Genomic DNA, 230,686 nt, shown 5'->3' with positions numbered 1-230,686 from the left:
ATAACCTCGTTGAGAACGTGCGCGCCACGGCGCTGCTCGGTGCCGATATTCTGCTTGCCCCGCACCAGACCGGGGGAACACAGTCGCGCAGTCCCTGTGCCATGAAGCCGATCCCGCTGGAGCTCTGGGCGCAACGGGCGACGCGCAAAGAGGAAATCACGGCGGCATTTAAAGGGGCCAGCGGCCGGGAATGGCTGATGCGCTGGTTACCCGCCCGCGCCCATGACAACGGGCTGTTTGTGTTATTCAGTAACGGCGTGGGCGCAGACCAGGACGAAGTGCGTACCGGCAATGCGATGATCCTTGATCCCTATGGTCGGATGGTGGCAGAAACCTGGGCGGCGGAGGATGCGATGGTCAGTGCCGAACTCGATTTAACCCTGCTGGCGATGAGTACGGGCCGGCGGTGGATCCACGGCCGTCGCCCGGACTTATACCAGATACTGACCGAACCGCAGGGCTATGAGCGCGACGCGATCAGCGCCAGATTCTCAACGGATATCCCCCGCCGGCAGGATCGGTAACGGCCCGGTCGCCGGGCCAGCCCTTCATCCCCCGTGCGAGAGGAGCGGATCATCAGTGATGAAAGGCTGGCAGGGGGAACTGTCGCCCGTTAACCCGGGATCATGGCCGGTTTTCAGCCATGATCCCGGTGAGGTTATGCGGCTGGTAACAGGCTTCGAGAAAGTGAATCTCGTCCTCACTCAGTTTCAGGTGAACCGCCTTAACCGCACCGTCAACGTGGTGTCGGCGGGTGGCACCGACTACCGGTGACGTCACACGGGTCAGTAACCAGGCCAGCGACACTTCGGTCATCGACACGCCCCGGCGCGAAGCCAGCTCACTGACACGGTTGATGATCGCCTGGTCCGCGTCGGCAGTACTGTCGTATTTGCCTTTTGCGTAGCTGTCCTCACGGGAACGCCGGGTCTGCTGCCCGTGACAGCCTGCCGCTGGCCAGGGCGCTGTAGGGCGTCATGGCAATGTTATCTTCCGCGCATAACCCGGCCAGCTCCCGCTCGTCTTCGCGCATGATCAGGTTGTAGTGGCTCTGCACCGACACAAACGGCGTCAGGGCTTCCTGCCGCGCAAGGGCATTGGCTTTGGCCAGCTGCCAGGCAAAGCAGTTGGAAAGGCCTATCGCACGGACTTTACCGGCGGTCACGGCCTGATGCAGCGCTTGCAGAATCTCCAGGATCGGCGTGTGGTAATCCCACCTGTGGCAGATATAGAGGTCAATGTAATCCATACCCAGGTTCTGCAGGCTCTGCGTCAGTGAGAGGGTAATGGCCTCTTTAGCCGTCACCCCCGCTGCCATTTGCTGCGCGGTACGCGGCAGAAATTTCGTCGCCAGCACCACCTCATCCCGTTTTGCCATATCGCGTAATGCCCTGCCAACATAGCGCTCACTGGAGCCGTTCTGATAGGCAAGGGCGGTATCAAAAAAATTGATACCGTTTTCCAGCCCGTAGCGGATGATGTCGCGGCTTTCCGCTTCGTCCAGCGTCCAGCTGTGTGGTCCGGTGGTCGGGTCGCCAAAGCCCATGCAGCCCATGCAGATGCGTGAAACGTTCAGGTCGCTGTTGCCGAGGGGGGTGTACTGCATGCTGCCTCCTTGAGGGGGTTATTTTCTGGCCAGCTGCCGGGCCAGTTTCCTGATCCCGTCAACGATCTCCGCCGGTGTATGTGCGGCAAAGCCGAACAGGATCGCCTGCTTTTCCGGCCGCGTCTGGCAGTAGCGTGAAAGGGGTTGCGCGCCCAAACCCGCCTGACGACAGTGCGCAATAATAACCGAACCGTCAAGGTGCTCCGCCAGCCAGCAGACAAGATGAATGCCGGAATCGGCGGGTTCTACGCTGAGGATGTCGGGAAGATACCGGTGGATGGCCTCCGCCATGACCCTCTGGCGCTCCTGGCAGGCTTTCCTCACCCGCCTGACGTGGCGGGCATAGTGCCCCTCAGCGATAAAGGTGGCGAGGAGGGTTTGATCCTGATAAGCCGTCCGCGTGTCCGCATAGTACTTCGCGATTTTAAAGGGTTCCACCAGGTGTTCAGGCACCACCAGGAAGCCCAGATGAAACCCCGGGAACATCATTTTTGAGAAGGTTCCGGCGTAGATCACCCGCTGGTGCTGATCCAGCCCCTGCAGCGCCTGAATCGGCTGGGCGGCATAGCGGAATTCACTGTTGTAATCATCCTCGAAGATCCACGCATCACGCTCTGCAGCCCACTCCAGCAGTGCCATTCTCCGGGACAGACTCAGGGTTCCGCCCAGCGGAAACTGATGGGAAGGAGAGGTGAAGATCATTTTCGCCCCGGGCCACTGCCGGATACCGCTGGCGATGTCCATTCCCTGTTTATCCCCGTTCACCGGGCGGATGACCGCACCCGTGGAGGTAAACGCCCCCCGGGCACCGTCGTATCCCGGTTCATCGAGCCAGACTTCATCCCCCTTCTGTAACAGCACCTGCGCGGCCAGATTCATCGCCTGCTGGGTTCCACTGACGATCAGGATCTGCTCCTCTGTGCAGTTCAGGCCCCGAGTGGTGCGGACATAGTCGCAGATAGCCTGTCTCAGCGGTCGGTACCCCATCACTTCATTGTGCCTGCCGTCCAGCTGACGATACTGCCGCCAGAGGCGGCCGGACAGCCGCCCCCACAGCGCGTAGGGAAATAAGTCCGTGCAGCCGATACCAATATTAAACGTCAGGTTTTGCCCGGAGTGGGGTAGCGTGGCGTCCCACAGCTGCTTCATCACCTGCGTCTGCGGATTCAGCCGGGGGCGGCTTTTTTCCTGCGTTGCCTGGGGGGAGGGGGCCACAGCGGCGGTGTGGATCATCTCATCAGGAATGACCGGGGCAACAAAGGTGCCCGCGCCCTGTCGGGTTGTCAGATAGCCCTCATCGCAGAGGCGTTCCAGACCCGACAGTACGGAGTTCCTTGAAATGGCCATCATTTCAGAAAACGTTCTGCTGGAGGGCAGCTTCCGCCCGGCTTTAAGCTCCCCGGTCAGGATCATCTCTTTAATCACCTGATAGAACTGTTCTTTAATTTTCCCTTTTTTAAGCAGCAGGCCAGGGAAGCTGGCAACGTTCTTTTCTGGGCGCAAAGTGGATCCATAAAATTTCAATAAAGTGTATCTTACAGGATACCACTGTGCGCGTTACTCTTGCATCTTCTTAACGATGAGGAGAATATAAATGATTGATAAAATGAGAGAAAGTGCAGAAGTTGCCGTCATGCCTGTTCAACAGAAAGATTACGCACAGTGGCTGCCACACTGGCTGAGTTATCAGGCTTTCTACGAAGTTCAGTTATCTGAAGACGCTACGGCCGCCGCCTGGCAGCGTTTTTTTGACGCTGACAGCCCCATTTTTTGTGCGGTTGCCCGGGAGGGGGAAACCGTTATCGGGTTTGCTCACTACCTGTTTCATCCCTCCACCTGGGCGGTCAGTGAGTACTGCTATCTTGAAGACCTGTTTGTTGCCCCCCACTGTCGCGGCAGAGAGACGGGAAAACAGCTGATTGAATATGTTCAGCAACAGGCCCGTGCGCGGCAGTGCGACAGGCTGTACTGGCACACCCAGGAAAAGAACGCCACGGCCCAGCGGCTGTACGATCGGGTGGCCGAGAAACCTGGCGTGATCCAGTACAGAATGCCGCTGTAAGGCGACGTATCCGTCGCGTCGTTTTCTCCATAATCAGATCGGGGCGGTCAGGGGAGGACGGAGAGCAGATGGCGCAGGCCATTTTGCCCGCCTGCCGGGATTGCTTTACCCGTCGCGGGCTAATGGGTAAGCTCAGGCAGGTTGTCTTTCCCTGCCGACGCTGAAAGGATATCTGTCGCTATGCCCGTCAATTTTGATCTCAACGATCTCTACGCCTTCCGCGCACTGGTTGAATACGGTAATTTTAGGCTTGCAGCCGAGTCCAGCTGCCTGTCTCAGTCGGCACTGAGCCGCAGGATTGAGAAGCTGGAGTCTGCGCTGGGCATCCGGCTGTTCGACAGAACCACCCGGCGCGTGACGCTGACCCTTTACGGGCAGACCTTCGCGGCGCGTTCCGACCAGCTGCTGTTTAATGTTGAGTCACTATTAGGGGATATCACTAAGGTCAGTCAGGAACGCGTCGGGCTGGTTACCGTCGCCACGGTGCCCTCGGCGGCGTACTATTTTATGCCTGATGTGATCCGCCGTTTTCAGGCCCGCTACCCGCAGGTACGCGTCAGGATTATTGATAGCAGCGCAGGGAATGTTATCGAAGCCGTTGCCAGCGGTGAGGCGGACTTCGGCCTCTGTTTTGCGCGCAGTCTGCAACCCAATATCGAATTTCTGCCGCTGGTGGGGGATGTCTACGTGGCGGCCTGTCGGCGCGATGGTCCCATCGCCAGCAGAAAAAGCCTGACGTGGCGGGAATTCTATCAGCAGGACTATGTGGGGCTGGATAAGACCTCCGGCAACCGTAACCTGCTCGATCAGATGCTGGAACACATCATCCCTGAGCGCCCCAGTATCTGCGAAACCCGTCATGTCACCACCATGCTGGGCATGGTTGAAGCGGGGGTCGGTATTGCCGCCGTCCCGGCGATGTCGATGCCCTCGTCAGAATATTCGGTCCTGACATCCGTACCGCTGACTGACCCGGTGGTCAGGCGGACGGTGGGGCTGATCAGGCGCAGCGGACGGATGCAGTCTTACCTTGCTGCCGAACTTGAAAAGCTGATCACGGAACAGTATCACGCGGCGTAACAGGGTGTTCAGCGCTGACCGTGACCATGCCGCTGGCCTGTATAACGTTTTGTGCCGAAGCCGAAGATAAAAAAGCCAGTAGCGCTTTGCCTTCCCGGGGATGATCTGCTTTCGCGGTGACCGCACCGGCAAAGCGGGTCACGTACTGCAGATCGGCCGGCAGTTTGCCAATAAAGGTGACCCCCGCAACGGGGAGCAGCTCACTGACCTGCTGGAAACCGAGCGTATATTTCCCTCTGGCCACTTCGGACGCCACCGGAATGCGCTCAATCATCTGCGCTTTGTGCTTCATTTCGTCTTCAATACCCAGTTTTTTAAACAGCTGGCCGCTGACATAGCGGCCGCTGGCGCTGTCTGAATACGCTACCGATCTGGCCTGCAACAGGGTATGACGCAGTGCCGCCGCGTTATTAATATCAGGTTCAGGGTCCCCCTGTCTGACGACCATGCCAACCGGTGAGTCAGCCAGCTCCACGCGGGAACCGGGTTGCAGCCGGTTATCCTGTGCCAGATGAGTCAGCGCGTCACCGACCATGATCACCACGTCGGCCTTTTCTCCCCGTGCCAGCCGCGACGGGATCGCCTGTGGGCTGTTCCCCATTGAGGGGCCGGGAACCAGCCTGATCGTGTCACCGCTGCTGGCTTCATACTGCGGGGCCAGTTTTTCCAGGGCCGCTTTAAAGCCCCCTGAAATCATCACGGTCACTTCTTCGGCCGGTACGCGCTGGCTGACGGAAAACAGCAGCAGCGTAGCCGGGAGTAAACAATAAAATTTTTGCATGATAGCGTCCCTGTTTTAACCTGCGGTTTGCAGTGATAAGCCGATGCGGCGGTACAGATAAAGCGTTGCCAGTAAGGCACAGACGGCGGCAAAGCTCATCCAGTAGCCCGGTGAGGCCTTATCCCCGGTGTACTCAATCAGCGCGGTGGAGATGACCGGGGTAAATCCGCCAAACACGGCGGTGGCCAGACTGTAAGCCAGCGAGAAACCGGCCACCCGCACTTCCACTGGCATGATCTCCGTCAGCGCCGGGATCATAGCACCGTTATACAGGCCATAAAGGAAGGAGAGCCAGAGCAGCACCGCCAGCATCATCGAAAAACTGGGGGCCTGAGCAAGCAGGTGAAGCGCCGGATAGGCCGTGACCAGGGCCAGCAGCGCCATGGTCACCAGCACCGGTTTGCGGCCAAAGCGGTCTGACAGAGCGCCCCCTACCGGCAGCCAGAGGAAGTTCGATACTGCCACCAGCAGCGTGACCAGCAGGCTGTCCGGGGCGCTGAGCATCAGGACCTTCTTGCCGAAGGTGGGGGCATAAACGGTGATCAGATAGAACGCGGTGGTGGTCATGGCGACCATCAGCATACCGGCTATTACCACCTGCCAGTTTGCTAACAGGGTGGTAAACACCTCGCGCATCGCCAGAGGGTTGCGGCGGCGGGTGAACTCTTCGGTCTCCTCCAGCTTACGGCGCAGTAAAAAGATAAAGGGCACAATCAGGCAGCCAAACAGGAAAGGCAGACGCCAGCCCCAATCGCGAATGGCACTCTCTTCCATCAGCATATTGAGGGCAAAGCCCATGGCCGCAGCGACCATAATCGCCACCTGCTGACTGCCGGATTGCCAGCTGGTGTAAAAGCCCTTACGGCCCGGCGTGGCAATTTCCGCCAGGTAGACGGAGACGCCCCCCAGCTCTGCGCCCGCCGAGAAGCCCTGTAGCAGGCGGCCCGCCAGCACCAGCAGCGGTGCCCAGATGCCGATTGTCTGATAGGAAGGGATCAGCACAATCAGGAAGGTGCCTGCGGCCATTATCGACAGGGTGACAATCAGCCCTTTACGCCTGCCGACTTTATCGATGTAGGCACCCAGCACGATGGCACCAATCGGACGCATCAGAAAGCCTGCCCCAAAGACCGCGAAGGTCATCATTAATGAGGCAAATTCACTGCTGGCCGGAAAGAAGGTATGGGCAATGTAAGTGGCATAAAATCCGAACAGGAAAAAGTCGAACTGCTCAAGAAAGTTGCCAGAAGTCACGCGCAGTATCGCGCTAATTCTTGCCCGGGTGGTCATAAGGGCGTGAGAGGAATGCATGGTTATCTCCAGTTTGTCGTTGACGCTTTTGCCGCGCCTGTTGCTGCAGACTGGATCAGAAAAATAGCGTAAATAAGCGCAATTAACTCATCGATTCATGCGTCTGGCGCATCAATGAGTTTTAACCATCATGGCAGATAAGCTGTAACAGGCTATTAACAGGGGTGGGTCTGTTCACCCGGTTCGTTACAGACGAAAATATGGATTACCGGTTTTGTGACAAGGCGCATACGGGGCAGGTGGGGGGAAAGGCTGAGGGGGGATAAAAGGAGGGACGACGTTTGTGACGCGTCCCTGAAAAAAGTAGCCGCGCCTGGTGTCAGCAGCATGCCGGTGTTAAAACCGTTTCGGCATCTGCCACCGGGCTGCTTCAGGCGGGATTTCTGATTTTCTCCAGGCCTTTTTCCAGGCGGGACAGGTTATCAACGGTTCCCCCTTTATCTAAATAAGTAAACCAGCCCGGAACGACCTTCCTGAACATTTCCACGCCCTCCGGGGTGACTTCAGATTGTTTTAACTCAAACGCTTTATTTAAACTTCCGTCTTCATTGAAAGGATCTTTCGCGAACAGCTCGTTAGCTTTCATGAACGTCAGCAGCGCGGTCAGGGAGCGGGTTATTCGTTCGTGGTACGTCCTGTTTTTATTGCGTGAGTAAAGCATAGGAAGACTGCATAAGGTAAAGTCTGTCTCATTCACGATAGTGCCCTGCCATATCCAGACGGTGTCTGTATCTGAAGTCAACGATGCCCGCGGGCATCCGTATTGTTGCCGGGTATCAACCCCGGCACCGAGTTTAGCATTTTTCCACCGGCAGGATTGCCTGAGGCCAGAACGTCCAGCCGGCCCTCTGGCTGGGATTGAGAACGCTGGACAGATTAATCGGCTCGTTCGCTACCTGGACAATAACACCTGTCAGCCATGCCCGCTGGCCGGGCGATGACAGATGACAGATGAACGGGGTGGGACAAGCGTGACCTTCAGGTTTGCCCCGGGTCGCAAGGGAAAATGTCCCAGTTGCAGAGGATTGAGTGAAATACGCACGGGAATGCGCTTTAGCGTCTTGTCCCGGTCTGTTGCGCTTTTGGGCGCGGACAGACGCGGCAGTGGCTTATCCGGGGTCAACAGAATCTCTTCAATATGTCCGTCAAACACCACGCTGGCACCATAAACATCAGTGACAATCGATGCCCTTTGTCCGACCGTCAGTCCGCAACGGTGTGCCACACTGAAGTTGGCCATTATCCACATCTCACCGGCGGGCATCACCGTCATCAGAGGCTGGGCGGCAGTGACGCTCGCAGTATCATCAACATGGCGCTGGACAACATACCCGGCTACCGGGCTTCGTACCTGAGTGCGTAAAAGCGCCTGCTGCGCCTGCTGTAGTTCCTTCCTTGCCTGCGATATTTGCCGCTGATGAGCCGCATCTGCTGCCTGAAGCCGTTGCTGATTTTCACGGTATTTGCGGATAGCAACATCCAGGGCGTGTTTGGTGCTGTCGACGGCTTTGAGTGACTGTTGCAGATCGTGTTTTGCTATCACCCGCGCGCCTTTTGACAGGATCCGTCGGTGATACTCATTAAGTGCCTGCTGATAGGCCATCTGGGCTTTGAGTATACGGGTGTTATTCTGGTCAATGCTGACATAGCGGTCCTGATTTTTTTTTATTGTGTCCGACAATGTTTTCTCTGCCTGTCTGTACCGGTTCAGCGCGTCGGTGTTGTCCATACTCACCAGGATATCGCCATTGTTTACCCAGTCGTTGGAGGGTAGGTGGACGTGCGCCACCCGGCCACTGAGGGGGGCAGGTACGGTGATTTTGTTGCCGGTAATAGAAGCATCCCTGGTGCTGGGTATAGGGCAGTAGTTAAATTGCCCCCTGTTGGTGAAAAGAAAACACGAAATAAAAATAATCAGGCTGAAAAATAATCGTGTTTTATTTATTTTTTTGAGGGGCAACTGAATGCGATGTGTTTTTGCATTGTGCCGTTGTTTCATGAAAAATCTTATCCCGGCGGGCTATTGAATATAAAACCTCACGCGTTGCATAGCTGGCTGTACAGAGCAAATTAAATGTCAGGTTTAAAATTTATCGAGTAAGATTAATCTTTAGTTCTGTTCAAATACAGGGGGTTTGTCGGAAATTTTTGCAGGAGGCGTCCTACACATGAAGTCCAAAATACTATTTTAAATTAAAGCTGACTATTTCTTTTAACGCCAATGGCAATGGCTTTAGGGATGATATAGACTCAATATCAATCCGTTCCCGGAAAAGAAGAATGCTATAGCATGAGAAAAATAAATACGCTGAATGCTGTCATTGTTGACGATCACCCGCTGGCTCGCATGGCGATCAAAACACTGCTTGAAAGTGAAGGCATTTCTGTTGTCGGGGAAGCTGAAGATGGCGCGAAAGCGCTGTTACTGGTGGAGGAGCACTATCCGGACCTGGTCATCATTGATGTCGATATCCCGGTAATGAGTGGTATCGAAGTGGTAGAGAAACTCAGGAAGCAGGCTTTTAGCCGTATTATCATTGTGGTTTCTGCAAAAAATGATTTGTTCTATGGCAAACGCAGCGCGGATGCCGGTGCGAATGCGTTTATCAGTAAAAAAGAGGGAATGACGAATATTATCGCCGCCGTAAATGCCTCTCTCAATGGTTACAGCTATTTCCCATTGTCGCTGCACGCTTTTATGGGAAGCCTGTCTTCTGAGCAACAAATGTTACAATCTCTGTCGAGTCAGGAAATCAAAGTGATGCGCTATATTCTGAGCGGGGCAGAGAATATGAAAATTGCCTCTGATATGTGCCTGAGCAATAAAACAGTGAGTACGTATAAAAGTCGCTTAATGGAAAAATTGAATTGCAAGTCGTTGATGGAACTCTTCTCTTTTGCCCAGCGCAATAAAATTGGTTAAGGGCGTGAAAATCAGAGCGATCGGTTGCTTTATTATTCTTCTGTCGGTGTTATGTCCGGCACGGGCCGCCACGCCTCAACCGGAGACGCTAACGCTTGCCAGCGATTACGACGTTTATACGCCCGCGCTTCCCTTAAACCATTTCGACCTGTTATGGCTTGCCGCCAAACGCTCACTGACTATTGGGGTTTACGGTACCGAAACCCCACCGCTCAACATGAATACGTCCACGGGGCGTTACCGGGGAATGAATGCGGATTATCTGCTGCTGTTGGAAAAGTCTCTGCAGGTCACGCTGTCCCTCAAACATTACGCTAATGAGGCAACAGCATTAACCGCGCTCCGGGATGGCAGCATCGACGCCATCCTCACGTCACCCGCTGGCGATGAGGCACTGACACCGCCGTATCTGGCGTCATTACCGCTGGTCCGTGCCTTTCCGACGTTAGTGAGCCGTCAGTCCGATGTGATGAATCCTCTTTACAATGAGAAAGACGACGTCAGGGTGGCGATAAAGCGGGGATATCCCCCGGAACAGTTTATAAAACTGGCGTTCCCGAAAGCCAAAATCACTGCCTATGCTGATAATTATCTTGCGCTGGCCTCCGTCGCGAATAAGCAAAACGACTATTTCTTCGGTAACAACCTGACCTCCAGCTTTATTCTTACCCGTGATTTTTATCAGTCGCTGCAAATGGTGAAATTCTGGCGTGAACCTCAGACAGGTAACCACTTTGTCGTGCTGGATAATCAGCGGCAACTGCGGGGGATCCTCGACACCTTTATCAGTTCCCTGAGTGAACAGACACACAAACAGGTAGCACAATCCTGGGTCGATACCGGCAATGTGTCATTTTTAAATAAGGCGATGAAATTTACGCCACGGGAAGAACGCTGGATAGCCCGGCATCCCGTGTTGCAGGTGCTGATTAATCCGTATTATGCCCCGCTCAGTATGATGGATGACAACAATGAAATCAGAGGATTACTTGGCGATATCCTGAACCTGATCCAGATCCAGACCGGGTTAACATTCCAGCCGGTGATCGCTAATTCCAACAGCGACATGGTCGACCTTATGCGCAGGGGGGGCTGGGATCTGGTGCCGACGGCCACCTATAGCGTCGAGCGTGAAGAAGACATGCTGTTCACGCACCCCTTTATCGCCACTCCCTTTGTTTTAGTGACGCGCGCCAGCAGCGATGAGCCGGAGATGCTGATGCCCGGTTCCAGCGTGGCGATCCCCGCTTATCATCCGCTGAGTGAAAAACTCAAAAAGAAATACCCCGGCGTGACGTGGGTGATCGCCGAAAACACCAGTACCGCGCTGAGTAAACTGATGCTGGGAGAGGTGGATGCCGTAGTCTCTACCCAACTGGCTTCGCGGTTTATCATCGATCACTATTATCCTGAAAAAATGAGTTACACGCGGATCCCTGATGAGCCTTCAGCACAGATTGCTTTTGCTATTCCGCGCGGCTCGCTGGAATTACAAAGTATTCTTAATAAAGCGCTGGATGATATTCCACCGAAAGAAATTCTGAACGTCGCGGGAAAATGGGTTAAGGCACCGGATGTCAAAATAGGCACCTGGAATTTGTACAACCGGCCATTTTATCTGGTGGCCGGCCTGGCGGCCTTGCTGGTGATCAGCAGCCTGTTGTGGGGCGTCTACCTGCTGCGCGCCATCAGCCGGGGGAAAGCCTCTCAGGCCGCGTTAAGCTATCAGCTGATCTTGCGACAGACGCTTTCTAATGCCATCCCGGTGCCGGTTTACGTGATCACCCCCGAGGGAGAGCTGGAAAGTTTTAACAGCGCGTTTAACGAATTTTTTACCCCGACACTGCGTGATGCCCTGCGCTATTCCCTTTATGACCGGCGTAGTCCGCTGGCGGAAATATTCCCTGACGTTCAGCAGGACATCCAGCAGGGGCTGATCCCGGAGGAGGTGATCACCCACCAGATGATGCTGAACAACGGTGAAGAGGACCGGCTTATTCTGCACTGGCTCACCTCATGTCAGATGCCGGAAAACATGCCCGCCACGCTGATTTGCGGGTGGCAGGACATCACGGAATCACGGCAACTGATGAAAGCGTTGCAGGTGGAGAAAGATAAAGCTATCGATGCCAACCAGGCTAAAAGCCGGTTCCTGGCGGATATGAGCCATGAGATCCGCACGCCGGTCAGTTCCATTATGGGTTTCCTTGAGCTGTTAACCACGCATAAGCAGAGCCCTGAAGAAGCCAGAGAGGCGATTGATCTGGCCTACAGCACGGCGCAAACGTTGATTGGCCTGATTGGTGATGTCCTTGATATGGAAAAGATCGAGTCGGGTAACTTTATGCTGGTACCTGAATGGGTGGATCTCCGATCGCTTATCCACGCCACGGTGGCAAATTTTGAGGGGCTTGCACGCCAGAAAAACCTCCGGCTGACAACCGATTGCCGTCTGGAAGAGGGGAAGATGCTGTGGCTTGATCCTCAGGCGACGAAACAGGTCCTGGCGAATCTGATCAGCAACGGGGTGAAATTTACCTCAGAAGGTGCCATTGACGTGATAGCGCATACCCAGGCGGTGGGCGAGGAACGGGTGTTTCTTTCACTCAGCGTCAGGGATACCGGCGCGGGAATTAGCGAACAAGAGCAGCAGCAGCTGTTCAGGCCATTCCATCAGACCGCATTGGGTAAACGCAGTGCAGGATCAGGGCTCGGGCTGGTGATTTGTCGGGAGATAGTCGAGCGTATGTCCGGGCAAATCAATATTACCAGCCAGCCTGGCACGGGAACCACCATGACGGTCACCCTGATGACAGGCACTTCTGACAAGGCGCAGGGTGAGCCGCTGATGGCGCAGGAGGAGGTGGATCTTCCGGCGACGCTGCGCATCGTGATTGCCGAAGATAACCCGGTCAATCGCCTGCTGCTGCGCCGGCAGCTGGATACGCTGGGATATCACGTTGATGAAGCGGAAGACGGGGTGGATGCACTGAATCTGATCAATTCACGTGAGTATGATTTGCTGATAACCGACCTTAATATGCCAGACATGGACGGGATCACGCTGACGAAAAGGGTTCGGGAAATCCATCAGCAGATCCTAATCTGGGGATTGACGGCTAATGCACAGACGGATGAAAAAGAGCGGTGCATGGCAGCAGGCATGAACCTGTGTCTGTTTAAACCCATCGACCTGCAGCAGTTAAAAGCCGCGCTCAGTGGTGCACATTTTCCCGCGAACCTTCTGATGCTGGAAGCGTTTGTGGATATGCCGACACTTGAGGCGCACAGCCTGGGCGATAAAAAACTGATGTGCCAGATGCTGGAACAATCGCGGGTGGAGAATGATAAGGATCTCACCGCCGCTATGCAGGCATTCGGACGACAGGAATGGACGTTACTGCAACACCATCTGCACCGCATCAACGGTACGATGCAGCTTCTTGGCGCGACGGAGTTACAGCGGCTGGCCGAGACGTTAGAAAATGCCCTGGCGAACGGAGAATACCACGTCATTCAGGAGGGTACTGAGCGGCTTAAACAGCAAATAACGGCGTTTAATGCCGCCATTAAACATTATTCCCATTCCACCGGGCAGTAAGCCATGCTTTACCGGAGTTTTATTGTTCTCTGAGATGAGCTATAACATATTTTTTGTGTGCCGGTTCCATCTCAGGCTGGGTGTTAGTGGTTTGAAATAATCTACTGCCTACACGTGTAGTCTGAGCCTTTCATTGAAATAATCCCCCTCCCATATTTATCCTTCCTTCGTGTGTTTATTATACGCACATCAGTTGAGACAGACTGATGTACGTATTATCTCTGTCATAATGACATCTATTTAACGAAGGATTTTATAATGAAAAAAATTATCGCTCTTGCGCCCGTTGCTATTATTTTTGCGGTCGCGGGACAGGTTCAGGCTGCCACTCAGGCTGACGTTGAGCTGCAAGGGACAATTGTCGATACCACTTGCGAAGTTACCGCAAATAATGGTGCTGCAACCCTGAATGTCGGTTCTTTTAATAAAACTGATTTTGACACGCCGAAAAAGCAGGTTGGCAATGAGCCACTGCTGGTTACCCTGAAAAACTGTAGCGAAAATGAAGCCGGTGCGCTGCAGGTGAGCGGCATCGTGGGTGCAGGTAATGAAACACTCTTTATGAGTGATGTGGCACAGACCGCAGGCTTCATGCTGACCAGTGAAGACAACACCACGGCAGTGACCAACAATACCAGCATTCCTGTGGTTGCTGATGCGTCTGGTTCACTGAGTTATACCTTCAGCACCGGTATGGCGGTACTGGACAAAGCGAATGTCATGCCGGGTGCTTACCATGCACCGATCAAAATCTCCTACATCAGCAACTAAGTGTAGGTTGCCCGTCACGGGGAATTAAGCGTTCAGAAAAGAGAGGTTCTGTACAACCTCTCTTTTCATTTTACTGGCAGAAAAGACAATGAAGTTATATCAAAAATGGGTGTTACTGATTAGCCTGATTATATTACAGGTGCCCGTGTCAATGGCGAATATCGCTGTTGGTGCATCACGTATTATTTACCTGGCATCGGAAAGTGGTAAGAGCATTGATATCAGCAACCGGTCTCATCGTCAACCTTATCTCATTAGCGTCGGCATTGATGACAATCTGACAGCGAAGTCTGCAAGCAGTGTATTTATGCCAACGCCTGCGCTTTTTCGCATTGAACCCGATGCTGATAATAAAATTCGTATTCTGAAAAAGTCGGATGGTCTGCCGCAGGATCGGGAGTCGGTATCTTATTTAACTATCACGGCCATTCCGACCGGGAAAGCCATTGACGATAGCAAGAAAAACAACGTCGGCGGTAACCTTCAGGTTGCTACCGGTAATACCGTGAAGCTGTTCTATCGCCCGGATAATTTACCGATCACCCAGAAAGAAGCGATGGGAAAACTGCAGTTTTCTCGCGAGGGTCAGTCCACCAGAGTGACAAACCCGACACCTTATTTTATCTCGCTCAACAAACTGACGATCGATGGCAAAAAGGTTCCGCTTGATGTGATCAAAGGCACCAGCATGATCGCGCCCTACGCTTCCCGTCTCTATCCGGTGAGCGCCGTGCAGGGGAACGCGCAGTGGGTTGCCATTAACGATTTCGGCGGTACGGAGACCTTCCATGGCGCGCTTCATTGATTCGTTTTCGTCAGGCATCTTGCTGATGTTGTGCGGAATAACCGTCGGCCAGGCCATCGCAGCAACGACAGACTTTACCGCCACCGTGATGGATGGACACTGCCAGGTCGCGATCGACACGCCAACCCTGCGCTTCGATCGCCACAATATTACGGAATTCTCAGACGGGACTGCGCAAATTCTTCCGCTGGACGTGAGTGTGAACTGTGAAGGGATGAAAGGGCAGGCGCCATCAATGACGGTGAGTGGTGAATCGTCCCAACTCACTGATACGCGGCTGTTCCGTGCGGGTAATTCATCGGCCAGCCACGTCGGTTTTATGCTGAAAAAAGGCACGCTGAACAATCTGAAAGATTTTTATAACGCGGCTGGAACGGTCGCGCCCGGCGATACGGTGGCGATCGCTCAGGACGATGGCGGCTCTGTTCAGCCCTTTTCTGTTGGCCTGGTGCGCAGCGCCGGCGATCCGCCGCTGACGGCGGGTGCAGTAAATGCCAACATCACATTCGCCTTTATTTTTCCCTAACGCTTTTAACAGACAGACACAATGAAAAATCAAAACACATTATCAGAGCACTTCGTTGCCCTGAGGGGTTCGCTTTGCCTGTGCCTGCTGAGCCTGTCCACCGGGGCGATGGCCACTGACGTGCAGTTTACGGCGACATTTCAGGCACCTACCTGTCAGGTTTCAGCGCCGCCGGTAATTGATTTTGGTGCAGTGCAGTCTTCCGCCATCAGAAACGGGGACAGCCTGGCCGATCCGTTACCGCTGACGATCACCCTCACGCAATGCGCCGGGTTTGTCGGTGCGGTGCAAAAACCTGGCGTGAAGGTCTCTGGCGCAGGTAATACCGGTTCCGGCGACTTCCTGTTCCTGCAACCGGCAGCGTCCCAGGCCATTAATTACGGGGTACGGCTTGTCACCTCAACAGGGGACGTGGTGGATAACAACACGCTGCTGCCGGTAGCCCTGGACCAAACCCATTTTGACGGGGGCAGCGTCAGCATTCCCCTTAAAGCGGCGCTCTCCTGTGGCAATAAATGCAGTGATACCGCCACCAGAAGCGGGGCGCTGAATGCCAGCGTGACCTTCGATTTTGCCTACCAGTAAGGGGTCGCTGTGCATTTTATTCCTCCATTTTTACGCCGGACCGGTCTGGTGATCGGGTTCATGATGTCGCTGATGCAGGATGTCTCCGCTGCAGAGGGAGGCGTCAGCCTCAGTCGTACACGGGTGATTTTCCTGTCCACCGACAGCACACAAACGCTGACGGTTCAAAACTACGGCTCCCGGCCCTATCTGCTGCAGTCGGCGGTAATCGGGTCACCGCAGGGCGGTGAAGCCGCACCCTTTATGACCACGCCACCGCTGTTCCGTCTGGAAGCGAACAGCAAAAACACGCTGCGCATTGTGCGCAAAGGGGACGCGGCGCTGCCTGCCGATCGCGAATCGGTGTTTTATTTCACCGCGATGGCTGTTCCGTCGATGACGCAATCCAGTGCGTCAGAAGATACCTCGCTGGCGGCGCGTGTATCAGTGGGTATTAAGAACACCATCAAGGTGTTTTATCGCCCGGTGGGTTTGCCACTGAGCGCGGAAGACGCGCAGGGGCGTCTGACGTTTCATCATCAGGACGGCAACGTTGTGGTGAACAATCCGACCCCTTACTTCCTGACACTCTCCCGTCTGGTGTTTGACGGCAGGGAGGTCGCTGCGCGCGCGATTGTGCCGATGATTGCGCCTTTCTCACAGGCCAGTTACCCGGTCAACGGGCCTGTGCGACAGGCACAGTGGAGTGTCATTAATGATTATGGGGGTAACAGTCCCTTGCACTCAGCGGCCGTACAACGCGGAGAAAAGCCATGAAGCCTTTGCTGATACTGCCTGTGTTGATCGCCGCGTTGACAGCGACGTCGCCGTGCCTCGCTGCACAGGCTCCGCCGGAGGGGCTGTCAGTGAATCAGTTCCGGCTGGTCTATCCGGGGGCGGAGAACAAAGGCATCACCTGGTCACTGACCAACAATACCCCCAGGGCCTATCTGATGCAGTCATGGATACGCGCCGTTGATGTTAACACCGGCTTACCGGCGGCGGGGGACATCAGCGCACCGGCAAAGGCCATCCCGATGCTGGTGACGCCGCCGCTGAAACGTGTTGACCCTGGCGAGCAGCTGACGCTGCGGATCCGCCTCACCGACAGTTCTCTGCCGCAGGACAGGGAGTCCATTTTTTACCTTTCGGTAAAAGGGATCCCGTCGGTACCGGATAAAACCCGTCAGGCCGGGGGGCAACTGGTGGTGGCATTAGTGAACAACATGAAGCTGTTTTACCGACCGCAGGGATTGCCGGCTGGTGGCGTCACCAGGGCATCTGAACAGCTGGTTTTCAGCCTGCAAGGTGATGCACTGGTTGTCGATAATCCGACCCCTTTTTACATCAATTTCAGTCAGCTGAAAGTGGGGGATAAGCCACTGCCAGCCGCAGAGCTGCGCAAGCTGGTACCGCCAAAAGGCCAGCAACGTTATCCCGTCGCACGCGGTTCGCGAAGCGCGGTGGAATGGCAGGCGATCGGTGAAGACAGCCGGGCGACGCCAGTGCAGCGCCAGACATTTTAATGCCGGCTCAAACCGGCATGGCTAATCATTTATTGCAGAGCAGGGAACCACCTTGAGTAAGAAATTCACATCCTGTATAGGGACTGACGACATCGCAGCCAGCAGCCGCGCCTTCCTGCGCAAGACGCTTGCGCTATTTATCGTCATCGGGGGCCAGAACGCGTGGGCCGCTGACTATTTTGACCCGGACCTGCTGATGCTGGGTGCCGGCACCTCTGATGTCGATCTTTCTGCGTTTTCACAGGCAGGCGGCATGGCGGAAGGGACTTACCCGGTGACGATTTTTGTCAACCAGCACGAAGCGATATCCCGCGAGCTGACGTTTGCCAAAAATGCGCGCGGCAATATCGCGCCAGCGCTGACCCCCGGGTTGCTGACTGAGCTGGGCGTTAACGTTGACCAGTTACCCGCATTCCAGGGCTTAGCCCACGACAAGCCGGTAGAGGATTTGACCACACTGATCCCACAGTCGGCGGTGAAATTTGATTTATCACGCCTGCGCCTGGACGTGAGTATTCCGCAGGTGGCGATGCAGCCTGGCGCAGACAGCCAGATGGATCCGTCTCAGTGGGACGACGGGATCCCTGCCATGCTGCTTAACTACAACGTCAGTGCCGGTCGCAATGAGCAAAGGCTTAACAGCGATGCCCGTACCAGCAATAACCTGTTTGCCAACGTGCAGACCGGTGCCAATGCCGGTGCATGGCGTCTGCGCAGCACCCTGACACACAGCCATTCTGACGCTGGTGGCAACGATAACAACAGCACGCGTTTTTCCAGCACCTACTTATCGCGTGATATTCGCGACTGGCGTTCACGCCTGACGATGGGGGAAGCCAATACCGGCAGCGATGTGCTGGACGGCGTGCCGTTCCGCGGGGTGCAACTGAATTCATCCGAACAGATGATGCCTTCACGGCTGCGGGGTTTCGCGCCGCTGATTAACGGCGTGGCGGGCAGCAACGCCCGCGTTACCGTGCGTCAGAATGGCTATGTTGTTTATGAAACCTACGTTGCGCCCGGGCCGTTCGAAATCAACGATCTTTATCAGGCAGGCACGTCTGGTGACCTTGACGTGGCAGTGACAGAAGCGGATGGCAGCGTGCACAGCTTCGTGGTGCCGTACTCCTCCCTGCCGGTGATGCTGCGTCCGGGGGCGGTGAAATATGAAGTGACTGCCGGCCGTTATGATGGCGGCACCACGCAAGGATCACGTGAATCAGCCTTTATGCTGGCGACGCTGGTTTACGGTTTACCGAAAAATCTGACGCTCTACGGTGGCCTGCTGACGTCGCAGAATTACAGTGCGCTGAGCATGGGGTCGGGCGTGTCGCTGGGCGACCTGGGCGCGATGTCTGCCGATGCGACCTTTTCCAGCACCCGGACAGAGGATAACCAACGTCAGGCGGGCGGCTCTTGGCGCTTACGCTATGCCAAAAGCTTACTGACCACCGGAACCTCCTTTGATCTGACCGCGCTGCGTTACTCCACCCGGAATTATTACAGTTTTGGCGAGTACAACAGCATGGGCTATGCGCAAAAGGAGGAGGTTTCACCCTGGACACTCAGCCGGCGTCGGAGCAGCTTTCAGACCCAGGTCACTCAGCAGCTTGCCGAATACGGATCGCTCAGCCTGCGCGCCACTCGCGATGATTACTGGGGATCTACCAAAACGCTGACCAGTCTCTCATCTGGCTATAACGGCAGTGTTCGTGGCATCAGCTATGGCGTTTATTACACCGTCGACCGGATGAAAGGCAACGGCGACTGGCCGGAAAACCGGCAGGTTTCGTTCAACATGAGTGTGCCGTTCAGTATTTTCAGCTATTCGCCTGCGCTGCAAAACAGTTACGCCAACAGCCTGATCACGCACGACAATCACGGGCGTACCCAGAACCAGGCAGGGATTTCCGGCAGTAACCGCGACGGTGCGCTGTCATACAGCGCGATGCAGGGCTGGGGCAATCAGCATCAGGCCAGCAACAGCAACCTCAACCTGGGTTATCAGGGAAGTAAAGGGAACGTTTCTGCGGGTTACGGCTATTCAACAGCCATGCGCTCAATGAACCTCAACCTGAGCGGTGGCGCGGTGGTTCACTCTGAAGGTGTGACGCTGTCGCGCTCGCTGGGGAGTTCCGTGGCGCTGGTGAGCGCGCCGGGTGCGGAAGGGGTCAGCCTGTCCAGTGGTGGCGGTAAAACCGATGCCCGTGGTTTCGCCGTGGTGCCTTATCTGTCCGATTACAGCCGTAACAGTGTTGGCCTGGATCCGGGCACGTTACCGGACAACGTCGATTTGCCGCAGAACCAGCAGACGATATATCCAACGCATGGCGCGGTAGTGAAAACCGATTTTGCCACCCGGCTGGGTTATCAGGTGCTGATGACCCTGAAACGTCGCGGAGGATCGGCCCTGGTCCCGTTCGGCGCCACAGCCTCACTGCAGGGGAGCGCGGGTCATGAAGATATTACCGGCATCGTGGGTGACAACGGTCAGGTGTATCTGACCGGCCTGCCGCAAAAAGGTCAACTGTCCGTCTCCTGGGGCAAGGGCAGCGATAAGCAATGCCGCGTCATCTACGACCTCCGGGAACGCAAAACAACGGCACAGATGCCGGTTATCCAACTTAACGGCGAATGCCTCTGATATCAGGCCGCGCAAAGTTGTGCGGCGCTGATAAACACTTTTACGAAGGAGCTGTCATGACAGCAAAGATGTTATCTGCAACGCTGGCCCTGCTGTGGGGAGCGAACTGCAACGCACTGGAACTGAAAGCTGGTTATCAGGTTGTCAGTGAGGTGAGCAATATGACTCTGCCGTGGACCAGCGGTGACGTCGTGCCGGGCAACAAACCCGGCTGGAATTATTCACAAAACCTGGTGGCATTTCTGGCGTCGGGTCTGGCAGGAACGGTGACGGTATCCGCCACGCCGCTGGCCAGCGCTGAATGCCAGTCTCTCTATCCGATGAAATCTTACGACGGCTATCGTGGTTATGAAATTTCGCCGGGCATCCTTGTGATCCCATTTGGCACACTAACCGGGCCGGTTAACGCGATTTCAGGCACGATGATCCCGACGACAAATGGCGGCACATTTACCGCTAACGGGGGCGTGGATCTGAGTACCGTATCCTCGGCGACATGGGACAAATCCGGCACGGGGAGCGGGGACGTCAGTGTTCGCAGCGACTGTCTGGCTCTCGCCACCGTTTACAACCAGTCGTATGCCGTGGTCGAAATGAACACCAACGGGGGGTCAACGTCGGCGATGGGCTATGGCGTGTATGTCAAGCCAGACGCGCCGAAAATGTCGATGAAAGACGTCTATGTCCAGGCCGCGCGTGGCTACCGCTGGAATCACCTGCCGTCCACGTTTGACCGCAGGACGTTGTCCCTGGCCTGGAACTCAATGCAGTGTACGGTGCATACTTCTCCTTCTATTTCATTCGGGGATGTGACGCCGGATGACCGTAACGTGACGGTGGGGTCATCGGTGGATGTGACGTGCCAAAACCCCTCCGGTACCGCGATGCCCGTTTCTTATTCGGTGCTGCCGAAAACCCAGGGCGGCGACCATTTCAGCATTCCTTTAATGTCGGAGCACGGTGCTGTGAGCGGAGACGTTCGGGGCTTCCTCGGAAATGCTGCCTTCTCAGAGGCAGGCTGTACAGACCGAAGTTCTTCACTCCCCATGGACGGTACCAGAGTCAGCCTGCACACGGTCACCACCGATACGACATGGTCTGACCCGCTGGTCTGGGTGTTGTGCCCGCGAAACACCGCTGAACCCGGCCCTGCGACAGCAGCGGTGACCCTTGACCTGAACTGGTAACAGGAAAGCGCTGGACAGGAAGTGATCAATGGCGGGTGTGAGGCGGGCGGTTGCGCACCAATCCGCCTCCATCCTCGTCTTAATATCAGGCAGGGGGACGTAAGGTTATTATAAAAACGATTTGATAAAGGCAGTGCGTTAAGCAAATTATAAATAATACAGTGGTGAAAATGTGTTTAAGAATAGCACTACAGATATAGTCTCTGGCGGACATAAAAATAATACTAAGCTGCTAGTGTGGTTTTTTAGACTGTGTGAAAATTAAACTTATCGGAATAATAAACCTCTGGGTCTTTTAGTGTGTAACCACAATAAATGGAATTCTGATAGGTGATCAGGTGAAAATGACAGGCTAAAAGAGAATGAATATGGACTCATCAGATATCATTTTTTCTGCAGATAGTTACTTCAAGTCCGGTCTGAGCCCTTTGTTATCAGGGACGTTTGTGAACCAGGGCTATTGCGTCGTCGATGTTGAAACCACCACCTACCAGCAGGTGACAGATTGCCTCTTCCAGGGAGGGAAGGTGTTGGCGTTTATCTCCAATGACATGGATTATCATGCTTTAAAGCATCTTGAGAATGTGACGCTGATTGACAGGCACAGTCCGATAAATGAAGTGCTCTCCTGTTTAAGGATGGGGGCTTCACATTATCATTATCATGTTAAATTTAAACTTTCTGGTCGTGAAAATATTATTTTAGGCTATATGCAGAGAGGGGTGTCTTCAGAAGAAATAAGCCGGCGTCTGGGAATGAGCATGAAAAAATTTTATGCTTACCGCACCCGCATTATGAATAAAATGCAAATAACCAATCGTATTGTTTTATACAGGAATATCGCCAGACATAAAGCAACGAACTAGCGTCAGCAAAGGCATTAAAACAGCATAAAAATCAGCACTCAGCCTTGCCCGCGAACGGGGGCAAGGCGGTGTTGTTTTCCTTTTCCTGATTTACAACGTGTTTTTTATGATGCAGCCGTCTTTCATGATCATCCGGAATGCCTGTTCGGGGTGAGCGATAAGGTCAATATCCTGCAGCGGATTGCCTGCAACAATAATCATATCTGCCAGCGCATTCACTTCGATCACGCCCAGCTTACCCTGATAAGGGTTTCGCGGACCTGAGAGCGCGCAGAGTTCAGCGTTCACGCTGGTGGCCATTTTCAGGATCTCAGCGGGCGTATACCACCGTTTTAGCTTGGCTAACTGTGCGCCCTGGCGGGTAGCAAGATGGGCATCGAACAGCGTGTCGGTTCCCCAGGCTGTTTTGATCTGATATTTTTTTGCCAGACGATAGGCTGTATCCGTACCCGCAGACATGACCCGTTGCTTGGCGCGGGATGCCGGTGTGGCCATTGGCACCGCATCTTCATCATTCAGAAACGGTTGCAGACACCACCATATCTGCTGTCTGGCCATCTCCTGCACGGTCTCCTCATCCACTAACTGGCCGTGTTCAATACACCTGACGCCGCCTTTGATCGCCATGGTCACGGCCCGCGCCGTGTAGGCATGGACGGTCACGTAAGTTCCCCAATTTTCAGCCGCCGTCACTGCGGCCTGAATTTCTGCCACCGAACCTTCGGTCACATCAATACCGTCATACAGTGATGCCACGCCGCCACCCGCCATGTATTTGACCTGAGAGGCTCCGCGCATCAGCTGTTCCCGCGCACGCAACAGAACCTGATCGCTTCCGTCAGCGATGGCGGTAATGCCCACCCGTTCGATGTAGCTCAGCGTATCTGAAGGCGCGCGGGGGACTTCATGTAACATCCGGAAATCACCGTGACCGCCTGTCTGGGAAATGAATGCGCCTGACGGATAAATACGCGGCCCTGGCGTAACCTTTTCGTCAATCGCACGTTTGAGGCCAAATACCGGTCCGCCCATATCGCGCACCGTGGTAAACCCCCGCAGCAGCGTGGCCTGTGCCTCGGCAATGGCCAGCGCCTGAATGTAGTTAAAGTCAGCCGTCATTGCCGTCATCATTGACGGGCGCGCCATAATGGCGTGCCAGTGCGCGTCAATCAGGCCCGGCATCAGGACGCCCCCTGCACCATCAATGACCTCCGTCCCTTCACCCAGAGGCGAACCGGCAGGCTCAATCGACGTTATCTGGTTACCTTCGACAGTGACCTGCAGGTCATCCCGCAGCGAGTCAGACACGCCATCGAAAATACGGATGTTGATCAATGCCCGCCGGCCCGCCGCTGAACCGGTCGCTTCATCCGGTGGAGAGGGATGTGCGGGGAGGGCGGCAGCAGCCATTGCGGCAGATATGGGGGGCGCGTTCTGAGCATCCCGTGTCAGCACCGTATTGATGCGGTGAAAAGCCGGGCTGTGACACAGACAGGGCTCATCATGTTCATGTGCCGGATGAATCAACGAAACGGGTCGCATAACGCAACACTCCTCAACAGGGATGCACGAAGGAATAAATTCAGCGAATGACAGGTTTAGCCTCATCCGTGATGTAAAGGTCGAAAGGAAACTATAAAGCGACCTGTAAAAATATGCAGGAATAAATCTGATAAACGTGTTCAGGATCAGAAGCTAATTATTCATTGAAAATAACAAAAGGTATATCACTCAACGCCGGTTAATCATTATTCTTTGGGAAAATTATTTTATAAAAATAAAGGGGAGTGACATGACAAAGACAATGCCCGGCTCTTCAAGTCCCGGCCGGGGCTACTAATCAACGGGGAGCAGGTCACATGGCATAAACACGGCGATTTGCTGAGTTGAGTAGTGCCCCATCATCTGAACTGGGGCGGGGCAGATTTGTATTTATTGACAGTGCATAGCCACAAGCTAACCAGAAGCACGCGCCGAACCACGATCAGAAGCTATATGTCACCTTCAGGCTGCCAGTGGGCGACGTTTTTCGTTGAACAATGGGACTATTTCGCGCATCACCAGCCAACTGCGTAAAACCTGCTGCGGCAATGACGCTCCAGTCTTGATTAAGCTTGTGCGTCCAGTCCATATTCAGTGAATAAGCATAAATTCCTGACCTGGCATCATAGCGGGTAAACCCCGATGCGGCCGACTGTGCTGCACTTACCCCGTAGTAGGTCTGCATGTACTTGCTGGTCCCCCAGCTACTGGTCAGCGCCAGCGTCACAGCGTTTTTCGATGACGTATAGAGCGGGCTGACAATGCTGAAATGCAGGGCCTCGCCATTGCTTCGCTGAGAAATCGGCACTTCAGCCTGCAATTGCACATTAAGCCAGTCGGTCACCTCGTATCCCAGGCCAGGCAAACCGATAGCTGAGCCCTTAACATCACCCATACCTCGCAAGTCGTCGCTACCGTAGCTGAGCGAGTCGCTGTCCACGTCACGATCCTTTCTGCCTGCGCGATAACTCAGGGCAGCGCTGTAATCAAACTTGCCGATGTTGTTGCCGTAACCGATACCCCGCGTGGAGCTGACAAAAAAACCATTTTCCATAGCGTAATCAATCACCAGGGCCGTCGTGACCCGGCTTTCATCCGAACCAGAATAACGTGGCGCAACATCCACGCCTCCTCCCAGGGTCAACTCGTTGCCCTGGTTCTGTTCTGCAGCCAGTATGGGGGTTGCCAGTAACGCGAGGACCAATCCTGACAATAATTTTCCCAGGGGTTGCCCCGAGAGTGAAGGGAGGAACTTATGACTCAGTTCGATGTTTCTCATTAAGGAAGTCCTTGTGGGTTCAACTGACTACGATACAAGCGGTTTTAAACGCCAGAACGCTCAGTCTGAATGCTGACCCTGAAGTTCTTATGAGCCAAAAATGAAGAAACACTGAAGTACGTACCCGTTCTGCAAAGCTGATAGATTTACTGACACCGTTTATTTCTTCAGACGTTCTTCATTCACTGTTGATAAAGTAACTATTGTGAAAATTCTCCTCATCGAAGACGACATCGATCTGGGTAATGGCGTACGTATTGCCCTTACAGACCAGGGATTAGATGTCATATGGGTTCGCCGTAAAGTGGATGCTCTGCATCAACTCGATCTGTGCGTGCCTGAACTTGTATTGCTCGACCTCGGCCTGCCCGACGGTGATGGCATGAGCCTGATGGTGCGTCTGCGTCAGCAGCTCAAGGGGATCCCCGTCATCATCCTGACTGCCCGGGGCACTCTGCAAGATCGCCTGACCGGGCTGGATGCCGGTGCAGACGACTATCTCGTCAAACCTTTTGTTCTCGCTGAGTTATTGGCCAGGGTGAGAGCACTTGTGCGGCGCAGTTACGGTTTTCAGAATGAGGTTATAGAGATTCGAGGACTGTCTCTCCATGTGCCGACTCGTCGCGTGACAGTAAGCGAAGGTCATGTTGATTTAACGGCAAGTGAATACGCGCTGCTTGAAACGTTAATGTTGCGTTCTGACCGTGTTCTGACCCGTCGTTTTCTGGAAGAAAGGATCTTCGGTGCAAAAGAAAATATGAGTAATGCGCTCGATGTCCATATGGGAAATTTGCGTCGCAAAATCGGTGACGGCTATGTGCGAACGGTGAGAGGGGTGGGGTTTGTCATTGACACCGTACCCCTTCAGAAGGGGGTAGGGTGATGCGTAATTTTTGGCGCTATCTGCGAGTTCCAACGCTCGTTCGGCGAATGATGATTGCCCAGATGCTCTTACTCACGCTGCTGTGGTGTATTTTTCTGACCTACATTTTATGGGACAACCTGCGCAGCCCTCCAATGCTATCAGGCAACAAAACCTATGAAACCATTCTGACACTGGTGGATCGTATGGCGGATCGCCCGCACGATCTCACCGCTGTGCTGGAAACGTTCAGCAAGGCATTGCGGGAAGGCTATGGCGGAGGTGAAGACCCCAAAATGTCGATCAGCCTAATCGTTCGGAAGAATAAACAGGTCATTTATTCCTCTGCCGGCGCTCCATCAGGAGTGACAAACACCGCTTATGGGATGATTCAGCGTGTGCAGAGTAACGGCCGCACCTGGACTAGCCGTACTCTGAAGTCCGGGAACGCCGACACAGAGGTGACACTGCTCACTCCTGCTGGCGGTTGGAACTTCTTCATATATTTGAACTCGCGCGGATACTACATATTACCGCTGCTGGTCTGCATTCCTTTTCTTCTGTTTCCCGCGTGGCTGTCAATCCGTATTGCAATGCGTCCCTGGAACAAGGTGGCAAATGAAGTTTCCTTACGAACACCCGACGATCTTTCTCCCTTAAAAGCCGTGCCAAAGCACAAGGAGCTTCGCCAGATAGTGGACGCGATTAATATCTTCCTTGCCCGGGTACGAGAAAGCACTGAACGGGAACGGACTTTCATTGCCGATGCCGCTCACGAGTTGCGTACTCCCCTGGCTGCCATGCGAGTCAACGTTGAGGCTTTGCAGTCCGATGTCAGCAACGTCAGGCAACAGGAATTGCTTGCAGGGATTATTCGTAGCAACAGCCGTGCTGCTCGCCTCGTCAATCAGTTGCTGCTGCTGATGCACAGTGAAGCGCGCATTGACACTGTGATGGAGCCTGTGGCGCTGACGACGCTGATACAAGAGCGAATGGCTGAGTTGGCACCGCTGGCTGCTGAGAGCCGGGTTGAGCTTGAATTCTATTCTCATGATGAAGTCTGGATGACAGGAGTCAGGGAACGCCTGATGTCGCTGATCGACAACGTCATTGAAAATGCTGTGAAGTACAGCCCTGAGGGCGGGCGGGTTGAAGTAGAGGTACGATCGTTAGAAAAATCCATTCAATTGCGTATCTCAGATGCAGGCCCCGGGATCATGGTTGAACTGAGGGAGCGGGTGTTCGACAGATTTTTTCGTGATCCCAATCAGATACAAAGCGGGAGTGGATTGGGGCTTGCCATAGTCAAAGCGGTTGCGCAGCAACATCACAGCAGTGTTTTACTCAGTACGTCTGCAGAAGGTGGGTTGATGGTGATTATTGATATCCCCAATCACCATTCCGTCTGAAAGATTACGCAATATTAGTCCCAATCATGCTCAGGACATTGACCAGAATAATGGAGCATAAATTGAAATATTTAGCCCTGGCTACACTATTATTTTCTCTGTCACTTAGTGGATGCGCCATAACCGTCAGCGATTTGAAAAACAGCAAATCCTCCTTAGACGGCAGTTTCATTAGCAAGACGGGGTCCTCCGATACTTATCGAACCCTGAGGCACATGGCAAGGCAGTGTCTGGAATATGAGTCATATTCAGGAAACCCGGTCATCGTATTAAGCGAGTTTGACGGTGAGCGTAAAGAAGGTGAGATCACTCAAAAGCTGCTTTCAGAAGGACTGTTGATCAACAACATGCTCATTCAGATAGAAAGTGATGATGGTGATAAAGCTAAGATCAGCCTGTACACAACCAAAAATATCTTGAGTACGGGCATCAGGTCGCCAAAAGTGAGTGATATCAAGCGCTGGGCTGAGGGCGACAGAACGTGCTGACGTGACACTCTCATACAACTCAGCAATACCGTGAAGCCTCCTGGCCTGAAAAGTAGCCATTGCCCTGAAATTAAATTTTCCCACGTGCCACGTGCTGATTTTAAGATTTAACAATCACTTCAAGTAAACCTTTTTTCCCGATACCTTTCAGCAGGTCGATAACGTGACGGGTTTTCAGTTCTGTGACTATTTTTTATTACTTTTATGCCACTCCAGCGTCCCTGTTTTCAACATGGTCTCCGCGTGCGTGAGCCACGTGCAGCGGCTCGCTGCTGTGCCGGGTTGATNGGGAAACCTGAGCGGGCTTTTCTGAATGTGGCTCCTCTGACTGGGATCGCCTTTGCCAATAACTGGCTAATAAGTAAGCTAAACCTGAATTCCTTTTGTGTCAAGACCACCAGAATGACCACCAATAGTTGCTCGTTACGTAAAACAGGTTTAAAAACTTCGCTTCAAGCGCTGATCGTGCCATGAGGTTCTCTGCAAAAGACGGGTATCCAGAACAAGCATCTAAAAGTCGGCTCGAAGCGAGATGGTGTCCAAAGAGTTCTGACGGTCTGCTCTGTGCCAAGAGCGGACGTTACAAACCGCATACAATTAATAAGGGAAACATATTAATAAATAAAGGTCACGAAAAACCTCTTGTAACCTTTACAAACTATTGTTCTTGCTTAATCCAATTAATGATGGATTTTATTTTTGCATCCATTAAATCATCCATGATAAATTTCCTCACACTCGGTTTATAGTCCTTCGCTATTTCATAAAATGTATCAACATTCTTTGCTGTTGAAACAGTAAGAAATTCCTGTTTTAATACTTTGTTAAAACTGCTCTCTTTAAGTTTATGAATATTCTGAGAGAAAGATATATGTGCTGTATTGTTATCTCTAAAGCGACCAGCTCTAAAAAATGAGCTTAAATATTTCATAAGATCTTGTTTTATCCTTTCCTCACTAACTTCAGATTGATGGCTGAAATTATCTATTGAATATTCAATGTCCCCCATTTCACAGCTATTCTTATCAAACTTGGCCTTTAGAATATTAGAGTTTTTGATATGCTCATTATGACAATTTAGGAATTTGCAATACTCAAAGCTTGCGCTTTCAAAATTTGAATTGAGAAATTTAGAATGATTTCTGAAATGGCTAAATTTTACTGTTGTATTTGAAAAGTCCAGATAACCAACATCTCCATTGATAAACATTTTATTAATACACCCGTCATTTAAATATATATCCATCATAATTGAACAAAAAGTCGAGGGAGATGATGCGTTTAACCTACTAATAATAGTATTCATTTTCTCTAATGTTATTAGCTTTTCATTTCGCTCTTTATCATAATGAACGTCATTTTCAACAACAGATGACTTTAAATCACTTATAATCACTTTAACTCTATCTTTATAATCAATGTTAGATATGAATTCAATTATACTTTTCATCTCATAAGAGTCATCCCCAATGCGTGACAAGATCCTTGAGAAGGTAGCGTTGATTGGCTTTTCTGTAAAGTAATAAAATAAATCTAATGTTGTAAAATAGGATTTTAAAAAACCATATCTTAAACTGACGATATCTTTGTTTACTTTTAAAAGAGGATTTTTTTTAAGTAGGTTTATATACAGTTCGACATCACGATCGTAGTTTATTGAAATAATTTCACAAAAGTCTGAGGTTTTCCAGCTATCATGCTGGTCAGAGCAAAGATCAATAAATGTCCTTATCATTGATTCTGGGCTCTCACTAAAATTGTGACGTCTTTTTTCTCTTTTGAATATAGAGTATATAAGATGATCATTAAGCTTATTTAAGGATGGGTAACTGGTGTTGGACTCCAAAAGTTCAAAGTGAAGCTTGCTATTTTCGTCCTCAGCTAAATTATCCTCATACATTGTGGAAATAACATCGACAAAAAAAGGTATCACTCGTTGCTCCTCATAAAGAGAGCTATTTTCGATCTTTGAAGTTATAACGCTGACAATTCTATCGGTAGAGCTGTATTTATTGAAACGCTGATTTAGATAATTTTTACAGTTATCCGTTTTAAAACCTAATAAAGTAAGTTTATTTATATTTAGGGATTCAAGATGGATGTCTGAAAATGCAACGTCATCTCTACTTGTTAAGATAAAATAACTGTCACCAAGTTCTGCGTTGAAGGCGGAAATGGAAGAGAGAAATAAGTTAATATCAAACTTCTCAGGAAAGATAGAAGTAAACTCATCTAGCCCATCAATTATCACAATTATCTTACCAGATAAAATACATGCGTCAAATGTTGTTTTATCAAAAATATTTTCTATTTCTAAATATTTAGCTTCCATTAAATAAAAATCATAGAGACTTTCTACTGATCCGTATAAGCCATTACTTTCATTTATATGGTTTTTAATATCCTCAGAGCTAATATAAATAACAACCTTATTATTATTAGATAGTTTATTTGCTAAGGATTGACATAAAGATGTTTTACCTATTCCTCCGGAGCCTATTATTAAATTTACGGAATTTCCATTTTCTTTGTTTTTTGTTATGTCGGACAGATGAGTAATTGCATTTCTAAATACATCTTTGTTTAAATCCATTAATTCTTGGTTTGTATAAAAATCAATTGTCTCAGGGATTGGGAAATCCTTTAATGATGAATCAACACAAGAATCCCATATGAATTCGTCGTAGCATTTATTCACCATTTGGAATCCATTAGTCAACGTTGAAAAATCCTTTATACTACGATGACTTAAAATAAGGAATTTTGACTTGGAATCCAGTTTTAGATTGGATATTTCTTCTTTGAGATTTTTTATGGATTGATTTATTGTTATATTTGGATGAAATGTAACTATGTACGAAGGCGTTCCAGTGAAATCTTTTGTTTCCCAAATTTCGTATTTTATTCTATTTTCTTTTGAAAAATCCGTTTTATTAATTAAAATCTCTTTGTTCTTGTAAAACAATCCAATTAGTTCTCCGGTTTTTTTAAGTTCAATTATTTGCTCGCTTCGTTTTCTTTTCTCTGGGCGTTTAAATAAAATATCACCAGTTAATTGTTTTTTTAATTTAACTATGTTTGTTTCAAAATCTTTCTCATTAGTGAAATCTAAATGAAAATGACCTTTTAGGTAGGTTGGTGTAGAGTTAATTTCTTTGAGGATAACGATGGATTTTGTTTTTTTATATTTCCCCAAATTATCCCAATGTTCATTTACGCTTAGGTAGGTCTCAATACCGACCCCCCCCTGGCGATCATTGGCTTTTTCTTTATACTTTAATGTGCTAACATTTAAAATGTAGTCGGAATCTACAACTGATTTTTCCATGTAAAGATTTTTATCAATTAGGCTATCTAGATCATACCCATCCCATATAACATGGAAAGCATCATCTCGCTCAAGCTCATCAGCTAACTTTTTAACCCACAATATGTGTTCTTCGCTGTCCCAACTATAAGATATGAAAATTGTTTTTTTATTGGTATCCATTTGAATCTCTCCTTTTGTATTTAAAGTTACCAGAGTTTTAATTCTATAAAAATAATATTTTTTCTACAACTAAATAAATTCTATTATGAGAATGATTGTGATTGTAGATGAGTTCAATAAATAATTAAAGAAAACTTTCTTATTGTACCACTTTTTTTACCTTTCAATCTTCTATCATTTCAAAAAAATAAAGTTGGGCACCGGCATCGGATGCAGTCCGCAATATGTTAAGCCTCTCCTCCATTGTTATCCATTATCAAGATATAGGCAAAAATATCCTCGATGAACATTTTTCAATCAAAGGGGGGACTTGTTTGTTCTGCTTTTGGTACTTTATGAAAGTAGAAATGACTATAACAACGAGATGCGGTTTCATTGGTCGTGCCAGGCATCGAGAATGATGAAAGTAATTCATTATTTTCAACATGTTGCTAAGTTTTAAACCAGTTTGTTTATATGGAGATCCCGCCTGATTTTACGTAACTATCGAGGTTCCTACGTCCGCTCCTCGCTCAAAGCTGCCTGTCATGCCTGCTTAAAAAACAGGCTTAGCGTAGGATATTTTCCGTTTTCCAAGCGGACCCCTATGTCACGAGTTTTTGCTTACTGCCGGGTCTCCACTCTGGAGCAAACAACTGAGAATCAGCGCAGAGAAATCGAAACCGCCGGTTTTGCTGTCAGACCCCAGCGAATAATTGAGGAACACATCAGTGGGTCAGTCGCGGCTAGCGAAAGACCGGGATTTATCAGGCTGCTTGATCGCATGGAAAATGGTGATGTACTGATTGTCACCAAACTTGACCGTCTTGGCCGCAATGCGATGGATATAAGAAAAACCGTCGAACAAATTGCAGTATCTGACATTCGGGTACATTGCCTGGCGCTGGGTGGCGTGGACCTGACCAGTCCGGCAGGGAAAATGACCATGCAGGTGATTTCAGCCGTGGCTGAGTTTGAGCGAGATTTGGTGCTAGAGCGTACGCACTCTGGCATTGCTCGGGCAAAAGCAGCCGGAAAGCGGTTTGGACGTCCTTCAGTACTGAATGAAGAGCAGAAAACTACGGTGATTGTACGGATTAACGCCGGGATCAGCATCAGCGCCATTGCGCGGGAATTTAATACTACCCGGCAAACCATACTCAGAGTAAAGACTGGGCAGTCATGACCCTAAGTTCTCAGCTGGACGGTCTGCTATGTGCCGGAGCGGACATTGCTACTCTGCTGCTAGACCAATAATGCAAATAAGAACTTTTATGATAAATATGTATGGCCGTCATAGGCGAAACAGGCATGATATTTTCAGTAGCTAAAACTGGATTGGGGATAGCGAATGTTCAAAATTTCAGAAGTCGATAAAGATGATTCTAACCTTGTGTGGTTAGTCAGCGAGCTGGATGCCTTTCAGAGCGAACTGTATCCGGCTGAAAGTGATCTTTCAACAGTTAGTGACGAGCAGCTCCGGTGCATCATTGTGCACGATCATTATGGTTCACCTGCAGGTTGTGGTGCTTTGCTATTTCAGGCTGATGGCTCAGCCGAGATTAAGCGGGTTTATATTCGACCGGAATACCGGGGCAGGAAACTCGGAGAGCAGATAGTCAGTGCAATCGAGACGAATGCTTCAGAAAAGAGTTCGCGCCTATTACGGCTTGAAACAGGGATTTACCAGCAACCGGCTATATCACTGTATCGCAGATGCGGGTACGAAATGTGCGATGCATTTCCCCCATATACAGCGGATCCGTTAAGTGTTTTTATGTGTAAAGAATTTCCTTAGCCTCACATTGTTATGGCGTCGCTGAAAGGCGCAGCTGGGATTTTATGCTGAATGTGATGGTAAAAATCAGTCATTACGAGCGAAACTTCTGCTTTTCGCTCACAGCGGACCTTCCGATTCGTTAGCTCAACCGCTGTGTGCCAAAAACGGAGGTTTAAGCGTTCAGGGAAGACTAATCTCTTAGGAATTTTCCATCGTTTTATCTGGTCGCAAGCAATAATTTACATTTCATATTTTGTAATTTTTTGAACACTGTCATGAGGAGTTCGTGGCCTTTTGCGAATTCACCTGTGAAAAATTGTCGAGCTGTCTAATCCCAGGGACCAGGCAGGTTGCTAAAGTTGCTATCACTACTGCTATCGCTGAAACCAGAAGCACATTACTACTACCATAATGAATTGCCAGCGGCCCAGCGACCAGTTCACCTAAGGGAATGGCCACAAACGAACCTACAGCGTCATAGGCGTACACGCGAGCCAATTTTTCCTGAGGAATATGAGTTTGTAGTGAATGAGCCCATGAGACTCCGAATAGACCGAACGTTACGCCAGCAATAAAAAAAGCTGCAATAAGCCATGTTGCAGAAGCAGGTTGACTAAGCATAAAAATGGGCACTGAGCATAGTGCTACTAGCATTACACCAATGAAAAGATCGCGTCGTGGACGCCATCTTAGGGCGAAGAACGAACCTGTCATAAGGCCAACGCTTTGCGCAGCAACCATAATTCCCCAATTAGCTCGCCCAAAAGAAGCATCAGCAATCACAGGGCCAAGTACCATCATTACGCCACTAAATGCTGCATTGATAATGGTGAATTGGACCACAATTGCCCATACCCAAGCTCGGCTTGTGAATTCGTCCCATCCTTCTTTTAAGTCCTGCAGGATATTACCTGATGGTGGGCATGCTTTGATTGATGTAATACGAATTAAGAAATAAAGCGGTGCAGAGGCTGCGAAACCTATCGCATCAATTGCCAGTCCCCAACCGGGTCCGACAGAACTGATTAGGATCCCACCAAGCGAAGTGCCGATAATCGTACCGCCATAAATACCAAGCTGAATTAAGGCATTCGCTGCTCGCAAATTCTGCACTGGAACAGTTTGGGGGACCAGCGCTGAGGATGCAGGTAACGCGATGCCAGCTGCTGCTCCATTCAACGTTCCTAGTAATGCCAGACTCATCACAGTTGCTGAACCGTCCAACACAGACCATGCGACAATAGCTTGCGAAACTGCCGCAATAACAGAAGAGGATACTAATACCTGGTTACGAGAGTAGCGGTCCGCTAATACGCCCCCGATCAACAAGAATAAAACGTTAAAGATGGAGCGGGACGCAACAACGAGACCTAAATCAGATACCGATCCGCCAATATCAAGCACTGCGAACGCTAATGCAATCGGTGCAATACCATTGCCCAGAACGGTAAGAAGGCGAGCAGCAAACAGATAACGAAAAGGACTGAAGTGAAAAACGCTAACTTTTTTAGTAAATGTTTTCATTATGAAAATGGCTTCTGGATAAGAGGATTTATTTTAGAACGCCTGTATTTTGCTAATACTTTAGCATGATCTGATAGTTACACTGCATTATGTCGTTTAGGTAAGCAGAGAAATAACTTCCGCTCCTCACTCCTCAAGGACATTGGCCTGCATGTCAGTCCGCCTCGTGCCAAGAGCTGATTTCGCGAACATCACGACACGTTAAGGAAAGATATCTAAAATCACGTGGCAGGGTTTTACGGGATGTCTACAAAGCACTGAAGAACGACAAACGCTATATTTTCAAGGCCGCCAGTGCAGCGTCCAAAGCGCATCGTTATGTGATGGATAAAATCTGAGTCTGTTAGCGATTCACTAATCACACAAAGCAAAAAGCCCGCTCAGGTTTCCCTGAGCGGGCTTTTCTAAATTTGGCTCCTCTGACTGGACTCGAACCAGTGACATACGGATTAACAGTCCGCCGTTCTACCGACTGAACTACAGAGGAATCGTGTGAACGGGGCGCATGTTAACGGCGTGTCTGCGAAATGTCAAAGCCCGAATTGACCCCTGCGGTGCGTTTGCTGGCAAAAGCAGCAGGATGCGGGTTTTTTATCTTGATTGGACAATCTTCAATCTCTGCGCCAGATCTCACTTTGTTGTCTTTCGCTGGCCGATGTTAGAGGTGTGTCAAATTTTTGTTATTTGCTGATTTTAAAACATGCGTTTCGATGCTTTCATGATGAAAGTTTCAATTGACGTTATTATGAAACAAAAAAACTGCTCTGCGGCAACGCAGGTGGGGATGACAGAAAGAGAAACAGCAGAATGGCATTTAACTTACTGTTTTTAAATTTAAAACAAGCACCCGACACTGAGTAAAAAGAGCGATAGTTTTACCCAAAATAGTTACCTCCTACACTTTAATAACGCCGTGGGTGGGGTGAGGTGAATGTAAAAGAAATTTTTCATTCGCAGGATCCGACACCTTCGCATGCTAATGATAAAAAGGGCCTGGACATGAACGTGAAAAAAACAATTTTAGCGTCACTGTTAGTCTGCATGTTACCCGTTACCAGCTTTGCCAAAGACCTGCAGGTAGGCGTCTCTATGGCACTGTTTGATGACAACTTCTTAACGATTGTCCGTAACTCCATTACTAACGAAATGAAAACGGAAAACGTGAAAGGCCAGATTGAAGACGCCAAAGGTGACGTCGCACAGCAGCTGCAACAGGTTCAGAACTTTATCGGGCAGGGCGTTGACGCCATCATTATCAACCCGGTGGATACCAATGCGGTAAAACCGATTGTTGATCTGACCAGCAAAGCCGGCATCCCGCTGGTGTTTGTTAACCGTAAACCGGCAACCGAACTGACCGGCAAAATGGCCTATGTGGGTTCCGACTCCGAACTGGCGGGTCGCCTGCAGATGGAAGCCCTGGCAAAGCGTATGGATTACAAAGGTAACGTTGCCATCCTGCTGGGTGACCTGGCAAACGAAGCTACCCGTGACCGTACTAAAGGCGTTGAAGCGGTAGTGGCGAAGTACCCGGGCCTGAAAGTGGTACAGAAACAGACCGCGAAATTTACCCGTAATGACGCGGTAGACGTGGTGAGCAACTGGATGACCGCCGGCGATGATATCCAGGCCATCGCGTCAAACAACGACGAAATGGCTATCGGTGCCCTGCAGGCGTTGGGGAAAAACGATCAGAAAATCCTGATCGCGGGCGTGGATGGTACACCGGACGCGCTGCAGATGATTAAAAACGGAAAAATGGTCGCGACCGTCTTCCAGGATGCGAAAGGTCAGGGTGCCGGTGCCGTACAGACAGCTGTGAAACTGGCGAAAGGTGAGCAGGTGCAGAAAAACGTCTTTATCCCTTATCAGCTGATTACCAAAGATAACTACACCAACTTCACCAGTAAAAACCTGAAATAACTTTCGCTGAACTCGTAGTACGGAGGGTGTTAAATGACCGCATATGCGCTTGAAGCCGAAGGCATCAGCAAGTTTTTCCCGGGCGTGAAGGCGTTAAGCAACGTCTCATTCCGTATCAAGCCGGGAACGGTGCATGCTCTGATGGGTGAGAATGGCGCAGGTAAATCCACGTTAATGAAGTGCCTCATCGGGATTTATCGTCCCGATGAGGGACAAATTCGCATTAAAGGACAACCTGTGCAGTTTACCGATACGCTGGACGCGCTGCGTTCAGGTATTTCCATGATTCACCAGGAGCTTAATCTGGTACCGCATATGACGGTCGCCGAAAATATCTGGCTGGGTCGCGAGCCAATGAGGCTCGGCTTTGTTGACCACGGTAAGTTAAACCGTTTAACCCGGGACCTGCTGACTAAGCTGAATATTCGTCTGCGTCCTGAGCAAATGGTGGGCGATCTCAGCATCGCCTCCCAGCAGATGGTGGAGATCGCCAAGGCGGTTTCCTGGAACTCCGATATCGTGATTATGGATGAACCGACCTCGGCACTGACGGAAACCGAAGTGGCGCATCTGTTCACCATCATTCGCGACCTGCGGTCGCAGGGTAAAGCCATCATCTATATCAGTCACAAAATGGATGAAATCTTTGCCATTACCGATGAAGTCAGCGTGTTCCGTGACGGCACCTGGGTGGCCAGCAACGATACGGCGAGCTACACCCGCCAGTCGCTGATCACCCAGATGGTGGGACGTGAACTGACCCAGCTGTTCCCGAAAACGGACAGCAATATCGGTGAAGACGTACTGACGGTGCGTAACCTGACGCGTAAGGGTGTGTTCCACGACGTGAGCTTTAATGTTCGTCGCGGGGAGATCCTGGGGGTGGCGGGTCTGGTGGGTGCCGGACGCAGTGAGGTGATGGAAAGTCTGTTTGGCATGACCTCCATCGACAGTGGTGAGATCCTGATTGACGGTGTTCCGACCACGATTGACTCACCGGCCAGCGCCATTGAAAAGGGGCTGGCGTTCCTGACCGAAGACCGTAAAAAGTCAGGCCTGTTCCTGGTGCTGTCGGTCATGGAAAACATGAGTATCGTCAAAATGACGGACTACAGCGCCAATGGCGGGTTCGTTAATCATGGCAACATGGCCAAAGACTGTCTGGAACAGATCAAGCGTCTGAATATCAAGACGCCGACCATGGACCAGATCATCAATAACCTCAGCGGCGGTAACCAGCAGAAGGTACTGATTGCCCGCTGGCTGCTGGCCCAACCGAAAATCCTTATCCTTGATGAACCTACCCGTGGTATCGACGTCGGCGCAAAGGCGGAAATCTACCGTCTGATCAGCGAACTGGCGAGCCGTGGCGTCGCCATCATTATGGTCTCCTCAGAACTGCCGGAAATTATCGGTATGAGTGACCGCGTGATGGTCATGCACGGGGGACGTATTACCGGCATCCTCAATAAAGAAGAAGCCGACCAGGAAACCATATTGTCGTTGGCGTCCGAGTAAGGGCGTAAGGTAAACAAACATGAGTGATGTGAAAATGACAACGCAACAGTCCGCTGAAACCCCGTCGTTCTTCAGCAACCTGAAAGGCAAACTGCCTAAAGATACCGGTATTTTCGTGGTCATGGTCGGCATCGCGCTGATTTTTGAAGCCTTCGGCTGGTATGTCCGCGATCAGTCATTCCTGATGAACCCGAACCGCCTGGTGCTGATCGTGCTGCAGGTCGCTATCATCGGTATTATCGCCGTGGGCGTAACCCAGGTGATCATCACCACGGGCATCGACCTGTCATCCGGGTCAGTGATAGCACTGACGGCGGTGGTGGCGGCCAGCCTGGCGCAAACCTCTGAAAGCCTGTCACCGATGTTTCCTTCGCTGGTCGACATGCCTGCCGTGCTGCCCATCGGGGCGGGGATCGGGGTCGGTATTCTGTGCGGTATCGTTAACGGCGTATTGATTACCAAAACCGGCATTCCTCCCTTTATCGCCACGCTGGGGATGATGGTGTCGGCACGCGGTCTGGCACAGTACTACACCCAGGGTAACCCGATCAGCTTCCTCTCCGACGGCTTCACCGCCATCGGGCAGGGCGCAATGCCGGTGATCATCTTCCTGGTGGTGGCGGTGATCTTCCATATCGCACTGAAACACACCCGCTACGGGAAGTACGTTTACGCCATCGGCGGCAACATGGTGTCGGCGAAAGTCTCCGGTATCAACGTTAATAAATACCTGATCATCGTCTATACCATTGCGGGCGGGCTGTCCGGCCTGGCAGGTGTGGTACTGGCAGCGCGCGTCAGCAGCGGTCAGTCAAGCATGGGTCTGGGCTACGAGCTGGATGCGATTGCCGCAGCGGTCATCGGCGGCTCCAGCCTGATGGGTGGCGTCGGGCGCATTACCGGTACGCTGATTGGTGCGGTGATCCTCGGCCTGATTAAAAGCGGCTTCACCTTTGTTGGTGTTGACGCCTACATTCAGGACATCATCAAAGGGATGATTATTGTCGCAGCGGTCTCGATTGATATGTACCGCAACCGCAGCAAGCGTTAATCCCCCTGTCGGGGCTGACCGAAGTACGGGTCAGCCCCCGACAAAAAAGCCTGCACACCCTCAACGCATATTCTGCACCATCCCTGTGCAATAGCCGGAAAGGGATCTGACCTGTCAGATATTCCACGCCCTTATTATTCCTGCGTCCGTAATCAGATTCTCTTATTTTACGGCCTGTTAGCCTGCATCCCGCCTGCCTTGTCGCCTTTAGGATAAATCTGGCACGTCCCTTGCAAAACCTGTTCTGTCAGAGTGAAAACTTATTATAACGGCCAGCATCGCTGGCACCCGGGGAACCGTGACGGAGGCAACATGAACTTAAGACGACTGAAGTACTTCGTGAAAATCGTCGATATTGGCAGCCTGACGCAGGCGGCAGAAGTGCTGCATATTGCACAGCCGGCTCTCAGCCAGCAGGTGGCAACGCTGGAAAATGAACTTGACCAGCAGCTGCTGATCCGCACCAAACGCGGCGTGACGCCGACCGACGCGGGCAAAATCCTCTATTCCCACGCCCGCACTATCCTGCGCCAGTGCGAGCAGGCCCAGTCGGCGGTCATTAATGCCGGTCAGGCGCTGTCAGGCCAGGTATCTATCGGGCTGGCACCGGGAACGGCGGCCTCGTCGCTGACCATGCCGCTGCTGCAAACCGTGCGTGAGCAGTTTCCCGACGTGCTGGTTTACCTGCATGAGAACAGTGGCGCGCTGTTAAACGAAAAAGTGATGAATGGTCAGCTGGATATGGCCGTGCTGTATGACCGCTCCCCGGCTGCCGGCATCACCAGCATTCCGCTGATGAAAGAAGAACTTTACCTGGTTGGGGCCAGCGCCTGCCCCGGCCAGACCGTCGACCTGACCGACGTCGCCGGGATGAACCTGTTCCTGCCGCGTGACTACAGTGCCGTGCGCAAGCGCGTTGATGAGGCTTTCTCCCTGCGTCGCCTCAGTGCCCGCATTATCGGTGAGATTGAATCCATTGCCACGCTCACCGCCGCGGTATCCAGTGGCATGGGTGCGACGGTGCTGCCAGAGTCAGCCGCGCGTGCGCTGGTCAACGCCACGGATGCGTGGATGGCACGTATTACCAGCCCGACGCTGAACCTGCCGCTGTCGCTGAATATTTCCGCCAGAGGCCCGCTGTCACCTTCCGCCCAGGCGGTAAAAAATATCCTGCTGTCACTGCTCAACACCCCCGTATCGGAAGATCGTGAGCTGATGCTGGTCAGCTGATTTCCCCCTGTGCCGGGCGCGCAACCGCGCGCCTCACTTTCCCACCTTATCGCTAAAAAGCATATAAAACCTCTTTTTATTATTTGTTGCTATCAATGTGCGTCCTTAACATGCAGGAAACCAACAAATAACAGAGGGAGGAGCGCGCGTGAATTTTCAGCAACTTAGAATCATCAAGGAAGCAGCACGCTGCGAGTTTAATCTTACCGAAGTGGCCAATGCGCTGTTTACCTCTCAGTCCGGCGTCAGCCGCCATATTCGCGATCTGGAAGATGAACTCGGGGTCGAGATCTTTATCCGGCGGGGTAAACGCCTGCTGGGCATGACCGAGCCCGGCAAAGCGCTACTGACCATTGCCGAACGCATTCTCGATGAAGCGGGCAAAGTGCGTCGCCTGGCCGACGTGTTTACCAACGAATCCAGCGGCGTGCTGACCATTGCCACTACCCATACGCAGGCGCGTTACAGCCTGCCGAGAGTGATTAAAGCCTTCCGTGCGCTGTATCCCAACGTGCGCCTTGAGCTGAATCAGGGGTCGCCGCAGGAGATTGTTTCCATGCTGGTGGCGGGCGAAGCCGATATCGGTATTGCCAGTGAGCAGGTAGTGAATAACCCGGCGCTGGCCGCTTTCCCGTGGTTCAGCTGGCACCATGCGCTGCTGGTGCCGAAGGGTCACGAGCTGGAACAGCAGCAGCCGCTGACGCTGGCGGCCCTCAGCCGCTATCCGCTGATCACCTACCGTCAGGGGATCACCGGGCGGTCGAAGGTCGATCGTGCCTTCCATGCCGCCAGCCTCCAGCCGGATATTGTGCTCAGTGCGCAGGATTCTGACGTGGTGAAAACCTACGTTGAGCTGGGCCTGGGCGTTGGGGTACTGGCCGATCAGGCCTGCCAGCTGGATGAACACTCCCCGCTGACGCGGCTGGAAGCCCGCCATCTGTTCGACTCCAATACCGTCTGGCTGGGGCTGAAGCGCGGTCAGTTACAGCGCAATTTTGTCTGGCAGTTCCTTGAGCTCTGCAATGCCAACCTGTCGCTGGAAGAGATCAAGCGTCAGGCACTGTCGCTGAACGATGAAGAGCCGGTGATCGACTTCCAGATCTGACATGGCGTCCGGTGCAGCTATATACTGACAGGCGTGTGTCTTCCGCCTTATCCCTTAACGGCATAAGCTCCGGGTACCTTTATCCGGGAGCTTAAGCCATGACCTCATCTCTTCCCCGTTCTTCCTCCGGCCCGCTTTGTGCGCTGGCCTTCAGTATGCTGATCTCCTCAATGGGCAGCAGTATTGCCAATGTCGGCCTGCCGACGCTGGCGGTGGCGTTTAACGCCTCTTTTCCGCAGATACAGTGGGTGGTGCTGGCGTATCTGCTGGCCGTCACCGCCTCAGTGCTGGCGATGGGGTGGCTGGGCGACCGGTTCGGACGACAGCGGCTGCTGGGCTACGGCGTGCTGCTGTTCAGTGTGGCATCGCTCGGCTGCGGTCTGGCCACCCACATCGGCTGGCTGATTGCGGCGCGGGTTGTGCAGGGCCTGGGCGGCGCGATGATGATGGCGAATACCCTGGCGCTGGCGATCCAGGTGTTGCCTGCCGACCGCACCGGGCGCGCCATGGGGCTGCTGGGCACCGTCTCTGCCATCGGCACGGCGCTGGGGCCTGCGCTGGGTGGCCTGCTGATTGCGGGTTTCGGCTGGCAGGCGCTGTTTCTGATTAACCTGCCGCTTGGGCTGCTGGCCTGGGGGCTGATCCAGCATTCTCTGCCGCCTGCCGTTACCAGCGTAACGGCTGCCCCTCGCGGTTCGCTGCGGGCGTTGCTGCGTCACGGGGGTCTGACGCACGGGCTGCTGATGAGCATGGCGGTGACGATGGTGATGATGACCACCTTCATCGTCGGGCCGTTTTATCTGAGTCACGGGCTGCACCTCACCCCGCGCCACACCGGGCTGGTGATGGCGGTGGGCCCGCTGGTTGCGGCACTGAGCGGTCTGCCCGCCGGGCGGCTGGTGGACGGCCTGGGCGCTCGCTTCACAACCTCAGCCGGATTAGCGGCCGTGGCGGCGGGGTGCCTGCTGCTGGCCGCTCTGCCGCCCGCCGCCGCAGCGGCGGGGTATATGGCCGGGCTGGTGCTGCTGACGGCGGGCTATGCGCTGTTTCAGGCAGCGAATAATACCGCTTTGCTGAAAGGGGCCGATCCGGCGCGGCGCGGTCTGGTCTCGGGGCTGATGAATCTGGCACGTAATCTGGGCTTTATTGCCGGTGCCGCACTGATGGCGGCCGTCTATGCCGCCGGGGTGCGCTACGGGCATTATGCGGCGGATCTGGCATCGTCTCATGGCATGCGGGTGACGTTTGGCCTGGCGGCAGGGATGGTGATGATGGCATTTCTCCTTTCGCGCAGGGCCGGGCGCTGACCGCTGGGGCTCTATTTTTGCCCCTGGATGCGGCGCAAACCCGTCCTCATCACCCCGACGGCATAAAATTTCGTATCCTGCCGCAATTCACGCGCCGCCGCGCATCGGCCTGAGCGATAACGCAGCATTGCCTGCGCCTCCTCCGCTACAGTGAAATGAATCGATTAAGGAGACGCTATGCTCGCAAAACGTTTACAGGATGCCACTCTGCTGCGCCAGCAGGCCTATTTTAACGGGCAGTGGCAGGATGCTTTTAACGGTGAAACCCTGCCGGTGATTAACCCCTCCACTGGCGATGTGCTCTGTACCATTCCCTCGCTCGGGGCGGCAGAAACAGAACAGGCGATTGCCTTTGCCGATGCTGCCCGCCAAAGCTGGGCGAAAACACCGAATGCGCAGCGCGCACTGCTGCTTGAAAAGTGGCATCAGCTGATCCAGGACAACGCTGAGGACCTGGCGATTATCATGACCGCCGAGCAGGGCAAACCGCTGGCGGAAGCCCGTGGGGAGGTGCTGTACGGTGCCGGGTTCGTTAAATGGTTTGCGGAAGAAGCCCGCCGCATCTACGGCGATACCATTCCGGCCCCCAGCGACGACCGCCGCATCCTGGTGCTGAAACAACCGGTGGGCGTGGCGGCGGCGATTACCCCGTGGAACTTCCCGATTGCGATGATCACCCGCAAAGTCGCCCCGGCGCTGGCGGCGGGCTGTCCGATCATTGTTAAACCCTCAGAGCTCACGCCGCTGTCGGCGCTGGCGCTGGTGGAGCTGGCCCGGCGGGCGGGCATCCCGGCCGGCGTACTGCAGGTGGTGACCGGGTTGCCGAAGGCCATCGGGGAAACCCTGACCGCCAGCCGCACGGTGCGCAAAATCTCCTTTACCGGCTCAACGCGTATTGGCCAGCTGCTGATGCAGCAGAGCGCCGACAGCATTAAACGTCTGAGCCTTGAACTGGGCGGGAATGCGCCGCTGATTGTCTTTGATGATGCCGACCTGGAGATTGCCATCAGCGGAGTGATGATGAGTAAGTTCCGCAACGCCGGGCAGACCTGCGTCTGCGCCAACCGCATCCTGGTGCAGCGCAACATCTACCCGCGCTTTGCCGAACGCCTGCTGGCGGAAGTGGCAAAGCTGAAGGTTGGCGACGGCTTTACTGAGGGCAGCACCATCGGGCCGCTGATCAACCAGGCGGCGGTGACTAAGGTGAATAGTCATATAGAAGACGCGCTCAGCCACGGCGCGGAGCTGCTGGCGGGCGGTATCAGCAGCGGCAACGGCACCTTTGTTGCGCCAACGGTGCTGGGCGGCGTCACCCGCGCGATGCGTATTGCCCACGAAGAGACATTCGGGCCGGTGGCACCGCTGTTTATCTTCGATACCGAAGAGGAAGCGATTGCGATGGCCAATGACACCCCCTTCGGTCTGGGGGCGTATTTCTTCACTGAAGATATTCGCCGTGCCTGGCGGGTAGGCGAGGCGCTGGAGTTTGGCATGGTTGGCTTTAATACCGGGTCGGTCTCGCTGGAAGTGGCACCGTTTGGCGGGATTAAATTATCCGGCGTCGGGCGTGAAGGTTCGCGCTACGGCATCGAAGAGTATCTGGAATCGAAAGCCTTCCATTTCGGCAGTCTCTGACCTGTCCGTTTTCGTTCCGGCCGCAGGCGCACTGCCTGCATTTATTCACCCGGTCACTGAGTTGAGTTATCTGAGTGTCCGGGGATCCATTCCCTTACCGCCATGCGAATTATTTATAGTAAGAATGACCGTTAATCGTTAAAAAAAGGCCCGCGACCTGAAAAGGTGCGGGCCTTTTTTTATCTGTAATACCGACACTTAACGCAAAGCGCTTACCGTCACCGCGCTTATTTGGTGCAAGTTTAGTACCGGATTCACCGCCGTGGTGCGTTTATTTTGTGATGAAAATCATCTATTTACTCAGTCGGTTTATCTGTCATAAAACACTCGCCATTACGGCAGAAAATTTTTTTGCACCCGCTTTTACGCATTATTATTTTTTTGCACGGGTGGCATACTTTCTGCATTGCTTAATACAAATGAAATAACTCAGACCAAAAAGTTCTGGTCAACATTAAGGGTCCGTACATGCTCAGTTTCGATCCAGATAAAATAGCGATACCGGCAGGACATTTCATTAATGGTCAGCATCTGACCGGAAACGGAGAGGCGATAACCGTTAACCGTCCGTCCGACGGCCAGCGTGCCGCCGACCTGTTTGAAGCCGATGCCGCGCTGGTGGATGAGGCCGTGACCGGTGCCGACCGGGCGGTGCGCGACAGCGGCTGGGCATCGTGCCCGCCGCGCCAGCGCGGGGCGGTACTGCATCGCTGGGCCGACCTGATTGCCGCCGACCCGTTACTGGCACAGCTGGAGTCACTGGGTTCAACCCGACCGATTTACGATGTGGTCAACCACGAAATTCCGTTTACCGCTGAAGCCATCCGCTTTTATGCCGAATGCGCCGACAAATACAGCGGTGACGTGCTGCCGACCCGTGATACCAGCCTGGGGATGCTGGTGCCGGAGCCGTATGGCGTGATCGGGGCCATCACGCCGTGGAATTTCCCGCTGTCGATGGCGTCGTGGAAATGTGGCCCGGCGCTGGCAGCAGGTAATGCTGTGGTGCTGAAACCTTCGGAGCTGACGCCGTTTTCCACCGTGCGTATGGCCGAGCTGGCTGTTCAGGCTGGCCTGCCCGCCGGGGTACTGAATATTATCCAGGGGGGCGGGGCGGTCACCGGCAGTGCGCTGGTGGCACATCCTCTGGTGCGCAAAGTCTCTTTCACCGGGTCCACCGCCACCGGGGCACGCATTATGAGCGATGCCGCCTTCAACGGCATGAAGCCGGTAACGCTGGAACTGGGCGGGAAAAGTCCGCAGCTGGTGTTTGATGACTGCGGTGATATTGATGAAGTTGCCGGGCGGATCCTGCGCGGCTTCACCGCCAACGGGGGCCAGGCCTGCGTCGCCGGCACCCGTCTGATTGTTCAGCGTGGCATTCACGACGCCCTGATGAGCAAACTGATTGAACTGTGCCAGGGCTTCCGTGCTGGCGTGACCTGGGACGAGGCCAGCCGTTATGCGCCGATGATTGACCGCCGGCAGGCGGAAAAAGTGGCCTCGGTGGTCTCCAGCGCCCGTCAGCAGGGGGCAGAAGTGCTGGTCGGCGGCGAGCGCTTTGCGGATACCGGGGAGGGCTACTTCTGGCAGCCGACACTGCTGGCGGTGAGCGGCCATGACAACCCGGCGGTGCAGGAAGAGATCTTCGGCCCGGTGCTTACCGTGCAGATCTTTGACGATGAGGCTGAAGGGCTGGCACTGGCTTCCCACCCGACCTACGGCCTGTGCGCCGGGGTGCATACCAAAAATATTGACCGTGCCCTGCGTGCGATGCGCGGTATTGCGGCCGGGACGGTGTGGATCAACCGTTACGGGCGCTCCGGCGACTTTATTATCCCCACCGGGGGCTTCCACGGCTCCGGCATCGGCAAAGATCTGGGTCGTCAGGCTTTCGAGGCCTGCCAGCGCTACAAAAGCGTGCTGATCGACTTCTGAATCCCGTTTCATCCTTAAACCGAACTCTGTAGAGGTAGCGCAATGGCTGTGTTTAAACCGAAATACATCACCTTCGACTGTTACGGCACGCTGATCAACTTCGACATGGCCGGTGCCGCTGCCGCCATCTTCGCCGACCGCGTCAGTCCGGCGCAGATGCTGGCGTTCACCAATGACTTTTCAAGCTATCGCCTGGACGAAGTGCTGGGGGCATTCAAGCTTTATCCGCAGGTGGTGGCCAGTGCGCTGTACCGCACCTGTAACAAATGGGGCGTGGAGTGTACGGAGGCCGACTGCGCGGCGGTGATGACCGCCTGCGCCACCTGGGGCCCGCACCCTGATGTGCCTGCCGGCCTGGCGGTGGTGGCCAGAGAATTCCCCCTGGTGCTGCTGACTAACTCGACCGATGAGCTGATCAAAAACCACGTCCCGCGCCTGGGCGCACCGATCCACATGACCATTACGGCGGAAGAGGTGGGGGCCTACAAGCCGCAGATGAAGGGCTTTGAGTACATGCTCAACAAGCTGAACTGCGGCCCGGAGGAGATCCTGCACGTCTCCAGCAGCCTGCGCTACGACCTGATGACCGCCTATGACCTGGGCATCAAAAACAAGGTCTACGTTAACCGCGGTCACGGTCCGGGCAACCCGGCCTATGAGTATACCGAGATCAGCGGTATCGGTGGTCTTCCGGGCGTTGTCGGGCTGTAAGCCGCAGAGGAGCAGGGCATGAAACTGGAATCATTCTGGCAGGCAACGGCCCCGGTATTCACCGGGGCAACCCCCGGCGACCTGCCAGCCACCGCAGATGTGGTGGTGATTGGCGGCGGCTTTACCGGCATCTCTGCCGCACTCAGTCTTGCCCGCAGCGGCGTCAACGTGGTGGTGCTGGAAGCGGGTGAGGTCATGAGCCAGGCCTCCGGGCGCAACGGCGGTCACTGTAATACCGGGGTGGCACAGAACTTCGCCGCGATGGTGGAGTCCCAGGGCGTCGAACAGGCTACCCGCTACTACCGGGCCTTTGCCGATGCGGTGGACTACGTGCAGGGCGTGGTCGCCAGCGAGCAGATCGACTGTGATTTCCGCCGCTGCGGCAAGCTGAAGCTGGCCAGCAAGGCGTCACATCTGCCGTCGCTGGTAGCGGCGTGCGAGATGATGAAACGCCACGTTGACCCGGATGTGGAAATCCTCAGCGCGGATGAAGTGAAACGTGAGATTGACTCGCCGCAGTTCCACGGTGCGCTGTTACAGCATCACGGCGGTCAGATGCACATGGGTAAGTTTGGCGTCGGCCTGGCGGAAGCCGCTGCCCGTGCCGGTGCGGCCATCTATCCGCACCGGGCAGTCACCGGCCTGACGCGGCTTAACGGCTACCGCCACCGGGTCAGCACCGCGAAGGGCGATATTGTGGCCGAAAAAGTGCTGATGGCCACCGGCTGCTCGAATACCGGCCCGTTTGAGTGGTTCCAGCGGCGCATTATCCCGGTGGGCAGCTTTGTGGTGGTCACTGAACCGCTGGAAGCCGGTCTGCTCAACCGTTTACTGCCGGGTGACCGCACCTATGTCACCTCGCTGAACCTGGGCAACTATCTGCGCACCACTGCCGACCGTCGTCTGGTGTTTGGCGGCCGCGCACGCTTTGCCATCAGCAACCCGACGTCGGATGCGAAAAGTGGCGAAGTACTGAAAGCGGGGATGCAGGCCATGTTCCCGGCGCTGGGTAACGTTGCCATCGATTACTGCTGGGGGGGACTGGTGGATATGACCGCTGACCGACTGCCCCATGCCGGTGAACAGGACGGGGTGTTTTACTCGCTGGGCTACAGCGGGCACGGCACCCAGATGTCCGTGTGGATGGGCCGGGTGATGGCCGATCTGATAGCAGAAAAAAGTAACGACAACCCGTGGCAGCGCAACAGCTGGCCAGCGGTTCCCGGCTACTTCGGTAAGCCCTGGTTCCTGCCGGTAGCGGGGCTTTACTACAAAGCCAAAGATAAATTTTCCTGATCTCCGCCATTCTTTGGGCCACCGACACGCTGGCTTTCACCACGGGCTGACAATGGCTCGCGGGGATCCGCTACGTTGCCGTTCTGCGGCGGCTCCAATGATTCAGGGGGTCGCTGATTTCAACATCGAGGGTATGCAAATGAGTAAATTTCGCAAAGAATTTAGCCGCGTTAACCCGAATTTGACCCAGGCGATAACGGATGTTGCCATTTCCCGACGCGGCATGATGAAGCTGCTGTCCGCCGGTGCGGTGATGAGTACCGGCCTGATTGGTTTCCCGGAGTTCAGCTTCGCTGCGGAAACGCCGGTCAAGGGGGGCAAACTGCGTGCAGCGGTCGCCAACGCTTCGGCCAGTGATACCCTCGACCCGGCGAAAGGCAGCAACAGCGGCGACTACTGCCGTCAGTTTATGTTCTACAGCGGCCTGATGGAGCTGGATAAAGACCTGAAGGCACAGCCCGCGCTGGCAGAGTCAATGACCAGCACCGACGGTCTGGTCTGGCAGGTGAAGCTGCGCCCTGGCGTGACCTTCCACGACGGTAAAGCGCTGACTGCCGCCGACGTGGTCTACTCCCTCAGCCGCCACAAAGACCCGGCGGTCGCCTCAACGGTCATCACCCTCGCCAGCCAGATGAAAGAGATCAAGGCGGTGAGCCCGGGGGAAGTGCAGATCACGTTAGATCAGCCTAACGTCGACCTGCCGTCGATTCTGGCCACCAGCTCTTTCCTGATCGTGCAGGACGGCACCAAAGACTTCAGTAAAGCGATTGGCACCGGGCCGTTTGTGCTGACCTCATTCCAGCCGGGCGTACGCACCGTCGGCAGCAAAAACAAAAACTACTACAAACCGGGCCTGCCTCACCTTGATGAAGTGGAGCTGATGGGGGTGACGGATCCTGCGGCACGCGTCAACGCCCTGATGTCCGGCGACCTGCATATGGTGTCCACGCTCTCCGCCAATGACGTTAAACGCCTGCGGCAGAACGGCAAATTTACCATCATGGAGAGCAAATCAGGCATGTACAGCGACCTGATTATCCGTACTGACCGTGCGCCGGGTAACCACCCGGACTTCGTGCTGGCGATGAAATATCTGCAGCCGCGCGAGATGATCGTCAAGACCGTGCTGCAGGGCTTTGGGGATATCGGTAACGACACGCCGGTGCCGCCGTGGCATCCGATGTTTAACAAGGATCTGCCGCAGCGTCCGCTGGATCTCGATAAGGCGAAGTTCCACCTGAAGAAGGCCAATATGGTCGGCGCGAAAATAGAAGTGATCACCACGCCGAACATCGAAGGGGCCGTTGAGGGCGGCCAGCTGCTACAGCAGATTGCCCGCTCTGCCGGTCTTAACGTGGCGGTACGTCGCGTGCCGTATGACGGTTACTGGTCGGCCCACTGGATGAAAGATCCCATTGGTTACGGTTCGGTTAACCCGCGTCCGACGCTGGATATGCTGTTCTCCCAGTTCTATTACTCCACCGCATCCTGGAACGAATCGGGCTGGAAAAATGCCCAGTTCGACCAGCTGGTTACCGCCGCCCGGGGTGAAAGCGACCAGGCAAAACGCAAGCAGATGTATGGCGACATGCAGAAGCTGGTGTACGACAACTGCGGCACGCTGATCCCGGCCTTTATCAGTACGATGGATGGCTGCAGTAACAAAGTGAAAGGGGTAGAAGCGATGCCGTCAGGCATGATGATGGGCTATCGCTTCCACGAGTACGCCTGGCTGACGTCGTAAATTTTTAAACTTTCACCAGGAGAATGGCGATGAACAGGTATCTTTTGACACTGATATTCCGGCGCATCGGGTCGGGCATACTGACGCTGCTGATTGTCTCGGCGCTGGTGTTCTTTATCACCAGCATGCTGCCGGGGGACGCCGCACAGATGATCCTCGGCCAGTCCGCGACGCCGGAAACGGTCGCGGCACTGCGCCAGCAGCTCGGCCTCGATCAGCCGCTGGTGATGCGTTACTTCAGCTGGCTGGCCGGGATGTTTCAGGGCGACTTTGGCACCTCGTTCGCCAGCAATCTTCCGGTGACGCAACTGGTGGCACAGCGTATACCGGCCACCTTCCAGCTCGCCGTCACTACCACCCTGGTGTCGGTGCCGCTGGCGCTGTTTATCGGCATTACCGCGGCCATGAAGCGCGGATCTCTGCTCGATCGTGCGCTGGTGGTCAGCACGATGGCCGTGGTGGCGGTACCGGAGTTTCTGGTTGCCACCGTAGCGGTGATTATCTTCGCGGTCAAACTGCAGTGGGTGCCGGCGATGTCGCTGGGCTCCACCCATCAGGACTTCCTCGGCTTTCTGCGGACCTTTGCCCTGCCGGTGATGACGCTGTGCTGCGTGGTGGTGGCACAGATGGCAAGGATGACCCGGGCAGCCATCGTCAATCAGATGGACAGCCCGTATCTGGAAATGACACTGCTGAAAGGCGTCTCGCCGCTGCGTGCCATGCTGCGCCACGCGTTGCCGAATGCTGTGGGCCCGATTGCCAATGCCATCTCACTCAGCCTCTCGTACCTGTTTGGCGGCGTGATCATTATCGAAAGTATCTTCAGTTACCCGGGGCTGGCCAGCCAGATGGTGGATGCGGTCAGCAACCGCGACCTGCCGGTGGTACAGCTGTGCGTCATGTTCTTCGCCGTCTGCTATCTGGTGCTGTTGCTGGCCGCTGACATTCTGACTATCGCATTCAATCCTAAGTGGAGGGGCTGATGAATCTGCTGACGCTGCCGTGGCGCTTCTTTCAATCGCTCACCATCAGTGGCCGTATCGGTCTGCTGATCACCCTGTTCTGGATCTTTATGGCGGTGTTTGGCACTGCCCTCGCGCCGCACAACCTGGAGGATATCGGCGGCGGTCCGCTGTTTGGTGACTTCAGCCGCGAATTCTGGTTCGGCACCGACTATCTCGGGCGCGATATTTTCAGCCGTATCCTGTTCGGCGCACGCTACTCTATCGGCCTGGCGCTCACTGCAGCCGTGCTGGCCAGCCTGGTCGGTACGCTGCTGGCGCTGCTGGCGGCCGTCGCCGGGCGCTGGCTGGAAGAGGTGCTGGGGCGCATCAACGACGCCATGCTGGTGCTGCCGGGCAAAATCCTTGCGCTGATGATCGTCGCGGTGTTTGGCTCGTCGCTGCCGATGCTGATTATTACCGCCGTGTTTACCTACTGGCCGGGGGCGTACCGTATTGCCTACGCCATGGCCTCCAGCCTGCGTTCGATGGATTATGTCCAGGCCTCCCGCCTGCGCGGAGAGAGCCGTCTGTACGTGGCAATCCACGATATTCTGCCGAATATGCTGCACCCGATGCTGACCGACTTCGGCCTGCGCTTTGTCTATATCGTGCTGCTGCTCAGTGGTCTGAGCTTCCTCGGGCTGGGCGTGCAGCCGCCTTATGCCGACTGGGGCACCCTGGTGCGCGAAAACTTACAGGGATTATTTGATGGCTCCCCGGCGGTGCTGATGCCGGCAGTGGCGATTGCCAGCCTGACCATCGGGGCCAACCTGTTTATTGACAGCCTGCAGTCGATGCGTTCCTTAACCGTCGTTGCTAAGGGGGTTGCATGAATATTACGCCACATGCGTCTACGCCGGTGGTCTCCGTTGATGGCCTGCGGGTCACTGCGCAGGCCGATGACGGGCGCGAAATTGCGCTGGTCTCCGACATTCACTTCACCGTGCAGAAGGGGGAAGTGCTGGCCCTGATTGGCGAGTCCGGTTCCGGCAAAACCACCATTGCCCTGGCGCTGATGGGCTATGCCCGCCACGGCTGTCAGATTGCCGGGGGCACCGTCCACCTTGCCGGAACGGACGTCACCTCGCTCACGCCGTCACAGCTGTGTCAGTTCCGCGGCAATAAAGTGGCCTATATCGCCCAGAGTGCTGCGGCCTCTTTCAACCCGGCGATGAAGATCATGGACCAGGTGGTGGAGCCGGTGGTGATCCACGGCGTGATGAACCGCGCCGATGCGGAAACCAAGGCCATTGAGCTGTTCCGTGAGCTGGCGCTGCCCAACCCGGAAACCATCGGTGACCGCTATCCGCACCAGGTGTCCGGCGGCCAGCTCCAGCGTCTGATGACCGCCATGGCGCTGATCAGCGACCCGGAGGTGGTGATCCTCGATGAACCGACCACTGCCCTGGATGTCACCACCCAGGTCGAAGTGCTGAAAGCCTTTCGCCGCGTGGTACGCCAGCGCGGCACCACCGCCATCTACGTCAGCCATGATCTGGCGGTGGTGGCGCAGATGGCGGATAAAATTCTCGTGCTGCTGAAAGGGGCCATTGCCGAATACGGCACCACCGAACAGCTGCTGCGCGCACCGAAAGCGGAGTACAGCCATCTGCTGCTGGAAGCGGCCAGGCAGAAACCGCGACCGAGTCCGTGGCAGGCTCAGGATGACAGCGTGCAGCCGCTGCTGCAGGTGCGCGACCTGTCCGCCGGTTACGGCCCGCTGGACAGTGACGGCCAGCCGAAAATTAAAATCCTGCAGGAGATTAACTTCAGCCTGTATCGCGGCCAGGCCATTGGCATTATCGGGGAGTCCGGCTCGGGCAAAACCACGCTGGCCCACGCCATCGCCGGGATGAACAAGCCGTGCAGCGGCCATATTCTGTTTAACGGTCACTACATTGCCGGGGATATGCGCCAACGCCCGGAAAACGAACTGCGCCGCATCCAGTATGTGTTCCAGATGGCGGATACCGCCCTGAACCCGGCGCACAGTATTGAAACCATTCTAAAGCGCCCGCTCAAGCTGTTCCACGGCCTGCGCGGTCAGGCGCTGGAGCGGCGCATGTTGCAACTGCTCGATCTGGTGCGCCTGCCGCGCAGCGTGCTGTGGCGTAAGCCCTGGTCGCTGTCCGGGGGGCAGAAGCAGCGCGTCAACCTGGCCCGTGCGCTGGCGGCCGAGCCGGACCTGATCCTGTGTGATGAGGTGACTTCGGCGCTGGATACCGTGGTGGCGGCGGCCGTGCTGGATCTGATCACCGAGCTGCGCCGCGAGCTGGGCCTGTCGGTGCTGTTTATCAGCCATGACCTGCATGCGGTGCGTTCGGTGTGTGACGAGATTATTGTGGTGAAAAATGGCCGGATGGTCACCCAGGTCGCGCGCGCCGACTACGACAAGCCCTCCACCGAGTTGTACTATGAGCGGCTGAAACGCGCCGTGCCGGAGCTGCGTCAGGGCTGGCTGGACGAACACGAAGAGAGCGACATCGCCTTGTAAGACGGGGCGACCGGCAATGCCGCAGTCGCTGATTGATGAAGGGGGGGATCTTTTTTCCGGTCCGCCCGTCACACTATTTTCAGGTAAGGAACAACATGCCCGCACCCATTCGATACGTACAGGACAGCCCGCATTTTCCGCCTGCGGCCGATGTGGTGGTGATTGGTGCCGGCATTGCCGGGGCCGCTGCTGCCTATGAACTGGCGAAAAAAGGCGTCAGCGTGGTGCTGATTGAAAAGGGCCTGGTCAGCGGCGAACAGTCAAGCCGCAACTGGGGCTGGTGCCGCCAGCAGAATCGCGACGAGCGCGAGCTGCCGTTAATCAAATATGCGCTGCAACGCTGGGGTGAGCTGGGGGCGGAAACCGGGGAAGAACTGGGCTTCCGCCGCAGTGGGCTGGTGTACGCCACCCAGAACCAGGACGACATCAACGCCTGGGAAGCCTGGAATAAGATGGCCAGAGGCTATGACTTCCACAGTGAGATCCTCACGGCGGAGCGCGCCAGGGCGATGACGCCGGGCAGCACCAGCGCATGGCTGGGAGGCGTGTCCTCGCCCACTGACGGACACGCCGAGCCGTCTCTGGCGGCACCGGGCCTGGCGATTGCCGCCCAGCGGCTGGGCGCGATGGTGTTTCAGCAGTGTGCGGTGCGCGGGCTGGATATTTCCGCCGGCCGCGTCAGCGGCGTGCTCACCGAACGGGGGCTAATCAAAACCAGCAGCGTGATCTGCGCAGGCGGCACCTGGACCTCGATGTTCTGCCGCCGTCACGGTATCGATCTGCCTCTCGGCAACGTCATTGGCACGGCGTTCCGCACCGCGCCCATCGAACAAAAAATTGCCCTGCCGCTGTATACGCCGGGCTTCGCCTGCCGCCCGCAGCTGGACGGCAGTTACACCGTGTCTGTCTCCGGGCGCGGACGCCTGGAGCCCGGCCTGCAGGGTCTGCGCTATGCCCGTCAGTTCTGGCCAACCTTTAAGGCGCGGCGCAAAAACCTGAAGATCAACCTCGGCATTAGCCCGTTTATCACCGGGCCGGAAGCGTACGCCCACTGGCGTATGGACGGCATCTCACCGTTTGAAAAAGTGCGCATTCTCGACCCGTCCCCGGATATGGCGATGGTGCAGGAGGGGCTGAGCGCCATGCGTAAAGAGTTCCCGTCGATGGAGAAGGTGCGCCTGGAGCAGGCCTGGGGCGGGATGATCGACAGCACCGCCGATGCCGTGCCGGTGATCTCCCCGGTTGCTAAACTGCCTGGCCTGGTGCTGTCCGCCGGTTACAGCGCCCACGGTTTTGGCATTGGCCCCGGAGCCGGGCGGCTGGCCGCTGACCTTGCCACGAAAGATACCCCGATTGTTGATCCGACGCCGTTCCGCTACGAACGGCTGATCGACGGTTCCGGCCTTGATGCGCCGGGAATGATGTAAGGAGCCGAAATGACGATTGAATTTGTTGCGATGAACGAAACTCATCTGGACGCCGCCTTTGCCCTGACGCAGCAGGTGAAATGGCCGCACCGCCGTGCCGACTGGCAGCAGGCGCTGCGGCTGGGCGAAGGCCTGGTGGCCGTGGAGAAGGGCGAGGTGATTGGTACCGCACTGCGCTGGCGCTGGGGGCGTGATTACGCCACCCTCGGGCTGGTGATTGTCAGCGGGGACCAGCAGGGGCGCGGCATTGGCAGAGATCTGATGCAGCAGACGCTGGCGAAGCTGGAGGGGAGCCACGTGCGGCTGCACGCGACGGAGGCCGGTAAACCGCTGTATGAAAAGCTGGGCTTTGTCGCCACCGGCCACGTTGAACAGCATCAGTGCCGGGAGCTGGCGGCGGTCTCCGCCATTGCCTGTGGGCCACAGCAACAGCTGCGCAGCGCCAGCGTGCAGGATGCCGCGCTGCTGACCGCGCTGGATCGTCAGGCGCTGGGGCAGCACCGCCCGCTGCTGATTGCCAACCTGCTCGACAGCGCAGAGCGTTTTCTGGTGCTGGAAGAGAACGGAACGGCCGCCGGGTTTGCCTGCCTGCGCCGCTTCGGTCACGGCTATGCGATTGGCCCGGTCATCGCACGCAGCCCGGGGAATGCGAAGCTGCTGGTCAGCCAGCTGTTAAGCGGGGTCAGCGGTCAGTTTGTGCGCATCGACACCGATCGCTCGGCGGGGATAGGGCCGTGGCTCACCGGGCTGGGTCTGGTGGAAGTGGATACCCCGGTCACCATGTACAAAGGGGTGCCGTGGCAGCCTGAAACCGGCGGAATGCAGGCATTCGCCCTGATGAGCCAGGCGCTGGCTTGATGAACATTGTCTATAAGTCTGAGCCCGAACGTGGGAAAAAATGGGCCGCGCTGGTGGCGGAACGGGCACCCGCTACCCGCTTTCATCTGTGGCCGGACACCGGCAATCCGGAAGAGGTCGGGTACCTGGTGGCGTGGATACCGCCAGATGACATTATGCAGCAGTTTCCCAACCTGAAAGTGCTGTTTTCGGTGGGAGCAGGGGCCGATCAGTTTGACTATGCCAGCCTGCCACCGACGCTGCCGGTGGTGCGGATGATCGAACCGGGCCTGACCCGCGGGATGGTGGAATATGTCACCTTTGCCGTGCTGGGCCTGCACCGTGATATGCCGCGCTATCTGCAACAGCAGCGGGAGGGCCTCTGGCAGGCGCACAGCGTACACACCGCTGCCAGCCGCCGCATAGGCGTGATGGGGCTGGGCACGCTGGGCGAAGCGGTGCTGCAGCCGCTGGTGGCCCTGGGCTTTGACTGCGCGGGCTGGAGCCGGTCGCCGCGCGACCTGCCGGGCGTACAGTGCTATGCGGGCAGTGACCGCCTGGGCGAGTTCCTTGCGCGCACCGACATTCTGATCTGCCTGCTGCCGCTCACCGCCAGCACCGAAGGGATGCTCAATGCGGATCTGTTCAGCCAGTTACCCCGTGGCGCGGCGCTGGTACAGGTCGGGCGCGGCGCGCAGCTCGACCATGACGATTTAATCCGCGCCCTCGACAGCCAGCAGCTGCGGGCAGCGGTGGTGGATGTCACGGCACCGGAACCGCTGCCGCCCGGTCATGCCTTCTGGCAGCATCCGGCCGTCTGGCTGACACCTCATATCGCCAGCCAGACGCAGCCCGAGAGTGCGGTGGAGGCGCTGCTGGACAATATTCGTCGCTTTGAGCGTGGTGAACCGATGATCGGCGTGGTCGATCGTGAAAAAGGATACTGATATGGATCTTGCCGCATTAGTGGCGCTCCGGCGCGATATTCATCAGCACCCCGAACTGGGTTATCAGGAGCACCGCACCAGCGCGCTGGTGGTTGAGTTCCTCACCCGCCTGGGGCTGGAGGTTCATCAGGGCATTGGTAAAACCGGCGTGGTCGGCGTCCTGAAGCGCGGCAGCAGCACACGTACGGTTGGCCTGCGCGCCGATATGGATGCGTTGCCGATGGCCGATAACGGCAGTCAGCCATGGAAGAGCCGTCAGCCCGATGTCTGCCACGCCTGCGGGCATGACGGCCACACCGTTATGCTGCTGGGGGCCGCTCAGGCGCTGGCGGCGGAGAGCAGTTTTGACGGTACGGTCTGTTTTATCTTCCAGCCGGCGGAGGAGGGGCTGGCCGGGGCGCAGGCGATGATCGACGACGGCCTGTTTACCCGCTTTCCCTGTGACGCGGTCTATGCCATTCATAACTGGCCGCAGCTGCCGCTGGGCACGGTACAGACCCGGCCAGGGCCGATTATGGCCGCTGGCGATGCCTTCAGTATCACCGTGGAGGGCGGCGGCGGCCATGCTGCCCAGCCGCAGCTGACCGGCGATACGCTGCTGGCCACCAGTGAACTGGTGGTGGCGCTGCATACGATTGTCAGCCGCGATCTGGACCCGTGCGATCCCGCCGTGCTGACGGTGACGCGCATTAACGGCGGCTTCTCCCATAATATGATCCCGGCGCAGGCGACCCTGAGCGGGACGGTACGCACATTTGATGCTGGCGTGCAGGATCGGATTGAACAGCGCATGCGCGAACTGGCGCAGCATGTCACGGCGGCACACGGGCTGACGGCGCGGGTGACCTACGATCGCTACTATCCGGCGACCATCAACGGTCAGCATGAAGCCCGGGTGGCGCTGAACGCCGCGCGCCGCGCCGGGCTGGAGCACGGCCCCGCACCTAAACCGGCAATGACCTCGGAAGACTTCTCCTTTATGTTGCAGGCCACACCCGGGGCCTATGTCTGGCTGGGGTCGGCGGAAAGTCGCCCGCTGCATCACTCTGAATATGACTTTAACGATGCGCTGATCCCGTACGGCATCCGCTGGTTCTGCGCGGTGGTGCAGGAATCCCTGCCGGTAAAAATTTAATTCAACGTTTGGGACAAATTACGAAAGTTAATGCTGCTGCCGCCCGTCGAACGGCAGCTTTCCCTGACGGCTTATTGCGATACTTGACCCATGCCCGCTCAGGGCAACTATTCATCTTGACGTCAATGAGGCAAATCAATGCACAATTTACTGGCTGAACAGCAGACATTCTCTGATAACGCCCTGTTTCTGGACGCGCGTGCAGAAAATGTTCCCCGTGGCGTAGTCACCGCGCACCCGATTGTGATTGCCAAAGGCAAAGGTTCTGAAGTCTGGGATGTGGAAGGGAATCGTTATTTAGATTTTGTCGGCGGCATTGGCGTATTAAACGTAGGCCATAACCATCCTGCCGTGGTGAATGCCGTCACCGCGCAGCTGCAACGGGTATCCCATGCCTGTTTCCAGGTAGCCGCTTATCCGGGTTATATCGAGCTGGCCCGGCGTCTGAATATGCTGATTGGGGCCGGTGAAGAATTTAAAAGTGTGTTTTTCACCAGCGGGGCCGAAGCGGTAGAAAATGCGGTGAAAATTGCCCGCGCACACACCGGCCGTCCTGGCATCATCGCTTTTGACGGTGCGTTTCACGGGCGGACCTTATTAGGCGTGACCTTAACCGGAATGAGCCAGCCCTATAAGCAGAACTTTGGGCCGTTCCCGGGGGATATTTACCGCGTCCCGTTCCCTAACGCCTTCCATCATGTGTCCGAACAGGACTGTCTCAACGCGCTGGATACGCTGTTCGCCGTGCAGATCCTGCCGGAGCGTGTCGCGGCGATCATCATCGAGCCGGTACAGGGTGACGGTGGCTTCCTGGCGGCGTCACCGGCCTTTATGCAGGCGCTGCGCGAGATCACCCAGCGTCACGGTATTCTGCTGATCTGCGACGAAGTGCAGACCGGCTTTGGCCGTACCGGTAAGATGTTTGGCTTCCAGCACAGCGGCATCGTGCCGGACCTGGTTACCGTGGCAAAAAGCCTCGGCGGCGGCCTGCCGATTTCTGGCGTGGTCGGCAAAGCGGCCATCATGGATGCGCCAGCGCCGGGCGGGCTGGGGGGCACCTATGGCGGTAACGCACTGGGCTGTGCGGCGGCGCTGGCGGTACTCGATCTGTTTGAGCAGGGCGATCTGCTGGCGCGGTCGAATCAGCTCGGCCAGCAGATGAATGCGCGTCTGCATCAGCTGGCAGAAAAATATGCCTGCATTGGTGAAGTGCGGGGCATTGGCTTTATGCAGGCGGTGGAGATAATTGATTTTGAAACCAAAAAGCCCGATGCCGCGCTGACGCAGAAGATCCTCGACAGCGCCTGTCAGGAAGGACTGTTGCTGATCAAATGTGGTCTGCACCGCAATACCGTGCGCTTCCTGGCACCGCTGGTGACCAGTGATTCGCAGCTGGAAGAGGCTCTGCATATCTTTGATATCGCCCTGGCACGCGCCACGGGGCGTTTAGGCTGATAATTCTTCCTCATTGATATTATTACATTTATTGATAATTACGCCCGGATAGCACGCGATGTTAAAATACTGGCGTCTCAGTGATTAAGCGTGCTATACCAGTTGGGTGACGTGAACCAATGAGGGGTCTTATGAACGGCTTAATGAAACTGGACCGTATCGACATTAACATTCTGGTTCAGCTCCAGAAAGATGGCCGTATCAGCAATGTGAACCTGGCCGATGCCGTTGGGCTTTCGCCCAGCCCCTGTCTGCAACGCGTCAAGCGCCTGGAAACCGCGGGTTTTATCACCGGTTATGAGGCGCATATCAATCTGACGAAAATCACCGATTCCGTCACGGTGTTCACCGAAGTGACCCTGTCCGGGCATCGCCGCGAGGATTTCCTGAAGTTTGAGAATGCGATCCGCGAAGTGGATGAGCTGATGGAGTGCCATCTGATCACCGGGGGGTATGACTACCTGCTGCGCTTTATCACCCGCAGTATTGAGCACTATCAGGAAGTGATTGAAGGGCTGCTCGATGCCAAAGTGGGCATTGATAAGTACTTCAGTTATATCGTGATCAAGTCCCCCATCATGAAAAGCAGTGTGCCGCTGCGGTCGCTGATTACCCGCCACACCCAGGTCGAGTTTTAGTCCCATTTCACGCCCGGGCTGACCCTTTTTTCAGGTCAACCCGAGGTGAGGATGTGCGCCATTGTCCAGGTCAACGTCAGAGGCGCGCCGCGCGCCCGCGACAGCACCATGCCTGGCACGCGGGCTTCCCTCGTCCGGCAGAATATTTCCCCGCCCGCCCGCAATTCCCCACAAAACGCCGTACTGACCCCGCACAACCAAAAAACTGCGCCTGCTAAAGGGCTTACACTCTTTTTATCCGCTAAAAAAGAGCCAGGAGTCCCTATGCTCAAGCCGGTTGTCCCCGTGGTTGCCGAATGGCAGCGCGATGAATATCTGTTAAGCAGCGATACCCGCAAACTGGATATCGCGTGGGTGCATGCCCAGCTGGCTGAAAAAAGCTACTGGGCCGCCGGGCAGTCGCTGGCAACCACCGAGCGATCTCTCGCCGCATCCATGCCCTTTGGTCTTTATTACCGCCAGCAGCAGGTCGGATTTGGTCGTCTGATCACCGATTACAGCCGCTTTGCTTACCTCAGCGACGTGATGATTGATGATGCCCATCGCGGCAAAGGGCTCGGCCGCTGGTTTGCCGCCACCGTGCTCACCCATCCCGAACTGCAAACAATAAAACGCTGGATGCTGGCCACCGACGATGCTCACGACGTTTACCGTCGGGCGGGCTGGCAGCCCGTGGCACAGCCACAGCGACTGATGGAATTTATTCCCACCCCACCAGAGGACAACACCCCATGAGCTACCGCGTTGGCGTCGATATTGGCGGATCGTTCACGGATTTTGCGCTGCTGGACGAGCGTGATAACAGCATCCGTACCCTGAAAGTCCTGTCACGCCCGGACAGCCCCGGCAGCGAGATCACCACCGGGCTGGCGCAGTTTGCGCAGCGCGATGGGATTGATCCTGCCGACATCCATTACTTTACCCACGGCACGACGGTCGGCGTTAATGCGGTGATCCAGCGCAAGGGGGTGAAGCTGGCGCTGTTTGCCACGGAAGGGTTCTGTGATGTGCTGGAGCTGGCGCGGCTCAAAATTCCACATATTCACGATCTGTTTTCACGCCGTCCGGCCCCGCTGATCGCCCGCGACCGCGTTTTCGCCATCAGAGAGCGCAGCGACCGCGACGGCAACGTGCTGCAGGCGGTGGACCGCCAGAGCGTCATCGATGCGGTGGAGGCGGCGCGCGCGGCGGGCTGCGAGGGTATTGTCGTCTCACTTCTGCACAGCTATCGCAACGGCAGCAATGAAGCGCAGGTGCGCGAGATCGTGGCTGAAATCGCCCCTGACCTGCTGACCTCCTGTTCGGCAGAGATCTGGCCGATCATCCGCGAATATGAACGCACCATCACCGCGGTGATCAATGCCTACGTGCAGCCGAAGGTAATCCAGTATCTGGATGCCTTCGAGCGGGCGCTGAAAGCGATGGGGGTACCGGTACCGCCGCGTATCACCAAATCTAACGGCGGGGTGATGGGCCTGGCGCAGGCAAAAGCCGAGTGCGTGCAGATGGTGCTGTCTGGCACGGCGTCCGGGGTGATGGGCGCGAGCTATATCGCTGAAAGTTGCGGTTTTGACCGCCTGCTCAGTCTGGATATCGGCGGCACCAGCGCGGATGTGGCGGTGATCATCGATGGCCGCCCGGAATACGGCAACGGCGAAATTATCGGTGACTTCCCGATCTATATTCCGTCCGTCTCTGTCACCTCGGTGGGACAGGGCGGGGGATCGATTGCCTGGATCGACAGTCTGGGGGTGTTGCAGGTCGGCCCGGACAGCGCCGGATCGCTGCCGGGGCCGGTCTGCTTCCGCCGTGGCGGCACCGAGGCGACCGCCACGGATGCCTTTGCGGCCTGCGGCCTGATGGGGCATGGCGACCTCGGTTACAACGCGGTGCAGGTGGACGTCGCCGGCGCGCGTGCGGCGGTCGGGAAACTGGCCGGCCCGCTGGGGATCAGCATTGAGGAAACTGCCGAAAATATTATCGCGCTGGCGATCTCCAGCATGTACAGCGACACCAGCGGGCTGATCTCGCGCTTTGGTCTGGATCCGCGCGAATTTTACTTCCTGGCGTTCGGCGGTGCCGGGCCCATGATGGGCTGCTTCCTGGCGCGTGAGCTGAAGCTGAAAGGCGTGGTGGTGCCCCCCACGCCAGGCGTGCTTTCGGCGCTGGGTGGCCTGGTGGCCGATATCAAAAATGACTTTATCCGCACGCTGTACTGCGACCTGACCCCGGCGGTCAGTGACCGCCTGCAGCAGAGTGCGCAGCAGCTCAGTGACGAAGCGGAAGGCTGGCTGGCACGGGAATATGGTGCCGATCTGCCGTACGAACTCAGTTTCTCGGCAGATATGCGCTATCGCGGACAGTCGTTTGAAATCGATGTCGTCGTGCAGCGATGCTGGCTGCTCGAAGGGGACCTGCAGGCAATCCGCAGCGCCTTCGATGCTCATCACACCCGTCTGTTTGGCCATCACGATGCGCAGGCACCGGTACAACTCATCAACCTGCGGCTGGTGCTCTCCTCCCCGACGCCAAAACCACGCCTGACCACGCTGCCTGAGGCAGACGGACCGGTTCCGGTACAGCAACAGGTTGAAGCCTGGATTGACGGGCGCTGGTGGCAGCTGGATGTTGTTGCCCGCAGTGCGCTGCGCGCCGGACACCAGCTGACCGGGCCGGTGATTATTGCCCAGGATGACTGCACCACCTGCGTTCCGCCGCAGATGCAGGTCGATGTTGACCAGTACGGCAACCTGATTATTACCCCGCTAACCGGAGCACATCATGGCCATTGATGGACGTAACCTGCAAATTCTCGCCAACTACTGCGCGGCCGCCGCCGATGCCATGGCATTTACGCTGATGCGAACCGCGCACTCCACCTTTGTCAAAGAGACGGAAGATTTTTCCTGTCAGATTGTCAGCCGTGACGGGATGGCCTTTGCGTCACCGCGCAGCTTTGGTGCGCCCTGGTACAGCGGCATTGATTATGGCCCGGTGCTGGCGCTGATTGACGGCTATCAGGAAGGCGATATCTGCATCACCAACGATTCGTATGCGGGTAACGTGGCCACCCATTCACCGGACATTCATATCTGGAAACCGGTGTTCCACGACGGCGAAATCACCTGTTTTGTGGTGGGCCACATCCATAACACCGACGTGGGGGGAGCGGTACCGGCCTCGCTGTCGCGCTCGCTGACGGAGATCGTGCAGGAAGGCATCCGTATCCCGCCGCTGAAGATCATCAGCGGGGGCGTGCTGAACGAAGAGGTGGCGCGCATTATGCGGCTGAACGTCCGTGTACCCGATCAGAACTGGGGAGACTTTAACGCCCAGATTGCGTCGGTAAATATTGGCGAACGCAAAGTGCAGGAGATTATCGCCCGCTTTGGCATTGAGGACTTCCTCACCGGGGTTGAGGGGATCCTCGATTACGCCGAGCAGCAGGCGCGCGGCATTATCAGCACCATTCCTGACGGGGAGTACTTCTACGCCGATTACGCGGACGAAGATGGCGAGGGCGGTTATCCCTGCCGTATTGCCGTCACGCTGCGGGTGAAAGGCGACAGCCTGGTGCTGGACTATACCGGCAGCGATCCGCAACTGATGTCCTCCCTCAATATGCCTACCGGGGGGCGGGAACGTCACCCGCTGGCGCTGGTGGGGGTGACATACGTGCTGTCGACGCTGGATCGTTCCCTGCTGCTGAACGCCGGAACGCTGCGCCCGACGCGGGCGATTTTACCGCCGGGCACCATTATGAACTGTGAAGCGCCAGCGGCCGTAGGCATGCGCTCCCTGACCTGTGCCATGTCGCAGATTGCTACCGTGGGCGCGTTTTCCCTGGCGATGCCGGATCGGCTGCCGGCCAACTCCCCGGGGGGGAACTCCATCATTAATATCCGCACCGTTGACGGCCAGAACCGCAGTGTGGTGGCCTCCCTCGGCCCGGTAGGCGGCGGGGCGGGCGGTACACCGAAACACGATGGCCCGGACGGTTCCGGCGGCCTGTCGGCGTTTCTGAAGAATACGCCAATAGAGATCAACGAAGCGGAAGTCCCGGTGCGGTTCCTGCGCTATGGTCTGGCGACCGATAGCGCAGGTGCCGGGGAGTATCGCGGCGGGCTGGCGACCGAAATGGCGTTTGAGGTGTTTGCCCCTAATACCACTATTACGGCCCGCAACCGCAATCGTTCGGTCTTCTCCTCCGCCGGGGCGGCGGGCGGACGGGCGGGTAGCACCTCATGGTTTCGCACCGAGCATGCCGATGGCCGCGTGACGGAGCACGGGAACACCGATGTGATCCACTGCGGGCCGGGTGACGTGGTGGCAATCAAAGGCCCGGGTGCCGGCGGCTACGGGCTGGCGAAAAACCGCCGCGCGCAGGCGGTACTGCAGGATGTACAGTGCGGCTTCCTGACGGAGCAGGCGGCTCGTGAGCAGTACGGCGTGGCGCTGCAGTGCGGAGAGATTGACGACGTCGGGACGGCGCGCCTGCGTGCGGCAATGCCGGCGGGGACTGGCGAGCACTTCGACGTGGGGGACGCCCGGCGCACCTTTGAAGCCCTGTGGACACCGGAACGCTATCAGCTGTTAACGGTGTTTCTCGCCCGACAGCCGGTAGTCTGGCGTCATTTTCTCAAGCACCAGGTGTTTGCGGCGGTCAACGCGGGCGAGGGGGCGGACCTGCCGCTGGAAGCGCAGATGTCCGCTCTGTTTAGCGGGTTGCAACAGCGTTTTCCGGCACTGAGCGGGAGATAAGTCCTGCCCCCTTGAATTCTGCGATCCATCCCGAAAAACGGGATTTAAGGGCGGCTGCTTTATTATTTTGTGATGATCTTAGTTTTTATTTTCGGTAATATTTTTGGCGTGCTCAGGAGGTTTTACTTTATTAATGGAATAAGTTATGGAGGTGGAAAATGGATTTCAGTCTTAAAACGTTAATACATGCAGTAATAGGTGGGGGGGGCTGGGGGTTGGCACTTTCGGGATTTGTCCCCCTGTTATTTCCGGCCATTACACTCACGCCTTATGTGATCAACTGCGGTGTGGTGACAGGAGGAACCCTGCTCAGTGCTTTGTACCTGTTCGCCGTCTGGCGCGCAAGTTGATGCGCTTCTGTTCGTTCTTCCCACAGGATAGTCAGCAGCTGGTCTATTTCTATTTTTCTGTTTGTACCCTCTATCTGATGATTCACCTTATCTGGGACTGGCGGTCAACGCATACGCCGCCATTTTCATTACACAAGCTGCAATATAAATTACATCAGGTATTTTCTAGCGCGACCTTTGCATCGAGTTTGTTTTTTTTGGTTGTTGCGCTGGACCTGAATAATCCCTTGCGCCACTCTGAGGCGTTTATTTTCCCCCTTATTTGTACTTCACTGTGTGGCATTATGGTTTCACTGGCCAATATCGCCCCCGGCCCTCACGAGCCAGGGTGAAATTATTTCACCAGCGCCAGCGAGAAGCCGTCCCAGCCTTTTGCCCCCACGGTTTGAATCGCGGTCGCGTCAAGGCGGGGATCGCTGCCCATCATGGTCAGAAAGTCACGTATCCCCTGAATATTCCAGTCGCTGGTATCGCCGTCAGCGACGTGACCATTGCGCACAACGTTATCGCCAATAATCAGCGTACCCGGGCGCGAATAGCGGATCGCCCACTCCAGGTAGGCCGGGTTATTACGTTTATCAGCATCAATAAAGATCATATCAAACGGCGCGGCGTCAGCCAGCGTCGGCAGGGTATCCAGCGCGGCGCCGACGCGCAGGGTGACCCTGTGTTCCAGCCCGGCGCGGCGGATATTCTGTGCGGCGATCTCCGCGTGGCGGGGTTCATATTCCAGAGTGATCACTTTGCCCCCTTCGGGCAGCGCACGCGCCATCCACAGCGTGCTGTAACCGCCAAGCGTGCCGATTTCCAGTATGCGTTTCGCCCCGGTCATTTTTGCCAGCAGGTTGAGCAATTTGCCCTGGTTCGGGGCCACATCAATGGCCGGTAAGCCCGCGGCCTGATTGTTTTCCAGCGCGGCCAGCAGTGCCTCATCCTGTGGCACCAGCTGTTCTGTCAGATAGTTATCGACCTCTGTCCAGCGTTGTTGATTCATGATTTCTCCTTGCTAAGGGGGAGCGGGCAGACCCGATAAGAAGGTCAGCCCCTGGGGTTAAAGAACCGGTATCAGCACTGAGTTTACTCTGTACAGGCCTGTGACCGGGTGGTTTTCAGATCCGGGATCAGCGTTAACAGCCCGCACAGCGCCATACCTGCTCCGATCCACAGCGGCGCGCTCAGCCCGAAACCGTACTCAATACCCAGGCCGCCGAGAAGCGACCCGAGCATCAGCCCGAAAGTGATCATCGAGGTGTGCAGCGTGTTCACCAGCTGTCGGTTACCGGCAGCGGCCATCACGCGCGTCACCATCGCCGGATTCATCGTCACGCCAAACAGCCCGACACCGACAGCCGAGGCAATGGCGACCGGTGGCAGATGAATAAAGCGGGCAAACAGCGCAAAACAGCAGGCCAGCGCCAGCAGACCCGTGGCGATCGCCGGCAGCGCATAACGCCCGGCAAGGCGACCCACCACGGCATTACCCAGTACGGTGGCCATGCCGTATACCAGCAGCAGCACGGTCACTTCGCCGTGGCTGAAACCGGTCTGCGAGCTGAGGATCGGGGTAAAGTAGCTGAAACCGGCGAAGGTCGCGCCAATAATCAGCAGGCTGGTGCTGTAGGCGCGCCACAGCGTCGGGTTTTTTAACGCCCGCAGTTCATCGGCCAGATTGATGTCGTCCGGTTTCAGCGTGGCAGGCACGGTTCTGGCGGTCAGCCACAGGGCGAGCAGGGCAATGACCACCACTGACCAGAAGCTGACGCGCCAGCCTGCCAGATTGCCGATAAAGCTGGCCAGCGGCAGGCCAAGCACGGTGCCGATCATCAGCCCTCCCAGCACGACGGTGATGGCACCGGAGATCTGCTGTTGCGGGACCAGCCTGACGCCGGTGCTCACCGCGCAGCCGATAAAGGCACCCGCCACCGCCCCGGTCAGGATGCGGGCAATCACCAGCGGCAGATAGCTGCCCGCTACCGCTCCCAGCGCCTGGCTGGCAACAAACAGCGCCAGCAGGATCAGCAGACTGCGGCGCGGCGGATGCTTCAGTAACACCAGCGCGAGCAGCGGCCCGCCTGTCGCCATTGCCAGCGCGTACAGGGTAATCAGATAACCGGTCATCGGCAGGCTGATATGCAGATCGGCGCTCATGATATTCATCAGTGCGGCAACCTGGAATTCGCTGGTCACCAGCGCAAAAACACCAAACCCCAGCGTATACACGGCTGCGGGGAGGCGGACGGAAGACGACGACATAACGTTTCCTGATAATCGATAAGTGAAGAACAAGTGTAGAGGCTGAGGCCGCTGCGTCCAGCTAGCCTTTAGTCGAGAGGGCGACTAGAGTTCAGCTCCAGCGCGCTCGCACATTATCAGCGCGTTTTAAAAACCTTCATCTGGTGTTAACCCCACTGTCACACAATCCCTTCAATGTTACTGCCATCAGTCACCGGGAACTTAACGCAAATTTCCCTGCTATCCGGCCTTGTCCCGTGGAGATTTTTTTTATGCTCAACTTATCCAGACATCCGACCACTTTATATCAGGCGATAGCGGCCCAGCTGGAAGACGAGCTGCGCAGCCGCTACCGCAGCGGCGAGTACCTGCCGTCTGAAAAACAGCTGGCGGCGAACTATGCCGTTAACCGCCACACCCTGCGCCGGGCGGTGGATGAGCTGGTGGACAAGGGGCTGGTGCAGCGCCGCCAGGGGGTGGGCATCCTGGTGCTGATGCGGCCCTATAACTATCCCCTGCACGCGCAGGCACGCTTCAGCCAGAACCTGATGGAGCAGGGGAGCCACCCGACCAGTGAACGCCTGCTGGCGGTGCTGCGCCCCTGTAATGCTGAAGTGGCGACGGCGCTGGGCATTCACGAGGGCGATACGGTGATCCATCTGCGCACCCTGCGCCGGGTGAACGGCGTGCCGGTCTGCGTGATTAACCACTATCTGCCGGACCTGAGCTGGTGGCCGCAGCTGCAGCAGTTCAGTCACGGCTCGCTGCATGACTTTATCCGCCTGCATCTCACCGCCGGGCTGACGCGTAAGCAGACGCGGATCACCGCGCGCCGGGCGCAGGCAAAAGAGAGCAGCCTGTTGCAGGTTTCCCTGCACGCGCCGCTGCTCTCGGTGCGCACTCTGAACACCTGTACCGACAGCGGCAGCATGGCGGAATACTCCGTCAGCCTGACGCGTGCCGACATGATTGAACTGACGCTGGAGCATTAAATGGAAGCACATAAGGCACGTCAGCACTGGCTATCGGTGCTGGCCCACAGTCAGCCGCAGCAGCTGCTGGCGCACTGGCCTGCGGATTTACAGCCAGCGTACCAGCTGCTGCGCGCGCCGGAAACGGGCCTCACCCGCCTGCAGGCGCGCATGGGCGGCACCGGTCGCCGCTTTATCCTCGGGGATACCACCGTGACGCGCGCCGTGGTTCGCCTTGAAAACGGCGTGTGCGGTTACAGCTACCTTCTCGGGCGGGATAAAGCCCACGCCGAACGCTGTGCGCTGCTCGACGCCCTGTTGCAGGATGACAGCACACATTACCTCCATCAGCAGATTATCGTGCCGCTGGCGGCCCTGCGTGACGAGCAGCGTGCGCTGCGCTCACGGGAAGTTGCCAGCAGCCGGGTCGATTTCTTTACCCTTGTCCGGGGAGACAACGCATGACATTACTGGCCAGTTTTAGCCATCCCGTGGCGGATGCGCAGCGTGCCTTCCGCCGTATTCTGAAAGCAATGAGTGAGCCAGGTGTGATGGTGTCCCTGCCTGCGCTGCCCGCCTGGGGTAACGCTTCCTGTGCGGCCACCGCGGTGATGATGACCCTGGTGGATCGTGAAACCCCGCTGTGGATTGACGATGCCCTGCGCGACGACGCGCTGTTGAGCAACCTGCGTTTCCATACCGGCGCGCCGGTGACCGACAGCCCGGAAGCGCCGTTTGCCCTGCTGCATGCCCGATCCGGCATCAGCCTTGACCGTTTTTCCCCCGGTGACAATGTGTCACCGGAAAAAAGCAGTACGCTGATCATTGACGTTCCTGCCCTCAGCGGCGGCCTGACGCTGCGCCTGCGCGGCCCCGGCCTGCAGGAGCGTCGTGCCATCGCCCCCCAGCTTCCCGACAGTGTGCTTCACTACCTGCGTGAACGGCACCACCGTTTCCCGCAGGGTATTGATCTGATCTTTACCTGTGGTGAAAACATGATGGCGCTGCCGCGCAGCACCGATGTGGAGGTCTGCTGATGTACGTCGCCGTGAAAGGGGGCGAGAAGGCCATTGCCGCCGCCCATCAACTGCAGGAGAGCCTGCGCCGGGGGGACAGTGACCAGCCGGAGCTGTCCTGTACGCAGATTGAACAACAGCTGGGACTGGCGGTGGATCGCGTGATGACCGAAGGCGGCATTCACGACCGCGAACTGGCGGCGCTGGCGATCAAACAGGCCGCCGGTGACCTGGTCGAAGCGATTTTTCTCCTGCGCGCCTACCGCACCACGCTGCCGCGTCTGGCTGACAGCCTGCCGCTGGACAGCGGGGCGATGCGCGTCGAGCGCCGTATCTCGGCGGTGTATAAAGATCTGCCCGGCGGACAGCTGCTCGGGCCGACCTTTGACTACACGCATCGCCTGCTGGATTTCACCCTGCTGGCCGAAGGCAAGACTCCGGTGACGCCGCGTGCAGAGCAGCCGCTGGCGGCAGAGTGCCCGCATATGTTTGATCTGATGACACGGGAAGGGCTGGCCCGGCGTGAAGAAGATGACGGCAGTGAGCCGCTGGATATCACCCGCGATGCGCCCGCCTACCCGATGCCGCGATCGGCGCGTCTGCAGCAGCTGGTGCGCGGCGATGAAGGCTTTCTGCTGGCGCTGGGGTACTCCACGCAGCGCGGATACGGGCGCACCCATCCCTTTGCCGGGGAGATCCGCACCGGATGGGTCAGGGTCGACATTATCCCGGAAGAGCTGGGCTTTCCGCTGGACATTGGTGAAGTGATGCTGACCGAGTGCGAAATGGTCAACGGTTTTACCACGCCGGAAGAGGATGCGCCGCACTTTACCCGCGGTTACGGGCTGGTGTTTGGTCGTGCGGAACGGAAAGCGATGGCGATGGCGCTGGTGGATCGGGCCCTGCAGACGGAGGAGCACGGTGAACGGATAACCAGCCCGGCGCAGGACGAAGAATTTGTTCTCTCGCATGCGGATAACGTTGAAGCGGCGGGATTTGTCTCACACCTGAAGCTGCCCCATTACGTGGATTTCCAGGCTGAACTGGAGCTGCTGAAACGCCTGCGGGCGGAATACCAGGAGGCGCACCGTGACTGAACTGAGCGGTTATAACCCCGGCTATCTTGATGAACAGAGTAAACGCACCATCCGCCGCGCCATCCTGAAAGCCGTCGCCATTCCTGGCTATCAGGTACCCTTTGGTGGCCGCGAGATGCCGATGCCCTACGGCTGGGGCACCGGCGGTATTCAGCTGACGGCCAGCGTGATCGGCGAACATGATGTGCTGAAGGTGATCGACCAGGGGGCGGATGACACCACCAATGCGGTCTCTATCCGCCGCTTTTTCCAGCGCGTCAGCGGGGCGGCCACCACCGAGCGGACGGTGGATGCCACGCTGATCCAGACCCGGCACCGCATTCCTGAAACGCCGCTGAGTGAAGACCAGATCCTGATTTACCAGGTGCCGATCCCGGAACCCCTGCGCTTTATTGAGCCGCGGGAAACCGAAACCCGCACCATGCACGCGCTGGAGGAGTACGGCATCATGCAGGTCAAACTGTATGAAGATATTGCCCGCTACGGCCATATCGCCACTACCTATGCTTACCCGGTAAAGGTCAACGACCGTTACGTGATGGACCCGTCGCCGATCCCAAAATTTGATAACCCGAAGATGGACATGATGCCCGCGTTGCAGCTGTTCGGTGCCGGGCGTGAAAAGCGTATTTACGCGCTGCCGCCCTATACCAAAGTGGAAAGTCTCGACTTTGATGACCATCCCTTCACGGTACAGCAGTGGGATGAGCCCTGTGCGCTGTGCGGGTCACGCGACAGCTACCTGGATGAAGTGGTACTTGATGACGCCGGCTCCCGCCTGTTTGTCTGTTCCGACACCGACTACTGCCATCAGCAACAAGAGACCCTATCATGAAGCGCGAGTCCCCCCTGCTGGCGGTCAGTCAGCTAACCCATCTTTATGCCCCGGGCAAAGGGTTCAGCGATGTCTCTTTCGAGCTGTATCCCGGCGAGGTGCTGGGCATTGTCGGCGAGTCCGGCTCCGGTAAAACCACGCTGCTGAAGTCGATCTCTGCCCGCCTGGCCCCGCAGCACGGCGAGATTATCTATCAGGGGCAGGACCTTTATGCCCTCAGCGAAAGCGACCGCCGCCGCCTGCTGCGCACCGAGTGGGGTGTGGTGCATCAGTATCCAATGGACGGCCTGCGGGCGCAGGTGTCTGCCGGGGGCAACATCGGCGAGCGGCTGATGGCGGTCGGCCAGCGGCATTACGGGCAGATCCGCGAAACCGCTGGCCAGTGGCTGCAGGACGTGGAGATCCCGCTGTCGCGCATTGACGACCTGCCGGGCACCTTCTCCGGCGGTATGCAGCAGCGGCTGCAAATTGCCCGCAATCTGGTGACCCACCCCACGCTGGTGTTTATGGATGAGCCCACCGGCGGGCTGGACGTGTCGGTACAGGCACGCCTGCTGGACCTGCTGCGCAGCCTGGTGCGCGACCTGAATCTGGCGGTGGTGATTGTCACCCACGATCTCGGCGTCGCCCGCCTGCTGGCCCACCGGCTGCTGGTAATGAAAGAGGGCAGGGTGGTCGAGAGCGGACTCACCGACCGGGTGCTGGACGACCCGCACCATCCGTACACCCAGCTGCTGGTGTCATCGATTGTCTGAATCCGGCGTTGCTGGCCGACCGGAAAAGCGGGTCGGCCACGACGGAGACGAGGTGACCTTTTTGTGGTCGTCCCGTTGGGGGATTAACCTTTTTGCAGGGAATGAAAATGAATCTGAAACTGCGCGTCGAAAATCTGTCAAAAACCTTTGTGATGCACAATCAGCACGGCGCAGAGCTGCCGGTACTGCGTAACGCCTCGCTGCAGGTGGCGGCGGGAGAGTGTGTGGTGCTGCACGGTCATTCGGGCAGCGGTAAGTCCACGCTGCTGCGGTCGCTGTATGCCAACTATCTGCCGGACAGCGGGCATATCTGGGTGGCGCATCAGCAGGAGTGGGTCGATCTGGTGAGTGCCCCGGCGCGGCAGATCCTCGCTATCCGCCGCGAGACGATCGGCTGGGTCAGCCAGTTCCTGCGGGTGATCCCACGGATTTCCACCCTTGAGGTGGTGATGCAGCCGCTGCTGGAGCGCGGCGTGGCCCGTGACGAGAGCGAAGCGCGGGCAAAATCCCTGCTTTCGCGTCTTAACGTGCCGCCGCGACTGTGGGCGCTGGCACCCTCAACCTTCTCCGGCGGTGAGCAGCAGCGCGTTAATATCGCCCGGGGGTTTATTGCCGACTCACCGATCCTGTTGCTGGATGAGCCAACGGCCTCACTCGATACTGCCAACAGCGCTGCGGTGGTGGCGCTGATTGAAGAGGCGCGGCAGCGCGGCGCGGCCATTGTCGGCATTTTTCATGATAACGCGGTGCGCGATCGCATCGCTGACCGTCTGCATGTGATGCAACCTGTTGCCCTGGAGCACGCCGAATGATCATCAATAACGTCAAACTGATCCTGGAAAATGAAGTGGTGGCGGGGTCACTGGCCTGTGAAAACGGCGTGATCCGCGCCTTCTCTGACACACAAAGCCAGCTTCCGGCAGCGATTGACGGCGAGGGCGGCTGGCTGATGCCCGGCATGGTCGAGCTGCATACTGACAATCTGGATAAATTCTTCACCCCGCGCCCGAAGGTGGACTGGCCTGCGCACTCTGCCATGAGCAGCCATGATGCGCTGATTGTTGCCAGCGGCATTACCACGGTGCTGGACGCCATCGGCGTCGGCGACGTGCGCGACGGCGGCCACCGCATGGAGAATCTGAACAAGATGATCGATGCGATCCGCCACAGCCAGAAGCACGGCCTGAACCGCGCGGAACATCGCCTGCACCTGCGCTGTGAGCTGCCAAATGATTCCACGCTGCCGCTGTTTGAACAGCTGATGTGCAATCCGGCGCTGTCGCTGGTGTCGCTGATGGATCACTCTCCGGGCCAGCGTCAGTACGTGTCGCTGGCGGCATGGCGCACCTATTTTGGCGGCAAGTATCAGCTCAGCGACGTTCAGCTCGATGCCTATGAGGCCGATCAGCTGCGGCTGGCCGCACGCTGGTCAGCCCCGAACCGCGAGGCCATATCCGCCTGGTGCCGTCAGTATCATATCCCACTGGCCAGCCACGATGATGCGACGTATGAGCACGTCGTGGAGTCGAAAGGGGTCGGTAGTGTGATCGCAGAGTTCCCGACCACCGAAGAGGCCGCACGCGCTTCGCGCGAGCTGGGCCTGCAGGTACTGATGGGTGCGCCAAATATTGTGCGTGGCGGCTCGCACTCTGGCAACGTGGCGGCCAGCGCGCTGGCGCAGATCGATCTGCTGGATATCCTCTCCTCTGACTACTATCCGGCCAGCCTGCTGGATGCGGCATTCCGTCTGGCCCGTGATGAAAGCAACAGCATGACGCTTCCTCAGGCCGTGGCGCTGGTCACGCGTAATCCTGCCCGCGCCATCGGCCTTGACGATCGCGGCACGATCGGTGAGGGCAAACGTGCCGATCTGGTGCTGGTGCGCCAGCACCGGGAACAGGTGCATGTTGCCCGCGTCTGGGCGCAGGGCAGGCCGGTGTTCTGATGGGGCGGTTGATCTGGCTGATGGGGCCTTCGGGCTCCGGTAAAGACAGCCTGCTGCTGGCCCTGCGCGAGTGCGCACCGGAGCGGGTCATTGTCGCGCATCGCTATATTACCCGCAGCGCCAGCGCCGGGGGCGAGAATCACGTTGCCCTCAGCGAGCAGGAGTTCCGACGGCGGCGTGCGCATGGCCTGTTTGCTCTCGACTGGCAGGCGCATCAGTACTCCTATGCGCTCGGCATTGAAATCGACCGCTGGCTGGCGGCCGGGCTGGACGTCGTGGTCAACGGTTCGCGGCTGCATCTGCCCGCGGCCCGCCAGCGCTACGGTGAACAGCTGCTGGCTGTCTGTTTGCAGGTATCGCCTGAGGTGCTGGCCAGCCGCCTGCGCCAGCGCGGGCGCGAGGATGAGGCGGCCATCAGCCAGCGGCTGAAACGCGCAGCGGAGCCGGGCCCGGCAGGGTGCATCACGCTGAATAATGACGGGCCGCTGGGCAAGACATTACAGGGCTTTTCGGCGCTGCTGGCGCAGCCTGATCGGTAGGGCGTGTAAGGCAAAAAATGTTCCCGGTGACAGTCGTTTCACCCGCCAGCCCTCATGGCATCTGCAACCATTCTCAGTACGGATGATATTCCCACCCCCGATTTCCCCTGCTCCCGGGAGCCAAAAGGCTCCTGTCATTTTTCCATCACCCCCCTGTCATTAAAGTTTCATCGCTGGCGTACTTAATAGGGCCACAGCGAATCACGCGCAACCTGACGACGGTAGACATATGGCACAGGCATTATTAAAGATTGCTTCCGAGCAGCAGACAGTGCCACAGGCTGCTCTGCGCGCGAAAGTGCTGGCGGTTAAGGGCTTAGGCAAATCTTACGGCACGCAGACGCGCGTCCTGCAGGATATTAATTTTGACCTGCATGGCGGGGAACTGGTGGCGGTCATTGGCCGCAGCGGCGCAGGCAAATCGACCCTTTTGCACGTGCTCAATGGCACCATCCCGGCCAGCGAAGGCGAGATCCTCAACTTCCATGAAAATGGGCAGCAGCAGAACATCGTTGAGCTGAATACCCGGCAGATGCGCCAGTGGCGCAGCGAATGCGGCATGATCTTCCAGGACTTCTGCCTGGTACCGCGGCTGGATGTGCTGACCAATGTTCTGCTGGGCCGCCTGAGCCAGACATCGACCCTGAAATCTTTCTTTAAAATCTTCCCCGACGCAGACCGCGCCCGCGCCATTGGCCTGCTGGAGTGGCTGAATATGCTGCCCCAGGCGTTACAGCGTGCGGAAAATCTCTCCGGCGGGCAGATGCAACGGGTGGCTATCTGCCGTGCGCTGATGCAGAACCCGAAAATTTTACTGGCCGATGAGCCGGTGGCCTCCCTCGACCCGAAAAACACCCGACGCATTATGGATGTGCTGCGCCAGGTGAGCCACAACGGGATCAGCGTGATGGTCAACCTGCACTCGGTGGAGCTGGTGAAAGAGTACTGCACGCGCGCCATCGGCATCGCTAAGGGGCGTATTGTGTTCGACGGGCACCCCTCGGAGCTGACGGACGATCTGCTGCACGTGCTTTACGGCGACGACATTTCTCAACGTAACGAAGACCTCCAGGCCTGACCGGGCAATACTACTTTTATGGGATACGGAACTCAGCAATGAAAAAAATCATTCTCGCAGCGGTAATCAGTAGCGTCATGGTAGCCAGCGTTAACGCCGCCGATGCACCAAAAGAACTGAACTTAGGTATCCTCGGCGGTCAGAATGCCACGCAGCAGATTGGTGATAACCAGTGCGTGAAAGACTTCTTCGACAAAGAGCTGAACGTGGATACCAAACTGCGTAACTCGTCTGACTACTCAGGCGTGATCCAGGGGTTGATTGGCGGCAAGGTCGACATGGTGCTGAGTATGTCACCCTCGTCTTATGCCTCGGTGTACATTAACGATCCTAAGGCGGTCGACGTGGTCGGCATCGTCGTGGATGACGCGGATAAATCACGCGGCTACCACTCGGTGGTGGTGGTCAAAGCCGACAGCCCGTACAAAACGCTGGCTGACCTGAAAGGCAAATCCTTCGGTATGGCGGATCCGGATTCCACTTCCGGCTTCCTGATCCCCAATGAAAGCTTTAAGAAAGAGTTCGGCGGCACGGTGGACGATAAATATAACGGCCACTTCTCCAGCGTCACCTTCTCTGGTGGCCACGAGCAGGATGTGCTGGGCGTGCTGAACGGCCAGTTTGACGGGGCCGTGACCTGGGCTTCGATGATCGGGGATTACAACACCGGTTACACCAGCGGCGCGTTCACCCGCATGATCCGCGCCGGTAACCCGGACCTGATGAAGAAAATTCGTATTATCTGGCAGTCACCGCTGATCCCGAACGGGCCGATACTGGTCAGCAACAAACTGCCGGCTGATTTCAAGGCGAAGCTGATCACCGCCATCAAAAAGCTGGATACCGAACACCACAGCTGCTTTGTTAAAGCCGTTGGCGGTGCGCAGCATATCGGCCCGGCCACCGTCGCCGACTATCAGGCGATTATTGATATGAAACGTGCGCTGACCAAAGCCCGTTAATCCTCTGCTTATTTCTCCACTGATCAGGGCCGTCGTCTGACGGCCCTTGACGCCGGTATCCGCATGACACATCCCGATTTTGAACGCTATTACCAGCAGGTTCGCGGCAGGCAAAAGCGCGATACGCTGCTGTGGTCACTGACGCTGCTGGTGCTGTATCTCGCCTCCGGCCATCTGGCTGAATTTAATCTGCACACCATCTGGGTGTCGCTGCCGAACTTCTTTGATTATCTGGCCGAAACCGTGCCGGTCCTGCACGTTTCTCAGCTGTTTGCCGACAGCCATACGGAAGGTTCGTTTGCCTACTGGGGCTATCGCCTGCATATCCAGCTGCCGCTGATCTGGGAAACGCTGCAGCTGGCGCTGGCCGCCACGCTGGTGTCGGTGATGATTGCCGGCGTGCTGGCCTTTTTTGCCGCCAGCAACACGCAGACACCGCGCGGCGTCAGTTTCGCTATCCGCACCGCCGTGGCTTTTCTGCGCACCATGCCCGAACTGGCGTGGGCGGTAATGTTCGTGATGGCGTTTGGCATTGGGGTGATCCCCGGTTTCCTGGCGCTGGCGCTGCACACCGTAGGCAGCCTGACCAAGCTGTTTTATGAAGCTATTGAAAGCGCCTCCGACAGGCCGGTGCGCGGGCTGGCATCGTGCGGGGCGTCGTCGCTCCAGCGTATGCGCTTTGCCCTGTGGCCGCAGGTGAAGCCGGTCTTTCTCTCCTATGGTTTTATGCGCTTCGAGGTGAATTTCCGTCAGTCGACCATTCTCGGGCTGGTGGGGGCAGGGGGCATCGGCCAGGAGCTGATGACCAACATTAAACTCGACCGCTATGACCAGGTCAGCATGACGCTGATCCTGATTATTCTGGTGGTCTCGCTGCTGGATATGGTCTCCGGCCGGGTGCGTCGACGTGTGGTGGAAGGGAACCGGCTATGATGGGATTAATCGGCAGTGAAAAACTGGCAGGAATGAAACAGCAGCATCAGGCGCTGTTTGCCATCCAGCGGGCTTACCTGCGCCGCACCGGGCTGATTGCCGGGGCGATTGTGCTTTATTACGTGTTTTTCTTTACGCAGTTCGGTATCAGCTGGCAGCAGCTGACGATTGGCCTGGGCCAGCTGGCACACTATTTTATGCGCATGTTTGTCTGGCATGACGTGGCGAACTGGCCGTTTGCGTACTATTTCAGCCAGATTTTTATCACCATTGCGATTGTCTTCGCCGGGACACTCACCGCGACGCTGCTGGCACTGCCGCTCTCGTTCCTGGCGGCGCGTAACGTGATGTCATCACCGCTGCTGCGGCCTGTCGCGCTGGTGGTGCGCCGTCTGCTGGATATCCTGCGCGGCATTGATATGGCGATCTGGGGGCTGATTTTCGTCCGTGCCGTCGGCATGGGGCCGCTGGCCGGGGTGCTGGCGATTATCATGCAGGACATCGGGCTGCTGGGTAAACTCTATGCCGAAGGTCACGAGGCGGTGGAGCGTTCACCGGGTCGCGGGCTGAATGCGGTGGGGGCGAACAGCCTGCAGAAACACCGCTACGGCATTTTCACCCAGTCTTTCCCCAGCTTCCTCGCCCTCAGCCTGTATCAGATTGAATCGAATACGCGTTCCGCTGCGGTTCTGGGCTTTGTCGGGGCGGGCGGCATCGGGCTGGTCTATGCCGAAAATATGCGGCTGTGGAACTGGGATGTGGTGATGTTCATCACCCTGATCATGGTGGTGATTGTGATGATGATGGATTATATTTCCGCGAAGCTGCGTAAGCGCTACATCAGCGGGCAGCCGGTGCCGCTGTTTGGCCAGCAAACGAATCCGCCGTAAGCCCCCCGCAGGCCAGGGCGGGCCCGTCAGCGCAGTACGTTAACCGGGGGCGCGCAGATAGCGCAGGGTGGCATCAACCACCAGCTTCCGGTTACGCGTCAGGCTCTGCTGCCCGGTTTCACTGCCACCGAACAGCGCATTAAAGGTGTAGTGATTGGCGACATTATGAAAGCTGATACTGCTGATCAGGCGATGGACGTCGACAGTGGTGACGGCGGCATCAAACTCCCCGCTCTGCTTCCCCCTGATCAGCACGGCATCCAGCACGTCCAGCGCACTCTGGTTAAGCGCCTTAATTGTCTCTGACTGGCTGATATAGCGCCCGCGCATCAGGTTTTCACTACAGATCAGCCGCATAAAGTCAGGATGAGCCACGTGATAGTCGAAGCTGGCCTCGGCCAGCCGCGCGATGGCCTGGGTCGGCGACATATCGGCCAGGTTCAGTCCGCTCTCGTGCTGGCGGATCTCGCGATACACCAGGTGCAGAACCTCAATATACAGCTGCTCTTTATTACTGAAATGGTAGACCACCATGCGTTTAGTGGTCTGTGCCTCTTCAGCGATCTGTTCCATGCGCGCACCCTGCAGGCCGAACGCGGCAAAGGTGGTCAGGGCGCTGGCGAGGATGCGTTTTTTTAATCCTTCCGGATCGTTTTTGCGTCTGGCGGGGGCTGGCATAATGACTGAATACCCGTAATGCTGAGTGAAAACCGCGGCCAGAGTAGCGCCTGAAGCGCGGATTTTCAAACATCACGGCACAGAACACCTGTTGCGCTGAATCCGGGAGCTCGGAAGGCTTAAGGGATCACAGGGTCGAAAACCAGGGGTGGGTGCGGTCGGTGACGCTGGCGTGATGGTGCTTAATGCGCGCCGCCAGCTGGGCTTCTGTCGGCAGCGGGCGGCCGCGCAGCACCGCTTCGGCAGTGGCACCAAAGGTGATAATGCCGCGTGTCGCGATGTCAGCGGCTGCCACGTAGCCTGCCAGCCCCACCTGTTCGCCTCCGTGCTCGTCCGCTTTCTGGCGGCAGCGGACCAGTAATCCCTCCAGCGCCCGGTAAAGTTCACGCGCCTCGCCCAGCACCGGGATTTTCCCACTCGAATCATGCAAAACCTGCTCCAGGCGCTGAAAGACCGTCGCGTTATCACCGGCGCTGAACAGCGTTTCTAACGTCTGCTGCCAGTGGTGCCAGGTGCGGACGAACAGGGCGTTCTGCACCAGCGCCAGGCTGGCGTGCTGCCAGTGGAAATGCTCACTGAGCTGGTTGACGCGCTGCTGAAGCGCACAGAACTGGGCTTCACCGGACAGGTGGTCAGGGATCACCGGCGTGAGTTCCGCGATGAACTGCTCGACTTCTCTGGCGGTTTCAGCAGGGAGCACCGGCATAATTTTGCGCTGCTGCAGGAGCTTAAGCAGGCTGAGGTCATAAAACGCCGCACTCACGCGTTCTCCGGCCAGTAACGCCCGATTAACGGTATGTATCGCTTCGGCTGACGCTGCGCGGGAACGCTGTTCAAGCAGGGCGGCATGCAGCTGGCCGTAGGCAGGGGATGGGCTGAGTTCAGTATTCATCGTGCGCCTCACGGTAAAGAGGGCCGGGGCTGAGCCAGGCAGTGCCAGAGAGTATGGCAGAATCTCAGCCACTCATCAGGCCATTCTGGCCTTCTCTCGCCGCCACTGGGTGGGGGAGCAGTGAAAATGCTGTTGAAAGACTTTGGCAAACTGCATCTGGCTGGTGTAACCCAGTGAGTAAGCGATAATTTTTACCGGAAGGCTATGATCGGACAGTAGGGATGTTGCCACGTCCATACGCAGCAGGAGCAGATACTGTTTTGGCCCGTAGCCAAACTGCTGCTGGAACAGCCGGCTGAGATAGCTGCGGTCAATGTTGCAGTATTGCGCGACCTCGCCAATGCTCACGCTGCGGTGGTAGTGGCGTTCCATAAACTGAACGGCATTATCCAGATGTTTGTTACCGCTGCCTGCTTCTTCCTTCTGCGCGTGATGGACGTTGGCGATTAAGGCATCGAGGAACAGGCAGGTCAGCCCGGCAATTCTCAGCGAATGCACCGGGTCCTGTGCCACCAGCTGTTGCAGGCACTGCGCGGCGTCGTTCGCAGAAAGCGTATCTTTTGGCCGCCAGATCGGCATATCACGACGTAAACCGCATTTTTCCAGGCTTCTTATGGCAATCAGCCCGTCCAGTTCCAGCCACATATATTCCCAGGGCTGCTGCTTATCCGCCTTATAGGTGGTGATCTCGTGTGGATGGATAAGGAAGGCTTCCCCCTGGCGCACCGGCCAGCGCCGGTCACCGGCGAACAGTGTTCCGCCACCGCTTATCACATAATGAATAAGATAATGCTGGCGGACCGCCGGGCCGTAGCTGTGCTGACTGGCACAGACCTCATGACCATACTGATAAATGTTCAGTCCAAACTGGGCGATGTCGTGGGGGTGAATATCTTTCTGCATCACTTTTTCCTGTTTTTTATCAGCTTATTACAGCATTTATTTTCTTTCATGCTCAGCGCGGTAACGTCATTTTGTGATATCAAACGGCAATCATGACGGCCAGCGGCAGTATTTAGCGAGCCAGATCACAGTTCGATTCCGGCGTCATTTTTCACCATATCAATGTCAAAAAATGACATAGGCAGCTGGCCCCCCGCTGCCTAGAGTGAGGGCAACTTCACTTCACTGGTTAAAAGGGCACAACAATGAAAATTACCTTTCTTGGGGCGGGCAGTACGGTTTTTGCGAAAAACGTGCTGGGGGATATTCTGGCCACGCCGGCATTACAGCAGGTTGATATCGCGCTGTATGACATCGATGCCGAACGGCTAAATGACTCGTGGCTGATGCTGAATAACCTCAATGCGAATCTGTGCCAGGGCAAAGCGAAAATTGAAAAATTTGCCGGCGTTGAGCAGCGTCGCCGTGCGCTGGCGGGGGCCAGCTATGTGATTAACGCCGTTCAGGTCGGCGGTTACGATCCCTGCACCATCACCGATTTTGAGATCGCTAAAAAATATGGCCTGCGCCAGACCATCGCCGACACCCTCGGTATTGGGGGCATCTTCCGCGCGCTGCGCACCATCCCGGTGATGATGGACTTTGCCCGTGATATGGAAGCGGTCTGCCCGGACGCGTGGCTGCTGAACTACACCAACCCGATGGCCTCACTGACCGGCGCCATGCTGCAACACACCGGCATAAAAACCGTCGGCCTGTGTCACAGCGTGCAGGTGTGTGCCGAAACGCTGTTGAAGTCTGTGGATATGCCGACGGACGGGGTGAAATGGCAGATTGCCGGGATTAACCATATGGCGTGGCTGCTGAATATCACCCGCAATGGGGAAGATATTTACCCGGAGATCAAACGTCGCGCGCTGGCGCTGACCGATAAGCATGACGATATGGTACGGCATGAAATCATGCGCGTGTTTGGCTATTACGTCACCGAGTCCTCAGAGCACAATGCGGAATATATGCCGTACTGGATCAAGCGCAACTACCCTGAGCTGATCGAGCGATTCAATATTCCGCTGGATGAGTATCCGCGCCGCTGTATCGAACAGATTGATCGCTGGCACCAGCAGCGTGACAAGCTGACGCAGAACGAGAATCTGACCCACACCCGCAGCCATGAATATGCCTCGTGGATGATTGAAGCGATGGAGACCGACGTTCCCTACAAAATTGGCGGTAACGTACTGAATCACGGGTTGATCACCAACCTGCCGACCGAAGCCTGTGTGGAAGTGCCGTGCCTGGTGGACGGGCAGGGCGTGACGCCGTGCTTCGTGGGCGACCTGCCGCCGCAGCTGGCCGCGCTGAACCGCACCAATATCAATACTCAGCTGCTGACTATTGAGGCAGCCATCACCGGCAGGAAGGATCATATCTATCACGCCGCACTGCTCGACCCGCATACCTCCGCTGAACTGTCGATTGATGACACGGTGAAACTCTGTGATGAGCTGATTGCCGCCCACGGCGACTGGCTTCCGGCTTACCGCTAACGCTCTCTGGCGCAGGGCTCCTTTGCGGGGGCCCTGCATGATGACACTGGCAGGGACAGACAACGATGACAGTTTCAGTAAAAACAAAAATCAGCTACGGGCTGGGGGCTTTCGGTAAGGATTTTGCCATCGGCATTATCTATATGTATCTGATGTACTACTACACCGACGTGGTGGGTGTATCGGTGAGCATGGTGGCTTCGCTGTTCCTGGTCGCCCGTATTCTGGATGCTTTTTTTGACCCGGTCATGGGCTGGATTGTCGAGCGTACCCGGACGCGCTGGGGCAAGTTTAAACCCTGGATCCTGATCGGTACGCTGACGAACTCGGTGGTGCTGGTGTCGGTATTCTGTGCCCATCACTTTGAGGGCGGCGCGCTGATTGCCTGGATCTGGGCCACTTATCTGCTGTGGGGCTTTACCTATACCCTGATGGATGTGCCGTTCTGGTCGCTGGTGCCCTGCATCACCCTCGACAAGCGCGAACGTGAAGCGCTGATCCCGTGGCCGCGTTTCTTTGCCAGCCTGGCCGGTTATACCACCGGCGTCATCGGTCTGCCGCTGGTTAACTACCTGGGGGACGGCAATAAAGGGCAGGGATTTATGCTGTTTTCGCTGATCCTCGTGGTGTTCTTCATCCTGTCGGCCCTCATTACCCTGCGCAATATTGAAGAGAAATATTCCTCATCTGCCGTGCCGAATGCGCCAGAGCACACCACGATTAAAGCGGTGGTCAGTATGATTTTCCGCAACCGTCCGCTGTTTGCCCTGCTGTTGATGGCCCTGGCGTGGAACCTTGCGCACAACGTCATTACGGCGTTTGCCATCTATTACTTCACCTATGTGGTGGGCCGGGCGGAGCTGTTCCCCTGGTACATGATGTACGCCGGGATTGCCAACCTGATTGCCATTCTCTGCTTCCCGAAACTGGTTGCACGTTTCTCCCGCCGGGCGATCTGGATCAGCGCGTCGGTGCTGCCGGTAATGAGCTGCCTGCTGCTGCTGGCGGTGGGGATGTACGCACCGCAGAGCGCCACGCTGATCTCCCTGTCCGGGATCCTGGTGAATATTGGCGGCGCATTCTTCTGGGTAATGCTGGTCATTATGGTCGCGGACACCGTCGACTACGGGGATTATGCGCTGGGCGTGCGCATCGAAAGTATCGCCTTCTCGGTGCAGACGATGGTGGTCAAAGCCGGTGCGGCCTTTGCCGGGCTGCTGATCGGCGTCATGCTGGGGGTGGTGGGCTATGTGCCGGGCGTGCAGCAGTCGGCCAGCACGATTGTGGGAATGCAGGGGATCATGATCGGCGTACCGCTGCTGTTCTTTGTCCTGACGCTGTGGATCTATCTGCGCCACTACAAGCTGGATGGAGAAATCCTGCATGAGATGCAGCGGGCCTTACAGCATAAATACGGCGAAGGTGAGGGGGTGATGACGGCGCAGGTCAGGCCGCTGGAGAGTGACGCTGAGGGCAGATATGCCTCTGAGACGTTGAATCCGGGTCACCTCAAACCGTAGTGGACGTGTTTGAGGTAAGCCGGCCGCCACGCGACAGGACGTCGCGTGACGAGGCCCGCAGGGAGGCGGATTTGCCGATCCGGCGTGCTTAAACTGGCCTCAGACCTGAAGCCAGACTGTCAGCGACAAAAAAGACTGACACACCCAGGCGGTATCCCAATGCACACAGAATCCCCGTTAAATACGGGGAACTGTAACCATCGATTGCCAATTGTAATGTTATAAAGTAACAGTTATCATCCGCAGCGCGGGCTTCAGCCTGCGCTGTTCCGTTTCTCTGGATAAAGGATTGATAATCTGATGCACACTTTTTTACGCTCGCCGCTGCTGGCCCTGATGCTGGCAGCCATAGCCGCCCCGGCCAGCGCAGCCCCTGAGCGGGTTGCCGCGCTGGTGGCCCCCTTCGAAATCAAAGGGACTGACCCGACGCTCTCCGGCGATATCTTTCTGAAAATGTCGATTGTTGAAACCCTCGTCAGTGCTGATACCGCCGGGCAACCGCTGCCGGGCCTGGCGACAAGCTGGACAGTGTCTGACGACGGCCTGCTGTGGCGCTTTACGCTACGTCCTGACGTAAAGTTCCATGATGGCAGCGCGCTGACGGCAGAGAGCGTCGTCCATGCGCTGGACGTTTCGCGCAGCAAGCCTGGCCTGCTGGATAAAGCCCCGATTACCGCCATTCGTGCCGAAGAGGGAAAAGTGGTTATTGCCCTCAGCCAGCCGTTTACCCCATTGCTGAGTATGCTGGCGGAAAACCGCGCCCAGATCCTCGCCCCGGCTGCTTACGATGCGAAAAATAAAGTGGTACAGATTGTCGGCAGCGGCCCGTATCGCCTGACCTCACTGCAGGCACCGCAGAAACTGACGGTCACCCGTTTTCACGACTACTGGGGCAAAGCGCCTGCCATAGAACAGGCCAGCTATATGGCCGTAGGACGTGCGGAAACCCGGGCGCTGCTGGCGGAAAGCGGCAATGCCGATATGGTGCTGAACCTCGATCCTGCCAGCCGCAGCCGCCTGAAAAATAACCGCAATGTGCAGCTGCTGGCGGTCTCCATTCCGCGCAGCGTGCTGCTGAAGGTCAATGCGGGCCACCCGCTGCTGAAGGACGTACGCGTTCGTCAGGCGCTGAGTATGGCGCTGGATCGTGAAGGTATCGCCCGGGCGATCCTGCGTTACCCGGCGGCGGCCAGCCAGCTGTTTCCCCCGTCGGTGGCGCAGTGGCATAACGCCAGCCTGACCCCGCTGACGAGTCAGCCACAGCAGGCGAAGGCGCTGCTGGCAGAACTGGGCTGGACGCCGGGAGCCGGTGGCACGCTGCAGCGTAACGGCAAGCCGTTTTCCCTGACGCTGACCACCTATCCCGATCGCCCGGAGCTGCCGCTGATTGCCGCAGCCATCCAGCAGCAGCTGCGTGAGGTGGGCATACAGGTTGCGATCAACGCCACTAACGCCGGGGAAATTGCGGCTAAACATCATGACGGCACGCTGGAACTGGCCCTGGTGGCCCGTAACTTCGCGCTGACCCCGGATCCGCTGGGGACGTTGCTGCAGGACTATGCCCCACAGGGCGGGGACTGGGGGGCGATGAACTGGCACAACGCCACTTTTAACCAGACGCTGGCCGATCTGGTACAGGGCCGCGACCCGGCAAAAAGCCAGGCCGAACGCCAGCAGCTGACGCATATTCTGCAAACCGACCTGCCGGTTATTCCGGTGGCCTGGTATCAGCAGACCGCCGCGGTATCCCCACGCCTGAGCGGGGCTACTCTCGATCCGTTCGAACGTACCTTTGGGCTGGAAAAGATGGGGTGGGCTGAATGATACGGATACTGGGCTACCGCCTGCTGCAGGCCGGACTGGTGGCGCTGCTGGTCGGCGGCCTGACGTTTGTCCTGATGCGCTCGCTGCCGGGGGATATGGCTTACCGCATCGCCGCCGGGCGTTACGGCTACGATCGGGTGGATGCTGCCGCCGCCAGTGCGGTTCAGCAGGAGCTGGGGCTGGATCGCCCGGCCTGGCAGGCGCTGGCCGACTGGTTTGTGCAGCTGCTGCACTTCAACCCCGGTAACTCGCTGGTTTCCGGTGCGCCGGTGATGGAAGAGGTGGGTCATCAGCTGGGGCAGACCCTGCTGCTGGCGGCGGTGGCGCTGCTGCTGTCGCTGCTGCTCGGTCCGCCGCTGGGGATCCTCGCCGGACTGTCCCCCGGCGGCCGGCTTGACCGGATGCTGCTGGCCCTGTCCACCACGCTGCGCGCGCTGCCGCACTTTGTGCTCGGCCTGATTCTGGTACTGATTTTCGCCCTCGGCCTGCGCTGGCTGCCTGCGGCCGGGTATGGCAACGTGCAGCACGTGCTGCTGCCGGCGCTGACGCTGGCGCTCGGGCTGGCGGCGGTGTCCAGCCGGGTGGCGCGCAACGCCATGCGCCAGGTCACGGAGGCGGCCTGGTATACGTTTGGCCGCACCAAAGGGCTGAACGAACGCACGCTGTTCTGGCGTCACGGACTGCGCAACGTCAGCGTGCCGCTGGTGACCTACCTCAGCGTGCAGTTTATTTACCTGATCGAAGGGGTGATCGTGGTGGAAACCCTGTTTGCCTGGCCGGGCATTGGCCATGCGCTGGTACACGCCATTTTTGCCCGTGACGTGCCGATGATCCAGGGAACAGCCCTGGTGATGGGGCTGATGTTTGTCCTGCTCAATGCCCTGAGTGACGGGCTGTGTTACTGGCTGGATCCGCGAAGGAAGAACGCATGATGATGACGATAGTGCGCCGCAGTTCGCTGGCGCAACGCACCGGTGCGGCGCTGCTGCTGCTGCTGGTGATCTTTGCTTTTGTACTGCCGCTGCTGTGGCCGCAGGATCCGGTGCGCCAGAAGCTGATGCTGGCGCTGCAGTGGCCCAACCTCAGCGCGCCGTTTGGCTATGACCACCTGGGACGTTCGCTGTTTGCCCGCCTGACGGCGGCCATCCGCCTGTCGCTGGGGCTGGCGCTGGTTAGCGTGCTGAGTGCGATGATCCCCGGCATCCTGCTTGGAGTACTCGCCGCCTGGCGGGGGGGCGTGGTCGACCGGGGCGTGTCGCTGCTGGCCGATGCTTTTCTCGCGCTGCCGGGGCTGCTGCTGGTGCTGCTGCTCACCGCGCTGGTGCCGGACTCCGCCGTGATGCTGTATGTCGGTATTTCGCTGCTGCTGTGGGTTGAGTACTTCCGCATCAGCCGCGCCATTGCCCGGCCGGTGCTGAGTTCACCCGCTGTTCAGGCTTCGCGGCTGCTGGGACTCAGTCCGTGGCTGATCTTTCGCCGCCATCTGTGGCCGGAGATGGCCCCGGTGGTGCTGACCGTCGCGGCGTTTGGTGCGGCCAGTGCCGTAATGGCGATCGCCGCGCTCGGCTTTGTCAGCGTTGGCGTACGTCCACCCACCCCGGAGCTGGGGCTGATGATGACCGAACTGCTGCCGTACTACGAAGAGGCACCTTATGCGTTGTTGCAGCCGGTGGCCGTGGTCTTTTTACTGGTGTTAAGTCTGCTGCTGCTGGCAGGGAGGGAGAAATCATGATCCTGATGGATATTGACCAGGCGACGGTGACCGGCGGCGACCTGCCGGTGCAGCCGATCTCCTTCACCCTGCGGGCCGGACAGCCATTTACGCTGCTGGGAGAGACCGGGTCCGGTAAAAGCCTGCTGGCTCAGGCGGTGATCGGCACGCTGCCGCCGGGGCTGGAAGCCGGGGGCACCCTGCACTTTGCTGGCAGGGCGCACCCGCTGGCCAGCCGCCCGGCACGCGCACTCTGGGGCCATACCCTGGGGATCCTGCCGCAGGAACCCTGGCTGGCGCTTGACCCGACCATGCGGGCGGGGGAACAGGTGGCAGAGAGCTACCGTTTTCTGCGCGGCATGAAGAAGGGACCGGCGCGGGAAGCGGCGCGGGACGATCTGGCGGCGCTGGGCGTGGCCGGAGCGGCAGATCGCCTGCCACAGGCGCTGTCCGGCGGGATGGCCCAGCGCGTGGCCTTTGCCGCTGCACGTGCGGGGGGAGCGAACATTATCGTCGCCGATGAGCCAACCAAAGGGCTGGACGTGGCGCGGCGCGATGAGGTGATCGCGCTGCTGTTACAGGAAGTGCAGGCGGGCGGCGGGCTGCTGACCATTACCCATGATATTGAACTGGCGCGGCAGATTGGCGGCGAGGTGGCGGTGATGCTGCGCGGCGAGATTGTCGAGCGGGGGAGTGCAGAGCAGGTACTGACGCAGCCGCAGCACCCTTACACCCAGGCACTGCTGGCGGCCGATCCGTCCCGCTGGTCCGCCCACCGGCGGGCGGTGCCCACGCGGGAGGTGGTGCTGGAAGCCCATAACCTCAGCCTGCATCGCGGCGGACGTCAGCTGTTCAGCAACCAGTCACTGCGTATCCATGCGGGTGAGGTTATCGGTATTACCGGCCCCAGCGGCTGCGGCAAGAGCAGCTTCGGCGATATCCTGCTCGGCCTGCTTTCCGCCGACAGCGGGACGGTGGTGCGCGACCGCCAGATAGCGGCAGTGCGCTATCAGAAAATATTCCAGGATCCGCCTTCTGCCTTTGCCCCGCGCGTGACGCTGCGTCAGGCGCTGGGCGACGTGGTGAAACGGCACCGGCTGAACGGCGACCGCATTGCGCCGCTGATGGCGCGTCTGAAGCTGCGCCCGCTGCTGCTCGATCGCCACCCCGGCGAGATCTCCGGCGGTGAGCTGCAGCGTTTTGCCCTGCTGCGCGTGCTGTTGCTGGATCCGGTGTTTCTGTTTGCCGATGAGCCGACGTCACGGCTCGATCTGCTGACCCAGCAGCAGACCATTGAGCTGCTGGTGGAAGTGGCTGCGGGGCAAAACTGTGCGCTGCTGGTGGTCAGCCATGATCAGGCGCTGATTGACCACATCAGCCACCGGCGTATTCGCTTTGGTGAGGAGCATGCCCCTTCCATGCTGAGTCAGGAGGCCGCGATCGTATAATCTCAGGCAGACACCCCCCACCTCGGGTGCGGGGGTGTCTGTCACTCCGAAGATAAAACCGGGTTCTCTTTCATTTTTCCTTCCGTTCATTGTGGGCTATATTGGCAGCCAATCGACAATAATCCCTCTGTGACAGGTAACACCGGCAATGGCTCTGATCCCCAAAAACTACGCGCGGCTGGAAAGCGGCTACCGTGAAAAAGCCCTGAAAATTTATCCGTGGGTCTGCGGACGCTGCGCCCGCGAATTTGTTTATTCCAACCTGCGTGAATTAACGGTTCACCATATCGATCACGACCATACCAATAACCCGGAAGACGGCAGCAACTGGGAGCTGCTGTGCCTGTACTGCCACGATCACGAACACTCGAAGTACACCGAAGCTGACCAGTACGGCACCCGCGTGGTGGCGGGAGAGGACGCGCAGAACGACGTAGCAGCGGCAACCTACAATCCCTTTGCTGACTTACAGTCGCTGCTGAATAAGAAGAAATAGGCTGTCGGTGGAACCGGGCCGTGGCAAACGCGACGGGCCGGTTCTTTCAGGCCGGGACAGAGTTTTACAGCGCCCGGCCCAGAATCTCGCCAGGCAGACCGTCGAACTCCCTGAACTCCTGCGACGTGAAATGGTGATTGATGAGAATTTTTCTTGAGGCCAGATTCGCAGGATCGATGATGGCTATCAGGTGGGTTAACGCTGTAGCGTGGTGCGCCCGATCCATCAGCCACGCGGCAACCTGGCTGGCAATGCCTTTGCCCCAGTAATCCGGTAGCAGCATATACCCCAGCTCCGCGGTCCCGGGCGGGTCAGCAAGCGGCAACAGTTTACCCAGTCCGATGAAGTGGCCATCCTGCGCATCTGAAATCCTGAAATGCCCCAGCTCTGCGGATTCCGCATTGTCTTTTAACAGCTGGTCATAATCGCGGCGGGCTTCATCATGGGGGACAGCACGCTCGGTGATCATCGCCATCACCTGTGCATTGCTGACCAGCTTAAAATAGTCAGCAAAGTCCTGTTGACTGAATTTTTCTAAGACAATATTCAACGTTAGCCTCTTGTTTTTACAAAGCGTGAACGACAGGTAAAAGAGTATATCGGGTGAGCAGCGGTGTTTGAAGTCAACCAGGAAAGGGACTGGATAATTGCGCAGCGGCGGTAAACCCAGGGTGTACGCTATGAGCGGGGAGTGGACGTTCGAATAAAATTGCTTACGTGTGTACGACGTATAAATGACAGGCGGCCTCGCTGGAAAATGCCCTTGAATCTGGAGAAGAGTGTCTGAAGGTGCAGCAGCAGGTCGCTGCGGTACGAGGGCTAATAATGGGCTGATGAGCGAACGGCTGGAAGGGCCTATCCGGGAACCCTGATGAATGAAAGTGCTACGTGCAGGAAAGAAGCGAAGATCTGGAAGAGACTATGGCAGTTATTCGTTCTTATCTGAAATAAACAATCCGGTTCGCAGGCTCAATGATAATTAACGGGACAACTATGCTCTGGCTCATCTCCAAATATGCTATTACCGCCTTTATGGTGGTGCTGATTTCAGAAACGGCAAAGCGCAGCGATCGCCTGGGCGGCCTGCTGGCTGCCTTACCACTGGTCACTGTACTGGTGCTTGTCTGGATGAAACTCGAAGGGCAGACGCAGGAGAAGATCGCCGCTCATGCCTGGTACACTTTCTGGTATGTAGTTCCAACCTTACCAATGTTCATCCTGTTTCCTTTTCTTTATCAACGCATTGGCTTCTGGTTCACGCTATTAATCTCCTGCGCAGTTACGGTACTGCTCTTCGCGCTCTGGGCGCTGCTGCTGAAACGGTTTGGTATCATTCTTATCTAGGGGGAATTGGCGGCCCATTTGCCTGTAATGGTTGAGTCGCTGCTGTATTTGAATACACAAAGGAGTTTGCAATATCCCCTCCTGGCACAAAGCAAACGAGCTAAAGGTTCGCAGTGAGCGAATAGCGGACTTCTAAACAAAGCATATAAAGCTGCTGTGCTGAAGCGTTGTGGCGATGTGTTTTGCCATTCTGCCAGGTCTGGCTATATCTGCACTCATAATGACTTTCATGCCGGATGTCTGCGCTTCCACTCGGCGACAACCTCCGCCAGAGTTTTGCGCGTGTCATTTCGTATCCATGCCATAAAGTCGCGGTCGAAGCGAAAGCGTTCACCGCACTGTGCGATCATAAAGCGGCGGACGTTTTGCGTATTTTTATAGCCTGCATCCACCAGGGTTTCAGGGGTCAGCGCGGCGCTGTGCCAGTCAGTTTTCATGTTTGCCTGTTCCTGATAACGCGTCATCGTGATGACGTCACCGGCCCTTGTCTCTTCCGCGTCCAGCAGAGGCCCCGCTCAGTCAGCGCTTCAGCCATGATGCCAGAACCGCTCCTGCCTACCGATCATGAAGATGACTCATGCAGCGGTGAAATTAAATCACTTTTACTCATTCAGCGACTCTGTCATAAATAAGCCATGCAATAAGCTCTGGCCAGTATGAAGATGACTGAATAAGAAAACCAGAAAAATTAAAGTAAAAAACACTGAAAAAGCAAGAAATACCTTCAGGTTTTTATATCAGAAATCAGGACAAGCTAACGATGAATAATCAATTAAAATTTACGATTAAAAGCCTTACTTTTGACGAAAATTATAATCCCTCTGAAAATACGCGTATTACGACCAACTTTGCTAATTTGGCCAGAGGGGACAAGCGTCAGGACAATCTGCGCAATGCGCTGAAAATGATCGACGACCGTTTTAATACTCTCGCCTGTCAGGATAATCCACAGGGCGATCGTTATTCCGTTGAGCTGGAAATTATTTCTGTAGCCATGGATGTTGAAGGGAAAGGTATTCCCTTTCCGGTGATCGAAATACTGAAAAACCATATTGTGGACCATAAAACGGGCGAGCGTATTGAGGGTATCACCGGCAATAATTTCTCCTCTTACGTGCGTGATTATGACTTTAGCGTCGTTCTGTTAGAGCACAACAGGAACAGCACTGAATTCAGTACGCCCGACAATTTCGGTGACCTGCACGGTAACTTATTTAAAAGTTTCGTCAATTCGGATACCTATAAAAGCCATTTTTCTAAAGCACCGGTGATCTGTCTGAGTGTGTCGAGTAAAAATACCTATCACCGGACTGACTATCGCCATCCGGTACTGGGTGTGGAATATCAGCAAAATGCCCTGTCAATGACTGACCATTACTTCAATAAAATGGGTCTGCAGGCGCGTTATTTTATGCCGTCAGGTAGCGTTGCGCCGCTAGCCTTTTATTTTACCGGGGATTTGACCGGCGACTACACGGATCTGGAGCTGATCGGCACCATCAGCACGATGGAAACGTTCCAGAAGATCTACCGCCCGGAAATTTATAATGCGAATGCGGTGGCGGGGCAGGAATATCAGCCTGACCTGAATCAGCAGGATTATGTATTAACGAAAATTGTATACGATCGCGAAGAACGCAGCCAGCTGGCTATTGAGCAGGGTAAATATACTGAAGAACATTTTATCAAACCCTACCGTGCGCTTCTTGAGCAATGGTCTGCCCATTACGTTCTTTGATTAACTAAAAAATTAAGGTCACCTGTTATGAAAATTTTGTTACCGACATCGACGTCAGGCAGTCTGCCGAAACCGTCCTGGCTTGCACAGCCTGAGACACTCTGGTCACCCTGGAAACTGGAAGGGGACGAGCTGATCGACGGTAAACACGACGCACTGCGCCTGTGCCTGGAAGATCAGCGTCAGGCGGGTATCGATATCGTCAGTGACGGCGAACAGACGCGCCAGCATTTTGTGACCACCTTTATTGAGCACCTCAGCGGCGTAGATTTTGCGAAACGTGAAATCGTCAAAATTCGCAATCGCTATGATGCGAGCGTGCCGACCGTGGTCGGTGCTGTCAGCCGCCAGAAGCCGGTGTTCGTGGAAGACGCGAAATTTTTACGCCAGCAAACCAGCAAACCAATCAAATGGGCACTGCCAGGCCCGATGACCATGATCGACACGCTGTACGACAGCCACTATAAAAGCCGTGAAAAACTGGCCTGGGAATTCGCTAAAATTCTCAATCAGGAAGCCAGAGAATTAGAGGCGGCCGGTGTCGATATTATTCAGTTTGATGAGCCTGCGTTTAATGTGTTCTTTGACGAGGTGAATGACTGGGGTATTGCTGCCCTGGAACGGGCCATTGAAGGGCTTAAGTGTGAAACGGCGGTGCATATCTGCTACGGCTATGGCATCAAAGCCAATACCGACTGGAAAAAAACGCTGGGGTCAGAATGGCGGCAATATGAAGAAATTTTCCCTAAGCTGCAGACGTCTAACATCGATATCGTTTCTCTGGAGTGTCAGAACTCTCGCGTGCCGATGGATCTGATTGAACTGATCCGCGGTAAAAAAGTGATGGTCGGGGCGATTGATGTGGCAACTAATACCATTGAGACCCCGGAGGAAGTCGCGGAGACGCTGCGTAAGGCCCTGCAGTTTGTTGATGCCGACAAGCTTTATCCTTCGACCAACTGCGGAATGACCCCGTTATCCCGTCAGGTTGCCAGAGGTAAGTTGCAGGCGTTAAGCGCCGGCGCAGAGATCGTGCGCCGGGAACTGACGGCGAAATAACGCCATCAGATCGTCGCCATTCTGCATAACGATGTTGTAGCGCAGACCCTAAACCGCCTCGCAGAGGAGGCACGCGGCTCACTTGGTTAGGCAGCAGGGAAAGACCGATCGCGCTGATATTCAGCGCGATTGGTCAGCGATCGGGAAAAGATTATTGCGGGTGATATTCGATATTAATCGGTTCATCCGGCAGTTGGGTGAACGTGCGGATAATATGATGATAGTCCGCGGTCGGGTTGGTCTGGCTGAACTGCTGCGGGTAGAAGTCCTTTGCCAGCATCTCAATGCCAATAATGTTATACGGGTGGTTATAGAAGTGGTGGTAAACCGCGGCGACTCTGCCCGCTTTCACCGCCGGGATATCTTTCACACCGGTACGATCGCGCAGATGGTCGAAGCTGGCTTTGATCTCGCTGATATCAGTATTGTAACCCAGAGGGATCACCGGGCTGGCTTTACCGCCGCGCTTCGAGCCGCTCATCACATAGTAGTCCGGGTTCAGGCTGATCACTTTCTCCACTGCGATGGTGCCGCTGGTGCCCGGCAGCAGGTCAGAACCTATATTTTTTGCCCCCGTCGCTTCAATTAACGCGCCCCAGCCGTTATGGCCGTGGGTGAAGCAGCAGGCCCCGCCGCCGCCGATGCCGGCAATCGGTTCAACAAACACCCGCGGTTTTGACGACACGTCTTTGACCGCAGCCTGAACGGCATTGAGCTTCTGCGTGTAATAATCCGTGTAGGCCTTCGCGCGCGCTTCCTGATCCAGCACCGTGCCCAGCAGAGTGACGCTGGCCGCGGTATTCTTAACCGGGTGCAGTTCATCATCAACAAACAGCACCGGGATCTTCAGCGCACTGAGCTGATCCAGGACGCCGGTCTGTTTCAGGGCGGGTTTGGCGCGCAGCTGGGCGATCATCAGGTCAGGCTTTCTGGCGATGACGGTTTCAAGGTTCACTTCCCCCTGGTCAGAAAAGCCCATGTCGAGGATCTTTTCTGCCTCGGGCCAGCGTTTTTTCAGCATCTCCCAGCTGCCGGTATCCTGCTTTTTCAGCAGGTTATTCCAGGCAACCACCCGCTTAAACGGGTCTTCACGGTCGAGCAATGCCAGGTTCAGAATGTCGCGGCCATCCTGCAGGATCACCCGCTGCGGTGGGTGCTGTATCACCAGCTTCTGTCCGTCCATATCGGTGACGGTCACAGGATAGGTGGTGGCAAACGCCAGGCATGGCATCGCGGCGAGCAGCAGCGCGGGTAAGGTTTTCAACGGGCTCATGGTATCGGTATTCCTGCCAGAAAAGAGATGATAATTATTATCATTTTTATTCATCGGTTGTTAAACGAAAGCTAAACAACCTCTGAACGATAAATGCTGTTGTTGCAAGAGACTGTTTCAGGACCGCGCCCTGAAACGACGCGGCTTCTCGCGGCGAAAGCCCAGACCGATAATCCAGCCAAAGACATACGGCAGAAACGGGAAACGTTTAATGATGCGCGGCAGCGGGCTGCTTTCCCCCTCTTTACGCTTTTTGCCACTCATCTTTATCTGGATAAACTGCGTGGCGCGGGTAGGGAACTGACGCCGCTGCTGCACTTTTTTTAGCAGACGCAGGGGAACGCTGCCGCTGCGCAGGGCGGGCGTGAGAATATTGGCCGCGGCCACCGCATCCTGGATGGCGAGGTTCACCCCGACACCGCCGATAGGTGACATGGCGTGAGCCGCATCCCCGATGCAGAGCACCCCGGGCTTCATCCACGCATCCAGCCGGTCGATACGAATATCCAGCAGTTTGACCGGCTGCCAGTCCGTCAGCTCCGTCATGCGTTCAACCGGGAACGGGGCGACGGCAGCAACCTGCTGTTTAAATGCCTCAATCCCGTTCTCCTTTATCGGTTCGTAATCCCCTTTGGTGATGGAGTAACCACACTGCCAGTAGCTGCCGCGATCGAGCATGATAAAGTTCTGCTTCGGCCCTTTATGACCGGTGTTCCATTCCGGGTCATCGTCACGCTTGTTGAGCGGGAACCACAGCACATCCCGTGGCGAACCGAACGAACGCCCGGTCAGTCCGGCCTGTTGTCGGACCCTGGAGTGCCGCCCGTCGCAGCCCACCACCAGCGCTGCGTGGATCTCGCTGCTGCCGCTGGCATGGGTGGCACGCACGCCGGCGACGCGGTCAGCGTCATGCAGCAGTTCGCTGAAGGCCGTGGCGGGATAGAACGAAAACGTCGGCAGGGCGGAGGCTTTTTCTTTCAGAAAGTTGAGGAAATCCCACTGCGGCATAAACGCCATAAAGCGGCATTTGACCGGCAGGCGGGAAAAATCCGCCAGCGTCACCTCTTCACCGCCGATCTCAGCCTCCAGGCGCGGCGCACGCTGGTGCGGTAGCTGCAGCAGTTCGTCGAGCAGGCCAAGGTGGTGCATGATTTGCAGCGTAGAGGGATGGATGGTGTCGCCGCGGAAGTCGCGCAGAAAGTCGTCGTGTTTTTCAATCACCACCACCTGCACACCGGCGCGGGCCAGCAGGTAGCCGAGCATCAGTCCGGCCGGGCCGCCGCCTGCGATGCAGCAGTCGGTGGTAAGGCGTTCAGGGGGGAAGGGGGACATAGTGACTCCGGGGAGGTGGGTGTGAGATTTATGATAATAGTTATCATTATCTCTGGCGAATTTTTATCGCCGGGTAAGGTCGGGTCGTGCGAAAAAGAAGCCCGACCCGGCAATCGAAAAGTGCTGCTGCGACTGTGCCGATGATGCACACGGGGTGTGATGAACGCCTTTTTTCCGGTCGCCCGCAGGGGGTTAGTGCAGTTCCACCGCGTAGTCTGCAACCGGGGTGATCTTTTTCAGCAGCTTATTGTTAAACAGGAACTGCTCGTAGTCGGTGTAGCGTTTCACGTCGAGCCATGCCGGATCGCGGGCAAACAGCGGCAGGGTTTTCTGCCAGGCGACGCGGTTCAGCTCCGTGTTCAGTTCCGGGTGCGCTTTAGCAAAGGCCAGCCAGCTCTCCTGCGGGTGTTTTTGCAGATAGTCGTTGCCTTTTTTCAGCGCCGCGAGGAATTTCTTCACCTTCGGTTCGTTCACGCTGTCGCGGTTGGCGACAATCACCAGCTCGTCATAAGCCGGTACGCCGTAATCCTCGACGTTGAGCACCACCGGATCTTTACCCTGCAACCTCAGCTCCTCCGCTTCAATATTGCGGTAACCGCCGATCACCGCATCCACCTGCCCGGCCAGCAGGGCGCTGGTCAGCTGGAAGTTAACGTTAATCATCTTTATCTCTTTCAGGCTGAGTTTCTGATGCTTCATCATGGTGCTCAGCGTCACCTGTTCAATGCCGCTGACCGAATAACCGACGGTCTTGCCTTTCAGCCCTGACGGGGAGGTAATACGCTTATCCAGGGTGATGACGGTATTCAGCGGTGTGTTAATCAGCGTTCCCACGCGGACCAGCGGCAGGCCATCATCGGCGAAAAAATGCAGCTGGGGCTGATAGGTGATGGCAAGGTCCGCCTGTCTGGCCGCCACCAGACGCGGCGGCAGCGACGGGTCGGAAGGCGGGATAATCGTCACGTCCAGTCCCTCGGCCTTAAAGGCACCGATTTGCTCTGCCACCATAATCGGCGCATGATCCGGATTAATGTACCAGTCAAGTACCAGCGTCAGTTTCTCGCCAGCCATCGCCCCACTGCTGCAGGCTCCGCTTAACAGCAGTCCGGCGCAGATGTTCTTGATCATTTTATCTTCCTTCCAGAGGTTATCATCATGATTCAGGTGCCCAGTTAATCAGGCGGTGGAGCAGGGTGTCGACGGCCATCCAGAGTAAGACGGTCATCAGCACCAGAATAAACAATGCGGCAAAACACTGATCCGTCTGCATGCGCGCGTTGGCATTCAGCATAACGAAGCCCAGCCCTCCGGCGGACCCGACCCATTCCCCGATAATCGCGCCAATCGGTGCCACGGCGGCGGCCATCCGCAGGCCGGAACCGAAAGCCGGTAACGCCGCCATCAGACGGACGTGGCGCAGCTGGGCCCAGCCAGAGGCCCCCATGGTGCGTGCCAGATCCAGGTAGTCCTGATTGACCCGCCTGAGCCCGTCAAACAGGGCCGACGTTACCGGGAAAAAAATCACCAGCACCGCCATCGCCACTTTGGCACTGAGGCCAAAGCCAAACCACAGAACCAGCAGCGGGGCCAGTGCAAATACCGGAATGGCCTGGCTGGTCAGCACCAGCGGCATCAGCCAGCGCTGCAGACGGGGGGAGACGATCATCAGGATGGCCAGCAGCGACCCCAGCAACACGCCCAGCACCAGCCCGGCCAGCACTTCCGATGCGGTGATCAGGCTGTGATACGCGAGAAAGGCGCGCCACTCCCACAGCGCACTGGCCACCGCGACCGGTGAGGGCAGCAAAAAGGCCGGGATCGTGCTCAGGGTGGCCAGCCACCACAGCAGGATCAGTCCGCTAAAAATTATCAGCCCGCGAGCGTGGCCTGCCAGGCTGGCCCTCATCCTGCCGCCCTCAGCAGCTGTTGCAACAGCTGCCCCTGGCTTTTCAGCAGGTCGGCATCATCCGGCGCACGCGGCGGCAGGCCGCCAATGGTGTGACTGTCGTCGATGCCCGCAGGATGCCCGGAGAGCACCAGCAGATGGTGGCTCAGACGGCAGGCTTCCATCGGGTCGTGGGTGATCAGCAGTACGGTGCGGTCCGCCAGCACCTCAGCGGCCAGCGTCTGGATCTTCGCCCGCGTCAGCGTGTCGAGCGCAGAGAAGGGTTCGTCCATCAGCACAACGGGGCGGTTCTCATACAGGGTGCGGGCGATGGCCGCACGCTGGCGCATGCCGCCGGAGAGGGCGGCGGGATGAAGGCCGGCATAGTCGTGCAGCCCGACACGCGCCAGCAGGTGGTCAGCCCGGTCAGTATCGACGGGCTCCCTGCGCAGCCGCGCGCCGAGGGTGACGTTGTCGCGGATCGACAGCCACGGATAAAGCAGATCTTTCTGACCCATCCAGGCGATGCGCCCGGCCAGCGGCAGGCCGTCGCTGCCGCAGACCGAACCGGCGTCGGGCGGAAGCAGCCCGGCAATGATCTTCAGCAGGCTGGTTTTGCCGCAGCCGCTGGCCCCCAGCAGCGCAACAAAACGCCCGGCGGGAATATCCACGCTGAGATCGCTGAAGAGCGGGCGCGGGCCGAAGCGCAGCGTCAGATGGCGAACCGCGATGCCCGGCGGTGGCGAAGCGGAATGGGCGGTCACGGGGTCGGTACCGCGTTGAGTCCCATCTGCCAGAAAGCCGACTCCAGGCGGGTAGCGGTGGTAAAAATCTCGGACAGGGCAGGGAAGCGGCTTCCGGCTCCCCGCTGCTGGCCGACCGTTTCCAGCAGCGCAAGGGCGGCACGTACCCCGGTCAGGTAGTCCGGGTCCGCATAGTTGCGGATCCAGGAAGCGTAAGGGCTGCCTGCCAGCACCGTGCGGGGGGAGGCCAGCAGGCCCAGGCCGATTTCGGCATACCCTGCCACACAGGGGAGCAGGGCGGCCAGCAGATCCAGCGCATCCCCTGAGTGACCGATATCCAGCACGTAGCGGGTGTAGTTCATGGTTTCTGCCGCCTCCGGTTCAGCGGCCATCTGTGCCTCGTTCAGCCCCCAGCTCTCGCAGTAGCGGACGTGCAGCGGCAGTTCGCTGACAATGGCATTGAGCGAGGCGGTAGCGGCACGCATCTCCGGCAGCGTGCGCAGCTTGCTGACCAGCAGCGCCCAGGCACGGGCAAAGTGGATCAGAAACAGGTAATCCTGGGTCAGATAGCGGCGAAAGGCGGTTTCGGGCAGCGTACCGCGTGAAAGTTGCTGAATAAACGGATGCGCCACATAGTCCTGCCAGTCGTTCCCCGCCTGCTGGCGTAAACGTCCGTACAGGCCGTGGCTGAAATCGACAGGCTCAATGGTGTTCGACACAGAATCCCCTCATTTAAGTGGCGATCCAGGTGCGCGGAGGTGTGATCAGGCGAGAATAATGCCTACCCGTCCCTTCGCTGGCATGACCCAGATCAGGTTCAAAGGGTTCGGCTTGCGCCATCTCAGCCCGTGACAGGACACCCCTCGGAGTGGATTGTTATACGATAATTCATTTTGGATAGCAATCCTTGCCAGCTGGCGAGATAGCGCGTACTTATACTGAATTGATTCGTTTTATCCTGTTGAGAAACCCTATGAAAAGTATTGGATTCCTGTCATTCGGTCACTGGACACCGTCCCCGCAGTCCGGCACCCGTTCAGCCGCTGACGCCCTGCTACAGTCTATCGACCTGGCCGTGGCGGCGGAAGAGCTCGGCGCAGACGGCGCGTATTTTCGCGTCCACCACTTCGCCCGTCAGTTAAGTTCACCCTTCCCGCTGCTGGCCGCCGTCGGGGCGAAAACCCGGCGCATTGAGATTGGCACCGGGGTGATCGATATGCGTTACGAGAACCCGATGTATATGGCGGAAGATGCCGGTTCCGCTGACCTGATTTCAGGGAGGCGTCTGCAGCTGGGCATCAGCCGGGGTTCCCCTGAACAGGTGATCGACGGCTGGCGCTATTTTGGCTATCAGCCTGCGGAAGGGGAAAACGAGTCGGATATGGCGCGTCATCACACCGAAGTGCTGCTGGATGTGCTGCGCGGCGAAGGCTTTGCCAAACCGAACCCGCAGCCGATGTTTCCTAACCCGCCGGGCATGCTGCGCGTGGAGCCGTTCTCTGAAGGGCTGCGCGACCGCATCTGGTGGGGGGCGGGCTCCAATGCCACGGCGGTGTGGGCGGCCAGGCTGGGGATGAATCTGCAAAGCTCGACGCTGAAGGATGATGAAACCGGCGAACCTTTCCACATTCAGCAGGCGGCACAAATCCGCGCCTATCGTGAAGCGTGGAAAGCCGCGGGACACCTGCGTACGCCGCGCGTCTCGGTCAGCCGCAGTATTTTTGCGCTGGTGAACGAGAAGGATCGGGCGTACTTCGGCAACAGCGGTAAAGAAGGGGATAAGGTGGGGTATCTTGATGAGAAAACCCGGGCGATTTTTGGCCGCAGCTACGCCGCAGAACCTGACCGGCTGATTGAACAGCTGGCGCAGGACGAAGCGATTGCCGAAGCCGATACGCTGCTGCTCACCGTGCCGAATCAGCTGGGGGTGGATTACTGCGCACACACCATTGAAGCGATCCTTAAGCATGTGGCGCCAGGGCTGGGATGGCGTAACTAAGCGGGGGCTGGGGAACCGCCAGGCGTGCCTGGCGGTGACGTCAGCGTTAAAAGAGGTATTTCGCCCGCACGCGTGCGCCGTAACGTGGCTGATGATTTCCCCGATCGTCATCGGCGGCATTCAGCCATGACGCGTAACCGCCAAGATAGACCGTGAAGTTGGGCATATCGAGGATATCGGGAAGCTGCCAGGAGGTATGCAGGGTATGAATGTCGTAGCGCCCCGGCTGGAAGATAGCGCAGTCAGCGGTACACTCCTCACTGACACCGGACGCTGAGAATTCCGCGATATTATTATGGGCGTAGATATAGCCCAGTTCGACACGATGCCAGAGAGCATTAATCCCGGCGCTAAAGTCGGTTTCCTCCCGGGCATCCATATAGGCCGTATTCACGTTCACCACGGTGCCATTCTGCGGGTTGTTCTTTAACGTATTCCACGTCATGGTCAGCCCGTAGCCGGTGCGCTCCGACTGATCGCGCCAGCGGCCGTCACGGTCGGTATAGCCATAGGCGTTATTCACGATATTGCTTTCCATGGCGGCGGCGACGGACCAGATATCGGATCGCCATGCCACGACCGGGCGCACGTACATCACATTTTTCTGGTTTTCCATCGTGCGGCCGTGATAACGCTGATCCACATACAGCGCGCTGCCATCCTCAATCAGGGTGTTCACTTCAACGTACCACTTATCCCAGGTTTGACTCAGCAGCAGGTTACCGCCGCTGTTACTGCGGCCACGCGCCTCCTTCATCATGTAGATATAGCCGTAGCCGTCGCTGTACAGATCGTTAGCGGTATTGCCCGAGTATTCGATAAAGGTGTCCTGATTGAGGGGAAACATATCCCAGGCTTCAAACCGCCCGGTCTTCACCTGCCAGTGGTCTTTCTGACCGAAAAAGAAAGCCGCATCGTCCAGATTCATTTTTCCGCGAATATCGGCCAGCGGCTGAACGTTGAATCCGGCATATTTCCCCTCAGTACCCTGGCGGATCCCCTCCACGCCTAACAGTATGCGGCCGTTAATATCCCAGCGTTCTTTATTGCCGGGAGCCCAGCTTTTATTGCTGCTGGTTTTTAACGATGTCAGGCTGCCCGTGCGGCTGGCCGCGTCGCCATTAAATTCCACATCGCCATAAAAACGCAGTTCCGCCGGGGTGGTCAGGCTCACGTCGAGGGGGCGAGCGGTGCCCGCGTGGGCGGTGGCGGCGTTATCCTCCCGGGTGTTCTGTTTTAATTTCACCATTTCCGCTTCTGCCCGGTCGGCGCGGTTTTCTGCCTTTTTCAAACGCGCTTCGAGTAATAAAAAACGCTGTTCAACGGTTAAGGTACTTTCAGCAAACAGGGTGACCGGAAAGATCCCGGCGCACAGCATCATCCCGACGGCTATTTTCATCGATGAATTCCTTGCACATGATTTTGTAGGGAGGCAAAAGGCTCACCCGCGGTCACGGGTGAGCAGCAGGGCAGTGCGTCAGGCTAAGTCCCAGGCTCCGCACGCGGTGACGTCCGCGCTGCCGGACCAGGCAAACAGCGACAGCTGACGCTGCCCGGGGAAAATACGGCTGGTCAGGCAGGCTTCGCCATCGTTGACAAACACTTCCACCGAGGAGCGGTCAAAGAAGATGCGCAGGGAGAGCGTATCCCCGGCAGGGAGCGCGACGCTACGTTCGCCACTCAGACCGCATAGCGGATAGTGACGTGCCAGCACCAGGCGCTGGGACTGGCTGTCGACATACAGGCGCAGACCGTCTGACAGGCTGATGCCATACTGTTCCGCATCGCTGGTGGCCCGGTTCCAGCTGATGAGCACCTCACTGGTTTCACAATTTTCCATGACGCACTGCTGCTGGTTTTTTAGCTTCCCGGCAGGCCACGGGTGCCAGCTCTGGCGCAGGCATTCCACCTCTCGCGCCGGGGTCATCTGCAGACGATGATCGGCCGTCAGGGTGAGCTCCCGGGGCAGGGTAAGCATGCCGCACCAGCCGTCCTGCTGCTCTGGCATCGCTGATTCCCAGGTGTTCATCCACGCCATCACTATCCGGCGGCCATCCGGTGTGACGAAGGTCTGCGGGGCATAAAAATCATGGCCGCGATCCAGTTCGGTGAAGTCGCCCTCCTGGGTAAAGTCGGCTCCCGGCTGCCAGTGGCCGACAATATAACCACTCTGGAACAGGTTGCGGTGGTCATAGCCCCGGGCCTGGATGCCCTGGGGGGACATCAGCAGGATCTGTTTGCCTGCCAGGGTGAAGAAGTCCGGGCACTCCCACATAAAGCCGAGGTGCGGCGGGGCCTCAGCCAGTATTCCGGCATCTTCCCAGCGGTGCAGATCGTCAGAACGGTAAAGCCTGACCTGCCCGGTATGCGCTTCACGGGCACCGACCACCATGTACCAGTGCCGTCCTTCCCGCCACACTTTAGGATCGCGGAAGTGATGCAGCCCGGCAGGGGTATCCAGCACCTGACCCTGACGGCTGAAGTGGATGCCATCCCGGCTGGTGGCCAGGCACTGCACCTGGTAAAGGTTATCGTCACTGGAGGGGTCGCCGTGAAATTTATGGCCGGTGTAAATCAGCGCCAGCTCATCCCCGTTGACCACCGCTGAACCGGAAAAGCAGCCGTCTTTATCTTCCGGCCCTTCCGGTGCCAGGGCGACGGGCAAATGCTCCCAGTTGAGCAGGTCAAGGCTGCGCGCGTGGCCCCAGTGCATCGGCCCCCACTGCGTGGAGTAGGGATGATGCTGATAAAAGGCGTGATACCAGCCGTCAAACCATACCAGCCCGTTCGGGTCGTTCATCCATCCCGCCTGGGGAGCAAGATGATAACGGGGATACCAGCGGAGGGTAATCTGGTCGCGCTGGCGGATCAGCGCCTGTTCAGCATCTTCAAGTCGACATGTCATGATTGTTCACTCTTGAGTAGTGAGGGGGAAGAAGGGGCCGGAGGCGCGCCTTCTGATAAGGATTTCTGATTACGCAGCAGGAAGACGGAGAAAAAGGTGGTGCAGAACACCATCAGCCCCATGATCAGGTAGGACTGAGCAAAGCCATATTTCTCGTAGCTGTAGCCCGCCAGCGGGGACAATACCGTTGCAATCACCGAGCTGGTGCAGGCAAAGCCCACCAGGTACAGGGTTGAGGAGAGGCGTTTGTCAAAATGCAGGCTGTTGTATTTAAAAATGGACACCAGCAGCACCGGCAGTTCCAGCGCGTGCAGCAGTTTGGTGATGGAAATCAGCAGCGGGCCTTCCACCATACCTGACGCCACCATGCGCAGCGCCATCACCATCCCGGCAAAGATCAGCCCGTTTTTAGCGCCGATACGGTTTACCAGCCACGGGGCGCAGAACATGCCGGCGGCTTCCAGAAAGACCTGGAAGGAGTTCAGGTAGCCGAACATGGCATTGCCTTCGCGCAGGGTGGGGAACTGGGAGGCGAAGTAGACCGGGAACTGCTGATCGTACACCCCGTAAATACAGGTGCCGACCACGAAGAACACCAGCGCCCAGAAGCGGGGCAGGGTCAGTAAGCGCAGGGCATCTTCCAGGGTCACTTTACTGATGCCGGTCTCCAGCTTTTCCAGGCTGGCGGGGGTGCTGACGTTAAGCCGCGCCAGCAGAATAAAGAACACCACGCCAGAGCAGGAGGCCACCAGGAAGTTGAGTTTCGGGTTGAGATTAAACAGCAGCCCGGCGAAGAAGGTCGCCACCGCCCAGCCCAGCGATCCCCACATGCGGGCTTTACCAAACTCAAAGGTGCTCTGCCGTGCCACGCGCTCAGTATAAGATTCCAGCACGCCGATGCCGCCGTTAAAGGTCATGCCCACGAACAGTCCGCCAAAGATGCTGCCGGCTAAAATATTGATTTTCAGCAGGTAGCCGAACAGTAAGAAAGCCGGGCCGGAGAGGATCAACAGGGCGGTCATGTACCACAACAGGTTTTTCCGTAAGCCCAGCCGATCCTGAATAAAGCCGTAGCAGACCTGTGCGCACAGCGCCGACACCGACAGCACAGAGAAAATAATCCCGGTGTCCGAGGCCCGCATCCCCACTTCCTGATGCAGCCAGATGGAAAACAGCGAGCTGGAGGAGGACCAGCTCACAAAGAAGAAGAACAGCAGGGCGCTCAACAGCGGATAACTACGAGAATGATGTTTTTTCATCATTATGGTCTCAGTAAGGAAGATGGCGCATGATAACGTTAACATTCTGTGGTTGAGCAGCGTATTGACGGCGATATATGATGTTAATCACAGAGGTTAACGTTAACATTATCAAACTGAGACGGCGATCAACTTTTTTGACGGTGTGAGGCTGGTTTCGGCGGCGGGGGTCAAAATATCGCAGGCTCCTTTTTACTTCATACAGGGAGTTGTATAGCCTTACGCACAGTCGTGGACGGCGATGGCTTAAATCAGGACAGAAGGTTATGGCGTCATTAAAAGATGTGGCACAGCGTGCAGAAGTTTCCCTGATGACCGTTTCACGGGCACTCAATGCCCCTGAGCGGTTAAAGCCTGAAACGCTGATCCGGGTGCAGGCGGCAATCCGCGAGCTGAACTACGTGCCCGATCTGTCAGCCAAAAAGATCCGTGGCGCACGTGCAACGCCAAGAACCATCGGCGTGCTGGCGCTGGATACCGTGACCACGCCCTTTTCCGTGGAGATCACCCTGTCGATTGAGGAGACAGCGCGCGCGCACGGCTGGAACAGTTTTGTGGTGAATATGTTTTCGGACGACAGCCCGGAAACCATGGTCGATCTGCTGCTTTCCCACCGGCCGGGCGGCATTATTTACACGACGATGGGCCTGCGGCAGGTGCCGGTCCCGGAAAAGCTGCTGACGCTTCCCTGCGTGCTGGCCAACTGTGAAAGTCTGCACCAGCCGGTAGCCAGCTATATCCCGGACGATGAGCAGGGGCAGTATGCCGGGGCAAAAGGGCTGTTCGCCGCCGGGTATTGCCGTCCGCTATGCCTGCATCTGCCGTCGCAGCATCTGGCCACGCGCCGGCGGCGTCAGGGGCTGGATCGCGCCTGCCATGAAGCCGGCATTGACCCGGAGAGCCTGACCCACCGCTATATGACCTATGGCGATGAGCATTATCGCGATATCCCGGCCAGCGTTCTGTCGCAGTTTTCCCGGGGGAAACCCGTTTTTGATTCGGTGATCTGCGGCAATGACCGGGTGGCGTTTATGGTTTATCAGACCCTGCTGGCGCAGGGCGTCCGTATTCCCGAAGAGGTGGCCGTGCTGGGGTATGACAATATGGTGGGTATTGGCGATCTGTTCCTGCCGCCGCTGTCGACGGTGCAGCTTCCGCACTATGATATTGGCCGCCTCAGTGCGCTGCATATCATCAACGGTCAGACGCATCAGAACACGGTCCGGGTTCCCAGCCCGTGGCTGGAGAGATCGTCGATTGCCCGCAGGCCAGCCTGATGGCGATGGCCTGCGCCTGCCCGCCAGACGTTCAGCGGGCAGGTACTGGCGTTAAAACGAGGTCCACTCCTCTTCTGCCGCTTTAGCCGGTCGGGACGGCACGGCAAGCGCTGGCGTCTGCGCCGCGCCGCTTACCCACTCACCTTCGTGTACCTGGCTGGCAGAGATTTTAAAGATAGCGACCATCTCACTGAGTTTTTTCGCCTGCTGTTCCAGCGAAATGGCGGCAGCCGAAGACTCCTGAACCAGCGTGGCGTTTTGCTGGGTGGTGGAGTCCATCTCGGTGACGGCTTTACCGATTTGCTCAATCCCCTGACGCTGTTCACTGGAAGAGCTGGAAATTTCGTCAATAATCTGGCTGACGTGGGTCACCGAACTGACGATATCCTCCATGCTGGCTCCGGCGCGGTTGACCAGCTCCGTCCCGGTGCCAATGCGCGCCACGGAATCATTGATCAGCGATTCAATTTCTTTCGCGGCATCCGCGCTTCGCTGCGCCAGCGTTCTGACTTCCCCCGCGACCACGGCAAACCCGCGTCCCTGTTCACCCGCTCTGGCGGCTTCTACCGCCGCGTTCAGCGCCAGAATATTGGTCTGGAAAGCAATGCCGTTGATCACGCTGATAATCTCGGTGATCTTCTTCGAACTGGTCGCAATACCGTTCATCGTACTGACCACTTCACCCACAATCTGGCCACCTTTGCGTGCATCGGCGCTGGCGCTGGCGGCCAGTTTGCTGGCCTGCTGGGCATTATCGGCGTTTAACCTTACCGTCGACGTCAGCTCCTCCATGCTGGAGGCGGTTTGTACCACGGCCGCTGACTGCTGTTCGGTGCGGGAGGCTAAGTCCGTATTTCCGGCGGCAATCTGTGACGAGGCGCTGGCAAGATGGCTGACGCTTTCACGGATGCCCGAGATCATGTCGCGCAACCGCGTGTTCATGGCCCCCATGGTTTGCGTCAGTCTGCCAAGCTCATCCGTTGAGGACGCCGCGATCTCTGCCGTCAGGTCGCCTGCGGAAATACGCTGGGCCAGTGCCAGGTTTTCGCCAACGGGACGGGTGATCTTACGGGTGATGACCCAGGCCGTCAGCAGTCCGGCAACCACGCCCGCCAGCGACAGCGCCGAGATAATCATAATGGTGTTAACAATCAGCTGATTATTGAAGTCTGCCTGGGCTGCGATCAGCTCCTGGGTCGACCGGTTCAGCGACTCTGCGCCGGTGCCCATGGCGTCGGCAGCTCTCTGCGTGGCGGCGATGGCGGGCAGGAAGGTGTCAACGGCGCTTTTCAGCGCCTGATAACGTTCCCATGCCGGGGTCAGCACAGCGCGGGTGCTGTCGGAGGCGCTGGTCTGGGCATCACTGTACAGTGACTCCGCGTGGGTGAAGGCCTGTTCGAAGCGGGATAAAGCGTCCGGGGTGTGCTGGACCACCAGGTTATCTGCCGCTTCACTGAGCAGGGTTAAGGCAAACAGCAGATCATACAGTCTGGCACTGACGTCAGCCTCGGGCGCGGTATTCTTAATCTGGCTTTGCAGGTCAGCGATGGTGCGTTTGTCACTGTACTGGTGGACTTTCTGTGACAGCTGATTGCTCTGAACGCTTTTCTCATGGAAGGTGGTACGCAGCTGGCTGTAGTTGCGGATCAGGCCACCGAGCTGATCGAAGTGGGCCTTCGTGTCCCCGCGCCAGTTATACCTGCCAGCCTCGCTGTGCAGTGCCTGCATGGACTGGATGGCTTCACCGTTTTCTTTCATTTTCTGTTCGTCACCGGTCTGCATATAGAGCAGGCGGTTTCTTCTGGCGGTATCCAGCAGATTACCAATGTCATTGGTGATCTGGGTTTTTATCGAGTTACGTTCAATGGATTTTAAAGAAGAAATACTGTATCCGGATATGCCAATAATGATGGCGATCAACAGAATAAAACCTGAAAACAGTTTTTTTCCTATTGAGTAATTATTGAAATCAAATGCGCGCGTAATCATATTAAATCCCTTATAAACATAATTAATGGTCTTGGAGGTGTCTCTTCCCCAGGCGTATTTTTTAAGACATTGCTTCGAAGAACCTATCGGCCTGATGAAAGCGATCATTAATGTTTATTTACAATTTAGCGCTAAATGTTTTTATCCCGCTGAATTTAAAACAATGATTTTTATGGTGATGGATTGACAGCCTGGCAGGGGATAAAGCGAAACGGCAGGCGGGGATGCGCGGAAAGGATAAACAGCCAGGGGGGCAGTTATTCGTCGGCACGGGCCTGGAAGGTCGCGGGATGTTTTGGGCGCAGACAGCGGAGCCTGCGCCCGGGCGTTTTCGCTCAGTTCAGTGCGGCCAACCCCTAGCGTTTACGGCTATCCGGGATAATCAAATCGCCCCTCAGTACGCAGGCACCCAGCATATCCTGGGTTTTTTCCGTCAGCCAGCTGACGATGCGCGCCGCCATGGCGTCCATTGAATATTCAATGGAGGGAATGGTCGGGATGCCGGGCAAATCCAGCGAACCCGCCAGGCTGAAGATCATAATATCGCCGGGTACCGCCTTATTAAACGCCTGGAGCTGGCTGATGACCCGCTGTGCCTCCTGCTCGTCTGCCACCAGCAGGGCATTGAAGTTGACGGTAGTGGCATTGTTCAGCAGTACCTGCACCGCCACGGAGGAGGTGGTGGAATCCATAAACACCAGATTACGGTTAAATGGCAAAAAATTGTTCTCCAGCGCCAGCTTATAGCCAAGCAAAACCTGGTCGGCGTGGCCCCGGGTATCCGGATGGATCAGGGCAATCTGGCGTCGTCCCTGGCTGATCAGATAATTGCAGGCGGTTTCCGCCGCGAAGGCGTGATCAAACTGGATGCTGTTCGGCGTGTCGGCATCGACACAGTCGATCAGGATCACGTGGTCATCGGCAATATCCAGCGGGAAGCGGGCACCGATAATCAAGACGTCGTCACACAGGCCGCAGGACAGTTCATCCAACGCATTCATCACCCCGGCTTTGCTGTTGGCAAAGCGCAGCAGCAGATGTTTCTGGTGCTGACTGAGCTGTTTTTCCAGCGCGTAGAGGTAGCCGGTGGTCTGATTAATATTTTCCTGGGCGCAAATCACGCCAATGCAGCCGGTGGACTGGGAGAGTAAAGACTGGGCAATGACATTTGGCCGGTAATTGAGCTCTTCAGCAGCCTGTAATACCGCCAGGCGGCTGGCTTCTTTCACCCCGCGCGACCCGCTCAACACCCGTGATACGGTGGCTTTGGACACCCCAGCCAGACGCGATACATCGTTGATTGTTGACATTTATCTCCCCTGAACGCCGCAATATCAAACCGGCCAGACTGGCCGCAATAATGGCGCAAAATTCGCCACCGCCAGTATAGCGTCTTCCTCAAATCATGGAAACCGATTTTCCATATCATCTCAAAAGTGTCCATATCGGCGGTAATTCTGTGATGTGAATCGCGGAAAAATCCCTTTTCAGTAGGGGTTTATGATGAGGTTCACAGTTCTGTTTCCGCTTTATGGAAAACGGTTTCCGTATGGTGTCCAATCGTTTCCACATTTACGTTCCATTACATTTTGAGGTGAAGGATTTATGGTCAGGATTATGCTGTGCTGCTCTGCCGGGATGTCGACCAGTATGCTGGTAAGGAAAATGGTCGAGGCGGCGAAGGAAAGGGCGCTGGACGTGGATATTGAAGCCTATGGCGTTGCCGAGTTCGATAACCAGTTCCCTCGCTATCAGGTCGTACTGCTGGGGCCTCAGGTCAAATATATGTTGAAAACCCTGTCAGAAAAGGCGGCCGCACAGGGCATTCCCGTTCAGCCCATCGATCCGATGGACTATGGCATGCAGCGCGGCGACAAGGTGCTGGACTTCGCGCTGTCTTTGATTAACGCGGTTCACTAAAAGGTGTTCATATGAGTTCGTTATATCAGTCCATGATTGCCGTTATCGAGCAATCGATTACCCCGCTGGCGGGGCGTCTCGGCCAGCAGAAGTATGTCATTGCCATCCGCGACGGCTTTACCGCCGCACTGCCGTTTATGATCATCGGCTCGTTTATGCTGGTGTTTATCTTTCCGCCGTTCTCGGCGGAGACCACCAACAGTTTTGCCCGCGGCTGGCTGGACTTCTCCCTGACTTACCGTGAACAGCTGATGCTGCCGTTTAATCTCAGCATGGGGGTCATGACCTTCTTTATCTCCGTGGGGATCGGTGCCAGCCTCGGGCGACAGTTTAATCTGGATCCGGTGATGGCCGGCCTGCTGGCATTTATGGCATTTCTTCTGGTCGCCGCCCCCTATTCTGACGGGCATATTTCGACGCAGTATCTCTCCGGGCAGGGGATATTCACCGCGCTGATCACCGCCATCTACTCCACGCGGGTTTACGCCTGGCTGAAACAGAACAATATCACCATCCGCCTGCCGAAAGAGGTGCCGACCGGCGTGGCGCGTTCCTTTGAAATCCTGATCCCGGTGGTGGTGGTGATGGGCACGCTGCACCCGCTGAATCTGTTTATTGAAGCGCAGACCGGCATGATTATGCCGCAGGCGATCATGCACCTGCTGGAGCCGCTGGTATCGGCGTCGGATTCCCTGCCCGCTATTCTGCTGTCCGTACTGCTGTGCCAGATCTTCTGGTTCGCCGGCATCCACGGTGCGCTGATTGTGACCGGGATTATGAACCCGTTCTGGATGGCCAACCTGTCGGCAAACCAGGCGGCGCTGGCGGCGGGTTCCGCGTTACCGCACATCTATTTACAGGGCTTCTGGGATCACTACCTGCTGATCGGCGGGGTGGGCTCCACGCTGCCGCTGGCCTTCCTGCTGTTGCGCAGCCGCGTCACCCATCTGCGGACCATCGGCAAAATGGGCGTGGTGCCGAGCTTCTTTAATATCAATGAGCCGATCCTGTTTGGCGCGCCGATCATCATGAACCCGATGCTGTTTCTGCCGTTTATCTGCGTACCGATGGTCAACGCCTGCCTGGCCTATGGGGCAACCAAACTGGGGTGGCTGGCGCAGGTGGTATCCCTTACGCCGTGGACCACACCTGCACCGATAGGCGCGTCCTGGGCGGCGAACTGGGCCCTAAGCCCGGTAATAATGTGTCTGGTCTGTATGGTGATGTCGGCCCTGATGTACCTGCCGTTCCTGCGCGCCTACGAGCGCTCGTTACTGAAAGCTGAAGAGCAGAAAGTACAAAGTGCCGCCGCACCCTCAGGCGAAACCGTCCGCACTAACTGATGATCATGGAGAGTGAAACAATGAAATACCGATTTCCGGATAATTTCTGGTGGGGCAGTGCCAGCTCCGCGCTGCAAACCGAAGGCGAAAGCCAGCCGGGAGCCCGCGGTGAAACCACCTGGGACGCCTGGTATGCCAGCCAGCCGGAGCGCTTCCACCAGCAGGTGGGGCCACAGGATACGTCGGGTTTTTATCAGCACTGGCGTGACGATATTGCGTTGCTGAAACAGCTTAATCATAACAGTTACCGCACCTCACTGAGCTGGTCGCGGCTGATCCCGGACGGTACGGGGGCGGTGAACCCGCAGGCCGTGGCGTTCTATAACAACGTGATTGATGAGCTGCTGGCACAGGGGATCCAGCCGTTTATTACCCTGTTCCACTTTGATATGCCGGTAGCCATGCAGCAGCAGGGCGGCTGGGAGAGTCGTGACGTGGTGGCCGCGTTCAGTCGCTATGCCAAAATCTGCTATGAGCTGTTTGGTGACCGCGTGCTGCACTGGTTTACCTTTAATGAGCCGATTGTCCCGGTGGAAGGAGGGTATCTGTATGACTTCCACTATCCCAACGTGGTCGATTTCAAACGGGCGGCAACGGTGGCCTACCACACCGTGCTGGCTCATGCGCAGGCGGTACGTGCGTTCCGGGCAGGATCGTTCCCCGGGGAAATTGGCATCGTGCTCAATCTCACGCCGTCCTATCCGCGCTCTCAGCATCCGGCGGATGTGACAGCGGCACACCATGCCGACCTGCTGTTCAACCGCAGCTTCCTCGATCCGGTGCTGCGCGGCGAATATCCGGCGGACCTGATGACGCTGCTGCAACGTTACGAGCAGTTGCCAGCCTGCCAGCCGGGGGACCGGGCATTAATTGCTGAGGGAAAAATCGATTTGCTGGGGATTAACTATTACCAGCCGCGTCGCGTGAAGTGCCGTGACAGTGCAGTGAATTTACACTCACCGTTTATGCCGGAATGGTTATTCGATCATTACGATATGCCCGGCAGAAAAATGAATCCCTACCGGGGTTGGGAAATATATGAGCCGGGGATTTATGACATCCTGACTAATTTACGGCTTAATTATGATAACCCGCGCTGCTTTATTTCTGAGAATGGGATGGGCGTGGAAAATGAGCAGCGCTTCACAGAGAACGGCCAGATTCAGGACGATTATCGCATTGAATTTGTCACCGGACATCTTAAATGGCTGCATAAAGGGATCGCTGAAGGCAGCCACTGCCTGGGCTATCACATGTGGACGTTTATTGATAACTGGTCATGGTGTAACGGTTATAAAAACCGCTACGGCTTCGTGCAGTTAGATTTAGCCACACAGCAGCGCACGGTGAAGAAAAGCGGAGAGTGGTTTGCCCGCACTGCCGCAGATAACGGCTTTGGTGAGGAAGGTAACAATGATTGATTTAGAAGAAGCGGTGATGGAGATCATCGTCAATGCCGGGCAGTCGCGCAGCCTGTGCTTTGAAGCCCTGCACGCGGCACGCGGTGGCGATATAGCGCACGCGAAAGCGCTGCTGACTGAAGCCGACGGCTTCTCACGGCAGGCCCATCAGATGCAGACAAAGCTGATTGAACAGGATGCCGGAGAAGGGCGTCAGCCGATGACGTTAATTATGGTTCATGCACAGGACCATTTAATGACCTCGCTGCTGGCGCGTGAATTATCTGAAGAAATTATTCATTTATATCAGCGTTAATAGTGAACCCTTACGCACAGGAGAAACCGTAAATAGCAAAAAATAATTCACTCTGATGATAGCCTGATACCTTACTTTCAAAATAACAGCACTCACGCTGCTTTATCAGCGCGGCCTCGTGCCGGCTGATAAAAGGCAGAGTCATAATGAGAATATTATGAAACTAGTTAATCAATTGCCGGTTACCCTGGCGGTGATGGCCGCCCTTTGCTCTGGAAACGTCGTTGCACAAGAATTTACGCAGGAACAGATAGACGCCATCGTGGCAAAGGCGGTCGATAAAGCTCTGGCCGAACGCCAGGCTAAAATAGACGGAGCCGTGGATAAAGCCCTCGCCGATCGCCAGGCGAAAATCGATAAGGCCGTGGCGAAAAAGGCCGATGTGATCACCGAGCCGCAAACCCCCGCGCAGTCACCGGATATGGCGATCCCGTTTGGCGTCCAGTTTACCGGGTATGCCCGCTACGGAGCACAGTTCCAGGGCGGCGACCAGAAATTTGTCGGCGTGGATGGCTCCTATAACGGCTCCTCGGCCATCGGTCGCCTGGGCAACGAAGGCAACGGCGGCGAGTTCCAGCTTTCCAAAGCGTTTAAGGGGGATAATGGTGCCATCTGGGACGTTAACGTGATGATCGACCACTGGGGCGATGAGGTGAACCTCAAGAAGGCCTACGCGGGCGTCACTAACCTGTTTGACTCGAATCCTAACGCCTACCTGTGGGCCGGGCGCGACTTCCATCAGCGTCCACAGCAGGGGATTAACGACTACTTCTGGATGAACCACGACGGCCAGGGGGCCGGGGTGAAAAACTTCGAACTGGGCGGCGTGAAGTTTGACGTGGCGACGGTGGCCGCTGTTGAGGCCTGTAACCCGGAAATCATGGATGAAGAGGGCAACCCGTCGCGCATCAGCTGTACCGGCGGATCGGGGACCGGTGATAAAGGCAATTATGCGCTGACCTCGAAAATACACGGCATGAAGGTCGGCCCGCTGGATCTGGAGCTTTATGCCAATTACGGCTTTGACTCTAAGGCTGTCGAGAGCGAAGAGCGTCTGAAGGCCTGGCAGGGCGGTGCGGTGTTGAGTCACACCGGGGAAAACGGGGTGAATAAAGTGATCACCCGTTACTCGAATAACGCCGACAACAGCGTGTTCAACAAAACCGATGAGCTGACCACCGTCTACGCCAGCTTTGAAGGCAACTATAAGTTCACCCAACAGGCGCAGGTGGAGTATCTGCTGGCCTTCCACGATTATTCCAATAAAGCGGATAACACCGACGATCGCCGCAACTACGGCGCGATTGTCCGGCCGATGTACTGGTGGAACGACGTGCATTCGACGTGGCTGGAAGCAGGTTATCAGCGGGTTGACTACGACCAGGGCGGCGATAACCACGGCTGGAAGATGACGCTGTCGCAGAACGTGTCAGTCGCCATGGGGCCGGAGTTCCGTCCGATGCTGCGCTTCTACGTCACCGGCGGCGAGGTGGATAACAAGCGCACCGCGCGCATCAACGGCAGCGATGACGATACCCAGCTGGATTCGTTCAACGTTGGCGCGATGTGGGAAGCCTGGTTCTGATCAGGGTGTAAAACCAGGCCGGTTTTGAGCTGGTCGTGATACCGTGGCGCTTCTCAACCTGGCGCGAACACAATGGACAGCGGGCATTGCCTCAGCCTGCGGTCAGCCAGATGTGACGCGCCACGGATGGCGCATGTTGAGGGGCGCTGGGATGTCGGGGTTGCCGATCCAGATCTGCTCAGGCCGCCTGGTCCTGCGGCAGGGGAATATCCGCGCTGATCCGCAGCCCGTCCCGATCGAACACCATGCACTGGTGTGCAGAGAAGGCGGGACGCAGCATTTGATAGGGCCGGAAGTGAACATCGCCCGGCAGTAACATTTTAAAGCCGTCGTGACCATATACCTGACCAAACAGGTAGGTGTTATTCCCCAGCCTTTCCACCACTTCACAGTGGAAGTCGAGATGCAGCGTGGCATCGCTGTTGACCCGCAGATGTTCCGGACGGATGCCCAGAGTCAGCTCTTCCCCGGGTTGCAGCTGGCGTGCCGGGGCGGGCAGCACCAGCCTGTTGGCCCCTTCATTAACGGTGACGGTCAGCGCCTGTGCGCTACAGTGCTCGACGTGCGCGGGCAGGAAATTCATCTTTGGCGAACCGATAAACCCGGCCACAAAGCGGTTTACCGGGTTGTAGTAGAGTTCCATCGGTGAGCCGACCTGTTCCACCTTACCGTAGTTCATCACCACGATTTTATCGGCCAGCGTCATTGCCTCTATCTGGTCATGCGTGACATACACCATGGTGGTTTTCAGCTCCTGGTGCAGTTTGGCAATATGCAGTCGCATATCCACGCGCAATTCCGCATCCAGATTCGATAAAGGCTCATCAAACATAAATACCCGCGGGTTACGCACGATCGCCCGGCCGATCGCCACGCGCTGGCGCTGGCCGCCGGAAAGCTCTTTCGGCTTGCGCTCCAGCAGGTGAGAGAGTTGCAGCGTTTTGGACACCATCTCCACCTGATGGCGAATTTTCTCTTTCGGTACGCCGTTGACCTTCAGGCCGTAGCCCATATTTTCGGCCACCGTCATATGCGGATAAAGCGCGTAGGACTGGAACACCATCGCCACGCCCCGGTGGGCAGGAGCCACGTCGTTCATTAACTCATCACCGATCAGGATCTCACCGTCACTGACTTCTTCCAGCCCGGCAATCAGCCGCAGCAGGGTGGATTTGCCGCAGCCAGAAGGACCGACAAACACGGTAAATTCACCGTCTTCAATATCCAGTTGAATATTATTGAGCGTTTCTGTTTTGCCAAAACGCTTACACACGTTTCTCAGTCTGATGCTGGACATGCGGAACCTCTTCGAAAGGGGTGTTTAAGAAAAAATGTATTACGTATTACAAATCAGTGTTGTGACACGCGAACCCTTGTGGCGTCTGGCTTGACTATAAACCCCAGCTGCAGAGCACCCTAGGGGGGATTTTGATTTCTGTAATACCGATCACATATTAGTGAGAACAGGGTGGAGGACACGCGCCGTTCCGCGTAGCGTATGACATCAACACGCTGTAACACTTTTCCTTCTGCAAGGCATATTAACCGGGCTTTGCGCAGTAGCGGTGAGAACATCAGCGATATAAAAAACGGATAAATGTTATACCTTCACATGAGGTCAGCCATGAAAGTTAAAACCCGCATCACTCTGCTACTGTCAGCCCTGGTTCTGGGGCAGGCTGCCCACGCCGCACAGCAACTGACCGTCTGGGAAGATATTAAGAAGTCGGACGGTATTAAAACGGCCATCGCTGATTTTCAAAAGCAGTACAACGTCGAGGTCAAGGTGCAGGAGATGCCGTTTGCCCAGCAGATTGAAAAGCTGCGTCTGGACGGCCCGGCTGGCATCGGCCCTGATGTGTTGGTGATCCCGAACGACCAGCTGGGCAGCGCGGTGGTGCAGGGCCTGCTGTCACCGATCAGCGTCGATGCGGCGCATCAGGCGGCGTATACCCCGTCAGCGATGGCGGCCTTCATCCAGAATAATGTCGTCTACGGGGTGCCGAAGGCGGTGGAAACCCTGGTGCTGATCTACAACAAAGACCTGTTGCCAGCCCCGCTGAAAACCCTGGATGAATATCGTGAGTTTTCTAAGAAGCAGCGCGAAGCGAAGCAGTACGGCCTGTTGGCTAAATTTGACCAGATTTACTACAGCTGGGGTGCCATCGCGCCGATGGGCGGCTACATCTTCGGTAAGGACGGGAAGGGCGGGCTGAACACCCAGGATATCGGGCTGAACACCGCAGGCAGCGTCGAGGCCGTCACCTACCTCAAGAGTTTCTTCACTCAGGGCCTGCTGCCGTCCGGCATTCTCGGTGACAACGGCCTGAATGCTATCGACTCGCTGTTTACAGAGAAAAAAGCCGCCGCGGTGATCAACGGCCCGTGGGCGTTCCAGCCTTACCAGTCAGCGGGCATTAATTATGGCGTGGCACCGCTGCCTTTGCTGCCTAACGGTAAACCGATGAGTTCGTTCCTCGGCGTGAAAGGCTATGTGGTTTCCACCTGGAGTCAGGACAAAGCGCTGGCGCAGCAGTTTATCCAGTTTATTAACCAGCCGCAGTACGTCAAAGAACGCTTCCAGAAGACCCAGGAGATCCCGCCGGTGGTGGCCCTGATGAACGATCCGCTGATTAAAAACGATGAAAAAGCCAATGCCGTGGCCGTGCAGGCGGAACGCGCCGTTGCCATGCCGGGGGTGCCTGAGATGCAGGAAGTCTGGGGCCCGGCGAATACTGCGCTGGAACTGAGCGTGACCGGTAAGCAGGAGCCAAAAGTGGCGCTGGATAACGCGGTGAAGCAGATCACCATGCAGATTGAAGCCATGCAGGCCAGCAACCAGTAAGCCGGGCTCACCCAACGGCACGAATGAAGAAGGATAATGCTGTGATGATTTCCCCCAGTGAAAAACTGATGCTCAACAAGCGCACCCGGCAGCACGCGCTGACGGGCGCACTGCTGGCGCTGTTACCGGGTTTCGGCCAGTTTTACCACCGCCAGTGGGCGAAGGGGATCTGTTTTCTGATCCTGCTGACCAGCTTTTACGGTGTGTTTCATAACTTCCTGCAGCAGGGGCTGTGGGGGCTGGCGACGCTGGGGGAAGAAGTCCCCCGCGATAACTCCATCTTTCTGCTGGCAGAGGGGATTATCAGCGTACTGATCATCGCCTTCGGCATCACGATATGGGGGCTGTCGGTGCGCGACGCGTGGCTGAACGGCTGTCGTCGCGATGAGGGAAAACCGCTGCACGGCGTGCGCAAACAGTATCAGCTCCTGCTGCGCGAGGGCTTCCCTTACCTGATGATCACCCCGGGGTTTATCCTGCTGGTGTTTGTGGTGGTATTCCCGATCCTGTTTGGCTTTGCCATCGCCTTTACCAACTACAACCTGTATCACACGCCGCCAGCTAAGCTGGTGGACTGGGTGGGGCTGAAAAATTTCGTCAATATTTTCACCCTGTCTATCTGGCGTTCGACCTTCTTCGACGTGCTGCAGTGGACCGTCGTCTGGACGCTGCTGGCTACTACGCTGCAGTGTTCGGTGGGAGTGATGCTGGCGATTCTGGTCAACCAGAAAGACCTGCGTTTTAAACCGCTGATCCGCACTATTTTTATTCTGCCCTGGGCGGTGCCCGGCTTTGTCACCATCCTGGTGTTTGCCGGCATGTTTAACGACAGCTTTGGCGTGATTAATAACGCCATCCTCGACTTCTTTGGGATTGCGCCAAAGGCCTGGATGACCGATCCGTTCTGGACCAAAACCGCGCTGATCATGATGCAGACCTGGCTGGGCTTTCCGTTTGTCTTTGCCATGACGACCGGCGTGTTGCAGGCCATCCCGGATGACCTGTATGAAGCGGCAATGATGGACGGTGCCGGGCCCTGGACGCGCCTGCGCACCATTACGCTGCCGCTGGTGATGTACGCCATTGCGCCGATCATCATCACCCAGTACACCTTCAACTTTAACAACTTCAATATTATCTACCTGTTTAACAACGGCGGGCCGGCGGTAGCGGGATCGAACGCGGGCGGCACCGATATTCTGGTGTCGTGGATCTACAAACTCACCATGTCGTCATCGCAGTACGCGATTGCCGCCACCATTACGATTTTGCTGTCGATCTTTGTGGTCGGTCTGGCGCTGTGGCAGTTCCGCGCCACCAAATCGTTTAAACAAGATGAGATGGCATAAGGGAGCATCATGGCTAAGTCAGTGAGTATCAAACGCGAAAAATGGCTGCGCCTGTCGCTTACCTGGCTGGTGGTGCTGATGGTGTCGACCATCATTATCTACCCGCTGGTGTGGACGGTAGGGGCATCGCTGAATGCCGGTAACAGCCTGCTGAGCAGCTCTATCATTCCCGAGAACGCCTCGCTGCAGCACTATCGCGACCTGTTCAACGGCACGGTGCCGTACCTGACGTGGTACTGGAACTCGATGAAAATCAGCTTCTTCACCATGGTGCTGACCTTAATCAGCGTCAGCTGCACGGCCTACGCCTTCTCGCGCTTTCGCTTTAAAGGGCGGCAGAACGGTCTGATGCTGTTTCTGCTGTTGCAGATGATCCCGCAGTTTTCAGCGCTGATTGCCATCTTTGTGCTGTCGCAGCTGCTGGGGTTAATCAACAGCCACCTGGCGCTGGTACTGATCTACGTTGGCGGCATGATCCCGATGAATACTTACCTGATGAAGGGCTATCTCGACGCCATTCCGAAGGATCTGGATGAGTCCGCACGCATGGACGGGGCCGGGAATTTCCGCGTCTTTATTGAAATTATCATGCCGCTGTCAAAGCCCATCCTCGCGGTGGTGGCGCTGTTCTCCTTTACCGGGCCGCTGGGGGATTTCATCCTCTCCAGCACCATTCTGCGCAGCCCGGACCAGTTCACGCTGCCTATCGGTTTGTACAATCTGGTTTCGCAAAAAATGGGGGCCAGCTACACCACCTACGCGGCGGGGGCCGTGCTGATTGCCGTTCCGGTCGCCATCCTCTACCTGGCGCTGCAGAAATACTTCGTTTCAGGCCTGACTTCAGGAAGTACAAAGGGATAAATCATGACACCAAAAACGCTGTTTCTCGCCCTGGCCATGGTCTGGGCTGTGCCTCTCTTCGCCGCGAATACGCCGGCAATCCCTGCCCTCGGGCCGGTGCCAGCAGACTTTGTTAAGGGCGCGGATATCTCCACACTGCCCGAACTGGAGAAGCTGGGCGTTAAATTTTACAACGCTGACAATCAGTTACAGGACCCGATTGCCATTTTGAAGGCGAACGGTATCAATACGCTTCGCCTGCGGCTGTGGGTGGACCCCTATGATGCCAGCGGTAAAGCGTACGGCGGCGGGACCAACGATCTGCCTACCACCCTGGCGCTGGCGAAGCGCGCAAAAGCGGCAGGTATGCAGATCCTGCTGGACTTCCACTACAGCGATTTCTGGACCGATCCGGGCAAGCAGTTCAAGCCGAAGGCCTGGGAAAAACTCACCTTCCCGCAGCTGGAAACGCGCATTCATGACTACACCCGCGACACCATTGCGCGCTTTAAAGCCGAAGGGGGGCTGCCGGATATCGTGCAGATCGGCAACGAGCTGAACGGCGGCATGCTGTGGCCGGAGGGCAAAAGCTGGGGGCAGAACGGCGGTGAGTTTGACCGTCTGGCCGGGCTGCTGAAAGCGGCAATTAGCGGCCTGCGGGAAAACCTCAGCGACCCGTCACAGGTCAAAATCATGCTGCACCTGGCGGAAGGAACGAAAAATGACATGTTCCGCTGGTGGTTCGACGAAATTACCCGCCGCCAGGTGCCGTTCGATGTCATTGGTCTGTCGATGTACACCTACTGGAACGGCCCGATCAGCGCCCTGAAAGCCAATATGGATGATATCAGCCAGCGCTATCAGAAAGACGTGATGGTGGTGGAGGCCGCCTACGGCTACACGCTGAAAAATTGCGACAGCGCGGAGAACAGCTTCCAGGCGAAAGAAGAAAAAGACGGGGGCTATCCGGCTACCGTTGCGGGCCAGGCCGCCTATCTGCACGACCTGATGCAGGCGGTACTGGCGGTGCCGGATCACCGTGGCAAGGGCGTGGTTTACTGGGAGCCGATGTGGATAGCCGCACCGGGCAATACCTGGGCCACGCCGGAAGGGATGAAGTACATCCACGACGAGTGGAAACAGGGCAACGCCCGTGAGAACCAGGCGCTGTTTGACTGCCAGGGCAAAGTGCTGCCGTCAATTCAGGCTTTCCATTAATTTACAGGCCTGAGGGCCGGTGTCGCTGACACCTCTGAGGAACCGTTATGTCTAAATTCCCCCCGCTTTCTGCCGGCGTTAACGCGCTGCTGCACGGTGCGGATTACAACCCCGAACAGTGGGAAAACTCGCCGGGCATCATTGATGACGATGTTGCGATGATGCAGCAGGCGCACTGTAATGTGATGTCGGTCGGGATCTTCAGCTGGGCCAAACTTGAGCCGGAAGAGGGCCACTATGACTTTGGCTGGCTGGATAACGTGCTGGAAAAGCTGCACCAGAAGTCAATCCGGGTGTTTCTGGCCACCCCGAGCGGCGCACGCCCGGCGTGGATGTCGCAAAAATACCCTGAAGTGCTGCGTACCGGTCGCGACCGCGTGCCCGCGCTACACGGGGGGCGTCACAATCACTGTATGACCTCGCCGGTGTACCGGCAAAAAGTGCAGGCGATGAACGTACAGCTGGCCACGCGCTATGCGCATCATCCGGCGGTGATTGGCTGGCATATTTCCAATGAGTACGGCGGCGAGTGCCACTGCGATCGCTGTCAGCAGGCTTTTCGCGGCTGGCTGCAGCGGCGCTATGGCACTCTGGAGCAGCTCAATCACGCCTGGTGGAGTGACTTCTGGAGCCACACCTATACCGACTGGTCGCAGATTGCCTCGCCCTCGCCGCAGGGGGAGTCATCGATCCACGGTCTGAACCTTGACTGGCGGCGCTTTATGACCGACCAGGTGACCGACTTCTGTGCGGAAGAGATCAAACCGCTGAAAGCGGCCAACCCGGCACTGCCAGCGACGACTAACTTTATGGAGTATTTCTACGACTACGACTACTGGAAGCTGTCGCAGCCGCTGGATTTTATCTCCTGGGACAGTTACCCGACGTGGCATAACGAGAAGGATGAAACCACGCTGGCCTGCTACACCGCCATGTATCACGATCTGATGCGTACCCTGAAGCAGGGCAGACCGTTTGTGCTGATGGAGTCAACGCCGGGTGCCACCAACTGGCAGCCAACCAGCAAGCTGAAAAAGCCGGGGATGCATATCCTCTCGTCATTACAGGCGGTGGCCCACGGGGCGGATGCGGTGCAGTACTTCCAGTGGCGTAAAAGCCGCGGGTCGGTGGAAAAATTCCACGGCGCAGTGGTCGATCACGTCGGTCATCTGGACACCCGCATTGGCCGGGAGGTGACAGAACTGGGCCGGATGCTGGCGGCGATGACGCCAGTGCAGGGCACCCGCGTTGAGGCGAAAGTGGCGATTATTTTCGACTGGGAAAGCCGCTGGGCGATGGACAATGCCCAGGGACCGCGCAATATTGGCCTGCACTATGAGCGCACGGTGACAGAACACTACCGTACCTTCTGGGAACAGGGCGTAGCCGTGGATGTGATCAACGCCGATGCGGACCTGAGTGGCTACGCGCTGGTGATCGCGCCGATGCTGTATATGGTCCGCGACGGCTTTGCCGCACGGGTGGAACAGCATCTGCGCCAGGGCGGGCAGTTTGTTGCCAGCTACTGGACGGGGGTGGTCAATGAAAGCGACCTCTGTTATCTCGGCGGTTTCCCGGGTCCGCTGCGGCCGCTACTGGGGGTCTGGTCTGAGGAAATTGACAGCCTGACGGATGACGAGAGCAATGGCGTACGTGCCCTTGCCGGTAACGAGCTGGGTTTACAGGGGTCGTATCAGGCACGTGAACTTTGTGAACATATTCACCTGGAAGGGGCGACGGCGCTGGCGGTTTACGAAAGCGATTTCTATGCCGGTAAACCGGCGGTGACCGTCAACCGGGTGGGCGAAGGGCAGGCGTGGTATATCGCTTCGCGTAACGACCGCGCGTTCCACCGTGATTTTTACGGCGCACTGATTACCCGGCTGGCCCTGCCGCGTGCGCTGGCCGTAGACTTCCCGCCCGGCGTCACCGCGCACCGCCGTACCGATGGTGAACACAGCTTTGTCTTCCTGCAGAACTTCACGGCGCAGACGCATACCGTTGTGCTGCCCGCGGGGATCAGCGACCTGATCGACGGTGCGCCGCTCTCCGGCACGCAGAGTATTCCTCCCTGGGGCTGTCGCGTGCTGCGCGCCCCGCTGTAATCGTTGTCTCACTGGCGGGCCTCTGGCCCGCTTTTTTTTTGCCTGAAGCAGTAAGGAGAGAGTTATGGTCAGTCTGAAATTATTTAAGCGCTACTTCAGCCGGGAACCGGCCACGACGGAGGCCACCCCGGAAGACAGCGTGCTGCTGGACCGGCTGATGAGCTGCTTTGGCGGTCGGGACAATATTGTCCAGGTAGAGGCCTGCCTGACCCGACTGCGGGTGACAGTGAAATCCCTGGCTGCGGTGGATAATGCCGGGCTGCAGCAGGCCGGTGCGCTGGGCGTGGTGATTCTGGGCCATGAGGTCCATGCGATCTTTGGCACGCAGTCAGACCGCCTGCGCGAGCTGATGGAGGCCCGCTTCTTTCGCCAGCCCTGAATGAAAAAAAGGGATAACCGGTGACGGTTATCCCAATAAGCGATCCAGTGTTTATCCAATGATGATGAAGGCGTTTAGTCGTGCATTACCACCAGGCTTCAACCTGCACACCGAAGTTCCAGGTGTTGCTGGCGGTACCGTCCTGGAAGCTGTTCCCCTGCTCGGAGTCGTTCAGGTATGAGGTGAAAATACGCAGCTCCGGGCGTGACATAAATTCCGGACCGGCGGCAAGACCGAGAGCGAGGGTATATTTCTGTCCGGCCTGTTTGTAGTCGCTGCCGTCTTTATTCTGGTCTTTCTGCATAAACGTACCGGCTTCACCGATACCGCGCACATAGTCGGTGAACTGATACTGCGCGCGACCGACGAGAGAGAGCAGGGTGCTCTTATCCGTGAACGCGGTGACGTGGTCAGCCGCGCCCCAGGTGATGACCTGATTCAGCGACAGGCGGTCAGTGATCGGCAGCAGGCCGGTATTGATCACGCGGTAGCCCGTGGCATCACGCGTGTCGTTATACATGTCATACCAGCCGCCGCCCTGGGAGATCATGTTCTGTGCCAGTCCTTTGTTGGCATACTGCAGCACCAGCTTCTGATAGCCGCCCCACATGTCCTGGCTGATCTCACCGGTCAGCATCACGCCATTTTCCGCGTCGTACAGCTCACCGTACTCTTTCTGCTTGTTGGTCGGGTTCGGCATGGCGTAATCGATGCCAAACTCCGTCCACGCCCCGCTCCACGGCTTCAGACCGGCGTAGCGCACGTCCAGGTAGTTGATATTGACGTCGTTATCCCCGTCGGCACGGTAGTCAACGTCGTTGGCATCCCCGCGGATCCACGCGACGGAAATCGCCCCCGGCCCTAAAGTGTAGTTTTCAATACCGGCACCGGAGCCGGAGATGTTCCAGTATTTGGTATCGATAATATGCAGGTCATGGCGCTGGTAATAGCGTTTACCGCCCCAGATCACCGCGTTTTTATCGCCGGGGATCAGCCCTTTGATCTGCAGGTTGAGCTGACGCAGGCCGAACTGCGCATCGTCACCTAAGGTGGTTTCATTGTCGTTGGAGCCGTCGGAAAACATGCTGACCATCGAGTCGACATAAAAACTGACGTCGTCCTTTTTGTACACTTCACTGCCCAGCTCAATCTCACCGTAGGTGTCAGCTTCGTTACCCAGACGACCAATTTTATTTTTCTGCCACTCCTCCATGCCGCCGTCGCGCGAGACGCCCACGCCACCGCGCAGATAGCCGTGGAAATCGATATTGTCGATGGCTGCGAAAGCAGGAGAAGTCAGTGTGGCCGCCAGTGCGACCGCGGTCGCCGTTAGTCTTGTGTTCATGTCACCCTCTGTTTATATTTGTCATACGTTCACACGATGGCGACAGTAAACGCCCGCTGACGAGAGGTGCGCAAACGGAGTGTCGAAATTGTGTGATTTACTGCAAGTATTTAGGCGTAAATTGTAACGATTGGTGAGATTGATCACCAAATATCAAATGTGAACGTCATACTTATTTGTCATTTCCTGACAGTGTGACCGGGTTAACCTGAGCGTTACTGGCCTTGTGATACAATTTGTCCATCGGTTAACAGGGAAGAGAAACATGAAATCAAAGAGCGCCACTCTGGAGGATGTCGCCCGCCATGCAGGGGTGTCATATCAAACGGTTTCCAGAGTGCTGAATAAGTCGGCGAATGTCTCGGAAGGGACGCGCAGCAAGGTAACAAAGGCGATAGAGGCGCTGCGTTATGTGCCCAACCGGCTGGCACAGCAGCTGGTCGGGAAGCAGAGCACGACGCTGGGTCTGGTGACCACTTCCCTGGCCCTGCATGCCCCCTCTCAGGTGGCGGCGGCGATCAAGCGTTACGCCAACGTGTCGGGGTATCAGGTGCTGATCGCCATGATTGATGAGAACGTCAATCAAAGTTTGCAGGAGTCGATCAATGAACTGAAGTCGCAGCTGGTGGATAAAGTGATTATCAACGTCCCGCTGGACACCGCCTGCGCAGAGCGCATCGTTGAGGAGAACCAGGACATCCTCTGTCTGTTCCTGGATGTTGACCCGTACTGCTCAGTGTTTAACGTTTCGTTTAATCCGGCGGACGGCACCCGCGCCAGCGTGAAGTATCTCTATGAACAGGGGCACCGCGCGTTTGCACTGCTGGCGGGGCCGGAACAGTCTGTCTCTGCCCGGCTGCGGCTGAAGAGCTGGCTGGACACGCTGGAAAGCTACCGGCTGGAACCCGTCAGCGTGATCCACGGCAACTGGGACGCACAGAGTGGTTACAGCGGCATTTTACAGCTGATGCGGGAAAATCCGCACTTCAGCGCACTGCTGGTGGGCAACGATCAGATGGCGCTCGGCGTACTTAGCGCGCTGCATCAGCAGGGCATTGCGGTGCCGGGGCAGGTGTCGGTGGTGGGGTACGATGATACCTACGAGAGCGCGTTTTTCCACCCGGCGCTGACCACGGTGTCGCTGGACCTGGACTTACAGGGAAAAGAGGCGGTGCAGCGTATCCTGCAGGCCAGCGATGACGACCACAGTCGTTCCTCCTCGATCCTGCCTGCCCGTCTGGTGGTGCGTAACTCGACGACAGCGGCCGGGCAGCAGCAGCAGGATCTGAAGCAGATTGCTGAACAGCTGCGGCTGATTGCCAGCCGCCTGGGGTAGCGGCAGCGTGAGGAAAGGGGCGTTGGGTCTCCGTGGGTCGGCGGCGACCCTCGGGCCGACCGGAACAGAAGGTTGGCCCTTCAATACAACGGGAGGTCGGGCCCGAAAATCCTGACGGAATGCCGGGCCCTGCCAGTGAAGCTGTGGGGGGCTGATAAGGGTTATTTCGCCCCAAAACAGGCGTTCAGCCCGGCCTGGGTGTCTTTACTGGCCAGACCCGGCATGGGTTTATCGGCGATCAGCGTCACGCCGGTATCCACATAGCCAGAGGCTTTTTTACCGTGACGGGCCCAGGCCACCGCCGCGTCAACGCCCATCGCCGCCATGGTCAGCGGGTACTGCTGCGCCGTGGCGGCAATTTTACCGGCCCGCACGTTGTTCACCCCGGCACAGCCGCCGTCCACGGAGACAATCATCGCGCTCTTCTCTTTGCCTGCCTCCAGCAGCGCCTTATAGGCCCCGGCCGCCGCAGGTTCATTGATGGTATACACCAGGTTGATGTCAGGATGGCTTTTCAGACAGCTGGCCATCACTTCATAACCCTGCTGTTCTGCCCCCTGCGAGAACCCGGCACACACCGTTTCAGGCGTCACCGACAGCTCGCTGGAATCTGCTCCTACCGCCGGTAAGCCCAGCCCGGTCATAAACCCGTTATGGCGTCTTGCCCCGACTAAGTGACCGGGAGAGAGGTCCAGCATGGCGATTTTCAGCGGCTGACCGGGATATTTCAGCGGCATGGCGGCTTTGGCATACTGGCCGATAAGCTCGCCTGCTTTGTAGTTATCCGTGGCGAACAGGGCATCTACCGCCGATATCGGGTCAGTCGGGGAGTCCAGGGCGATCACCTGAACCCCTCTGGCACGCACTTCGTCCAGCGCCGGCACAATCGCCTTTGCATCACTCGGTGTGATCAGCAGGGTGGTGGCCCCGGCGGCCACCATTTCCTCGATCGCCAGGATTTGTGCCGGATAATCGCCATCTTCTTTGCCCGCTGCCGTCAGAAGTTTGACGCCATGCACCGTCGCCCCCAGCATCGCCCCTTCCTTCATTTTCAGAAAGAACGGATTGGTGTCTGTTTTCGTGATCAGCCCGATGGTAATCGTGTCACTGCTGGCCACTGCCGTGGAGGTGACCACGGCAGCCAGCGTTAAAGCCCAGGAGAGTTTCATCGCAATTCCTTAGCGCAGGGTCGCTGTTGTGTCGCTGAGACGACCGGCACGGGAGATATCGAACGCAGAGATCCCCTCCAGCAGTAAATACGCCTGCTGTTTCAGGCTGGCGGCAGCGGCGGCACTCTCTTCAACCAGTGCGGCGTTCTGCTGCGTGGCCTCATCCATATTGACCACGGCTTTGTTCACCTGGTCGATACCGGTATGCTGCTCGCTGGACGCCAGGGTGATTTCAGCCATCAGGCTGTTAACGCCTTTCACCGCGTTCACCACTTCCTGCATGGTGCTGCCAGCTTCGTCAACCAGCTTAGAACCGGTATTGATACGATCAACCGATTCGTCGATCAGATTTTTAATTTCCCGGGCGGCCGTGGCGCTGCGCTGGGCGAGGATGCGGACTTCGCCCGCGACCACGGCAAACCCGCGACCCTGTTCCCCGGCGCGTGCGGCTTCCACCGCGGCGTTCAGTGCCAGAATGTTGGTCTGGAAGGCAATGCTCTCAATCACGGTGATAATCTGCGTGACTTTGCCGGAGCTGCTGGCGATGTCGTGCATGGTGGTGACCACGCGCTCGACCACGTTACCGCCGCGCTGCGCGACGTCGGAGGCGTTGGTTGCCATCAGATTCCCCTGATGGGCATTATCGGCGTTGTGTTTAACCGTGGCGGTCAGCTGCTCCATACTGGCGGAGGTCTGCTCCAGCGACGAGGCCTGGGCCTCCGTGCGGCGGCTTAAGTCCTCATTGCCCAGGGTAATTTCACTGGAGGCAGAAACAATGCTTTCGGCAGAGTTGGCGACCTGGCTGATAAGCTGATGCAGTTTCTCCTGCATTTCACCGATAGCCGCCAGCACGCTGCCGGACGGTGCCGTACTGGCCCCGTTCACCTGGCTGAGGTCGCCCTGCGCAATGCGCTGCACCACCTGGCCTAACACCGCGGGCTCTTCGCCCAGCGCACGGAACAGCGAACGGATGATCATCGCCCCGAGGATCACCGCCAGCGTCAGCGCCAGCAGGCTGATAGCGATAAAGATGATCCGGGTCTGCTGGTAAGCCGCCTCAGCGGTGTTCAGACTTTCGTCCGCGCGTTCGGTGCTGTATTGCAGATACTGGTTGGCTGAGGTGAGTAACTGGGTTAACTGCGGGCGCAGTTCCCGGTTCATGCGGTCAATGGCTTCTGCCTTCTTTTCTGCCAGCGCCAGCTCAACGATGTTATGAGCAACAGGGCGATATGCCTCTTCGGCACGGGCAATGGCGGCCACAAACTGCCGGTCCTGATCGGTAACGTCAGTATGCCTTGTCACCGCCGCCTGCAGCTGTTTCAGTGCCGTGGCCGTTTTGTCTTCTGCTGCCGCGACCTGTTTTTTACCGGCCTCAATATCTGCGGCTTCGCTGACCAGCACCAGGCCATAAAGACTTAGCGAGCTGTCTTTGACGCCGCTAAGGATCAGGTTGACGGAGGACTCACGCGCTGCGACCTGTTGTACATGGGTTTTAAAGCGGTCATTGGCGTTACTGAGCGAGTTCATCGAGAGAATGACGACGGCAAGCACAATCACCACTAACACGCCGAAGCCCAGGGTCAGCTGGGTCCGGACGGTTGTATTTTTGAATTGCATAAATTGACACCCCTGAAAAATCGACGAAAAGTTAAGCGTTCGGCCTTGATATGAGCAGTAATGAACATAAATTTGTTAAGCTGAATGGATTCAGTCAGCAGACCTGATTACAGTAGCCAAACAGGGTTCATGGGGAACATTCGGGCTGGCGGCATAAACTCATAAAAAGAGCCTGATCGTTTTAACGGCAGGCCCGCCGCGAACTTGACAGAGTAAAAAGGAAGGGCGGCGCTCTTTTTTAAAAGTGTGACGGATATCTACTTATTAATGTCATTGACCCGGAAGCCGGCTGGCCCTGCCGCACGAGGAGGCAGAAAAAATGAGGCTCGCACCCGGCATGACTAATGTGTAATTTAATCAGAGTGTCGGTATTCAATTTCAGAGGGTAATGATAGTTATTTTAGCTATTTTCAGGGGTGAACATGCCATTCGCGAAATATGAAGACGGACTTTTTACCAAAAGCGAATCACGGAAAAATTTGCTGGTGCCGCTGCTGTTTTCCGCCGCACTGAGTGTACTGGTAATGGTGTTCAATCTGGCCTTGTTTCTGCCTAAATCAGGCGAAACACACTGGATACAGCAACCCGGATGGTTATTTGACGGAATGCAGTTCGGCATTCTCAATTTTATTCTTTACAGCTTTAACCGGCTATCGGTACAGCCGCGTTTACGCCGCTGGATGAACACTGGCTTGATCGTCTGGATTATTTCAGCAGCCTTTGATTTGATGGATGAAGTGATTATTCAGCCCGCCTGGGTGGGCTATTACATTGAGGATATTACCCAACTGAGTGGAATGCTCTGCGTGTCTGTCGGTGTTTATCACATTGTTCACTATATTAATGACCGCTACGCCGACGTCAGCATTGATTCGTTTCGTGACGAGCTGACGCAGCTACCCAACCGCCGCTATTTTTCCAACGTGCTGCTGGATTTGCGCGGGGTGAATTACTCCCTGTTTTTAGTCGATATTGATCATTTCAAATCAGTGAATGACCGCTACGGACATGACCAGGGGGACGAGGTACTCAGGCAGTTCGGTGCAATGCTGGCGTCGTTATACGATGATAACGTTATCGCGGCCCGAATCGGCGGGGAAGAGTTTGCGGTTATTCTGCAAACGGCTTCGCCGGAACAGGCTGAAGCGCTGGCCCGTGATATTCTCAAGCGTACCCAGGCATTGATCATTGACGATGTTATCCGCATCACGGTCAGCATTGGCGTGGCGCAAAAAAGAGAGAATGAGCGACTGGAAAAACTGCTTAAGCGCGTCGACATCGCTCTATACCAGGCCAAACGGCAGGGGCGCAACCGGGTGGAGTGGGCACCCCGCTAGCGGGGGCCTGTTGTCAGACGTTTTCTTCATTTAAGCGCAGCGGACGGGCGAAACGGCCATCCTTGAGTAAACTTGATCGAGAGCATGGGCGGACGTTTCCGCCCCGCCAGCCTTACCGCACAGCGGCGGGGCGAGGACAATGTGTCATCACGTTGATGAAATGGATAAGACAACCCTGACGAGGTAGCGGTATTAATGAAAAAGGTCGCAATAATCGGCGCCGGGCCCACGGGGATTTATACGTTATATTCGCTGTTGAAACAGGCTGTTCCCCTGTCTGTTACGGTGTACGAGCAGGCGGACGAGGCCGGGGTGGGGATGCCTTACAGCGATGAAGAGAATTCGCGAATGATGCTGGCCAATATCGCCAGCATAGAAATCCCCCCCCTGTTTATGACTTACCTTGACTGGTTACGCACGCAGAGCGACAGCGCGCTGACCCGCTACGGTGTTAATCCCGATACGCTGCATGTCAGACAGTTTTTGCCGCGTATTTTGCTCGGTGAGTACTTCCGTGCGCAATTTCTGGCCATTGTGGCCGCTGCCAGAGAGCAGGGCTTTGAGGTGAAGGTGCTGGAACGCTGTCCGGTAACCGATCTGCAGGCGATGCCTGAAGGCGTGCAGATCTGGGTCGGGGAGCAAGCCAGCCCGCAACAGTTTGAGCTGGCCGTGGTGGCCACCGGCCACGTCTGGCCGGATGACAGTGAGGCGACGCGCACCTTCTTCCCCAGCCCGTGGTCAGGTCTGATGGATGCGGCCATTCCCGCCTGCCACATCGGCATCATGGGTGCGTCGTTAAGCGGTATTGATGCGGCGATGGCGGTGGCGGTTCAGCACGGAGACTTTGCTGAACCGGAGGGGGGGAAGACCACCTTCACGTTGAATAAGGGGAGTGAGGCGCTAAAAATGGTGCTGATGTCCCGGTCGGGCATCCTGCCGGAAGCCGACTTTTACTGCCCCATTCCGTATGAACCTCTGACGGTTGTCACGCCCGATGCGATTAAACAGGCGGTGGCGGCCGGATCGACAGGGCTGCTCGATCGCATTTTCGGGCTGATGGTGGCAGAGATTGAAGCCGCCGATCCGGACTGGAGCCAGGCGATCGCCCTGCGGTCACTGGACGCGGACAGCTTTGCTGACGCCTGGTTTGCCGTGCGGCATCAGCATCATCCTTTCCGGTGGGCGCAGGCCAATCTGGAGGAGGTTGAGCGCAACAAGCGCGACAGACGCACTGTCGCCTGGCGCTATGCCCTCTTACGTCTGCATGAAGCGGTGGAGGAGATTGTGCCGCATCTTGACCAGCAGGACGGGGAGAGATTCAGCCGGGGACTGGCCCGCGTGTTTATCGATAACTATGCCGCGATCCCTTCCGAGTCTGTTCGCCGGCTGCTGGCACTGCGTGAGGCCGGGATCATCAGCATCCGCGCGCTGGGGGAAGACTATCAGCTCAGTGTAACCGGGGAAAAAACAGCGATTCTGACCGCAGGAAAAACAGTCACGTTCGACGTGTTTATTGATGCCCGGGGGCAAAAATCCATGAAGACAAAAGACCTGCCGTTTCCCAGGCTGCGCGTCCAGCTTGAGTCCTGCGGTGATGAGATCCCCGATGTGGGTGACGATTACACGCTGCTCTCGCCCGAGAGTGCCCGTGGCCGTATTGCCTTTGCTGCGCTGCCCTGGCTGATGCACGATCGCCCCTTTGTGCAGGGCATCACCGCCAGTGCTGAAATCGGCGAAGCGATTGCCAGAGCTGTCTGCATGCCGTCCACCCGGGCGCGTAAACGTTTAATGCCCACAGACAGTGAGTAGGGCACTGGCGACAGCCGGGGATAGCCACCTCTGCACGTCGTGAGGGCTGAATGCCGGTTCAGGGAGCGTCCCCCCCGCAGTGTTATGATGAACATCATAGTCTACCGGATGCTCCGCTGGACCCTGGCAATCCCTGCCGCCCTCCGGCAGAACCGGCATTTCCACCTTCTCCACCGGCCCCGCCCGCAGCGTTATCAGATGCGCCGCCATTCCCTCCATTCCCTCCATTACCCCCGTTCCCGCCATTACCCCCGTTCCCACCATTACCCCCGTTCCCACCATTACCCCCGTTCCCACCGTTACCCCCGTTCCCACCGTTACCCCCATTCCCGCCGTTACCTCCTTGTAAACAGCCGTTGATGGCTGAGCCATCTTTGCCATTCTGCCCATCTTTGCCGTTCTGCCCGTTCTGCCCATTTCCCCCATTCTGCCCCTGAAGGCTGTCGCAGCCCGATTGCTGAGAGGTCACAGAAAAGGGTGGCCGTGCTGAAGCAGGTGTCGCTGTCATAACACAGGACAACAAAAGGGTGCTCAACGCCAGTGTGAGTTTTTGATGTGGCATTTTCCGTCCTCTGACAGGGTTATAGAGATAATGATAAGCCTGGTGGTTAACTGTAAAACCGTTGATTCCATTTAAGAGAAGCGCAGTGAAATATCAAAATGGCTTAATGTAAGTGACTGTGATGGGCAGTAATATTTTATTTTTCCGTAAAAAAACACGATGAGAAAATCGCATTAAAACGGAAATATGACGTTAAGTAATAATACCTTAGCCAGTGAAAAAGGAGTCTGAGAGTGAATGACACTGTTACCGGTTGATACGTATTACCGCATGATGACGCGATCAGAGGATAACCGGGGGCATGCGTCTGACAGGATACGCTGACCCGGGCGAGAGAAGATGTCAGCGTATCGTTTGGCTACGCCACCAGGCCATCGTGCGATAAGCGGTTTCAGGCTTTAACCTTTGCGCTTTTGTCTTTCGATACGGCAGGCAGGCGTTAACGATGTCCCCTTAAGGCATCAAGCACCAGCGAAAAGGCCGGAGATGGCTGCTTACGGCTGGGATAATAGAGGTAATACCCGGGAAAAGGCTGACACCAGGGCTGTAAAATACGTATCAGGCGACCCTCAGCAATATGCGCACCAAACTCTTCCTCCGGTAAGAACGCAATGCCCAAACCCGCCAGCGCCGCATCAATAATATGCTCAGAGGTGTTGAAGGTGAGCTGACCGCGCACGCGCACGTTCAGATCGCCCCCGTCCTGATCGAAATCCCAGACATAAAGCCCCCCCGATCTGACCATGCGCTGGTTAATGCACTGGTGCTGCGTGAGTTCATGCGGGGTTTGCGGTATCGGATAGCGGGTAAAATAATCCGGTGAGGCCACGGCCGCCATACGTAGTTCCGGGCCAATCGGCAGGGCGATCATATCTTTGTCAATGGTATTACCAAGGCGAACGCCGGCATCAAACCGGTCGGCGACGATATCGCGAAAGCCGTGGTTGGCGTCAAATTCAATATGAATGTCCGGGTACTGGTGCAGCAGCGGCGTCAGCCTGGGGAGCAGGGTCGTGCGCAACACATCCGGCCCGCAGGTAATGCGCACCGTACCCGCCGGTTTATCGCGTAATTCAGTCAGCATCTCCAGCTCTGACTCAATTTCATCAATACGGTGTCCGACGGCCTGCAGCAGGCGCTCACCGGCGGCAGTGGGTGAGACGCTGCGGGTGGTGCGCGTCAGCAGACGGATTTGCATCCGCGCTTCCAGTGCGGAGATCGCCTGGCTGAGTGCCGGCTGGGTGACGCCCAGCTTTGCTGCCGCCCGGGTGAAGCTGCCTTCACGCGCCACGGCGGTAAAGTACAGGAGGTCATTGAGGTTACGTTTCATCCACCGGAGCCCTTGATTAATAAGCAGCGGTTATAAGCCCATTAAGTATTCATTAGCTAGTTACCCTACACCCGTCGTGTAAAATTTTCAGCAAGAGATAACCTCGCGCGAAGGATAACGTTCTCTTCTCACCATTAACGCCTGTTTTACTGATGTTATTCCTCGGAATAGCGTCCGGACCCGGCTGGCCTGTCATCGTCTGGCAGGGGGAAGGGCAGGCACAACATCGATCACCTGAAGGAAAACACGATGAAGCGATTCTTTTTGGCACTGGGCATGATCCTCAGCTCGGCAGTGGCGACGGCCGCCGATCTGTCTCACGGCGCGGATAACTTTTACACCAGTGACAAGGTTACCCGGCAGAAAGTGACGTTTAAAAATCAGTATCAGATGAATGTGGTCGGTAACCTGTTTGTCCCCAGGGGACAGCGGCAGAATGACAGACGTCCGGCGATTGTGGTGGGGCATCCGATGGGGGCGGTGAAAGAGCAAAGTTCCAATTTGTACGCGCAAAAGCTGGCGGAGCAGGGGTTTGTCACCCTGGCTATTGACCTCTCATTCTGGGGCGAGAGCGACGGTAAACCGGGCCACCTTATTTCACCGGAAATCTATTCCGATGATTTCAGCGCTGCCGTGGACTATCTGAGCACCCGGACGTTTGTTGATCCGGATAAAATAGGCGTGCTGGGGATTTGCGGCAGCGGCAGCTTTGTCATCAGCGCGGCGAAAATTGATCCGCGCATGAAGGCGATCGCCACGGTCAGCATGTACGATATGGGTTCGGTGTTCCGTCAGGGTCTGAAGCATGCTCAAACTGCAGCACAGCGTCAGGCCGTGATTGCCTCGGCCACAGAACAGCGCTTCGCCGAGTTTACAGGCGGAGAGACGGTCTATATTCCCGGCACGGTGAATAAGCTCGATGAGACAACGCCTGCAATCCAGCGCGAGTTCTTCGATTTCTACCGCACGGCACGTGGGGGGTTCACCCCGGAAGGACAGCAGGAAGCGCTGACAACAAAACCGATGTTAAGCAGCGTCGGCAAGTTTATGAACTTCTATCCGTTTAATGACATTGAGACGATCTCTCCCCGCCCGATGCTGTTTATCACCGGCGATCGCGCCCATTCGAAAGAGTTCAGCGAAGATGCCTGGCAGCGCGCCGGTCAGCCGAAAGAGCTGTATATCGTTCCGGGGGCAGGTCATGTGGATTTGTACGACCGTACTGACCTGATCCCCTTCGCTAAACTGACCACGTTCTTTAACGATCACCTAAAATAATCGGGTCGGCCGCATCCTCCCGGATGCGGTTTGTCTCACCGGGGGCGACATGAAATATTGGGGACTGTTAATCGGTTGTCTGCTGGCAGCCAGTGCGACTGGCGTGCTGGCCAGCAATACACCTCACGCGGAAAAAGGAACCACCATGAGAGTGAATATGAAGGTTAATCAACAGGTTTACCACATTGAACTGAGCGACACACCGGCGGCACGGGCCTTTGCGCAGACGCTGCCGGTGACGCTGAAAATGGACGATCTGAACAGGAACGAAAAATTCGCCGAACTGGCACAGGCACTGCCAACCCGCGAGGCGCGGGCCGGGACGATCCACGCCGGGGATATAATGCTCTACGGTACGCAGACCCTCGTCGTCTTTTACCAGACCTTCGCCTCAGACTACCGCTATACGCCGCTGGGGAAGATCGTGGCACCCGACGGGCTGGAAGCGGGGCTGGGTGAGGGGACGGCAGAAGTGACCTTTTACTGAGCGCCCCCGGTCACTTTGGTTCCTGAGCCAGAAGACGGGCCTGGCACACTGCCAGGATCTCATCGGCCAGGGGGGAATCATCCGGGCAGGCGCGGGACAGCACCATGGCCCCGACCAGTTGGGCAAGAGTGGCGATTGTTCCGGCACGCGCGGTGCTTTCCGCCCCATTTTCACCGGTTAACTGCGCCAGCTGATGTTCAAGTCCGGCGGCAAAGCTGGCTTTGATGGGGGTGGACTGGCGGGCCGTATCGCTGCTGAGGGCCGACATGACACAGCCTTTCCCCATCCCGTCGCGATGCTGCCGTGACAGGTAGTATTTAACGAAAGTCTCCCGGTCCGATCCCGCCACGCTTTCCGCGGAACGTGAAAAGCCGCAGCGCATGGCTTCCGCCATCAGATCGGCTTTTGACCCGAAATGTTTGTAAAAACCACCGTGGGTCAGTCCTGCTGCCGACATCAGCTCAGCCACCCCCACGCCATCGAAGCCCCGCTCCCGAAACAGTTCAGAGGCAGTTTCAACAATGCGCCGCCGGTTTTCGCGAACCTGCTCTTTCGACACCTTCATCGTTTTATCTCCTTTCTAAAGAAAGCACCCTGCCATTATACATTGATGATGGTCGTAATCAAAAAGTTTGACATTTTAGATTATGATCATCATCATTACGTTCAGACTTTCACTCACCCTCTGTCCCGGAGAGCATCATGAGTCACCAACCGATCTTTCAGCCTTATCCTCTTGGGCCTGTCACGCTGACGAACCATATTGTGATGGCACCTTTAACCCGTAACCGCGCCGGTAAGGGCCTGGTCCCCTCTGAGCTGGCTGCGACGTATTACGCCCAGCGGGCCTCGGCAGGGCTGCTGATCACCGAAGCCACGCAGATTTCAGCCCAGGCACAGGGTTATCAGGATACCCCCGGTATCTACACGCCAGCGCAGATTGCCGGGTGGCGTAAGGTCACTGATGCGGTTCATGCCGCGGGCGGGCACATCTTCGTGCAGCTCTGGCACGTGGGGCGCATCTCGCACGTTGACTTACAGCCGGGGGGCGCGGCACCCGTTGCACCTTCAGCTCTGCGCGCGGAGACAAAAACCTTTGTTAACAACGGTTTCTATGACGTGTCTGAACCCCGCGCACTGGAACAGGACGAGATTCAGCAGATCGTGGAAGATTTCCGCACCGCATCTGCCAGCGCCATGGCCGCCGGGTTTGATGGTGTGGAGATCCACGGGGCCAATGGCTACCTGCTGGAGCAGTTCCTTAAAGACGGGGCCAATCAGCGTACGGATGAGTATGGCGGTTCGGTGGAGAACCGGGCCCGCCTGCTGTTAGAGGTCGCCGCTGCCGTGAGTCAGGAGATCGGTGCCGGCCGCACCGGCGTGAGGATTTCGCCCGTGTCTCCGGCGAATGCGATTTCCTGCAGCGATCCGCAGCCGCAGTACAACTATCTGGCCGAAAAGCTCGATGCACTTGGCATCGTTTACCTGCACGTGGTGGAGGGCGCGACGGGTGGGCCGCGCGATAACGCTCCCTTTGATTACGCCGCACTTCGCCAGCGTTTTACCCGGACCTATATTGGTAACAACGGCTATGACCTGACGCTGGCCGCTGCTCATCTGGCAGAAGGCAAGGCCGACCTGTTCGCCTTCGGACGTCCGTTTATTGCTAACCCGGATCTGGTGGCCAGGCTGAAGTCCGGCGCGCCGCTGGCAGCGCTTAACCCGGCAACCCTGTACGGCGGTGGGGCAGAAGGCTATACCGACTATCCCGCACTGAACGACGGTGGCCGTTAAGCCCCGATCCTGTTTCGCCGTTCCCCCTGACCGGGAGCGGCCTTGTTTCCTCTTTTAACCAGAGAATAAAACCATGACACAGTCCTCAGTTCTTATTACCGGCGCATCCACGGGTATCGGTGCAGTTTACGCAGAACGCTTTGCCCGCCGTGGCCACGACCTTGTGCTGGTGGCCCGCGACCAGGCAAAGCTGGAACAGCTTGCCGCGCGCCTGCGCCAGGAAACCGGCGTATCGGTAGACGTGCTGCCGGCGGATCTGACCCGGGCGGATGACCTGGCCAGCGTTGAAGCCCGCCTGCGTGACGACGCGCGGATCGGGACGCTGATCAATAACGCTGGCATTGCCCAGTCGGGCGCGTTCAGCGAACAGTCGGCGGCCTCTGTTGACTCGCTTATTGCACTGAATATCAGCGCGCTGACGCGACTGTCCGCCGCAGTGACCCCGCGCTTTCTGCAGGCAGGTGAGGGTGCTATCGTCAATATCAGTTCTGTGGTCGGTCTGGCCCCGGAATTTTTGATGTCGGTGTATGGTGCCACCAAAGCCTTTGTCCTGTTCCTGTCCCAGGGGATGAGCCTGGAGCTGGCACCGAAGGGAATCTATGTGCAGGCCGTACTGCCCGCCGGAACCTATACCGAGATCTGGGCGCGCGCCGGTATCGATATCAGTAACGCGCCTGAAATGATGGAGGTCGGGGAAATGGTGGATGCCGCACTGGTGGGCTTTGACCGCCGTGAGCGCGTGACCATCCCACCGCTGCACAATGCGGCCCGCTGGGATGCACTGGATGGGGCAAGACAGGCCCTGCTCTCTGATATCAAACAGGATGAAGCAGCAGCGCGCTATAAAACGCGGTAATCAGTGTATAACAGGCAAAATGTTGTCGCTAAAGGCCTGCGCCCGGGCCTTTATAATATTACAAGTAAAACCTTGTTTTATTGCCGTGCGATCGGATAGCTTAGAGGTTCTCTGATCAACAGGACGATGACATGCCTCTTTTACACACGGCACAGGGCGATATTGATTATCAGGACAGGGGGGCGGGCGAGGTTACGCTGTTCCTTATGCCGGGCTGGTGCCAGCCGAAAACCGTCTTCGACGCTTTTGCTGAACAGGCGGCTGCTTACTATCGAGTGGTCACGCTCGACTGGCGGGGCCACGGAAAATCATCGACAGACGGTGAGGATTTTGATGGCGCTGCATTAGTATCAGACGCCCTGACACTGATTGAATATCTGGGGCTTACGCAGCTGATACCGGTATCTGTTGCCCATGCCAGCTGGGTTGCCGTTGATCTGGCAGAGCGTTTGCCAGAACGTATCCCTGCGGTGGTCTTTCTGGACTGGATTATGAATTCGCCAGAGCCGATGTTTTTTACCTCGATCGATGCGATGCAACATGAAAATCGCTGGCAGGCCGCCCGCGATGAGCTGTGTGAATGCTGGCTGGCTAACAGCGACTCTCCGACCATGATCCATCATCTGAAAACCGAGATGGCCCAATCCAGCTATCAGCTCTGGCGACTGGCAGGGCAGACCATCACCGGTGTCTATCGTCAGTACGGCTCGCCGCTGCAGCGCCTGGATAGGCTTCCTCACCCACCTCAGACGCTGCATCTCTATTCTCTCGACAGAAATGACGAATACCTGGCTTTGCAGCAGCGGTTTGCGAAGACGCATGATTTTTTTCAGGTGAAACGACTGAAACAGGCCAGAACGCACCTGGCCGTGCTTGAAAGCCCGGAGGCGGTATTGACGGAGATCCTGCTCTTCCTTCAGCGCTGATACACCGGCGGCTTAAGTCCGTTAACAAGAAATGGTAGGGTGAACACAGGCACACAAAGATTAACTTTCGGGGAAGGGCATGACCAATATCGCAACCATCAGAGAACGGGCGGGCAAAAGAGGTTACCGGGATAATCCTGTTTATCGTCAGGCGATGATCAACATGCGGTTGGATGCCTTAACGGATGAGGATGTGCAGTATCTGGAGGCGCTTTATCAGGCATCGAAAGACGCTTTCAGTCGCAACCAGATTTTGTGCGCTTTCGCTTTAACCCCGCCGGATAGGAACCTGAAGGCATTTTTGCTGGCCGCTTTCAAAAAGGAGCGCATGGTTGATATGCGCCTCGCCGCCCTGCGCGGCTTCGCCCATTATGCCACCGAGGAGGAGGTGTCGCCGCTGATGGATAAGCTGACAGAGGCCATCAGGAAACTTCCGGAGCAGGCACGTTATCCCTATCAGGAATATGAACTGTTACGGTCGCCCTTTGGGCTGCCTTATCTGGTTGAAAGATATGGCTACCCCTGCTTTGTCCGGGCCTCTGAGCAACTGGATGCGCAGTATCAGGCGCTGCCGGCGTTATGCAAAGGCTTCTTCACGCTGGATGCACAGGGAAGGCATATTGCCCTGCTTCCCCCGGAGGAGACGAAAGCCAGGCTGGCAGAGCTGTTAAGTCAGACGGTGTAAATGCCCGGCGGGGATGTCTGCCGTTAACGCAGAATGACCCGTTTCCATTGATTATTGGCTTAAGGGCACCTTTCTGCGGCGTCAGTGAACGGGTAATGTAAACCCTGTGCTGTGACTCCTCCCGAAACCAGGAACCGAAAATGAAAAATGCCCTGATCGTTATTGATATTCAGAATGATTATTTCCCCGGCGGCGCTTTTCCGCTTGAGGGCGCTGACACAGCCTGTCAGGCTGCGGTGAGCGCGATTGAAAAAGCCCGTAACGAGGGCTGGCTGATCGTGGCTATCCAGCATATCGCCACTGCGGATGCGCCGTTCTTCAAACCAGACAGTGAAGGGGCGAACATTCATCCGTCGGTTGCGGCGGCACTGGGTGATGCGCCGGTGGTGGTGAAGAAAGAGGCAGACAGCTTTTACCAGACCCGCCTTGAGTCGCTGTTACGCGACAGCGGCATCACGGATCTTTATCTTACCGGTATGATGACGCAGCACTGTGTCACGCATACCGCGCTGTCACCGCAGGGGCAGGGGATGAACGTCCATATTATCGCTGCAGGCTGTGCGGCCCCCTCGAAAGCGTTAAGCGACCTTGCCCTGTCCGGACTGGCTGTTCGCTGCCGCCTTCAGTAATCCGCAGCAATCGCCCCATCTGTACAGGAGGACGGTGTTACCCGGTAACACCGTCCTTTTTACTGGCTGTCCTCCCTCTGCCACTTTTCTTCATCCCTGTGCGTGGCCACCGCAATCTTCTGCAGGGTGATTGACCCGATTTCATCGACTAATGACCTGTGAGTCTGTCACGGCGCTTTTCCATCTCATCCTATAGTAGGACCACTGGCTGCTACCCTGTTCAGACACTACCGACAGGGCTGATGGGCCGAAAATTTGATGAATGAAGGGAACAGGTTATGAAACTCACACAAATCCGTAATGCCACGCTGGTGCTGGACTATGCTGGTAAAAAATTTCTTATTGACCCGATGCTGGCAGAAAAAGAAGCCTGGGAGGGGTTTGCCGGTAATGCCCGCCCGCACCTGCGTAATCCGATGGTAGCGCTGCCGGTACCCGTCGAAGAATTACTGGCGGTGGATGCCGTTATCCTGACGCATACGCATGCCGATCACTGGGATGAAGCGGCACAGCAGGCGGTTCCCAAAGATATGCTGATCTACACCCAGGACGAGCACGACGCGGCGCTGGTCCGTTCTCAGGGTTTTGAGAACATCCGCGTTCTGCAGGATGAAAATGCGTTCGCTGACGGGCTGACCCTCTACAAAACGGACGGTCAGCACGGCAGTAACGAACTCTACGCCGATGCGCAGATGGGGGCGTTACTGGGGGATGCCTGTGGGCTGGTGTTCACCCACCACCATGAAAAAACGCTCTATATCGCCGGGGATACCGTCTGGGTGAAACCTTATGCAAAAAACCTGCAGCGTTTCCAGCCGGAGATTGTGGTGTTAAACATCGGCTATGCTGTTAACGACCTTTACGGCCCGATTATCATGGGGAAAGAGGACACGCTGCGCACGCTGAAAATGCTGCCAACGGCCACGCTCGTTGCTTCACATATGGAATCGGTTAACCACTGCCTTTTGACCCGCGCCGAGCTGCGGGAGTACACCCTGGAGCACGGCATCGGGGATAAGGTTCTGATCCCCGCTGACGGTGAGACGCTGGTTTTCTGATAAGCTGGGTCCCTTGACGGCGGGGGACCCTATCAGTCCGGTTGCCCCTCCGTTATCCCGGGGCCGGCGTGTGTCAGCGGCCTTTCGGTGGTGATGATTTACAGTGAGGTTAACGTTATGTCTGCACTGACGGTCGCCGTGATGGCCACGGCCGGATTCAGTCCGTTTCACTTTTCCGTACCCTGTATTATTTTTGGTCAGTCCATGCCGCAGCCGGATCTGTTTCGCGTGGCGATCTGCGCTGAAAAGCCGGGTGTGGTCCTGTCTGATATCGGGCTGTCCATCCATGTTGAACAGGGTCTGGCGTTGTTTGACCAGGCGGACATTATTATTATTCCCTACTGGAATAACCCGGACGAAAGGCCCTCGCAGGCATTGCTGGAGGCGTTGAGAAAGGCCTGGCAACGTGGCGCGGAGGTGGTCGGCCTGTGTTTAGGGACCTATGTTCTGGCCTACGCCGGTCTGCTTGATGGCCATCGTGCGGCCACGCACTGGGAGTTCGAAAAGGACTTTACTGAACGATTTCCTGCCGTTCATCTGGACAGTAATTCGCTGTATACCAGCGATGAACGCCTGATCACCTCCGCCGGGACCGCCGCCGGTATTGACTGCTGCCTGAATATCATTCGCGATCATTACGGCTCGGCGGTGGCTAACCGGGTGGCAAGAAGGATGGTCGTTCCCCCTTACCGTGAAGGCGGACAGGCGCAGTTTATTGAGCGCCCGGTGCCGGTGTCGACGCGGGACAGCAAAATCAACGAACTGATTGAGTACCTGCGCCGCAATCTGGATAAGCCGCACGATCTCGACTCTCTGGCCGGATTTGTCAGTATGAGCAGACGCACGCTGACGCGTCATTTTTCCCGGGCAACCGGCACAACGCCGGGAGAATGGCTGAATGCGGAGCGCCTGCAACGAAGCCAGGAACTGCTGGAAACCACGGACAGGAGCATTGAAAGCGTCTCGGCGCTGTCGGGTTTTCAGTCTCCCATTTCGTTTCGCCAGAGTTTTAAAGCGAAGTTTAGCGTCAGCCCCAGCGAGTGGCGGCGGGCATTTCGCGGCCCCGAGCCTGTTGACCGTGAAAGCCTGTGACCACGTCGCCTCATCACGGCATTGCCTGCCTCTGCGACTCAGGGAATAAGCTGCTGATTGCGTGCCCACCGCGTGATCGCCTCGCGCGCTGACGGAGCGGGTCCGAAGAACGCCTCCTGCCTGGAGATGTCCGAGACATAACGCCCCGTTCTGAAGAACAGGAACATCTGGATCAGATCATACCCGAGTGCGGAAAACAGCCTGACCGGCCGTGCGGCCACCCGAAGTAACCACCAGGGAATGATCTGCATCTTCAGAGGCTTGTTGATGACCTCAGCGATGATAGCGGCCAGCTCCTGCTGGCTCTTCGGACCGTCACGCCAGCCGACATCGATCGTCTGGTTGATAATGTCGCTGCCTGGATAGATCGCCGCCTTCGCCAGACAGGAGGCAAGGTCATCCGTCAGCACGTAGGACCAGCGAGTGCTCTTATCCCCTGCACCCTGGAATTTCCCCGCTTTCACGGCCCTGGCAATAAAATCCGTACTCTGGTCGAGAAACGAGGGCGCTCGCACAAAGACGTACGGCACGCCTGACAGTTTGATCAGGTCCTCAGCCACTTTCTTGGCGTGGAAATGAGGGACTGCAGACGCACTTTCACAGCTCACAATGCTGAGAAAAACCAGTCTGCTCACTTTTGCCCGCGCAGCGGCCTCGATGAGGTTTTTGTTGCCCTGAAAGTCGGTATCGAGGCTGCCCTTCATATAACTGTTCGCCGAGCTGACCACAACGTCAACGCCCTGCAAGGCGCGGTCCAGCGACGTCGGGTCCATCATATCGCCGCGAACCCATTCGATGCAGGCATCCCCAGCTGCGGGGGGGCCTTTTCGCGACATGGCAACGACGGCCGCGCTTTTATCAGCCGCGAGGTGGTACAGAATCTTGGCACCGAGGAAGCCTGTTGCGCCGACGACCAGAATTTTCTTTCTCTCCGGCGCGTTGATATCCGCAGCGGTCGCACGTTGAGGTGATTGAGCCATTATTTAATATCCTTTGTCGGCCGGTCAGTGTGTGGCTTCCCCCATGCTCCAGTGTGAATACAGGATTCATACGGGGGGGGCCCTGGGTTGAAAGCACCATCTACTCTCTACCATTCCGATTTCGGGATAAATACACTATATTTGAAAACAGAATTCCATATATGGAGCAATCAAATGGAGCTGTTGAATGATATGGCACTGTTTGTGGAGGTCGCGAGGGCCAGGAGCTTTCGCAAGGCAGCAGAAGCCGTGGGCATGCCTAACTCCACCCTGTCACGCCGTATCAGTGCGTTGGAAAAGGCGATTGGTTTGAGGCTCCTGCATCGCACAACGCGTAAGATTGAGCTGACCGAGGCGGGGCAGCTTTACTATGCGCGCAGCAAACCTATCGTCGAGGAGGCCCGGCTTGTGCATGAGCAGCTGGGCGAGATGCTTGAGCAGCCGGGCGGGACCCTGCGGATTTCGCTGCCTGTCGATTTCGCCACGCTTTATCTCACACCGCTCATCGCCGATTTCGCCGCACACTATCCCGGCATCCGGTTTGAATTCGACCTGACTCCGCGCCGTGTCGATCTGGTGACTGAACCGTTCGATGTTGCGATCCGCATGGGTAAACTGGAAGACTCGGGTCTGATCGCTCGCCTGATCGGGCGGCATTCGCGCTATCTCTATGCGTCCCCCGACTATATCGGGGCGTCTGGCACGCCTGCCACACCGACGGATCTGGCGGCGCACGAATGCCTCTGCATGACGAAGGTTCCGACCTGGCACTTGCAGCAGAGTAAGAGTAAGGCAGAGGTTGAGGTGGGCGTTCATGGCAGGTTTACGCTCAACAGCGTTGGGATGATCCGTACTCTCGCCCTGAAACATCAGGGTATTGCCCTGCTTCCCGAGAAGATTGTCGCGGACGATCTGGCTTCCGGCCAGCTGATGCGTGTGCTTCCTGAGTGGAAAGGGTCAGCCGTCAGCATTTATGCCGTCACCGAAACGCGACTGACGCCTGCCAGGACTCAGCGTTTTATTGAATTCTTGTCTTCCAGACTAATGGAAGCCTGAAAATGGGTTTCAGGCTATTCGTTCAACTTAGTAAATCTGCTCTGAGGGGGCCGACATGATCACCTTTCATCAACTTACCGCTACCCGCCTGGGGGGGCAGCTCAGCTCTCTGGCTGATTATGCTGGCAAGCTGGTTCTGGTGGTGAATACCGCCAGCCATTGCGGCTTCACGCCACAGTATGCGGGCCTTGAAGCGCTCTATAAGAAGTACGCCGCGCAGGGGCTGGTGGTGCTTGGTTTTCCCTGTAACCAGTTTGGTAAGCAGGAACCCGGCGACGCCGACGAAATCGCCCAGACCTGTCATATTAACTACGGAGTGAGCTTTCCGATGTTTGAGAAAGTAGAGGTCAACGGTGCTGCGGCGCACCCGGTGTTTCGTTATCTTAAAAACGAATTGCCCGGCGTTCTGGGTGGACGGATCAAGTGGAACTTCACTAAGTTCCTGATCGGGCGTGACGGCAAACCCCTCAAGCGGTTTGCACCCTTCACCACGCCAGAGAAAATGGAAGCCGTCATTCTTGCTGCACTTGAACGGTAAGTTATCCTGTAACCAGAACCGTACCCGTATGATTACCGTCCGGTTGCCGCTGCAGGTTCAACGGGCCGATGTAACGCCTGTCAGGTAGCCAGCTTTAGTGTGCCAGGAAACACTGACAAGGGACGGGAATGAAGGGTGAAGCCAGCACGGTGAATCTGAAGCAGTAGCCTGATGAAAGCAAAAAGCCCGCTCAGGTTTCCCTGAGCGGGCTTCTTTAAATATGGCTCCTCTGACTGGACTCGAACCAGTGACATACGGATTAACAGTCCGCCGTTCTACCGACTGAACTACAGAGGAATCGTTTGAACGAGGCGCATAGTAATCATCGCGGCAGGGGGTGTCAACGCGAAATATCATCGCAGGCAGCCAACTGTCGATGTTTGCACCAATATGCTGATTTCCTCAACATTTTTCCCTTTTTACGCGGGTTAACCCCGGCCGGTACTGTGTGGAAAACACCGGGAGGGTGGCATAACCCGCCCAGGCGATGCCGTACTTGCGCAGCCAGTCCCTTTTCTGCAATCGGTTTCATAGTGCTGTTATCCCCGTCATTTTTGCTCTACTATTTCTGCCGTTCGGGCGGCGCTGAAGTCGGGTCATCGCATGGCGGCCGGGCTGCGGCTCCGCTAACTATCGGTATCATTTAAGGAAAAGTGGCATGAAAGAAAGGTTTCCGCAGGGCTTTATGTGGGGCGGCGCAACGGCGGCCAATCAGGTTGAAGGGGCTTATGATGTGGATGGCAAGGGTCTGTCGATTGTCGATGCCATTCCGGGCGGCAAGCAGCGCCTGAGCATTGTTGCCGCACCGGAGTTTGACTTCACGCTGGATGAAGCCCGCTACACCTATCCCAACCACAAAGGCATCGACCACTATCACCGCTTCCGCGAAGATATTGCCCTGTTTGCCGGGATGGGTTTCAAATGTTATCGCTTTTCCATTGCCTGGACGCGCATCTATCCGAACGGTATCGAGCAGCAGCCGAACGAAGCGGGCCTCAGTCACTATGCTGAAGTCATTGATACCTGTATCGCCCACGGCATTGAACCGGTGATCACCCTTTCCCACTATGAAATGCCGCTGCATCTGGCGACCGCGTTCGGCGGCTGGAAGAACCGTGAGCTGATTGGTCACTTTGAGCGCTTTGCCCGCACGGTGCTGGAACGGTTTGGCCACAAGGTGAAGTACTGGATGACCTTTAACGAGATCAACAGTGCGGCGCATTTCCCGATGATGAGCCAGGGTCTGACGGTGAAAACCGGTGCGCTGGAAGCGCAGGCGAAATTCCAGGGCTGGCATAACCAGTTTGTCGCCAGCGCTCTGGCGGTAAAAATCGCCCATGACACTGACGCGCAGATCCAGATGGGCTGCATGATCCTGTTTGCCACCAACTATGCCTATGACTGCAATCCGCTGAACCAGCTGGCAGCAATGCAGGAAAACCAGTCATTCAACTACTACTGTGCTGACGTGCAGGCGGGCGGTAAATATCCGTATTACGCCCGCAAGCTGTGGCAGTCGCTCGGCGTCACGCTGGATATTCAGCCGGGCGACCTTGAGCTGATCAAAGCGCACACCGTCGACTACATCGGTTTCAGCTACTACATGTCTTCCACCACCTGTGCCACCGACCCGGATGCGGCGGCGGCCAGCGGCAACCTGCTGGGCGGGGCGCGTAACCCGTTCCTTGAAGCCAGCGACTGGGGCTGGGAGATCGACCCGGTGGGGCTGCGTATCGCGTTGAACCAGCTGTATGACCGCTATGAAAAACCGCTGTTTATTGTGGAAAACGGTCTGGGCGCGGTGGACAAGTCGGATGCCGATTTTAACATTGCCGATGACTACCGCATTAATTACCTGCGTAAGCACATTGATGCGATGGCAGAAGCGATAGACGACGGCGTGGAGCTGATGGGATACACCCCGTGGGGCTGCATCGATCTGGTCAGCATGTCGACCGGGGAGATGAGTAAACGTTACGGCTTTATCTACGTCGATCTGGATGACAGCATCAGCGGCACCGGTAACCGCTACAAGAAGAAATCCTACCACTGGTATCAGAAGGTGATCGCCAGCAACGGCCAGGACATCAGCTAACACAGACAGAAACGGCGTCCATTGCAGACGCCGTTTTTTTTGTCGTTACGACAGCACCATGCGCCGATCGCGCCGCACCGACCAGATAAAGGCGGCGATAAACAGCAGGGCGAACAGCACCACGATCGTCGGGCCGGGCGCACTGTCCAGGAAGAACGACAGGTAAGTCCCGCTAAAGCACACCACCACCGACAGCGCGACGGCGAAAATCATCACGCTGGAGAAGCGGCGCATCAGCAGCACGGCGATCGCCCCCGGTGCAATCAGCAGCGCAATCGACAGCACAATGCCCACCGCCTTCAGGGTGGCAACGATGGTCAGGGCAATCATGCTCAGCAGGCCGTAATGCAGCAGCGTGGTGTTCAGCCCGCTGGCTTTCGCCTGGTGCGGATCGAACGCATGCAGCACCAGGTCGCGCCACTTGACGCCGATAATCAGCGCAATCAGGCAGGCAATACCGCCGCTTTGCAGCAGGTCGCTGGTGGAAATGCCCAGCATATCGCCAAACAGGATGTGGTCGAGGTGAACCTCTGATTTGACCGAGATATAGAGGATCAGCCCAGCGGCAAACATCCCGGAGAAGACGATGCCCATCACCGTATCCTGCTTGATGCGGCTGTTCTCTTTCAGGTAGCCGGTGGCCAGCGCGCAGAACAGTCCGGCGCAGAACGCCCCGACCGCGAGGGGGATGCCAATAATCCAGGCGATCACCACGCCGGGAAAGACCGCATGGCTCATTGCATCGCCCATCAGCGACCAGCCCTTGATCACCATAAAGCTGGAGAGCAGGGCGCAGGGGACTGCCACAATCACCGAAATAGCCAGTGCAGTGTGCATAAAATCAAACTCAAACGGGCTTAACAGCAGTTCGATCATAGTCATATCGCCTCCTGCTGCGGGCTGGCCGCGCGCCGGCGTCGGGCCAGCAGCCCGTGTTTAGGCGCAAAAACAAAGGCGATGAGGAAGACCAGCGTCTGCGCCACGACGATGATGCCGCCAGTGGCTCCGTCCAGGTAGTAACTGACCCACGCGCCGAAGAAGCTGGTGATGCTGCCAATCAGTACGGCAATCACCAGCAGCCGCTGGAAGCGGTCGGTCAGCAGATAGGCCGTGGCTCCCGGGGTGACCACCAGGCAGATCACCAGAAACGCGCCGACGGTCTGCAGGGCAGCAATGGTGCAGGCCGCCAGCAGGGTGAAGAACAGCAGCTTGAGGCGCGTCGGGTTCAGGCCGACAGAGCGCGCATGATTCTCGTCAAAGAAGGTCACCATCAGGTCTTTCCATTTCACCAGCAGGATCAGCAGCGAGACAAAGCCGATGACCGCCAGCTGGATTATATCCTCCGGCGCTATCGCCAGGATATTGCCCAGCACGATGGTCTGAATATTCACCGAGGTGGGGTTAAGCGACACCATAAACAGGCCAAGGCCAAAGAAGGAGGAGAAGATCAGCCCGATAATCGCGTCCTCCTTCAGCCGGGTACGCTGGTTGAGGAACAGCATACTGCCTGCGGCCAGCCCGCCGGAAAGAAACGCACCGAGAGCAAAGGGCAGGCCGAGCATATAGGCTCCGGCCACGCCGGGGACTATCGAGTGGGAGAGGGCATCGCCAATCAGCGACCAGCCCTTCAGCATCAGATAGCAGGAGAGAAACGCGCACACGCCGCCCACCAGCGCCGATACCCACATGGCGTTAAGCATGTACTGATAGTGAAAAGGTTCAGCCAGCCACGCCATCAGCCGTTCCCCCTCACCACCGACAGCGCCGGCTGCGTGTGACCATCGCCAAACACCACATCGCGCAGCGCACCGCTAAAGGCATTTTCCAGGTTTTCCCGGCTGAAGGTGGTGGCCGTCGGTCCGCAGGCCAGCACCGTGCCTTTCACGATCACCGTGTGGTCACAGTATTCGCTGACGGAGGCCAGATTGTGGGTGGAAACCAGCAGGGTGCGGCCCTCATCGCGCAGCTCGTGCAGCAGGCTGATAATCTGACGTTCGGTGTTAACGTCCACGCCGGTAAAGGGTTCATCCAGCAGGATCACCTGGCCGCGCTGGGCGATGGCGCGCGCAAGGAACACGCGTTTTTTCTGGCCGCCGGAGAGTTCGCCAATCTGCCGCAGGCGAAACTCTGCCATACCGACGCGCTCCAGCGCCTCGGTGACCAGGCGCTTATCCTCTGCGCGGGCGATGCGCAGCATGCCCATATGGCCGTAGCGGCCCATCATCACCACATCTTCCACCAGCACCGGGAAAGACCAGTCAACGTCCTCCGACTGCGGCACGTACGACACCATATTCTGTTTCAGCGCGCGGTGTGCGGGCTGTTCCAGCAGGGTAATCGAGCCCTTCGAGAGGGGGACAAACCCCATAATGGCTTTAAACAGCGTCGATTTACCGGAGCCGTTGATCCCCACCAGCGCGGCGATGCTGGCACCGGGCACCTGTAAGGTGGCATCGCGCAGGGCGGTGTGCCCGTTGCGGTAGGTGACCGTCAGATCGTTAACCCGAATGCCGTCGGGTGCCGTCTGTGTGTTATTCATTTTGCCAGCCCCTGCTGAATGCCTTTAACGATGGTGTCGCTGGTGACGCGCAGTAAGTCGAGATAGGTCGGTACCGGCCCATCGGCAGCGCTGAGGGAGTCAACGTACAGTACGCCGCCGTAGTGGCTGCCGGTTTCGCGCGCCACCTGGCGGGCTGCCTTATCGGAAACCGTGCTTTCGCTGAACACGGCCGGGATCTTCTCCTGCTTCACTTTATCGATCACTTTACGTACCTGCTGCGGGGTACCCTGCTGATCGGCGTTGATCGGCCACAGGTAGAGCTCTTTCAGCCCGAAGTCGCGCGTCAGGTAGGAGAACGCGCCCTCGCTGGTAACCAGCCAGCGCTTGTCCGCCGGGATCTGCGCCAGCGCCTGCTGCACCGGAGCCACGGTGGCGCTGATTTTCTCTTTATAGGCGGCCGCATTTTTGCGGTAAGTGTCGGCATTGGCCGGGTCATACTTCACCAGTGCATCGCGGATATTATCCACGTAGATCAGCGCATTTTCCGGCGACATCCAGGCATGGGGATTCGGTTTACCGCTGTAGGGGCCGTCGCTGATCCCCATCGGGACAATGCCGTCAGACACCACCACTTCCGGCACCCCGGGAAGATGTTGATAAAAGCGCTGGAACCACAGTTCCAGGTTCAGACCGTTGGCGAGGATAAGCTGGGCACCCCGGGCGCGTTTGATATCACCCGGTGTGGGCTGATATTCATGGATTTCTGCTCCGGCTTTGGTGATCGACGCGACGTCGGCAGCATCACCCGCCACGTTTTTCGCCATATCCGCAATCACGGTGAACGTGGTGATCACTTTGAATTTTTCCTGTGCTACTGCCGGTGCCAGCGGCAGCGCGGCAAGCAGAGCAGCACAGATCCATCCTTTTAACTGGAACAGTAAACGCATAGAAATCTCCCAGAAAGCGCTTAAAAATAGAACGTAATTAGCAGTTGCTATAAGGTATAGCACAGGCTATATCGCCATGTGAATGTTTTTTGTGTGGGATTACGCAGATTGACAATTGACCGTCTGAGAAATAAAACCGCAGGGATTGCTTGCGATGAGGGGGACAAATGTTATCCCGGCGGATGACTGTCCCGCGCCCGATGGCGATTATTCCTACGCAGGTGGTAAATTTATCGTCCAGACTTAAACCAAAGGCATAGTCTGCGCCCGCATTGTGCTTTACACTGCGCGCTGCAAAAACTCAGTAGATTAATGACAGAACAGGCGGAAATGGCGATGAACGGAACAATCACAACCTGGTTTAAAGATAAAGGTTTTGGTTTTATCAAAGACGAAAACGGCGATAACCGTTATTTTCATGTGATTAAGGTCGCCAACCCGGATTTGATTAAAAAAGACGCGGCAGTGACGTTTGAGCCCACGACCAACTCCCGGGGCTTATCGGCCTTCGAGGTGAAAGTGCTGCCGGAAAGTAACTATATTTATATCGCCGGTGAGCGCCTTAAGCTGACGTCGATCAAGTCTTACCTGGTGTACAGCGAAGAGGTCCCTGCCGATACCCGTATTGATAAAGAAAATACGGTGCTCTCCGTGGGCATTCTGATGAGTAGCATCCGGCCGAAAACGGCCACCGCGCCGGGTGAGATGCGCACGCTGAAAAAGCTGGCGATCACCACCTTCCAGGGGACGACATTAATTTTCTCGGAAGATGAAATTGACGTGGACAGCACGGTAAAAATGCTCAAAATCTGACGGCTGACGCAGTGCCGGCAGTGAAATAAAAAACCCGCTCAGGGAAATCTGAGCGGGTTTTTTATTCTGCGCCAGTGCTCCGTCATTTCCTGATAACACCGCTAAAAAAACAACGCTATGCTGTCAGGGTGCCGGAATGATCATCCGGGCGCTGACAGACCGCCCTGTGACAGAAGCGGATTAAGCGTGAAAAAGGCGTATTACCTGATGAGCCGCAGTCCTTTGGCCACCAGATTGCTGAACCCTTCACAATGGGCATGATCCTCTGCGCTACAGCGGGCAGCATGCTTCAACCCCCGGCTTAATCGTTGCAATCTGCGGACAGTGGCGTCAATTTCCTGGGCTCGATCAGCAAGACGCTCCCGGTCGATGACGGTCCCACCTTGCTTATTGAACATGGCGGCCATTTCATCCAGGGTAAATCCGGCAGCCTGCCCCAGGGCGATCAGCTGCAGTTTATTCAGCACATTTTTGTGATACTGCCTTCTCAGGCCATTACGGCCAATGGGATGAATGAGTCCTTTCGTTTCGTAAAACCGTAACGCGGAGGGCAGCACGCCGGAAAGATGAGCCACTTCCCTGATATCCAGTTCTTCCATCATTGACTTCAACCTGACTTTAAGTTGCACACTGGCGACCAGCTTACCATTCTCATTAAATAAGGACGAAAAAATGGACAGTGTGACGCTCATTCAGGCGGTTATAACAGGTATTTTCGCCACTCTGGCGATGGATTGTTGGTCACTGATCCAGAAGCCTGTCTTCGGTGTTTCGCCGGTGAATTATGCCCTGGTCGGACGCTGGGTTTTATGGCTGCCCAGAGGAAAAATGCGCCATAACACCATCGCTTCCACCGCATCTGTGCATAACGAACTTTTAGTCGGGTGGGGTGTTCATTATCTGACCGGGATCCTGTTTGCTTTCATACCGCTTTTACTGGACGGGCCAGACTGGTTCCGTGAACCTTCTGTTACCACGGCTATGCTGGCAGGCCTGTTAACACTCATTGCGCCTTTCCTGATCCTGCAGCCCGCCCTGGGTTTTGGCATTGCGGCTTCCCGCACGCCCCGCCCATGGCGGGCCCGACTGCTGAGTGTGATCACCCATCTGGCGTATGGGTCAGGACTGTATATCGCGGCTCTGGTTATAAACTCATAAAGGTAAAGCCGTTGAGTCAGCCGTTCGAAGGTCAGCCCGTTTACCGTTCAACGCGGCCTGCCAGCGGCATCCGCTTAAAAGCAGGTGCAATCTGAGAGGCTTTCCGTTTACTCAGGGGATGCCTTAAACTACGCTGCGCAGGTCACCACCGATGGAGGATCCGCTATTCATTCTGAGGAAGTAAAATGCGTTTGCCCGATACCTGCCTGACACAAACCCTCTGTCCATTGGCATCTGAAGAATGAGTCGTCCACTGTTTGTTTCTCTGGATGGCCCTAAGGGAGCCGGTAAAACTACCCTGCTGGAGGCCATGACAAAAGTGCTGAGAGCTGACAATAAAAAGGTGATCCGGCTTTGCGAGAGAAAAAGCGATCCCTACAGGGCGGAAACCATGGCCCTTGTTAACCGGCTCGCCAGGGATCCCGATCTGGAGTTAGAACGGGAGATTTGTCAGCGTCTGGCTGACAGCCGTGCCTGGATTTCCCGACACGTGCTGACGAAACAGCCTGCGGACAGCATTATCCTGATGGATCGCTGGTACCCGTCAGATGCCGCGTTTCGCCGGATGGTTCCCTTTGCAGAAATTTTACAGCTGAACACGGAACGACAGGTGCGAGCACCTGACCTGCTCGTCGGGGTTGTGACTGCGCCTGATATATCATGGGCCAGGGCCACGTCCCGGCCGCGTGGGCTGAGCAGTACGGTGATGTCTACGCTGGAAGAGCATGCTGCCTGTACCAGGGCATTTGAGCGGGAAATGGCAAATCACGGCTGGGTACTGTGCCGTAATGAAGGCACGCTCGAAGACGCAACCATGCAGATTATCGCTGAGATCAACAAACTACCCGCATGCCCCACCGGCGTCGTTTTCCCGGCAGATGCGGTATGAGTATATTAATCGCAACAGCAAAAAGCCCGCTCAGGTTTCCCTGAGCGGGCTTCTCTAAATTTGGCTCCTCTGACTGGACTCGAACCAGTGACATACGGATTAACAGTCCGCCGTTCTACCGACTGAACTACAGAGGAATTGTGGAACGAGGCGAATAGTAGCGATACGCCTCCTGCCTGTCAACAGCAAAAAACAGTTTAGCTTTCAACTGGCTGCGTTTGAATCAACCCGACTGATTAGTGAACAATTCCGCCCGCATTATGGTGTAACTGCTGCTGATCCAGCCGCTGATGCGGATCCTGGCGATAAAATTGGCGAAAACGCTGGTAGAGTGCGGGAAAGCGGGTGAGCAACAGCTCCGGCGCGCTGAAAAAATATTCAGACAGGACGGCAAAGCATTCCGCCGGTTCGCTGGCGGCATAGGCGTCAATGCTGGCGGCATTTTCGCCGACCAGGTCGATCTCATCCTGGATATCGTTCATTGCCGCGCGCAGATCGCGTTCCCAGCCGACCACGTCACGCAGTGCCATGGCCGGAACGCCGTTGGCTTCACCGCTGCCGCGCGCGTCGAGCTTATGCGCCATTTCATGAATAACAAGGTTATAACCGGACAGGTCGAACGAATCCTGCACGTCCAGCCAGTTCAGCACGATCGGGCCCTGCTGCCAGCTTTGTCCGGCGTGGACGACCTGTTCCCGGTGTACCAGACCAAATTCATCCTGCCATTCGTCATCGACCATAAACGGGGAGGGGTAGATCAGCACTTCATGAAAACCATCCAGCCAGTCGTAGCCCAGACTGAGGACCGGCAGGCAGAACAGCAGCGCCAGGCGACAGCTTTTCAGCTCATCCAGCTCAAACCCCTGCAGCGGAACCAGGCGCTTCTGACGTAAGAAACGCGTCGCAAGCTGGCAGAGTGCCTGGCGTTCACCGCTATTCAGGCTCGCCAGCAGGGGAATATCCAGCGCCTGCTGCCAGGGCAGCCCGCTTTCCACGGCGTCATCGCCGCCTTTCCACGGCCATTTGATCATGCTGCTATTCCTCCCGCCTGATAAGAAACCGGTCCCTGAGCATTCCTGGATCACTGACGCTGTCTGCTGCTTTCCCGGGTTGGTATGAGGCGGGAGAACAGCGTGACAATTACGCAGGTGAATAAGGGGAATATTCAATCAGTTATATTGAGGGCTGTCTGTGACAAAACGCAAGCAGCGCTGAAAAAAATCAGCGCTGCAGTGGGTCAGAGGCGGGCAAACTCGATGACCCAGACCCAGGGGTTCACTTCCCAGCTGGTGCCACCGTACTGCAGGGCCCACTGTTTGCGGTAGGCATCTTTTGCTGATACCGCTTCACTGTGCATGGTGAAGAAGTTATTGAGGAAGTGGGAGTCGACCTGCACCCCCTCCGCCATCACATCGTCGTCACTGATATCCTGAATGCGCTCAACGCGAATGGCGGTGATGGTCAGGTCAATGCGGCTGGCCCAGCGCGGCATATGAATGCCTGCCTGCCAGCCAAAGTTTTCATCGGTTTCCTCAGTGCTGTAGACACTGGAGTCGGCGCGGTACTGGCAGTAATCAATATTTTTAAACTGCGCGGGTGACTGCTGGTACAACGCCATTTCACCGGGGGGCACCACCGGGCCACGCCAGGTTTCCCGCACCCAGAGGCGGTCACCAGGCTGGCCATAGGGGCAATGGTAGCTGAGATTTTCCATGCCCAGCACCCGGTTACCCTGTAGATTATTGCTTAAAACATCAATGCCATAACAACCTTCATGATTGTCCTGGCCAGGCCCAAAAAGTTGGGACTTCATGATGCGCCTTGTCTGCTTTTGCTGGCCTGACAGCAGGGCGCGCACCCGTTGATCGCTAAATAGAATCGGGCGTTCTTTCATGGTTTAACCTCTAATAAGACTTTCTCAACCAGTTCCTGGCTCATAAGCAAAGTAAAAACACAATACAGATAACTCCTAACATTAGCTCAAAAAAAAGAAATGGATTATTTTTTAAGTAATCATCAGAGTCTCTTATTAAAAAACACCAGGACCGTGTGGCAGTGGGTGTAATGATGGTGACGTCATTGTGGTCTGTTGCTGTGGCTCGCTACGGGCTGCCTTCAGCGTCACCATAATGACATTTTACCATATTACAATGCGTTAGTGCGACGGGCAGCAATCGCCTCCCCGCACCGGTCACCGCCCTGACGGCTGGCACGGCAGGCCATAAGTCGGGGGGGCTTTTACGATGCGTTTTGTCGGTCTTTCACATGGGTTGCCTCCACTTCTCATAACCTTTATTTATCAATATGGTCACAAACTAGTCATTAAAAAAGAAGTGGAAAAGACTGAAAATGGAAAAAATGCTGTAACAACCGCAATAGTGCGGCTATAAGTTTGATGTAGATCGCATTTTTATGCCGAAACGGGGATCGGCTCACGCCGGACTGATCCTTCTGACCTCTCAACAAGTTCAAACAATTAAGGAGACGTCGATGACGCTGACTCACTGGCAATCACGCTTTGAACACTGGCTGCACGAGACCTGGCAGAAAGAAGATAAAGCCCATGATGTGGCGCACCTGACGCGCGTCTGGCAGTCGGCACAGCGCATTATGGCCGGAAGCGATGCCGATGCGCTGGTGGTACTGGCGGGCTGTTATTTCCACGATATTGTTAACCTGCCGAAAAACCACCCCGAGCGTCATCTGGCCTCCGCCCAGGCCGCCGATGAGACCCGGCGCGTCTTGCGGCAGGTGTTTACCGACTTCCCGCCGGAGAAAATAGAGGCGGTGGCGCATGCCGTCCACGCTCACAGCTTCAGTGCCGGGGTGGCCGCCGAGACGATCGAAGCAAAAATCGTGCAGGATGCTGACCGCCTGGAGTCGCTGGGTGCTATCGGGCTGGCGCGGGTGTTTTATGTGTCAGGAGCGTTAGGGCGATCTCTGTTTGACAGCCGTGACCCGCTGGGACGCGAGCGGCCGCTGGATGATGCCGAGTGGGCGCTGGATCACTTCCAGAAAAAGCTGCTCAAATTACCTGAGACGATGCAAACAGACGAGGGCAAAAGGCTGGCTGAATACAACGCCAGTTTCCTGGTGACCTATATGGCGAAACTCTGCGCCGAGCTGAAAGGCGACTTTTGTGCGCTGGATCAGGATGTTCTGACGGAATTTACGCCGGACGGGATGAAATATTAAATTTTTGTGACAGTATGGTTAAACCGTACGTTCCGGGTTACGTTGTTGGGACAATTATCAGGAGAATCAGGCAATGACCGACAAAGTAAGCTTAACCATCAAGATCGATCCCGCTTTAAAAGAAACGATTAAAACGCTCGCTCTGGACAGTCAGCTTTCTTTAAGCGATCTGGTGACCCAGCATCTGGTGAAGAGCTTTTCCGCTCAGGCACCGGATGCGGTAGACAGCACTCATACAGAAGAAGAGACCTCAGAGCAGCTCAGTCAGAACGAGCTGAAACAGGTTCGCGCGCTGCTGAAAAAATCGAAAAAGAAAAAGTAATCCCTGCCTCTGCGCGTCTCTCCGCCGGAGAGACGCGTTTATCACGCGTCGTCATCACCGTAATAGAGCACCCCCAGCTTGATTAATGGCCGCCCCTGACTTTTGCGGTGCAGATTACTGTCGCGCAGCGAATAGACACAGCCGCAGTACTCCTGCTGATAAAAACGCTCCCGCTTGCTGATTTCGATCATCCGCGACGATCCCCCTTTTTTACGCCAGTTATAGTCCCAGTAGCGAATGCCGGGGTAGGGTTCGGCGGCCCGAACGCCGCAGTCATTGATTTGCTGCATATTTTTCCAGCGCGAGATCCCCAGCGAACTGGAAATGACCGGAAATCCGTGTTCAAACGCGTAGAGGGCGGTGCGCTCGAAGCGCATATCAAAACACATCGTGCAGCGAACCCCGCGCTCAGGCTCCCACTCCATGCCTTTTGCCCGTTCAAACCAGTTATCGGTGTCGTAGTCGGCGTCAACAAAGGGGATGCCATGCTGTTCAGCAAAGCGGATATTCTCTTCTTTTCGCAGCAGATACTCTTTCTGCGGATGAATATTAGGGTTGTAAAAGAAGATGGTGTAGTCAATTCCCGATGCCTGAAGCGCTTCCATCACCTCGCCGGAGCAGGGGGCACAGCACGAGTGCAGCAGCAGTTTTTTAGCGCCGTCGGGCAGGGTCAGCAGGTCGCGTTGGGGTGCGCTCATCGGTAATGTCTCCATATTTAACGCCGTTAACCGCGCAAGTGTAGTCGCCTCTTTTCGCACTGTCACCCGTCTCCGCCGACGGCGTGGCTAATTTCCGCCTGGCGCTGGGTCAATGAAGTGATAAACTGACACCCGTTTATCCCTTTTATTGAGTGATTATGAGCGATTTTGACCGCGTGGCTGCCGGGCTGGCAGAGCAGGCACGAGTGCAGGCACAGCAAAAAGAAGAGCAGGATCGCCAGCTGTTGCTGCGCGTGCTGGAGATTTATGACCAGAAAACCGTGGCAGCCACTCTGCGTAAGGTCAGCCAGCAGGAATGGACCCGGGAGTCAGTTAACCGCTGGGTAAAAGGGAACAGCCGTAAAACCCTGAATGAGGCCGAGGTCAGCCTGCTGCGCAATATGCTGCCTGCGCCACCGGCACACCATCCCGACTACGCTTTTCGCTTTATTGACCTGTTTGCCGGCATTGGCGGGATCCGCAGCGGGTTTGACGCTATTGGCGGGCAGTGCGTGTTTACCAGCGAGTGGAACAAACACGCGGTGCGTACCTATAAAGCTAACTGGTACTGCGACCAGCAGCAGCACCGCTTTAACCAGGACATCCGCGATGTCACTCTGAGCGGCGATCCGCAGGTGGATGAAGAGCAGGCCTATCAGCACATTCGTGAGCAGATACCCCAGCACGACGTGCTGCTGGCGGGCTTTCCCTGCCAGCCGTTTTCGCTGGCTGGCGTCTCGAAGAAAAATGCGCTGGGGCGTAAGCATGGCTTCGAAGATGAAGCCCAGGGAACGCTGTTCTTTGATGTGGCGCGTATTATCACTGCCAGAAAGCCGGCGATCTTCGTGCTGGAAAACGTCAAAAACCTCAAGAGCCACGACAAGGGCAATACCTTCCGCATCATTATGTCGACCCTGGATGAACTGGGCTACGAGGTAGCCGATGCGGCCGTGACCGGTTCACCGGATCCGAAAATTGTCGACGGCAAACACTTCCTGCCCCAGCACCGCGAACGCATTGTGCTGGTCGGCTTCCGTCGCGATCTGGCGCTACCGGCCTTTACGCTCAGTGCCTTACCTTCCCTCTATCCGCAGCAGCGCACGCCGCTGAAAGCGCTGCTGGACCCGGTGGTGGACGAGAAATACATCCTGACGCCAACCCTGTGGAAGTATCTTTATCAGTATGCGAAAAAACACCAGGCCCGCGGCAACGGATTTGGCTACGGGCTGGTTGACCCGGCGGTGGAGCAGGGCGTGGTTCGCACGCTGTCGGCCCGCTATTACAAAGACGGTTCGGAGATCCTTATCGATCGCGGCTGGGATAAAGCCCTGGGAGAAGAAGATTTTGATCATGCTGATAATCAGCAGCGCCGGCCGCGCCGTCTGACGCCGCGCGAATGTGCCCGACTGATGGGGTTCGAGCAGCCGGGGGAGCAGTACTTCCACATTCCGGTCTCAGACACCCAGGCCTATCGTCAGTTCGGTAACTCGGTCGTGGTACCGGCCTTCGCTGCGGTGGCCCGACTGCTGCTGCCGTGGATCGAGCAGGCGGTTCAGCAGCGTCGGTGAAATGTGGCCCGCTGCTACGACGGCAGGGCCGCTTTTAGCTACACTTAAGGTCTTCTTTAAAGGGATATCAAGATGGCCGACGTTCACTCTTCAGACGTGCGTAGCAAGAACATGCGAGCCATTCGCACCCGCGATACGGCAATCGAAAAGCGGCTGGCAGAACTGCTGGCAGAACTCGACCTGCGTTACCGGGTGCAGGATAAGTCCCTGCCCGGCCGCCCTGACTTCGTGCTCAGTGACTATCAGGCGATCATCTTTGTGCACGGCTGTTTCTGGCACCGGCATCACTGCCATCTGTTTAAGATGCCCGCCACGCGCACGGCATTCTGGCAGGGGAAAATAGACAGCAACGTGGCGCGCGACAAGCGCTATATCGACGAGCTGACCGCCAGCGGCTGGCGGGTCATGCTGGTGTGGGAGTGCGCGCTGCGGGGTAAGACGCGTCTGGAAGAGGAAGCCCTGCGCACGCGGCTCGAGGAGTGGCTCTGCGCCGCGACGGGCAACGGCGAGATCGACGCCCGGGGAATTCGTTCCCTGCCTTAGGGGCGGACGTCCCGCCCCGGGCTGACGGCTATTTTTCCGCGCTGGGCCTGATAACCGGTTTGGCCGGGAACAGATATTTGCCCAGCGTCACCAGCACCACGGCCAGGATGATAATCCCCAGCGCCAGCCATTCGCGACCGGACAGGCTTTCCCCCGCAAAGGCGATACCCAGCAGCACGGCGACCACCGGATTGACGTAGGCATAGCTGGTCGCAATAGCCGGTGTGACGTTACGGATCAGGAACATATAGGCGTTAATGGCAATCACTGAACCAAACAGGCTGAGGTAACCGAGGGAAAAGAAACCCGCCAGCGACGGCTTCTGCACCAGGTGCTCGCCACTTAACTGACTGGCGATCAGCAGCACCCCGGCGGCAGCCAGCATCTCAATGGCCCCGGCCATCATGCCGTGCGGCAGGGCAATGCGGGAACCCCACACGGAGCCGAATGCCCAGGTCAGTGAACCGCCCAGAATCATCAGTGCGCCCCACGGATTACCCGCCAGGTGTCCGCCGCTGTTGAGCAGAATAATCCCCACCAGGCCGACGGCGATCCCCACCCATTCGATCCAGCGGGTGGCGATGCCGAACAGGCGGCTGAAGCACATGGCAAACAGCGGTACGGTGGCGACCATCACTGCCGCCAGCCCGGAAGGCACGTGCTGATGCTCGGCTACGGTGACCGCGCCATTGCCCATGGCCAACAGCAACACGCCGATAATGGCGGCATTACCGGCTTCACGCCACGAAGGCAGCTTATGTCCTTTAAGCAGCAGATAAGTCAGCAGCACGACACCTGCCAGCAGAAAGCGCAGTCCCGCCAGCATCATCGGTGGCCAGCTTTCGACACCAATGCGGATCACCAGATAGGTGGAACCCCAGATGAAATAAAGCGTAAACAGGGCAGCCAGGAGGGGCAGCAGGGCGGGGGCACGGCGTAACGTCATGTCAGGATTGTCCTTGTTATAGCAAGTTATAAAACTGTTATAGGGGGCTAATTCTGCCACTAATTATTACGGCCGGAAGGATTTTTTTTACAAAATTTGCACTCCCTGGCCATAATTGCTTAGATCAGTGCCCTCTATCAATACAGCCAGCCAGGGGTAAGCCATGGCCAGTGTCAAACTGACGGTAAGACGTTTGTACAAACTCAGCGGCGAACGCATGGTCAATACCCAGGCGACGGCGCGTATTTACGTGGGCGACTGCCTGATAGCGACAGAAGAAATTAGTGGGATGACGGAAAGCCCGGTGAGCAAATATCTGCACCATACCCAAACGCAGGGGCAGAGAGTGCGCGTTGAGTGGGACTGCGATGGCATCGCTGATATGGCGGTGGCTGAAATTGAGCGGTGCCCCTGTTGTCAACATGATGAAAATGAATAAGGAATCTGATTTTGGCCGGAAGCAGTTTACTGACCTTACTGGACGATATTGCCACCCTGCTGGACGACGTTGCAGTGATGGGCAAAGTGGCGGCAAAGAAAACCGCCGGGGTACTGGGGGACGATCTCTCGCTGAATGCCCAGCAGGTCAGCGGAGTGAAAGCGAACCGTGAGCTGCCGGTGGTGTGGAGCGTGGCAAAAGGGTCATTTCTTAATAAGCTGATCCTGGTGCCGCTGGCGCTGCTGATCAGCGCTTTTGCCCCCTGGGCGATCACCCCTTTACTGATGGTGGGCGGTGCTTATCTGTGCTTCGAAGGCGTGGAGAAGGTGCTGCACAGTCTGCATAAAGACAAAAGTCAGGAGACGCCGGAAGCCCGTGAGCAGCGCCTGCTGAAAGCCGCGCAGCAGGACCCGGCAGAATTTGAAAAGAAGAAGGTCAAAGGTGCGGTCCGCACTGACTTTATTCTCTCTGCTGAGATCGTGGCGATTACACTCGGTATTGTGTCAGAAGCGCCATTGCTCAACCAGGTGATCATCCTCGCCGGCGTGGCGATTCTGGTCACCGTCGGCGTGTACGGCATTGTGGCGGGGATTGTCAAAATTGACGACCTGGGGATGTGGCTGCAGAAGAAAACATCGGCGGCCGCGAAAGCCATCGGTGGCGTACTGCTGGTCGCCGCCCCCTGGTTGATGAAGATCCTGACGGTGGTCGGTACGCTGGCGATGTTCCTGGTCGGTGGCGGCATTATCGTGCACGGCCTGCCGTGGCTGCACCATCATATCGAAGCCTTCAGCGCAGGCATGCACGGTCTGCTGGCGATGCTGGTCAGCAACCTGGCCAACCTGATCATTGGCTTAATTGTGGGGTCGATTGTGCTGTGTTCGGTAAATTTGATTGCCAGAATGCGCCAGAAATCAGTATAAAGACGGGCTTAACCGAGTAAACAGGCAGGAGTGAAAGATGAACGACGATATGTTTGAATTCGATATTGATGCGCAGCTTGAGCAGGCAGAAGCCAACGCGCAAAAGAAAGCGGCCGAAGTGCCGGCGGATTTAGGGGATGAAGCTGACTGCGAAGGTTGCAAAATCTAAGCGTAAATTGCGACAGGTTTCACATAAAAAGCGTGTAGTAAAACTACACGCTTTTTTTATATTCAGCGTTTTTAACTGCTTATTTTGATTTAACATATATTTTACCTGTCGTTAACAGCACGGATTATATTCAGATGCTATAACTGATTGACGATTGATAACCGAAAAGGGAGGTGCTTTATATGAGCTTTATGATCAGTGATGAAGTGCAACATAAGGAAGGTGGCCCCGCTATGATTGTAACCGGGGTGGCCAGTGGCATGGTGGAGTGTCGCTGGTATGATGGTTTTAGCGTGCGGCGGGAGGCGTTCCGGGAAGAGGAGCTGTTTTCACTGTCATCCGCTACCCGTCTGGCCGGGTAATCCGGTCTGTCTTTTTCGGCAGGGCAGAGCGAAATCAGGCGCTGCCCTGCGTGTGATTACAATTCGTTTTTAATACAGAACGCTTCCCACGTCATGCCCAGTGCCTCTGCCTGCGAACGCAGGTAGGTTTCAATCGCTTCCACCATCACCGCTTTATCCGGCTCGGCCAGCTGAATGGCAAACAGCATCCCATCGAGTTTTTTCTCACGCACGTAGGCCGCATAGGCCCGGTCTTTCTGCATGGACTGTAGCTGTTCAACGCTCATACCCATCGTGGCCGCCTGTTCTGCGGTCAGGTTTTCTATACCGGCTTTCAGCGTCGGGTGTGCCTCAAGAAACAGATCTTTGGCAATGGCGTAATATTCTTCAACGGTTTTCATAGCAATGTGCCCGGGTAAGTGCGTAGAAATATGCAGGCGATAGTGTACACGGCGGGGCAGAGTGGGGAAAGTCAGCGCAACAGCATGCGTCGGGCTTGCGGCGGGGCAGGTAAAAATTATAACGTAGCGCGTGAATGATAAAATCAGGATGAGAAAAATGAAAAAGTGGATGTTTGCAGCCGCCGCAGCGCTGACCCTCAGTGGCTGTGCGCAGTTAGCTGATTACGCCAGCGCGGTGAAAACCCCGCCACCGGCGACGCTGGTGGGTAACTGGCAAACCTTTGGCCCGCAGAGCGGCCTGGTGAGCGATCAGGCGCAAGCCAGCCTGATTATTACCGCGGAGGGCGATACTCTCGACTGCCGTCAGTGGCAGCGGGTGATTGCCAAACCGGGCAAAGTGACCTTTTTTAACGGGGAGTGGGTGAACGTCAACCAGCAGCTGCGGGTCATGCCGCTGGCGCTGGAAGGGACGGAGCTGCACTACGACAAGCTGGTGATGCAGAAAGTCGCCCAGCCTACCGCTGAATGCCAGAAAGCGCTGGCTAACCGGGCGAAAGCGCAGGCGACTGCCCCGCAGCCGACGGCAGGGGCCGCCACCGCGCAGCCTGTGGCAAACGGCACCACGCCGCCAGCCCAACCCTGATCGGGCCTGTCGTGGCCGTCCTGGCCACGACAGGGAGGTCAGCTCACGACCCAGACGCTGACGCTGCCAGCCGCACAGCGGAACACGGCATTGCCCTGATCGTCACTGTCGACTGGCTCACCCACCTGCTCCAGCAGATCGTGCCAGCGTTTTCCGGCGTAATTTTCCCCGAGATCCAGCGTTTTTTCTCCCGCCTCGCCGTTTGACATGATCACTACGCAGCCCGGCAGTTCCTGGGTGCCACTGCGGGCGAAGGCAATGCAGTTGGGATGGTCAAACCATTCGCGCTGTTCACCGTGGGCGTACTGCTGGCGTGCGCGTATCAGGGTTTCCAGCCCGGGAATAACCGGCATCTCAATCTGATGCTGCTGCCCGTCGCCGCCTTCATCCTCATAGCGGGCACCAAACAGGTCAGGGTAGAACAGCGCGGGCACGCCGTTCTCACGCAGCAGGATCAGCGCATAGGCCAGCGGTTTAAACCAGGACTCAACGGGGGCTTCCAGCGCCTGCAGCGGCTGTGTATCGTGATTGGCGACGATGGTCACCGCATGCCACGGGTCAGTGGCGACCAGCGTATCGTTGAAGATCTGACTCAGATCATAGTCGGCACCCTGCTTAGAGGCGGTATGAAAATTCATCTGCAGCGGGGCATCAAACAGCATGGTTTTGCCCTCCACCTGATGAATATACTGCTGCAGCTTGTCCACCTCGTGTGACCAGTACTCTGCCACGATAAACAGCGGCTGCTCCGCCACCTCCTGAACGTGTTCAATCCACTCTTTGTAAAACCAGGCGGGGATATGCTTCACCGCATCCAGGCGGAAGCCGCTGCAGTGCACTTCGTCCATGACCCAGCGCGCCCAGTACTTCAGCTCTTCGGTGACCGCACGGTTGCGGAAGTCGATATTGGCTCCCATCAGGTAGTCAAAATTGCCCAGCTCGTTATCGACCTGATCGTTCCAGCCTTCGCCGGTATAGTCGTTAACGATTTTGAACACGCCGTTCTCATTGGGGTTTTCGATGTGGTCGACGCCGCTGAAGCACTTATAATCCCAGACGAATTTTGAATACTGTCCGGCACGAACCGGGAAGGTAAAGCGCGTCCAGGCTTCGGCCTGGATCACTTCCGGGTCTATCTCATCCCGGTTATCCGGATTAACGCGGTTAATCTGCACCTGCTCTTTCTCATCGGCCCCCATCTTGTGGTTAAGAACCACGTCAAGGATCACGCCGAGCCCGTGAGATTTCAGCGTATCGACGGCGGTCAGCAGCTGCTCTTTGTCGCCGTACTTGGTGGCGCGGGAGCCTTTCTGCCCGAACTCCCCCAGGTCAAACAGGTCGTAGCTGTCATAGCCCACCGAATAACCGCCGGATTCCCCTTTATACACTGGGGGCAGCCAGACGTCGGTAATACCAATCTCAGCCAGCCAGGGGGCACGTTCTGCCGCTTCCGGCCAGAGTTTGCCGCCTGTAGGGTAATACCAGTGAAAAAACTGTAGCAGGGTGGGATTGCGCATGTAGGTGATCCATTTTCGCCAGACGGGAAAATGAAGTATGAGCGAGACGGGGAGAAAAGGGCGGGCCAGCGTGGAAATATTTATTTCACGCTGGCCCACTGGAGAAAACAAGCAGGGGCGGGCGGGTTAAAAATCAGGTTTATCCGTTGGCCCCGGTGGGAAACAGCACCACGCCGGCACTTCTGGTGTAGGCATTATTGACCGACTTCTGACGTCCTGCCTGCTGGATCAGACCCGAGATTTCATCCTGACGCAGCTTGAGCAGCTTTTTCAGTTCTGACTCGTTATCAAGAATATGACGCAGCACGGGACGCAGCTGTTCCTGCGTGTGTGCAGGCACCGGCTGGTGCTGGGTTGTTTTCGCCAGTTTTTCCACGGCGCTGAGGTAGTTCACTTCCATATCAATCAGTTCGTCCCACTGTCCTTCTCCAGCCAGACGCAGCATGGACTGACTGTGAGTCAAAATTTCCTGATAAATCGCGAGCAGATGTGGGGCAATGTTCATGTCTACAGAGTCCTAAACCAGAGCGGTTGTGCCAGATACCTCTTTCCAGGCATCGGCGATATTGCGCAACAGCGCTTCGACTTCTTCAATGGCGTGTACATCATTATCGATGTTAGCCCGCAGCAGGCGATTGACCATATAGCGGTACAATCCCAGCAGATTCTGCGTTAACTCGTCTTCACTGGCCTCATCCAGACCCAGCTTCAACCCGTTATCGATAATATTGATCGCTTTAGAGAGAGATGCCCCTTTCATGACCGTATTACCGTCCTGCAAAAAAAGACGGGCGCGAACCAGGGCACTGAGTGCCCCATCGAACAGCAGAGTGATTAGCTGGTCATTGCTGGCACTCATCACTGCGCTTTCCACACCCACTTTTGCATAGGCTTTAGTACCGCTTGCGCTATACATGATGGTTCCTTACTTGTTGGTGCTGTTAGTGGTAGTGAACTGCTGATTCAGATAATTGCTGGTATTGTTCAGTTTGCTGATCATCACATCCAGCGCGGTGAACTGGGCTTTCAGTCGTGTGATGGTGGCATCGATATTATCGCTGACCTTGTTGTACTGCACGGTCAGGTTGTTCAGTGTTTTACTGACGCCATTCGTGGCTGCCTGAATGATGCCGGAGCTGGATAACCAGCTGGTCAGATTAGTGGCAATTTTAGTGGAGATGCCGGTGGTTTTGCCGTCACCAATAATCATCGCCTTGATGCCATCCGGATCTTTTGCCAGCGCAGCATCCAGCTTGGTCTGATCGGTGATCAGCTTGCCGCTGGTGGGGTCAGTAGTGATGCCAATCTGCGACAGGCTTTTAAACGTCGAGGTGCTGGCGGTATTGGTCAGCAGGTTTTTCATCTGCGATTGAATAGAACGCAGTGTACTGTCACCGAGCAGAGCGCCGTTGCTGCTGTCTTGTGTCGCACCGGTATCAACAGCCGTGTATTTTGTCAGGGTATTCAGGCTGTCCTGCAGGGCGTTATACGCGGTGGCCCAGTCGGCAATGGTCTTTGATGCCCCGGAGGTATCTTTGGTCAGGGTCAGCGTCTGGGTGCCGGTGGTTTCTGCCGACAGATTCAGCGTAATCCCTTCCAGCGCATCGCTGATGGTATTGCTGCTGTTTTCGATATCAACATTGTTCACTTTCAGCAGGGCGTTTTGAGCAGCCACGCTCTGCGTCACATTACCGCCTGCGGTGCCATCATAGGCCAGCAACCCCTGAATAGCACTGTCGCCAGTAACACTGATGGTAGCCGCGTTATCTTCACCGGTTTTATCCGAGGTCAGTGACAGGCGGTAGCTGCCATCGCCGGTTTTGATAATACTGGCAGTCATACCAGTATCAGCTTTATTGATCGCGTCACGAATACCCGTTAGCGAAGAGTCTGCGGCACTGACATTCACTTCAACAGCCTTGTCGCTGCCGGAAAGTTTAATGGAAATCTTACTGTCAGCGCTGGCCAGTGCGGTGGTATTACTGGTTTGTACGCCGGTGGTCAGCGTTTGCGCGGTCGCCAGCTGTGTGACCGCGATAGTGTATTTACCCGCTACTGCACCGGTGCTGGTGGTCGCGCTAAAGGCCGTCGAACTGCTAACGGTCTTGGTAGAACTAAACAGGTCGGCTTTGTTCAGTTTGTCATTTGCCGTCTGAAAAGTAGTGAGTGCGCTCTTCATTGAGCTATAAGCACTCAGCTTGGCAGTATAGGCGGTCTGCTGTGCCGAGATAGGGGTCAACGCAGCCTTTTCTGCTTTCTGCATACTGTCTAGGATGTCAGCTAACTGGAGGCCGGAGCCGATACCTAAGGTAGATACACTTGCCATGATGTTTCCTTTATTTAATCAGGACGGAGTATGAATACCGAGGTTATCGGCTATTGATGCACAAAGTTTACGATTATTTCTTCAGCGGCAATAAAGCGAATAGCGGCAATAAGGAGGCGTATTTCATCGGGTAGGGTAAAACGAAAAAAAAACGCGGTGAGGCTAAAAAAATTCTAAAGGTTACTGAGGGGCAGACGATAACAACTTTGACGGCGATGAAGCCGGGGGGCAAACAAGCCCAACCACTTAACCCGAAATGATTTAACAGGAATCTTAATCATGGCACAAGTAATCAATACCAACAGCCTCTCGCTGATCACTCAGAACAACATCAACAAAAACCAGTCTGCTCTGTCTACTTCTATTGAGCGCCTGTCTTCTGGCCTGCGTATCAACAGCGCTAAAGACGATGCAGCGGGCCAGGCAATTGCCAACCGCTTCACCTCTAACATCAAGGGCCTGACTCAGGCTGCCCGTAACGCTAACGACGGTATCTCTGCTGCGCAGACCACTGAAGGCGCACTGTCAGAAATCAACAACAACTTACAGCGTGTTCGTGAACTGACTGTACAGGCAACCACCGGTACTAACTCTACTTCTGACCTGTCTTCAATCCAGGACGAAATCAAATCCCGCCTGTCTGAAATCGACCGCGTATCTGGTCAGACTCAGTTCAACGGCGTGAACGTTCTGGCTAAAGATGGCAAAATGTCCATCCAGGTTGGCGCAAACGACGGTCAGAAAATTGACATCGACCTGCAGAAAATCGACTCTTCTACTCTGGGTCTGGGCGGTTTCTCTGTATCTGGTAACGCTCTGAAAGTTGGCGATTCCATCACTCAGATCACTGGCGCTGCTGCAACTGCACCAGTTAAAGTTGACCTGTCAGCTGCTGCAACTTCCCTGACTACTGCTACCGGTAAAACTGTTGACGCGGCAAGCCTGACCCTGCACAACACCCTGTCTTCAACTGGCGCAGCGACTGCTCAGTTCGTTGTACAGAGCGGCAGCGATTTCTACTCTGCTTCTATCGACCATACTTCTGGTGCAGTAACTCTGAACAAAGCTGACGTTGAGTACACTGATACCGACAACGGCCTGACCGCTGCAGCGACTCAGGCTGACCAGCTGATCAAAGTAGGTACTGACTCTACAGGCGCAGCGAAAGGCTTCGTGACCTTCCAGGGCAAAAACTACGCAACAACCGTGACTACTGCACTGGACGATGACAGCACTAAAGCGGGTACTGACAACAAGGTTACCGTTGAACTGTCAACTGCCACCCCAACTGCTCAGTTCGCTGGTGCCGCTTCTTCTAACCCACTGGCAATGCTGGACAAAGCAATTGCACAGGTTGATACCTTCCGTTCAAGCCTGGGTGCGGTACAGAACCGTCTGAACTCAGCGGTAACTAACCTGAACAACACCACCACCAACCTGTCTGCCGCTCAGTCCCGTATTCAGGATGCTGACTACGCGGTTGAAGTGTCTAACATGTCTAAAGCACAGATCGTACAGCAGGCGGGTAACTCAGTGTTGGCGAAAGCTAACCAGGTTCCACAGCAGGTTCTGTCTCTGCTGCAGGGCTAATCGATTTATCGATAACCAGTTGAAAGGCGACCTTGGGTCGCCTTTTTATTGAGGCATTAACTCGATTTTAAGCGGAACTGATTATGAAAGAGATTACAGTTGTTGAACCAGTTTTTGTCACTGACTTCAAGTGCGTCGGTAGTGAATGCCGCGATCACTGTTGCAAAGGATGGGATGTCACACTGGATAAAACTACGGTCAATCGCTATCTGAAAAGTGCTCAGATTGAAATCAGAAATATTGCTTCTGAAAATATTGTCACGCTGAAGAAAAGCTTCCAAAAATGGGGCGTAATGAAGCTCACCTCAAAACGTAACTGTGCGTTTATGGATGAGGATAAACTGTGCAAGGTCCACAAACAGATGGGGCCTGCGGCGCTGAGTCCAACGTGCGCGACCTATCCGCGTATTCAGAAAATGTACAAGTTTGAGGTCAATAAATCCCTGACACTCTCCTGCCCGGAAGCGACGAAACAACTATTAGGCCGCCCGGATGCGATGTTGTTAAATCAGTCGGCACAGATTCAGGCAGATGCGAATAAAAACGCTGACATTGATAACGAGAAAAAATTAGTCAATCTGATGTGTGCCAATATGATCAAAACCGCAGGTTGCGATGCAGGCAGTGCTTTGTATGGTATTGCGATGTTATTGCTTAATCTTGACCAGATGAACAAAGAGCAGGGTTTCAATTCAGAAAAGCTGGAAAACGACTATTTCAACATTATCAATGCTATTGAGAATGGTTCTGTCGCTCAGAGTATTGCCGGGCTTAATAATAATCATGAATTACAATGGTCCTTGCTGTTGAGGATGCAAACCTTTTTCTCCTCTAAGACTGAAACCCGTTCTTCGGGTATGTTGCAGCACTACCTTCTCAAACTGATTCATGTCCAGATTAACGACCTCAAAGAAAATGACGTTAGTACATCCATGATGCGCCTTGATACCGTGTGGAATGAAAAAGTCATGCCCTGGATGGCAGAGCATCCACATGTGATTAGTAACTATCTGCAATACCGTATTTACAGTGACGCGTTCCCTGGTTATGAGGGGCGTACATCATTAGCCAGCCTTTATTTACTCACGGCTGAGTGGTTTATGATTCGTTCGCTGATTGCTGCCTGCGTTGAACTGGTAGGGGTTATCGATGAAGATGATATTGTGAATATTATTTATAGCTTCCATGCGGTGACAAAACATAATTCATCCTCAATAACTGCTTTCTTTGAGGAGATTGACAAGGTCAAAGTGAACGACGATCTGTCTTTGATTTACCTTTTAAAATAACTTTCTCACTTAAATCCTTCTACTGGCATTAAATCCCGCTCTCGCGGGGTTTTTTCTCTGGAGTGTGCTATGCGCTTCAACTATGACTTGTTACCTGGGGAACTGCTGCCGTTTGAGGAGATCAATGACCGCTACAGCAGAAAGTATCCCGACGATAAATCGCTGACGACCCGGGGCTTGTTGAGTCCGTCGACCTCCAGCAAAAACTGGACGATACGCGCGATTTTTGCCAGCAAGGACAGCCATATTCCGCTGGAAGACCTGCTGTTTATTACTAACGACAACGAACGTAAAAATTACCTGCAGCGCTTCGAGCACTATTTGCAGCGTCAGGAGAGTTTTCTCTATTTTCGTCGCCCGCTGGAGCCCACGCCGTGGAATACCTGGAAGGTGATGGGCGAGAGCAAGGTCCTTGCCATGCTCGATCCGGCCTCAATCATGGCGCAGAGCCTGCTGCAACAGCGCGGATTCACCCTGACGATGCTGCGCAACGACGATGATGATGAATACTGGCAGCTGTATGACCGGCAGTCGCAGCCGTGCTTTGAGTACTCACGCCAGCTGCAGTTTATTGTGGTGCTGACCTCACCGCTGCTGCCACCACCGGCCGGGGTGATCCCCGGGACCCAGGTGGGGCGTCGGGTCAAGGCCCGGCTGTGGCACCGCGCCAGTCATCATGAGTTCAGCCATTCGGTCCGTGAGCGCTATGGTGCCTGTGTGATCACCGGCACGCTGCTGACCGACGAGCATGCGTCGCCGTGGGTCGAGGCCTGCCACATCGATGTGCGGGAGAATGAACAGGGCTTCCTGCTGGACAACAGTGCGGATAACGGTCTGTTTCTGCGCAGTGACCTGCAGCGTCTGTTTACCAGCCGTCGTATGACTATCGACCCGCTGCACGGCACGGTGCATTTTCGCCGCACGCTGCTGGAAGATCAGACGCTGATACCGTTTTATCAGGATCTGGAAGGCAAAGTCTGTGCCCTGTGGCAGCAGGTGCCGGAAAACACCCGACAGCGGCTGTTGCGTAAAAACTGAACGCGTAAAAGCTGAACGATCCCCACGCCTGAAAATCGGCTGCCGGGGATCGTTCAACCCCACAAAAATGAAATAACCCGCCTTTATGACCGCTATTCCCCCAATCAACTTGCCCTACAGAAACAGATAATCGTGCCGATAACTTAATTACTGCAGGGTAGGTCAGAGTGAACGATCTATATACCGCCGATGGCGTGATGGACAAACATTCGCTGTGGCAGCGATACATACCGCTGGTTCGCCATGAAGCACTGCGTTTGCAGGTACGCCTGCCCGCCAGTGTCGAACTGGACGATCTGTTACAGGCAGGGGGAATCGGGCTGCTGAATGCCGTAGAGCGTTACGACGCACTGCAGGGCACAGCATTCACGACCTACGCCGTACAGCGCATTCGTGGTGCCATGCTTGATGAACTTCGAAGCCGTGACTGGGCACCACGCAGCGTGCGCCGCAATGCGCGCGAGGTGGCGGGGGCCATGCATCAGGTGGAACAGGCGCTGGGTCGCTCTGCCACCGAGCAGGAAGTGGCTTCGCAGTTAGATGTATCGCTGGAAGAGTACCGGCAGATCCTGCTGGATACCAACAACAGCCAGCTGTTCTCTTACGATGAATATCGTGAAGAGCACGGTGACAGCGCAGAGCTGGTGACGGACGGCCATGAAGAAGCCAATCCCCTGCATCAGCTTATGGAAGGGAGTCTGCGTGAGCGAGTCATTGAAGCCATTGAGGCCTTGCCCGATCGCGAAAAAATGGTGCTGACGCTCTATTACCAGGAAGAACTGAACTTAAAAGAGATTGGCGCAGTGCTGGAGGTGGGCGAGTCCCGTGTCAGCCAGCTGCACAGTCAGGCGATTAAACGCCTGCGCGCCCGGTTAACGGGAGCGCGCTGACCAGGTCAGTTTTGCACTCTCAACACCAACCGGGGAATCTCGAATGGGATCCAAAACGAAAATGAGGCCGTTGAGCCGTTATTTGAAAGACTACAAACACAGCCAGAGCAATTGCTCCCACTGCGGAAAAGTACTGGATCGCATGGCACTGGTTTTTCGTGGTCAGATCATTAACAAAGAGGCCATCGCCCGGATGGATCAGCTGATCGACGATCAGGTCTGGTTAAAATTACAGAATGAGCTGACGGCACTGTGCCGTTTTTGTAGCGACATTTATTGCAACACCCATCCGACTTACTTTGACATCATGGCGTTCAAACAGTACCTGTTTGAGCAGACCGAAATGAGCCACAGCACGATTCGCGAATATGTTGTTCGCCTGCGTCGACTTGACGATATGCTGTCAGCCAGGGGCTTTCCGGCAGAGCGCCTGAGCGGACCGAGCTGGCATGAGTGCCTTGAAAACGATCTGCCTGATGCGGGAAATAATAACTACCGCATAGCGCTGCGCAAGTACGATCAATTTCTCGGCTGGCAGCGCAATTAACTGGCGTTGGGACTGAACGCGGCAGCTGTAATGGCTGCGGCCCTCATCGTCAGGCTGTTTTAAAGCGTGAATGGGAAGGTGACCACCGGGTCATCTTCTGTAACACTGTAAGGATAACCTGAATGCCTGCTCTGGAGGCCGCGTTGTCCTTATACAATATTGCTAATTTTCCCCGCGTTGAACTGCTGGGTTCGCCCACCCCCTTAGAACACCTCCCGCGTCTGTCCGATTATCTCGGCCGCGATATCTTTATTAAACGTGACGATGTCACGCCCGTCGCCATGGGCGGCAATAAACTCAGAAAGCTGGAGTTCCTTGCGGCCGACGCACTGCGTGCCGGAGCCGATGTGCTGCTGACGGCGGGGGCTATTCAGTCAAACCACGTGCGGCAGACGGCGGCAGTGGCGGCGAAGTTGGGCCTTAAGTGCGTGGCGCTGCTGGAAAATCCTCTCGGCAGTCAGGCGCAAAACTACCTCACCAACGGTAACCGGCTGCTGCTGGAGCTGATGAATACGGAAGTCGTCATGGTTGATGCGCTGCATGCGCCGGATGAACAGCTGGAACAGCAGGCCACGCTGCTGGAAGCCCAGGGCTTCCGTCCTTACATCCTGCCGGTGGGGGGCTCCAATGCGCTGGGCGCGCTGGGCTACGTTGACTGCGCGCAGGAGATTGCCCACCAGTCTGAGGGCGTGGTCGATTTTGCCGCCGTGGTGGTGGCCTCTGGCAGTGCAGGCACACACGCCGGGCTGGCGGTAGGGCTGGAGCATCTGCTGCCGGATACCGAGCTGGTGGGCGTCACCGTCTCGCGCAGGGCGGCTGACCAGTTGCCAAAAGTCGAGAGCATCCGTCAGGCCGTGGCACAGTCGCTGGAGATGACCAGCCGCGCCCCGATCACCCTGTGGGATGACTACTTCGCCCCGCGCTATGGCGAGCCCAATGAAGAGGGGATGGAGGCGGTGAAGCTGCTGGCACGGCTGGAAGGGATTTTCCTCGATCCGGTCTATACCGGCAAAGCGATGGCGGGACTGATTGATGGCATCAGCCAGCAGCGTTTTCGCCGTGAAGGGCCGATTGTCTTTGTTCACACCGGCGGCGCGCCCGCATTGTTTGCTTACTGCTGACAGAACGCGCCCGGATAACAGGGCGCTTTTTTTAATAAGGATAATCTTAAATAAATACACTACCTGATTGTAATCAGACGGGATTACTGAAGAGGTTTTATACAAAGGGAAATATTAAGAAATCTTTCAGACGATCCTCATAGTGATCCGCCGGGGTAAAGGCGATACTCCCGGGATAATATGATGAAATCAGGTTTGCATTTTTATGTCTGTCACTGGCAAGCAAGAAGTCCTCTGGATTAATACCCTCAAGGGGGGCTGTATATTACTGGTGGTCCTGCACCACACCATTATCACCACGTTTATTCCCTCCCTGCCTTATCTGACGGCCGGAATGATACCGTCTGAAATGTGGGTGATCTTTAATAAATACCTTTCACCGCTGCGGATGCCGGCCTTCTTTTTCGTCTCCGGTTTACTGGCGGCCAGTGCCATCAGTAAAAAGAGCTGGAGTGAGGTATTTACTAAAAAATTCACCAATATTCTCTATCTGTATATCCTCTGGGGCGTGATCCAGTGGGCCAGTATTTATAATATTTCTGCCAATCTTATTGGACAAAAACTCTCGACCTCGGTGAATGCGGCTTATGCCAGTACGCCGCTGGAGTTTGTTAAGCTGCTGACGCTGTCAATGACCAGCCTGTGGTACCTGTACGCGCTGGCAGGCTATTTTATCGCCGCGAAACTGTTCCACCGTCAGAAGACGTTACTGCTGGTGGGGGCGATCCTCCTCAACTACGCCACCCAATTTCATCTGGTGCCAGGCTGGGGGCCAAACGGGGTGGTACAGAACTTTGTTTATTTCGTGCTGGGGGCCTTCTTCAGCCATACGCTGGTGGAGATCAGCCAGCTGTCGCGTCGCCATCTGACGCTGCTGGCCGCGATGGTGCTGATCGGGGTAGCGCACCACGCTGCGGGCATGATGAAAAACCCGTTCTACTGCATCGTGGCAATTGTGGCCGGTATTGTATTCTGCCGGGCGCTGAATAATCGTTTCAATATGGCCTGGCTGAACTGGATTGGTCGTAACACCCTGCAGATATACGTGCTGCACCGCATCTTTATTGAACTGCTGGGCCTGACCATGCTGACGCTGGCGGTGAAATACAGCCTGTTCGACAGTCAAGCCTTCTCGCTGACCTGGGCGCTGCTGCTGCCGGTAGTGGCGGTGGCGGTGACCACCTGTATATCCCTGGTCGCCTGGAATCTGTTAAACCGCGGTCCCGGTAAAGCGCTGTTTGTTTATCCGCGACTGCTGCGTAAGCGGCCGCCTGCGGAAAAAGCCGTCAGCAACGGCTGATGCAGACTCTGATGGCCGGTAATCTTTATCGGCCTTTTTTATGCCCGCCAGGCCCGGTAACGGAATACGGCGGGTTGGTATGTTAAGAAAACCAATAAATATAATAAACCGTGCATAACGGAGGCAGACTTTCTCTTTTTTCACCACCAGACCACCACAGCAGGAGTCCCGCTATGTCATCGACTCAGAAAAAAGATATCGCCTGGGTAAATACCCTGAAAGGCGGATGTATTTTACTTGTTGTCCTTTATCACGTCGTCCTTCCCGGTTACGCGGATATCATTCCCCATCTGACCGCCGGGCAGTTACCGGCCCGGCTCTGGCTGGCCTTTAATCATCATCTCTCACCGCTGCGCATGCCGGCATTCTTCTTTGTCTCTGGCCTGCTGGCGGCGAATGCGATCCGCAACCGGCCCTGGAAGCAGGTGTTCACCAGTCGCGTCACCAACCTGTTTTACCTCTATTTTCTCTGGGGGGCGATCCAGTGGCTGATGATTAACGGCGTGTCGCAGGGGATGATGGGGCAGCGCCTCTCCGGTAATCTCAATGCTGCCTGGGCGGACTCGCCGTGGCAGTTCATCAAGCTGATGCTGCTGGCGATGAGCGCCTCCTGGTATCTCTACGCTCTGGGTCTGTTTTTCCTCTTTGCCCGGCTGTTCCGCGATCGGAAGCGGCCACTTCTGCTGGTCGCCGTGGCCATGAATTACGCCGCGGTAGCGAATATCATCCCGGGCTGGGGGCCGGAGAGCCTGTCGCAGTACTTTATCTTCTTCCTGCTGGGATCGTTTTACAGTGAGATCCTGATCCGCTGGAGTGAATGGCGGCGTGAGAATCTGCTGCCGTGGGCGCTGTTGCTGCTGCTGACGGCCGGGCACAGCCTGCTGGGGCTGGAACAGAGTCTGTTCCTCTGCGTGGTGGCGATCCTCGGCTGTATTGCCGCCTGCCGCGGGCTGAACCAACAGTTTTCCCTGCGCTGGCTAAACTGGGTGGGTAAAAATACGCTGCAGATTTACGTGCTGCACCGTATTTTTATCGAGTTTTTTGGTCTGTCGGCGATCCTGTATGCCGTCGGCCATCAGCTCTTCGCCATCCCGGCGTTTTCTCTGCTGTGGGCGGTGGGTTTCCCACTGGTGATGACGGCGCTGTGCGTCGGCTGCTCCGTGGCGGTGTGGACCCTGCTCAACCGCGGCTGGGGTCAGTCCCTGTTTATCTACCCTAAGCTGCTGCGTATGAAGTTTGACGCCCGCTAGCCCCGGGCCCGGCGCAGCAGAAATTCACTGACGGCCTCGCTGAACGCCTGGGGACAGGCGATGCAGGAGAGGTGCGAGGCCGGTAACCTGGCCAGCGAGGCGGCGGCAATATGGCTGGTCAGCCAGCGGGCATCTTCGACGGTGGTAACCGGGTCCTCGTCTCCGGCGATGACCAGCAGCGGCACCGTCATCCGCCGTACTTCCGCGCGCAGGTCGGCCGCGGCCAGCACGTCGCAGCATGCGGCATAGCCTGCCGGGTCGGCGTGCGCCAGCTGCATGACCAGCCGGGTAACCTGAGGATGGGCCGCACGCACAAACGCCGGCGTGAACCAGCGCGATGAACAGGTGGCGGCGACCGTACTGAGACCGTCCCGGCGTATCTGCGCCGCGCGGTTTAACCAGTTTTGCTGCGTGCCGATGCGTGCGGCGGTGTTAGCTACCACCATGCGCTGAAAACGCTGCGGATAAAACCGGCTTAACCACAGGCCAGTCAGCCCGCCGAGCGATACACCACAAAATAGCGCCTGCTCCACCTGCAGCTTATCCAGCAGATCGATCACATCCAGACCGAGACGTTCGAGGGTCAGCGCAGACGCGGGCAGGGGGGTGGCACCGTGCCCGCGCGCGTTATAGCGCAGCACACGGAAGTGGCGGGTCAGCTCTGCCATCAGCGGCTGCCACAGGTCAAGGGTGGTACCTAACGGATTGGATAACACCAGCAGCGGTGCTTCCACCGGGCCATCCAGCCGGTGATCGATGTTCATGTTATGCCCTCTCCAACATCAGGGCGATGCCCTGACCGACGCCGATACACATGGCGCAGAGCGCGAAGCGGCCCCCGCCTTCCTGCAGGGCCCAGGCGGCATTCATCACCAGCCTGGCCCCCGATGCACCCAGCGGGTGACCCAGCGCAATGGCCCCCCCGTTCGGGTTCACCCGCCCGTCATCATCCGGCAGCCCCAGCGCACGGGTCACGGCCAGTGACTGGGCAGCAAAGGCCTCATTCAGTTCGAACACGTCAACCTGCCCGAGGCTGAGCCCTGCGCGCGCCAGCACCTTGCGCACTGCCTGCACCGGGGCAAAGCCCATGATCGTGGGTTCAATACCGGTGACCGCGCTGGTAATGATGCGGGCCAGCGGCCTCAGCCCGGACTGCTTCAGGCCGCGATCGCTGGCCAGCAGCAGCGCACAGGCGCCGTCGTTCAGGCCGGAGGCGTTGCCCGCCGTCACGCTGCCCTGTGGGTTAACCACCGGCGGCAGCGTGGCCAGCGCCTGCAGCGAGGTGGCCCGGGGGTGTTCATCCCGGGTGACCCAGTGCGCTTCTCCTTTTGGCGATGAGACGCAGACCTTCATTACCTGGCTGGCGTAAAACCCCCTGTCGCGTGCGGCAGCGGTAAGACGCTGACTGCGCAGGGCGAAAGCGTCCTGGTCTTCCCGGCTGATGCTGAAGCGCAGGGCAACGTTTTCTGCCGTCTGCGGCATCGTCTCAACGCCGTACAGGGCCTTCATTTGCGGGTTAATCAGCCGCCAGCCCATGGTGGTATCTTCCAGCTGCATCTGCCGGCTGAAGGGGTGTGCGGCCTTGGCCATCACGTAGGGCGCGCGCGACATGCTCTCCACGCCCCCCGCAATCATCAGGTCAGCGTCGCCGGCGCGCAGGGCTCTGGCCGCCGTGGCCACCGCGTCCAGGCTGGAGCCACACAGGCGGTTCAGCGTGCAGCCGGGGACGGAAGTCGGCAACCCGGCCAGCAGCAGTGCCATGCGGGCCACGTTGCGGTTGTCCTCGCCGGCCTGATTGGTGCAGCCCAGCAGCACATCGTCCAGCAGGCTCCAGTCCAGCGCCGGGTAGCGCTGCATCAGGCGGGAGATCGGCAGGGCGGCCAGGTTATCGGTACGCACCGTGGCCAGACAGCCGTTCAGCTTGCCGAACGGGGTGCGGACAGCATCACAGAGCCAGGCGGCGTTCATTGCGCTGTCCCCGGCGTCAGGTCAAACGTCAGTTCAGCGGGCGTCACTGCCTGGAGCTGCTCAGGGGTGATACCGCAGTGAAGTTCGCGCACCACCAGGCCCGCCGGAGTAATGTCCATCACTGCCATATCGCTGTAAATCCGGCGAATACAGGCGACGCCGGTCAGCGGATAACTGCACTGCCTGACGATTTTACAGACGCCACTTTTGGTCAGATGTTCGGTCATCACTATCACCTGGCGCGCACCGATAGCCAGGTCCATCGCCCCGCCCACCGCCGGGATCGCCTCCGCTTTGCCGGTGCTCCAGTTAGCCAGGTCGCCCCCGGCGGAAACCTGGTAGGCCCCGAGCACGCAGATATCCAGGTGACCGCCGCGGATCATGGCGAACGAGTCCGCGTGGTGGAAAAAACAGCCCCCGGGCAGCAGGGTAACCGTCTGTTTACCGGCGTTGATCAGTTCGGGATCCTCGTGACCGGCGGCCGGGGCCGGGCCCATACCGAGGATGCCATTTTCGCTGTGCAGAAAAATGTCTTTATCGGGCGGAAGGAAATCCGCGATGCGGGTTGGCAGGCCGATGCCCAGGTTGACGTACGAACCTTCCGGTATATCCCGGGCGATGCGGGCGGCCAGCCCGTCATGACTGAGTCTGGCAATCTCCATTTCAGGGGTGTCCTTCTGTGGCAGCGGGCAGCGACCGGGAGGCGACCACCACGCGTTGTACAAAAATGCCGGGGGTGACGACCGCCTCCGGATCCAGCGACCCCAGCGGCACCTGATGGTGGGTTTCCGCGATGGTGCAGTCGGCCGCCATGGCCATAATCGGATTAAAATTACGGGCGGCTTTATTGAATGTCAGGTTTCCCCAGCGGTCGGCGCACTCCGCGCGTATCAGCGCATAGTCGGCCCGCAGCGGCAGTTCAAAGACGTACTGACGTCCGGCAATGTCGCGCACTTCCTTGCCTGTCGCCAGTGCGGTGCCCACGCCAGTGGGGGTGAATATCCCGCCCAGGCCGGCCCCCCCTGCCTGGATACGGGCCACCAGGTTACCCTGCGGTACCAGTTCCAGGTCGATGTCGCCCCGGCGGTAAAGGCGGTCAAACACCCACGAGTCCGGCTGGCGCGGGAAAGAGCAGACCATTTTTCGCACACAGCCCGCGTTGAGCAGGGCGGCCAGCCCGTGGTCGCCGTTACCCGCGTTATTGCTGATCAGCGTCAGCCCGCGGGGGCGGCGGCGGACAAGGGCATCCAGCAGCGAGCAGGGCTGGCCGGCGGGGCCAAAACCGCCGATCATCACGGTGGCGTTATCCTGGATATCTGCGACGGCAGCGTCAGCAGAAGAGCAGCTTTTGTCGATCATGTTTATTCCTGAGCAGGCAGACAATGTTGACAGGGGCCAACTTATGAGATGAAAAAATTGTCAGCAAGGGCGAAAAGAGCGAAGTGTCGCGCAGGGCATCACAGGCCTGGGGGCGTTACCCCCCCGCAGGTCTGATATAGGGGATATTGCGCTCCTCATACAGCTGGTAAATCAGGCGCAGAAGCCGGGAAATATCCTCTGACCGGTCCTGCTGGCGGGTGCTCATCACCACCGGTGAAAACAGTTCAGGCTCCGCCAGCGGCCGGTAAACCACCGCATCGCGCTGCAGGTTCTGAAGGCACGCCGGGACCAGCGCGGCGCCCTCGCCGGCGGCAGCCAGTGCGAGGGCAAGCTGAAATCCGGCAACTTCGACAATACGGCCTGGTGCAAACGCGTTAGCACGGCAGGCCTGCAGCAGCGGGTCAGCCGGACCCGGCTGCGGTGCCTGCGGGCAGACCAGCAGAGTGTCCCTCCGCAAATCGTGCAAGGTTAACGCCGCTGCGCCGGCCAGCGGGTGGTGATGCGTCATCGCCACCATCAGCGGTTCCTGGCGCAGAGTGATCTGCCGCAGCCCTGTATCACCGTCACAGTGGCGACCAAACCCGACGTCGATAACCCCGTCTTTCAGCGCCAGCCCCTGTTCAGCGGCTGCCGTCTCCTGCAGATGAAGGGCCACCTGCGGCAGATCGGCACGAAAGCGCTGCAGGATCGGCGGCAGCAGGCCGTACAGCGTTGAGGCGGCCACCCCGAGGGTGAGCGTGCGTCCGGGCTGGCCGATGCGCCGGGTCATCGCCTTCAGCTCCCGCGCCCCGGCAAGTAACTGCACGGCGTGATAATAGAAAAACCGTCCTGCCCCGGTCAGCGCCAGCGGACGCGATGCCCGGACAAACAGCTCCGCCCCGAGATCGTCTTCCAGCTGGCGTATCTGGCGGCTTAACGGCGGCTGGCTGATATGCAGGCGCAGGGCCGCCCGGCTGAAGTTTTTCTCTTCTGCAACGGCTACAAAATAGCGTAAGTGGCGCAGTTCCATGGCGATACCTTCCGGGTATGAAGATCAGTTGAAATGGGTGTTGGACGCCTTTTTACAGGACGGTATAGGGTCATCTTCATGGCAAACTGACCCGGCTGTTGGACAAAAAATATGATCATTGACTCCGTGGAAACCCTGTTATTAGACGTGCCCGCCATCCGCCCGCATCGCCTGTCAATGACCACCATGAAGGTGCAGACCCTGGTACTGGTGCGCATGGTCTGCGACGACGGGATCACCGGCTGGGGCGAGGCGACCACCATCGGCGGTCTGAGCTATGGCGAAGAGAGCCCGGAAAGCATCAAGGCCAATATTGACGGCTGGCTGGCACCGCTGCTGATTGGTCAGGATGCGCAACGGGTCGCCCCGGCGATGGCCCGTCTGGAACGCGCGGTGAAGGGCAACCGCTTTGCCAAATGTGCGCTGGAAACGGCGCTGATGGATGCGCAGGCCCGGCGGCTGAATATCCCGCTCAGCGAGCTGCTGGGAGGGCGCATGCACGAAGCGCTGCCGGTGGCCTGGACGCTGGCCAGCGGCGATACCGGCAAAGATATTGCCGAGGCGCAGAAAATGCTGGATCTGCGGCGGCATCGTATTTTCAAACTCAAAATCGGCCTGCGCGATGTCAGTGCCGATGTTGCCCACGTGCTGGCTGTCCGGCGGGCACTGGGGGAGCAGGCCTGCCTGCGGGTGGATGTCAATCAGGCCTGGGACGAGCGGGAGGCGGAGCAGGGAATGGCCGCACTGGAAGCCGCCGGCATTGCCGCCGTTGAGCAGCCGATCCGGGCGGAAAATCACGCCGGACTGGGGCGGCTTGCGCGCCGCTTCAGCCTACCGATCATCGCTGACGAGGCCCTGAACGGCCCGCAGGATGCCCTGACGCTGGCCAGCCGGGCGGCAGCAGACGTATTTTCCGTCAAGATCAGCCAGTCAGGAGGGCTGACGGCCGCCCGCCAGGTCGCTGATATTGCCCGCCTGCACGGTATCGCCCTGTACGGCGGCACCATGCTGGAGGGGGCACCGGGTACGGCCGCATCGGCACATCTGTTTTCCACCTTCAGCGAAATGACGTTTGGCACCGAACTGTTCGGGCCGCTGCTGCTGACGGAGGACATTCTGACCACGCCGATGGTCTGGCGCGACTTTATGCTGCAGGTTCCTGCCGGCCCGGGGCTGGGCATTGATATTGACACCGACAAAGTGGCGGCACTGCGTCGCCGATGAGAGAAGGAGTGACTTATGTTGTTTCACGTCAGAATGGACGTCTGCCTGCCCCACGCCCTGCCGCAGCGAGAGGTGGCGTCCTTAAAAGCCGAAGAGAAGGCGCGGGCACAGGCTTTGCAGGCCAGCGGCCAGTGGCGTCATCTGTGGCGCATCGCCGGGCAGTATTCCAACATCAGCCTGTTTGACGTGGCGTCCGTGGAGGAGCTGCATCAGTTACTTTCCACGCTGCCGCTTTTTCCCTGGATGCAGATTCAGGTGATCCCGCTGTCCCGGCATCCGTCTTCGGTCCGCGAGGACGATCGCTAGCGCACCCGCTAACTGTACCCTACTGCCCCCTGTCTGCGGCCGCAGAGCCGCGCCCTGCTTCACCGGCAACAGGAGGTATAACAACCTGAAAGGGAGTTGCACTATGGACAAGCAAGAAATCGGCATACTGGTTCAGCGTTTTATTGTTAAAACGGCCAGAGGAGAGGTCAATCCCCGTGTGCAGCAGGTGACGGTCCGCCTGCTCACTGACCTGTTTAACGCCATCGAGGATCTGGACCTGCAGCCCGGTGAAGTGTGGAAAGGGCTGGAGTATCTGGCCGACTGCGGTATGGCTCATGAGATGGGCCTGCTGGCCGCCGGGCTGGGGCTGGAACGGTTTATTGATATCCGCTCGGATGAGGCAGAAGTCCGGGCCGGGTTACAGGGCGGGACGCCGCGCACCATTGAAGGGCCGCTGTATGTCTCCGGCGCGCCGGTGTACCACGGCTTTGCGCGGCTGGACGACGGCACGGAGGAGGAGAAAGGCGAGGTGCTGTTTATGCAGGGCACCGTACGTGATGAAGAGGGCAAGCCGCTGCCGCGTGCCAGCGTCGAGGTCTGGCACGCCAATACCCTCGGTAACTACTCCTATTTTGATAAGAGCCAGCCCTCATTCAACCTGCGGCGGACTATCATGACCGACGATAACGGCCGTTACCAGTTGCGTACCATCATGCCTGCGGGGTACGGCTGTCCACCGGAAGGCCCCACCCAGCAGCTGCTGAGCAGGCTGGGGCGTCATGGCCGCCGGCCGGCCCATATTCACTTTTTTATCCGGGCTCAGGGCTGCCGGATGCTCACCACCCAAATCAATATCGATGGCGATGAGTATCTGTGGGATGATTTTGCCTTTGCCAGCCGGGAAGGGCTGGTACCGAAGGTACATAAAATCACAGCGGCCGGGGCGCTGGCCGTGAAAAAACTGACCCGGCCATTCTTCTCGATTGATTTCGACTTCACCCTGTATGGTGATCGCGACAGAATGCCGGGGACAGAGGTCGATCGCCAGCGGGCACATGCCTGAGGGCAATAAAAAAGGCTGCCCGCAATAATGAGGGCAGCCCGGTTGGCGCGGATACCTTCCGCCAGAGGACGGCCCTGACGGGCCGTTTTGCTGTGTCAGCCGATGGTCATCAGACTGGCATTTCCGCCTGCAGCGGCCGTATTGACGCTCAGTGAACGTTCCAGCAGCAGGCGTTCCAGCAGCAGATTGGTCTCCCCACGGGCAAAGCCCTGTACGGAAATAATCGCGCCGTCGCGGGCGGCCACGGCCTGACAGAGGTCGCGCAGCTGGTCAGCATCGCCGTGGTAAATCACCGCGTCAACGGTACGGTTTTCCAGCGGCTGTGCGGCAAAGGCAATCCGCTGCTGAACCTGTGCCGGCAGCTGTTGCCACAGGCTGCGGTGCAACTCATCGTCAGACCATAGCGCATGACTGCCCACTGCGGTGACTGCAGCCAGCTGGACCAGCGCATCCTGCTCGTTATCTGCCAGGCACAGCACCCGCTCACGCGGCAGCAGGGCGAAGGTGTTGCGTTCGCCCGTTGGACCAGGCAGCAGGCGCACGGTGCCCCCCTGGCCCAGTTCGGCAAAGCGCGCGCAGCAGGCCGCCAGGTCCGGGCGGTCGGCGGCCCACTCACTCAGCGCCTGATGCGCTGCCAGCAGGGCCGGTCGCAGAGCCGCATCCACCGGGCGCTCTTTATCCTGGCGGTTAAGGGTGACACTCAGCGCATTGTCCGGGCGGTGTGACAGCAGACGATACAGGTAGAGCGGTCCTCCGGCTTTCGGCCCGGTACCCGACAGGCCTTCGCCACCGAACGGCTGCACGCCCACCACGGCCCCGACCATGTTCCGGTTCACGTAGAGGTTACCAACGTGGGCCTTCTGTACCACCTGATGGATAGTTTCATCAATGCGGGTATGCACGCCCAGCGTCAGGCCGTAGCCGGAAGCGTTGATCTGATCGATGACCTGCGGCAGCGTGTTGCGGGCGTAGCGCACCACGTGCAGCACCGGACCGAAGATCTCTTTGTCGAGATCTTCCACTTTATTCAGCTCAATCAGCGTTGGCATCACAAAGGTGCCGGTCTGCCATTCACGACGGCCCGGGGCCTGCGGCTGTGCCGCCTGGAATACGGTGAAGCCCTTACTGCGCATCGACTCAATATGCTGCTCAATGCCTTCTCTGGCCTCGGCATCGATCACCGGGCCAATATCGGTAGAGAAGCGCTCCGGGTTACCCATACGGCACTCGGCCATCGCGCCGCGCAGCATTTTCAGCGTATGTTCGGCCACGTCGTCCTGTACGCACAGCAGGCGCAGGGCAGAGCAGCGCTGTCCGGCGCTGTCGAAGGCAGAGGCCACGATATCCGTCACTACCTGTTCGGTCAGTGCAGAGGAGTCAACAATCATCGCATTCATGCCGCCGGTTTCCGCCACCAGTGGCGTCGGGCGGCCCTGCGGGTCAAGACGTCCGGCCAGGTTGCGCTGCAGTAGCGTGGCGACGGCAGTGGATCCGGTAAACATCACGCCGCGTACGCGCTCGTCCTGAACCAGCTGCGCCCCCACGGTTTCACCCGTGCCTGGCAGTAGCTGCAGTGCGCCTACGGGGACGCCTGCTTCATGCAGGATAGCCACGGCCTGGGCGGCAATCAGCGGGGTCTGTTCCGCCGGTTTGGCCAGTACGCTGTTACCGGCGGCCAGGGCGGCCGCGATCTGGCCGCTAAAGATGGCCAGCGGGAAGTTCCACGGGCTGATGCACACCACCGGGCCTAACGGGCGGTGGGTTTCATTGTCAAAATCATCGCGCACCTGGCCCGCGTAATAGTGCAGGAAGTCCACCGCCTCGCGCACCTCCGCAATGGCGTTACTGAAGGTCTTACCGGCTTCACGCACCAGAATGCCAATCAGGCTCTGCATCTGGCCTTCCATCATTACCGCCGCGCGCTCCAGAATAGCGGCGCGCTCCTGCGGTGGGGTGGCGAACCAGATCGGGCCGACGCTAACCGCCGCATCCAGGGCAGCCGACACCTCGTCTGCGGTGGCGCTGCGGACGTAGCCGACCACGTCGCCCGGCTCCGCCGGATTGATCACCGGGCTGCTTTCACCCGAAGCCAGCGGGGCATCGATGACCGGCTGCACCTGCCAGCTCTGGCTGGCGCTGTTAAGCAGGGCGCTGGACAGCGAGGCCAGGCGATGTTCATTCGCCAGGTCCAGCCCGGCGGAGTTCTGCCGGTGCTCACCGTACAGCGCGCGCGGTAACGGAATTTTTGGGTGCGGCAGGCCGACCGCGCCTTCGCTGCGCGCCAGCGCTTCCACGGCGGCGACCGGATCGGCGACCAGCTCGTCCAGCGGCAGGGTGGCATCGGCAATGCGGTTGACAAACGAGGTGTTCGCACCGTTTTCCAGCAGGCGGCGAACCAGATAGGCCAGCAGTGTTTCATGCGTGCCCACCGGGGCATAGATACGGCACGGGCGATTCAGCTTGCCGTCGGCGACTTTCCCCACCACCTGTTCGTACAGCGGCTCACCCATCCCGTGCAGGCACTGGAACTCATACTGTCCCGGATAGTAGTTGTTGCCCGCCAGCTGATAAATCGCCGCGAGAGTATGGGCGTTATGGGTGGCGAACTGCGGATAAATCAGGTTTGGTACCGCCAGCAGCTTGCGGGCGCAGGCGAGATAGGAGATATCGGTATACACCTTACGGGTGTAAACCGGATAGCCTTCCAGCCCTTCAGTCTGGGCGCGTTTGATTTCGCTGTCCCAGTACGCGCCTTTTACCAGGCGGATCATCAGGCGGCGGCGGCTGCGCTGGGCAAGATCGGTCAGATAGTCGATGACCATCGGGCAGCGTTTCATATAGGCCTGGATGACGAAGCCGATGCCGTTCCAGCCTTCCAGTTCCGGCTCGAAGCAGAGTTTTTCCAGCAGGTCGAGCGACAGCTCCAGGCGGTCGGCTTCTTCGGCATCAATATTAATACCGATGTCATAGCTGCGCGCCAGCAGCGTGAGGGATTTCAGGATCGGATACAGCTCTTCCATTACGCGTTCGTACTGCGCGCGGCTGTAGCGGGGGTGCAGGGCGGACAGTTTAATAGAGATGCCCGGGCCTTCATAAATACCGCGTCCGTTGGAGGCTTTACCTATGGCATGGATCGCCTGCTGGTAGGAGACCAGGTAGGCTTTGGCATCCTGCGCGGTCAGCGCGGCTTCACCAAGCATATCGTAGGAGTAGCGGAAACCGGTCTCTTCCAGCTTGCGGGCATTGGCCAGCGCTTCGGCAATGGTTTCCCCGGTGACAAACTGCTCACCCATTAGCCGCATCGCCATATCCACCCCTTTGCGGATCAGCGGTTCGCCGCTTTTACCGATAATGCGGTTAAGCGAGCGCGACAGGTTGGCTTCGTTATGCGTGGCCACCAGACGACCGGTAAACAGCAGGCCCCAGGTGGCCGCGTTGACAAACATCGATGGGCTGCGGCCCAGGTGGGAGTGCCAGTTACCGTTGCTGATCTTATCGCGGATCAGTGCATCCCGCGTCGGCTTGTCGGGAATACGCAGCAGGGCTTCCGCCAGGCACATCAGTGCCACCCCTTCCTGAGAGGAGAGTGAGAACTCCTGCAGCAAGCTTTGCACCATGCCGGCGCGGCCGCCTGCCCCTTTCTGGTGCCGTAGCTTATCGGCCAGCTGCCAGGCAAGGCGGTGCGTCGGCTCGGCCAGCGCCTGCGGTAAACGGGCCTGCTCCAGCAGCATCGGCACCGCTTCGGGTTCCGGGCGACGCCAGGCCGAGGTGATGGCAGCGCGGGCCACCGACTGCGGCAGGATCTGCTCGGCAAAGTCGAGGAATGGCTGGTGCGCCTCGTCCTGCGGGCGTTCGTCGCTTTCTACCGTGGCGGCACCGGCCGGGATTTCAGCCAGCGCGGCTCCCTGCTCAATCTGTTGCAGATAGTTGAAGATCGCCTGCTTAATCAGCCAGTGCGGCGTACGATCGATCTGTAGCGCGGCCTGTTTAATCCGGTCGCGCGTTGCGTCGTCCAGTTTCACGCCCATGGTAGTTGTGCCCATGCCTTACAGCTCCTGAATCAGTGGATAACAAATGACAGGATGCAATATCACTGATGTTGCAACTTTGTGCAACCTCGTTAAATGTGACCCTATCCTCATTCTTTAAAACTGCCTTTTTGTTAACGCCAAAAAAGCGGCATGGATATTGCTGCAAGAATCCCGCCAGGTGTGAATTAACCCTGCAAGCCCTGGTTTTAATAAGGTTGTTGTGCGGGTGCAACCCGATGAAATGTGATGCAGTGCAACCTGCCAGCAATTAGTCGTAACAACCTGGTGAAATGAATGTGCAAGCTGTGTTAAATCGTTTGTGCCACACAGCCGTTTACGGCAGGATACCGCCCCCGGCTGGATGCCAGACCCAGTGCGCGCCTTTGCTACGTTCCGGCAAGTGCCGCCTATGCAGCCTCCCGCTGTGGAAACTAATAATAAGTGGAGAACCTGAATGACTGTAAGTACGCCAATGATGGTGACATTTTGTATTTATATTCTCGGCATGGTGTTGATTGGTTTCATCGCTTACCGTTCAACGAAAAACTTTGACGACTATATTCTGGGTGGCCGCAGTCTGGGCAGCTTTGTCACCGCGCTCTCTGCGGGTGCGTCAGACATGAGCGGCTGGCTGCTGATGGGCCTGCCGGGGGCGATCTTCCTGTCCGGTATCTCCGAAAGCTGGATTGCCATCGGCCTGACTCTCGGGGCCTACCTGAACTGGAAAATTGTCGCCGGGCGGCTGCGCGTGCAGACCGAACATCACGACAATGCCCTGACCCTGCCGGACTACTTCTCCAGCCGCTTTGAAGACACCAGCAAGCTGCTGCGGGTGATCTCCGCGCTGGTGATCCTGGTGTTCTTCACTATCTACTGCGCCTCCGGCGTGGTGGCTGGCGCACGCCTGTTCGAAAGCACCTTCGGCATGAGCTATGAAACCGCCCTGTGGGCCGGTGCGGCGGCGACTATTGTCTACACCTTTGTTGGCGGTTTCCTCGCGGTCAGCTGGACCGATACGGTGCAGGCGACGCTGATGATTTTCGCACTGATCCTGACGCCGGTGATGGTTATTCTGGCCGTCGGTGGCCTGGATGATGCGATGACCGTCATCAGGGCGAAGAGCATCGAGAACGTCGATATGCTGAAAAACCTCAACATTGTGGCCATTATTTCCCTGCTGGGCTGGGGCCTGGGTTACTTCGGTCAGCCGCATATCCTGGCGCGCTTTATGGCGGCAGACTCTCACCGCTCAATTCGAACCGCCCGCCGTATCGGGATGACCTGGATGATCCTGTGCCTGGCCGGTGCCGTGGCCGTGGGCTTCTTTGGTATCGCCTACTTCCAGAACCATGTGGAGCAGGCAGGTGAGGTGTCGCAGAACAGCGAGCGTATCTTTATTGAACTGACCCGCATTCTGTTCAACCCGTGGATTGCCGGTGTGCTGCTGTCGGCCATTCTGGCAGCGGTGATGTCGACCCTGAGCTGCCAGCTGCTGGTGTGCTCCAGCGCCCTGACGGAAGATCTGTATAAGAACTTCCTGCGTAAAGGTGCCAGCCAGCGCGAGCTGGTGTGGGTAGGGCGTATGATGGTACTGCTGGTGGCGGCCATTGCTATTGCTCTGGCGTCAAATCCGGACAACCGCGTGCTGGGTCTGGTGAGCTACGCCTGGGCCGGTTTCGGTGCGGCATTTGGACCGGTGGTGCTGCTGTCACTGGTGTGGAAGCGCATGACGCGCAACGGCGCACTGGCCGGTATGATCGTCGGTGCCGTGACGGTGCTGGTCTGGAAGCAGTGGGGCTGGCTGGATCTCTACGAGATCATCCCGGGCTTCCTGTTCGCCAGCATTGCCATTGTGGTATTCAGCCTGTTCGGCAAAGCGCCATCTGCCGCTGCACAGCAGCGATTTGATGCCGCTGAAGCGGAATACCAGGCCGACTAAGGCCGTTCCTGTCCGCTGGTACCGCCCGGTGCCAGCGGATCTTTTCCTCTGATCCCCGTTTTTCCCTTTTTCCGCCTCAGCCCGTGTCGACCCATCAGATTCTGCCAGCATTAACGAATAAGTGGCAAACCGCTCAAGGCTGACAGGGCGCTTTTATTCCTACACTCCGCAGTGAACGTCTCAATCACTACACGGAGTTCTCTCATGAGAAATGGATTTAACGCGTTGAACCGCAGCCTGCTGTCAGCAGTGCTCCTTATTCTGCCCTTACTGACCTGTGCAGCACCGAAGAATACTGAGGACGATGGCGTGCTGCGTTTCTATCTGGTGCGCCACGGGCAGACCCTGTCCAATAGTAAAGCGATGACAATTGGCGGAGGCGGCAATGCCGAACTCACGGCGAAAGGACGTTATGATGCCAGCAGCCTCGGACTGGGACTGGCTGACATTCCGTTTATTGCTGCTTACAGCAGTACCTTTGGCAGGGCATTCCAGACGGCAACCCTGATCCTGCGCGACCGTAATATAGCAGTGACGCAGATTGATGGACTGAAGGACATCTCCTGGGGGGCGGCGGAAGGGGGGCGCATTGATGATCTGACCGCACAGTTTGGTCATTCCGGTAATGATTTTGCCTTCTACTTTGGCCGCCCAGATGATGTTGATTTTGTCTCTCCGGTGCAGGCGGAAAATATGGCGGTTTTCTCTCATCGCTTCGAGAGCGCTTTGCGTGCTATTGCCCGGCAGCACAGGGGAGAAAGTGGCAATATTCTGGTTGCCGCACACTCTTCGATGGCATTTTATCTGCAAAAGTACCGGCCAGACCAGCCGTTATCGGGTCTGGCAAACACCAGTGTATCGGTGCTGGAGTGGCGAAAGGGGGCGTTCAGGCTGGTCGATTTTAATAATACGGCCTTGCTGCAATCCGGTTACCTGAAGGCGGCCGCACTGGCACCGCTGGAAATGACGGTCGTGGTCAATTCCCTCACCCGGCTGAAGCAGTCGGGTGTCATGGAGGGAACCTCTGATTCTGATTTTTCAGCGGCCGGCGATCGGGCCAACCAGCGTCTGGCTGAACATCTGCAAAAGATGGCGTTTATCGGGGCCTGGAGCAGTGAACTGGGCAGGGCGGTGAAAACATCGCAGGCAGTCATGTTATCGCACCACCAGCAGGTAGTTCAGGATAAACGACTAAATGAACTGTTCCTCGGGCCGTGGGAAGCAGAAAAGATAGCCACACTGCGCACCCTCAGCGCGGCAGAGCCGCTGTTTTCCCCGGGTAAAAGGATCAATGCTGTCCCTGCAGAGCAGGGAGAACGCGGTGAGGTGGCCGCAGCGCGGTTAGATGAGGTGTTGTCACAGATCGGCTATCAGTACGAACACAGTCAGGGACGGGTCGCGGTCTTTACCCATCCGCTGATACTGGACGCTTTTCTTAGCAAGCGCATGCCAGGCTATCTGCCTCCGCCCTGTGAGGCGGCGTGTATTCTGACGCTGACCTATAAGAACGAGGCGTTTCAGGTCAAAGAGGCCCTGACCTTCTGAATCGAAGATTAATTTACCGGGCCAACAGGTTGTTGGCCCCACTGGGTTACATTTGCTTAAATTTTACCCCCCGCAAAACGCGAAAATAAGCCCGCGCCATCTTGTATTTCCTTAGCCGATAATGATAATCGATATCGTTCTTATTTTACTTATCTTTACTGAAATTGACCGGGTTTCACATTTGAGGTGTCAGGCATGTTTGTCCCGTTTCTGATTATGTTACGTGAAGGGCTGGAGGCGGCGCTGATTGTCAGCCTGATCGCCAGCTATCTGAAGCGGACGCAGCGCAGCCAGTGGTTTCCGGCCATGTGGACGGGCGTTTTTGTGGCGGCGGCCCTGTGCCTTGCTCTCGGCTGGTTTATCAATGAAACCACCGGAGAATTCCCGCAGAAACAGCAGGAGCTGTTTGAAGGGCTGGTGGCCGTGGTCGCCGTGGTGATCCTCACCTGGATGGTGTTCTGGATGCGTAAGGTGTCGCGCAATGTGAAAGCCCAGCTCGAAGATGCCGTCGACAGCGCATTACAAAAGGGCAACAGCAGCGGCTGGGCGCTGGTCATGATGGTGTTTCTCGCCGTGGCGCGTGAAGGCCTGGAATCCGTATTCTTCCTGCTGGCCGCTTTCCAGCAGGATGTCGGTTATGCGCCGCCGCTGGGGGCGATGCTGGGCCTCGCCACGGCCGTGGTACTGGGCATGCTGATCTATTGGGGGGGCGTACGCCTGAACCTGGCCAGCTTCTTTAAATGGACCAGCCTGTTTATCATTTTTGTCGCCGCCGGGCTGGCCGCGGGGGCAATACGGGCCTTCCACGAGGCCGGTCTGTGGAACCATTTCCAGTCGGTGGCGTTTGACTTCAGCCACACCCTGACCACGCACAGCGTCTTCGGCACCCTGCTGGAAGGGCTGCTGGGCTATCAGGAAGCCCCAAGCGTGAGCGAAGTGGCCGTCTGGTTTATCTATCTCGTTCCCGCGCTGCTGCTGTTTATGATGCCTGCGCGAACCGTTGCACCCTCTGCGCGCACCACGCGCTGAATCTGGCCGGGCAGGTCACCGACCTGCCGCTTATAACACTTAGACTGGGATGACCCTATGACCACTCATTTTCGCCGTCAGGCACTGAATGCTGCCCTGCTGGCGGCGCTGACCACCTCCGGCGCTGCGCTGGCTGCGGATATTCCGCAGGTCAACGTCAGCGTAAACGACAAGCAGTGTGAACCGATGTCCCTGACGGTTGATGCGGGTAAAACGCAGTTCATCATCAAAAACAACAGCCAGAAAGGGCTGGAGTGGGAGATCCTGAAAGGGGTGATGGTGGTCGAAGAGCGTGAAAATATCGCGCCGGGCTTTACGCAGAAGATGACGGCGAACCTGGAAGCGGGTGAATACGATATGACCTGTGGCCTGCTGAGCAACCCGAAAGGTAAGCTGATCGTCAAAGCCAGCGGCAGCAAAGTCAATGACGGCAAGCCGGATGTGCTGCAGCTGGTAGGCCCGATTGCCGACTATAAGCTGTATGTCACCAAAGAAGTGGAACAGCTGGTCGCCGGAACGAAAGCCTTTACCGATGCGGTAAAAGCGGGCGATGTGGAAAAAGCCAAAGCCCTGTTCGCCCCGACCCGCCAGCACTATGAGCGTATCGAGCCGATTGCCGAGCTGTTCTCTGACCTGGACGGGGCGATTGATGCCCGTGAGGACGACTTTGAGAAGAAAGCAGAAGACCCGAACTTCACCGGCTTCCACCGTTTAGAAAAAGTCCTGTTCGCCGACCACACCACTCAAGGGCTGGATAAGTATGCTGACCAGCTGTACAAAAATGTGCTGGAGCTGCAGACCCGCATCAGTGAGCTGGCGTTCCCGCCGGGTAAAGTGGTGGGCGGTGCCGCCGGTCTGATTGAGGAAGTGGCTTCCAGCAAGATCTCAGGTGAGGAAGATCGCTACAGCCGCACTGACCTGTGGGATTTCCAGGCCAACGTTGATGGCGCACAGAAAATTGTTAACCTGCTGCGTCCGCTGGTGCAGAAAGCGAATCCGCAGCTGCTGGCGAAAGTGGACGGTAACTTCAGGAAGGTGGATACCATTCTGGCGAAGTACCGGACCAAAGATGGCTATGAGTCTTACGATAAATTAACCGATGCTGACCGCACGGCGCTGAAAGGTCCGATTACGGCACTGGCCGAAGACCTGGCGATGCTGCGCGGTACGCTGGGTCTGGATTAAGCACACATGGCAAAACCTGTTGATGATGTAGCGCTGGCGTCACGCCGGCGCTTGTTGAAAGGGATGGGCATCCTCAGCGGTGCCCTGGCACTGGCGGGCGGATGCCCGGCTCATGCCGAGGTCGACGAGAAAACGTCCTCCCCGGGCACGCTGTCTCCGGGTGCCCGCCAGGAACGCCAGCCGTTTTATGGTGCGCACCAGGCGGGGATCACCACCCCGCAGCAGGCGGCAATGATGCTGGTCGCCTTTGATGTGCTGGCCAGTGACAAAGCCGATCTGGTGCGTCTTTTCAGGCTGTTAACCGACCGCATTGCGTTTCTCACCACCGGCGGTAAAGCGCCGCTGGTGACCAACCCGCAGCTGCCGCCGATGGACTCAGGCATTCTGGGCGATGATATTTACCCGGATAATCTGACGATTACCGTGTCGGTGGGAAGCTCACTGTTTGACGAACGTTTTGGTCTGGCTGCACTCAAGCCGCTGAAACTGCAGCGGATGACGCGCTTCCCGAATGACTCGCTGGACGCCAGTCTGTGCCACGGCGATCTGCTGTTGCAGATCTGCGCCAACACCAATGACACCGTGATCCACGCGCTGCGCGATATTATCAAGCATTCACCGGATCTGCTCAGCGTGCGCTGGCGGCGGGAGGGCTTCATCTCTGACCATGCTGCACGCAGCCGGGGCAAAGAGACGCCGATCAACCTGCTGGGGTTTAAGGATGGCACGGCTAACCCGGACAGCAGCGATGATCGCCTGATGGACAACATCCTGTGGGTTAGCAAAGGGCAGGGCGAACCGGCGTGGGCAGTGGGCGGCAGCTATCAGGCGACGCGCATCATTCAGTTTCACGTCGAGTTCTGGGACCGCACGCCGCTGCGTGAACAGCAGACAATATTTGGCCGGGAGAAACACAGCGGTGCGCCGCTGGGTATGTATCATGAGCACGATGTCCCGGACTATACCCGCGATCCCGACGGCGATGTCATCCCGATGGATGCCCATATTCGTCTGGCTAACCCGCGCACACCGGAAACACAAAGCAGCCTGATGCTGCGCCGGGGGTACAGTTATTCCCTGGGGGTGTCTAACGCCGGACAACTGGAAATGGGTCTGCTGTTTGTCTGTTATCAGCACGATTTAGAAAAAGGTTTTCTTACCGTGCAGAAACGTCTCAATGGCGAAGCGCTGGAAGAATATATAAAACCGATTGGCGGGGGATATTTCTTTGTGCTACCCGGCGTGCCGGATGCACAGCACTTCCTGGCCCAGGGATTGCTCGAAGCCTGATTGTATTTAGCGGATTAATCTTAATCCGCTCTCTTTACCCTGACCTCATCCCCTGTGCGTTGACATCAATAAAACCTCTCTGGTTAAAAAACACTCAATCACGTCAAAAAACCGCCGCCATAAAAATAAATTCCTGTAGCTAATATGATGATCTAAAACGCTTTCATACAAGTGTAATAATAACGTTAAAAAAAGTGTTGCAATTTTTAGCTAATATGAAGAATATGAATTTGCTGTTGATTTTCGCATATAGTTTTCCACTCTGGAGATAGCGAATGCAGAAATCCTTTACCGGATCGTTTTATCAAAAGTCTCATTTCGCAAAACTTTGCGGGGAATACATTTCCTCTTCAGCTTTCTCTTCTTTTACAACTCAACGGCGTTTCCATTCCTTTAACCCTTTCCGGTGTTCAACAGACATGTGTTCTGGAGTGCATTCGTTTCAACGGCCAGACAAGGCTTAAAAGGAAGCCACGACCTCTAAAGCGTTCACGTAATCGCATCGACATAACGGATGCGGGAAATGAAACCAACTGTAAGGTGCCACTATGGGAAGACAGAAAGCAGTGATCAAAGCGCGTCGTGAAGCAAAACGTGTGCTTCGTAGCGATTCACGCAGTCACCGTCAGCGTGAAGAAGAGTCGGTCACCTCGCTGGTGCATATGGGTGGGCTGGATTCGATTGGCATGGCACGCGATACGCGCGACCACTCGGCCATTGAAGCCAGAAATGAAGCTCAGGCGCACTATCTCCATGCCATAGAAAATAAAAAACTGATTTTCGCCACCGGCGAAGCAGGCTGCGGTAAAACCTGGATCAGCGCGGCAAAAGCCGCTGAGGCCCTGATACATAAGGATGTCGACAGGATTATTGTTACGCGTCCGGTATTGCAGGCGGATGAGGATCTGGGATTCCTTCCCGGGGATATCTCTGAGAAATTTGCGCCGTACTTCCGGCCGGTCTATGACGTTCTGGTTAAACGTCTGGGTTCGTCCTTTATGCAGTACTGCCTGCGGCCTGAGATTGGCAAAGTGGAGATCGCCCCCTTTGCTTACATGCGCGGCCGCACATTCGAGAACGCCGTGGTGATTCTGGATGAGGCGCAAAACGTCACCGCCGCCCAAATGAAAATGTTCTTAACCCGACTTGGGGAAAACGTCACGGTCATCGTCAACGGGGATATTACCCAGTGTGACTTACCGGCTCATGTGAAGTCCGGCCTCAGCGACGCGATGGCGCGCTTTGAGGAGGATGAGATGATTGGCGTCGTGCGTTTTGATAAAGAGGATTGCGTGCGTTCCGAACTTTGCCAGCGCGCGCTGCAGGCTTACAGCTAATACCCGTTTATGCAGACAAAATCCCGGCGCATGCCGGGCTTTTTTTATGCTTATTTATCGATGCCAAAGCCCTGCTGCAGGATAGCGGGCTGAACGTCCGGGAAATAAATATTCTGGTAATAGCTGGCGGTATTGTTACCCCAGTTATCGCCATCCTCGCGCCCGGTGCTCTGCCAGTGAGCGACCAGCACCTGGTTATAGGCCTTGATGACGTCTGGCAGGATCGCCGCGTCGTAACGCTCGTGATGGCGGAAACCCGCCAGCGACATGCGCGGCTTCTGTACGGCCGGCTGGTCAATATAACCCAGTACCACGCCGGCGACCGGGAACGTCAGGTCGGGCAGGTTAAGCAGTTCGACCATGGCCTGCGGTTGACGACGGATACCGCCGATAGGCACCACGCCAAGGCCGTGAGAGCGGGCAGCGGTCATCACCGCACCCAGGGCAATACCGATATCGGTGGCCCCGGAAATCAGGCTCTCCAGGCTTTCATGAGCAATCTGCGATTTTCCTTCTGCTTCAATACCCAGCTGGCTTTTATACATATCCAGTACGAAGGTGATGAACACTGGAGCCTGGGCGATCCACGGCTGGCCGCCGGCAATTTCGGCAATGCGGGCGCGCGTGGCGGCGTCACGAACCACCACCAGAGAGACCTGCTGCGAGTTAACGGATGTGGGCGCACGCCAGGCCGTTTCTATGATGTCTTCCAGCACGGCATCATCAATAGGTTTATCAAGGTAGCTGCGATCGCTGCGATGGCTTTTCAGCAGTTGAGTGACTTCATTCATGGGGTAACCTGGTTGGGATTAAGAGTGGCGCAAGGTGCTAAGAATAGTGAAGGTGAGGACAATCCAGTAACCCGTTTGTGCGGCCGATCACATTTTGTACGGCACGACACGGCATCGCAGGTCTGCGGGCAGCCTGCGGCTGTGCAAAACGGCTGTCCTGCCGTTTTGTCGACCCCTTGCGAGGGTTCTTCACGCCCTCTCTGGCCGTGCCACAGGCAAAAAAAATGCCTGAACTTTCGCTCAGGCATTCTCTTGAAATATGGTGGTGAGAGAGGGGTTCGAACCCTCGATACGTTGCCGTATACACACTTTCCAGGCGTGCTCCTTCAGCCACTCGGACACCTCACCATATTTTTACTGCTGTCACCCGCAGGGGGCAACGGGGCGCTACTATAGGCAGTCGCGGTTAATGGGTCAAGCAGTATTTTTCCCTGTGGTTCTATTCGCTTAACCCATGAGCAATCAGAGAAAACAGCCCGTTATGACGATCGCCCGTGAAACCTGATGGTCATCCTGCTGACACGAAAATGAAATAGTTGTATCGCAGACTGACGCCTGGAAACATTAAGTTAAATTTATTCATGGAGATCGCCCAAAATGAAACATAAAGCTTTTGCTCTTTCCCTGCTGACATCCCTGATCTGCTCTTCCGCCGTGGCGGATATTGCCACCTATCATCGTGCCGCCCAGGGGGATATTACTCAGCCTGGCGGGGCAAGACGCCTTACCGAAGATCAGACCGAAGCGCTTAAAGCGTCACTGAGCAACAGCACAGCGAAAAATGTCATTCTGCTGATTGGTGATGGCATGGGCGATTCGGAAATTACCGCAGCGCGTAACTATGCAGAGGGCGCAGGCGGCTTCTTTAAAGGGATTGATGCCTTGCCATTGACCGGGCAGTACACCCACTACTCGCTGGATAAGAAAACCCATAAACCGGACTACGTGACTGACTCTGCTGCGTCAGCGACCGCCTGGGCCACCGGCGTAAAATCCTATAATGGTGCGATTGGCGTGGATGTGAACGGAAAGGATTATCCCTCGCTGCTGGAGCTGGCCAAAGCGGCCGGTAAAGCCACGGGCAATGTTTCTACCGCCGAACTGGAAGATGCCACCCCGGCTGCGCAGATTGCCCATGTCACCTCGCGTAAGTGTTATGGCCCGGTAAAAACCAGTGAACTCTGTGCCAGCAACGCGCTGGAAAAAGGCGGGAAGGGCTCCATTGCCGAGCAGCTGCTGAACGCCCGCGCCGATGTGACGTTGGGCGGCGGTGGCAAAACCTTCGCCGAAACCGCAAAAGCAGGGGAGTGGCAGGGTAAAACGCTGGAGGAGCAGGCAAAACTGCGTGGCTATCAGTGGGTGAACGATCTGGACGGCATGAACGCGCTGACCGAAGCCAGTGACGCTAAGCCGGTCCTGGGCCTGTTTGCCGACGGCAATATGCCGGTACGCTGGAAAGGGCCGAAAGCCACTTATCACGGCAACCTCGACGGTAAACCCATTACCTGTGAAGTAAATGCAGAGCGTCCGGCCTCAACCCCGACACTGGCGCAGATGACGGAGAAAGCGATTTCGCTGCTGGACCGCCAGGAGAAGGGCTTCTTCCTGCAGGTGGAAGGGGCGTCTATCGATAAGCAGGACCATGCTGCCAACCCGTGTGGTCAGATAGGGGAAACCGTCGATCTGGATGAAGCGGTGCAGAAAGCACTGGCGTTTGCACGCAAAGATGGCAATACGCTGGTGATTGTGACTGCTGACCATGCGCACTCCAGCCAGATTATTGCCAACGACAGCAAAGCACCCGGCCTGACGCAGACGCTGATCACCAAAGATGGCAGCCCAATGACCCTCAGCTACGGTAACTCAGAGGAAGACTCTCAGGGGCACACCGGCACGCAGCTGCGCATTGCGGCTTACGGCCCGCATGCGGCCAACGTGGTGGGACTGACCGATCAGACCGATCTGTTCTATACCATTAAAGCGGCACTGGCTCTTAAATAAAACGCTTTCCGGGCGGGTTACCGCCCGGTTCAGGCGAGCCCCCCGTCAAAGGCGCTGACGATCTTTGCTTTAATCCACTCGGTGGGTTCTCTTTTGGCGCTGCGCCTGTGCGAGAAGATCTTTACGGTAAAGGGCGGGGCGGCAAAGGGGAGTTTGAATATTTTCAGTCCTGCGGCCGGGGCGAAGATGGACGCAACATATGAGGGGATCGCCATCAGCAGCGGGCTGTCGGCGATGATAAACGGGGCCCCCATCATTGAGGGGGTCCTGATGGCAATTTTGCGCTTCAGGCCCAGCCGGGTCAGGTGCGTGTCCAGCAGCCCCTGTTTTTCATTCCACGGCGTCACCACCAGATGTCCGGCGGCCAGATACGCTTCCAGCGTGAGGCTGTCACGCCGCGCATCGCTCACCACCACAAACTCGTCGCTGAATAAATCCGTTTCTTCCAGATCGGGGTGCCCCCTTTCACCCGGCTCGCTGAAGCTCAGAGCCATATCCATTTCCCCGGCAAGCAGTTCGTTGAGCGCTGGGTTATGCGGCAAATGGCAGAGTTCGAAACTCAGGCCTGGAGCCTCATGTTGTAGCATCTGCATCAGGCGGGGAAACACGCAGAAAGCCGTATAGTCCGTCACGGCGATGTTGAACGTGACCTCGCTGGTCGCCGGGTCAAAGGCTTCTGCCGGGCAGAGATAGTGGTTAAGCGCCGCCAGATTCTGAGCAATGTGAGGGGCCAGCTGGCACGCGTAAACGCTGGGACTCATTTTGTGTCCGTCGCGAAAAAACAGCGGGTCCTGCAGAAACTCCCGCAGTCTGGAAAGGGCATGACTCAGGGCAGAGGTGCTCATCGACAGCTCAACCGCAGCCAGTCTCACGGAGCGATGCCGGTATACCGCGTCAAAAACGGGCAGGAGATTTAAATCCAGCCGCCGCAAAATAGGGTGCATGAAATTCATCCGCTATTGATTATATTGCACTTAATTCATCGAAGATTACCGATTATGCTGATGCTCATCAATCCCAATAAGTAAGTGATCGCGCTATGGCTATTTCGGTTCGCAAGGCCACCCCCGAAGATGCAGAGTCTGTCTACGGTATGATTGCCGGATTATCGGTGTACGGGCATGGACTGCCGCCGCCGCTGACCAGTGCAGAGGCGCTTGGCAGGACGCTGTTTGATCCGGCGGGCAATACCGAAGCTTTTATCTGCGAAATGGGCGGTGTGATGGCGGGCTTTGCTGTGGTCTCAGTCAGCTATTCCGCCTGGCTGGGACGCAGTGGGTTTAACCTGGAGGATCTCTATTTCTCTCCCGACTATCGCGGTCTGGGGGCCGGAAAAGCGTTGCTGCAGTTTATCGCCCGGCAGGCGGTACAGCGGCAGTATGGCCGGATTGAATGGAGTACCCTGAACTGGGATCAGTCGGCCAAAGATTTTTACCAAAGTATTGATGCGTTGCCCCTGAATGAATGGGTGCGCTACCGGCTTGACGGTGCGGCGCTGCAGCGATTTGCCGGGGCGGAGGCGGTCTGAATACGCCGGGAGGCGCAGATAAAAAAAACCGCCCCGCGAACAGGCGGGACGGTGGCAGGCAGGGGGGTTTACGCTGGCATCAGAAGGCGAAGCAGCTGCAGCCGAGCGCCCCCCAGAAGGCATTTTCCTCAGAAACTGGCAGACGAGCACCCCGGGCGACATCGTGTGAGTGACTGTGGACACCGCAGGGACCGCTGCACTGGTGGGGCTGCTGCTGCATGCCTACTCTGGCGGCGGGTGGCGCACTGCGATAGTGACCCGGCACGTTAACCACCGGCGACCACTCCGGCAGCACAGGGATCGGCGGTGGGGCTTCAGCGCTGAATGAACCGGCGGCGTACACAATATTGCCGTCGACAACGGTCAGGACGGACTCAATGCCCTTGATCTCCTCTTCCGGCACGCCGAAGTAGTCTTTGCTCAGTACCGCCATATCCGCCAGCTGGCCAACTTTGATCTGGCCTTTTTTGCCCTGTTCGCTGGAGAACCACGCGCTGCCCTGGGTCCACAGCATCAGCGCCGTTTCGCGATCGAGGCGGGCGTTGACATCATACATCTGCATTCCGCCTACGGTGCGGCCAGACACCAGCCAGTAGAGGGCGGTCCACGGATTATAGCTGGCGACGCGGGTAGCATCGGTTCCCAGGCCGACAGGGACCCCGGTTTCCAGCATCCGTGCTACCGGTGGGGTATGGCGGGTGGCTTCAATGCCATAGCGCTCGGCAAAGTATTCGCCCTGGAATGCCATACGGTGCTGCACGGCAATGCCACCGCCCAGCTCCTTGATACGGTCAATATTACGCTGCGTCACCGTTTCGGCATGGTCGAAGAACCAGTGCAGGCCGTTAAACGGGATATCGCGATTGACCTTCTCAAACACGTCCAGCATGCGGCTGATGGACTCGTCGTAGGTGGCATGCAGGCGGAACGGCCAGCGGTGCTCAACCAGGTGACGCACCACGCGCTCCAGTTCATCTTCCATTCCTGGTGCCAGATCAGGACGGGGTTCGAGGAAGTCTTCAAAGTCAGCGGCCGAGAAGACCAGCATTTCGCCGGCGCCGTTGTGGCGGAAGTAGTCGCTGCCCTGGCCTGGCGTCAGCATATCGGTCCACTTTTCGAAGTCTTCCAGCTCATGCCCGGGACGCTGGGTAAACAGGTTATAGGCGATGCGGATCGTCATCTGCTGCTTCTCGTGCAGTTCGGCGATCACCTGATAGTCCTCGGGATAATTCTGGAAGCCGCCGCCGGCGTCGATGGCACTGGTCAGCCCCAGGCGATTCAGTTCACGCATAAACTGACGGGTGGAGTTTACCTGCTGTTCCAGCGGCAGGGTCGGGCCTTTTGCCAGGGTGGAATACAGGATCATGGCATTGGGGCGGGCAATCAGCATACCGGTTGGATTGCCGTTGCTGTCGCGCTGGATCTCCCCGCCCGGCGGGTTGGGCGTGTCTTTGGTGTAGCCGACAACCCTCAGTGCGGCGCGGTTGAGCAGGGCACGATCGTACAGGTGCAGGACAAAGACCGGCGTATCCGGCGCAGCTTCATTAATCTCATCCAGCGTGGGCATACGGCGCTCGGCGAACTGAAACTCCGTCCAGCCGCCGACTACCCGCACCCACTGTGGGGTCGGCGTACGGAACGCCTGCTCTTTCAGCATACGCAGCGCATCGGCGACGGAAGGCACGCCTTCCCAGCGCAGCTCCAGGTTGTAGTTCAGCCCCCCACGGATCAGGTGCAGGTGAGAGTCGTTCAGTCCGGGAATGGCGGTATGGCCTTTCAGGTCGATGACGCGAGTGCCTTCACCGTGATGCTGCATCACCTCCGCCTGGGTGCCGACCTGCAGAAATTTCCCGTTACGGATCGCCACGGCATCAGCCAGCGGATTCTGGCGATCGACGGTGTGAAAACGGCCATTGGTCAGAATGATGTCGGCTTTATCGAGAGTAACCATAGTACCTCCTGAGGAGCTGTCTGGCGCGGCGGCAGGGCCGCAGACAGAGAGATGTCCTGCTGCAAGCGCAGGGATAAGTAAGTGACGGGATTATGATCGGCAGGTCAGGGAAACGTCCAGTTATACAAAAGGATAGGTATACCTTCGTATAGTTATACCTAGAGATAATAGTTTGAAAAGTCGATGCTTCCTACACTGCGTTCAGACAGTGGCCCCGACGACCGCTCACCGCCGGGCAGTCGATCGGGGAGCCACTCCGTTTCTTAAGGCCGGAACACCGGTCTCGTGACCTACCTCTATCAACCTCAATGGGAACCAACATGACCAAGAGCAAACTTGAAGTCCTGACGCCGCAAAACTGCCAGATTATCTTTATCGATCAGCAGCCACAGATGGCCTTTGGCGTGCAGTCAATTGACCGCCAGGTATTGAAAAATAACGTGGTGGCCCTGGCGAAAGCGGCCAAAGTTTTCAATATTCCCACCGTGTTGACCACCGTTGAGACAGAAAGCTTCTCGGGTAACACCTTCCCTGAGCTGCTGGATGTGTTCCCGGGCCAGGATATCCTTGAGCGTACGTCAATGAACTCCTGGGACGACCAGAAAGTGCGTGACGCCCTGGCAGCGAATGGCAAAAAGAAAATCGTGGTGTCCGGCCTGTGGACGGAAGTGTGTAATAACACCTTCGCCCTGTGCGCGATGCTGGAAGGGGATTACGAAATCTATATGGTGGCAGATGCCTCAGGCGGCACCACAAAAGAAGCCCACGACTATGCCATGCAGCGCATGATCCAGGCGGGGGTGATCCCGGTCACCTGGCAGCAGGTGATGCTGGAGTGGCAGCGTGACTGGGCGCACAAAGAGACCTACAACGCGGTGATGGATATCGCGAAAGAGCATTCCGGCGCCTACGGTATTGGCGTGGATTATGCCTACACCATGGTACATAAAGCGCCTTCCCGCCAGAAGAGCGAGCACCGTACGCTGGCCCCGGTCCCTGCGCCGGTTCGCTAATCTGTCCCGCGGGCGGCTCAGTGATGAAGCCGCCCGTTTAACTAAGGAGGCTCTGTGAGTCCTTTATTCCTCTCTCTTGGGGCGGGCGTACTGATTGGCTTGCTGTATGCGCTGCTCAGGGTCTGCTCTCCGGCACCGCCTGCGGTTGCCCTGGTGGGCTTACTCGGCATGATCGTCGGCAGCACCCTGGGCACTAAACTGCTTTACCATGATGCCACGGCGGCTGTTCCGGCGACCACCCGTCTGCCGGTCGTGGCGGAGCAACAGGCGCTCTCCCCGCAACCTGACGTGAAGCAGGCAGGCTGATGATGCTTAAAACCTATATTGTTTCGTTTTCCGCGGGCATCCTCGCCGGTATTGTTTATGCGGTGATCGACGTGAATTCGCCTGCGCCGCCGGTGATTGCGTTGCTGGGGTTGTTTGGTATGCTGGTCGGCGAACAGGTTATTCCACTGTGCCGGCGACTGATCCACCGCCAGCCGGTGACCCTGGCCTGGTTCCGCCAGGAGTGCGTACCTAAAATCAGCGGCACCCCCCCGCCGTCGGATGACAAAACCTCCTAAGGATGCGCCTCAGGGAGTGGTAAATCATTAAGGAAAACAGCATGAAGCTGTCGCAGCGCATTGTCGTTATCGATGATGAAGGTTCTGTTCGCAGTGGCTTGACCAATTTACTGCAGTCTGAGGGGTACCTGACCCGGTCATTTGCTTCGGCTGAAGCCCTGCTGTGCGATCGGGGGGCGCTTGAAGATGCGGCATTATTTATTATTGACGTTGAGCTCAGCGGTATGTCAGGGCTCGGTTTATTCCGTGAGCTGAACAGGCAACTGCAAAATCCCGCGGGGATTATTATCTCCGGCAACGGTAATGACGAAATGCACCGCGAGGCAATTGCGCTGGGAGCAATGACTTTTATGCAAAAACCCATTGATATTGATGCGTTATTCGAACAGGTCCGTCAGGCATTTTCCACCCGGACAGCGCGTCTGTGAGTTCGCTTCTGCTCTCTTTGAACAGCGCCGATGATGCGGGCTTCACGCTCAGCGAAGAGATGATCTTCACCCCGCTGGCGCAGGAAGGGAACGTCGAATGGTTACATGCCCGTCACCCTCTGACAGAGGAGGTTTTCGTGCTGGCCACGGCGGCCCGGGAAGAGGCGGTGTTGCCGGTGACCCCGTTGCTGAAAAATGAATTTTCACTGCGCAGCAAATTATCCCCGGCGTGGTCGCTGAAGCCGTTCCGGCACACCTTATATCAGGGACGCTACGCCCTGATGTATACCGCCTTTCCCTACCGTACGCTGGCAGACAGCGTCAGCCGCACGCCCGGCAGCCTGCAGGCGTTTTTCCGCAGGGCGGGGATGCTGTGTCAGGCACTCAGCATGCTGCATCAGCAGGGGCTGGTACACGGCGATATTAAACCCTGTCACTTTTTTTTAGACGAAGACAACAGCGTCCGTCTCGGGGGCTTCGGGCTGGCCTCCCTGGAAGCCGATCTTCTGCAGCAGACCCGGATGCCGGTCAGCGGCGGTACGCTGGCTTACATGTCACCTGAGCATACCTCGCGCACGGCACATCGCGTCTCCCGGGGCAGCGATCTTTACAGCCTCGGTATCGTGCTTTATGAGCTACTGACCGGCAAGTTACCCTACGGCAGCGCCGGGGGAGGGCTGGCAGAGTGGGTTCACCATCATATTGCCTCCGAGGCACTGCCGCCCCACCGGCTGCGCCAGGAGGTGCCAGACGTCCTGTCGTCGATAGTGATGCGGCTGCTGGCTAAGTCGCCTGAACAGCGTTACCGGACGGTTGAAGGACTGCTGGCCGATCTCCGGCGCTGCGAGTCCAACCTCAAGCCTGACGGCAGCCTTGAACCCTTCCCGCTGGGCTTGCAGGATGCGCAACCCTCCACACTGTCAGCCGATACGCTGTTTACCGATCACCCCCAGGCCGGTGAGATTCTGGCGGCGTTTGACCGCGTCAGTAGCAGCGGTAAACACCAGCTGGTGGCCATCTGCGGGTCGGAAGGCGCAGGAAAAACGGCCCTGATGGCGTCGGCTGTCAAAGGCCTGCTGCAGAAAAAAGCTTTACTGACGGCGGTGAGGGCAGACCAGCATTCTCCCGTGTTACCTTATGCTATTTTCATCTCTGCCTGCAGAAACCTCGTCCTGCACCTGCTGGGCCTGCCGTCAGAGGCGATGGCGCACTGGAAGTCGCATATTACCCGCCTGCTGGGCGACTACGCCGGACAGGCGATCGGCCTGGTGCCCGAACTTGGCATCCTGCTGAACCAGGCGGCGGTCGTCGACGACGATCCGCACTCCCCGGACGCCCGGAAACGCTTAAATCTGGCAGCATGCAGCCTCGTCAAGGCCTTTACGGCTCCCCTGCGGCCGCTGGTGATCGTCATTGATGATGTTCACTGGGCGGATCAGGCCACCTTTCAGCTCCTGCAGGATCTGCTGCAGTCGAGTGACGATATCCCCCTGTTGCTGGTGATTGCGCACCGGGATAATCTGTCCTTACCCTGTCCGGCCGTCGATGCCAGTCTTGAACGTATCCGCACGGCCGCCAGCCGCATCAGCGACATTACCCCGCAGCCGCTTTCCGCCGGATGTATTGCGCGCTGGCTGGCCAGACTGTTCCATTCGCGCAGCCAGGAGACGGTGGAGCTGGCGCAAATAATTTATGAAAAAACGGCAGGTAACCCTCTGGCGACGCGGGCGTTTTATCAGCAGGCCCTGCAGGACAATCATATTGTCTGGCGTGCGCCGTTTAAATGGACCTACGATTTTAATGCACTCAGACAGGCCCACTATGCCGCTAACGTTGCGGCAGATGTCTTACCGCACCTTGCAGCACTCCCCGACGCGGCACGCCGCCTGCTGGGCCAGTTAGCCTGCAGCGGCAGTAGTGGGACGCTTGACGTCACCGTCAGTATCCTTGGTCTTCCGCTCAGGGGCATCACGTCAACCCTGCTGCCGGCAGTGAACGCCAGGCTGCTTTCCCTTACCGGAAGCCACTACGCCTTTATGCACGCCAGCGTCTGTGACGCCGCGCGCGGGTTACTCTCCGCTGAGGACAAGGAGCACTTTCACCGTGCTGCGGCCCGGTATTACCTGCTCGCTTACTGCCAGGATAAGCACCACACCACGCTTTTCAGGGCTGCGCATCACGTTATTACCCTCAAGAACAGGGCGCGGCTAGCCCCAGATACAGGACGTTTCGCGCAGTTACTCCTCAGCGCCAGCAGGCAGGCGAGGATCGGCGGTGACGCCGTTTCAGCCTTGCGTTTTATCCGAGCCTCACACGGGCTGTACGGCCAGGCGGGGGCAGAAGAGCGTGGGGTGTTTCTGCTGGAAGAAGCGGAGTGTGAGTTTCTGAACGGTAATCTGTCTGCGGCGCTGGGGGTCAGCGCAAAAATTCTCGCCTCACCCGGTGACGTTATCGATAAAGCCGATGCGGCCAGTCTGATCGCCGAAATCCATATGCGGCAGTCTGACAGCCAGCGGGCGCTGGAAACGGCGCTGGCCTGGTTAGCCGTGTTTGGTATTGAGATGTCTCGCCACCCCGACAAAGCCGACTGTGATGACGCCAGGCTCAGACTGAAAGAGGATGTGGGGAAAAACCCCTACACCCGCTTTCGTTCCCTCCCGCGCCTGACCTGTCAGAAGACCGAAGCGATAATGGATCTGCTGGCCAGCGCCAGTACCTTCGCCGCCTTTACCTGCCCGCGTCTGCAATTTATGATCCTGTGCCGGCTGCTGCATATGACTCTGGCCCGCGGGATCAGCGGCGCGTCTACTCTGGCGCTGGCCTGGTATGGCGTGGTATGCGGCGACCGCTACGACGAGTACAGCCGGGGATTTGCCAGCGCACTGCTGGCCAGGGAACTGGTAGATAAACATGACTTTGTCCGTTATAAAGCCCGCACGCTGCTGCCGCTGGATCAGGTCAGCATCTGGACCATGCCGCTGACCTATGCCATTGAGTGCGCCAGAGCGACATTTGATGTTGCTGTTGAAACCGGGGACCGTACCTCTGCATGCCTGGCACTGCGCCACATCACCATGAATTACCTGGCGCGCGGCGATCATCTGGATGGCGTACATACCTCCATTACCCGCAGCATGGTGTATGCCCACAAAGCGCACTATCGCGATGTGGAAGTGATTCTGGGTATGCAGCTGGACTATGTGATGTTCCTGCGTAAACCGTCAGGAGAGCCATTCTCAGGCGAGGCGTTTACCGTGCCCGTTCTCAGCGGCGTGCAGCGGAAAAATGCCATTGAACCGGTGTTTCTGATGCAGTTCTGGACGCACCTGTACAAAGGGATGGCACACTTTTTTGCCGGGGAATATAAGGCTGCCTGCCGCTGCTTTACCGAGGCGGAGCCCTTTACCGGGCTGATCCCCGGGCATGTCCATATGCTCGACTTTCATCTTTACAGTGCGCTGTCGCGCACCATTCCACTGGAGCCTGCAGATTTCAGTGAAGACGACCGTCAGGGACTGATGCGTCATCTGGATAAAATCGCTCTCTGGTCCTGTGAGAACGAGAAAACCTTTGCTGACAAAGAAGCGTTACTGCGTGCGGAATTGTCCAGGCTGGAGCAGCAGCCTCAGCAGGCGATGGAGCAGTATGAAAAAGCCATTGAGCTGTCGCGCAAGGAGCAGTTCCACCATATCAACGGCCTGGCGTTTGAGCTGGCGGCGCGGCAGGCACAGGCCCGTGGCATGACCTTTGCCGCCGGGGCCTATCTGAGAGGGGCTCTGTCCGCGTGGGAGCGCTGGGGGGCGGGGGCGAAAGTCTGCCAGCTGGAAACGCGCTACCCTGATCTCGCCCGGCAGCCGGCCCACACCGCGCTCAATACGGTCACCTTTGAACAAAGCGCGGCGATGAGCGATATGCAGAGCATGGTTACGGCCATGCGGGCACTGACGGAAGAAATTAATCTCGATCGCCTGATCCACACCCTGATGGTGATGCTGGTTGAACGGGCCGGGGCACAGCACTGCCTGCTGATCCGCCTGACCGGGGGCAATATACCGGAGATTCAGGCCAGGGCGTCGAGCACCGTCGACGGGGTGCGGGTCCGAAGGGTGAAGGAGCTGCCGGTGGCGACGGATTTGCCGCTGTCCGTGTTATCTGCCGTGATCCGTACCGGACAGGAAATTCGCACCGGTAAACCGGACGTGTTCAGCCCCTTTAGTCAGGATAATTACCTGGTCGCCTCCGGCGCGGCGGTGATGTGCGTACCGATGTTCCGTCAGGGGAAGATGGTAGGCGTGCTGTATCTGGAAAACCGCCTGATGCCGGATGTGTTTACCGCCGAGCATTCGCGGATTGTTGCCATGCTGGGTGCGCAGGCCGCTGTTTCGCTGGAAAATGCCCTGCTGTATGCCGACCTGGTTGATGAAAATATACAGCGCGGCAAAGTCGAGAAACAGCTTCGTGCCAGCCAGACCTCGTTAATGCTCGGTGAAAAGATCAGCCATACCGGCACCTGGCACTGGCATCTTGCGCCGGATATTCAGTATATTTCCGATGAATATAAACGGATTATGGGACTGCCGGCCGACCAGACCCGCACCTCAATGGCCGAGTTCCAGCGCCGCGTCCACCCGGATGATATTGACTGTCTGAAAGAGCTGATTGAAACCAGCGTGCGGCAGGGCGTCAGCATGCGGGCAGAATTCCGCATTATCCGCGATGATGGTGAATGCCGTTATATCAAAGGCATTGGTGAACCTGTCGAAAACTGGCCCGAGGTGGCGGAGTTCTTTGGCACGCTGACGGACATCACCGCACAGCGTCACGCTGAAAACGCCGTCAGAATCGCCCAGGCGGAGCTGGCCCGCGTCGCCCGCGCCACTACGGTGGGGCAGCTGACCTCCTCGATTGCCCATGAAATTAATCAGCCGCTGATGTCGATTGTCGCTAATGCGGGTGCCAGCCTGCGCTGGCTGAAACGCGACCCGCTGCACCTTGAAAACGCCAGCCAGAGCCTGGAAGAAATCATCAAAGAAGGCCGCCGCGCCGGGGAGATCATTCGTGGACTGCAGGCGCTGACCCGGAACAGTCAGTCAGCCTTTTCCCCAACCAGGCTGCACCTGCTGGCCCGGGATATCTTGAGCCTGTCACGGCTGGAGCTTGAGCGGCGCAGCGTGTCACTGGAGCTGGAATTCAACGCCGAAACCGACGAGGTCATCGGCGAAAGCGTTCAGCTCCAGCAGGTGCTGCTGAATCTGGTGATTAACGCGATTGAGGCTATGTCGGATAATCCGGGGCCGCGCACCCTGCGGCTGGCTTCGTCTAACCCCGGCGGGGAGGTGATCCGCATTGAGGTGGCTGACAACGGCACCGGGATGTCAGACGAGGTGATCGGCAGAATATTTGATTCTTTCTACACCACTAAAGCGGAAGGGATGGGCGTGGGGCTGACCATCAGTCATGAGATCATCAAACGCCACGGTGGCGTCCTGAGTGCGGAAAACCGGCCCGGTGGCGGTAGTCTGTTCTGGTTTACGCTGCCGCTGAACAGGGCGCAATGACTCTGAGCGACAGGCCGCCGGGACGGGCGGCTTTATCATGGCCTGGGGGCAGGTTATTCGTCCTGAAACAGGTTCAGCTTTTCGGCCGCCCGAACCAGTTCTGACACCGAACGCACCTGCATTTTATCCATGACTCTGCGCTTATGCACTTTCGCCGTGATCTCACTGATGCCCATTTCTGCGGCGATCTGCTTGTTGAGTAATCCACGCGTAACCCACTGCATCAGCTCTTTCTCCCTGGGCGTCAGTGAGTGAAAGCGCCCGGTGAGTCCCACTTTTTCCTGTGAAGCGGTCATGCTTTTCTCAGCCAGCTGCAGGGCGTCACGCACCACGTTCAGCAGCTCGTCAGGCATGACCGGTTTGGTGAGGAATTCGAATGCACCGGCTTTCATTGCCCTGACGGTGATCGGAATGGTGCCGAACCCGGTGAGGAAAATAGTGGGGATGGTGTAACCCCGTGCGGTGAGGCTGTGGGAGACGTCAAAGCCGTCAGGACCGGGCATATTCAGGTCAACAATCAGGCAGGATGGGGTGTGGTACTGAGGCTGGGATAAAAATTCGTCAGGGGACATAAAAGCGGATACTGAATAGCCCTCTGAGCTCAGAAGGTTTCGCAGGGCGGTGATGATGGATTCGTCATCATCAACGAGATACACCGTTTGATTCATAAACGCTCATTTATATTTTACGACTTCTTTTAGCGTTCCAATATACCTTTTATTGGGGTTAACCGGAATGATAAAACTAACCTGAAAACGGCTGTCCTGCCGTTTTGTCGACCCCTTGCGAGGGTTCTTCACGCCCTCTCTGGCCGTGCCACAGGCAAAAAAAATGCCTGAACTTTCGCTCAGGCATTCTCTTGAAATAGGGTGGTGAGAGAGGGGGCTCACGCGCGCCATCCCTGGCGCTCGCCCTGCGGGCAGCCTGCGGCTGTGCAAAACGGCTGTCCTGCCGTTTTGTCGAACCCTTGCGAGAGTTCTTCACGCCCTCTCTGGCCGTGCCACAGGCAAAAAAAATGCCTGAACTTTCGCTCAGGCATTCTCTTGAAATATGGTGGTGAGAGAGGGGTTCGAACCCTCGATACGTTGCCGTATACACACTTTCCAGGCGTGCTCCTTCAGCCACTCGGACACCTCACCATATTGTTGCCACAGCCGGGACTGCTGACCGGCGCTAATGTAGGGGATAAGGCCCGGTGCGGTCAACCGTCATTCCAGAAAAATGTGTGCGTTTAGTCAGTTTTACACCACTTTGCTGATTTAAACGGCAGTAGCACCGATCAATCCCCACTTTACCCCCTATCCGTGCCGCCCCGGACGGTGAAAAGGTGCATAATGATCCGCTTCATTTGGCAGGAAATACTGAGGTTAGTTGTGGAGCAGTCCAACCCTATACCCCAACAGCGCGTGCCGGGCGGAACCGGTGCGCTGTTCTTTATTCAAATCTTCGCCACCATGGGCTTTGCCGTGCTGTATTCCAGCCTGGTGCTGTACGCCACTAAGCGATTAGGGTTCAGTGAAGGGCAGGCCAATACCATGATGGGCGTATTTGGCGCCTTTAACTACGGGTTACATCTGTTTGGTGGCTATCTGGGAGGGCGTTTTCTCAGCAACCGCAATCTGTTCGTGCTGGGCATGGTGCTTCAGGTGGCAGGCTGCTGGACACTCTCCGGGCAGAGCGCCGAAGGGCTGTACTGGGGGCTGGCGATGTTCCTCACCGGCAGCGGCCTGAATGTCACCTGCATCAACATGATGCTGACCCAGCGTTTCAGACCGGAAGATAACCGCCGTGAGAGCGCCTTCCTGTGGAACTACGCCGGGATGAACCTCGGGTTCTTCCTCGGGTTTACCGGTGCGGGCTATTTCCAGCTGAGTGAACACTATGAGGCGTTGTTCCTGTTTGCCACCGTCGGTAATGCTGTTGCCATTGTGATCTCGCTGCTGTGCTGGAAAATCCTTGCTGATATCAATACCCCGCTGCTCCAGGCCAGTCCGCGTCAGTTCCGCTGGCGGATGCTCGGCGGGCTGGCGGTGCTGCTCCTGCTGGTGCCGACAATCCGGCTGATGCTCAACCACGCGGGCTTTACCGGAACCTTTGTCCTCGTGCTGGGGGCGGCGATATTTCTGCTGCTGTGCCTGACCACGCTGCGCCACCGGCCTCGCGACGAGCAGCGCCGGATGGGCGCATACCTGATCCTGGCGCTCGGTTCACTGGTGTTCTGGACGCTGTATCAGCTGGCGCCGATGGGGCTGATGCTGTTCACCGAACACAATATCAACCTCAACGTCTGGGGCATTCGTGTGGCTCCGCAGTGGGTACAGAATATCAATACGCTGGTGATTGTTATCGGCGGGCCGCTGCTGGCGCTGCTGTTCCGTAACCTGCGTGAACGCGCATGGCGCATTGATATTCCGCTACAGTTCTCTGCTTCTTTATTCTTCATTGGTCTTGGTATGCTGGTTCTGCCGCTGGGTATTGCGCTGGCGGGGGGCGATGGCATTGTGGCGTTCAAATGGATCGTCATCAGCTACGTCCTGCAGAGCATCGGTGAGCTGCTGATCTCACCCATCGGTTACGCGATGATCGGCAGGCTGGCTCCGCCACGCTATCAGGGGATGATGATGGGCTGCTGGATGATGGTCACCGGCGTGGCGTCAGTGCTGTCGGGCCACGTCTCCGCGCTGATGCCGGAAAATAGCGGCAGCACGCCGCTGCTCACCAACCCGGGCTACAGCCATATCTTCAGCCTGCTGGGCTGGGGCAGCGCCGCGACTGGGTTGCTGCTGGTGTGCCTGATCCCTTTCTTACGTCGTCTGATCCAACAGGTTGAACACCGCTAACCAGACCGGGGCAGACCGCTGCCCCAGATTTCACTTGCCAGCTGCGCGGTTTTCTACCATAAACAGAAAAACAGGAGAAAAAACGTGGATATCATTTTTTATCATCCGTTCTTTAAGGCAGAAACCTGGATCAACGGATTGCAGCAGCGGTTACCCCATGCCCGGATCCGCCCGTGGCAGCCCGGTGACAACGCCCCGGCTGATTACGCGCTGGTGCGCCAGCCGCCGGTGGAGATGCTGGCGGGGCGCAAGCTGAAAGCCGTATTTGCGCTAGGGGCAGGGGTGGACGATATCCTTGGTCAGCTGCGGGAAAATCCCGATATGCTGTCGCCGGGCGTGCCGCTGTTCCGCCTGGAGGATACCGGCATGGGCCGTCAGATGCAGGAGTACGCCGTGTATCACGTGCTCGGCTGGTTCCGCCGCTTTCCTGAATATCAGAAACAGAAAAATGAAACGCTCTGGCACCCTCTGCCTAACCGCAGCCGCAGTGATTTCTCCATCGGCATTCTGGGGGCCGGGGTGCTGGGCCGTAGCGTGGCGCAGAGCCTGCTGGCGTGGGACTTTCCGGTTAGCTGCTGGAGTCGCTCACCCAAGCAGATCGATGGCGTCACCAGCTTCCACGGGGAGGCGGGGCTGGGCGCGTTTCTTTCTTCCACCCGGGTCCTGATTAACCTGCTGCCAAATACGCCCCAGACGGCAGGTATTCTGAACCGGGCGCTTCTCAGCCAGCTGCAACCCGGCGCATTCCTGCTGAACCTGGCGCGCGGGGCGCATCTGGTGGAGGCCGATCTGCTGGCAGCGATGGAGGCCGGAGAGGTCAGCGCCGCCGCGCTGGACGTCTTTAACCATGAGCCGCTCCCGGCGGAACATGCGTTCTGGTCGCATCCGGATATCGCCATCACGCCGCATAATGCGGCTGTAACCTTACCCGACGAAGCTATGGACTACATTGCGCAGGCGGTACTGCGATGCGAGCGTGGCGAAATGCCACCGGGGCGCGTGGATATCAGCCGTGGCTATTAAATAAAAGGAGAGAACTCATGTACCCCGTTGACCTGCATATGCACACCGTCGCCAGTACCCATGCCTACAGTACGCTACGTGACTACGTTTTACAGGCACAGACCTGTGGCGTAAAGCTGCTGGCGATCACCGACCACGGCCCGGATATGGCCGATGCCCCGCACTACTGGCACTTCGTTAATATGAAAGTCTGGCCGCGCGTGGTCGACGGCGTTGGCATCCTGCGCGGCATTGAGGCGAATATTAAAAATGTTCAGGGCGAGATAGACTGCAGCGGGCCGATGCTGGACTCGATTGATATTATCGTTGCCGGCTTCCACGAACCGGTGCTGGCCCCGCAGGATAAGGCGACCAATACCGCAGCGATGATCGCCACGATGGCGAACGGTCTGGTGCATATCATCAGCCACCCGGGCAACCCGAAATACCCGATCGACATTCAGGCGGTGGCCGAAGCCGCCGCGAAGTACGACGTGGCGCTGGAGCTGAATAACTCCTCCTTTACCACCTCCCGTCTCGGGAGTGAACCGAACTGCCGCGCGGTGGCCGCTGCGGTGCGCGACGCCGGGGGACGCCTGGCCCTGGGCTCGGATTCGCACACCGCATTCACCCTCGGTAACTTCGATCACTGCCTGCGCATTATGCGCGAGGTGGATTTTCCCGAGGATCGCGTGTTAAATGTCACGCCGCGCCGCCTGCTGGACTTTTTAACCCTGCGCACCGGCAGAAAGATTCCCGAATTTGCTGATATGTGACACTGTCACACATAACCCCTAACGGAACTGAAAGACATGAATGAGTTTTCCATCATCTGCCGCATTCTGGGCTCGCTGTATAATCGCCAGCCTCAGGACCCGCTGCTGGTGCCGCTGTTCACCCTTCTGCGTGAAGGAAAGTTACAGCAGCACTGGCCGCTGGAGCAGGATGAGCTGTTAACCCGCCTGCAGCAGCACAGCGATCCCGCTCTGCTGGCCGCTGATTACAATGCGCTGTTTGTCGGGCCTGAATGCCAGGTGTCGCCGTATGCGTCGCAGTGGGAGAATGGCCCGCAGGAGGCTGATGTCCGCGCCTTCCTCGGCCAGCGTGGAATGCCACTGACCGACGCGCCTGCCGACCATATTGGCGCGCTGCTGCTGGCTGCGTCCTGGCTGGAAGATCAGTCAGAAGAGGATGAGAGTCAGGCGCAGATCCAGCTGTTTGATCATTTCCTGATGCCGTGGGTAGGTGCCTTCCTCGGCAAGGTTGAGGCGCATGCAGAAACGGCGTTTTACCGCACGCTTGCCGCCATCAGCCGTGAGGCCATCCAGGCGATGCGTGACGAGCTGGAAGATGAGGCACAGGGCACGCCGGAATAACGGCTGTTGTGCGCATTAAACAGGCCGCTCCTCACCGGGGCGGCCTTTTTTTATCCGTCAGCCGGTCGGACATCAGCGCCAGGCGGGCGGGGCGGAGCCGAACGGGGAAGGGGCGCGGGACCAGGCCAGCGGGGTGCCGGGCAGCCAGAACGGCGAGCGCAGCCGGTAGCTGATACCCCATGGAGAAATCAGCGCCTCCGGGTCGTCGTCCTGCGGCAGGCGCGGCCCGAGACCGGCAGGCCGTGCGTCCTGCGGATAAGGCGCATCGGTCAGCAGGCAGGCGGTACGCGCCAGCGACAGGCGGGCGGTAAAACCGGTGCGGTGCAGCAGACGCTGACGTAATCCCTCCAGCACGGCGGCGGCCATCATATAGCCGGTTGCGTGATCCAGCGCCTGCACCGGCAGCGGCACGGGGGCATCACTGCCCTGCCACAGGCGGCCGCGCCCGGCGATGCCGCAGGCCATCTGCACCAGGCTGTCAAATCCGCGCCGGTCGCGCCAGGGGCCGGTCCAGCCCCAGGCGTTCAGGCTGACCTCTACCAGCCCCGGCTTCCGCTGCTGCAGCGCCTCGCTGTCATAACCCAGCTGGCTCAGTGCATCAGCGCGGTAGCCGTGAACCAGCACATCGCTCTGGCTGAGTAACTGCTCAAACTGGCGGCGGCCGTCGGCGGTTTTCAGATCGAGGCGGGCACAGCGTTTTCCGGGGGTGATCTCTTCCTCCAGGGAAGGTTCCTGCCAGCCGGGTGGGTCAATGCGCAGCACCTCTGCCCCCAGCCCGGCCAGAAATCGGGTGGCCACCGGACCGGCAATAATCCGCGTCAGGTCAAGCACGCGCACGCCGAGCAGCGGCCGTGCCGCCGGCAGACGCCACGCCGGGGCCGGGCCGCAGGCCTGCAGCGTTTGTGCGATCAGCGATTCCCGGCTGACGCTCTGCCCCTGCGGATGCTGCTGCCATTCGCTGTAACTGCGCAGGGCGGCGGCGCAGCCGCCTGCATCCACCACTGCCTGTTCCAGATCGCTTTTATTCCATGTGGCTACGGCGGCAGCCAGCCGCGGACGGCTGGCGTGTCGGCCCAATACCTGCTCCATCGCCGCCCGGTGATGCGGGGCGTTAGTGTGCAGGCGCAGCCAGCCGTCCGCCGTGGCGTAGTCCCCGGCAAAAGGATCCCACAGGGGCGGGGACGGGCGGTTAACCGGGCGCAGAGCCTGCTGAAACCAGCGCGAGGCCAGCGTGCCGTCGACCGTCACGGTAGCTGCCGCCCCGATCAGGCTGGCGGTAGCCTGCGCGGCGAGGCCGACGCTGGTGGCAGCCAGTTCGCTGACCGGGTAAGCGGAGACCAGTGCCCGCTCGCCGGTGAAGCGGAGTTCAGGCAGGGGCGTGCTGCTGTTACGCAGCCCGTGCCACAGCTGTTGCCACAGGGCAGTGGTCAGGCGATGATCCATTCGGCTCTCCTTGGTCGTTGGTCAGGAACGGGGGCCTGTTTTCCGCTGACGGTCAAAGCGAAAGCGTGACAGACGGGCGTGCATCTTCAGATTGCGCAGGTTAATCACCGCAATGGCCGTCCCGGCAATCACCAGCAGCGCGCCGATAGCCTTGTAGCCGTTCATACTGTCCCCCAGCACCACCACGCCCATGATAACGGCCAGCACCGGGGTGAGCAGTGAGTAAGGCATAATCAGGTTGACGTTGTAGTGTTTCAGCAGGCTGTACCACAGGGAGTACGCCACGATGGACGAGCCAATGGCGCTGAACAGAATGCCAAACCAGCCCCGCCATGAAGAGTGTAGCAGCAGATGAAGCTGATCTGATTCGGTCATCCACGAGGCAAGAGCCACCAGCGGAATGGCAAAAAACGACAGCCAGCCGGTAAGGGTTAACGGGCTGATGGGCGGTGATTTTTTAACAATCAGATTACTGATTGCCCAGCCAAAGGCGCTAAGGATCAGCATCAGGAATATCCAGATGTTAGGGATGGTCGGGCTGCCTGCCAGCACCACCACGCCGCTCAGGGACAGGGCGATGCCTGCCAGCTGGATCAGGCGGAGCTTCTCTTTCAGGATCACCATGGCCAGCAGCATAGCGATTGGGGTTCCCAGCTGGACGATCACCGCCGCGGTGCCGGCATCGGTATACTTCAGGCTGACAAACAGCAGGGAAAAGTGCATAAAACCGAAGGTGAAACCCAGCGGCATCAGATACCAGAGCTGCTGACGGGTGATGCGAGTGAAGGGCACCAGAATCAGGGCCACCACCACAAAGCGCAGGGTAATCATCAGCAGGGGCGGCAGGTCGAGCAGCCCCCATTTAATGGCGATGTTATTAAAGGCCCAGATAGACACCACCAGCAAAATCAGTAAAAAATGACGCAAAGCCACCGCAAAGTCCTTAGCAAACGAAGTAGTCCTGATAATCATGGCATGAAAATCGCCGGATGAGGCGCGGAACTGCACAGTTTTTTCGCCGCCGGTGGCGCAGAGGCGGGCGGGAAGCCGGTGGGTTATCAAGACAATACAAGAAAATGTTATGAGACAGCGCGGCGGTAAGCTGCCATGATCGTCGCCGGGGTAAGCGGCCCCGCAGCGATCTGAGGACAGATTACGATGACAGCGAGACTTCCTTTAGCCATTATTCAGCTTGAATCACCGCCCGGGGCGGTCAGCGCGCGCGTCGGCGAGCAGGCGCAGTGGTTTGTGGCGGCACTGGAGCTGTCAGCCAGTGACTATATTGTCGTCCGTCCGGATCGGGGGGAGGCTCTGCCCGATGTGCACGCGATTTCTGCCGCCATCCTCAGCGGCTCCTGGGCGATGGTGACCGATCGCGCCGACTGGAGTGAGCGAACGGCGGCCTGGGTGCGGCATGCCGTAGCAGAGCAGCTGCCGCTGCTGGGCGTCTGTTACGGACATCAGCTGATGTCTTATGCCCTGGGGGGCAACGTCGGGGATAACCCGGCGGGTTGGGAACGGGGGGCAGTAAGGGTGACAGGGGATGCGAGGATGCGGCAGGACCCGCTGCTGTCGGCACTTCCCGATCGGTTCACCGCCTGGCTGTCACACCGCCAGTCGGTACTGACGCCGCCGGTGGGCGCGCAGGTGCTGGCCCGTTCGCCGCAGGACGGCTGTCAGATTATCCGCTATAGCGCCCAGGCGCTGTCGGTGCAGTTTCATCCCGAATTCACCCCTGAGATTATGACCGCCTGCCTGCAGAACAGCCTGAGTGAGGTTGAGGTTGCCCGCCTGATGACGGCGCAGCCGGTACCGCAGTGGCCGGCCCGGTTATTAGGTGATTTCTGGCAGCAGGTGCAGCCCGTCGCTCAGCGGGCGTGATGCTGCGGCCCTGCCGTGCGCCTGCGGCAGTGGCCCTGTGCGCTGCCTCACAGCGCTGGGCTAAAATGCCGTTTTCCTTTCGATGCCGTCACAGTTTACGGCCCGGCAATCTGACATGCTCACCGTTATTGATAATGTTAATAATGAGTTATTTTATTGTTAACATTTAGTTCGCCACGGCGATTTCTTTAACAGGAGAGCGATGATGCGCTATGTATATCCGGGCAGTAAAGAGTCTCTGATTACCCTGCAGTCACAGTATGGTAACTACATCAACGGCGAGTTTACGCCGCCGGTTAACGGCACCTGGTTTACCAACACCTCACCGGTCAATGGGTCGGTAATTGGCGACTTTCCGCGCTCCGATAAAGATGACGTGGAAAAGGCGCTGGATGCTGCGCACGCCGCCGCTGACGCGTGGGGAAAAACGTCGGTCCAGTCCCGATCTCTCACGCTGCTGAAAATTGCTGACCGTCTGGAGCAGAATCTGGAGATGCTGGCGGTCAATGAGACCTGGGATAACGGCAAACCGGTGCGCGAAACGCTGGCGGCCGATCTGCCGCTGGCCGTGGATCACTTCCGCTATTTTGCTGGCTGCCTGCGTGCCCAGGAGGGGACGGCAGCGGAGATTGATGAGTTTACTGCGGCTTATCATTTTCATGAACCGCTGGGCGTGGTGGCACAGATTATTCCCTGGAACTTCCCGCTGCTGATGGCCGCGTGGAAGCTGGCACCGGCGCTGGCCGCAGGCAACTGCGTGGTACTGAAACCGGCCGAGCAGACCCCGCTGTCGATCACGCTGTTCGTCGGGCTGATCGGCGACCTGCTGCCTGCAGGCGTACTGAATGTCATCCACGGCTTCGGGCGCGAAGCCGGGGAGGCGCTGGCCTCTCACCCGCGCATTGCCAAAGTGGCCTTTACCGGCTCAACCGCAACCGGCGGGCATATCCTTGAGCTGGCGGCAAAAAATCTGATCCCGTCTACCGTTGAGCTGGGCGGGAAGTCACCGAACATTTTCTTTGAAGATATTATGCAGGCGGAGCCGTCATTTATTGAAAAAGCGGCAGAAGGCGTGGTGCTGGGCTTTCTCAATCAGGGGGAAGTCTGTACCTGTCCATCACGCGCGCTGGTACAGGCGTCGATTTATGAACCCTTTATGGCTGCGGTGATGAAACGGGTCAAAACCATCAGGCGCGGCGACCCGATGGATACCGATACCATGGTGGGCGCACAGGCTTCGCAGCAGCAGTTTGACAAAATCCTCTCTTATCTTGAGATTGCGCAGAACGAGGGGGCGGAAATCCTCACCGGCGGCGGCGTAGAAAAACTGGAAGGTGATCTGGCTGGTGGATATTACATCCAGCCGACCCTGCTGAAGGGAAATAACAGCATGCGCGTGTTTCAGGAGGAGATCTTCGGGCCGGTAGTGGGGATTACCACTTTCAACGATGAAGCAGAAGCCATCGCCATGGCCAACGACTCCATCTACGGCCTGGGAGCGGGGGTGTGGACGCGCGATATTAACCGTGCCTATCGCGTAGGGCGCGCCATTAAGGCAGGGCGCGTGTGGACCAACTGCTATCACCTCTATCCGGCGCATGCCGCCTTCGGGGGCTACAAGAAATCAGGGATTGGCCGCGAAACGCATAAAATGATGCTCGATCACTATCAACAGACTAAAAACCTGCTGATCAGCTACAGCATCGAACCGCTCGGCTTCTTCTGATATCGCGGGCCGGAACGCCGGCCCGTTTCATTCCCGACCTGATTCAGCTGGCTTCTCGCGGGTTAACCAGCCCGGCTATCTGCTCCCGGGGAACCGCCTCAGAGAACAGATAGCCCTGGAGATGGTTACACCCGGCCCGGGCGAGGGCTTTCATCTGCCCGCGATTTTCCACTCCTTCAGCTGTAACCGTCAGGCCCATCGCATGCCCCAGTCTGACGACGGATTCGATAACTGCGGCGGCGTTACCGCTCATACCCAGCGACTGGGTAAAGGAGCGATCAATTTTGATCTTATCCACGGAAAAATGGCTGAGATAATTCAGGCTGGAGTAGCCGGTACCGAAGTCATCCAGCGCAATACGAAAGCCTGCCGCCCGCAGGTCGTCGATGATGCCTTTTGCCCTCTTTTCATCGTCAATTAGCACGCCCTCGGTGATTTCCAGTTCGATACGTGAAGGGGAAACCTGCTCTTTACTGACGATAGCCTTGATACGCTCAACGAATCCGGGCGCGCGGAACTGCAGCGGAGAGACGTTAACGGCGAGGGTCAGGTCGGGCCACTGGCGCGCTGTCTGGCAGGCTTCGCGCAGTACCCATTCTCCCAGCGGGGCGATAATCCCCATCTCTTCGGCAATGGGGATAAACTCGGTAGGGGAAATCATGCCCTGCACCGGATGCTGCCAGCGCACCAGTGCCTCAAAGCCGACGATCCGCTGTCCGCTGATCTCTACCAGCGGCTGGTAATGTACGCTGAGATCGCGTCGGGTTTGCAACGCCAGCCGCAGGTCAGCGCCAATTTGCTGGCGCGTTTTCAGTGATTCATCCATGACGTGTTCAAATATCCGGTACTGTCCGCGTCCCTGATTTTTTGCCTCATACAGCGCAATGTCAGCTTTACGCAGCATCTCCATGCGCTCGGTGGCGTCGTCGGGGGCCAGCACCACGCCAATGCTGACGCCGATCCAGGTCTCATTGCCCAGCAGCGTAAAGGGGCGGTTCAGTGCGTCAATAATGCGCTGGCAGAGCAGATGCGTTTCCCGTGAGGTGGTGATGTCTTGCTGAATAATGACAAACTCATCGCCGCCCAGGCGGCCTACTGTATCGCGATGGCGTACCAGCCCGTTCAGACGGTGCGCCACTTCGACGATCAGCTCATCCCCGGCCTGATGACCATAGGTATCATTAATCGTTTTAAAGCGGTCAAGATCCAGCAGCAGCAGGGCCAGTTTCTCCTGCTGGCGGGGCAGATGCACCAGCGCCTGGTTAAGCCGCTCATCCACCAGCGCCCGGTTTGGCAGCCCGGTGAGGACATCGTGAAAAGCGAGGTGCTGTGCCTGGGCTTCGCTGGCACCCAGCTGCAGCAGGGAGTCGGAAAGCCGCATGGAGGAGAGCCACAGCCGCCGGATCATCACCACAGAGATCAGCACAATCACCAACAGGACCAGCGCCATGGCCGGTGCAAGAACCTCAAGCATGCGGGTTCCGGGGCGGTCTGCCGTCCATGCCAGACTGCCGATGGGGACTCCCTGCGGCGTCTTCAAAGTAAAATAGCCAGGGGTGCCTGCCGGGACGACCCGGGGTGTAAAACGCAGATCGTGGAGCAGACCGCGCCGGGCGAGGGATTGCAGCCAGTCGCTGTCCAACCGGCGGATACTGAGCATGGAATACGTGCCTCTGTCGGCTGCGTCAGCGCTGATTTCACCCAGCGTCACGATGGCAGGGGCGTCATCAATCAGGACAAAACCTGTCCGGTCGCTGCGGGCAGTCCCGGGGCTGTGGCGATGTGTCAGGCTCTGCTGGAAGGGACGTACCGCATAGGCGACGTGGGCAAAGCGATCAGGCGGAACGTTACGTCCATCCTCCCACAGATAGACGGGGTGACCGCTGGCATCCAGCAGGTAGATCAGCTGATGGTCAAACATACCGGACAGCCAGGCCCCGACGTTTTCATTCAGCCAGCCCAGATCGTGCGGCGTCTGTGCCAGGCGCTCTGCCAGCGGCGGCCAGTGGGTGAGGCTGCGCTGCTGCTTCTGCATCCCGGCGACACTGTGCGACAAGGCACTGTCAACGATCTGCTGCTGCTGACGGGTTTCATCCTGGTTAGCCCGTGATGTGGCCCACAGCAGCGTGGAAATACCTGCAGCGGACGTCAGCAGTAAAACAAAGGTCAGGGGTATCAACACGTCTTTAATGAAATGATGACGGAAACTGTCAGAAATCTTCATATTTTAATCGCCCGGATGGATCGTTTCTGTCGCCTGAATTCTGTAAAAGGCTAGCACAAATGCCTGACAGCAGGGCCTGGTGGACGATCGGGCTTTGATGCAGTTCTGATTTCTGACTTTTTTTGGTTAGCAGGGGTTAACTTATCAGGAGCTTTTATCACTCACGCCGGAAACGACCACAGAATGTTACGAACAGTAATAAATACCAACGCGCCTGGCGGAATATTCACCGAAAGGATGAAAAAAGTAAGCGATCGACCCGTTCCGCCGATGAAGAGGGCGGGAGTCAGTAGCGTGGCCGGAAGGTGACTTTTTCAAAGGGTTAACCATTTTTTCAATCAGAGTGGTCTGCTTTTTCAGCCTGCCGCGTGCCGGCCAGCAGGGGCACAACGCGGCAGGCTGAAAAAGCAAACGTAAACAGCTATTTCAGCGTTGTTCACCCCGCCGTTCTTTGCTGAATGCCGGGTATATCGCTAACATCACGTTTTTCATCGCTATTCCCCGCGCTGCCGGTTAAATACAGGTGCTGTTCATTAAGAAAATCCCTGGGGAGGGGTTACAGAATGACATTTATTTTTCTGCGATTTCTCTCGATCTCATCGGCCGTTGATTCATTGTTCATCTTCGTGCGCTGTCAGAATTAAATCAACAGGCGAAAACAAGGAACATTAAGATTAAATTAAGAGCCTGTAAATAATTGGCGTTAAATAAAGTGGTGTTTACTGTTCGTTTAATTTTATTTTTTCTGAATATTTATTTGTGTCATTTTATATCTTGTTTAAATTTATCTTATGAAATTTTCCCCAAGAGGTAAGTTTTATCCTAAACGCTATGCCGGGCGTCACCCGTCGTTGTTTTTTATTATTTTCTGGTGTTAATTAAAACCAAATCTGAAATGGCGAGACGAATGTGATGACGCGAAAACTGCTGTCAGTAATTATCCCTGCGTATAACGTAGAGAATTATATTGTTGAATGTGTCGATTCACTGCTGGCACAAATACCAGCGCCAAATGAATTAATTATTGTTAATGACGGTTCGACCGATAATACGCTGGCCCGCATTCAGGCACGCTTTGGTAATGACCCACGGGTCAGGATCGTCAGCGTGGAAAATGGCGGAGCGGGACGGGCACGTGACCACGGCATTCACCTCGCTAGCGGAGAGTATGTTTTCTGTTGTGATCCGGATGATGTTGTTTGTGAAGGATTTTATACGGAGTTTTCCGCACGGGTGGTGCAGTATCCTGCACTGGAGTTGTTCTGTTTTAACTCGGAGATTTTCACCGATGGCAACCCGGACGACAGCTGGCCGAAAGTACAGCATACGCTGTCGGGACTGTCCTCTTCGCAAACCGTATTTCGCCATCTGCTGCGCAAGGGGGCCTACACCTCGGCCAGCTGGAATTATGTTCTGAAAAAAGAAATCATAGACAGATTTAATTTGAAATATATAGAGCGGGTTCATGAGGACCATTGTTACACGCTCGACGCTTTTCTGCGGACCCGAGTCGCGTTTGTCAGTGAAAATGTCTATTACCGGCAGCGGCTGCGTCGCGGGTCGTTAACCCAGGGGGTTAAAACGGAAGGGTATTTCCGTCAGCGTTATGATGCTTTTATACAGTCCTATGAAAAAATGATTAAACTGACGGCTGATCTCGACGACCGCAGCGAGTTACGACGCTTATATCTTATTCACTCCTTTAAGCTGATGATCCACCTGTCGCTTTCCAGCGGAGGGTCCGTGCCGCAATATGTGCATCACGCCATTGATTATTTCGGGAAAAATCTGAAACCAGGGGGGGCAGCCAACTGGCTGCTGTTAAGACGGCCGGAATTGTACTCTAATCTGCTCAGGATAAAGCGGAGTCTACGCAAAGCATGAAGGGATTTTTTTTAAAGGTCAGGGGCTGATGGCTAAAGTAATCGATAAAACGCTGTTAATTAATGTACTGTCGCTGCTGGCGTATCGCGGTGCCTCATTTATCATTCCACTGGCAACGCTGCCTTATCTGGCTCGCGTTCTCGGCGTTGAACATATGGGACTGCTGGCGCTGGGGTTAGCCTGCGTGATGTACTGCAGCACGATCTCTGACTGGGGATTTAACATTTATACCACCAAGGATATTGCCCAGCATCGGGACGATAAGCAACGCGTTACCCAGCTATTCTGGTCGACATTCAATGCCAAACTGCTGCTGGGTACCGCATCGCTGGCGGTGCTGCTGGTCGTCACCTGGCTTAATCCCGCCTGGCACGCGCTGTTCTTTATTGCCCTTGCTAACTCAACGGTGCTGTACGGGCAGCTGCTCTCTTTTGGCTGGCTGATGCAGGGCTTTGAAAAGCTCGGTAAAACCGCAGTGATTTCCACCGTCGGGCAGCTGACGTCAATCCCGCTGACCTTTTTGCTGGTCAAATCACCCGAGGATACGTGGCTGGCGGCGCTGGTGCCCGGTGTGGTGGCGTTTGTCACGGCGATCATTACGCTGACTTTTGTGGTCAAAATGCGCGTGATCGGGGCGTATCGCTTTGAACCCGGGGAGATCCTGCAGCGCACGAAAGACAGCCTGCACGTCTTTATGTCTATTCTGGGGGCCAACCTCTTCAACAACATCAACGTGCTGATCCTGGCCAGCATGACCAACACCTATATGGTGGGGCTGTACAACGGGTCCGATCGTCTGAAGAAGGCTGCGAACTCGGTGCCGGAACAGATCGGTAATGCTTTCTTCCCGCGAGTCAGCCATCTTTTTCATAAGGATCGCGCCGCTGCGGTCGCGGCCACGCGTAAAAGCATCAGCCTGTCGTTTGGTCTGAGCGTATTTATCGTGGTCTTCACCTTCTTCTTCGCGGACTTTGTCGTACGGCTGCTGCTTGGCCCGGCGTTTCATGAGTCAGCGGATGTGCTGCGTATTGCCGTGTGCGGCTTTATCTTCGGTAACATCAGCTACCCGGCAGGCCTGCAGATCCTTATCCCGCATGGCCTGGCAAAGCAGCGTATGTATCTGATGTTTATCGTCGGTGCCGCGAACATTCCGTTCTGCTGCCTGATGGCGTGGAAGTTTGGTGCAATCGGCGCGGCCTGTGCGCTGGTGTTCTCAGAGGTGCTGGTGTTTATCGGCATTATTTACCTGCTGGTGAAACACAACATTCTGAAAACCTACCTGACCCGGCCTGCGGCTTATCAGCGTCCGGGCAACGAACAGGCGTGACCGACGGCGTCACTTCCGCTGCAGGCGGGACTGACGCCAGTTCATTAACGGCGTGACGGAGATGCCGTGCACCACCACGCTGGCCACGATCAGTGTAAAGGCCATATCGGCCATGCGCGCGGCGTCGGCACCCGCCAGACCGTGCGTATAGGCCCAGGCAATATAGTTTATGCTGCCGATACCGCGGATCCCGAGCCAGCCGATAGTGGCCCGCTGCAGGGCAGGAGCCGGCGTGCCGACGGTAGACAGCCACACCGACAGAGGGCGAATGGCAAAAAACAGCAGCGCGGCCATCCACAGCCCGGTGGTGTTCCAGTGCTGTGCCAGCGTTACCCCCAGAACAATAATGATCGCCGCCGCAAACAGGCGTTCAATGGTGTCGCCAAAAGAGAGCGCATCGCTGACCACCAGCCCCGCCGAGCGCGCCGGATGGGTCTGGTCGGTCTGATGGCGCGCATTAGGGTTTACCAGCTCCTCCGCAGGGGGATGGTAGTCACTCTCCTGGAACTCTTCTGTCGGGAAATGCCGCACCACGCGCATCTCGGCGCGACGCAGGCCGACACCTGCCGCAAAGGCCGACAGAAAACCGGAGGCATCCAGCGACTGCGCAATGGCGTAGCTGAGGGCGATCAGCGCCAGCGCCAGGAAGTCATTGGGGGCGACATCCTGATGCGTGTGTCTCAGATGTGAGGCGTACTGACCAATCAGCCTGCCCAGCCCAAAACCGATGGCGCTGCCGCCTGCCACCGCCCACAGGACATCTTTCAGCGCCCAGTGGCTGATAAACGACCAGGACATCTCTGCACCGCCGGCGAGCAGGGCCACCGCCAGCATCAGCAGCGGCAGGGCGGTGCCGTCGTTCAGCCCGGCCTCGCTGGAAAGTGAGACGCGCAGGTTATCGTCGTCGCGGGCGTCGTTAACCGAGATCAGGCTGGCCAGCACCGGGTCGGTCGGCGCAACGATGGCGCCAAACGCCAGCGACAGCGGCCAGGAGAAACCGACCAGAAAATGCGTGGCCAGCGTCACGCCTGCCACCGTCAGCAGCATGGCGGGAAACGCCAGCCGCACCCCCATTCGCCAGCCCGGGCTGTTCAGGGGCAGGCGCAGCTTGAGTCCGGTGATAAACAGTGAGGCGGCCATGGCAATTTCCGTCAGATTTTTTGCCAGATGCGCGTGGGCGGCGATATCAATCCGCAGCAGGTCCAGTACCCAGGGGCCGCAGAGGATCCCGGCAATCAGATAAAGTGCGAACGAAGTGACCGGGCCACGACTTATCCAGCCTGAGGCCAGCGACATCAGTAACAGCAGCCCGCCGGTGGCCGCCGTCCAGCCAAGAAATCCCATTTTTTCTCCCGTTATGATTAGGCCGTGTTTAATTTTCTCCTGTACAGGATAGATAACTTATTACTGATAATGGGGAGATATGTGCGCGAGTGCAGCGGCGTACAGAAAAATAAGGCGGGGGCGGGTATTCGCTCCGGCAGGCTGTTGCCTGCCTGCCTGCCTGCCGGAGGGGAAATTAGCGGCGGGCTTCCTGAGCCAGGGCGGCCAGCTGCGCCGTCAGGTGCTGACGGGTACTTTCATCGGTGACGGTAGCACTGTCTGCATCAATCCGGCTGGTGGCCTGACCGATCATAATCTCCGGCTTGTTCAGCACCCGTGCATTCAGGAAAACCAGGCTCTGCCGCAGGTGATACTGGGCGCGCGCACCGCCAATCATCCCCGGTGAGGCACTCTGGATCGCCACGGGTTTATCGGCAAACGGGTTGTCCGGCAGACGTGACAGCCAGTCGATGGCGTTTTTTAGCGCGCCGGGTACGGAGTAGTTATATTCCGGCGTGACAATAATCACTCCGTCCGCAGCCGCAATCGCTTTACCCATTGCCAGCACGGCAGGCGGGAAGCCTTCGGCCTGAATATCGGCGTCGTAATGGGGGAAGTCGGCAACCGACCCCAGGGCGTGGATCTCAACGCCTTCGGGTGCCAGCGTGGGCAGGTTACTGGCGACAACGGCATTCAGGGAGGCCTTGCGCAGGCTGCCCAGCAGGGTGACGAAGGTTAACGTCGCGTGTTCAGACATGGGGTTTCCTTATGGATAAAAAGAAAAAGTCCCCCTTATAAAGCGCTATCTGCGGCGCGCTTTCAAGTGAGTCCTGTGCGTGCAACCGCGAAAAATGAATCATTCTGTGCCGGGGAGGGCTGCCGGTATCGCGCAGGCATTGTCATCCTGCGCCCGGAGGTATACTGTTAGCGCACTATTCATATTTATCATCGCCGGTGCCGTTGACCGGTGTATGACCCGCTAAACAGAGGTTGTTTTGTCCAGCTATTCTCCAGTCCAGCGCCCACGACGCCTGCGTCAGTCTGCATCTCTCCGCTCCCTGTTTCAGGAAAGTTCCCTCAGCCTGAACGATCTGGCTCTGCCGATCTTTGTTGAGGAAGGACTTGATGACTATAAGCCTATCGCCGCCATGCCGGGGGTGATGCGCATCCCTGAAAAACGTCTGGCATATGAAATTGAGCGCATTGCCAGAGCGGGTGTGCGGTCGGTGATGACCTTTGGCATCTCTCACCATACCGATGCAGACGGCAGTGACACCTGGAATGAGAACGGGCTGGTGGCGCGCATGTCGCGCATCTGCAAGGAAACCGTGCCGGAAATGATCGTGATGTCCGACACCTGTTTCTGTGAATATACCAGCCACGGCCACTGCGGCGTGCTGCACGACCACGGGGTGGATAATGATGCCACGCTGATTAACCTTGGCCGTCAGGCAGTGGTTGCCGCTGCAGCGGGTGCCGACTTTATTGCCCCGTCAGCGGCAATGGATGGTCAGGTCGCGGCGATCCGCCACGCGCTGGATGCCGCAGGCTTTACCGACACGGCAATCATGTCCTACTCCACCAAGTTTGCTTCCTCCTTCTATGGCCCGTTCCGTGAAGCCGCTGGCACCTCGCTGAAGGGCGATCGGAAAACTTACCAGATGAACCCGATGAACCGCCGCGAAGCCATTCGCGAGTCACTGATCGACGAAGCGGAAGGGGCGGATGCGCTGATGGTGAAACCGGCAGGCGCATACCTGGATATTCTGCGCGACGTGCGTGAGCGCACTCAGCTTCCGCTGGCGGCGTATCAGGTGAGCGGGGAGTATGCGATGATTAAATTTGGTGCGCAGGCGGGAGCCATCAGTGAGATTGACGTCGCGCTGGAAAGCCTGGGGTCGATTAAACGGGCCGGAGCCGATATTATTTTCAGCTATTTCGCTCTGGATCTGGCCGAGAAGAATATCCTTTCCTGAGGGGGGTGGGCTGGCCGGGACACCGGTCCAGCCCGGCACACGCCACGGTGGGCAGCGGAGGTGAACACCCGGCTGCCCGCTGCGCTTTAATTAACGCGTAACACTTCAGACACCAGCTTCTGCGACTCCACATTAGTAAAATTAGCCACATCCGCTGCAAACTCTGCACCATGTTCTGCTATCACTTTGTCGAATGTCGCCCTGTCCGGGCAGTAAATATGGCAGGCCGCGATATACGGCATATTGCTGTCGAGCGGCGTATCAATTTCATACTGCTGACAGGCAGCGCCCATGCGTGACTGGATCAGCGGCAGATGGACGTCGCGATAATAGTCATGGTCGAAATGAGCGCCTGGCTGGCGCGGGTAAAGTACGCTGAATTTGATCACGGGTCTTCCTCTGATGGGGAGTGGTTAAAAAGTCGAGTATAGCGAACGGCAGCCGGGGCGGGTTAGCGCAATGAGCGCTAGCGGGCGGGTGAGGTTCTCAGGGCCAGAGCGATAAAGGCCTCAATATCCTGCATCACTGCCTGATGAGCCTCTGGGTTGGGGGAGACAATCAGCTGGTCGGCATAGCCGTTGAGCATGGCGCTCAGCTGGCGCGTCACCCGCTCCGGTGCCGGGCTGAAAAAAGCCCGATCCTCAATACCCTGGTGGATAATGCTGCCCAGCAGGCGGTGCCACTGTTCCATCATCGACTGGGCGATCGCGGCCCACTCACCATCGTGAATGGCCAGCTGCCACAGCGAACTGTAAAGCTGCCAGGCGGCATCGGCTGCGGCAGGCAGATAACCAGCAACAAACGCGGTCAGCCGCTGTTCTGCCGTCAGGCCTGTGATGCTGGCGGCAAACGCTTCCCGATCCTGCTGTAAGTAGAGGGCCATCGCCTCTTTACTCAGCATTTCCCAGTCGCGGAAATAATGGTAGATGTGGCTGCGTGAGATGCCAAGGTGCTCGGTCAGCTCGCGTGTGGTCACTTTTTCAATGCCTTTTTCCATAAACAGCGCGATCGCGCCCTGCAGAATTCTGGCTTTCAGCGCTTCCCGGGTTTCTTTCATCATTTGCCCTGCGTTGACTTTGAGCAAGCGCTCAAATAGACTGGATTTCAGTTTTGAGCAACCGCTCAAACGCAATCCTACCAGAAATGAGCCTCATGCAAACCTGTAAATTACCGGAAACCGTCGCGGTTGCCGGCAGTGCCGTCGCCACCCTGAAAAGGCTGGGTCGCCGCCACAGTCGTAAACTGGTCATCACCTTACTGCTGGTGGTGGCCGAAAATGTAACCTATCTGCTTTATCCCCTGCTGGCGGGTTTTGCCATTAATGCCACGCTGAATGCCCAGCCGCTGCACGCCCTGCTGTATGCCCTGATGGTGATGGTAATGTGGGCGATCGGCGCGGCCAGGCGCAGCGTGGATACCCGCACCTTTGCGCGTATTTATGCCGAACTGGCGGTGCCGGTGATCCTGCAGCAGCGGGAGGATCGGCATACCCACTCCACTATTGCGGCGCGCGTGGCGCTGTCGCGTGAATTCGTCGACTTCTTTGAAAAACACCTGCCGGTACTGATCACCAGCGTGGCGTCAATCAGTGGGGCGGCGGTGATGCTGCTGGTTATCGAATTCTGGACGGGGGTGGCCTGCCTGGTCATTCTGCTGTTTTTCTCATTTTTCCTGCGCAGCTATACGAATAAAAATGAGCGCCTGTTTGGACGACTGAATAACCGCCTGGAGCGGGAAGTGCGTTTTGTCAGC

207 protein-coding genes, 5 tRNA genes, 3 pseudogenes and 1 riboswitch (2 of these 216 only partly in view) are annotated in these 230,686 nt (G+C 56.9%); of the genes and pseudogenes, 143 read left to right on the top strand and 72 right to left on the bottom strand.

The window, feature by feature from the left end; all coding sequences use genetic code 11:
- A protein-coding gene (locus IFU29_RS04230) for a nitrilase family protein (RefSeq protein ID WP_191932798.1) crosses the window boundary here: on the top strand, positions 1–524 show its 3' portion. 466 nt of this gene lie to the left of the window's left edge; only the last 524 of its 990 coding nucleotides appear in the window; its start codon lies beyond the left edge, outside the window; its stop codon occupies positions 522–524.
- Between the two features lie 100 nt (positions 525–624).
- On the opposite strand, the pseudogene IFU29_RS04225 reads toward IFU29_RS04230, so the two are convergent.
- Positions 625–1,606 (bottom strand): annotated as a pseudogene (locus IFU29_RS04225) (aldo/keto reductase).
- An 18-nt stretch (positions 1,607–1,624) separates the two neighbouring features.
- On the bottom strand, positions 1,625–3,109 hold the full coding sequence (gene pdxR, locus IFU29_RS04220; RefSeq protein ID WP_191932797.1) for a MocR-like pyridoxine biosynthesis transcription factor PdxR: 1,485 nt from the start codon (positions 3,107–3,109) through the stop codon (positions 1,625–1,627).
- A gap of 91 nt (positions 3,110–3,200) precedes the next feature.
- Between pdxR and IFU29_RS04215 the strand changes: the two genes are divergently transcribed.
- Together IFU29_RS04215 and IFU29_RS04210 are read left to right on the top strand one after the other, a co-directional pair.
- Positions 3,201–3,668 (top strand): GNAT family N-acetyltransferase, encoded by a 468-nt coding sequence (locus IFU29_RS04215; protein ID WP_191932796.1) that lies wholly within the window; start codon positions 3,201–3,203, stop codon positions 3,666–3,668.
- 180 nt (positions 3,669–3,848) lie between these two features.
- Positions 3,849–4,748, top strand: coding sequence for a LysR family transcriptional regulator (locus IFU29_RS04210; protein ID WP_191932795.1), 900 nt, complete (start codon positions 3,849–3,851; stop codon positions 4,746–4,748).
- Here IFU29_RS04210 and IFU29_RS04205 read toward each other — a convergent pair.
- The 4 genes from IFU29_RS04205 to IFU29_RS04190 form a co-directional block, all read right to left on the bottom strand.
- Entirely contained in the window at positions 4,723–5,529 is an 807-nt protein-coding gene (locus tag IFU29_RS04205) for a substrate-binding domain-containing protein (protein ID WP_191932794.1), read from the bottom strand. The two genes, IFU29_RS04210 and IFU29_RS04205, sit on opposite strands and share 26 nt — an antisense overlap.
- A 15-nt stretch (positions 5,530–5,544) precedes the next feature.
- Positions 5,545–6,840, bottom strand: a complete 1,296-nt coding sequence (locus IFU29_RS04200; protein WP_191932793.1) for an MFS transporter — start codon at positions 6,838–6,840, stop codon at positions 5,545–5,547.
- A 370-nt stretch (positions 6,841–7,210) separates the two neighbouring features.
- Positions 7,211–7,537, bottom strand: a complete 327-nt coding sequence (locus tag IFU29_RS04195) for a hypothetical protein (RefSeq protein WP_062742702.1) — start codon at positions 7,535–7,537, stop codon at positions 7,211–7,213.
- 216 nt (positions 7,538–7,753) lie between these two features.
- Complete coding sequence (locus IFU29_RS04190) at positions 7,754–8,521, bottom strand: efflux RND transporter periplasmic adaptor subunit (protein WP_342214439.1); 768 nt, start codon at positions 8,519–8,521, stop codon at positions 7,754–7,756.
- Between the two features lie 627 nt (positions 8,522–9,148).
- On the opposite strand from IFU29_RS04190, the gene evgA reads away from it, so the two are divergent.
- From evgA to IFU29_RS04135, 11 genes are all read left to right on the top strand, one after another.
- The gene (evgA, locus tag IFU29_RS04185) at positions 9,149–9,763 is read left to right on the top strand and encodes an acid-sensing system DNA-binding response regulator EvgA (protein ID WP_191933120.1); all 615 of its coding nucleotides are present in this window, start codon (positions 9,149–9,151) and stop codon (positions 9,761–9,763) included.
- Between the two features lie 4 nt (positions 9,764–9,767).
- The gene (locus IFU29_RS04180) at positions 9,768–13,364 is read left to right on the top strand and encodes a response regulator (protein WP_342214438.1); all 3,597 of its coding nucleotides are present in this window, start codon (positions 9,768–9,770) and stop codon (positions 13,362–13,364) included.
- A 258-nt stretch (positions 13,365–13,622) separates the two neighbouring features.
- On the top strand, positions 13,623–14,135 hold the full coding sequence (locus IFU29_RS04175) for a fimbrial protein (RefSeq protein ID WP_191932791.1): 513 nt from the start codon (positions 13,623–13,625) through the stop codon (positions 14,133–14,135).
- 151 nt (positions 14,136–14,286) lie between these two features.
- Complete coding sequence (locus tag IFU29_RS04170; RefSeq protein WP_244633612.1) at positions 14,287–14,940, top strand: fimbrial biogenesis chaperone; 654 nt, start codon at positions 14,287–14,289, stop codon at positions 14,938–14,940.
- On the top strand, positions 14,924–15,466 hold the full coding sequence (locus tag IFU29_RS04165; RefSeq protein WP_191932789.1) for a fimbrial protein: 543 nt from the start codon (positions 14,924–14,926) through the stop codon (positions 15,464–15,466). Before IFU29_RS04170 ends, IFU29_RS04165 begins: the two co-directional genes overlap by 17 nt.
- A gap of 21 nt (positions 15,467–15,487) precedes the next feature.
- Positions 15,488–16,051, top strand: coding sequence for a fimbrial protein (locus tag IFU29_RS04160; protein ID WP_191932788.1), 564 nt, complete (start codon positions 15,488–15,490; stop codon positions 16,049–16,051).
- Positions 16,052–16,060: 9 nt separating this feature from the next.
- A complete protein-coding gene (locus IFU29_RS04155) occupies positions 16,061–16,807 on the top strand; it encodes a fimbria/pilus periplasmic chaperone (RefSeq protein ID WP_191932787.1) in 747 nt (248 codons plus the stop codon).
- Positions 16,804–17,556: a fimbrial biogenesis chaperone gene (locus tag IFU29_RS04150; RefSeq protein WP_191932786.1), complete on the top strand. Its 753-nt coding sequence runs from the start codon at positions 16,804–16,806 to the stop codon at positions 17,554–17,556. Before IFU29_RS04155 ends, IFU29_RS04150 begins: the two co-directional genes overlap by 4 nt.
- Before the next feature lie 52 nt (positions 17,557–17,608).
- Positions 17,609–20,200 carry a fimbria/pilus outer membrane usher protein gene (locus IFU29_RS04145; RefSeq protein ID WP_244633611.1) on the top strand — a complete coding sequence of 864 codons (2,592 nt, stop codon included), beginning with the start codon at positions 17,609–17,611 and terminating at the stop codon, positions 20,198–20,200.
- Between the two features lie 56 nt (positions 20,201–20,256).
- Positions 20,257–21,387 (top strand): hypothetical protein, encoded by a 1,131-nt coding sequence (locus IFU29_RS04140; RefSeq protein ID WP_191932785.1) that lies wholly within the window; start codon positions 20,257–20,259, stop codon positions 21,385–21,387.
- 362 nt (positions 21,388–21,749) lie between these two features.
- Positions 21,750–22,253, top strand: a complete 504-nt coding sequence (locus tag IFU29_RS04135; protein ID WP_191932784.1) for a helix-turn-helix domain-containing protein — start codon at positions 21,750–21,752, stop codon at positions 22,251–22,253.
- 90 nt (positions 22,254–22,343) lie between these two features.
- Here IFU29_RS04135 and IFU29_RS04130 read toward each other — a convergent pair whose 3' ends face one another.
- Positions 22,344–23,795 carry a metal-dependent hydrolase family protein gene (locus IFU29_RS04130; RefSeq protein ID WP_191932783.1) on the bottom strand — a complete coding sequence of 484 codons (1,452 nt, stop codon included), beginning with the start codon at positions 23,793–23,795 and terminating at the stop codon, positions 22,344–22,346.
- A gap of 442 nt (positions 23,796–24,237) precedes the next feature.
- Positions 24,238–25,074: a MipA/OmpV family protein gene (locus IFU29_RS04125; RefSeq protein WP_191932782.1), complete on the bottom strand. Its 837-nt coding sequence runs from the start codon at positions 25,072–25,074 to the stop codon at positions 24,238–24,240.
- 205 nt (positions 25,075–25,279) lie between these two features.
- Here IFU29_RS04125 and IFU29_RS04120 point away from each other — a divergent pair, with 205 nt between their 5' ends.
- From IFU29_RS04120 to IFU29_RS22355, 4 genes and pseudogenes are all read left to right on the top strand, one after another.
- Positions 25,280–25,957 (top strand): response regulator, encoded by a 678-nt coding sequence (locus IFU29_RS04120; RefSeq protein ID WP_191932781.1) that lies wholly within the window; start codon positions 25,280–25,282, stop codon positions 25,955–25,957.
- On the top strand, positions 25,957–27,345 hold the full coding sequence (locus IFU29_RS04115; RefSeq protein WP_191932780.1) for a sensor histidine kinase: 1,389 nt from the start codon (positions 25,957–25,959) through the stop codon (positions 27,343–27,345). Before IFU29_RS04120 ends, IFU29_RS04115 begins: the two co-directional genes overlap by 1 nt.
- Positions 27,346–27,395: 50 nt before the next feature.
- A complete protein-coding gene (locus tag IFU29_RS04110) occupies positions 27,396–27,833 on the top strand; it encodes a hypothetical protein (RefSeq protein ID WP_191932779.1) in 438 nt (145 codons plus the stop codon).
- A gap of 288 nt (positions 27,834–28,121) precedes the next feature.
- Positions 28,122–28,307, top strand: a pseudogene (locus tag IFU29_RS22355) (hypothetical protein); the annotation flags it as partial.
- Between the two features lie 184 nt (positions 28,308–28,491).
- Here IFU29_RS22355 and IFU29_RS04105 read toward each other — a convergent pair.
- On the bottom strand, positions 28,492–31,323 hold the full coding sequence (locus IFU29_RS04105; protein WP_191932778.1) for an SEFIR domain-containing protein: 2,832 nt from the start codon (positions 31,321–31,323) through the stop codon (positions 28,492–28,494).
- A gap of 586 nt (positions 31,324–31,909) precedes the next feature.
- Between IFU29_RS04105 and IFU29_RS04100 the strand changes: the two genes are divergently transcribed.
- Entirely contained in the window at positions 31,910–32,488 is a 579-nt protein-coding gene (locus IFU29_RS04100; protein ID WP_191932777.1) for a recombinase family protein, read from the top strand.
- 165 nt (positions 32,489–32,653) lie between these two features.
- A complete protein-coding gene (locus IFU29_RS04095) occupies positions 32,654–33,100 on the top strand; it encodes a GNAT family N-acetyltransferase (RefSeq protein ID WP_191932776.1) in 447 nt (148 codons plus the stop codon).
- A gap of 255 nt (positions 33,101–33,355) precedes the next feature.
- On the opposite strand, the gene IFU29_RS04090 is transcribed toward IFU29_RS04095, so the two are convergent.
- A complete protein-coding gene (locus IFU29_RS04090; protein WP_191932775.1) occupies positions 33,356–34,606 on the bottom strand; it encodes an MFS transporter in 1,251 nt (416 codons plus the stop codon).
- A 248-nt stretch (positions 34,607–34,854) separates the two neighbouring features.
- Here IFU29_RS04090 and IFU29_RS22450 point away from each other — a divergent pair.
- Positions 34,855–34,944 (top strand): annotated as a pseudogene (locus tag IFU29_RS22450) (hypothetical protein); the annotation flags it as partial.
- 73 nt (positions 34,945–35,017) lie between these two features.
- Here the strand turns inward: IFU29_RS22450 and IFU29_RS04085 are convergent.
- Positions 35,018–35,093, bottom strand: a tRNA-Asn gene (locus IFU29_RS04085).
- A gap of 512 nt (positions 35,094–35,605) precedes the next feature.
- Between IFU29_RS04085 and IFU29_RS04080 the strand changes: the two genes are divergently transcribed.
- The 24 genes from IFU29_RS04080 (at position 35,606) to IFU29_RS03965 (ending at position 65,444) form a co-directional block, all read left to right on the top strand.
- Positions 35,606–36,529 carry a sugar ABC transporter substrate-binding protein gene (locus IFU29_RS04080; RefSeq protein ID WP_118665712.1) on the top strand — a complete coding sequence of 308 codons (924 nt, stop codon included), beginning with the start codon at positions 35,606–35,608 and terminating at the stop codon, positions 36,527–36,529.
- Positions 36,530–36,562: 33 nt separating this feature from the next.
- Positions 36,563–38,047, top strand: a complete 1,485-nt coding sequence (locus IFU29_RS04075) for a sugar ABC transporter ATP-binding protein (RefSeq protein ID WP_137269317.1) — start codon at positions 36,563–36,565, stop codon at positions 38,045–38,047.
- Positions 38,048–38,066: 19 nt separating this feature from the next.
- A complete protein-coding gene (locus IFU29_RS04070) occupies positions 38,067–39,098 on the top strand; it encodes an ABC transporter permease (RefSeq protein ID WP_062742693.1) in 1,032 nt (343 codons plus the stop codon).
- A 312-nt stretch (positions 39,099–39,410) separates the two neighbouring features.
- A complete protein-coding gene (nac, locus tag IFU29_RS04065; RefSeq protein WP_191932774.1) occupies positions 39,411–40,328 on the top strand; it encodes a nitrogen assimilation transcriptional regulator NAC in 918 nt (305 codons plus the stop codon).
- Positions 40,329–40,476: 148 nt separating this feature from the next.
- Entirely contained in the window at positions 40,477–41,433 is a 957-nt protein-coding gene (gene cbl, locus IFU29_RS04060) for an HTH-type transcriptional regulator Cbl (RefSeq protein ID WP_191932773.1), read from the top strand.
- A 98-nt stretch (positions 41,434–41,531) separates the two neighbouring features.
- The gene (locus IFU29_RS04055) at positions 41,532–42,740 is read left to right on the top strand and encodes an MFS transporter (RefSeq protein WP_191932772.1); all 1,209 of its coding nucleotides are present in this window, start codon (positions 41,532–41,534) and stop codon (positions 42,738–42,740) included.
- A 177-nt stretch (positions 42,741–42,917) separates the two neighbouring features.
- Positions 42,918–44,375, top strand: a complete 1,458-nt coding sequence (locus tag IFU29_RS04050; RefSeq protein ID WP_191932771.1) for an NAD-dependent succinate-semialdehyde dehydrogenase — start codon at positions 42,918–42,920, stop codon at positions 44,373–44,375.
- A gap of 468 nt (positions 44,376–44,843) precedes the next feature.
- Positions 44,844–46,313 (top strand): aldehyde dehydrogenase family protein, encoded by a 1,470-nt coding sequence (locus IFU29_RS04045; RefSeq protein WP_191932770.1) that lies wholly within the window; start codon positions 44,844–44,846, stop codon positions 46,311–46,313.
- A gap of 42 nt (positions 46,314–46,355) precedes the next feature.
- Complete coding sequence (locus IFU29_RS04040; RefSeq protein ID WP_062742688.1) at positions 46,356–47,024, top strand: haloacid dehalogenase type II; 669 nt, start codon at positions 46,356–46,358, stop codon at positions 47,022–47,024.
- An 18-nt stretch (positions 47,025–47,042) separates the two neighbouring features.
- A complete protein-coding gene (locus IFU29_RS04035) occupies positions 47,043–48,320 on the top strand; it encodes an NAD(P)/FAD-dependent oxidoreductase (protein ID WP_191932769.1) in 1,278 nt (425 codons plus the stop codon).
- 139 nt (positions 48,321–48,459) lie between these two features.
- Complete coding sequence (locus IFU29_RS04030) at positions 48,460–50,064, top strand: ABC transporter substrate-binding protein (RefSeq protein ID WP_191932768.1); 1,605 nt, start codon at positions 48,460–48,462, stop codon at positions 50,062–50,064.
- 29 nt (positions 50,065–50,093) lie between these two features.
- Complete coding sequence (locus IFU29_RS04025; RefSeq protein ID WP_062742686.1) at positions 50,094–51,047, top strand: ABC transporter permease; 954 nt, start codon at positions 50,094–50,096, stop codon at positions 51,045–51,047.
- The gene (locus IFU29_RS04020; RefSeq protein WP_137269314.1) at positions 51,047–51,901 is read left to right on the top strand and encodes an ABC transporter permease; all 855 of its coding nucleotides are present in this window, start codon (positions 51,047–51,049) and stop codon (positions 51,899–51,901) included. Before IFU29_RS04025 ends, IFU29_RS04020 begins: the two co-directional genes overlap by 1 nt.
- Positions 51,898–53,562, top strand: a complete 1,665-nt coding sequence (locus tag IFU29_RS04015) for an ABC transporter ATP-binding protein (protein WP_191932767.1) — start codon at positions 51,898–51,900, stop codon at positions 53,560–53,562. Before IFU29_RS04020 ends, IFU29_RS04015 begins: the two co-directional genes overlap by 4 nt.
- A gap of 95 nt (positions 53,563–53,657) precedes the next feature.
- A complete protein-coding gene (locus IFU29_RS04010; protein ID WP_191932766.1) occupies positions 53,658–54,989 on the top strand; it encodes an NAD(P)/FAD-dependent oxidoreductase in 1,332 nt (443 codons plus the stop codon).
- Positions 54,990–54,998: 9 nt separating this feature from the next.
- On the top strand, positions 54,999–55,847 hold the full coding sequence (locus tag IFU29_RS04005) for a GNAT family N-acetyltransferase (protein WP_191932765.1): 849 nt from the start codon (positions 54,999–55,001) through the stop codon (positions 55,845–55,847).
- A complete protein-coding gene (locus IFU29_RS04000) occupies positions 55,847–56,773 on the top strand; it encodes a 2-hydroxyacid dehydrogenase (RefSeq protein WP_118663833.1) in 927 nt (308 codons plus the stop codon). The genes IFU29_RS04005 and IFU29_RS04000 overlap by 1 nt, the downstream gene beginning before the upstream one ends.
- 1 nt (position 56,774) lies before the next feature.
- Positions 56,775–57,908, top strand: coding sequence for a M20 aminoacylase family protein (locus IFU29_RS03995; RefSeq protein WP_191932764.1), 1,134 nt, complete (start codon positions 56,775–56,777; stop codon positions 57,906–57,908).
- A gap of 138 nt (positions 57,909–58,046) precedes the next feature.
- A complete protein-coding gene (gabT, locus tag IFU29_RS03990; protein WP_191932763.1) occupies positions 58,047–59,363 on the top strand; it encodes a 4-aminobutyrate--2-oxoglutarate transaminase in 1,317 nt (438 codons plus the stop codon).
- 131 nt (positions 59,364–59,494) lie between these two features.
- Positions 59,495–60,001, top strand: a complete 507-nt coding sequence (locus IFU29_RS03985; protein ID WP_062742678.1) for an Lrp/AsnC family transcriptional regulator — start codon at positions 59,495–59,497, stop codon at positions 59,999–60,001.
- A 264-nt stretch (positions 60,002–60,265) separates the two neighbouring features.
- Positions 60,266–60,736: a GNAT family N-acetyltransferase gene (locus tag IFU29_RS03980; protein ID WP_191932762.1), complete on the top strand. Its 471-nt coding sequence runs from the start codon at positions 60,266–60,268 to the stop codon at positions 60,734–60,736.
- Positions 60,733–62,793 (top strand): hydantoinase/oxoprolinase family protein, encoded by a 2,061-nt coding sequence (locus tag IFU29_RS03975; protein WP_191932761.1) that lies wholly within the window; start codon positions 60,733–60,735, stop codon positions 62,791–62,793. The genes IFU29_RS03980 and IFU29_RS03975 overlap by 4 nt, the downstream gene beginning before the upstream one ends.
- Positions 62,783–64,762, top strand: coding sequence for a hydantoinase B/oxoprolinase family protein (locus tag IFU29_RS03970; protein WP_191932760.1), 1,980 nt, complete (start codon positions 62,783–62,785; stop codon positions 64,760–64,762). The genes IFU29_RS03975 and IFU29_RS03970 overlap by 11 nt, the downstream gene beginning before the upstream one ends.
- A 349-nt stretch (positions 64,763–65,111) precedes the next feature.
- Positions 65,112–65,444 carry a hypothetical protein gene (locus IFU29_RS03965; protein WP_244633610.1) on the top strand — a complete coding sequence of 111 codons (333 nt, stop codon included), beginning with the start codon at positions 65,112–65,114 and terminating at the stop codon, positions 65,442–65,444.
- Positions 65,445–65,446: 2 nt separating this feature from the next.
- Here IFU29_RS03965 and IFU29_RS03960 read toward each other — a convergent pair whose 3' ends face one another.
- Together IFU29_RS03960 and IFU29_RS03955 are read right to left on the bottom strand one after the other, a co-directional pair.
- A complete protein-coding gene (locus IFU29_RS03960) occupies positions 65,447–66,106 on the bottom strand; it encodes an O-methyltransferase (RefSeq protein WP_191932759.1) in 660 nt (219 codons plus the stop codon).
- Between the two features lie 83 nt (positions 66,107–66,189).
- Positions 66,190–67,365, bottom strand: coding sequence for an MFS transporter (locus IFU29_RS03955; RefSeq protein WP_191932758.1), 1,176 nt, complete (start codon positions 67,363–67,365; stop codon positions 66,190–66,192).
- 251 nt (positions 67,366–67,616) lie between these two features.
- Between IFU29_RS03955 and phnF the strand changes: the two genes are divergently transcribed.
- From phnF to phnE (IFU29_RS03890), 13 genes are all read left to right on the top strand, one after another.
- Positions 67,617–68,336, top strand: coding sequence for a phosphonate metabolism transcriptional regulator PhnF (phnF, locus tag IFU29_RS03950; RefSeq protein ID WP_118663839.1), 720 nt, complete (start codon positions 67,617–67,619; stop codon positions 68,334–68,336).
- On the top strand, positions 68,337–68,780 hold the full coding sequence (phnG, locus tag IFU29_RS03945; RefSeq protein ID WP_191932757.1) for a phosphonate C-P lyase system protein PhnG: 444 nt from the start codon (positions 68,337–68,339) through the stop codon (positions 68,778–68,780).
- Positions 68,777–69,352, top strand: a complete 576-nt coding sequence (phnH, locus tag IFU29_RS03940) for a phosphonate C-P lyase system protein PhnH (protein ID WP_191932756.1) — start codon at positions 68,777–68,779, stop codon at positions 69,350–69,352. The genes phnG and phnH overlap by 4 nt, the downstream gene beginning before the upstream one ends.
- Positions 69,352–70,428, top strand: coding sequence for a carbon-phosphorus lyase complex subunit PhnI (locus tag IFU29_RS03935; protein WP_191932755.1), 1,077 nt, complete (start codon positions 69,352–69,354; stop codon positions 70,426–70,428). The genes phnH and IFU29_RS03935 overlap by 1 nt, the downstream gene beginning before the upstream one ends.
- Complete coding sequence (locus IFU29_RS03930) at positions 70,421–71,263, top strand: alpha-D-ribose 1-methylphosphonate 5-phosphate C-P-lyase PhnJ (protein WP_191932754.1); 843 nt, start codon at positions 70,421–70,423, stop codon at positions 71,261–71,263. Before IFU29_RS03935 ends, IFU29_RS03930 begins: the two co-directional genes overlap by 8 nt.
- Positions 71,260–72,018 carry a phosphonate C-P lyase system protein PhnK gene (gene phnK, locus IFU29_RS03925; RefSeq protein WP_062742666.1) on the top strand — a complete coding sequence of 253 codons (759 nt, stop codon included), beginning with the start codon at positions 71,260–71,262 and terminating at the stop codon, positions 72,016–72,018. The genes IFU29_RS03930 and phnK overlap by 4 nt, the downstream gene beginning before the upstream one ends.
- A gap of 107 nt (positions 72,019–72,125) precedes the next feature.
- Positions 72,126–72,830 (top strand): phosphonate C-P lyase system protein PhnL, encoded by a 705-nt coding sequence (gene phnL, locus IFU29_RS03920; protein WP_191932753.1) that lies wholly within the window; start codon positions 72,126–72,128, stop codon positions 72,828–72,830.
- Positions 72,827–73,963, top strand: a complete 1,137-nt coding sequence (gene phnM, locus IFU29_RS03915) for an alpha-D-ribose 1-methylphosphonate 5-triphosphate diphosphatase (RefSeq protein ID WP_191932752.1) — start codon at positions 72,827–72,829, stop codon at positions 73,961–73,963. The genes phnL and phnM overlap by 4 nt, the downstream gene beginning before the upstream one ends.
- Positions 73,963–74,502 carry a ribose 1,5-bisphosphokinase gene (gene phnN / locus IFU29_RS03910; RefSeq protein WP_191932751.1) on the top strand — a complete coding sequence of 180 codons (540 nt, stop codon included), beginning with the start codon at positions 73,963–73,965 and terminating at the stop codon, positions 74,500–74,502. Before phnM ends, phnN begins: the two co-directional genes overlap by 1 nt.
- 229 nt (positions 74,503–74,731) lie before the next feature.
- Positions 74,732–75,580 carry a phosphonate ABC transporter ATP-binding protein gene (gene phnC / locus IFU29_RS03905; RefSeq protein WP_191932750.1) on the top strand — a complete coding sequence of 283 codons (849 nt, stop codon included), beginning with the start codon at positions 74,732–74,734 and terminating at the stop codon, positions 75,578–75,580.
- A 38-nt stretch (positions 75,581–75,618) separates the two neighbouring features.
- The gene (gene phnD / locus IFU29_RS03900) at positions 75,619–76,542 is read left to right on the top strand and encodes a phosphonate ABC transporter substrate-binding protein (RefSeq protein ID WP_191932749.1); all 924 of its coding nucleotides are present in this window, start codon (positions 75,619–75,621) and stop codon (positions 76,540–76,542) included.
- Between the two features lie 63 nt (positions 76,543–76,605).
- Entirely contained in the window at positions 76,606–77,475 is an 870-nt protein-coding gene (gene phnE, locus IFU29_RS03895; RefSeq protein WP_062742657.1) for a phosphonate ABC transporter, permease protein PhnE, read from the top strand.
- A complete protein-coding gene (phnE, locus tag IFU29_RS03890) occupies positions 77,472–78,365 on the top strand; it encodes a phosphonate ABC transporter, permease protein PhnE (RefSeq protein ID WP_191932748.1) in 894 nt (297 codons plus the stop codon). The genes phnE (IFU29_RS03895) and phnE (IFU29_RS03890) overlap by 4 nt, the downstream gene beginning before the upstream one ends.
- A gap of 39 nt (positions 78,366–78,404) precedes the next feature.
- Here phnE (IFU29_RS03890) and IFU29_RS03885 read toward each other — a convergent pair whose 3' ends face one another.
- The 3 genes from IFU29_RS03885 to IFU29_RS03875 all read right to left on the bottom strand — a co-directional run bounded on the left by IFU29_RS03885 (position 78,405) and on the right by IFU29_RS03875 (position 80,838).
- Positions 78,405–79,043, bottom strand: coding sequence for a TetR/AcrR family transcriptional regulator (locus IFU29_RS03885; protein ID WP_191932747.1), 639 nt, complete (start codon positions 79,041–79,043; stop codon positions 78,405–78,407).
- Between the two features lie 127 nt (positions 79,044–79,170).
- Positions 79,171–79,935, bottom strand: a complete 765-nt coding sequence (locus tag IFU29_RS03880) for a hypothetical protein (RefSeq protein ID WP_191932746.1) — start codon at positions 79,933–79,935, stop codon at positions 79,171–79,173.
- A gap of 75 nt (positions 79,936–80,010) precedes the next feature.
- Positions 80,011–80,838 carry an AraC family transcriptional regulator gene (locus IFU29_RS03875; RefSeq protein WP_191932745.1) on the bottom strand — a complete coding sequence of 276 codons (828 nt, stop codon included), beginning with the start codon at positions 80,836–80,838 and terminating at the stop codon, positions 80,011–80,013.
- A gap of 245 nt (positions 80,839–81,083) precedes the next feature.
- Here IFU29_RS03875 and IFU29_RS03870 point away from each other — a divergent pair, with 245 nt between their 5' ends.
- From IFU29_RS03870 to yajD, 7 genes are all read left to right on the top strand, one after another.
- Positions 81,084–82,388, top strand: coding sequence for an alpha-glucosidase/alpha-galactosidase (locus IFU29_RS03870; protein ID WP_191932744.1), 1,305 nt, complete (start codon positions 81,084–81,086; stop codon positions 82,386–82,388).
- 65 nt (positions 82,389–82,453) lie between these two features.
- On the top strand, positions 82,454–83,908 hold the full coding sequence (gene melB, locus IFU29_RS03865; RefSeq protein WP_137269295.1) for a melibiose:sodium transporter MelB: 1,455 nt from the start codon (positions 82,454–82,456) through the stop codon (positions 83,906–83,908).
- 300 nt (positions 83,909–84,208) lie between these two features.
- The gene (locus IFU29_RS03860) at positions 84,209–85,732 is read left to right on the top strand and encodes an ABC transporter substrate-binding protein (RefSeq protein WP_191932743.1); all 1,524 of its coding nucleotides are present in this window, start codon (positions 84,209–84,211) and stop codon (positions 85,730–85,732) included.
- Complete coding sequence (locus tag IFU29_RS03855) at positions 85,729–86,664, top strand: ABC transporter permease (RefSeq protein ID WP_191932742.1); 936 nt, start codon at positions 85,729–85,731, stop codon at positions 86,662–86,664. The genes IFU29_RS03860 and IFU29_RS03855 overlap by 4 nt, the downstream gene beginning before the upstream one ends.
- Positions 86,664–87,464, top strand: a complete 801-nt coding sequence (locus IFU29_RS03850) for an ABC transporter permease (RefSeq protein ID WP_062743078.1) — start codon at positions 86,664–86,666, stop codon at positions 87,462–87,464. The genes IFU29_RS03855 and IFU29_RS03850 overlap by 1 nt, the downstream gene beginning before the upstream one ends.
- A complete protein-coding gene (locus IFU29_RS03845; protein ID WP_191932741.1) occupies positions 87,461–88,891 on the top strand; it encodes an ABC transporter ATP-binding protein in 1,431 nt (476 codons plus the stop codon). The genes IFU29_RS03850 and IFU29_RS03845 overlap by 4 nt, the downstream gene beginning before the upstream one ends.
- Positions 88,892–89,039: 148 nt before the next feature.
- On the top strand, positions 89,040–89,387 hold the full coding sequence (gene yajD, locus IFU29_RS03840; RefSeq protein ID WP_062742647.1) for an HNH nuclease YajD: 348 nt from the start codon (positions 89,040–89,042) through the stop codon (positions 89,385–89,387).
- Between the two features lie 64 nt (positions 89,388–89,451).
- Here yajD and IFU29_RS03835 read toward each other — a convergent pair whose 3' ends face one another.
- On the bottom strand, positions 89,452–89,937 hold the full coding sequence (locus IFU29_RS03835) for a GNAT family N-acetyltransferase (protein ID WP_191932740.1): 486 nt from the start codon (positions 89,935–89,937) through the stop codon (positions 89,452–89,454).
- 200 nt (positions 89,938–90,137) lie between these two features.
- Here IFU29_RS03835 and IFU29_RS22765 point away from each other — a divergent pair, with 200 nt between their 5' ends.
- Complete coding sequence (locus IFU29_RS22765; protein WP_423244811.1) at positions 90,138–90,221, top strand: hypothetical protein; 84 nt, start codon at positions 90,138–90,140, stop codon at positions 90,219–90,221.
- Positions 90,222–90,380: 159 nt separating this feature from the next.
- Positions 90,381–90,731, top strand: coding sequence for a DUF3147 family protein (locus IFU29_RS03830; protein ID WP_191932739.1), 351 nt, complete (start codon positions 90,381–90,383; stop codon positions 90,729–90,731).
- A 227-nt stretch (positions 90,732–90,958) separates the two neighbouring features.
- Here IFU29_RS03830 and IFU29_RS03825 read toward each other — a convergent pair whose 3' ends face one another.
- Complete coding sequence (locus tag IFU29_RS03825) at positions 90,959–91,168, bottom strand: DUF6434 domain-containing protein (RefSeq protein WP_191932738.1); 210 nt, start codon at positions 91,166–91,168, stop codon at positions 90,959–90,961.
- Between the two features lie 323 nt (positions 91,169–91,491).
- Between IFU29_RS03825 and IFU29_RS03820 the strand changes: the two genes are divergently transcribed.
- Together IFU29_RS03820 and IFU29_RS03815 are read left to right on the top strand one after the other, a co-directional pair.
- Positions 91,492–92,469, top strand: a complete 978-nt coding sequence (locus IFU29_RS03820) for a DUF1852 domain-containing protein (protein WP_191932737.1) — start codon at positions 91,492–91,494, stop codon at positions 92,467–92,469.
- Positions 92,470–92,496: 27 nt separating this feature from the next.
- Positions 92,497–93,528: a methionine synthase gene (locus IFU29_RS03815; protein ID WP_191932736.1), complete on the top strand. Its 1,032-nt coding sequence runs from the start codon at positions 92,497–92,499 to the stop codon at positions 93,526–93,528.
- Positions 93,529–93,679: 151 nt separating this feature from the next.
- Here the strand turns inward: IFU29_RS03815 and IFU29_RS03810 are convergent, their stop codons facing one another.
- The 6 genes from IFU29_RS03810 to IFU29_RS03785 form a co-directional block, all read right to left on the bottom strand.
- Entirely contained in the window at positions 93,680–94,801 is a 1,122-nt protein-coding gene (locus tag IFU29_RS03810) for an ABC transporter substrate-binding protein (protein ID WP_191932735.1), read from the bottom strand.
- 117 nt (positions 94,802–94,918) lie between these two features.
- Positions 94,919–96,133: an FAD-dependent oxidoreductase gene (locus tag IFU29_RS03805; RefSeq protein WP_191932734.1), complete on the bottom strand. Its 1,215-nt coding sequence runs from the start codon at positions 96,131–96,133 to the stop codon at positions 94,919–94,921.
- A 192-nt stretch (positions 96,134–96,325) separates the two neighbouring features.
- On the bottom strand, positions 96,326–97,261 hold the full coding sequence (locus IFU29_RS03800; protein ID WP_191932733.1) for an ABC transporter substrate-binding protein: 936 nt from the start codon (positions 97,259–97,261) through the stop codon (positions 96,326–96,328).
- Positions 97,262–97,286: 25 nt separating this feature from the next.
- The gene (locus IFU29_RS03795) at positions 97,287–98,039 is read right to left on the bottom strand and encodes an ABC transporter permease (RefSeq protein WP_191932732.1); all 753 of its coding nucleotides are present in this window, start codon (positions 98,037–98,039) and stop codon (positions 97,287–97,289) included.
- On the bottom strand, positions 98,036–98,782 hold the full coding sequence (locus tag IFU29_RS03790) for an ATP-binding cassette domain-containing protein (RefSeq protein ID WP_191932731.1): 747 nt from the start codon (positions 98,780–98,782) through the stop codon (positions 98,036–98,038). The genes IFU29_RS03795 and IFU29_RS03790 overlap by 4 nt, the downstream gene beginning before the upstream one ends.
- Positions 98,779–99,468 (bottom strand): TenA family protein, encoded by a 690-nt coding sequence (locus tag IFU29_RS03785; protein ID WP_191933116.1) that lies wholly within the window; start codon positions 99,466–99,468, stop codon positions 98,779–98,781. The genes IFU29_RS03790 and IFU29_RS03785 overlap by 4 nt, the downstream gene beginning before the upstream one ends.
- Positions 99,469–99,532: 64 nt before the next feature.
- A riboswitch (TPP riboswitch) is annotated at positions 99,533–99,635 on the bottom strand.
- A 99-nt stretch (positions 99,636–99,734) separates the two neighbouring features.
- Here IFU29_RS03785 and IFU29_RS03780 point away from each other — a divergent pair.
- On the top strand, positions 99,735–100,760 hold the full coding sequence (locus IFU29_RS03780; protein WP_191932730.1) for an LLM class flavin-dependent oxidoreductase: 1,026 nt from the start codon (positions 99,735–99,737) through the stop codon (positions 100,758–100,760).
- 46 nt (positions 100,761–100,806) lie between these two features.
- Here the strand turns inward: IFU29_RS03780 and IFU29_RS03775 are convergent, their stop codons facing one another.
- The 3 genes from IFU29_RS03775 to IFU29_RS03765 all read right to left on the bottom strand — a co-directional run bounded on the left by IFU29_RS03775 (position 100,807) and on the right by IFU29_RS03765 (position 104,927).
- The gene (locus tag IFU29_RS03775; RefSeq protein ID WP_191932729.1) at positions 100,807–102,159 is read right to left on the bottom strand and encodes a carbohydrate porin; all 1,353 of its coding nucleotides are present in this window, start codon (positions 102,157–102,159) and stop codon (positions 100,807–100,809) included.
- A gap of 78 nt (positions 102,160–102,237) precedes the next feature.
- On the bottom strand, positions 102,238–103,665 hold the full coding sequence (locus tag IFU29_RS03770) for a glycoside hydrolase family 32 protein (RefSeq protein ID WP_194710582.1): 1,428 nt from the start codon (positions 103,663–103,665) through the stop codon (positions 102,238–102,240).
- A complete protein-coding gene (locus IFU29_RS03765) occupies positions 103,662–104,927 on the bottom strand; it encodes an MFS transporter (protein ID WP_191932728.1) in 1,266 nt (421 codons plus the stop codon). Before IFU29_RS03765 ends, IFU29_RS03770 begins: the two co-directional genes overlap by 4 nt.
- 263 nt (positions 104,928–105,190) lie before the next feature.
- Between IFU29_RS03765 and IFU29_RS03760 the strand changes: the two genes are divergently transcribed.
- Entirely contained in the window at positions 105,191–106,201 is a 1,011-nt protein-coding gene (locus IFU29_RS03760; protein ID WP_191932727.1) for a LacI family DNA-binding transcriptional regulator, read from the top strand.
- Between the two features lie 51 nt (positions 106,202–106,252).
- Here the strand turns inward: IFU29_RS03760 and IFU29_RS03755 are convergent, their stop codons facing one another.
- Complete coding sequence (locus IFU29_RS03755) at positions 106,253–108,190, bottom strand: methyl-accepting chemotaxis protein (RefSeq protein ID WP_191932726.1); 1,938 nt, start codon at positions 108,188–108,190, stop codon at positions 106,253–106,255.
- Between the two features lie 356 nt (positions 108,191–108,546).
- A complete protein-coding gene (locus tag IFU29_RS03750; RefSeq protein ID WP_191932725.1) occupies positions 108,547–109,500 on the bottom strand; it encodes a LacI family DNA-binding transcriptional regulator in 954 nt (317 codons plus the stop codon).
- Between the two features lie 295 nt (positions 109,501–109,795).
- Here IFU29_RS03750 and IFU29_RS03745 point away from each other — a divergent pair, with 295 nt between their 5' ends.
- The 5 genes from IFU29_RS03745 to IFU29_RS03725 all read left to right on the top strand — a co-directional run bounded on the left by IFU29_RS03745 (position 109,796) and on the right by IFU29_RS03725 (position 114,754).
- Positions 109,796–110,110 (top strand): PTS sugar transporter subunit IIB, encoded by a 315-nt coding sequence (locus IFU29_RS03745; protein ID WP_191932724.1) that lies wholly within the window; start codon positions 109,796–109,798, stop codon positions 110,108–110,110.
- An 11-nt stretch (positions 110,111–110,121) separates the two neighbouring features.
- Positions 110,122–111,453, top strand: coding sequence for a PTS sugar transporter subunit IIC (locus tag IFU29_RS03740; RefSeq protein WP_191932723.1), 1,332 nt, complete (start codon positions 110,122–110,124; stop codon positions 111,451–111,453).
- A gap of 20 nt (positions 111,454–111,473) precedes the next feature.
- The gene (locus tag IFU29_RS03735; protein ID WP_191932722.1) at positions 111,474–112,874 is read left to right on the top strand and encodes a glycoside hydrolase family 1 protein; all 1,401 of its coding nucleotides are present in this window, start codon (positions 111,474–111,476) and stop codon (positions 112,872–112,874) included.
- A complete protein-coding gene (locus IFU29_RS03730; protein WP_191932721.1) occupies positions 112,867–113,169 on the top strand; it encodes a PTS lactose/cellobiose transporter subunit IIA in 303 nt (100 codons plus the stop codon). Before IFU29_RS03735 ends, IFU29_RS03730 begins: the two co-directional genes overlap by 8 nt.
- Positions 113,170–113,326: 157 nt before the next feature.
- On the top strand, positions 113,327–114,754 hold the full coding sequence (locus IFU29_RS03725) for a carbohydrate porin (RefSeq protein WP_191932720.1): 1,428 nt from the start codon (positions 113,327–113,329) through the stop codon (positions 114,752–114,754).
- Positions 114,755–114,932: 178 nt separating this feature from the next.
- On the opposite strand, the gene IFU29_RS03720 is transcribed toward IFU29_RS03725, so the two are convergent.
- Positions 114,933–116,051 carry an ABC transporter ATP-binding protein gene (locus tag IFU29_RS03720; RefSeq protein ID WP_191932719.1) on the bottom strand — a complete coding sequence of 373 codons (1,119 nt, stop codon included), beginning with the start codon at positions 116,049–116,051 and terminating at the stop codon, positions 114,933–114,935.
- 327 nt (positions 116,052–116,378) lie between these two features.
- Here IFU29_RS03720 and IFU29_RS03715 point away from each other — a divergent pair, with 327 nt between their 5' ends.
- From IFU29_RS03715 to IFU29_RS03690, 6 genes are all read left to right on the top strand, one after another.
- The gene (locus tag IFU29_RS03715) at positions 116,379–117,599 is read left to right on the top strand and encodes an extracellular solute-binding protein (RefSeq protein WP_191932718.1); all 1,221 of its coding nucleotides are present in this window, start codon (positions 116,379–116,381) and stop codon (positions 117,597–117,599) included.
- 41 nt (positions 117,600–117,640) lie between these two features.
- The gene (locus IFU29_RS03710) at positions 117,641–118,948 is read left to right on the top strand and encodes an ABC transporter permease subunit (protein ID WP_191932717.1); all 1,308 of its coding nucleotides are present in this window, start codon (positions 117,641–117,643) and stop codon (positions 118,946–118,948) included.
- Between the two features lie 9 nt (positions 118,949–118,957).
- A complete protein-coding gene (locus IFU29_RS03705) occupies positions 118,958–119,809 on the top strand; it encodes a sugar ABC transporter permease (RefSeq protein ID WP_191932716.1) in 852 nt (283 codons plus the stop codon).
- A 36-nt stretch (positions 119,810–119,845) separates the two neighbouring features.
- Positions 119,846–121,006, top strand: a complete 1,161-nt coding sequence (locus IFU29_RS03700; protein WP_423244809.1) for a glycoside hydrolase family 53 protein — start codon at positions 119,846–119,848, stop codon at positions 121,004–121,006.
- A gap of 47 nt (positions 121,007–121,053) precedes the next feature.
- Positions 121,054–123,111 (top strand): beta-galactosidase, encoded by a 2,058-nt coding sequence (locus tag IFU29_RS03695; protein ID WP_191932714.1) that lies wholly within the window; start codon positions 121,054–121,056, stop codon positions 123,109–123,111.
- 64 nt (positions 123,112–123,175) lie between these two features.
- Positions 123,176–123,490 (top strand): glucose PTS transporter subunit EIIB, encoded by a 315-nt coding sequence (locus IFU29_RS03690; RefSeq protein ID WP_191932713.1) that lies wholly within the window; start codon positions 123,176–123,178, stop codon positions 123,488–123,490.
- 85 nt (positions 123,491–123,575) lie between these two features.
- Here the strand turns inward: IFU29_RS03690 and IFU29_RS03685 are convergent, their stop codons facing one another.
- Positions 123,576–124,835, bottom strand: coding sequence for a maltoporin (locus IFU29_RS03685; RefSeq protein WP_191932712.1), 1,260 nt, complete (start codon positions 124,833–124,835; stop codon positions 123,576–123,578).
- 265 nt (positions 124,836–125,100) lie between these two features.
- Here IFU29_RS03685 and IFU29_RS03680 point away from each other — a divergent pair, with 265 nt between their 5' ends.
- Positions 125,101–126,171, top strand: a complete 1,071-nt coding sequence (locus IFU29_RS03680) for a LacI family DNA-binding transcriptional regulator (protein WP_191932711.1) — start codon at positions 125,101–125,103, stop codon at positions 126,169–126,171.
- Between the two features lie 161 nt (positions 126,172–126,332).
- On the opposite strand, the gene IFU29_RS03675 is transcribed toward IFU29_RS03680, so the two are convergent.
- Positions 126,333–127,340 (bottom strand): substrate-binding domain-containing protein, encoded by a 1,008-nt coding sequence (locus IFU29_RS03675; protein WP_191932710.1) that lies wholly within the window; start codon positions 127,338–127,340, stop codon positions 126,333–126,335.
- A 9-nt stretch (positions 127,341–127,349) separates the two neighbouring features.
- Entirely contained in the window at positions 127,350–128,957 is a 1,608-nt protein-coding gene (locus tag IFU29_RS03670; protein WP_191932709.1) for a methyl-accepting chemotaxis protein, read from the bottom strand.
- 422 nt (positions 128,958–129,379) lie between these two features.
- Between IFU29_RS03670 and IFU29_RS03665 the strand changes: the two genes are divergently transcribed.
- Together IFU29_RS03665 and IFU29_RS03660 are read left to right on the top strand one after the other, a co-directional pair.
- On the top strand, positions 129,380–130,294 hold the full coding sequence (locus IFU29_RS03665) for a GGDEF domain-containing protein (protein ID WP_191932708.1): 915 nt from the start codon (positions 129,380–129,382) through the stop codon (positions 130,292–130,294).
- Positions 130,295–130,489: 195 nt separating this feature from the next.
- Positions 130,490–132,103: an FAD-NAD(P)-binding protein gene (locus IFU29_RS03660; protein WP_191932707.1), complete on the top strand. Its 1,614-nt coding sequence runs from the start codon at positions 130,490–130,492 to the stop codon at positions 132,101–132,103.
- Here IFU29_RS03660 and IFU29_RS03655 read toward each other — a convergent pair.
- Positions 132,080–132,484 carry a hypothetical protein gene (locus tag IFU29_RS03655; protein WP_191932706.1) on the bottom strand — a complete coding sequence of 135 codons (405 nt, stop codon included), beginning with the start codon at positions 132,482–132,484 and terminating at the stop codon, positions 132,080–132,082. The genes IFU29_RS03660 and IFU29_RS03655 overlap by 24 nt on opposite strands.
- Before the next feature lie 620 nt (positions 132,485–133,104).
- A complete protein-coding gene (locus tag IFU29_RS03650) occupies positions 133,105–133,995 on the bottom strand; it encodes a LysR family transcriptional regulator (RefSeq protein WP_191932705.1) in 891 nt (296 codons plus the stop codon).
- Between the two features lie 249 nt (positions 133,996–134,244).
- Here IFU29_RS03650 and IFU29_RS03645 point away from each other — a divergent pair, with 249 nt between their 5' ends.
- Both IFU29_RS03645 and IFU29_RS03640 read left to right on the top strand, forming a co-directional pair.
- Positions 134,245–135,273 (top strand): alpha/beta hydrolase, encoded by a 1,029-nt coding sequence (locus IFU29_RS03645; RefSeq protein ID WP_191932704.1) that lies wholly within the window; start codon positions 134,245–134,247, stop codon positions 135,271–135,273.
- Between the two features lie 49 nt (positions 135,274–135,322).
- Positions 135,323–135,760, top strand: a complete 438-nt coding sequence (locus tag IFU29_RS03640; RefSeq protein WP_244633609.1) for a cyclophilin-like fold protein — start codon at positions 135,323–135,325, stop codon at positions 135,758–135,760.
- A gap of 10 nt (positions 135,761–135,770) precedes the next feature.
- Here IFU29_RS03640 and IFU29_RS03635 read toward each other — a convergent pair whose 3' ends face one another.
- Positions 135,771–136,325 carry a TetR/AcrR family transcriptional regulator gene (locus tag IFU29_RS03635; protein WP_191932703.1) on the bottom strand — a complete coding sequence of 185 codons (555 nt, stop codon included), beginning with the start codon at positions 136,323–136,325 and terminating at the stop codon, positions 135,771–135,773.
- A gap of 137 nt (positions 136,326–136,462) precedes the next feature.
- Between IFU29_RS03635 and IFU29_RS03630 the strand changes: the two genes are divergently transcribed.
- The 7 genes from IFU29_RS03630 to IFU29_RS03600 all read left to right on the top strand — a co-directional run bounded on the left by IFU29_RS03630 (position 136,463) and on the right by IFU29_RS03600 (position 142,800).
- Positions 136,463–137,554: an alkene reductase gene (locus tag IFU29_RS03630; protein WP_191932702.1), complete on the top strand. Its 1,092-nt coding sequence runs from the start codon at positions 136,463–136,465 to the stop codon at positions 137,552–137,554.
- Between the two features lie 73 nt (positions 137,555–137,627).
- Complete coding sequence (locus IFU29_RS03625) at positions 137,628–138,410, top strand: SDR family NAD(P)-dependent oxidoreductase (protein WP_191932701.1); 783 nt, start codon at positions 137,628–137,630, stop codon at positions 138,408–138,410.
- A gap of 131 nt (positions 138,411–138,541) precedes the next feature.
- Positions 138,542–139,336: an alpha/beta fold hydrolase gene (locus IFU29_RS03620; protein ID WP_191932700.1), complete on the top strand. Its 795-nt coding sequence runs from the start codon at positions 138,542–138,544 to the stop codon at positions 139,334–139,336.
- Between the two features lie 79 nt (positions 139,337–139,415).
- On the top strand, positions 139,416–140,021 hold the full coding sequence (locus IFU29_RS03615; RefSeq protein ID WP_191932699.1) for a hypothetical protein: 606 nt from the start codon (positions 139,416–139,418) through the stop codon (positions 140,019–140,021).
- A gap of 140 nt (positions 140,022–140,161) precedes the next feature.
- The gene (locus IFU29_RS03610; RefSeq protein ID WP_191932698.1) at positions 140,162–140,650 is read left to right on the top strand and encodes an isochorismatase family protein; all 489 of its coding nucleotides are present in this window, start codon (positions 140,162–140,164) and stop codon (positions 140,648–140,650) included.
- A gap of 278 nt (positions 140,651–140,928) precedes the next feature.
- Entirely contained in the window at positions 140,929–141,708 is a 780-nt protein-coding gene (locus tag IFU29_RS03605) for an MBL fold metallo-hydrolase (RefSeq protein ID WP_191932697.1), read from the top strand.
- A 117-nt stretch (positions 141,709–141,825) separates the two neighbouring features.
- Positions 141,826–142,800, top strand: a complete 975-nt coding sequence (locus IFU29_RS03600; RefSeq protein ID WP_191932696.1) for a GlxA family transcriptional regulator — start codon at positions 141,826–141,828, stop codon at positions 142,798–142,800.
- A 38-nt stretch (positions 142,801–142,838) separates the two neighbouring features.
- Here IFU29_RS03600 and IFU29_RS03595 read toward each other — a convergent pair whose 3' ends face one another.
- Entirely contained in the window at positions 142,839–143,780 is a 942-nt protein-coding gene (locus tag IFU29_RS03595) for an SDR family oxidoreductase (protein WP_191932695.1), read from the bottom strand.
- A 174-nt stretch (positions 143,781–143,954) separates the two neighbouring features.
- Here IFU29_RS03595 and IFU29_RS03590 point away from each other — a divergent pair, with 174 nt between their 5' ends.
- Both IFU29_RS03590 and IFU29_RS03585 read left to right on the top strand, forming a co-directional pair.
- On the top strand, positions 143,955–144,836 hold the full coding sequence (locus IFU29_RS03590; protein ID WP_191932694.1) for a LysR family transcriptional regulator: 882 nt from the start codon (positions 143,955–143,957) through the stop codon (positions 144,834–144,836).
- 55 nt (positions 144,837–144,891) lie between these two features.
- On the top strand, positions 144,892–145,374 hold the full coding sequence (locus IFU29_RS03585; RefSeq protein ID WP_191932693.1) for a glutathione peroxidase: 483 nt from the start codon (positions 144,892–144,894) through the stop codon (positions 145,372–145,374).
- A 221-nt stretch (positions 145,375–145,595) separates the two neighbouring features.
- Here IFU29_RS03585 and IFU29_RS03580 read toward each other — a convergent pair.
- Positions 145,596–145,671, bottom strand: a tRNA-Asn gene (locus tag IFU29_RS03580).
- A 361-nt stretch (positions 145,672–146,032) separates the two neighbouring features.
- On the opposite strand from IFU29_RS03580, the gene IFU29_RS03575 reads away from it, so the two are divergent.
- Complete coding sequence (locus IFU29_RS03575) at positions 146,033–147,469, top strand: glycoside hydrolase family 1 protein (RefSeq protein ID WP_191932692.1); 1,437 nt, start codon at positions 146,033–146,035, stop codon at positions 147,467–147,469.
- Between the two features lie 45 nt (positions 147,470–147,514).
- Here IFU29_RS03575 and IFU29_RS03570 read toward each other — a convergent pair whose 3' ends face one another.
- From IFU29_RS03570 to IFU29_RS03555, 4 genes are read right to left on the bottom strand one after another with little or no spacing between them, the layout of a single operon-like run.
- Positions 147,515–148,351: a metal ABC transporter permease gene (locus IFU29_RS03570; protein WP_274604275.1), complete on the bottom strand. Its 837-nt coding sequence runs from the start codon at positions 148,349–148,351 to the stop codon at positions 147,515–147,517.
- Positions 148,348–149,205 (bottom strand): iron/manganese ABC transporter permease subunit SitC, encoded by an 858-nt coding sequence (gene sitC, locus IFU29_RS03565; RefSeq protein ID WP_191932691.1) that lies wholly within the window; start codon positions 149,203–149,205, stop codon positions 148,348–148,350. The genes IFU29_RS03570 and sitC overlap by 4 nt, the downstream gene beginning before the upstream one ends.
- Complete coding sequence (locus IFU29_RS03560) at positions 149,205–150,008, bottom strand: manganese/iron ABC transporter ATP-binding protein (protein ID WP_191932690.1); 804 nt, start codon at positions 150,006–150,008, stop codon at positions 149,205–149,207. The genes sitC and IFU29_RS03560 overlap by 1 nt, the downstream gene beginning before the upstream one ends.
- Positions 150,005–150,916, bottom strand: a complete 912-nt coding sequence (locus tag IFU29_RS03555; protein ID WP_191932689.1) for a metal ABC transporter substrate-binding protein — start codon at positions 150,914–150,916, stop codon at positions 150,005–150,007. Before IFU29_RS03555 ends, IFU29_RS03560 begins: the two co-directional genes overlap by 4 nt.
- Before the next feature lie 330 nt (positions 150,917–151,246).
- Here IFU29_RS03555 and IFU29_RS03550 point away from each other — a divergent pair, with 330 nt between their 5' ends.
- Positions 151,247–151,729 (top strand): cold-shock protein, encoded by a 483-nt coding sequence (locus tag IFU29_RS03550; RefSeq protein ID WP_062742582.1) that lies wholly within the window; start codon positions 151,247–151,249, stop codon positions 151,727–151,729.
- 200 nt (positions 151,730–151,929) lie between these two features.
- On the opposite strand, the gene IFU29_RS03545 is transcribed toward IFU29_RS03550, so the two are convergent.
- Positions 151,930–152,328 (bottom strand): MerR family transcriptional regulator, encoded by a 399-nt coding sequence (locus IFU29_RS03545; protein ID WP_191933112.1) that lies wholly within the window; start codon positions 152,326–152,328, stop codon positions 151,930–151,932.
- Between the two features lie 73 nt (positions 152,329–152,401).
- Here IFU29_RS03545 and IFU29_RS03540 point away from each other — a divergent pair, with 73 nt between their 5' ends.
- Both IFU29_RS03540 and IFU29_RS03535 read left to right on the top strand, forming a co-directional pair.
- On the top strand, positions 152,402–152,887 hold the full coding sequence (locus IFU29_RS03540; protein ID WP_191932688.1) for a DUF2938 domain-containing protein: 486 nt from the start codon (positions 152,402–152,404) through the stop codon (positions 152,885–152,887).
- A 241-nt stretch (positions 152,888–153,128) separates the two neighbouring features.
- A complete protein-coding gene (locus tag IFU29_RS03535; protein ID WP_191932687.1) occupies positions 153,129–153,776 on the top strand; it encodes a dTMP kinase in 648 nt (215 codons plus the stop codon).
- A 61-nt stretch (positions 153,777–153,837) separates the two neighbouring features.
- Here the strand turns inward: IFU29_RS03535 and IFU29_RS03530 are convergent.
- The 3 genes from IFU29_RS03530 to IFU29_RS03520 form a co-directional block, all read right to left on the bottom strand.
- Positions 153,838–153,913: transfer RNA gene (locus IFU29_RS03530), tRNA-Asn, on the bottom strand.
- Positions 153,914–154,012: 99 nt separating this feature from the next.
- A complete protein-coding gene (gene mtfA, locus IFU29_RS03525) occupies positions 154,013–154,807 on the bottom strand; it encodes a DgsA anti-repressor MtfA (protein WP_191932686.1) in 795 nt (264 codons plus the stop codon).
- Positions 154,808–155,013: 206 nt separating this feature from the next.
- Positions 155,014–155,670 carry a hypothetical protein gene (locus IFU29_RS03520; protein ID WP_191932685.1) on the bottom strand — a complete coding sequence of 219 codons (657 nt, stop codon included), beginning with the start codon at positions 155,668–155,670 and terminating at the stop codon, positions 155,014–155,016.
- Between the two features lie 596 nt (positions 155,671–156,266).
- Between IFU29_RS03520 and IFU29_RS03515 the strand changes: the two genes are divergently transcribed.
- The gene (locus IFU29_RS03515) at positions 156,267–156,971 is read left to right on the top strand and encodes a phosphohydrolase (protein WP_191932684.1); all 705 of its coding nucleotides are present in this window, start codon (positions 156,267–156,269) and stop codon (positions 156,969–156,971) included.
- A 73-nt stretch (positions 156,972–157,044) separates the two neighbouring features.
- Positions 157,045–157,293, top strand: a complete 249-nt coding sequence (locus tag IFU29_RS03510; RefSeq protein WP_062742569.1) for a hypothetical protein — start codon at positions 157,045–157,047, stop codon at positions 157,291–157,293.
- 41 nt (positions 157,294–157,334) lie between these two features.
- Here IFU29_RS03510 and IFU29_RS03505 read toward each other — a convergent pair whose 3' ends face one another.
- A complete protein-coding gene (locus IFU29_RS03505; protein WP_191932683.1) occupies positions 157,335–157,991 on the bottom strand; it encodes an epoxyqueuosine reductase QueH in 657 nt (218 codons plus the stop codon).
- A gap of 158 nt (positions 157,992–158,149) precedes the next feature.
- Here IFU29_RS03505 and IFU29_RS03500 point away from each other — a divergent pair, with 158 nt between their 5' ends.
- Both IFU29_RS03500 and IFU29_RS03495 read left to right on the top strand, forming a co-directional pair.
- Positions 158,150–159,559, top strand: a complete 1,410-nt coding sequence (locus tag IFU29_RS03500) for a DNA cytosine methyltransferase (protein ID WP_191932682.1) — start codon at positions 158,150–158,152, stop codon at positions 159,557–159,559.
- Positions 159,560–159,631: 72 nt separating this feature from the next.
- The gene (locus tag IFU29_RS03495) at positions 159,632–160,102 is read left to right on the top strand and encodes a very short patch repair endonuclease (RefSeq protein ID WP_191932681.1); all 471 of its coding nucleotides are present in this window, start codon (positions 159,632–159,634) and stop codon (positions 160,100–160,102) included.
- A 28-nt stretch (positions 160,103–160,130) separates the two neighbouring features.
- Here IFU29_RS03495 and yedA read toward each other — a convergent pair whose 3' ends face one another.
- The gene (gene yedA / locus IFU29_RS03490; protein ID WP_191932680.1) at positions 160,131–161,048 is read right to left on the bottom strand and encodes a drug/metabolite exporter YedA; all 918 of its coding nucleotides are present in this window, start codon (positions 161,046–161,048) and stop codon (positions 160,131–160,133) included.
- A gap of 163 nt (positions 161,049–161,211) precedes the next feature.
- Here yedA and IFU29_RS03485 point away from each other — a divergent pair, with 163 nt between their 5' ends.
- From IFU29_RS03485 to IFU29_RS03475, 4 genes are all read left to right on the top strand, one after another.
- Positions 161,212–161,487: a hypothetical protein gene (locus IFU29_RS03485; protein ID WP_191932679.1), complete on the top strand. Its 276-nt coding sequence runs from the start codon at positions 161,212–161,214 to the stop codon at positions 161,485–161,487.
- An 11-nt stretch (positions 161,488–161,498) separates the two neighbouring features.
- Complete coding sequence (locus tag IFU29_RS03480; protein WP_191932678.1) at positions 161,499–162,410, top strand: DUF808 domain-containing protein; 912 nt, start codon at positions 161,499–161,501, stop codon at positions 162,408–162,410.
- Positions 162,411–162,447: 37 nt separating this feature from the next.
- Positions 162,448–162,579 carry a hypothetical protein gene (locus IFU29_RS22635; protein WP_255210125.1) on the top strand — a complete coding sequence of 44 codons (132 nt, stop codon included), beginning with the start codon at positions 162,448–162,450 and terminating at the stop codon, positions 162,577–162,579.
- 182 nt (positions 162,580–162,761) lie between these two features.
- A complete protein-coding gene (locus tag IFU29_RS03475) occupies positions 162,762–162,941 on the top strand; it encodes a YodC family protein (protein WP_191932677.1) in 180 nt (59 codons plus the stop codon).
- A gap of 56 nt (positions 162,942–162,997) precedes the next feature.
- Here IFU29_RS03475 and IFU29_RS03470 read toward each other — a convergent pair whose 3' ends face one another.
- Entirely contained in the window at positions 162,998–163,321 is a 324-nt protein-coding gene (locus IFU29_RS03470) for a DUF6388 family protein (RefSeq protein ID WP_191932676.1), read from the bottom strand.
- A 157-nt stretch (positions 163,322–163,478) separates the two neighbouring features.
- On the opposite strand from IFU29_RS03470, the gene yedD reads away from it, so the two are divergent.
- On the top strand, positions 163,479–163,964 hold the full coding sequence (yedD, locus tag IFU29_RS03465; RefSeq protein ID WP_191932675.1) for a lipoprotein YedD: 486 nt from the start codon (positions 163,479–163,481) through the stop codon (positions 163,962–163,964).
- A 38-nt stretch (positions 163,965–164,002) separates the two neighbouring features.
- Here yedD and amyA read toward each other — a convergent pair whose 3' ends face one another.
- The 4 genes from amyA to fliD all read right to left on the bottom strand — a co-directional run bounded on the left by amyA (position 164,003) and on the right by fliD (position 167,807).
- The gene (amyA, locus tag IFU29_RS03460; RefSeq protein ID WP_191932674.1) at positions 164,003–165,481 is read right to left on the bottom strand and encodes an alpha-amylase; all 1,479 of its coding nucleotides are present in this window, start codon (positions 165,479–165,481) and stop codon (positions 164,003–164,005) included.
- Between the two features lie 139 nt (positions 165,482–165,620).
- The gene (gene fliT / locus IFU29_RS03455) at positions 165,621–165,986 is read right to left on the bottom strand and encodes a flagella biosynthesis regulatory protein FliT (RefSeq protein WP_191932673.1); all 366 of its coding nucleotides are present in this window, start codon (positions 165,984–165,986) and stop codon (positions 165,621–165,623) included.
- Between the two features lie 12 nt (positions 165,987–165,998).
- Entirely contained in the window at positions 165,999–166,397 is a 399-nt protein-coding gene (gene fliS, locus IFU29_RS03450) for a flagellar export chaperone FliS (protein WP_191932672.1), read from the bottom strand.
- Between the two features lie 9 nt (positions 166,398–166,406).
- A complete protein-coding gene (gene fliD / locus IFU29_RS03445; RefSeq protein WP_191932671.1) occupies positions 166,407–167,807 on the bottom strand; it encodes a flagellar filament capping protein FliD in 1,401 nt (466 codons plus the stop codon).
- A gap of 279 nt (positions 167,808–168,086) precedes the next feature.
- On the opposite strand from fliD, the gene IFU29_RS03440 reads away from it, so the two are divergent.
- The 8 genes from IFU29_RS03440 (at position 168,087) to IFU29_RS03405 (ending at position 176,832) form a co-directional block, all read left to right on the top strand.
- Positions 168,087–169,397 (top strand): FliC/FljB family flagellin, encoded by a 1,311-nt coding sequence (locus IFU29_RS03440; RefSeq protein WP_191932670.1) that lies wholly within the window; start codon positions 168,087–168,089, stop codon positions 169,395–169,397.
- A gap of 83 nt (positions 169,398–169,480) precedes the next feature.
- Positions 169,481–170,686 carry a flagellin lysine-N-methylase gene (fliB, locus tag IFU29_RS03435; RefSeq protein ID WP_191932669.1) on the top strand — a complete coding sequence of 402 codons (1,206 nt, stop codon included), beginning with the start codon at positions 169,481–169,483 and terminating at the stop codon, positions 170,684–170,686.
- A gap of 69 nt (positions 170,687–170,755) precedes the next feature.
- Positions 170,756–171,724: an HNH endonuclease signature motif containing protein gene (locus IFU29_RS03430; RefSeq protein ID WP_191932668.1), complete on the top strand. Its 969-nt coding sequence runs from the start codon at positions 170,756–170,758 to the stop codon at positions 171,722–171,724.
- A 167-nt stretch (positions 171,725–171,891) separates the two neighbouring features.
- Positions 171,892–172,614, top strand: a complete 723-nt coding sequence (locus tag IFU29_RS03425; RefSeq protein ID WP_062742546.1) for an RNA polymerase sigma factor FliA — start codon at positions 171,892–171,894, stop codon at positions 172,612–172,614.
- A gap of 43 nt (positions 172,615–172,657) precedes the next feature.
- Positions 172,658–173,161: a flagella biosynthesis regulatory protein FliZ gene (fliZ, locus tag IFU29_RS03420; protein ID WP_062742545.1), complete on the top strand. Its 504-nt coding sequence runs from the start codon at positions 172,658–172,660 to the stop codon at positions 173,159–173,161.
- A 122-nt stretch (positions 173,162–173,283) separates the two neighbouring features.
- A complete protein-coding gene (locus tag IFU29_RS03415) occupies positions 173,284–174,282 on the top strand; it encodes a D-cysteine desulfhydrase (protein ID WP_423244801.1) in 999 nt (332 codons plus the stop codon).
- A gap of 205 nt (positions 174,283–174,487) precedes the next feature.
- Positions 174,488–175,582 carry an acyltransferase family protein gene (locus IFU29_RS03410; RefSeq protein ID WP_191932667.1) on the top strand — a complete coding sequence of 365 codons (1,095 nt, stop codon included), beginning with the start codon at positions 174,488–174,490 and terminating at the stop codon, positions 175,580–175,582.
- 173 nt (positions 175,583–175,755) lie between these two features.
- Complete coding sequence (locus IFU29_RS03405; protein ID WP_191932666.1) at positions 175,756–176,832, top strand: acyltransferase family protein; 1,077 nt, start codon at positions 175,756–175,758, stop codon at positions 176,830–176,832.
- On the opposite strand, the gene pcaD is transcribed toward IFU29_RS03405, so the two are convergent.
- The 5 genes from pcaD to IFU29_RS03380 form a co-directional block, all read right to left on the bottom strand.
- Positions 176,829–177,596, bottom strand: coding sequence for a 3-oxoadipate enol-lactonase (gene pcaD / locus IFU29_RS03400; protein ID WP_191932665.1), 768 nt, complete (start codon positions 177,594–177,596; stop codon positions 176,829–176,831). The genes IFU29_RS03405 and pcaD overlap by 4 nt on opposite strands.
- 1 nt (position 177,597) lies before the next feature.
- Positions 177,598–178,800 carry a 3-oxoadipyl-CoA thiolase gene (gene pcaF / locus IFU29_RS03395; RefSeq protein ID WP_191932664.1) on the bottom strand — a complete coding sequence of 401 codons (1,203 nt, stop codon included), beginning with the start codon at positions 178,798–178,800 and terminating at the stop codon, positions 177,598–177,600.
- On the bottom strand, positions 178,797–179,462 hold the full coding sequence (locus IFU29_RS03390; protein WP_191932663.1) for a 3-oxoacid CoA-transferase subunit B: 666 nt from the start codon (positions 179,460–179,462) through the stop codon (positions 178,797–178,799). The genes pcaF and IFU29_RS03390 overlap by 4 nt, the downstream gene beginning before the upstream one ends.
- A gap of 1 nt (position 179,463) precedes the next feature.
- The gene (locus IFU29_RS03385; RefSeq protein ID WP_191932662.1) at positions 179,464–180,159 is read right to left on the bottom strand and encodes a 3-oxoacid CoA-transferase subunit A; all 696 of its coding nucleotides are present in this window, start codon (positions 180,157–180,159) and stop codon (positions 179,464–179,466) included.
- A gap of 115 nt (positions 180,160–180,274) precedes the next feature.
- Positions 180,275–181,189, bottom strand: a complete 915-nt coding sequence (locus IFU29_RS03380; RefSeq protein ID WP_191932661.1) for a LysR family transcriptional regulator — start codon at positions 181,187–181,189, stop codon at positions 180,275–180,277.
- Positions 181,190–181,300: 111 nt separating this feature from the next.
- Between IFU29_RS03380 and IFU29_RS03375 the strand changes: the two genes are divergently transcribed.
- From IFU29_RS03375 to catA, 3 genes are all read left to right on the top strand, one after another.
- Entirely contained in the window at positions 181,301–182,413 is a 1,113-nt protein-coding gene (locus IFU29_RS03375) for a muconate/chloromuconate family cycloisomerase (protein WP_191932660.1), read from the top strand.
- A 15-nt stretch (positions 182,414–182,428) separates the two neighbouring features.
- Positions 182,429–182,719 carry a muconolactone Delta-isomerase gene (gene catC / locus IFU29_RS03370; RefSeq protein ID WP_191932659.1) on the top strand — a complete coding sequence of 97 codons (291 nt, stop codon included), beginning with the start codon at positions 182,429–182,431 and terminating at the stop codon, positions 182,717–182,719.
- Between the two features lie 103 nt (positions 182,720–182,822).
- Complete coding sequence (catA, locus tag IFU29_RS03365; RefSeq protein ID WP_191932658.1) at positions 182,823–183,743, top strand: catechol 1,2-dioxygenase; 921 nt, start codon at positions 182,823–182,825, stop codon at positions 183,741–183,743.
- A gap of 95 nt (positions 183,744–183,838) precedes the next feature.
- On the opposite strand, the gene putA is transcribed toward catA, so the two are convergent.
- Positions 183,839–187,786, bottom strand: coding sequence for a trifunctional transcriptional regulator/proline dehydrogenase/L-glutamate gamma-semialdehyde dehydrogenase (gene putA / locus IFU29_RS03360; RefSeq protein WP_191932657.1), 3,948 nt, complete (start codon positions 187,784–187,786; stop codon positions 183,839–183,841).
- Between the two features lie 442 nt (positions 187,787–188,228).
- Between putA and putP the strand changes: the two genes are divergently transcribed.
- The 6 genes from putP to phoH all read left to right on the top strand — a co-directional run bounded on the left by putP (position 188,229) and on the right by phoH (position 196,099).
- Positions 188,229–189,713: a sodium/proline symporter PutP gene (putP, locus tag IFU29_RS03355; protein WP_191932656.1), complete on the top strand. Its 1,485-nt coding sequence runs from the start codon at positions 188,229–188,231 to the stop codon at positions 189,711–189,713.
- Between the two features lie 204 nt (positions 189,714–189,917).
- Positions 189,918–191,258, top strand: coding sequence for a histidine phosphatase family protein (locus tag IFU29_RS03350; protein WP_191932655.1), 1,341 nt, complete (start codon positions 189,918–189,920; stop codon positions 191,256–191,258).
- A 195-nt stretch (positions 191,259–191,453) separates the two neighbouring features.
- Positions 191,454–192,287, top strand: coding sequence for an iron uptake transporter permease EfeU (efeU, locus tag IFU29_RS03345; protein ID WP_191932654.1), 834 nt, complete (start codon positions 191,454–191,456; stop codon positions 192,285–192,287).
- A gap of 57 nt (positions 192,288–192,344) precedes the next feature.
- Entirely contained in the window at positions 192,345–193,472 is a 1,128-nt protein-coding gene (gene efeO, locus IFU29_RS03340; RefSeq protein WP_191932653.1) for an iron uptake system protein EfeO, read from the top strand.
- Between the two features lie 6 nt (positions 193,473–193,478).
- Positions 193,479–194,762, top strand: coding sequence for an iron uptake transporter deferrochelatase/peroxidase subunit (efeB, locus tag IFU29_RS03335; RefSeq protein WP_191932652.1), 1,284 nt, complete (start codon positions 193,479–193,481; stop codon positions 194,760–194,762).
- A gap of 548 nt (positions 194,763–195,310) precedes the next feature.
- Entirely contained in the window at positions 195,311–196,099 is a 789-nt protein-coding gene (gene phoH, locus IFU29_RS03330; protein WP_191932651.1) for a phosphate starvation-inducible protein PhoH, read from the top strand.
- Positions 196,100–196,149: 50 nt separating this feature from the next.
- Here phoH and IFU29_RS03325 read toward each other — a convergent pair whose 3' ends face one another.
- Together IFU29_RS03325 and IFU29_RS03320 are read right to left on the bottom strand one after the other, a co-directional pair.
- Complete coding sequence (locus IFU29_RS03325) at positions 196,150–196,890, bottom strand: NADPH-dependent oxidoreductase (protein ID WP_191932650.1); 741 nt, start codon at positions 196,888–196,890, stop codon at positions 196,150–196,152.
- Between the two features lie 260 nt (positions 196,891–197,150).
- Positions 197,151–197,238: transfer RNA gene (locus tag IFU29_RS03320), tRNA-Ser, on the bottom strand.
- A gap of 249 nt (positions 197,239–197,487) precedes the next feature.
- Here IFU29_RS03320 and phoA point away from each other — a divergent pair.
- Positions 197,488–198,891 (top strand): alkaline phosphatase, encoded by a 1,404-nt coding sequence (gene phoA / locus IFU29_RS03315; protein ID WP_191932649.1) that lies wholly within the window; start codon positions 197,488–197,490, stop codon positions 198,889–198,891.
- A gap of 29 nt (positions 198,892–198,920) precedes the next feature.
- Here phoA and IFU29_RS03310 read toward each other — a convergent pair whose 3' ends face one another.
- On the bottom strand, positions 198,921–199,844 hold the full coding sequence (locus tag IFU29_RS03310) for a LysR family transcriptional regulator (protein ID WP_191932648.1): 924 nt from the start codon (positions 199,842–199,844) through the stop codon (positions 198,921–198,923).
- Between the two features lie 86 nt (positions 199,845–199,930).
- Here IFU29_RS03310 and IFU29_RS03305 point away from each other — a divergent pair, with 86 nt between their 5' ends.
- Positions 199,931–200,419, top strand: coding sequence for a GNAT family N-acetyltransferase (locus IFU29_RS03305; protein WP_191932647.1), 489 nt, complete (start codon positions 199,931–199,933; stop codon positions 200,417–200,419).
- Positions 200,420–200,498: 79 nt separating this feature from the next.
- On the opposite strand, the gene IFU29_RS03300 is transcribed toward IFU29_RS03305, so the two are convergent.
- A complete protein-coding gene (locus IFU29_RS03300; protein ID WP_191932646.1) occupies positions 200,499–202,370 on the bottom strand; it encodes an amidohydrolase in 1,872 nt (623 codons plus the stop codon).
- A 320-nt stretch (positions 202,371–202,690) separates the two neighbouring features.
- Here IFU29_RS03300 and IFU29_RS03295 point away from each other — a divergent pair, with 320 nt between their 5' ends.
- From IFU29_RS03295 to IFU29_RS03275, 5 genes are read left to right on the top strand one after another with little or no spacing between them, the layout of a single operon-like run.
- On the top strand, positions 202,691–203,383 hold the full coding sequence (locus IFU29_RS03295) for a hydrolase (protein ID WP_191932645.1): 693 nt from the start codon (positions 202,691–202,693) through the stop codon (positions 203,381–203,383).
- 54 nt (positions 203,384–203,437) lie between these two features.
- The gene (locus tag IFU29_RS03290) at positions 203,438–203,689 is read left to right on the top strand and encodes a DUF1427 family protein (protein WP_191932644.1); all 252 of its coding nucleotides are present in this window, start codon (positions 203,438–203,440) and stop codon (positions 203,687–203,689) included.
- A gap of 2 nt (positions 203,690–203,691) precedes the next feature.
- Positions 203,692–203,946, top strand: coding sequence for a XapX domain-containing protein (locus IFU29_RS03285; RefSeq protein ID WP_191933110.1), 255 nt, complete (start codon positions 203,692–203,694; stop codon positions 203,944–203,946).
- Positions 203,947–203,987: 41 nt separating this feature from the next.
- Positions 203,988–204,374: a response regulator transcription factor gene (locus IFU29_RS03280; protein ID WP_191932643.1), complete on the top strand. Its 387-nt coding sequence runs from the start codon at positions 203,988–203,990 to the stop codon at positions 204,372–204,374.
- Complete coding sequence (locus tag IFU29_RS03275) at positions 204,371–209,932, top strand: ATP-binding protein (protein WP_191932642.1); 5,562 nt, start codon at positions 204,371–204,373, stop codon at positions 209,930–209,932. Before IFU29_RS03280 ends, IFU29_RS03275 begins: the two co-directional genes overlap by 4 nt.
- A gap of 53 nt (positions 209,933–209,985) precedes the next feature.
- On the opposite strand, the gene IFU29_RS03270 is transcribed toward IFU29_RS03275, so the two are convergent.
- Together IFU29_RS03270 and IFU29_RS03265 are read right to left on the bottom strand one after the other, a co-directional pair.
- A complete protein-coding gene (locus IFU29_RS03270; RefSeq protein ID WP_191932641.1) occupies positions 209,986–210,600 on the bottom strand; it encodes a response regulator transcription factor in 615 nt (204 codons plus the stop codon).
- A 383-nt stretch (positions 210,601–210,983) separates the two neighbouring features.
- A tRNA-Ser gene (locus IFU29_RS03265) sits at positions 210,984–211,071 on the bottom strand.
- Between the two features lie 195 nt (positions 211,072–211,266).
- Here IFU29_RS03265 and IFU29_RS03260 point away from each other — a divergent pair.
- The 4 genes from IFU29_RS03260 to IFU29_RS03245 all read left to right on the top strand — a co-directional run bounded on the left by IFU29_RS03260 (position 211,267) and on the right by IFU29_RS03245 (position 215,150).
- Positions 211,267–212,772, top strand: coding sequence for a peptide MFS transporter (locus tag IFU29_RS03260; protein WP_191932640.1), 1,506 nt, complete (start codon positions 211,267–211,269; stop codon positions 212,770–212,772).
- An 84-nt stretch (positions 212,773–212,856) separates the two neighbouring features.
- Entirely contained in the window at positions 212,857–213,795 is a 939-nt protein-coding gene (ghrA, locus tag IFU29_RS03255; protein ID WP_191932639.1) for a glyoxylate/hydroxypyruvate reductase GhrA, read from the top strand.
- Between the two features lie 17 nt (positions 213,796–213,812).
- The gene (locus tag IFU29_RS03250; protein WP_191932638.1) at positions 213,813–214,550 is read left to right on the top strand and encodes a phosphatase; all 738 of its coding nucleotides are present in this window, start codon (positions 213,813–213,815) and stop codon (positions 214,548–214,550) included.
- 36 nt (positions 214,551–214,586) lie between these two features.
- Positions 214,587–215,150 carry a TorD/DmsD family molecular chaperone gene (locus tag IFU29_RS03245; RefSeq protein ID WP_191932637.1) on the top strand — a complete coding sequence of 188 codons (564 nt, stop codon included), beginning with the start codon at positions 214,587–214,589 and terminating at the stop codon, positions 215,148–215,150.
- Positions 215,151–215,222: 72 nt separating this feature from the next.
- On the opposite strand, the gene IFU29_RS03240 is transcribed toward IFU29_RS03245, so the two are convergent.
- Both IFU29_RS03240 and IFU29_RS03235 read right to left on the bottom strand, forming a co-directional pair.
- Positions 215,223–216,593: a CoA transferase gene (locus IFU29_RS03240; protein ID WP_191932636.1), complete on the bottom strand. Its 1,371-nt coding sequence runs from the start codon at positions 216,591–216,593 to the stop codon at positions 215,223–215,225.
- Between the two features lie 21 nt (positions 216,594–216,614).
- The gene (locus tag IFU29_RS03235) at positions 216,615–217,526 is read right to left on the bottom strand and encodes an EamA family transporter (protein WP_191932635.1); all 912 of its coding nucleotides are present in this window, start codon (positions 217,524–217,526) and stop codon (positions 216,615–216,617) included.
- A 219-nt stretch (positions 217,527–217,745) separates the two neighbouring features.
- Between IFU29_RS03235 and IFU29_RS03230 the strand changes: the two genes are divergently transcribed.
- Positions 217,746–218,474, top strand: coding sequence for a glutamine amidotransferase (locus IFU29_RS03230; protein WP_342214446.1), 729 nt, complete (start codon positions 217,746–217,748; stop codon positions 218,472–218,474).
- A gap of 205 nt (positions 218,475–218,679) precedes the next feature.
- Positions 218,680–220,200 carry an acetaldehyde dehydrogenase ExaC gene (exaC, locus tag IFU29_RS03225; RefSeq protein WP_191933109.1) on the top strand — a complete coding sequence of 507 codons (1,521 nt, stop codon included), beginning with the start codon at positions 218,680–218,682 and terminating at the stop codon, positions 220,198–220,200.
- Between the two features lie 43 nt (positions 220,201–220,243).
- Here the strand turns inward: exaC and IFU29_RS03220 are convergent, their stop codons facing one another.
- Positions 220,244–222,424 (bottom strand): putative bifunctional diguanylate cyclase/phosphodiesterase, encoded by a 2,181-nt coding sequence (locus IFU29_RS03220; protein ID WP_191932633.1) that lies wholly within the window; start codon positions 222,422–222,424, stop codon positions 220,244–220,246.
- A gap of 912 nt (positions 222,425–223,336) precedes the next feature.
- On the opposite strand from IFU29_RS03220, the gene IFU29_RS03215 reads away from it, so the two are divergent.
- A complete protein-coding gene (locus tag IFU29_RS03215) occupies positions 223,337–224,308 on the top strand; it encodes a glycosyltransferase family 2 protein (RefSeq protein WP_191932632.1) in 972 nt (323 codons plus the stop codon).
- 28 nt (positions 224,309–224,336) lie between these two features.
- Entirely contained in the window at positions 224,337–225,635 is a 1,299-nt protein-coding gene (locus IFU29_RS03210; protein WP_191932631.1) for a flippase, read from the top strand.
- A 9-nt stretch (positions 225,636–225,644) separates the two neighbouring features.
- Here the strand turns inward: IFU29_RS03210 and IFU29_RS03205 are convergent, their stop codons facing one another.
- Together IFU29_RS03205 and IFU29_RS03200 are read right to left on the bottom strand one after the other, a co-directional pair.
- Complete coding sequence (locus IFU29_RS03205) at positions 225,645–226,979, bottom strand: cation:proton antiporter (RefSeq protein ID WP_191932630.1); 1,335 nt, start codon at positions 226,977–226,979, stop codon at positions 225,645–225,647.
- Positions 226,980–227,154: 175 nt separating this feature from the next.
- Positions 227,155–227,715 carry an NADPH-dependent FMN reductase gene (locus IFU29_RS03200; RefSeq protein ID WP_191932629.1) on the bottom strand — a complete coding sequence of 187 codons (561 nt, stop codon included), beginning with the start codon at positions 227,713–227,715 and terminating at the stop codon, positions 227,155–227,157.
- A 238-nt stretch (positions 227,716–227,953) separates the two neighbouring features.
- Here IFU29_RS03200 and hemB point away from each other — a divergent pair, with 238 nt between their 5' ends.
- Positions 227,954–228,934 (top strand): porphobilinogen synthase, encoded by a 981-nt coding sequence (gene hemB / locus IFU29_RS03195; protein WP_191932628.1) that lies wholly within the window; start codon positions 227,954–227,956, stop codon positions 228,932–228,934.
- An 86-nt stretch (positions 228,935–229,020) separates the two neighbouring features.
- Here the strand turns inward: hemB and IFU29_RS03190 are convergent, their stop codons facing one another.
- On the bottom strand, positions 229,021–229,323 hold the full coding sequence (locus IFU29_RS03190) for an EthD family reductase (protein ID WP_191932627.1): 303 nt from the start codon (positions 229,321–229,323) through the stop codon (positions 229,021–229,023).
- A gap of 77 nt (positions 229,324–229,400) precedes the next feature.
- On the bottom strand, positions 229,401–229,994 hold the full coding sequence (locus IFU29_RS03185) for a TetR/AcrR family transcriptional regulator (RefSeq protein WP_244633608.1): 594 nt from the start codon (positions 229,992–229,994) through the stop codon (positions 229,401–229,403).
- A gap of 92 nt (positions 229,995–230,086) precedes the next feature.
- Between IFU29_RS03185 and IFU29_RS03180 the strand changes: the two genes are divergently transcribed.
- Positions 230,087–230,686 carry the 5' portion of an ABC transporter six-transmembrane domain-containing protein gene (locus IFU29_RS03180; protein ID WP_191932626.1) on the top strand. 294 nt of this gene lie beyond the right edge of the window, so only the first 600 of its 894 coding nucleotides appear in the window; it begins with the start codon at positions 230,087–230,089; its stop codon lies beyond the right edge, outside the window.

The sequence above is a fragment of the Erwinia persicina genome (assembly GCF_014838825.1).
In the GTDB taxonomy this organism is placed as follows: domain Bacteria; phylum Pseudomonadota; class Gammaproteobacteria; order Enterobacterales; family Enterobacteriaceae; genus Erwinia; species Erwinia persicina_A.
Note: the sequence above shows the minus strand (reverse complement) of the source record. Positions and strands in the feature narration are given on the sequence as shown.

Bases quoted from the DNA above. Each gene is read 5' to 3' on its own strand.
- IFU29_RS04215 (WP_191932796.1), top strand. From the start codon at position 3,201: ATGATTGATAAAATGAGAGAAAGTGCAGAAGTTGCCGTCATGCCTGTT.
- IFU29_RS04210 (WP_191932795.1), top strand. From the start codon at position 3,849: ATGCCCGTCAATTTTGATCTCAACGATCTCTACGCCTTCCGCGCACTG.
- IFU29_RS04205 (WP_191932794.1), bottom strand. From the start codon at position 5,529: ATGCAAAAATTTTATTGTTTACTCCCGGCTACGCTGCTGCTGTTTTCC.
- IFU29_RS04200 (WP_191932793.1), bottom strand. From the start codon at position 6,840: ATGCATTCCTCTCACGCCCTTATGACCACCCGGGCAAGAATTAGCGCG.
- IFU29_RS04175 (WP_191932791.1), top strand. From the start codon at position 13,623: ATGAAAAAAATTATCGCTCTTGCGCCCGTTGCTATTATTTTTGCGGTC.
- IFU29_RS04170 (WP_244633612.1), top strand. From the start codon at position 14,287: ATGGCGAATATCGCTGTTGGTGCATCACGTATTATTTACCTGGCATCG.
- IFU29_RS04165 (WP_191932789.1), top strand. From the start codon at position 14,924: ATGGCGCGCTTCATTGATTCGTTTTCGTCAGGCATCTTGCTGATGTTG.
- IFU29_RS04160 (WP_191932788.1), top strand. From the start codon at position 15,488: ATGAAAAATCAAAACACATTATCAGAGCACTTCGTTGCCCTGAGGGGT.
- IFU29_RS04150 (WP_191932786.1), top strand. From the start codon at position 16,804: ATGAAGCCTTTGCTGATACTGCCTGTGTTGATCGCCGCGTTGACAGCG.
- IFU29_RS04140 (WP_191932785.1), top strand. From the start codon at position 20,257: ATGACAGCAAAGATGTTATCTGCAACGCTGGCCCTGCTGTGGGGAGCG.
- IFU29_RS04135 (WP_191932784.1), top strand. From the start codon at position 21,750: ATGAATATGGACTCATCAGATATCATTTTTTCTGCAGATAGTTACTTC.
- IFU29_RS04130 (WP_191932783.1), bottom strand. From the start codon at position 23,795: ATGCGACCCGTTTCGTTGATTCATCCGGCACATGAACATGATGAGCCC.
- IFU29_RS04125 (WP_191932782.1), bottom strand. From the start codon at position 25,074: ATGAGAAACATCGAACTGAGTCATAAGTTCCTCCCTTCACTCTCGGGG.
- IFU29_RS04115 (WP_191932780.1), top strand. From the start codon at position 25,957: ATGCGTAATTTTTGGCGCTATCTGCGAGTTCCAACGCTCGTTCGGCGA.
- IFU29_RS04110 (WP_191932779.1), top strand. From the start codon at position 27,396: ATGGAGCATAAATTGAAATATTTAGCCCTGGCTACACTATTATTTTCT.
- IFU29_RS04105 (WP_191932778.1), bottom strand. From the start codon at position 31,323: ATGGATACCAATAAAAAAACAATTTTCATATCTTATAGTTGGGACAGC.
- IFU29_RS04100 (WP_191932777.1), top strand. From the start codon at position 31,910: ATGTCACGAGTTTTTGCTTACTGCCGGGTCTCCACTCTGGAGCAAACA.
- IFU29_RS04095 (WP_191932776.1), top strand. From the start codon at position 32,654: ATGTTCAAAATTTCAGAAGTCGATAAAGATGATTCTAACCTTGTGTGG.
- IFU29_RS04090 (WP_191932775.1), bottom strand. From the start codon at position 34,606: ATGAAAACATTTACTAAAAAAGTTAGCGTTTTTCACTTCAGTCCTTTT.
- IFU29_RS04080 (WP_118665712.1), top strand. From the start codon at position 35,606: ATGAACGTGAAAAAAACAATTTTAGCGTCACTGTTAGTCTGCATGTTA.
- IFU29_RS04075 (WP_137269317.1), top strand. From the start codon at position 36,563: ATGACCGCATATGCGCTTGAAGCCGAAGGCATCAGCAAGTTTTTCCCG.
- IFU29_RS04070 (WP_062742693.1), top strand. From the start codon at position 38,067: ATGAGTGATGTGAAAATGACAACGCAACAGTCCGCTGAAACCCCGTCG.
- nac (WP_191932774.1), top strand. From the start codon at position 39,411: ATGAACTTAAGACGACTGAAGTACTTCGTGAAAATCGTCGATATTGGC.
- IFU29_RS04055 (WP_191932772.1), top strand. From the start codon at position 41,532: ATGACCTCATCTCTTCCCCGTTCTTCCTCCGGCCCGCTTTGTGCGCTG.
- IFU29_RS04050 (WP_191932771.1), top strand. From the start codon at position 42,918: ATGCTCGCAAAACGTTTACAGGATGCCACTCTGCTGCGCCAGCAGGCC.
- IFU29_RS04045 (WP_191932770.1), top strand. From the start codon at position 44,844: ATGCTCAGTTTCGATCCAGATAAAATAGCGATACCGGCAGGACATTTC.
- IFU29_RS04040 (WP_062742688.1), top strand. From the start codon at position 46,356: ATGGCTGTGTTTAAACCGAAATACATCACCTTCGACTGTTACGGCACG.
- IFU29_RS04035 (WP_191932769.1), top strand. From the start codon at position 47,043: ATGAAACTGGAATCATTCTGGCAGGCAACGGCCCCGGTATTCACCGGG.
- IFU29_RS04030 (WP_191932768.1), top strand. From the start codon at position 48,460: ATGAGTAAATTTCGCAAAGAATTTAGCCGCGTTAACCCGAATTTGACC.
- IFU29_RS04025 (WP_062742686.1), top strand. From the start codon at position 50,094: ATGAACAGGTATCTTTTGACACTGATATTCCGGCGCATCGGGTCGGGC.
- IFU29_RS04020 (WP_137269314.1), top strand. From the start codon at position 51,047: ATGAATCTGCTGACGCTGCCGTGGCGCTTCTTTCAATCGCTCACCATC.
- IFU29_RS04015 (WP_191932767.1), top strand. From the start codon at position 51,898: ATGAATATTACGCCACATGCGTCTACGCCGGTGGTCTCCGTTGATGGC.
- IFU29_RS04010 (WP_191932766.1), top strand. From the start codon at position 53,658: ATGCCCGCACCCATTCGATACGTACAGGACAGCCCGCATTTTCCGCCT.
- IFU29_RS04005 (WP_191932765.1), top strand. From the start codon at position 54,999: ATGACGATTGAATTTGTTGCGATGAACGAAACTCATCTGGACGCCGCC.
- IFU29_RS04000 (WP_118663833.1), top strand. From the start codon at position 55,847: ATGAACATTGTCTATAAGTCTGAGCCCGAACGTGGGAAAAAATGGGCC.
- IFU29_RS03995 (WP_191932764.1), top strand. From the start codon at position 56,775: ATGGATCTTGCCGCATTAGTGGCGCTCCGGCGCGATATTCATCAGCAC.
- gabT (WP_191932763.1), top strand. From the start codon at position 58,047: ATGCACAATTTACTGGCTGAACAGCAGACATTCTCTGATAACGCCCTG.
- IFU29_RS03985 (WP_062742678.1), top strand. From the start codon at position 59,495: ATGAACGGCTTAATGAAACTGGACCGTATCGACATTAACATTCTGGTT.
- IFU29_RS03980 (WP_191932762.1), top strand. From the start codon at position 60,266: ATGCTCAAGCCGGTTGTCCCCGTGGTTGCCGAATGGCAGCGCGATGAA.
- IFU29_RS03975 (WP_191932761.1), top strand. From the start codon at position 60,733: ATGAGCTACCGCGTTGGCGTCGATATTGGCGGATCGTTCACGGATTTT.
- IFU29_RS03970 (WP_191932760.1), top strand. From the start codon at position 62,783: ATGGCCATTGATGGACGTAACCTGCAAATTCTCGCCAACTACTGCGCG.
- IFU29_RS03965 (WP_244633610.1), top strand. From the start codon at position 65,112: ATGCGCTTCTGTTCGTTCTTCCCACAGGATAGTCAGCAGCTGGTCTAT.
- IFU29_RS03960 (WP_191932759.1), bottom strand. From the start codon at position 66,106: ATGAATCAACAACGCTGGACAGAGGTCGATAACTATCTGACAGAACAG.
- IFU29_RS03955 (WP_191932758.1), bottom strand. From the start codon at position 67,365: ATGTCGTCGTCTTCCGTCCGCCTCCCCGCAGCCGTGTATACGCTGGGG.
- phnF (WP_118663839.1), top strand. From the start codon at position 67,617: ATGCTCAACTTATCCAGACATCCGACCACTTTATATCAGGCGATAGCG.
- phnG (WP_191932757.1), top strand. From the start codon at position 68,337: ATGGAAGCACATAAGGCACGTCAGCACTGGCTATCGGTGCTGGCCCAC.
- phnH (WP_191932756.1), top strand. From the start codon at position 68,777: ATGACATTACTGGCCAGTTTTAGCCATCCCGTGGCGGATGCGCAGCGT.
- IFU29_RS03935 (WP_191932755.1), top strand. From the start codon at position 69,352: ATGTACGTCGCCGTGAAAGGGGGCGAGAAGGCCATTGCCGCCGCCCAT.
- phnK (WP_062742666.1), top strand. From the start codon at position 71,260: ATGAAGCGCGAGTCCCCCCTGCTGGCGGTCAGTCAGCTAACCCATCTT.
- phnL (WP_191932753.1), top strand. From the start codon at position 72,126: ATGAATCTGAAACTGCGCGTCGAAAATCTGTCAAAAACCTTTGTGATG.
- phnM (WP_191932752.1), top strand. From the start codon at position 72,827: ATGATCATCAATAACGTCAAACTGATCCTGGAAAATGAAGTGGTGGCG.
- phnN (WP_191932751.1), top strand. From the start codon at position 73,963: ATGGGGCGGTTGATCTGGCTGATGGGGCCTTCGGGCTCCGGTAAAGAC.
- phnC (WP_191932750.1), top strand. From the start codon at position 74,732: ATGGCACAGGCATTATTAAAGATTGCTTCCGAGCAGCAGACAGTGCCA.
- phnD (WP_191932749.1), top strand. From the start codon at position 75,619: ATGAAAAAAATCATTCTCGCAGCGGTAATCAGTAGCGTCATGGTAGCC.
- phnE (WP_062742657.1), top strand. From the start codon at position 76,606: ATGACACATCCCGATTTTGAACGCTATTACCAGCAGGTTCGCGGCAGG.
- phnE (WP_191932748.1), top strand. From the start codon at position 77,472: ATGATGGGATTAATCGGCAGTGAAAAACTGGCAGGAATGAAACAGCAG.
- IFU29_RS03885 (WP_191932747.1), bottom strand. From the start codon at position 79,043: ATGCCAGCCCCCGCCAGACGCAAAAACGATCCGGAAGGATTAAAAAAA.
- IFU29_RS03880 (WP_191932746.1), bottom strand. From the start codon at position 79,935: ATGAATACTGAACTCAGCCCATCCCCTGCCTACGGCCAGCTGCATGCC.
- IFU29_RS03875 (WP_191932745.1), bottom strand. From the start codon at position 80,838: ATGCAGAAAGATATTCACCCCCACGACATCGCCCAGTTTGGACTGAAC.
- IFU29_RS03870 (WP_191932744.1), top strand. From the start codon at position 81,084: ATGAAAATTACCTTTCTTGGGGCGGGCAGTACGGTTTTTGCGAAAAAC.
- melB (WP_137269295.1), top strand. From the start codon at position 82,454: ATGACAGTTTCAGTAAAAACAAAAATCAGCTACGGGCTGGGGGCTTTC.
- IFU29_RS03860 (WP_191932743.1), top strand. From the start codon at position 84,209: ATGCACACTTTTTTACGCTCGCCGCTGCTGGCCCTGATGCTGGCAGCC.
- IFU29_RS03855 (WP_191932742.1), top strand. From the start codon at position 85,729: ATGATACGGATACTGGGCTACCGCCTGCTGCAGGCCGGACTGGTGGCG.
- IFU29_RS03850 (WP_062743078.1), top strand. From the start codon at position 86,664: ATGATGACGATAGTGCGCCGCAGTTCGCTGGCGCAACGCACCGGTGCG.
- IFU29_RS03845 (WP_191932741.1), top strand. From the start codon at position 87,461: ATGATCCTGATGGATATTGACCAGGCGACGGTGACCGGCGGCGACCTG.
- yajD (WP_062742647.1), top strand. From the start codon at position 89,040: ATGGCTCTGATCCCCAAAAACTACGCGCGGCTGGAAAGCGGCTACCGT.
- IFU29_RS03830 (WP_191932739.1), top strand. From the start codon at position 90,381: ATGCTCTGGCTCATCTCCAAATATGCTATTACCGCCTTTATGGTGGTG.
- IFU29_RS03825 (WP_191932738.1), bottom strand. From the start codon at position 91,168: ATGAAAACTGACTGGCACAGCGCCGCGCTGACCCCTGAAACCCTGGTG.
- IFU29_RS03820 (WP_191932737.1), top strand. From the start codon at position 91,492: ATGAATAATCAATTAAAATTTACGATTAAAAGCCTTACTTTTGACGAA.
- IFU29_RS03815 (WP_191932736.1), top strand. From the start codon at position 92,497: ATGAAAATTTTGTTACCGACATCGACGTCAGGCAGTCTGCCGAAACCG.
- IFU29_RS03810 (WP_191932735.1), bottom strand. From the start codon at position 94,801: ATGAGCCCGTTGAAAACCTTACCCGCGCTGCTGCTCGCCGCGATGCCA.
- IFU29_RS03805 (WP_191932734.1), bottom strand. From the start codon at position 96,133: ATGTCCCCCTTCCCCCCTGAACGCCTTACCACCGACTGCTGCATCGCA.
- IFU29_RS03800 (WP_191932733.1), bottom strand. From the start codon at position 97,261: ATGATCAAGAACATCTGCGCCGGACTGCTGTTAAGCGGAGCCTGCAGC.
- IFU29_RS03795 (WP_191932732.1), bottom strand. From the start codon at position 98,039: ATGAGGGCCAGCCTGGCAGGCCACGCTCGCGGGCTGATAATTTTTAGC.
- IFU29_RS03780 (WP_191932730.1), top strand. From the start codon at position 99,735: ATGAAAAGTATTGGATTCCTGTCATTCGGTCACTGGACACCGTCCCCG.
- IFU29_RS03775 (WP_191932729.1), bottom strand. From the start codon at position 102,159: ATGAAAATAGCCGTCGGGATGATGCTGTGCGCCGGGATCTTTCCGGTC.
- IFU29_RS03770 (WP_194710582.1), bottom strand. From the start codon at position 103,665: ATGACATGTCGACTTGAAGATGCTGAACAGGCGCTGATCCGCCAGCGC.
- IFU29_RS03765 (WP_191932728.1), bottom strand. From the start codon at position 104,927: ATGATGAAAAAACATCATTCTCGTAGTTATCCGCTGTTGAGCGCCCTG.
- IFU29_RS03760 (WP_191932727.1), top strand. From the start codon at position 105,191: ATGGCGTCATTAAAAGATGTGGCACAGCGTGCAGAAGTTTCCCTGATG.
- IFU29_RS03755 (WP_191932726.1), bottom strand. From the start codon at position 108,190: ATGATTACGCGCGCATTTGATTTCAATAATTACTCAATAGGAAAAAAA.
- IFU29_RS03750 (WP_191932725.1), bottom strand. From the start codon at position 109,500: ATGTCAACAATCAACGATGTATCGCGTCTGGCTGGGGTGTCCAAAGCC.
- IFU29_RS03745 (WP_191932724.1), top strand. From the start codon at position 109,796: ATGGTCAGGATTATGCTGTGCTGCTCTGCCGGGATGTCGACCAGTATG.
- IFU29_RS03740 (WP_191932723.1), top strand. From the start codon at position 110,122: ATGAGTTCGTTATATCAGTCCATGATTGCCGTTATCGAGCAATCGATT.
- IFU29_RS03735 (WP_191932722.1), top strand. From the start codon at position 111,474: ATGAAATACCGATTTCCGGATAATTTCTGGTGGGGCAGTGCCAGCTCC.
- IFU29_RS03730 (WP_191932721.1), top strand. From the start codon at position 112,867: ATGATTGATTTAGAAGAAGCGGTGATGGAGATCATCGTCAATGCCGGG.
- IFU29_RS03725 (WP_191932720.1), top strand. From the start codon at position 113,327: ATGAAACTAGTTAATCAATTGCCGGTTACCCTGGCGGTGATGGCCGCC.
- IFU29_RS03720 (WP_191932719.1), bottom strand. From the start codon at position 116,051: ATGTCCAGCATCAGACTGAGAAACGTGTGTAAGCGTTTTGGCAAAACA.
- IFU29_RS03715 (WP_191932718.1), top strand. From the start codon at position 116,379: ATGAAAGTTAAAACCCGCATCACTCTGCTACTGTCAGCCCTGGTTCTG.
- IFU29_RS03705 (WP_191932716.1), top strand. From the start codon at position 118,958: ATGGCTAAGTCAGTGAGTATCAAACGCGAAAAATGGCTGCGCCTGTCG.
- IFU29_RS03700 (WP_423244809.1), top strand. From the start codon at position 119,846: ATGGTCTGGGCTGTGCCTCTCTTCGCCGCGAATACGCCGGCAATCCCT.
- IFU29_RS03695 (WP_191932714.1), top strand. From the start codon at position 121,054: ATGTCTAAATTCCCCCCGCTTTCTGCCGGCGTTAACGCGCTGCTGCAC.
- IFU29_RS03690 (WP_191932713.1), top strand. From the start codon at position 123,176: ATGGTCAGTCTGAAATTATTTAAGCGCTACTTCAGCCGGGAACCGGCC.
- IFU29_RS03685 (WP_191932712.1), bottom strand. From the start codon at position 124,835: ATGAACACAAGACTAACGGCGACCGCGGTCGCACTGGCGGCCACACTG.
- IFU29_RS03680 (WP_191932711.1), top strand. From the start codon at position 125,101: ATGAAATCAAAGAGCGCCACTCTGGAGGATGTCGCCCGCCATGCAGGG.
- IFU29_RS03675 (WP_191932710.1), bottom strand. From the start codon at position 127,340: ATGAAACTCTCCTGGGCTTTAACGCTGGCTGCCGTGGTCACCTCCACG.
- IFU29_RS03670 (WP_191932709.1), bottom strand. From the start codon at position 128,957: ATGCAATTCAAAAATACAACCGTCCGGACCCAGCTGACCCTGGGCTTC.
- IFU29_RS03665 (WP_191932708.1), top strand. From the start codon at position 129,380: ATGCCATTCGCGAAATATGAAGACGGACTTTTTACCAAAAGCGAATCA.
- IFU29_RS03660 (WP_191932707.1), top strand. From the start codon at position 130,490: ATGAAAAAGGTCGCAATAATCGGCGCCGGGCCCACGGGGATTTATACG.
- IFU29_RS03655 (WP_191932706.1), bottom strand. From the start codon at position 132,484: ATGGCAAAGATGGCTCAGCCATCAACGGCTGTTTACAAGGAGGTAACG.
- IFU29_RS03650 (WP_191932705.1), bottom strand. From the start codon at position 133,995: ATGAAACGTAACCTCAATGACCTCCTGTACTTTACCGCCGTGGCGCGT.
- IFU29_RS03645 (WP_191932704.1), top strand. From the start codon at position 134,245: ATGAAGCGATTCTTTTTGGCACTGGGCATGATCCTCAGCTCGGCAGTG.
- IFU29_RS03640 (WP_244633609.1), top strand. From the start codon at position 135,323: ATGAAATATTGGGGACTGTTAATCGGTTGTCTGCTGGCAGCCAGTGCG.
- IFU29_RS03635 (WP_191932703.1), bottom strand. From the start codon at position 136,325: ATGAAGGTGTCGAAAGAGCAGGTTCGCGAAAACCGGCGGCGCATTGTT.
- IFU29_RS03630 (WP_191932702.1), top strand. From the start codon at position 136,463: ATGAGTCACCAACCGATCTTTCAGCCTTATCCTCTTGGGCCTGTCACG.
- IFU29_RS03625 (WP_191932701.1), top strand. From the start codon at position 137,628: ATGACACAGTCCTCAGTTCTTATTACCGGCGCATCCACGGGTATCGGT.
- IFU29_RS03620 (WP_191932700.1), top strand. From the start codon at position 138,542: ATGCCTCTTTTACACACGGCACAGGGCGATATTGATTATCAGGACAGG.
- IFU29_RS03615 (WP_191932699.1), top strand. From the start codon at position 139,416: ATGACCAATATCGCAACCATCAGAGAACGGGCGGGCAAAAGAGGTTAC.
- IFU29_RS03610 (WP_191932698.1), top strand. From the start codon at position 140,162: ATGAAAAATGCCCTGATCGTTATTGATATTCAGAATGATTATTTCCCC.
- IFU29_RS03605 (WP_191932697.1), top strand. From the start codon at position 140,929: ATGAAACTCACACAAATCCGTAATGCCACGCTGGTGCTGGACTATGCT.
- IFU29_RS03600 (WP_191932696.1), top strand. From the start codon at position 141,826: ATGTCTGCACTGACGGTCGCCGTGATGGCCACGGCCGGATTCAGTCCG.
- IFU29_RS03595 (WP_191932695.1), bottom strand. From the start codon at position 143,780: ATGGCTCAATCACCTCAACGTGCGACCGCTGCGGATATCAACGCGCCG.
- IFU29_RS03590 (WP_191932694.1), top strand. From the start codon at position 143,955: ATGGAGCTGTTGAATGATATGGCACTGTTTGTGGAGGTCGCGAGGGCC.
- IFU29_RS03585 (WP_191932693.1), top strand. From the start codon at position 144,892: ATGATCACCTTTCATCAACTTACCGCTACCCGCCTGGGGGGGCAGCTC.
- IFU29_RS03575 (WP_191932692.1), top strand. From the start codon at position 146,033: ATGAAAGAAAGGTTTCCGCAGGGCTTTATGTGGGGCGGCGCAACGGCG.
- IFU29_RS03570 (WP_274604275.1), bottom strand. From the start codon at position 148,351: ATGACTATGATCGAACTGCTGTTAAGCCCGTTTGAGTTTGATTTTATG.
- sitC (WP_191932691.1), bottom strand. From the start codon at position 149,205: ATGGCGTGGCTGGCTGAACCTTTTCACTATCAGTACATGCTTAACGCC.
- IFU29_RS03560 (WP_191932690.1), bottom strand. From the start codon at position 150,008: ATGAATAACACACAGACGGCACCCGACGGCATTCGGGTTAACGATCTG.
- IFU29_RS03555 (WP_191932689.1), bottom strand. From the start codon at position 150,916: ATGCGTTTACTGTTCCAGTTAAAAGGATGGATCTGTGCTGCTCTGCTT.
- IFU29_RS03550 (WP_062742582.1), top strand. From the start codon at position 151,247: ATGGCGATGAACGGAACAATCACAACCTGGTTTAAAGATAAAGGTTTT.
- IFU29_RS03545 (WP_191933112.1), bottom strand. From the start codon at position 152,328: ATGGAAGAACTGGATATCAGGGAAGTGGCTCATCTTTCCGGCGTGCTG.
- IFU29_RS03540 (WP_191932688.1), top strand. From the start codon at position 152,402: ATGGACAGTGTGACGCTCATTCAGGCGGTTATAACAGGTATTTTCGCC.
- IFU29_RS03535 (WP_191932687.1), top strand. From the start codon at position 153,129: ATGAGTCGTCCACTGTTTGTTTCTCTGGATGGCCCTAAGGGAGCCGGT.
- mtfA (WP_191932686.1), bottom strand. From the start codon at position 154,807: ATGATCAAATGGCCGTGGAAAGGCGGCGATGACGCCGTGGAAAGCGGG.
- IFU29_RS03520 (WP_191932685.1), bottom strand. From the start codon at position 155,670: ATGAAAGAACGCCCGATTCTATTTAGCGATCAACGGGTGCGCGCCCTG.
- IFU29_RS03515 (WP_191932684.1), top strand. From the start codon at position 156,267: ATGACGCTGACTCACTGGCAATCACGCTTTGAACACTGGCTGCACGAG.
- IFU29_RS03510 (WP_062742569.1), top strand. From the start codon at position 157,045: ATGACCGACAAAGTAAGCTTAACCATCAAGATCGATCCCGCTTTAAAA.
- IFU29_RS03505 (WP_191932683.1), bottom strand. From the start codon at position 157,991: ATGAGCGCACCCCAACGCGACCTGCTGACCCTGCCCGACGGCGCTAAA.
- IFU29_RS03500 (WP_191932682.1), top strand. From the start codon at position 158,150: ATGAGCGATTTTGACCGCGTGGCTGCCGGGCTGGCAGAGCAGGCACGA.
- IFU29_RS03495 (WP_191932681.1), top strand. From the start codon at position 159,632: ATGGCCGACGTTCACTCTTCAGACGTGCGTAGCAAGAACATGCGAGCC.
- yedA (WP_191932680.1), bottom strand. From the start codon at position 161,048: ATGACGTTACGCCGTGCCCCCGCCCTGCTGCCCCTCCTGGCTGCCCTG.
- IFU29_RS03485 (WP_191932679.1), top strand. From the start codon at position 161,212: ATGGCCAGTGTCAAACTGACGGTAAGACGTTTGTACAAACTCAGCGGC.
- IFU29_RS22635 (WP_255210125.1), top strand. From the start codon at position 162,448: ATGAACGACGATATGTTTGAATTCGATATTGATGCGCAGCTTGAGCAG.
- IFU29_RS03475 (WP_191932677.1), top strand. From the start codon at position 162,762: ATGAGCTTTATGATCAGTGATGAAGTGCAACATAAGGAAGGTGGCCCC.
- IFU29_RS03470 (WP_191932676.1), bottom strand. From the start codon at position 163,321: ATGAAAACCGTTGAAGAATATTACGCCATTGCCAAAGATCTGTTTCTT.
- yedD (WP_191932675.1), top strand. From the start codon at position 163,479: ATGAAAAAGTGGATGTTTGCAGCCGCCGCAGCGCTGACCCTCAGTGGC.
- amyA (WP_191932674.1), bottom strand. From the start codon at position 165,481: ATGCGCAATCCCACCCTGCTACAGTTTTTTCACTGGTATTACCCTACA.
- fliT (WP_191932673.1), bottom strand. From the start codon at position 165,986: ATGAACATTGCCCCACATCTGCTCGCGATTTATCAGGAAATTTTGACT.
- fliS (WP_191932672.1), bottom strand. From the start codon at position 166,397: ATGTATAGCGCAAGCGGTACTAAAGCCTATGCAAAAGTGGGTGTGGAA.
- fliD (WP_191932671.1), bottom strand. From the start codon at position 167,807: ATGGCAAGTGTATCTACCTTAGGTATCGGCTCCGGCCTCCAGTTAGCT.
- IFU29_RS03440 (WP_191932670.1), top strand. From the start codon at position 168,087: ATGGCACAAGTAATCAATACCAACAGCCTCTCGCTGATCACTCAGAAC.
- fliB (WP_191932669.1), top strand. From the start codon at position 169,481: ATGAAAGAGATTACAGTTGTTGAACCAGTTTTTGTCACTGACTTCAAG.
- IFU29_RS03430 (WP_191932668.1), top strand. From the start codon at position 170,756: ATGCGCTTCAACTATGACTTGTTACCTGGGGAACTGCTGCCGTTTGAG.
- fliZ (WP_062742545.1), top strand. From the start codon at position 172,658: ATGGGATCCAAAACGAAAATGAGGCCGTTGAGCCGTTATTTGAAAGAC.
- IFU29_RS03415 (WP_423244801.1), top strand. From the start codon at position 173,284: ATGCCTGCTCTGGAGGCCGCGTTGTCCTTATACAATATTGCTAATTTT.
- IFU29_RS03410 (WP_191932667.1), top strand. From the start codon at position 174,488: ATGTCTGTCACTGGCAAGCAAGAAGTCCTCTGGATTAATACCCTCAAG.
- IFU29_RS03405 (WP_191932666.1), top strand. From the start codon at position 175,756: ATGTCATCGACTCAGAAAAAAGATATCGCCTGGGTAAATACCCTGAAA.
- pcaD (WP_191932665.1), bottom strand. From the start codon at position 177,596: ATGAACATCGATCACCGGCTGGATGGCCCGGTGGAAGCACCGCTGCTG.
- pcaF (WP_191932664.1), bottom strand. From the start codon at position 178,800: ATGAACGCCGCCTGGCTCTGTGATGCTGTCCGCACCCCGTTCGGCAAG.
- IFU29_RS03390 (WP_191932663.1), bottom strand. From the start codon at position 179,462: ATGGAGATTGCCAGACTCAGTCATGACGGGCTGGCCGCCCGCATCGCC.
- IFU29_RS03385 (WP_191932662.1), bottom strand. From the start codon at position 180,159: ATGATCGACAAAAGCTGCTCTTCTGCTGACGCTGCCGTCGCAGATATC.
- IFU29_RS03380 (WP_191932661.1), bottom strand. From the start codon at position 181,189: ATGGAACTGCGCCACTTACGCTATTTTGTAGCCGTTGCAGAAGAGAAA.
- IFU29_RS03375 (WP_191932660.1), top strand. From the start codon at position 181,301: ATGATCATTGACTCCGTGGAAACCCTGTTATTAGACGTGCCCGCCATC.
- catC (WP_191932659.1), top strand. From the start codon at position 182,429: ATGTTGTTTCACGTCAGAATGGACGTCTGCCTGCCCCACGCCCTGCCG.
- catA (WP_191932658.1), top strand. From the start codon at position 182,823: ATGGACAAGCAAGAAATCGGCATACTGGTTCAGCGTTTTATTGTTAAA.
- putA (WP_191932657.1), bottom strand. From the start codon at position 187,786: ATGGGCACAACTACCATGGGCGTGAAACTGGACGACGCAACGCGCGAC.
- putP (WP_191932656.1), top strand. From the start codon at position 188,229: ATGACTGTAAGTACGCCAATGATGGTGACATTTTGTATTTATATTCTC.
- IFU29_RS03350 (WP_191932655.1), top strand. From the start codon at position 189,918: ATGAGAAATGGATTTAACGCGTTGAACCGCAGCCTGCTGTCAGCAGTG.
- efeU (WP_191932654.1), top strand. From the start codon at position 191,454: ATGTTTGTCCCGTTTCTGATTATGTTACGTGAAGGGCTGGAGGCGGCG.
- efeO (WP_191932653.1), top strand. From the start codon at position 192,345: ATGACCACTCATTTTCGCCGTCAGGCACTGAATGCTGCCCTGCTGGCG.
- efeB (WP_191932652.1), top strand. From the start codon at position 193,479: ATGGCAAAACCTGTTGATGATGTAGCGCTGGCGTCACGCCGGCGCTTG.
- phoH (WP_191932651.1), top strand. From the start codon at position 195,311: ATGGGAAGACAGAAAGCAGTGATCAAAGCGCGTCGTGAAGCAAAACGT.
- IFU29_RS03325 (WP_191932650.1), bottom strand. From the start codon at position 196,890: ATGAATGAAGTCACTCAACTGCTGAAAAGCCATCGCAGCGATCGCAGC.
- phoA (WP_191932649.1), top strand. From the start codon at position 197,488: ATGAAACATAAAGCTTTTGCTCTTTCCCTGCTGACATCCCTGATCTGC.
- IFU29_RS03310 (WP_191932648.1), bottom strand. From the start codon at position 199,844: ATGAATTTCATGCACCCTATTTTGCGGCGGCTGGATTTAAATCTCCTG.
- IFU29_RS03305 (WP_191932647.1), top strand. From the start codon at position 199,931: ATGGCTATTTCGGTTCGCAAGGCCACCCCCGAAGATGCAGAGTCTGTC.
- IFU29_RS03300 (WP_191932646.1), bottom strand. From the start codon at position 202,370: ATGGTTACTCTCGATAAAGCCGACATCATTCTGACCAATGGCCGTTTT.
- IFU29_RS03295 (WP_191932645.1), top strand. From the start codon at position 202,691: ATGACCAAGAGCAAACTTGAAGTCCTGACGCCGCAAAACTGCCAGATT.
- IFU29_RS03285 (WP_191933110.1), top strand. From the start codon at position 203,692: ATGCTTAAAACCTATATTGTTTCGTTTTCCGCGGGCATCCTCGCCGGT.
- IFU29_RS03280 (WP_191932643.1), top strand. From the start codon at position 203,988: ATGAAGCTGTCGCAGCGCATTGTCGTTATCGATGATGAAGGTTCTGTT.
- IFU29_RS03270 (WP_191932641.1), bottom strand. From the start codon at position 210,600: ATGAATCAAACGGTGTATCTCGTTGATGATGACGAATCCATCATCACC.
- IFU29_RS03260 (WP_191932640.1), top strand. From the start codon at position 211,267: ATGATCCGCTTCATTTGGCAGGAAATACTGAGGTTAGTTGTGGAGCAG.
- IFU29_RS03250 (WP_191932638.1), top strand. From the start codon at position 213,813: ATGTACCCCGTTGACCTGCATATGCACACCGTCGCCAGTACCCATGCC.
- IFU29_RS03245 (WP_191932637.1), top strand. From the start codon at position 214,587: ATGAATGAGTTTTCCATCATCTGCCGCATTCTGGGCTCGCTGTATAAT.
- IFU29_RS03240 (WP_191932636.1), bottom strand. From the start codon at position 216,593: ATGGATCATCGCCTGACCACTGCCCTGTGGCAACAGCTGTGGCACGGG.
- exaC (WP_191933109.1), top strand. From the start codon at position 218,680: ATGCGCTATGTATATCCGGGCAGTAAAGAGTCTCTGATTACCCTGCAG.
- IFU29_RS03220 (WP_191932633.1), bottom strand. From the start codon at position 222,424: ATGAAGATTTCTGACAGTTTCCGTCATCATTTCATTAAAGACGTGTTG.
- IFU29_RS03215 (WP_191932632.1), top strand. From the start codon at position 223,337: ATGACGCGAAAACTGCTGTCAGTAATTATCCCTGCGTATAACGTAGAG.
- IFU29_RS03210 (WP_191932631.1), top strand. From the start codon at position 224,337: ATGGCTAAAGTAATCGATAAAACGCTGTTAATTAATGTACTGTCGCTG.
- IFU29_RS03205 (WP_191932630.1), bottom strand. From the start codon at position 226,979: ATGGGATTTCTTGGCTGGACGGCGGCCACCGGCGGGCTGCTGTTACTG.
- IFU29_RS03200 (WP_191932629.1), bottom strand. From the start codon at position 227,715: ATGTCTGAACACGCGACGTTAACCTTCGTCACCCTGCTGGGCAGCCTG.
- IFU29_RS03185 (WP_244633608.1), bottom strand. From the start codon at position 229,994: ATGATGAAAGAAACCCGGGAAGCGCTGAAAGCCAGAATTCTGCAGGGC.